This is a genomic window from Nocardia sp. NPDC004860 (genome assembly GCF_040609015.1).
In the GTDB taxonomy this organism is placed as follows: domain Bacteria; phylum Actinomycetota; class Actinomycetes; order Mycobacteriales; family Mycobacteriaceae; genus Nocardia.
In genome coordinates, this window is sequence record NZ_JBEXJI010000020.1 from 1 (window position 1) to 172,302 (window position 172,302).

At 69.1% G+C, this 172,302-nt stretch carries 150 protein-coding genes, 1 rRNA gene, 2 pseudogenes and 2 riboswitches; of the genes and pseudogenes, 88 read left to right on the forward strand and 65 right to left on the reverse strand.

The genetic code is table 11. The annotated features are described in order from the left end of the window. A pseudogene (locus tag ABZV44_RS29705) lies at positions 1–866 on the reverse strand (Fe-S oxidoreductase); the annotation flags it as partial. A gap of 377 nt (positions 867–1,243) precedes the next feature. Between ABZV44_RS29705 and ABZV44_RS29710 the strand changes: the two are divergent. Then, positions 1,244–1,951 (forward strand): hypothetical protein, encoded by a 708-nt coding sequence (locus ABZV44_RS29710; RefSeq protein ID WP_354843250.1) that lies wholly within the window; start codon positions 1,244–1,246, stop codon positions 1,949–1,951. 90 nt (positions 1,952–2,041) lie between these two features. Here ABZV44_RS29710 and ABZV44_RS29715 read toward each other — a convergent pair whose 3' ends face one another. The 6 genes from ABZV44_RS29715 to ABZV44_RS29740 form a co-directional block, all read right to left on the reverse strand. Beyond that, entirely contained in the window at positions 2,042–2,878 is an 837-nt protein-coding gene (locus ABZV44_RS29715; RefSeq protein WP_354843253.1) for an NRDE family protein, read from the reverse strand. A gap of 153 nt (positions 2,879–3,031) precedes the next feature. After that, positions 3,032–4,378, reverse strand: a complete 1,347-nt coding sequence (locus ABZV44_RS29720; RefSeq protein WP_354843256.1) for a S1 family peptidase — start codon at positions 4,376–4,378, stop codon at positions 3,032–3,034. Between the two features lie 150 nt (positions 4,379–4,528). Continuing rightward, positions 4,529–5,881: a S1 family peptidase gene (locus ABZV44_RS29725; protein ID WP_354843259.1), complete on the reverse strand. Its 1,353-nt coding sequence runs from the start codon at positions 5,879–5,881 to the stop codon at positions 4,529–4,531. Between the two features lie 117 nt (positions 5,882–5,998). Beyond that, positions 5,999–7,132: a hypothetical protein gene (locus ABZV44_RS29730; RefSeq protein ID WP_354843262.1), complete on the reverse strand. Its 1,134-nt coding sequence runs from the start codon at positions 7,130–7,132 to the stop codon at positions 5,999–6,001. 46 nt (positions 7,133–7,178) lie between these two features. Beyond that, positions 7,179–10,052 carry a LuxR C-terminal-related transcriptional regulator gene (locus ABZV44_RS29735; RefSeq protein WP_354843265.1) on the reverse strand — a complete coding sequence of 958 codons (2,874 nt, stop codon included), beginning with the start codon at positions 10,050–10,052 and terminating at the stop codon, positions 7,179–7,181. 22 nt (positions 10,053–10,074) lie between these two features. Then, positions 10,075–11,880, reverse strand: a complete 1,806-nt coding sequence (locus ABZV44_RS29740) for an Hsp70 family protein (RefSeq protein WP_354843268.1) — start codon at positions 11,878–11,880, stop codon at positions 10,075–10,077. Positions 11,881–12,193: 313 nt separating this feature from the next. Here ABZV44_RS29740 and ABZV44_RS29745 point away from each other — a divergent pair, with 313 nt between their 5' ends. From ABZV44_RS29745 to ABZV44_RS29755, 3 genes are all read left to right on the forward strand, one after another. Next, a complete protein-coding gene (locus ABZV44_RS29745; protein ID WP_354843271.1) occupies positions 12,194–14,170 on the forward strand; it encodes an IniB N-terminal domain-containing protein in 1,977 nt (658 codons plus the stop codon). Between the two features lie 84 nt (positions 14,171–14,254). Then, positions 14,255–16,126 carry a dynamin family protein gene (locus ABZV44_RS29750; RefSeq protein ID WP_354843640.1) on the forward strand — a complete coding sequence of 624 codons (1,872 nt, stop codon included), beginning with the start codon at positions 14,255–14,257 and terminating at the stop codon, positions 16,124–16,126. Positions 16,127–16,521: 395 nt separating this feature from the next. Then, a complete protein-coding gene (locus ABZV44_RS29755; protein ID WP_354843274.1) occupies positions 16,522–18,123 on the forward strand; it encodes a dynamin family protein in 1,602 nt (533 codons plus the stop codon). A 10-nt stretch (positions 18,124–18,133) separates the two neighbouring features. Here ABZV44_RS29755 and ABZV44_RS29760 read toward each other — a convergent pair whose 3' ends face one another. Continuing rightward, a complete protein-coding gene (locus ABZV44_RS29760; RefSeq protein ID WP_354843277.1) occupies positions 18,134–19,294 on the reverse strand; it encodes a zinc-binding dehydrogenase in 1,161 nt (386 codons plus the stop codon). Positions 19,295–19,418: 124 nt separating this feature from the next. After that, positions 19,419–21,101, reverse strand: a complete 1,683-nt coding sequence (locus ABZV44_RS29765; protein ID WP_354843279.1) for an MFS transporter — start codon at positions 21,099–21,101, stop codon at positions 19,419–19,421. Positions 21,102–21,215: 114 nt separating this feature from the next. Between ABZV44_RS29765 and ABZV44_RS29770 the strand changes: the two genes are divergently transcribed. The 3 genes from ABZV44_RS29770 to ABZV44_RS29780 all read left to right on the forward strand — a co-directional run bounded on the left by ABZV44_RS29770 (position 21,216) and on the right by ABZV44_RS29780 (position 23,627). Next, on the forward strand, positions 21,216–21,731 hold the full coding sequence (locus ABZV44_RS29770; protein ID WP_354843282.1) for a MarR family winged helix-turn-helix transcriptional regulator: 516 nt from the start codon (positions 21,216–21,218) through the stop codon (positions 21,729–21,731). 69 nt (positions 21,732–21,800) lie between these two features. Further along, entirely contained in the window at positions 21,801–22,673 is an 873-nt protein-coding gene (locus ABZV44_RS29775) for a haloalkane dehalogenase (protein WP_354843284.1), read from the forward strand. Between the two features lie 108 nt (positions 22,674–22,781). Beyond that, positions 22,782–23,627 (forward strand): RNA polymerase sigma factor, encoded by an 846-nt coding sequence (locus ABZV44_RS29780; protein ID WP_354843286.1) that lies wholly within the window; start codon positions 22,782–22,784, stop codon positions 23,625–23,627. Here the strand turns inward: ABZV44_RS29780 and ABZV44_RS29785 are convergent. Continuing rightward, on the reverse strand, positions 23,616–24,098 hold the full coding sequence (locus ABZV44_RS29785) for a helix-turn-helix domain-containing protein (RefSeq protein ID WP_354843289.1): 483 nt from the start codon (positions 24,096–24,098) through the stop codon (positions 23,616–23,618). The two genes, ABZV44_RS29780 and ABZV44_RS29785, sit on opposite strands and share 12 nt — an antisense overlap. Before the next feature lie 124 nt (positions 24,099–24,222). Here ABZV44_RS29785 and ABZV44_RS29790 point away from each other — a divergent pair, with 124 nt between their 5' ends. Beyond that, positions 24,223–24,708 carry an SRPBCC domain-containing protein gene (locus ABZV44_RS29790; RefSeq protein WP_354843292.1) on the forward strand — a complete coding sequence of 162 codons (486 nt, stop codon included), beginning with the start codon at positions 24,223–24,225 and terminating at the stop codon, positions 24,706–24,708. Positions 24,709–24,746: 38 nt separating this feature from the next. On the opposite strand, the gene ABZV44_RS29795 is transcribed toward ABZV44_RS29790, so the two are convergent. Beyond that, on the reverse strand, positions 24,747–25,640 hold the full coding sequence (locus ABZV44_RS29795; RefSeq protein ID WP_354843295.1) for an LLM class flavin-dependent oxidoreductase: 894 nt from the start codon (positions 25,638–25,640) through the stop codon (positions 24,747–24,749). Between the two features lie 163 nt (positions 25,641–25,803). Here ABZV44_RS29795 and ABZV44_RS29800 point away from each other — a divergent pair, with 163 nt between their 5' ends. The 7 genes from ABZV44_RS29800 to ABZV44_RS29830 all read left to right on the forward strand — a co-directional run bounded on the left by ABZV44_RS29800 (position 25,804) and on the right by ABZV44_RS29830 (position 33,871). Further along, on the forward strand, positions 25,804–26,874 hold the full coding sequence (locus tag ABZV44_RS29800; RefSeq protein ID WP_354843298.1) for a DUF1707 domain-containing protein: 1,071 nt from the start codon (positions 25,804–25,806) through the stop codon (positions 26,872–26,874). 9 nt (positions 26,875–26,883) lie between these two features. Next, positions 26,884–27,654 carry a DUF1707 domain-containing protein gene (locus ABZV44_RS29805; RefSeq protein WP_354843300.1) on the forward strand — a complete coding sequence of 257 codons (771 nt, stop codon included), beginning with the start codon at positions 26,884–26,886 and terminating at the stop codon, positions 27,652–27,654. A 297-nt stretch (positions 27,655–27,951) separates the two neighbouring features. After that, positions 27,952–29,790 carry a molecular chaperone DnaK gene (gene dnaK / locus ABZV44_RS29810; protein ID WP_354843303.1) on the forward strand — a complete coding sequence of 613 codons (1,839 nt, stop codon included), beginning with the start codon at positions 27,952–27,954 and terminating at the stop codon, positions 29,788–29,790. Beyond that, positions 29,787–30,395: a nucleotide exchange factor GrpE gene (gene grpE / locus ABZV44_RS29815; RefSeq protein ID WP_354843306.1), complete on the forward strand. Its 609-nt coding sequence runs from the start codon at positions 29,787–29,789 to the stop codon at positions 30,393–30,395. The genes dnaK and grpE overlap by 4 nt, the downstream gene beginning before the upstream one ends. Before the next feature lie 54 nt (positions 30,396–30,449). Beyond that, a complete protein-coding gene (gene dnaJ, locus ABZV44_RS29820; RefSeq protein ID WP_354843309.1) occupies positions 30,450–31,628 on the forward strand; it encodes a molecular chaperone DnaJ in 1,179 nt (392 codons plus the stop codon). Continuing rightward, positions 31,628–32,020 carry a helix-turn-helix transcriptional regulator gene (locus ABZV44_RS29825; protein WP_354843312.1) on the forward strand — a complete coding sequence of 131 codons (393 nt, stop codon included), beginning with the start codon at positions 31,628–31,630 and terminating at the stop codon, positions 32,018–32,020. Before dnaJ ends, ABZV44_RS29825 begins: the two co-directional genes overlap by 1 nt. Before the next feature lie 681 nt (positions 32,021–32,701). Continuing rightward, positions 32,702–33,871 carry a globin domain-containing protein gene (locus ABZV44_RS29830; RefSeq protein ID WP_354843314.1) on the forward strand — a complete coding sequence of 390 codons (1,170 nt, stop codon included), beginning with the start codon at positions 32,702–32,704 and terminating at the stop codon, positions 33,869–33,871. A gap of 14 nt (positions 33,872–33,885) precedes the next feature. Here ABZV44_RS29830 and ABZV44_RS29835 read toward each other — a convergent pair whose 3' ends face one another. The 3 genes from ABZV44_RS29835 to ABZV44_RS29845 form a co-directional block, all read right to left on the reverse strand. Continuing rightward, positions 33,886–34,671, reverse strand: a complete 786-nt coding sequence (locus ABZV44_RS29835) for an FAD-binding oxidoreductase (RefSeq protein ID WP_354843317.1) — start codon at positions 34,669–34,671, stop codon at positions 33,886–33,888. Between the two features lie 31 nt (positions 34,672–34,702). Further along, positions 34,703–35,863 carry an FAD-binding oxidoreductase gene (locus ABZV44_RS29840; protein ID WP_354843320.1) on the reverse strand — a complete coding sequence of 387 codons (1,161 nt, stop codon included), beginning with the start codon at positions 35,861–35,863 and terminating at the stop codon, positions 34,703–34,705. 134 nt (positions 35,864–35,997) lie between these two features. Beyond that, positions 35,998–36,975 (reverse strand): NADP-dependent oxidoreductase, encoded by a 978-nt coding sequence (locus tag ABZV44_RS29845; RefSeq protein WP_354843323.1) that lies wholly within the window; start codon positions 36,973–36,975, stop codon positions 35,998–36,000. A 191-nt stretch (positions 36,976–37,166) separates the two neighbouring features. Between ABZV44_RS29845 and clpB the strand changes: the two genes are divergently transcribed. The 7 genes from clpB (at position 37,167) to ABZV44_RS29880 (ending at position 45,485) form a co-directional block, all read left to right on the forward strand. Beyond that, on the forward strand, positions 37,167–39,722 hold the full coding sequence (gene clpB / locus ABZV44_RS29850) for an ATP-dependent chaperone ClpB (RefSeq protein WP_354843326.1): 2,556 nt from the start codon (positions 37,167–37,169) through the stop codon (positions 39,720–39,722). Between the two features lie 162 nt (positions 39,723–39,884). Continuing rightward, positions 39,885–40,766, forward strand: coding sequence for a DUF5666 domain-containing protein (locus tag ABZV44_RS29855; protein ID WP_354843329.1), 882 nt, complete (start codon positions 39,885–39,887; stop codon positions 40,764–40,766). Between the two features lie 197 nt (positions 40,767–40,963). Next, positions 40,964–42,088 carry a hypothetical protein gene (locus tag ABZV44_RS29860; protein WP_354843332.1) on the forward strand — a complete coding sequence of 375 codons (1,125 nt, stop codon included), beginning with the start codon at positions 40,964–40,966 and terminating at the stop codon, positions 42,086–42,088. 148 nt (positions 42,089–42,236) lie between these two features. Then, complete coding sequence (locus ABZV44_RS29865; protein ID WP_354843334.1) at positions 42,237–43,064, forward strand: SDR family oxidoreductase; 828 nt, start codon at positions 42,237–42,239, stop codon at positions 43,062–43,064. An 8-nt stretch (positions 43,065–43,072) separates the two neighbouring features. Next, on the forward strand, positions 43,073–43,618 hold the full coding sequence (pyrE, locus tag ABZV44_RS29870; RefSeq protein WP_354843337.1) for an orotate phosphoribosyltransferase: 546 nt from the start codon (positions 43,073–43,075) through the stop codon (positions 43,616–43,618). A gap of 122 nt (positions 43,619–43,740) precedes the next feature. After that, complete coding sequence (locus tag ABZV44_RS29875; RefSeq protein ID WP_354843340.1) at positions 43,741–44,799, forward strand: beta-ketoacyl-ACP synthase 3; 1,059 nt, start codon at positions 43,741–43,743, stop codon at positions 44,797–44,799. Beyond that, the gene (locus ABZV44_RS29880; RefSeq protein ID WP_354843343.1) at positions 44,799–45,485 is read left to right on the forward strand and encodes a lysoplasmalogenase; all 687 of its coding nucleotides are present in this window, start codon (positions 44,799–44,801) and stop codon (positions 45,483–45,485) included. The genes ABZV44_RS29875 and ABZV44_RS29880 overlap by 1 nt, the downstream gene beginning before the upstream one ends. Before the next feature lie 126 nt (positions 45,486–45,611). Here the strand turns inward: ABZV44_RS29880 and ABZV44_RS29885 are convergent, their stop codons facing one another. The 7 genes from ABZV44_RS29885 to ABZV44_RS29915 form a co-directional block, all read right to left on the reverse strand. After that, positions 45,612–46,133 carry a hypothetical protein gene (locus ABZV44_RS29885; protein WP_354843346.1) on the reverse strand — a complete coding sequence of 174 codons (522 nt, stop codon included), beginning with the start codon at positions 46,131–46,133 and terminating at the stop codon, positions 45,612–45,614. Positions 46,134–46,294: 161 nt separating this feature from the next. Next, on the reverse strand, positions 46,295–47,407 hold the full coding sequence (locus tag ABZV44_RS29890; protein WP_354843349.1) for a phosphotransferase: 1,113 nt from the start codon (positions 47,405–47,407) through the stop codon (positions 46,295–46,297). Further along, on the reverse strand, positions 47,404–48,729 hold the full coding sequence (locus tag ABZV44_RS29895; RefSeq protein WP_354843351.1) for a cytosine permease: 1,326 nt from the start codon (positions 48,727–48,729) through the stop codon (positions 47,404–47,406). Before ABZV44_RS29895 ends, ABZV44_RS29890 begins: the two co-directional genes overlap by 4 nt. A gap of 54 nt (positions 48,730–48,783) precedes the next feature. Next, positions 48,784–49,230: a hypothetical protein gene (locus ABZV44_RS29900; RefSeq protein WP_354843354.1), complete on the reverse strand. Its 447-nt coding sequence runs from the start codon at positions 49,228–49,230 to the stop codon at positions 48,784–48,786. Between the two features lie 92 nt (positions 49,231–49,322). Next, on the reverse strand, positions 49,323–49,934 hold the full coding sequence (locus tag ABZV44_RS29905; RefSeq protein WP_354843356.1) for a Uma2 family endonuclease: 612 nt from the start codon (positions 49,932–49,934) through the stop codon (positions 49,323–49,325). 40 nt (positions 49,935–49,974) lie between these two features. Beyond that, on the reverse strand, positions 49,975–50,616 hold the full coding sequence (locus ABZV44_RS29910; protein ID WP_354843642.1) for a response regulator transcription factor: 642 nt from the start codon (positions 50,614–50,616) through the stop codon (positions 49,975–49,977). Positions 50,617–50,669: 53 nt separating this feature from the next. Beyond that, positions 50,670–52,061: a sensor domain-containing protein gene (locus ABZV44_RS29915; RefSeq protein ID WP_354843359.1), complete on the reverse strand. Its 1,392-nt coding sequence runs from the start codon at positions 52,059–52,061 to the stop codon at positions 50,670–50,672. Positions 52,062–52,152: 91 nt separating this feature from the next. On the opposite strand from ABZV44_RS29915, the gene ABZV44_RS29920 reads away from it, so the two are divergent. The 3 genes from ABZV44_RS29920 to ABZV44_RS29930 all read left to right on the forward strand — a co-directional run bounded on the left by ABZV44_RS29920 (position 52,153) and on the right by ABZV44_RS29930 (position 54,468). Beyond that, on the forward strand, positions 52,153–52,560 hold the full coding sequence (locus ABZV44_RS29920; RefSeq protein ID WP_354843362.1) for a DUF4190 domain-containing protein: 408 nt from the start codon (positions 52,153–52,155) through the stop codon (positions 52,558–52,560). Between the two features lie 18 nt (positions 52,561–52,578). After that, the gene (locus ABZV44_RS29925) at positions 52,579–53,262 is read left to right on the forward strand and encodes a TrmH family RNA methyltransferase (protein WP_354843365.1); all 684 of its coding nucleotides are present in this window, start codon (positions 52,579–52,581) and stop codon (positions 53,260–53,262) included. A gap of 63 nt (positions 53,263–53,325) precedes the next feature. Continuing rightward, the gene (locus ABZV44_RS29930; protein WP_354843368.1) at positions 53,326–54,468 is read left to right on the forward strand and encodes a glycoside hydrolase family 76 protein; all 1,143 of its coding nucleotides are present in this window, start codon (positions 53,326–53,328) and stop codon (positions 54,466–54,468) included. 4 nt (positions 54,469–54,472) lie between these two features. On the opposite strand, the gene ABZV44_RS29935 is transcribed toward ABZV44_RS29930, so the two are convergent. Continuing rightward, the gene (locus ABZV44_RS29935; protein WP_354843371.1) at positions 54,473–55,117 is read right to left on the reverse strand and encodes a DedA family protein; all 645 of its coding nucleotides are present in this window, start codon (positions 55,115–55,117) and stop codon (positions 54,473–54,475) included. A 95-nt stretch (positions 55,118–55,212) separates the two neighbouring features. Next, a complete protein-coding gene (locus ABZV44_RS29940; RefSeq protein WP_354843645.1) occupies positions 55,213–55,866 on the reverse strand; it encodes a VTT domain-containing protein in 654 nt (217 codons plus the stop codon). Between the two features lie 227 nt (positions 55,867–56,093). On the opposite strand from ABZV44_RS29940, the gene fbaA reads away from it, so the two are divergent. From fbaA to ABZV44_RS29955, 3 genes are all read left to right on the forward strand, one after another. Further along, positions 56,094–57,131, forward strand: a complete 1,038-nt coding sequence (fbaA, locus tag ABZV44_RS29945; RefSeq protein WP_354843373.1) for a class II fructose-bisphosphate aldolase — start codon at positions 56,094–56,096, stop codon at positions 57,129–57,131. A gap of 90 nt (positions 57,132–57,221) precedes the next feature. Continuing rightward, positions 57,222–58,340, forward strand: a complete 1,119-nt coding sequence (locus ABZV44_RS29950) for a BTAD domain-containing putative transcriptional regulator (protein ID WP_354843376.1) — start codon at positions 57,222–57,224, stop codon at positions 58,338–58,340. Between the two features lie 174 nt (positions 58,341–58,514). Further along, positions 58,515–59,975, forward strand: a complete 1,461-nt coding sequence (locus tag ABZV44_RS29955) for a DUF4185 domain-containing protein (protein ID WP_354843378.1) — start codon at positions 58,515–58,517, stop codon at positions 59,973–59,975. Between the two features lie 208 nt (positions 59,976–60,183). On the opposite strand, the gene ABZV44_RS29960 is transcribed toward ABZV44_RS29955, so the two are convergent. Beyond that, positions 60,184–61,260, reverse strand: a complete 1,077-nt coding sequence (locus tag ABZV44_RS29960; RefSeq protein ID WP_354843381.1) for a fused (3R)-hydroxyacyl-ACP dehydratase subunits HadA/HadB — start codon at positions 61,258–61,260, stop codon at positions 60,184–60,186. Between the two features lie 230 nt (positions 61,261–61,490). Beyond that, positions 61,491–63,740: a hypothetical protein gene (locus ABZV44_RS29965; protein WP_354843384.1), complete on the reverse strand. Its 2,250-nt coding sequence runs from the start codon at positions 63,738–63,740 to the stop codon at positions 61,491–61,493. Positions 63,741–63,823: 83 nt separating this feature from the next. On the opposite strand from ABZV44_RS29965, the gene ABZV44_RS29970 reads away from it, so the two are divergent. Beyond that, entirely contained in the window at positions 63,824–64,267 is a 444-nt protein-coding gene (locus ABZV44_RS29970; protein WP_354843386.1) for a DUF3151 domain-containing protein, read from the forward strand. A 58-nt stretch (positions 64,268–64,325) separates the two neighbouring features. Beyond that, positions 64,326–65,420, forward strand: a complete 1,095-nt coding sequence (locus ABZV44_RS29975; protein WP_354843389.1) for an FUSC family protein — start codon at positions 64,326–64,328, stop codon at positions 65,418–65,420. 264 nt (positions 65,421–65,684) lie between these two features. Here ABZV44_RS29975 and ABZV44_RS29980 read toward each other — a convergent pair whose 3' ends face one another. Both ABZV44_RS29980 and ABZV44_RS29985 read right to left on the reverse strand, forming a co-directional pair. Continuing rightward, a complete protein-coding gene (locus tag ABZV44_RS29980) occupies positions 65,685–66,467 on the reverse strand; it encodes a site-2 protease family protein (protein WP_354843392.1) in 783 nt (260 codons plus the stop codon). A gap of 56 nt (positions 66,468–66,523) precedes the next feature. Then, entirely contained in the window at positions 66,524–67,183 is a 660-nt protein-coding gene (locus tag ABZV44_RS29985; protein WP_354843395.1) for a hypothetical protein, read from the reverse strand. A 358-nt stretch (positions 67,184–67,541) separates the two neighbouring features. Between ABZV44_RS29985 and ABZV44_RS29990 the strand changes: the two genes are divergently transcribed. Further along, a complete protein-coding gene (locus ABZV44_RS29990; protein WP_354843398.1) occupies positions 67,542–68,831 on the forward strand; it encodes an adenylosuccinate synthase in 1,290 nt (429 codons plus the stop codon). A 270-nt stretch (positions 68,832–69,101) separates the two neighbouring features. On the opposite strand, the gene ABZV44_RS29995 is transcribed toward ABZV44_RS29990, so the two are convergent. Continuing rightward, complete coding sequence (locus tag ABZV44_RS29995) at positions 69,102–70,595, reverse strand: PLP-dependent aminotransferase family protein (protein WP_354843401.1); 1,494 nt, start codon at positions 70,593–70,595, stop codon at positions 69,102–69,104. A gap of 62 nt (positions 70,596–70,657) precedes the next feature. Here ABZV44_RS29995 and ABZV44_RS30000 point away from each other — a divergent pair, with 62 nt between their 5' ends. Continuing rightward, entirely contained in the window at positions 70,658–70,960 is a 303-nt protein-coding gene (locus tag ABZV44_RS30000; RefSeq protein WP_354843404.1) for a hypothetical protein, read from the forward strand. Between the two features lie 52 nt (positions 70,961–71,012). Further along, positions 71,013–71,573: a methylated-DNA--[protein]-cysteine S-methyltransferase gene (locus tag ABZV44_RS30005; protein ID WP_354843407.1), complete on the forward strand. Its 561-nt coding sequence runs from the start codon at positions 71,013–71,015 to the stop codon at positions 71,571–71,573. Between the two features lie 69 nt (positions 71,574–71,642). Here the strand turns inward: ABZV44_RS30005 and ABZV44_RS30010 are convergent, their stop codons facing one another. The 4 genes from ABZV44_RS30010 to ABZV44_RS30025 form a co-directional block, all read right to left on the reverse strand. Further along, positions 71,643–72,671, reverse strand: a complete 1,029-nt coding sequence (locus ABZV44_RS30010; RefSeq protein ID WP_354843410.1) for a hypothetical protein — start codon at positions 72,669–72,671, stop codon at positions 71,643–71,645. Between the two features lie 127 nt (positions 72,672–72,798). Further along, positions 72,799–72,981 (reverse strand): hypothetical protein, encoded by a 183-nt coding sequence (locus tag ABZV44_RS30015; RefSeq protein ID WP_354843412.1) that lies wholly within the window; start codon positions 72,979–72,981, stop codon positions 72,799–72,801. Positions 72,982–72,994: 13 nt separating this feature from the next. Beyond that, entirely contained in the window at positions 72,995–75,616 is a 2,622-nt protein-coding gene (locus tag ABZV44_RS30020; RefSeq protein ID WP_354843414.1) for a LuxR C-terminal-related transcriptional regulator, read from the reverse strand. 65 nt (positions 75,617–75,681) lie between these two features. After that, positions 75,682–76,503, reverse strand: a complete 822-nt coding sequence (locus tag ABZV44_RS30025; RefSeq protein ID WP_354843417.1) for a helix-turn-helix domain-containing protein — start codon at positions 76,501–76,503, stop codon at positions 75,682–75,684. Positions 76,504–76,605: 102 nt separating this feature from the next. Between ABZV44_RS30025 and ABZV44_RS30030 the strand changes: the two genes are divergently transcribed. Beyond that, positions 76,606–77,142, forward strand: a complete 537-nt coding sequence (locus ABZV44_RS30030; RefSeq protein ID WP_354843420.1) for a YceI family protein — start codon at positions 76,606–76,608, stop codon at positions 77,140–77,142. A gap of 81 nt (positions 77,143–77,223) precedes the next feature. On the opposite strand, the gene ABZV44_RS30035 is transcribed toward ABZV44_RS30030, so the two are convergent. From ABZV44_RS30035 to ABZV44_RS30045, 3 genes are all read right to left on the reverse strand, one after another. After that, entirely contained in the window at positions 77,224–78,321 is a 1,098-nt protein-coding gene (locus ABZV44_RS30035) for a CaiB/BaiF CoA-transferase family protein (protein ID WP_354843423.1), read from the reverse strand. Between the two features lie 108 nt (positions 78,322–78,429). After that, complete coding sequence (locus ABZV44_RS30040) at positions 78,430–79,302, reverse strand: amidohydrolase family protein (protein ID WP_354843425.1); 873 nt, start codon at positions 79,300–79,302, stop codon at positions 78,430–78,432. Positions 79,303–79,393: 91 nt separating this feature from the next. Continuing rightward, the gene (locus tag ABZV44_RS30045; RefSeq protein WP_354843427.1) at positions 79,394–80,785 is read right to left on the reverse strand and encodes an FAD-dependent oxidoreductase; all 1,392 of its coding nucleotides are present in this window, start codon (positions 80,783–80,785) and stop codon (positions 79,394–79,396) included. Between the two features lie 287 nt (positions 80,786–81,072). On the opposite strand from ABZV44_RS30045, the gene ABZV44_RS30050 reads away from it, so the two are divergent. The 5 genes from ABZV44_RS30050 to ABZV44_RS30070 all read left to right on the forward strand — a co-directional run bounded on the left by ABZV44_RS30050 (position 81,073) and on the right by ABZV44_RS30070 (position 84,544). After that, positions 81,073–81,519, forward strand: coding sequence for a hypothetical protein (locus ABZV44_RS30050; protein ID WP_354843430.1), 447 nt, complete (start codon positions 81,073–81,075; stop codon positions 81,517–81,519). 62 nt (positions 81,520–81,581) lie between these two features. Beyond that, a riboswitch (SAM riboswitch) is annotated at positions 81,582–81,697 on the forward strand. 14 nt (positions 81,698–81,711) lie between these two features. Next, positions 81,712–82,134 (forward strand): rhodanese-like domain-containing protein, encoded by a 423-nt coding sequence (locus ABZV44_RS30055; protein ID WP_354843433.1) that lies wholly within the window; start codon positions 81,712–81,714, stop codon positions 82,132–82,134. Positions 82,135–82,168: 34 nt separating this feature from the next. Next, positions 82,169–83,383: an O-succinylhomoserine sulfhydrylase gene (locus ABZV44_RS30060; RefSeq protein ID WP_354843436.1), complete on the forward strand. Its 1,215-nt coding sequence runs from the start codon at positions 82,169–82,171 to the stop codon at positions 83,381–83,383. 61 nt (positions 83,384–83,444) lie between these two features. Then, a complete protein-coding gene (locus ABZV44_RS30065) occupies positions 83,445–84,086 on the forward strand; it encodes a type 1 glutamine amidotransferase family protein (RefSeq protein WP_354843439.1) in 642 nt (213 codons plus the stop codon). After that, a complete protein-coding gene (locus ABZV44_RS30070; protein ID WP_354843442.1) occupies positions 84,083–84,544 on the forward strand; it encodes a MarR family transcriptional regulator in 462 nt (153 codons plus the stop codon). Before ABZV44_RS30065 ends, ABZV44_RS30070 begins: the two co-directional genes overlap by 4 nt. On the opposite strand, the gene ABZV44_RS30075 is transcribed toward ABZV44_RS30070, so the two are convergent. Next, positions 84,545–85,303: an HAD-IIA family hydrolase gene (locus tag ABZV44_RS30075; protein WP_354843648.1), complete on the reverse strand. Its 759-nt coding sequence runs from the start codon at positions 85,301–85,303 to the stop codon at positions 84,545–84,547. Between the two features lie 298 nt (positions 85,304–85,601). On the opposite strand from ABZV44_RS30075, the gene fgd reads away from it, so the two are divergent. From fgd to ABZV44_RS30090, 3 genes are read left to right on the forward strand one after another with little or no spacing between them, the layout of a single operon-like run. Continuing rightward, positions 85,602–86,612, forward strand: a complete 1,011-nt coding sequence (fgd, locus tag ABZV44_RS30080) for a glucose-6-phosphate dehydrogenase (coenzyme-F420) (RefSeq protein WP_354843444.1) — start codon at positions 85,602–85,604, stop codon at positions 86,610–86,612. A 40-nt stretch (positions 86,613–86,652) separates the two neighbouring features. Next, positions 86,653–88,731, forward strand: coding sequence for a phosphate acetyltransferase (gene pta, locus ABZV44_RS30085; RefSeq protein ID WP_354843446.1), 2,079 nt, complete (start codon positions 86,653–86,655; stop codon positions 88,729–88,731). Further along, positions 88,731–89,927 (forward strand): acetate kinase, encoded by a 1,197-nt coding sequence (locus tag ABZV44_RS30090; protein WP_354843449.1) that lies wholly within the window; start codon positions 88,731–88,733, stop codon positions 89,925–89,927. The genes pta and ABZV44_RS30090 overlap by 1 nt, the downstream gene beginning before the upstream one ends. Positions 89,928–90,137: 210 nt before the next feature. On the opposite strand, the gene ABZV44_RS30095 is transcribed toward ABZV44_RS30090, so the two are convergent. From ABZV44_RS30095 to ABZV44_RS30105, 3 genes are read right to left on the reverse strand one after another with little or no spacing between them, the layout of a single operon-like run. Continuing rightward, positions 90,138–92,561, reverse strand: a complete 2,424-nt coding sequence (locus ABZV44_RS30095; protein WP_354843452.1) for a tetratricopeptide repeat protein — start codon at positions 92,559–92,561, stop codon at positions 90,138–90,140. Between the two features lie 2 nt (positions 92,562–92,563). Next, on the reverse strand, positions 92,564–93,550 hold the full coding sequence (locus tag ABZV44_RS30100; RefSeq protein ID WP_354843454.1) for a glutamate ABC transporter substrate-binding protein: 987 nt from the start codon (positions 93,548–93,550) through the stop codon (positions 92,564–92,566). Beyond that, entirely contained in the window at positions 93,547–94,878 is a 1,332-nt protein-coding gene (locus ABZV44_RS30105; RefSeq protein WP_354843457.1) for a hypothetical protein, read from the reverse strand. The genes ABZV44_RS30100 and ABZV44_RS30105 overlap by 4 nt, the downstream gene beginning before the upstream one ends. Before the next feature lie 156 nt (positions 94,879–95,034). Between ABZV44_RS30105 and ABZV44_RS30110 the strand changes: the two genes are divergently transcribed. Together ABZV44_RS30110 and ABZV44_RS30115 are read left to right on the forward strand one after the other, a co-directional pair. Further along, positions 95,035–95,709: an NUDIX domain-containing protein gene (locus ABZV44_RS30110; RefSeq protein ID WP_354843459.1), complete on the forward strand. Its 675-nt coding sequence runs from the start codon at positions 95,035–95,037 to the stop codon at positions 95,707–95,709. A gap of 3 nt (positions 95,710–95,712) precedes the next feature. After that, positions 95,713–97,896, forward strand: a complete 2,184-nt coding sequence (locus tag ABZV44_RS30115) for a molybdopterin-dependent oxidoreductase (RefSeq protein ID WP_354843461.1) — start codon at positions 95,713–95,715, stop codon at positions 97,894–97,896. On the opposite strand, the gene thiE is transcribed toward ABZV44_RS30115, so the two are convergent. Continuing rightward, complete coding sequence (gene thiE, locus ABZV44_RS30120; protein WP_354843464.1) at positions 97,897–98,598, reverse strand: thiamine phosphate synthase; 702 nt, start codon at positions 98,596–98,598, stop codon at positions 97,897–97,899. A 153-nt stretch (positions 98,599–98,751) separates the two neighbouring features. On the opposite strand from thiE, the gene thiO reads away from it, so the two are divergent. The 6 genes from thiO (at position 98,752) to ABZV44_RS30150 (ending at position 104,100) form a co-directional block, all read left to right on the forward strand. After that, on the forward strand, positions 98,752–99,837 hold the full coding sequence (gene thiO / locus ABZV44_RS30125) for a glycine oxidase ThiO (RefSeq protein WP_354843467.1): 1,086 nt from the start codon (positions 98,752–98,754) through the stop codon (positions 99,835–99,837). After that, positions 99,834–100,046: a sulfur carrier protein ThiS gene (gene thiS, locus ABZV44_RS30130; RefSeq protein WP_354843470.1), complete on the forward strand. Its 213-nt coding sequence runs from the start codon at positions 99,834–99,836 to the stop codon at positions 100,044–100,046. Before thiO ends, thiS begins: the two co-directional genes overlap by 4 nt. 4 nt (positions 100,047–100,050) lie before the next feature. Further along, the gene (locus tag ABZV44_RS30135; RefSeq protein ID WP_354843650.1) at positions 100,051–100,803 is read left to right on the forward strand and encodes a thiazole synthase; all 753 of its coding nucleotides are present in this window, start codon (positions 100,051–100,053) and stop codon (positions 100,801–100,803) included. 202 nt (positions 100,804–101,005) lie between these two features. Next, positions 101,006–101,974 carry an ABC transporter ATP-binding protein gene (locus tag ABZV44_RS30140; protein WP_354843473.1) on the forward strand — a complete coding sequence of 323 codons (969 nt, stop codon included), beginning with the start codon at positions 101,006–101,008 and terminating at the stop codon, positions 101,972–101,974. Then, on the forward strand, positions 101,974–102,792 hold the full coding sequence (locus ABZV44_RS30145; RefSeq protein WP_354843475.1) for an ABC transporter permease: 819 nt from the start codon (positions 101,974–101,976) through the stop codon (positions 102,790–102,792). Before ABZV44_RS30140 ends, ABZV44_RS30145 begins: the two co-directional genes overlap by 1 nt. 303 nt (positions 102,793–103,095) lie before the next feature. Continuing rightward, positions 103,096–104,100: an adenylate/guanylate cyclase domain-containing protein gene (locus ABZV44_RS30150; RefSeq protein WP_354843478.1), complete on the forward strand. Its 1,005-nt coding sequence runs from the start codon at positions 103,096–103,098 to the stop codon at positions 104,098–104,100. A 19-nt stretch (positions 104,101–104,119) separates the two neighbouring features. On the opposite strand, the gene ABZV44_RS30155 is transcribed toward ABZV44_RS30150, so the two are convergent. After that, a complete protein-coding gene (locus ABZV44_RS30155; RefSeq protein WP_354843480.1) occupies positions 104,120–104,278 on the reverse strand; it encodes a hypothetical protein in 159 nt (52 codons plus the stop codon). Between the two features lie 179 nt (positions 104,279–104,457). Here ABZV44_RS30155 and ABZV44_RS30160 point away from each other — a divergent pair, with 179 nt between their 5' ends. From ABZV44_RS30160 to ABZV44_RS30190, 7 genes are all read left to right on the forward strand, one after another. Beyond that, the gene (locus tag ABZV44_RS30160) at positions 104,458–106,173 is read left to right on the forward strand and encodes an acyclic terpene utilization AtuA family protein (RefSeq protein ID WP_354843483.1); all 1,716 of its coding nucleotides are present in this window, start codon (positions 104,458–104,460) and stop codon (positions 106,171–106,173) included. Positions 106,174–106,261: 88 nt separating this feature from the next. Beyond that, positions 106,262–107,425 (forward strand): acyl-CoA dehydrogenase family protein, encoded by a 1,164-nt coding sequence (locus ABZV44_RS30165; RefSeq protein WP_354843486.1) that lies wholly within the window; start codon positions 106,262–106,264, stop codon positions 107,423–107,425. Next, entirely contained in the window at positions 107,422–109,026 is a 1,605-nt protein-coding gene (locus ABZV44_RS30170) for a carboxyl transferase domain-containing protein (protein ID WP_354843488.1), read from the forward strand. Before ABZV44_RS30165 ends, ABZV44_RS30170 begins: the two co-directional genes overlap by 4 nt. 35 nt (positions 109,027–109,061) lie before the next feature. Then, positions 109,062–111,047, forward strand: coding sequence for a biotin carboxylase N-terminal domain-containing protein (locus tag ABZV44_RS30175; protein WP_354843491.1), 1,986 nt, complete (start codon positions 109,062–109,064; stop codon positions 111,045–111,047). Between the two features lie 3 nt (positions 111,048–111,050). Further along, the gene (locus tag ABZV44_RS30180; protein WP_354843494.1) at positions 111,051–112,214 is read left to right on the forward strand and encodes an acyl-CoA dehydrogenase family protein; all 1,164 of its coding nucleotides are present in this window, start codon (positions 111,051–111,053) and stop codon (positions 112,212–112,214) included. Positions 112,215–112,300: 86 nt separating this feature from the next. Next, complete coding sequence (locus ABZV44_RS30185; RefSeq protein ID WP_354843497.1) at positions 112,301–113,095, forward strand: enoyl-CoA hydratase family protein; 795 nt, start codon at positions 112,301–112,303, stop codon at positions 113,093–113,095. Positions 113,096–113,101: 6 nt separating this feature from the next. After that, complete coding sequence (locus tag ABZV44_RS30190; protein ID WP_354843499.1) at positions 113,102–113,716, forward strand: TetR/AcrR family transcriptional regulator; 615 nt, start codon at positions 113,102–113,104, stop codon at positions 113,714–113,716. 52 nt (positions 113,717–113,768) lie between these two features. On the opposite strand, the gene ABZV44_RS30195 is transcribed toward ABZV44_RS30190, so the two are convergent. Further along, entirely contained in the window at positions 113,769–114,335 is a 567-nt protein-coding gene (locus ABZV44_RS30195) for a TetR/AcrR family transcriptional regulator (RefSeq protein ID WP_354843502.1), read from the reverse strand. Between the two features lie 185 nt (positions 114,336–114,520). Here ABZV44_RS30195 and ABZV44_RS30200 point away from each other — a divergent pair, with 185 nt between their 5' ends. Next, positions 114,521–114,901, forward strand: coding sequence for a hypothetical protein (locus tag ABZV44_RS30200; RefSeq protein ID WP_354843503.1), 381 nt, complete (start codon positions 114,521–114,523; stop codon positions 114,899–114,901). A 14-nt stretch (positions 114,902–114,915) separates the two neighbouring features. On the opposite strand, the gene ABZV44_RS30205 is transcribed toward ABZV44_RS30200, so the two are convergent. Further along, the gene (locus ABZV44_RS30205) at positions 114,916–115,293 is read right to left on the reverse strand and encodes a DoxX family protein (protein WP_354843506.1); all 378 of its coding nucleotides are present in this window, start codon (positions 115,291–115,293) and stop codon (positions 114,916–114,918) included. A 200-nt stretch (positions 115,294–115,493) separates the two neighbouring features. On the opposite strand from ABZV44_RS30205, the gene thiD reads away from it, so the two are divergent. The 4 genes from thiD to ABZV44_RS30225 all read left to right on the forward strand — a co-directional run bounded on the left by thiD (position 115,494) and on the right by ABZV44_RS30225 (position 120,308). Next, complete coding sequence (gene thiD / locus ABZV44_RS30210) at positions 115,494–116,345, forward strand: bifunctional hydroxymethylpyrimidine kinase/phosphomethylpyrimidine kinase (RefSeq protein ID WP_354843653.1); 852 nt, start codon at positions 115,494–115,496, stop codon at positions 116,343–116,345. 137 nt (positions 116,346–116,482) lie between these two features. Continuing rightward, on the forward strand, positions 116,483–117,727 hold the full coding sequence (locus tag ABZV44_RS30215) for a bifunctional glycosyltransferase family 2/GtrA family protein (protein ID WP_354843509.1): 1,245 nt from the start codon (positions 116,483–116,485) through the stop codon (positions 117,725–117,727). Between the two features lie 157 nt (positions 117,728–117,884). Next, positions 117,885–119,990: a glycosyltransferase family 39 protein gene (locus ABZV44_RS30220; RefSeq protein WP_354843512.1), complete on the forward strand. Its 2,106-nt coding sequence runs from the start codon at positions 117,885–117,887 to the stop codon at positions 119,988–119,990. 165 nt (positions 119,991–120,155) lie between these two features. Continuing rightward, entirely contained in the window at positions 120,156–120,308 is a 153-nt protein-coding gene (locus tag ABZV44_RS30225) for a hypothetical protein (RefSeq protein ID WP_354843515.1), read from the forward strand. 152 nt (positions 120,309–120,460) lie between these two features. Here ABZV44_RS30225 and ABZV44_RS30230 read toward each other — a convergent pair whose 3' ends face one another. Beyond that, on the reverse strand, positions 120,461–121,597 hold the full coding sequence (locus tag ABZV44_RS30230; protein WP_354843518.1) for an epoxide hydrolase: 1,137 nt from the start codon (positions 121,595–121,597) through the stop codon (positions 120,461–120,463). 87 nt (positions 121,598–121,684) lie between these two features. On the opposite strand from ABZV44_RS30230, the gene ABZV44_RS30235 reads away from it, so the two are divergent. After that, entirely contained in the window at positions 121,685–122,335 is a 651-nt protein-coding gene (locus tag ABZV44_RS30235) for a TetR/AcrR family transcriptional regulator (protein ID WP_354843521.1), read from the forward strand. 106 nt (positions 122,336–122,441) lie between these two features. Next, a complete protein-coding gene (locus ABZV44_RS30240) occupies positions 122,442–122,846 on the forward strand; it encodes a VOC family protein (RefSeq protein ID WP_354843524.1) in 405 nt (134 codons plus the stop codon). Between the two features lie 91 nt (positions 122,847–122,937). Here ABZV44_RS30240 and thiC read toward each other — a convergent pair whose 3' ends face one another. Both thiC and ABZV44_RS30250 read right to left on the reverse strand, forming a co-directional pair. Next, complete coding sequence (gene thiC, locus ABZV44_RS30245) at positions 122,938–124,599, reverse strand: phosphomethylpyrimidine synthase ThiC (protein ID WP_354843527.1); 1,662 nt, start codon at positions 124,597–124,599, stop codon at positions 122,938–122,940. Next, a riboswitch (TPP riboswitch) is annotated at positions 124,592–124,702 on the reverse strand. (Overlaps the previous gene by 8 nt.) A 120-nt stretch (positions 124,703–124,822) precedes the next feature. Further along, positions 124,823–126,214, reverse strand: coding sequence for a lipase family protein (locus tag ABZV44_RS30250; protein WP_354843530.1), 1,392 nt, complete (start codon positions 126,212–126,214; stop codon positions 124,823–124,825). 99 nt (positions 126,215–126,313) lie between these two features. Between ABZV44_RS30250 and ABZV44_RS30255 the strand changes: the two genes are divergently transcribed. Beyond that, entirely contained in the window at positions 126,314–126,988 is a 675-nt protein-coding gene (locus ABZV44_RS30255; RefSeq protein ID WP_354843533.1) for a TetR/AcrR family transcriptional regulator, read from the forward strand. 10 nt (positions 126,989–126,998) lie between these two features. Here the strand turns inward: ABZV44_RS30255 and ABZV44_RS30260 are convergent, their stop codons facing one another. Further along, a complete protein-coding gene (locus ABZV44_RS30260; protein ID WP_354843536.1) occupies positions 126,999–127,931 on the reverse strand; it encodes a LysR family transcriptional regulator in 933 nt (310 codons plus the stop codon). Between the two features lie 220 nt (positions 127,932–128,151). Between ABZV44_RS30260 and ABZV44_RS30265 the strand changes: the two are divergent. Further along, positions 128,152–129,393, forward strand: a pseudogene (locus ABZV44_RS30265) (MFS transporter); the annotation flags it as partial. Between the two features lie 39 nt (positions 129,394–129,432). Here the strand turns inward: ABZV44_RS30265 and ABZV44_RS30270 are convergent. The 4 genes from ABZV44_RS30270 to ABZV44_RS30285 form a co-directional block, all read right to left on the reverse strand. After that, entirely contained in the window at positions 129,433–131,799 is a 2,367-nt protein-coding gene (locus tag ABZV44_RS30270) for an MMPL family transporter (RefSeq protein WP_354843539.1), read from the reverse strand. Positions 131,800–131,901: 102 nt separating this feature from the next. Then, entirely contained in the window at positions 131,902–133,080 is a 1,179-nt protein-coding gene (gene fahA / locus ABZV44_RS30275) for a fumarylacetoacetase (protein ID WP_354843541.1), read from the reverse strand. A gap of 55 nt (positions 133,081–133,135) precedes the next feature. Continuing rightward, a complete protein-coding gene (locus ABZV44_RS30280) occupies positions 133,136–134,341 on the reverse strand; it encodes a homogentisate 1,2-dioxygenase (RefSeq protein ID WP_354843544.1) in 1,206 nt (401 codons plus the stop codon). A 69-nt stretch (positions 134,342–134,410) separates the two neighbouring features. Beyond that, positions 134,411–135,037, reverse strand: coding sequence for a TetR family transcriptional regulator (locus ABZV44_RS30285; RefSeq protein WP_354843547.1), 627 nt, complete (start codon positions 135,035–135,037; stop codon positions 134,411–134,413). A gap of 155 nt (positions 135,038–135,192) precedes the next feature. On the opposite strand from ABZV44_RS30285, the gene ABZV44_RS30290 reads away from it, so the two are divergent. Both ABZV44_RS30290 and ABZV44_RS30295 read left to right on the forward strand, forming a co-directional pair. After that, positions 135,193–137,112 carry an acyl-CoA dehydrogenase family protein gene (locus tag ABZV44_RS30290; RefSeq protein ID WP_354843549.1) on the forward strand — a complete coding sequence of 640 codons (1,920 nt, stop codon included), beginning with the start codon at positions 135,193–135,195 and terminating at the stop codon, positions 137,110–137,112. A 340-nt stretch (positions 137,113–137,452) separates the two neighbouring features. Beyond that, positions 137,453–139,279: an acyl-CoA dehydrogenase gene (locus tag ABZV44_RS30295; protein WP_354843552.1), complete on the forward strand. Its 1,827-nt coding sequence runs from the start codon at positions 137,453–137,455 to the stop codon at positions 139,277–139,279. A 51-nt stretch (positions 139,280–139,330) separates the two neighbouring features. Here the strand turns inward: ABZV44_RS30295 and ABZV44_RS30300 are convergent, their stop codons facing one another. Further along, on the reverse strand, positions 139,331–139,540 hold the full coding sequence (locus ABZV44_RS30300) for a hypothetical protein (protein WP_354843554.1): 210 nt from the start codon (positions 139,538–139,540) through the stop codon (positions 139,331–139,333). A gap of 498 nt (positions 139,541–140,038) precedes the next feature. Here ABZV44_RS30300 and ABZV44_RS30305 point away from each other — a divergent pair, with 498 nt between their 5' ends. Then, positions 140,039–140,677 carry a hypothetical protein gene (locus ABZV44_RS30305; protein ID WP_354843557.1) on the forward strand — a complete coding sequence of 213 codons (639 nt, stop codon included), beginning with the start codon at positions 140,039–140,041 and terminating at the stop codon, positions 140,675–140,677. Here ABZV44_RS30305 and ABZV44_RS30310 read toward each other — a convergent pair. The 3 genes from ABZV44_RS30310 to ABZV44_RS30320 are packed head-to-tail and all read right to left on the reverse strand — an operon-like array spanning position 140,674 to position 143,121. Next, positions 140,674–141,489, reverse strand: a complete 816-nt coding sequence (locus ABZV44_RS30310) for an exodeoxyribonuclease III (protein ID WP_354843560.1) — start codon at positions 141,487–141,489, stop codon at positions 140,674–140,676. The two genes, ABZV44_RS30305 and ABZV44_RS30310, sit on opposite strands and share 4 nt — an antisense overlap. 51 nt (positions 141,490–141,540) lie before the next feature. After that, the gene (locus ABZV44_RS30315; protein WP_354843563.1) at positions 141,541–142,491 is read right to left on the reverse strand and encodes a GNAT family N-acetyltransferase; all 951 of its coding nucleotides are present in this window, start codon (positions 142,489–142,491) and stop codon (positions 141,541–141,543) included. 6 nt (positions 142,492–142,497) lie between these two features. Then, entirely contained in the window at positions 142,498–143,121 is a 624-nt protein-coding gene (locus tag ABZV44_RS30320; protein ID WP_354843566.1) for a peptide deformylase, read from the reverse strand. A gap of 228 nt (positions 143,122–143,349) precedes the next feature. Between ABZV44_RS30320 and ABZV44_RS30325 the strand changes: the two genes are divergently transcribed. The 5 genes from ABZV44_RS30325 (at position 143,350) to ABZV44_RS30345 (ending at position 147,877) form a co-directional block, all read left to right on the forward strand. Beyond that, positions 143,350–143,667 carry a DUF3263 domain-containing protein gene (locus ABZV44_RS30325; protein WP_354843569.1) on the forward strand — a complete coding sequence of 106 codons (318 nt, stop codon included), beginning with the start codon at positions 143,350–143,352 and terminating at the stop codon, positions 143,665–143,667. Positions 143,668–143,758: 91 nt separating this feature from the next. Continuing rightward, positions 143,759–144,325, forward strand: coding sequence for a LytR C-terminal domain-containing protein (locus ABZV44_RS30330; protein WP_354843572.1), 567 nt, complete (start codon positions 143,759–143,761; stop codon positions 144,323–144,325). Between the two features lie 173 nt (positions 144,326–144,498). Continuing rightward, complete coding sequence (locus ABZV44_RS30335; protein ID WP_354843574.1) at positions 144,499–145,164, forward strand: superoxide dismutase family protein; 666 nt, start codon at positions 144,499–144,501, stop codon at positions 145,162–145,164. 18 nt (positions 145,165–145,182) lie between these two features. Next, positions 145,183–146,331 carry a glutamate--cysteine ligase gene (locus ABZV44_RS30340; protein WP_354843577.1) on the forward strand — a complete coding sequence of 383 codons (1,149 nt, stop codon included), beginning with the start codon at positions 145,183–145,185 and terminating at the stop codon, positions 146,329–146,331. A gap of 244 nt (positions 146,332–146,575) precedes the next feature. Continuing rightward, positions 146,576–147,877 carry a DUF5933 domain-containing protein gene (locus ABZV44_RS30345; protein WP_354843655.1) on the forward strand — a complete coding sequence of 434 codons (1,302 nt, stop codon included), beginning with the start codon at positions 146,576–146,578 and terminating at the stop codon, positions 147,875–147,877. A gap of 22 nt (positions 147,878–147,899) precedes the next feature. Here the strand turns inward: ABZV44_RS30345 and ABZV44_RS30350 are convergent, their stop codons facing one another. The 4 genes from ABZV44_RS30350 to ABZV44_RS30365 form a co-directional block, all read right to left on the reverse strand. Next, positions 147,900–149,237 carry a hypothetical protein gene (locus ABZV44_RS30350; RefSeq protein ID WP_354843580.1) on the reverse strand — a complete coding sequence of 446 codons (1,338 nt, stop codon included), beginning with the start codon at positions 149,235–149,237 and terminating at the stop codon, positions 147,900–147,902. A gap of 150 nt (positions 149,238–149,387) precedes the next feature. After that, positions 149,388–151,646: an AAA family ATPase gene (locus ABZV44_RS30355; protein WP_354843583.1), complete on the reverse strand. Its 2,259-nt coding sequence runs from the start codon at positions 151,644–151,646 to the stop codon at positions 149,388–149,390. Positions 151,647–151,716: 70 nt separating this feature from the next. Further along, on the reverse strand, positions 151,717–152,637 hold the full coding sequence (gene pssA, locus ABZV44_RS30360; RefSeq protein ID WP_354843585.1) for a CDP-diacylglycerol--serine O-phosphatidyltransferase: 921 nt from the start codon (positions 152,635–152,637) through the stop codon (positions 151,717–151,719). Further along, entirely contained in the window at positions 152,634–153,350 is a 717-nt protein-coding gene (locus ABZV44_RS30365) for a phosphatidylserine decarboxylase (protein WP_354843658.1), read from the reverse strand. Before ABZV44_RS30365 ends, pssA begins: the two co-directional genes overlap by 4 nt. A 292-nt stretch (positions 153,351–153,642) precedes the next feature. Between ABZV44_RS30365 and ABZV44_RS30370 the strand changes: the two genes are divergently transcribed. After that, positions 153,643–154,671 (forward strand): beta-ketoacyl-ACP synthase III, encoded by a 1,029-nt coding sequence (locus ABZV44_RS30370; RefSeq protein WP_354843588.1) that lies wholly within the window; start codon positions 153,643–153,645, stop codon positions 154,669–154,671. Between the two features lie 42 nt (positions 154,672–154,713). Here ABZV44_RS30370 and ABZV44_RS30375 read toward each other — a convergent pair whose 3' ends face one another. Both ABZV44_RS30375 and ABZV44_RS30380 read right to left on the reverse strand, forming a co-directional pair. After that, positions 154,714–155,412, reverse strand: a complete 699-nt coding sequence (locus ABZV44_RS30375; protein ID WP_354843590.1) for an SIMPL domain-containing protein — start codon at positions 155,410–155,412, stop codon at positions 154,714–154,716. A 15-nt stretch (positions 155,413–155,427) separates the two neighbouring features. Then, on the reverse strand, positions 155,428–155,886 hold the full coding sequence (locus tag ABZV44_RS30380; protein ID WP_354843593.1) for an SRPBCC family protein: 459 nt from the start codon (positions 155,884–155,886) through the stop codon (positions 155,428–155,430). Positions 155,887–156,147: 261 nt separating this feature from the next. Between ABZV44_RS30380 and ABZV44_RS30385 the strand changes: the two genes are divergently transcribed. The 10 genes from ABZV44_RS30385 (at position 156,148) to groL (ending at position 165,870) form a co-directional block, all read left to right on the forward strand. Beyond that, positions 156,148–156,351, forward strand: coding sequence for a hypothetical protein (locus ABZV44_RS30385; RefSeq protein WP_354843596.1), 204 nt, complete (start codon positions 156,148–156,150; stop codon positions 156,349–156,351). Between the two features lie 108 nt (positions 156,352–156,459). Continuing rightward, on the forward strand, positions 156,460–158,133 hold the full coding sequence (locus tag ABZV44_RS30390) for an FAD-dependent oxidoreductase (RefSeq protein ID WP_354843598.1): 1,674 nt from the start codon (positions 156,460–156,462) through the stop codon (positions 158,131–158,133). 10 nt (positions 158,134–158,143) lie between these two features. Next, entirely contained in the window at positions 158,144–159,613 is a 1,470-nt protein-coding gene (locus ABZV44_RS30395) for an ATP-binding protein (RefSeq protein WP_354843601.1), read from the forward strand. Between the two features lie 18 nt (positions 159,614–159,631). After that, entirely contained in the window at positions 159,632–159,985 is a 354-nt protein-coding gene (locus ABZV44_RS30400; protein WP_354843604.1) for a UBP-type zinc finger domain-containing protein, read from the forward strand. 113 nt (positions 159,986–160,098) lie between these two features. Beyond that, on the forward strand, positions 160,099–160,530 hold the full coding sequence (locus tag ABZV44_RS30405; RefSeq protein WP_354843606.1) for a hypothetical protein: 432 nt from the start codon (positions 160,099–160,101) through the stop codon (positions 160,528–160,530). 149 nt (positions 160,531–160,679) lie between these two features. Beyond that, complete coding sequence (locus ABZV44_RS30410) at positions 160,680–161,582, forward strand: RNA polymerase sigma-70 factor (RefSeq protein WP_354843609.1); 903 nt, start codon at positions 160,680–160,682, stop codon at positions 161,580–161,582. A 125-nt stretch (positions 161,583–161,707) separates the two neighbouring features. Beyond that, positions 161,708–162,790, forward strand: a complete 1,083-nt coding sequence (locus ABZV44_RS30415) for an FAD-dependent oxidoreductase (protein ID WP_354843612.1) — start codon at positions 161,708–161,710, stop codon at positions 162,788–162,790. A 66-nt stretch (positions 162,791–162,856) separates the two neighbouring features. Further along, entirely contained in the window at positions 162,857–163,612 is a 756-nt protein-coding gene (locus ABZV44_RS30420; protein ID WP_354843615.1) for a Clp protease N-terminal domain-containing protein, read from the forward strand. Positions 163,613–163,719: 107 nt separating this feature from the next. Next, positions 163,720–164,022 carry a hypothetical protein gene (locus tag ABZV44_RS30425; protein ID WP_071343351.1) on the forward strand — a complete coding sequence of 101 codons (303 nt, stop codon included), beginning with the start codon at positions 163,720–163,722 and terminating at the stop codon, positions 164,020–164,022. Between the two features lie 225 nt (positions 164,023–164,247). After that, positions 164,248–165,870, forward strand: coding sequence for a chaperonin GroEL (gene groL / locus ABZV44_RS30430; protein ID WP_354843619.1), 1,623 nt, complete (start codon positions 164,248–164,250; stop codon positions 165,868–165,870). A gap of 167 nt (positions 165,871–166,037) precedes the next feature. Here the strand turns inward: groL and ABZV44_RS30435 are convergent, their stop codons facing one another. After that, entirely contained in the window at positions 166,038–166,739 is a 702-nt protein-coding gene (locus tag ABZV44_RS30435) for a TetR/AcrR family transcriptional regulator (RefSeq protein ID WP_354843622.1), read from the reverse strand. A gap of 150 nt (positions 166,740–166,889) precedes the next feature. On the opposite strand from ABZV44_RS30435, the gene ABZV44_RS30440 reads away from it, so the two are divergent. Then, entirely contained in the window at positions 166,890–167,819 is a 930-nt protein-coding gene (locus ABZV44_RS30440; protein WP_354843625.1) for an NAD-dependent epimerase/dehydratase family protein, read from the forward strand. An 11-nt stretch (positions 167,820–167,830) separates the two neighbouring features. Continuing rightward, on the forward strand, positions 167,831–168,511 hold the full coding sequence (locus ABZV44_RS30445) for a DUF4386 family protein (RefSeq protein WP_354843628.1): 681 nt from the start codon (positions 167,831–167,833) through the stop codon (positions 168,509–168,511). A gap of 37 nt (positions 168,512–168,548) precedes the next feature. On the opposite strand, the gene ABZV44_RS30450 is transcribed toward ABZV44_RS30445, so the two are convergent. The 3 genes from ABZV44_RS30450 to ABZV44_RS30460 all read right to left on the reverse strand — a co-directional run bounded on the left by ABZV44_RS30450 (position 168,549) and on the right by ABZV44_RS30460 (position 171,736). Further along, the gene (locus ABZV44_RS30450) at positions 168,549–169,415 is read right to left on the reverse strand and encodes an SDR family NAD(P)-dependent oxidoreductase (RefSeq protein WP_354843631.1); all 867 of its coding nucleotides are present in this window, start codon (positions 169,413–169,415) and stop codon (positions 168,549–168,551) included. Between the two features lie 53 nt (positions 169,416–169,468). Beyond that, a complete protein-coding gene (locus ABZV44_RS30455; protein ID WP_354843634.1) occupies positions 169,469–171,247 on the reverse strand; it encodes a glycosyltransferase family 39 protein in 1,779 nt (592 codons plus the stop codon). Between the two features lie 189 nt (positions 171,248–171,436). Further along, positions 171,437–171,736, reverse strand: a complete 300-nt coding sequence (locus ABZV44_RS30460) for a hypothetical protein (RefSeq protein ID WP_354843637.1) — start codon at positions 171,734–171,736, stop codon at positions 171,437–171,439. A gap of 478 nt (positions 171,737–172,214) precedes the next feature. Here ABZV44_RS30460 and ABZV44_RS30465 point away from each other — a divergent pair. After that, positions 172,215–172,302: ribosomal RNA gene (locus ABZV44_RS30465) — 16S ribosomal RNA — on the forward strand; the annotation flags it as partial.

Here is a 172,302-nt window from a genome sequence, read left to right on the forward strand (position 1 = left end):
CACGAGAAATCCTCGAACCTACCCACACCGAAAGTGTCATTGTCCGGATCCGCGGTCTCCATCTCGATCGGCTTACCACCCGACATCATCGGCTTGGCCGCACCGAGGGCGACATCACCGTCGGCCTCACGCTTGAAGTAGATGTTCGGGAAGGCGGCGAACCGGTGCCACGCCACACCCCAGGTGACATTGCGGCCGACCAGCAGCAGGAAGGTCGCGCCGGAGACCAGCTTGATGAACGCGAAGATCGACACCATGATCACCGAGTCGGGCAGCAGCTTGGCCACCTGCTCGGTGAAGAAGTCGCTCCAGGTGTGGGATTCGTGATAGGTGGCGATCTTGCCCGCCTTCACGAAGGTCATGCCCAGGCCCTCGACGAGGACGATCGCCTCGATGACGTACGCGGGCGCGAACCGGGAACCGCTGAACCGGGACAGCCGCTGCGGCACGCGCGGGTGATTCAGCTGGCGGATGACGATCAGGACCAGAATGCCGATCACGGTGCCGATGCCGAGGATCTCGTCCACCAGGTGGTAGATGCCCCAGGACCCGACGATGGGCCAGTGGAATTCGGGGTCGAAGATCTGGCCGTACGCCTCGAACCACAGGATGAACCCGGCGAGGAAGCCGATCATGACGAGCCAGTGGGCCCAGCCGACCGTGCGGAATTTGTTCATGCGCGTGTGCGCGAGGAATTCCACGATCATGGTCTTGAAGCGGGGGAAGAATGGCCGCCAGCGATCGGGTGCGGACTGCCCGACCATGACGGTGCGCGCGATGTTCCGCACACCTCCGATGAACGATGCCCAACAGAAGACTGTGAACACCGCCCCAATCGTGCCCAGCGTCACTGTCAGGGCATTCATGTAGCGACCTCTCTTACGGTTCTACGAGCGTCTTGCGAGGCAGCCTGGTTCCGCCTCGAGTTGCTCGTATCCTAATGGACGGTAAGTTACCCGTCGGTAACTTAGCTGTCCAGGGTTTCCCACACCGTAAATCCCGGCAAATCGGTGCGGTAACCAAGGGCAGGCTTACTCGCGAAACGCGGTGTCCAGCAGAAAGAAACGGATCTCGCAAATCGTAGGGTGATCGACTAGGCTCACGCTGTCCGACAGCTGTGCGCGTCTTCACATGCTCGGGGAGGACTCGTCCTAGCGCGTGGCATGGCCCGAGGGAAGCCGGGCCTCGCGTGGCGAAGAGGCGCACAGCGGATATACCTCATGACGGATTGGATACCAACCGAATGAAGCTTCGCAGTACCACTGCGGCTGCTGCCCTGGTCATCGGCGCAATGACCATCGGGATGACGACCGCCCACGCCGACGATGCTCCCGCACAGCCTGCTGGAATCAACTACTCCACCAAGCTGGTCGACGGCAAGACGATCGTTTCCACCCTGAAGAACGGCACCTTCGAGCTCGCCCAGCAGGACGGCGCGACGCCCGAGGACCCGAAGGTCACGGTGGTGAACGTCAAGGACCAGCAAGGCGCGACCGCCATCTCCTTCCCGCTGAAGTTCGACGCCGACGGCACCGACATCCCGGTGAAGTCCGAGGTCAAGGACGACGGCAAGGTGCTCGAGGTGGTCCCGGAGAAGCCGGAGGGCTACCAGCCCGGCACCACCGTGCTCGCCGCCAAGCCGATCGCCTCGGCGGACGAGAACCAGAAGGCGATGAGCAACTTCTCCACTCAGTTCGGCCTGGCCATCGGCATCGGCAGCTTCGTGGGCACGGCACTCGGCGCGATGATCGGCTGCGTCGTGACCATCGTGGCCGGCTGCGTTCCCGGTCTGGTGGCCGGCGCCGGTATCGGCGGCATCCTCGGCACCATCGCCGCGGGTGGCCCGACCCTGGTCGCCGCGGGCATCGGCCTGCTGCAGACCCTGCAGGCTCCGGATGGCACCACCCAGTGGGCCACGACCAGCAAGCCCGCTCAGGTCACCCAGAACTGAACCACCGCCGGGGTTTTCGAGCCCTGGCACGCTGAACCCGTTCGGCCCGCCTCGCTCGTCGCAGGCGGGCCGAACGCGTTGGCGGGCCGATCAGGCCGGTAGCTCCAGTCGGCCGTCGAACGACACCGTGTCGCGGCGGTGGGCGAACCGGGCGAAGGTGCGCTCGGTCATCACGTAGCTGCCGTCCTCACGCACCAGAAGAACTGTGCTGCATCGGGTTCCGTGCACGGGATGATCGACGAAGCGCGCGGAGGCCGCGCGTTCGGTGAGCAGGTCCAGTCCGGTCTCCGGCAACTCGGAGGCGCCGGCGGGGGTGCGGTCGGCCAGGGCGGCCAGATAGCTCTCGACATCGCCCGGATCGGCCGCGGCCATGGCGGCCAGCGCACGCACGCCCTCGCGGACCTTGGGCCAGGCCGGATCATCGGTGCCGGTCGATACGCTGCCGTCGGGTTCGAGGGATCCCACGAGCGCATTGTTGGACAGGCCGTGGAAGCCCGGCGCGAGTTCGCGCGGGGTCCGGTCGCTCCGATTGCTGTGCCACCACAGCGTTTCCAGATCCGAGACCACCAGGTTGTTGCCGTTGTAGTCGTCGGGCGCGGCCGCGACGCCGCGCACGAACTTCTCCGGGACCGGATCGCCGCGCAGGAAATCCATCAGCAGCGCGCCCCGGGAGCGGGCATCGGGGCGGAAGTCGCCGGGCCGGCGCACATTGGTGACCGTCGCGAAGCGGTGCCGATCGGACAGCAGACCCAGCCAGGTGCCCGGCACCGGGCCCGCCGCACCCAGATCCCGGCCCGCCAGCAGCCCGGGCACCTCGTCCCAGGACCGGAGCGATTCCGTTGGGCGGGTGAAGAATTCGTCCCGATTGGCGGCCACGATCAACCGGTACTCCGGATGCGCCCGCCAGCCGAGCAACACCAAACACATAACCCCAGCATGCCCGACCGAGGCTCGCCGCGACCATGCCCGCCCGCTGCCGCCCGCCGCCCCTGCGCTGCCACCCGGGGGCACACCCCGGTACCCCGGAATGCGAAAAGGCCGGTAGCAGTTTGGCTACCGGCCTTTTCGAGGGTGCTGTGATCAGAGGGTGCGCACGCGCAGGCCCGGGTTGTCGGAGAGCACGGTGCTCACCGGCTGCGCGAACAGCTGCGGGGTGTTGCCGGTGATGAGACCGATCAGGTTCGGGATCTCGCAGACCGGGTAGTCGGCGACCGAGGAGGCGCTGGAGATGCCCAGGGCCAGGGTGCCGGTCACCAGCGGGCCGCCCGAATCACCGGGCAGGGCGCAGATATTGGCGGAGAACGACTGGGTGAGCATGCGGTCGCCGACCTGGACGGTCTGGTCGACGGCGTTCACCACGCCGCAGCTGAAGCCGGTGCGCGCACCCGACTTGCAGACCGGGGCGCCGACCACCGGCACGGCCACGCCGGTGATGTTGACCGGGGCCGCGCCCGGGACGTTCACCAGCGGGTTGGAGAAGGCGTCCCGGTACTGGTCGCTGATCCCGATGATCGAGTAGTCCTGGTTGCCCAGCACCGACTTCTGGAACACGCCGACCTGCGGGCCCAGGCTCTCGCCGCCGACCATCTGGTAGACGCCCGGCGAGTTGGCGCCGGGGGTGGCCGAGATGTTGGGGTTGCAGTGGCCCGCGGTGATGTTCACGACATTGCCGTTGCCGTCGGTGCCGTTGAAGCCGAGCGAGCAGCGCAGCGACATGCGACCGGCCACCGAGGCGTAGGCCTGGCCGGCGGCCATGGTCTGCGGGCCGGCACCGGCGATGTCGGAAGCCTTCGGGACGTCCTGGCCCTCGCCGCCGACCGGCGGAGCGGTCATGACGATGACCCGGGCCGGGTCCACGAAGCCGGGCAGCGGCAGGTCGGGCTTGTCCACCCGCACCGCGATGCTGTTGTTCAGGGTGTCGATGGCCACGCCCCGGATGGCCTTGGACACGGACTCCGGCTGGTCCTTGAGCCACTGCTGGAAGGCGTTCTTCTCACCGCGCAGCGTGGTCTCGCTCTTGGCGACGTCCTTGGCGGTGAAGCCGGCGTCCGCCACGGCCTTGCGGGCCTGGTCCAGGCTGTCGCCGGGGGCCAGCGCCACGATGGCCTTGCCGGTCTCGTCCAGCCAGGCGCCACCGAAGACGCCCGGGAACTGCCGCTGGGCCGTGGTGGCGAAGGTGGCCACCTTCTGCGCGACGTCGGCGCGCTGCAGGTAGTCCTGCGGGGAGATCTTCAGGTCGCGGGTGATAGCGGTGACCAGCTCGGCCGGCAGATCCGGTGTCGCGGGGGTCGCGGGCTCCGCGTGCGCACTCGCCGCCAGGGGTCCGGCGACGAGCACAGTGGTGGCCGCGATCGCCGCAGTTCGGACAAGAGACCGTGGGCGGCGGCCCACGGCAGGCATGGAGATGCGCATACGTGGCAGGAGCATGGCCCCGACTATATGGTGTCGGGCGGGTTATGCCTACTTATTGGCAGATGACGTTTCGGTATTCGGCGGGCAAACAGCGGGCGTGTCTTGAACACGCGCAATGAGAGAGGTGTCCGATTTTCGCGGCCCGCTGGAACGAGCCGCGAATCATCACGCGTTGGAACGCGTCCGGACCTGAATTCCGCTGCCGACGCCGCCGCCGGAATTGGCGTCGATTTCGGTGAGGATCGCGCGCACCGGGATGCCCAGCGACGCGGTACCACCATACTGCGCCAGCGCGGTATTGGCCTCGTTGCAGTTCGGCGCGTCCGCCGCATTCGAGCCGCTGGTGATGCCCAGCGCCAGCGTGCCGGTCACGATCGCGCCGCCGCTGTCACCGCCCAGGGTGCAGGCGCTGGAGGCGAAGCCGCGCACCGTCTTGGACTGGCCCTCGGCGGTGAACAACTGGGTCTCGACCCGGTCGGCCACCACGAAACCACAAGTGAAGGTGGAGGATTGACCGGACTTGCAGACCGGCGCGCCGGTGATCGGGTCGGCCACCCCGGTGATGGTCAGGGTGGTGCCGTTGGCGCCGCGCACCGACGGCTGATCCATCCCGGCCCGCACCGCGTCGTCGTTCAGCTTGATGACCGAATAGTCGAGTGCGCTGCGGCCGCCCAGATTCGAGGAGACGAAGCTGCCGGCCTTCGGGCTCGACACCAGGTTTTTCACATTCGGAATGTAGACATCGGCGCTGGTGCCCTTGTCCACATTCGGATTGCAGTGTCCGGCACTGATGTTCAGGGCGTTTCCGGCGGAATCCACACTGTTGAAGCCGAACGAGCACACATCGACGCTGCGCAGCGACGAATCACTGAGCGCGGTCGGCGCGGTGATGTAGGTGTCACCGCCCATGGGGCGCCGTTCGACCGGGCCGCCGGAATCCGGGGACAGCATCACCTTGATATTCGCGATCAGCGTGGGCAGATTCAGCAAATGCCCGGCCGGGGTGTTCGCCACGCTGAGCACCAGCTGGCTGTTGAGGAAGTCGATGGCGACCGAATTGATGGCATTGGACAGATCGCGCGGCAGGCTGGTGATCCACATGTTCAGCTGATCGGCCGAACTCTCGAGGTTGTCGGCGCTGATCGGGGCCAGCCGGGTCTGGTAGCCGTCGGCGGCGGCGATCTTGGCGGCATCGAGCGAGGTGACGGCCATGACCGGCTTGCCGTCGGTGCCCAGCCACGCGCCCGCGAAGTCGTCGGGACGCTGGCTGCGGAAAGTCGTTGCGTAGTCCCGCAATTGCTGGGCCTGGTTGGCCCGGTCCAGATATTCGGCGGGCGTCATCTTCAGATCGCGCTGGATGGCGGTGACCAGCTCGGCCGGAAGTTTGTCGGCGGCAAGCTGATCCGCGGACGCCGGGTCGGCGGTGGCGGTGCTGAGCAAGGGACCGATGAGAACGGTCGAGGCGAACGCGACGGTGGCTGCTCGAACCGTGGCGCGACGCGCCATGAACTTGCGCATGGAGTCCCTTCGTAAGTGCACCAGCAGACCGATGTCCCGGGCCCGGATCCGGTTACCTTCCGGAAGGTCGGTCAGCGCACCACTTTAGGGCATCAACCACCGAAGGGCTCTACGAAATCAACGCGGATTCTGTCCCCATGGATCCTGCAGCACCGGCGCTTGCGGCAGCTCGAAGGTCGGCACCGACGGATACTGGTAGATCGGCGGATACGGGCGTGTCGTCGTGGGCGGCGTGCTGTGCGGGGTGGGGCTCGGTGTGGTGGCCGGCGGGTCCGGCGTGGTCGTCGGCGGTGGCGGCGTGGTCGTGGGGTCCGAGGTGACCGGGACGTCCGCGGCATCGGCGGGCGGCGCGGCCGCGGTCGGATTGTCCGAACCGGTCGGCGGTAGCAGCGGCGGCGCCACCCCCGCGGTGGCCACCGGCTCCGAACGCACCTCGCCGCGCGGCGGGCCCGGGGTGGAGTCGTCGGTGCGCAACACGGCCGCCACCCCGACGCCACCGAGCAGCAAACCGATCAGGGCGGCCGCCGCGGCGATGATGTACGGGCCGCGGTTGGCGCGCGGCGCATGGGTGACCGCGACGGCGGCCGTCGCCCGGGTGACGGCCGGCTCGGCGGTGGTGACGGCCGGGACCGCGGCCGAATACGCCTGCGCCAGTTCGGAGGACTTGAGCGCGGGCAGCACGTCGGTGACGTCGGCGGCGTTCTCGGTGGCCGCGGAGGCATCGGGCGGCGTGAGGCCGGCCGGGGTGGACAGCACCGCCGCCAGCGCCGCGCGGGCCGCGTTGTAGGCCAGCGTCTTCCCGGTCTCCGCGTCCGCCTGAGGTAGATCCCGCTCGCTGACCAGCACCACCGACTTCAGGCCCAGATAGTCCAGCGCCTCGCGCAGGGATCGCACGTGGGCATCGGGCCAGCCGGTCGGATGGGCCAGATAGAACTCGGCCGGACCGTTGAGATGCTCGGCGGCCTGACTGATCAGGCAGAAGACCGCCGTCGCCATCAGATCCTCGGCCCGGTACGCCTCACCGTCGTCCACCGCGAGCCCGGCCGGATCCCCGACCGCGCCCACGAAGCCCCGGATGGAATGGCTGTAGCCCTCCGGCGCGTCGCCGCCGAGCACGGCGTCGCCGTCCTCGGACATGTGCAGCACGGACTCGCGCACGGTGTAGTGCACCGGGAGTGTGGCGTCGTCGCCTGTCACCACGGCAACGACGGATTCGTCGTCCGCGATCCGCAGGCCCACCCCAGTGGCCATCCTCTTCTACCTCGCTCGATGCGTCCGGGTGCTCTCCGCGCCGAGGTCAGACGAGGAGTGAACCGTGACCCATGGCGCGAAGCATTGACAATAGCTCCGAACGCGAGCCGGCACCGATTCGACGTCTCATCCGAGCCACGTGATGTTCCACCGTTTTGGCCGAAATATAGAGCCGGGCCCCGATCTCCCGGTACGTCAACCCCAGGAGGACCAGTTCGGCCACCTCACGCTCGCGTTCGCTCAGCACGGTATCGGTGATCGGTTCCGGGCGCGGCTGCGGGGCCGCGGGCTCGGGCGCGCGCACCGGGGACTCCGGCGGCCGAGACTGCGCGCGCACCGTGCGCGCCAGCTTGAGCAGCGCGGTCGCGGTGGCGGAATCACCCGCCGCCAGCGCGGCCTCACTGGCCAGCCGGGCCGCGTCCCAGCGCAGGCCGAGCCCGGCCAGCCGGGCCACCGCGCCCTCCACCTGCGCGCGCACCACCTGACCGCGCAGCACCAGCACCCAGGTGCGGCCCGCGTCCGCCAGCACCGCGGCCTGCGGATCGCCCGCCGCGGCGGAGGTCTTGAGCCGATGGGCGTGCGGCAGCAGGGCTTCGGGGCTCTCCTGGGCGATGGCGGCCTGAATCGCGTACCAGTGGAAGGCATTCGACCAGGCGGGCGGCTCACCGAGCCGGCGCAGCAGTTCGTCGGCGCCGGTCACCAGGGCGGTCATCCGGGCCTCGTCACGCAGGCGGATGCCGGCCAGCCACAGCTCGCCGATGGGCAGCAGCGCCAGCAGATCCGCGCCGACCTCGTCGAACAACGGGAAGGCCTGCTGCCAGGCCATGGCCAGCGCCGCATGATCGCCGCTGCGCCGGGCCAGGCCGACGATCACGCCGTGCGCGAGCAGCCGATCGCGCGGATCCAGTTCCGTCAGCCGGACTTCCGACATCAGGGTGGCCGCCGAATGTTCGTCGCCGCCCAGCATGGCGACCCACGCGCCCAGCACCAGGCTCTGCGGACCGCGGCTGGGGCTGCGGTCCTGGGTGCCCTGCCGCAGGGCGTCCGCGGCCCGGCGCGGATCGCCCATGCTCAGGCACAGCAGCACCGCGATCGACACCGCCGAGCACGGCAGGAAGCGGTCGCCGCCGTCATCGGTGGGGGCCGGACCGGAGTGCGCGGCGTGGATGAGCGCGGACGCCGCCGTGACGGCCGCGCCGCGCCGCGCCTGCGCGGGGCTGGTGAAGCGCTGCACGGCAAGGGTTGTCGGCGCGATGGCCCGCATCTCGGCGGTGAAACCGGTCGGGGCCGAGCCGGCTCCGAAGGTATTCGCCGCGCTCGCAGCGGGTCTCGCCGGCGCGGTGTCGTCGGGGCGCGATCGGTCGCCGATGGGCCGGGCCGCGGGGCTCGCGGCCCGAGCCGGCGCGCCGGTTCCGGCGGCCGGCGCGGCAAAGGTCCGGTGCGGCGGCGGGAATGGGGCGCCGGTGTGGCCGTTCGCGCGATCGGTGCGCGTCGCCGCGCTGAAATCGCCAGGGGCACTGGTCGATCCGATCGTGTCGAACAGGGCATTGGCGATCGAGGCCGCGCGCGCGGTGGCCTCGGTCGGCGGCCACTGGGCGGCATTGACCGACAGCGCCTGTGCGCCGTGGGCGTCACCGGACAGCGACAGCACCGTGGCGGCGACCGCCCAGTCCGGGCCGACCCGGGTCGGCCCGAGCCAGGTGTAGAGCTGGGCGGCCCGGCCTGCCAGGCCGCGCCGGGTCCACACACCGGCGCAGATGCGCACGGCGGCAGCCAGATCCGCGAGCGGGATCGCCGGATTGGCCAGCGTGGGTTCGGCCAGGCGCAGGGCGGTGTCGCCGTCCCCGGCCCGGGCGGCGGCATCGGCCCAGCGCACGGCCAGGGCCTCCGGATCCGCGCCGGCGGCGGCCGCGGCCGCGTAGTGCCGGACCGCCTCGTCGCCGGCGCGTTCGGCTGCGGCACACAGGAATTCGGCCAGCCGCTCGTCGCGGACGCCGGATTCGGCGAGCAGCAGTGCGGTGTGGTCGCGCAGCAGTCCGGCGTCCAGGCGCGCGTGCAGCAGGCGGCGGGCGACGGTCAGGAAGCGGCGGTCGCCGACCAGGGTGCGCAGCGGCGGGACGGCCGGGGCCAGCAGCAGATCGGCATCGGTGACCAGGGCGCTGCCCCGGGCCCGGTCCACCAGATCCTGGGCGGCCGGCGGGGTGACGTCGAGCACCTCGGTGAGCTCGCCGGTATCCAGGCCCGCGCCGATGGCCGCCACCACCAGGGCGTCCAGCAGGTCCGGATCGGCGTCGTCGAGACGCGCTCGCGCCCAGGCCGTCACCGCCTGGTCCACCGCGGTCACGCCCGCGTCCAGGCGGGTGGCGCAGGCGGCGGTCAGCGCGGCCACCACACCGCCGTGGATGCCGCCGGTCTGGCGGTGGATGTGCTGGGCCAGCCCGCGCGGCACCATCATGCCCAGTTCGCGGGCGAACGGGGCGATCTCGGTGGCGCCCAGGGCGCGCAGATCGACCACGCGGCCGCGGCGGGCCACCAGATCGGCCAGACCCCGCAGCCGGGGATCGTGCGGGCGCGGGCGCAGCGCGATCACCACCGGGTACTCCCCGGATTCGGCTGCGGCGCACAGCAGGTCGAATTCGGCGGGGTTCAGCGCGTGGGCGTCGTCGACGATGAGGGCGCCGCGGGCGCGGCTGTTGCCGTCCGCGCGGCCCGGGGCCGACGCGCGCAACGCGTGCGCCGGATTGTCGGTGTGCGGGACGCCCCGGGCGCGCAACCGCGCTCGGAGGGCGCCCAGCAGGGTGGATTTTCCGGTGCCGGAGCGGCCCCGGACGAGGTAGAGCACCGAGGTGGAATCGTCGGAATCGAGATCCCGGAAAATCTCACGGGCGCACGGGATGGAATCCAGTGCGACGGGAGTCATGCCTGTCACTAGGAACCAACTCTCAGCGGCCGGTGTGCGGAACGACCGGTGGAACGGCGTTGCCGAGCTGATCAACTGCATTGTTCAGTGCGCCCGTGGGGAGCGTCACGCTGGGGACCGTCGGCGGCTGGATCTGCGGCATCGTAGGCATCTGGACCGGTGGTTGTTGTTGTTGCTGCTGTTGCGGCGGCTGGGGGCTCGCCGGATTCTGTTGCGGCGCCGGGGTATCGGCCTGCGCGGCGGGGGTGGTCGGGTCGGCGGCGGCCGGTGCGGGGGCCGCGGCGCCGGTGGTGGCCGGGCTGCCGGGCTTGGCCGCGCCCGGCTGCGACGCGGGCTTGGTCGCGGAGACCGGGCTTCCGGCCGCCGGAGCCGGGGCGCCGGGGGTGGTGGCTCCGTCCGTCGGCGCCGGGGAGTCGAGCGCCACGGCGGAGGTCGAGGGTGACTGTGTGCCGGCGGGATTCGCGGGCGTGGACTGTCCGCCGGTGCCCATGGCCAGGGTGCCGGTGGCGATGGCGGCCACCGCGACCGCGGCCGCGCCGATCACCGCGAGGCGCTTCCAGTGCCGGAAGCCGCCGGCGGGTTCCCCGACCGGGAGGTCGGGCAGCAGCGGAATGCGCTGGGCCGCAGGCGATTCCGCCATCAGCACGGTATCGTCCGCCGCCGCTCGGCCGGAATCGCCGCCGGGGCCCAGTGGTTCGGGGTCCGCGGGCCGGGCGGGGGAGCCGGCCCGGGGTCGCTGGGGGAGCCCGGCCGCGGTGCGGCCGGGGGTGGGGGCCGGGCCGCCGTCGGCCTCGGCGAGGCCCACGCCGCCGACCGCGATCGCCGGATGCGCCTCGGTGTCGGTGGTGTCGGCGAGCAGATCGGCGGCCAGCAGGGCGGCGCCGTGCGCGCTGAGGTGGGCCGGGTCGGCGGCGGCCGCGACCGGGATGCCGAATTCGGTGGACAGCAGTTCGGTTACCAGCGGGATGCTCGCGCCGCCGCCGATGACCAGGAACCCGTCCAGATCGGCCGCGGTGAGTCCGGCCCGGCGCAGGGCCTCGCGGACCAGATCGGTCGAACCGAGGAGCGGACCCCGCAGCAGTTCCTCGATATCGTCGCGAACCAGTCGTACGTCCACTTCCGCCATGGCGGGCAAACGCACGGGCACCATGGTGGCGGTATTTGTGGATAGAGTTTCTTTCGCAATTTTGCAGCGAACGCGGAGTGCCGCTAATTCTTGTTCCACCAAAGGGTCGAAAGGATCGAAATCCTTTTCGCCGACCGCATGGGCGAGCACGAAACGCATTGTCAGCAGATCGAATTCCGACCCGGCCACCTCGGTGGTCCGTACCGGTTCGCCCAGCAGGCCCGACATGGCCCCCGTGCGCGCCACCGAAACCGTCAGGCCGGTGGCCCCCAGGTCGTACACCACCATCGCGCCGTCGTGGCTGGACTCGTGCACCTCCTGCAGCCAGCGCATGGCCGCCGTCGGCTCCGGGACCATGGCCACCGCGTCCAGGCCGGCCGCGTCCAGGGCGGTCCGCTGCACCTCCACGGTGTGCTGCGACCACCAGACCGGGTAGCAGGCGACCGTGGCCGCGGCCGGGCCCGTGCCGTCCACCGCGCGGCCGATGGCCGCCGCCACCAGGTCGGCGGCGCGGACCGCGGATCCGTCCCGGGTTCTGATGTCCACGGGATCCCCGACCCGGGCCAGGAAACTGTCCGGAACCTCCGGCTCGGCGCCCAGCACGCTGGGCCGCGTATGTACTGTGTGTTGTCCCCCCGAAGTCGTCACGGCAACCGTATTCGACGACCCGACGGTGATGCCGAGCGCCAGCCCCTGACTCATTCGAGTTCCCCTGTCATTACCCAACGCGCGACCGGTGGATCGCGTGCCGAAAGCTCTTCGGTCCGATTTGTACGAAAAATCTCGGGTCAGGCCGGGTGGCCCACCCCGCCTGTCGGTAGCTGAGGGGATCCCGTTACCGATTCCCCCACAGGTTTGGGGAAATTCCCCTAATGTTCGCCTGCCCCCCTAGGCGACCGCTGTGGAACTTGGGGGAGTTCACCCCGTTACGCGTAACGAGATGCCTTCCTAACGTGAAAGGAAATTCGAGCAGCGCGGGTCAGCGGGGCCCGCCCATCCAGGGAGACGATTCGCCATGAGCCCCAACGCAATTCTCGAGTTCATCCTCAATCTGCTGCGTGACCACGAGGCCGCGGTCAGCTATTGCAACAATCCGGGCGGGGCGCTGGCCGCCGCCGGGCTGGAGAATGTGACCCCCGAGGACATCGCCGCCGTGGCCCCCATGGTGGCCGAGTCCGCACTGGTTGCGGGAGGTTCGCAGCTGTCCGACATCATTGCCGCGGGCGGGACGGCCGGCCTGGGCGCCGACACCGGGCTGGGCGGCTCCGCCGGGCTGGGCGCCGGCACCGGTCTCGGGGTCGGGGCCGGCGGCGGCGTGGGCGGCTCGGCCGCGATCGGCGACTCCGCGGGTGTGAATTTGGGCACCACCGCTGCCACCGCCACCCAGGTGTGCCTGACCGGCGACGCCGGCACCGGCCTCGAGCTGGGCCTGTCCGATGGCATCGGCGCGGTCGTCGGTGCGGCCGCAGACCTCGGCGCGGGCCTGTCCGCCGGACTCGGCGGCGCGCTCGGCGTGGCAGGTGACGTCGCCACCGGCGTCGAGGCCGACCTCGGTGGCGTGCTCGGCGCGCAGGCCGCCGCCGACCTGACCTCCGCCCTCACCGGCGGACTCACCGCCGGCGCCGGTCTCCAGACCGGTCTCCAGGGCGCCCTCGACACCGTCACTCAGGCCGGCGCGGACCTCACCACCGGCCTGACCGGTGCCCTCTCCACCGCCGGCGGCCTCGAAACCGGTCTCGGCGCCAACCTCTCCGCCGCCGTCAACGCCGCCACCGAGGCGGGCGCGGGCCTTCAGACCGGCCTGACCGGCGCCCTCGACTCCGCTGCCGGCGTCGGCGCGGGCCTCACCGGCGCGCTGAACACCGCCGCCGGAGTGGGCGCGGGCGTGCAGACGGGTCTCGATGGCGCGGTGAACGCGGCGGGTGGCCTCGGAGCGGGCCTCGGCGCCGGGCTTTCCACCGGAATCGACAGCGCACTCGACGCGGGCCTGGGTGTACAGACCGGCCTGAATGGTGCGGCGAATGTGGGCGCGGGTCTCGACGCCGGAATCAACACTCTGCTGGGCGCGGGTACCCAGGCGGGCGCGGGACTGCAGACCGGCATCGGCGGCGCCGCGAACGTCGGCGCGGGCCTGGGCACACAGGTCGGAGCCGGCCTGGAGACCGGGCTCTCCGGTACGGCCGACACTCTGGCGGGTGCCGGGACGCAGTTGGGTGCGGGGCTGGAGGGCGGCCTGCACACGGGTGCGGATCTGGGCGCGCAGCTCGGAAGTGGTTTGGAAACGGGCATTTCCGGCGTAGGTACTGCGGCGACCGGGATCGGCGCCGGCGTGCAGGGTGGTCTCGGGACCGGGATCGACACTGCGGTCGGCGTGGGCAACCAGCTGGGTACGGGGCTCGATGCGGGGCTCAACACCGCAGTGGGCGCCGGGACCCAGGTCGGGACCGGTTTGGAGACCGGGCTGGGTGGGGCCGCGAATGTCGGTGCGGGGCTCGGGACCCAGGTCGGGAGTGGCCTTGATGCCGGGGTGCACTCGGTCCTCGGCGCGGGGACCCAGGTGGGCGCGGGTCTGGAGACGGGGCTCGGCGGGGCCGCGAATGTGGGGACCGGGCTGGATGCGGGTGTGCACTCGGCGCTGGATGCGGGGACGCACCTGGGCGGGGGCGTGGATACCGGTCTGACCGGGGTGGGGAATTCGGTGGCCGGGGTCGGTGGCGGATTGGATGCCGGGGTGGGGACGCAGGCCGGTGGGGGCGTGCAGGTGGGGAGTGGGCTCGATGCCGGGGTGCACGGGGGGACCGCGGTGGATGCCGGGTTGCACGGTGCCGGTACGAATCCCTGGGCGGGTGTGGATGTTTCGCAGGCGTTCGGCGGCGGGGTGCATGCTCCGGGTGCGGACGCGTCGCTGTTCGGGGATGGTGGGGCGCACACCGGGATGGATCTCGGAACGCACCCGGGCGGAGACGTCGTCGGCGACATTCTGCACTCGTAGGTTGCAGGTCGCTCGCCGCGGTGAGCGACGACCTGTCGGAACACAAACGGCTGGAATAGGTTCGGTGAGCAGGCTGTGACGAGCATGGTGGCGGCGAATCCGCTGTTGACGATGGTGTCGGAGACCATCGCGGTGGCGAAGGCCGCGGAACGCGGGGATCTGGTCGCGCGGCTGCAGACGGTCGCGGGCAAGGTGCGCGATCCGCGGCGGCGGATCCTGGTGGCCGGTCTGGGGAATCAGGGCAAGAGCCGGTTCGTCAACGCGCTGATCAACATGGATGTCTGCCCGGTCGCCGACGATGCGACCACAGCGGTCACCACGGTGCTGTCCTACGGTGAGCAACCGCGGGCGACCGTGGTCGCGGCCGGCGCAGACGGCGGCGAGAACACCAGGGAGCCGGTGCCGTTCGAGGCGGTCCCCGCCCTCACCGCGCGCAGTCCGCAGGGCCGCGCCGTGCTTCGGCTCGAGTTGGAGGCCCCGAGCCGGCTGCTGGCCGACGGCATCGTGGTGGTGGATACGCCGGGACTGGGCGTACACGGAACCACCGGCGCGGCAGGCGTTCTCGCGCAGGCCCCGGCCGCGGACGCGGTGCTGGTGCTCACCGACGCCTCCACCGAGCTCACCGAGACCGAGGTGGATTTCCTGCGGCAGGTGCGGGAGCTGTGCCCGGCGGTGGCGGTGCTGGTCACCAAGATCGACCTGTATCCGCATTGGCGGCAGGTGTTCGAGGCGAACCGGAAGCACCTGCACGCCAATGGGATCGAGATGCCCATGCTGCCGGTGTCGGCGGTGCTGCGCGCGCACGCCATGCGCCTGCAGGACGAGGGCCTGGGCCGCGAGTCCGGGTTCGGGCTGGTGTTCCAGTTCCTGCGCGAGCAGGTGGTGGCCCGGGATCAGGCGGCGATGCAGCGTGCGGTCGCCCTCGACATCTCCTCGGCCGCCGAGCATCTGGCGCTGGCGCTGGGCAGTGAGCTGGTCGCGCTGCGTGATCCCGAGCGGGGCGCGGCGGCCATCCGGGAGCTGCACGCCGCCAAGGCCGAGGCGGAGAAGCTGCACCGCCACACCGCCGCCTGGCAGCAGACGCTGGGTGACGGCATCACCGATCTGGCGGGGGATATCGACCACGATCTGCGCAACCGCCTGCGCGATATCGCCCGTACCGCCGAGGACTGGATCGACCAGCACGATCCCGGCCGGCACTGGGACAGCATGGACGAATGGCTCACGGCCACCGTGGGTTCCGCGGTCGGCGACAACCTGGTGTGGACCGGCACCCGCGCGGTGAAGCTGGCCGAGCGGGTCGCCACCCACTTCGACGATCTCGGCGCGGTGGATCTGCCCGAGGTGCACGACACCCTCGACGACGACTCCCGCGCCGAGTCCTGCACCCTCGCCGATCTGGAACCCGATCTGGGCCTGGGCCACAAGCTGCTGGTGGGGGTGCGCGGCTCCTACGGCGGCGTGGTGATGGCGGGCATGGTCGGCACCATGGCCGGGCTCGCCCTGATCAACCCGCTCTCGCTGGGTGCGGGAGTCCTGCTGGGCGGCAAGGCCTTCAGCGACGACAAGAAGGCCCGCCTGGCCAAGCGTCGTGCCGACGCCAAGCTGGCGGTGCGCCGCTACCTGGACGACATCGCCTTCCACACCGGCAAGGAGACCAAGGACCGCCTGCACCGCATCCACCGCCTGCTGCGCGATCACTTCACCGCCATCGCCGACCGCACCCTGCGCTCCATCGACGAATCCCTGCGCGCCGCCCAGGAGGCCGCCAACCTGGCGGCCGCCCGCCGCACCGAACGCGCCGCCGAACTCGAACGCCGCCTGCGCGTCGTGGCCGAACTCCGCCGTCACGCCAATACCCTCCTCGGCCCGGAACCCCAGGCCGCGCCGGCTCCCGCCGCGCAGCCGCACCTTCCGCCCGCCGCGCAGCCACAACTCCCGCCCACCGCGCACTAGTGCATACGGCTCGGCCCGCGTGTGCTGCCGAGGCGGTGCTGGCGACCGGGCCTGTCATTCCACACTCGAGGTAGGTCAGCGGGCGACTGTTGAACGATCCCACCGCGCGTGGCAGGCGTCCTGGCGTGGTCGTGGCAGCGGCACTGGCCAGGTAGGCAATGTGCCGGACCGGCGCGGGGCCGGGAAGAGGCGCGGCGCACCGGGGGGAGGGCGGGGCGTTCACGTCCGGGCCGGGCAAGATCAAGGGTTGGGTGGCCCGGTTCGCGCTGTGGTGAGCTGCCTCTCGGAACTGGGAATCGGCTGTGAGAGCTGGGCGGTTCTGATAACGATTCGGCGTGGCCGGGCGAATGCCTTGCGATGCGTGGAGGTGCGGTGTGCTTCGGAATCGGGAGCCTATGAGGGACGACGCGAGCGGTGTCGGGTATGGGCTGGTGCCGGAGACGCGCGGGCTGGTGGCGGCGGCGCGGCGGGCGCTGGGCGAGCGGCCGCGGGTGCGCGGCCAGCTGGACGAGTGCGCGCGGCGGCTGGAGGAGCCGCTGCGGGTGGCGTTGGCGGGCCAGCTCAAGGCGGGTAAGTCGACGCTGTTGAACGCGCTGGTCGGGCAGGACATCGCGCCGACCGACGCGACCGAGTGCACGCGGCTGGTCACCTGGTACCGCAATGGGACCGCGCCGCGGGTGACCGCGTTCAGCCTGGACGGGGCGCGCGCCGATGTGGTGGTGCGGCGCGGCCGCGGGGCCGAGGGACTGCCGGGCGCGCACGGGCTCACCTTCGATCTGTCGGCGCTGCGCTGGAACGCCCCCGCGCCGCGCGAGGTGGACCACCTGGCGGTGGAGTGGCCGTCGGCCGAGCTGGCGCAGACCACCATCATCGATACGCCCGGCATCTCCTCGCTGTCGCGGGAGGTGTCGGCGCGCACGTCGCGGCTGCTCACGCCGGGCGGCCCCGGCCCGGCGCTGCCGCCCGCCGATGCCGTGCTCTATCTACTGCGTCGTCTCGACGCCGCCGATGTGGACTTCCTGGAGCGCATCGGCGCCGGAACGAGCGCGAGTTCCGGTGCGCCGCAGTCCTTCTCGGGACCGCTGGGCGTGGTGGGCGTGGTGTCGCGGGCCGACGAGATCGGCGCCGGGCGCATCGACGCCCTGCATTCCGCCCGCGATGTGGCCGCCCGCTTCGCGACCGAGCTGGAGCGAACGGGCCTGTGCCAGTCCGTGATTCCGGTGGCGGGCCTGCTCGCGTTCGCCGCCGCCACGCTGCGCCAGCGGGAATACGATGCCTTCGAGGCGCTGGCCGCCATCCCGGTGGACGAGCTGACCGCGGCCCTGCTGTCGGCGGACCGCTTCGCCCATCCCGATCTGCCGCTGCCGGTTCCGGCCGAGTTGCGCGCCCACCTGACGGCCCGCTTCGGTTTGTTCGGAATCCGCTTGGCCGTCACCCTGATCCGTCTCGGTGTCCGCGGCTCGCAGGCCCTGGCGGCCGAATTGTCCGACCGCAGTGGCCTCGACGAACTCCGCACCGTCCTGGACGTCCAATTCGCCCAGCGCGCCGATGAATTGAAGGCCCATTCGGCCCTCACCGCCCTGGCCCGCCTTCTCACCGCCAACCCGGGTTCGGCGGCCGATGCCCTGCTGCCGCGGGTGCGCACCCTGCTCGCCGATGTGCACGGCTTCGCCGAACTCCGCCTGCTGGCGCACCTGCGCTCGGACGAATTGCCCCTGCCCCCAGAGGATCTGGCCGAACTGAACCGCCTCATCGGCGGCACCGGCGTGGCTCCTACGCTGCGACTGGGCCTGTCCGCCCACACCGATCTCGCCACCCAGCGCGAGGCGGCCCTGGCCGCGGTCCAGAAGTGGCGGGCCCGGGCCCGCCACCCGCTGGCCGATCAATTCACCGCGAATGCCTGCCTGACCGCGGCCCGCAGCGCGGAGGGCCTGCTGGACATCCTGCACGAGCCTCCGACCACGCCTTTCCCGGCGCTGCGGCGGCCCGGCCACTAGGCGCCCTGCGTCAGGGTGCGGTGCGGTCGCTGCGCGGGTCGATCAGGATCTTGGCGTGGTGCTCGGGGGAGGCGAGGGTGGTGAAGGCCGCGTCGATGCCGCCGAGGCCGACGGTCCCGGTGATCAGCGGGCTGGGATCCACCTTCCCGTCGGCGATCATATGGAGGGTGTCGCGGAATTCGCCCGGGTCGTAGCCGAGGACGAATCGCAGCTCGATCTCCTTGTTGATGGCGGTGGCGGGATGGAAGGCGTCCTGCTGCATGCACACCCCCACGACCACCACGCGGGTCAATGGCGGTGCGGCGGTGAGGATCTGGTCGATGATGCCGGGCACGCCGACGCATTCGAAGACGACGGGCCCCGCCGGACCGCGGTCGAGGGTGTGCGCGACGCGGAACAGGTACCACCAGGGGAAGTTCGGGATGCGCCGCAGCCGTTCCATGGCGTCGAAGCCCAGATTGAGGATGTCGGAGGCGCCGGTGATCCGCGGCTTCTTCGGCGTTGCCTCCCACGGTGATTCGACGGTGGGGTCGACCACCACATCGGCCCCGCACCGGCCCGCGAGTTCGCGGCGGCGCGGCGAGAAGTCGCTGGCGATCACGGTGCGCACGCCGGCCGCTTTCAGCATGGAGATGACGGCCAGCCCGATGGGACCGCAGCCGACGACGAAGGCGGTCTGTCCCTTGCTGATCCGGCTGCGGCGGACCGCGTGCCAGCCCACCGCCATCGGTTCGGTGAGGGCGGCGTGGTCGGGGGACAGGCCGTTGGGGACCGGGAAGGTCATGGGTTCCTGCACCAGCACCTGCTCGGCGTAGCCGCCGGGCGCGTTGGCGGACAGTCCGGTGAGTTCGGGCTGCCGGCCGGTGCGCAGGATGGGCAGCGCCACCACCGGGGTGCCGGGCTTCCAGCGGCGGCGGGTGCCGGGACCGTATTCGGCGATCTCGCCGGTGAATTCGTGTCCCATGACGATCCGCTGGTCGGAGCGCATGAAGTTGTCGTAGCCGGTGGCGGCGGCCAGGTCGGCGAGTTCGTCGCAGTGCAGGCGGGCGTGCAGGTCGGACCCGCAGATGCCGCAGCGGGTGACGGACAGCAGTACCTGACCGGGCCCGGGTACGGGGGTGGGCAGGTCCTCGACCTGGAATTCGCCCTTGCTGACCACGGTCGCGCGCATGCCTGACTCCTGTCGAATGCCGGTGACACTGTGGATTCTTCACCGGAACGGACCGCGGGTCCGGTGAATCACCGAACCCGCGGCCGTTTTGCCGGACTCCGTGTCCGGATCGCGCCGGGTGGGGTCAGACTCCCACGAGTTCCTCCTCGGTCTCCACCTCGTGCTGCTCGAGCCGGGCGTCGCGCGGCAGCGCCAGGAATCCGAGGCACACCAGCGCCATCAGCCCGATGCCCCACACCAGCGTGTAGTCGAAGGTGTGGGCGAAGTTGACCGCATTGGCCTGTTCACCCGCATGCGCGAGGGCCTGGCCGACAGCCGGATTCGCGGGCGGAGACTGGCAGCTCGCCGGGATGACGGAGGGATCCACCTCCGCGGAGCGGTCCCGCACACAGGCCCGGAAGTTCGCGAGGATCTGCTCCTGCGCGGGCTCGGGCACCCCGGCCGCCGCCAGCTCCGTGCGGGTCTGCGCGGCAACGGAATCCACGCCGCGCGCCGAGTCGTGATCCAGCTGGGCGAAGAACAGAATGCCGACCAGTGCCACGCCCAGTGCCATCCCCAGCTGCTGACCGGTGTTCAGCAGCCCGGATGCCGCCCCGGCCTCGCGGTCGGGAATCTGCCCGAGCAGCATGTCGATGGTCGGCGCGACCACGATGCCGAATCCGATGCCGGTCACGATGAGCGGCAACACCATCTGCCAGGAGGCAAAATCGGATTCGTAGCGGGCGGCCATCGCGCCGTACAGCGCGAACCCGCCCGCCGTCACCAGGCCGCCCGCGAGCAGCACCCACTTGCCGAACCGCGGCGCCAGCACGCTGACCGACACGCCCGCTCCGATGCCCGCGCCGACCGCGAAGAACACCGAGGTCAGGCCGGCCCGCATGGGCGACCAGCCCAGCCCGGCCTGCATGAACAGCGTCCAGATCAGGAAGAACCCGCCGAAGCCGATCCAGAACAGCAGCCAGCTCGCCAGGCCGACGGTGAACGGCCGCGACCGGAACAGGTCCAGGTCGATCAGGGGTGATCCGCCGTTGCGGCTGCGCCACCGTTCGTAGACCACGAAGGCGGCGAAGGCCATGGCCGCCGCCCCCATCATGACGAAAGTCCAGGCGGGCCAGTCCAATCGACGGCCCTCGGTGAGCGGATACACCAGCAGCAGCACCGCGGAAATGGCGAGCACCATGCCGACGATGTCCAGGCGCGGCGCGTGCGCGGACCGCGAATCCCGCATCACCAGGGCCGCGGCGGCCAGCGCGATCAACCCGACCGGCACGTTCACCAGGAAGATGGGGCGCCAGCTCAGATCGAAGAGATTCCACTGCACCAGCAGCCCGCCCAGGGACAGGCCGACCGCGGACGCGGATCCGCCGACGCCGCTGTAGACGGCAATGGCCTTGGCGCGCTCGTCCTTCGGGAAGGTGACGCGAATGATGGCGAGGATCTGCGGCACCATGAGCCCGGCCATCGCGCCCTGGACGAACCGCGAGCCGACGAGCAGTGTGGGTGAGGACGCCAGGCCGCAGGCCAGCGAGGCCGCGGTGAATCCGGCCATGCCGAGCAGGAACAGGCGTTTGCGGCCGTAGATGTCGCCGAGCCGCCCGCCGGTGATGAGTACGGCCGCGAAGGACAGCACGTACGCGGCGATGATCCATTCGATCTGCGAGTAGGCCGCGCCCAGGTCCTTCTGGATGCTCGGCACGGCCACATTGACGATGGTGACGTCGAGCAGGTCCATGAATCCGGCGGCCAGCACGACGGCGAAGGCGATCCAGCGGCGTGGATCGAGGATGGGGGGATTGTCGGTATCCATGGGGCGAGCTCTCCTCGCTATCGGGGGGGTGGATCGACTTCCCAAACTATGCACCTGAAGTGATTATCAATCAAGAGGGCAATCATGACTAGGGCATTGCTGTACGCTGTGTAGGTGACCGACGCCGATCCCCAGTACTCACCGCTGTTCGAGAGCGCCGCCTTCCTGCTGGGGCAGTTGGGATCGCATTCCGCGTACCGCTTCGACGCGTTGCTCGCGCCGCTGGGGATCAGACCGCCGCAATACGGCACGCTGCGCCTGCTCGAGGCCAATGACGGCCGGACCCAGCAGCAGCTGTGCGATGCCCTGGGGATCCACCGGAATGTCATGGTCAGCCTGATCGACGACCTGGAGAAGCGCGGCCTGGTCGAGCGGCGCAAGCATCCGGTCGATCGCCGCGCCCACGCCGTGCACCTGTTGCCCGCCGGGCGCGAGACCATCGCCCGCGCGGCCGCGATCGCCGACGGGCTCAACGCGGAACTGCTCGCCGCGCTCGACCCCGAGGACCGGCCGCGGCTGCTCGCGCTGCTGCAGCGGACGGCGATCGGCAACGGCTTGACGCCGGGTGTCCATCCCGGCCTGACCGTCGCACCGGGCACCGTGCCCATGTATGGCCCAGATCACACCTAGGCGCTGTCACAGGCCGGGCCGGCGCGTGTCCAACCAGGTGTAGGCAACTCACCCGGAAGGACACCGACGATGGCCACCATCGACGTTCTGGACTCGTTCATCAACTACACCGACACCGGCAGCGGTGCGGTGCCCGTCGTGTTCCTGCACGGCAACCCCACCTCCTCCTACCTCTGGCGCAATGTGATCCCGCACGTGAACGGCGAGACCCGCGCCCTGGCACCCGATCTCATCGGCATGGGCGCCTCCGGCAAGCCGGCCAGCGACTACCGCTTCGTCGATCACGCCCGCTACCTGGATGCCTGGTTCGACGCCCTGGGTCTGGACCAGGTCGTGATCGTGGGCCACGACTGGGGTGGCGCACTCGGAATGGACTGGGCCGCACGGCATCCCGAGCGGGTGCGCGGGATCGCCGTGGTGGAGACCTTCCTGCGGCCGATGCGCTGGTCGGAGATGCCGCCGCAGGGCGCGGAACTGTTCCGCCGCTTCCGTTCTCCCGAAGGCGAGGAGATGGTGCTGGAACGCAATATGTTCATCGAATTCAACCTGCCCGCCGCCACCCGGAATCTGAGCCCCGAGGCCCTGGACGCCTACCGCGCGCCCTATCCGACCCCGGAGTCCCGCCGGCCGATGCTGGCGTGGCCGCGCGAATTCCCGCTGGAGGGCGAGCCGGCCGACGTGGTCGCCATCATCGAGAACTACGACCGGTGGATGGCCGCGAGCCCCGAGGTGCCGAAGCTGGTCATGCACGTCGAGGGCGGTGTCGGCCTCGGCTCGCCGGAGGTGGTGGAGTGGGCGGAGCGGACCTTCGCCGCCGCCGAGCTCGCGAATATCGGACCGGCGGGACATCACTGCCCCGAGGACCAGCCCGATGCCATCGGGCAGGCGGTCGCGCAGTGGATCCACCGCCACGCCCTCACCGCCACCGCGGCCGTGGCCTGATCCACGGGTCGCACGGCCGGACGGTTCGACCGGTTAGCCTGTTTTCGCCGTGGCAGGGCTGATCGCGGGGCGCACCATGGTGCGCCCCGCGATCCCTATGCTGGCGATATGGACACCGGATCGGACATCGACGAGCGCGCGCTCGTCGCACGGGCCGTCGAGGGCGATCGCGCCGCCGTCTCGGATGTCGTTCGGCTGCTGCAGGATCCGATCTACCGGCTGGCGTTGCGCATGGTGTGGCGGCCCGCCGACGCCGAGGACGCCACCCAGGAGATCCTGCTGCGGGTGGTCGGCAATCTCGCGACCTGGCGCGGCGAGGCCCGGCTCACCACCTGGGCCTACCGCATCGGCGTCAACTACCTGCTGAATCTGAAGCGGCAGACGCCGCAGGAAGCGCAGCAGCTCAGCCTCGACCAGTTCGGCGAGGGACTGAAAGACGGCCTGGCCGAGGAGGACTACCGCGGCCCGGAGTCCACGCTGCTCACCCACGAGGTGCGGCTCAACTGCAGCCAGGCCATGCTGCAGTGCCTGGGCCGCGACGAACGCGTCGCGTACGTGCTCTCCGACGTCTTCGAGGTGAGCTCGGAGGAGGCCGCCTGGATCGTCGGCGCGACGCCGGCCGCGTATCGGAAACGGGTGGAGCGGGCCAAGAAACGGCTCGGGAACTTCCTGCAATCCACCTGCGGGCTGGCGAATCCCCAGGCGTTCTGCCGGTGCTCGCGGCGGGTGGAGAAGGCCGTCGAGCTGGGCCGGGTGGATCCGCGCCGCCCCGCCTTCGCCGCGCACCCGATCACGCCGGGCGGGCGCAGTGTGGAGGAGGCGGAGCGGCAGATGGTGCGCCTGCACGATGCCGCCGCCGTGCTCGGCGCGCATCCGGATTACGCCGCGCCGCAGGCGAAGCTGGAGGCCATCGCCGGGCTGCTGCGTTCGGGGCGGTTCCCGCTACTGGAGTGACGCGGGCGTCCCGTACTTCCTCTCGTACGCCCACGGCGCGAGCTCGGCCGTCACCGCTGCCAGGTCGGGGCCGACGGCGCAGTCCGAACACTCCAGGCGCACATCGACTTTCCCGCCGCACCCGGTGTGCCGGTAGGTGACCGGCGGTCCGTCCGGCGCCGCCCAGCGGTCGCCCCAGTCGGTGAGCGCGAGGATGACCGGTTTCAGATCGAGTCCCTTGGCGGTGAGCAGATATTCGGGGTGGCCGCTGCCGGTGCCGCTGCGCTGCTCGAAGATTCCGGCCTCGACGAATTCGGCGAGCCGCTTGGTGAGGATGTTCGGCGCGATGCCGAGCGAGCGCTGGAACTCGGTGAACCGGGTCATCCCGGCGAACATGGCATTGCGCACGATGAGCAGGCTCCAGCGCTCGCCCACGATCTCCAGCGTGCGCGCGGCCGAGCACACCTCCCCGTCGTACATGCGTCCCAACATGTATCCAGATTGGCTCATCCGCTTGTGTGATGCAAGTAACCCCACTATCGTGATGCAAGTAAGTTCTCGCGAGACAGTCCACTCCGACCCGTCCTGTGTGTTCAGGAAAGAAATGGGACCCGCCATGACCGATCAGAACTTCACCACCAGCGTCACCGTCGATCGCACCCCCGCCGAGGTCTTCGCCGCCGTCCTGAACGCCCGCGGGTGGTGGGGGAAGGGCATCAAGGGCGGCACCGAGCGCCAGGGCGACACTTTCGTCTTCGAGGTCCCCGGCGTCCACCGCAGTGATATCGAGCTGACCGAGGTGGTGCCGAACCGTCGCGTGGTCTGGCTGGTCAGGGACAACTGGCTGTCCTTCGTCCAGGACAAGACCGAGTGGGTGAATACCGAAATGCATTTCGACATCACCGAAACCGACGGCGGCGCCGAGCTGCGTTTCACCCACGTCGGGCTCGTTCCCGAGTACGAGTGCTACGACTCCTGTTCCCCGGCGTGGACGTTCTACATCACCGAGAGCCTGCGCGACCTGGTCACCACCGGCGTCGGTCAGCCCGGTGAACTGCCCGCCGAGATCGAGGCGGTCGAGGCCGCGAAGGCGGCGCGGTAACCTCGGGGAGGTCCGCGAACGGTGCTCCGATCGCGGGTTCAGCCGTCGCCCAGGAGCTTTCGCGCGATGGGCACCACCTGTCGCGCGAAACGCTGCACCTGGTCGACGTCGAAACCCGGCGGCCAGTAGATGAAGGTGTCGAACCCGGCGTCGCGGGCCAGGCGGACGATGATGTCCGCCCACTCCTCCGGGGAGCCGTGAATCGGGTCGGAGCCATGGGGATCCGGGTGTAGCGGCCGGTCGCTCACCACGCCGGGCAGCGCCGCCAGCCGGGTGATGGTGCGCGGATCCCGCCCGAGCGAGCGCGCCACCGCGTCGATGCGGGCATTGGCTCCGGCCCACTGCTCCCAGGGCATCCAATTCGGCAGCGGCGCAACCCATCCGTCGGCCGCCGAGCCGATCAGGTCCAGCGCGTGCGGGCCCATGGCTCCCAGCCAGATCCCGATATTGTGCGCGGGCGCGGGCCCGCCCTCGATGCCCTGCACGGTGTATTCGGTGCCCACCACGGACACCAGCTGCCCGGGCCGCCATTCCGCCCGGATGATGGCAATGCTCTCGGCCAGGGCCATGAGCGCCGACCGGCCCTTGCGGGCGGGCCCGCCCATGGCCACCACGCCGCTCTCGAAAGCGCCCGCCCCCAAACCCAATTCGAAGCGCCCGCCGCTGAGCAGGTCGAAGGTGGCGGCCTGCTTGGCGATCATGGCGGGCGTGCGCAGCGGCAGATTCGCCACGCCCGGATACAGGCTGACCCGGCCGGTGGCCGCCAGGCAGGCGCCGATCACCGCGAAGGTGTCGCCGAACTGCGCGTTGTAGGGATGGTCCTGGATGGCCACCAGATCCAGCCCCTCGGCGTCGGCGGCCACGGTCATATCGATGACGTCCGGCAGCGCGGCCGCGACGGGCGGGATCGAAATACCGAACCTTGCCTGCATCGCGCCTCCTCACCAGCGGAAATCGACGCTCACGATCTTCGTGGGCGGTTGCGTGCAACACCGGCATTTCGGACGTCGGCGCGCATCCCGGGCGTGTCCCGCCCCTGCTCACCGCCCTGCCGGAAACCGCGCGGTACGGCCAAGTTCCGTTTACGATCCCCGCGTGAGCTCGAAATCGTCCGGATCGCCCGGGGATTCGCCCGCGGCCGGGCGCATGCGGGCGCGGGACCTCGACCGCGTCAACGCACGGGCGCTGCTCGACGCCGCCTTCGAGGAGGGCGAGCTCGCGGTCGAGGAGTACCACCAGCGGTCCGAGCAGGCGCAGACCGCACAGACCCTCGGCGAACTGCAACGGCTGATCGGCGACCTGCAGCCGAGCACCAAGACCGCCGACCTCACGCCCGCCGGCCGGCGGGCGCGACGGCCGTCCGCGGGCGGCTATCCGCCGCGTACCCGGGCCCGCGACAGCGACCGCCAGGCCACCTGCACCCTGCTCGACGCTGCCCGCGCGGACGGCCAGCTGAGCGCCGCCGACCATCGCACCCTCACCGAACTCGCCGGCGAGGCGCGGACATTGGGCGAACTGGCCCAGCTCACCGACGATCTGCAGCGGCCCGCCGACGCCCGGCCGGATCCGATTCCGCCGAAGTCGCGGCGCGAGAACCTCTTCGCGGCCGGTGTCGCCGCGCTCAGCATCGCGGTGGCCGTGGGGACTTTCGTGGCGGTGGACCGGCCGGCCTCCCCACCCGCGGGGCCGCCCGCGGTGGACATCGGCATGATCAAGCCCATGGTGCTGCCCCGGCCGAAACTCACGGCGGCCGAGGGCATCGACTACTTCCGGGCCGCCTACCGCGCCAAGTTCGGCGACACCATCGTCGACGAGGTCGACCTGTTCCCCGACTACGCGGTGGTCACCCGCGGGACCCAGGCCAACCGCAAGGTCCGCTACACCTATCGCGGCGGCTTCGACCAGGGTAACCAGCCGCAGACCCGGTCGCCGCAGACGCCGACCGCGGATCTGGCGGCGCTGAACGTGCCGGCCATCGCCGCGCTCGCGGCCCAGGCCCCGGCCCTCACCAAGGTGGATCAGGGCACGGTCAGCTACCTCGACATCGAAGGGTCCGGCAGCGGGCCGATCGTTCGTATCTATGTGGGCAACAAGGCCAATGAGAACGGCTACCTCGAGGCGACCCTCGACGGCCGGATCGTGCGGACCCTGGCGTTCGGGGGATAGATCGAGACCATGGCTGATGCACGCTCCCAGGGATTGCGGGCCCGCGACACCGATCGCGTGGACGCCTGCACCCTGCTCGACACCGCCCGGGACGCCGGCGAGCTCACCGCAAGCGAGTACACCGCACGAACCGCGAAGGCGATGGCGGCCAAGACCTTCGGCGAACTGGACGCGGTGCTGGAGGATCTGCAGATTCCCGCCAATCTGGTGAATTCGCCTGTGGTGCGGGCGAATCGGCGCGGTCCGTCCACTCGCATGCGGGTCGCCGCCGCGATCCTGGTGGCCGCGGCGCTGCTGGGCGCGTTCGCGGGTTGCGTCTCGCGCACGGCCGCACCGAAACCCGCTCTGCCGGACCCGACCACGGGCGCGGGCCTGGCCAGTTTCGTCGCGGCCTACCAGGACCATTTCGGCGACACCAAGGCCGACCAGGTTCTCCTCTATCCCACCTACGTGATCATCGAGCGGCGTAAGGATCCGTCGGCGCCACGTGACGCGCACATCCGTTACGACGGCAGCTTCCACTCCTATGACGACATAGCCCGGTCTCCGGGCGCGGACATCTTCGACTTGTCGGTCCTGGATCTGAAGAAGATCGCGGGCCTGCTCGCCGGGGCTCCGCAGTCGGCGGGCGTGCCCAACGGCCGGATCGGCCACGTCGAGATCGCCCGGGGCGCCGATGGCAGTCCGGTGGTGACCGTCTATGTCGACGACGGCTCCCAGCACGGCTATTTCAAGGTCACCGCCACCGGCGAGCCGATCGCGATCTACCCGCCCAGCTGATCGGTCACGGTCCCGGCCTGCCGGTAGTTGCAAACCGACCGGTGTGGACACAATGGGGCGGCGAGTCGCGCCTGCCCGCGAAGAATTTTTTTGTGCTGCGTGGAATAGATGACGTGCGGTCCCCGTTGGGACAGGTCAGCAAGGTTGAGCGAGTCAGACTCAAGTTCAAGTTGCGCGCCGCCGCCGGCGGGTGCAGGATTGAGCCGACCACGCTCAGTGTTACTGGGATTGCAGTGCGCCGGAGTCGCTCGGAAGGGATTCCGGCGCGCTCAGGTACGTCAACTAGGAGGAACCACCATGGCTCGTGCGGTCGGTATCGACCTCGGGACCACGAACTCTGTCATCGCCGTTCTCGAAGGCGGCGAACCGGTCGTCGTGGCCAACTCGGAAGGATCGCGCACCACGCCGTCGATCGTCGCTTTCGCCAAGAACGGTGAGGTGCTCGTCGGTCAGCCCGCCAAGAACCAGGCCGTCACCAACGTCGACCGCACCATCCGGTCCGTCAAGCGCCACATGGGCGAGGACTGGTCTGTCGACATCGACGGCAAGAAGTACACCCCGCAGGAGATCTCCGCGCGCGTGCTGATGAAGCTGAAGCGCGACGCCGAGGCCTACCTGGGTGAAGAGATCACCGACGCCGTGATCACCGTCCCCGCCTACTTCGAGGACGCGCAGCGCCAGGCCACCAAGGAGGCCGGCCAGATCGCGGGCATGAACGTGCTCCGCATCGTCAACGAGCCCACCGCGGCCGCGCTGGCCTACGGCCTCGACAAGGGCGACAAGGAACAGACCATCCTGGTCTTCGACCTCGGTGGCGGCACCTTCGACGTCTCGCTGCTGGAGATCGGCGAGGGCGTCGTCGAGGTCCGCGCCACCTCCGGTGACAACCACCTCGGTGGCGACGACTGGGACGAGCGCATCGTCGGCTGGCTGGTCGACAAGTTCAAGGGCACCTCGGGCATCGACCTGACCAAGGACAAGATGGCCATGCAGCGCCTGCGCGAGGCTGCCGAGAAGGCCAAGATCGAGCTGTCGTCCTCGCAGTCGACCTCGATCAACCTGCCCTACATCACGGTCGACGCGGACAAGAACCCGCTGTTCCTCGACGAGCAGCTGACCCGCGCCGAGTTCCAGAAGATCACCTCGGATCTGCTGGACCGCACCCGCAAGCCGTTCCAGTCGGTCATCAAGGACGCCGGCATCTCGGTCGGCGACATCGATCACGTTGTGCTCGTTGGCGGCTCGACCCGTATGCCCGCCGTGTCCGACCTGGTCAAGGAACTGACCGGCGGCAAGGAGCCCAACAAGGGCGTGAACCCGGACGAGGTCGTCGCCGTCGGCGCCGCCCTGCAGGCCGGTGTGCTCAAGGGTGAGGTCAAGGACGTCCTGCTGCTCGATGTCACCCCGCTGTCGCTGGGCATCGAGACCAAGGGCGGCGTGATGACCAAGCTGATCGAGCGCAACACCACCATTCCGACCAAGCGGTCGGAGACCTTCACCACGGCCGACGACAACCAGCCGTCCGTGCAGATCCAGGTCTTCCAGGGTGAGCGCGAGATCGCCTCGCACAACAAGCTGCTCGGATCGTTCGAGCTGACCGGCATCCCGCCGGCCCCGCGCGGCGTGCCGCAGATCGAGGTCACCTTCGACATCGACGCCAACGGCATCGTCCACGTCACCGCCAAGGACAAGGGCACCGGCAAGGAGAACACGATCAAGATCCAGGACGGCTCCGGCCTGTCCAAGGAGGAGATCGACCGGATGGTGAAGGACGCCGAGGCGCACGCGGCCGAGGACAAGGCGCGTCGCGAGGAGGCGGAGACCCGCAACCAGGCCGAGTCGCTGGTGCACCAGACCGAGAAGTTCATCAAGGACAACGAGGACAAGGTCCCGGCGGACGTCAAGACCAAGGTCGAGGCGGCCATCGCGGAGGCGAAAGAGGCGCTCGAGGGCACCGACATCTCGGTCATCAAGACCGCGGTGGAGAAGCTCGCCACCGAGTCGCAGGCGCTGGGCCAGGCCATCTACGAGGCCTCGGCCGCGGACCAGGCCGCCCAGGGCAACGGCGCGGGCGCGCCGCAGTCCGATGACACCGTCGTGGATGCCGAGGTCGTCGAGGAGCCTGAGAAGAAGTGACGAACCAGAACCCGGAAAACATGGTCGACTCGGCCACGGGTGAGGTCTTCGAGGCCGCGGCGGACACCGCCGCGGCCCTCGGGGCCGAGGGAACTCCCGAGGTCAGTGAGGATGCCCTCGCCGACGCGATCACGGCCGAATTGGCCGAGCGCACCGCCGATCTGCAGCGTCTTACCGCGGAGTACGCCAACTACCGCCGCCGCGTCGAGCGCGACCGCAAGGCCGCCATCGACACCGCCAAGGCCGCGGTCGTGGGCGAACTGCTCCCGGTGCTCGACGATCTGGATCGCGCCCGCGCGCACGGTGACCTCGACAACGGACCGCTCAAGTCGGTCGCGGACAAGCTGGTCACCGCCCTGCAGAAGCAGGGCCTCGAGGAATTCGGTTCGGAGGGTGAGCCTTTCGACCCGACCCTGCACGAGGCCGTGCAGCACGAGGGCAGTGGCGCGGACCCGATCCTCGGCATGGTGATGCGCAAGGGCTACCGCTTCGGCGATCGCGTGCTGCGGCACGCGCTGGTCGGCGTCACCGACGGTGTGGCGGATCTGGCTGCGGCGCAGCCGGATACGACGAACGCTGGCACCGATGCCGCTGGCACTGATTAACAACGCACAGACGCCCCCGGCGTCACCGACAACACAGAAAGGAGGAGATGCCCGGTGAATCGAGAGTGGCTCGAGAAGGACTTCTACAAGGATCTGGGTGTTTCCTCCGGCGCCACCCAGGACGAGATCAAGAAGGCCTACCGCAAGCTGGCCCGTGACCTGCACCCGGACAAGAACCCCGGGGACAGCACGGCCGAGGAGCGGTTCAAGGCCGTCAGCGAGGCGAATGCCGTGCTGTCGGATCCGGAGAAGCGCAAGGAGTACGACGAGGCCCGGAAGCTGTTCGCCGGCGGCGGTTTCGGCCGCGGCGGGTTCTCGCCCGGGGGTGGCTACGGTCAGCCCGGCGGCGGGTTCTCCGGCGAGTTCAACCTCGGCGACATCTTCGGCGCGGGCGCCGGAGCCGGTGGCGCCGACGGCGGCCTGGGCGATCTGCTGGGCGGACTGTTCAATCGCGGTGGCACCCGGACCTCGTCGCGTCCGCGGCGCGGTTCGGATGTCGAGACCGAGACCACCCTCGGCTTCCGCGAGGCCGCCCAGGGCGTGACCGTCCCGCTGCGCATGACCAGCCCGGCCGCCTGCACCACCTGCCATGGCAGTGGTGCCAAGCCGGGCACCAGCCCGCGAGTCTGCCCGCACTGCAATGGCACCGGTGTGGTCAGCCGGAACCAGGGCGCGTTCGGCTTCAGCGAGCCGTGCGAGGACTGCCGGGGCACCGGATCGATCATCGACGACCCCTGTGTCGACTGCCGCGGCAGTGGCATCCAGAACCGGACCCGCACCATCACCGTGCGCATTCCCCCGGGCGTGCGCGACGGGCAGCGGATCCGGCTGGCCGGTCAGGGCGAGGCGGGCCTGCGCGGCGCGCCTCCGGGTGACCTGTACGTCACCGTGCACGTCAGCCAGGACAAGGTCTTCGGCCGCAATGGCGACGACCTGACCCTGGTGCTGCCGGTCTCGTACGCCGAACTGGTGCTGGGTACCACGGTTTCCGTGCCCACCCTGGACGGCCGTGTCGGCGTCAAGGTGCCGCCGGGCACCGCCGACGGCCGGACCCTGCGGGTGCGCGGGCGCGGTGTGCCCAAGCGTGACGGCGGCGCCGGTGACCTGCTGGTCACGGTGAAGGTCGCGGTACCGCAGAAGCTGGACGACAATGCCGCCGAGGCGCTGCGGCGCTACTCGGAGGCGGAGAAGACCAGCGGGTTCGATCCACGTGCGGGATGGGCAGGTGCGTAATGAGTTCCGATCCGAAGAAGACCGAGGCCCAGTACTTCCTGATCTCGGTGGCCGCGCAGCTGGCGGGCATGCACGCCCAGACGCTGCGCACCTATGACCGGCTGGGTCTGGTTTCGCCGCAACGTACCTCGGGCGGCGGGCGGCGCTACTCGGACCGGGATGTGGAGCTGCTCCGCGAGGTGCAGCGCCTGTCCCAGGACGAGGGCGTGAACCTGGCCGGCGTCAAACGGATCATCGAACTCACCAACCAGGTGGAGGAGCTGCAGCAGCGGGTGAGCGAGTTGACCGCCGAGGTGGAAAGGCTCCGGTCGGGATACCGCCCCGACCTGACCCCGCCGCAGCGCAGCACCGCTCTCGTGGTGTGGCAGCCTCGAAACCGGCGAAAGCAGTAGCTCCCCCGCCTCTCCGGATATTCAGCGGGCGGCTGAGAGCCGTTGGGGTTGGGCAGCCGTGCCCGCGGTTGGGAGCCGAAGCTATTTCGGGGGTACCCGGGGAGTTACCCGGATCTCGCGAAATCAGTTGTCCCGTTAGGGAAAACGGGCAGTAGAGGTAAGGGGTCGGGAGGTTGCTCCCGACCCCTTCTCTGCTGTATCAGGCGTTGCCGATGGGGCCGGGTGTTCGCCCGCTTGCGATTATTGCGGGCAATGTGCTGAGTTGTCCTGAGGGGCTGTGGGATTGGCGAAATTCTTGATGCCTGCGAATTGCAAACAGACCGGTACGGTATAAATTGATGCCAATCGTGAGTTTTGTCCGTATGCTGCAAGAGAATTCGAGGACCGGCGCAGTTGCGGCAGGATCGCTGTTTTCCTGAGCCTTGCAAAACGGATCAGGCAGGTTCGCCGTCCGAAAGCCTGTGTCTCACGGCGCGTTCCGGTTGAACAGTCTGTTTTCGGCTCGGATACCCCGCAACATTCACGTTTTCGAGGAATAGAGGCCGCGTTATTGAAACGTCCCGTTCCGTTGCTGGCTAACCTCGCCTACACTGGCTTGGCAACGGCTGCTGTCGAGTGTCCCGCAGCACTTCACTCGCCGGTCACGCCTGCGTTCGATTGCGAAATGGGGTTGTGACACACATGGATTCGCGCACCGTCGCATTGATAAGAACAACGTTCAAGGCGGTTGCTGCGGAAGAAGGTGGCCCCGAGAAACTCGCGCGATCGTTCTACTCCATCCTCTTCACGGAGTACCCCCACGTTCGCGACCACTTCCCCGCCGCCCTGGACGCCCAGCGCGACCGGCTGGTCAAGGCCATCGCCTACGTGGTGGACCGGCTGGAGGAGCCGGACCGGTTGCTGCCCTTCCTGGCCCAGCTCGGGCGTGATCACCGCAAGTACGGGGTGGTGGCCGAACACTATGAGGCCGTGGGGAAATCGCTCAAGAGCGCGCTGGAGGCCTACGCCGGCACCGAGATCTGGACCGACGAGATCGGGCGCGCCTGGGACGAGGGCATCGGCGTCATCGCCGGCACCATGATCAACGCGGCCGAGCAGGAGACCACCCCGCCGGTATGGACCGGCACCGTCATCGAGCACCGGGAAGTACTGCGCAACCTGGCCATCGTGCGCCTGCGGCTGGACCAGCCCATGCAGTACGCGGCCGGTCAGTACATGAGCGTGCAGATCCCGTCCCGCCCGCGCATGTGGCGCTACCTGTCCCCGGCCATCCCCGCGAATGCCGGCGGCGAACTGGAATTCCACATCCGCGGCGTCACCGGCGGCTGGGTCAGCCCGGCCATGGTCGGCCACAGCCGGGTCGGCGAGCAGTGGCTGATCGGCTCGCCACTGGGCGGCCTCGGCGTGCCCCGCAACACCCGCCGCAAGCTGCTCATGATCGGCTGCGGCACCGGCATCGCCCCGCTGCGCGCCCAGCTCATGGCCATGACCGCCCGGCGCTCCAACCCCAAGGTGGATCTGTTCGTCGGCGGCCACTACCCGTGCGATCTCTACGATCTCGAGGTGCTGAGCCAATTGGCCTGCGCCAACAAGTGGCTCAGCGTGCACCCGGTCACCGAATCCACCGAGAACCCGTGGTGGCACTTCGACGGCTCCGACGGGATCCGCGAGTATCCGGGCCTGCAGCCGCGGGTGGTCGGTCAGATCGGCAAGATCGTGGCGAGCCACGGCTCCTGGGTCGACCGGGACGTGCAGATCGTCGGCGCGCCGTCCATGGTGCAGACCACCAAGTTCCGCCTCATGGCCGCGGGCACCCCCACCGAGAACATCCGCCACGACCCCTTGTTCTGAGCGCGGCGGAACCCTCAGAAGCCTTCGTAGCGAATGGCTTCCGCGGGCGCGCCGATGGCGACCAGCTGATCGATGGTGTTGCGGACCATGGCCGCGCCGCCGCAGACCAGGATCTTGTGGTGGTCCAGCGGGCCGAACCGTTCCGGGATGTCGGCGATGGTGCCCGGCATCATCTCCTCCGGGCGGAAGCCGATGTCCACCCGGCACTGCTCGTACCAGGCGTCGACGAGATCCGGGTCGTACTCGCTCTGCACCACGGGAACGACCGTGAGCCACGGCAGTTCACCGGTCAGCAGGTAGAGCATGTCGGAGGCGTAGAGGTCGCGCGGGTAGCGCCCGCCCACGAACAGGTGGGTGCGCGGCGGCTGCTCCCGGCGCGACAGATCCAGCAGCAGCGCGCGCATCGGCGCGAGCCCGACCCCGTCGGCGATCATGACCACCTCGGTGGCCTCCGGTTCCACGGTCAGCCAGCCCGCGGGCGCGCTGATCCGCCATTCGTCGCCCGGATGCGAGTCGGCGACGATGGAACCGCTGCACCAGCCGCCCGGCACCGTGCGCACGTGGAATTCCAGCTTGCCGTCCAGCGAGGGCGGCAGCGCGGGATACAGGCGGCGCACCATGTTCGGATGCTGCGGCGTGCGCACCTCCACCGACTGGCCCGCCGCGAACGGCACGAACTCGCCGATCAGCCGCACCACCGTGGTGTCCTCGCGCAGCCGGTGCGCACCCACCACCGTGGCATTCCATTCCGTCTGCGCGCCGAGCGCGAGCTCTCCGGTCTCGTCCGGGCCGAGCGTCACCGATAACTCCTGATTGTCGAAAGGCCGTGCACTACACCGGATCCGAGCTTATCGCCGACGTCGGCGTGCCCACCGCGAGCAGGGCGCGCTTGGTATCGGCGATCATGCGGGCCGAGCCGGCGATCTGGATCTGGCGATCGGCCCAGGCGCCGAAGCTGGCCACCACCGCGCCCAGATTGCCGATCAGCCGCCGATGCATGCCGAACGGCGTCTCGGCCGGCGGATAGGGGTGCCACCACGGGTTGGTCTCGTTCTCGCAGACCGGGACGACCGTGAGCCACGGATTGGACTGCGAGAGCTGCCACATGTTCTCCACGTCGTAGAGATCACACGGGTAGCGCCCGCCCATGAACAGGTGCACGCGCGGATTGATGCCGCGCCGGCCCATCTCGATGAGCTGTGCCCGCAGCGGGGCGATGCCGGTACCGGACCCGATCATGAGCACGTCCTTGCGGCGGCTCAGATCCACGTGCAGACCACCCAGCGGCGCGGCGATCATCCACCGGTCGCCGACCTGGGTCTCGTTCACGATGCCCGGGCTCACCCAGCCGGTGCGCACCTTCCGCACATGGAACTCGATCTCGCCGTACGGATTGGTGGGGATGGCCGGCGACAGGTAGCGCCACATCTTGGGCCGCTGCGGAATGGCCACCGGTACGTACTGCCCGGCCTGATAGGGGATCGGGGTGTCGGTCTGCAGACGGACGATGGCCAGATCGTCCACCACCCGCCGGTGCCCGACCACCGTCGCCTCCCAATATGGTTGCGACTTATCCGAATTGGCGCCGATGGCCATGGACGCCGAGATCAGGATGGTGATGTCGCGCCAGCCGGCCTCCAGCTGCCGGCTCCAGTTCGCGGTGCCGTTGTAGCTGCGGAAGGCATGGAGCAGGGCGCGCCCGGCGATGTCGTAGTGCGCCGCCTCCACCCCGTACTTGCGATGGTCGCGCGCGAGTTGCTCCAGGAAGCGTTGCGCGCGATCCCAGTCCTCCAGGTTGTCGAGCACGAACGAGATGGCCGTGACCAACCGTTTCGGCTGCATGTCCATGGCGGAGGGAAACAGTTCCCGCAGGGCGGGAATCTCTGCGAAAAGATGACCGTAGAACGCGCTGATCAGCCGTTCCGGCCCGTTGGGGGCCTCGACGACTGTCCGAAAGTTTGCGCGGACCAGCGCTGCCGAACGCGCATCCACGACGTCGAGCTTTCCTTCCTGTGCTGCTACCCCGGAACGCCTGCTGCCAGGCGGCCCTCCGCGTCAAGTATCCCTTAAAACGCGGTGGTCGCACGGATATAGCCGGAGGCCGATCGATTTGCGTAACCCGGAGTTCAGATCACCAGGACGATCTTGCCGCGTGCGCCGGATGCGCCGATCACGCCGGGGGCCTCGGCCAGCGGCGGCATGGCGCTGATCGGGACCATCAGGTCGCCGTCGCCGACCATCCGCAGCAGCTCGCGCAATTCGGCTGCGCCGCCATGGGATTGGAGGTTGCCGCCGTGCACGCCCCGGGCCTGCAGATCCGCCTCGTCGGCGGACCAGATGGTCGAATAGGCCGAACCGTCGGACTTGACCAGGCTCGCGTTGTCGGCGAAAACCGGCGGCGGGCTGACCAGATCGAACAGCACGTCGATGCCGCCGGGATCGGTGATCCGCACCGAATCCGCGACCGACAACTCCGAGCCCTCGGCGTGGGTGGGGGAGTCGGTGACGGTGATCCGTCCGTAGTTCACCACCTCGGTCGCGCCCAGCCGGATCATCCGATCGGTGTCGTCGGGGCGGGCGGTGGCGATGACGTGCGCGCCGGCGAGCGCGGCGAGCTGCACCAGATAGGAGCCGACGCCACCCGAGGCGCCCACGACCAGCACCTTCTGGTTGCGGGTGACCCCGGCGGCGTGCATGAGGTCCAGGGCCGTGATACCCGCGGTCGGCAGGGCGGCGCCGCGAATGGCGGAGACCTCGTCCGGCAGCTTGGCGAGGGCGCCATCGTGCGGCGCCACGATGTATTCGGCGAAGGTGCCGTGCCCGACCGGCGGGTTCAGGAACTTCCCGACCACCCGCTCCCCGACCTCGAAGTCGTTCACCCCCGCGCCCACCGCGCTGATCGTGCCCGCTCCGTCGGTGCCCGGGATCAGCGGAAAGTCGTGCGGCAGTTGGCCGTCCAGGAAGCCGTCGATGATCCGCTGGTCGAACGGGTTGACCCCGGCGGCCTCGAGCTGGATCTGGACCTGGCCCGGTCCGGCCTCGGGGGTGGGCATGTCGGCGGGCTCGGGGCGGCCACCGAATTCACGGACGACGATCGCGCGCATTTGCTGCTCCATTCATTCGGAAACCGGGATGGATGAGCTGGTGTGATGCGTCAACGAATGGAGTCATCGTACGCGTAGCGTAGGAACCGGCCTCGGACACTGGACCTGGCGTCGAAAACTGGTCAGACTTGAGCGGAACAGACTCAACTTCTACCGCGTTGTAGAGGGCAACGACAAGTAGGAAGGTGACAGTGGACTCGTTCAATCCCACCACCAAGACCCAGGCGGCCCTGACCGCCGCGCAACAGGCGGCCGCCGTCGCCGGAAACCCGGAAATCCGTCCGGCGCACTTGCTGGTGGCGTTGCTGGATCAGATCGACGGCATCGCCGCACCGCTGCTCAAGGCCGTCGCGGTCGACCCGGCGACGGTGCGGCGCGAGGCCCAGGAGATCGTGGACCGGCTGCCCCGGGCCACCGGCGCCACCACCACTCCCAATCTCGGGCGCGAAGCCATCGCGGCGCTCAGCTCCGCGCAGCGGCTGGCCACCGAGCTGGGCGACGAATACGTCTCCACCGAGCACCTGGTCTACGGCCTGGCCGCCGGTGACTCCGACGTTCAGCAACTGCTGCTGAAGTACGGCGCGACCGCCGATGCCCTGCGCGAGGCCTTCACCGCCGTGCGTGGCAACGCCCGTGTCACCTCGCCGGATCCGGAGGGCTCGTACCAGGCGCTGGAGAAGTACTCCACCGACCTGACCGCCGCCGCCCGCGAGGGCAAGCTGGACCCGGTCATCGGCCGCGACACCGAAATCCGCCGTGTCGTACAGGTTTTGAGCCGTCGCACCAAGAACAACCCGGTGCTGATCGGCGAGCCCGGCGTCGGCAAGACCGCCATCGTGGAGGGCCTGGCCCAGCGCATCGTGGCGGGTGACGTCCCGGAATCGTTGCGCGGCAAGAAGCTCGTCTCGCTCGACCTGGGCGCGATGGTGGCCGGCGCCAAGTACCGCGGTGAGTTCGAGGAGCGGCTGAAGGCCGTGCTGGAGGAGATCAAATCCTCTGCCGGACAGATCATCACGTTCATCGACGAGCTGCACACCATCGTGGGCGCCGGCGCCACCGGCGAATCCGCCATGGACGCGGGCAACATGATCAAGCCCATGCTGGCCCGCGGCGAGCTGCGGCTGGTCGGCGCCACCACCCTCGACGAATACCGGCAGCACATCGAGAAGGACCCGGCCCTGGAACGCCGGTTCCAGCAGGTGCTGGTGGGCGAGCCGTCGGTGGAGGACACCGTCGGCATCCTGCGCGGGCTCAAGGAGCGCTACGAGAACCACCACCACGTGCGGATCACCGACTCCGCGCTGGTGGCCGCGGCGACCCTGTCCGACCGCTACATCACCTCGAGGTTCCTGCCGGACAAGGCCATCGATCTGGTCGACGAGTCGGCCTCGCGGCTGCGCATGGAAATCGATTCCCGCCCAGTGGAAATCGACGAGATCGAACGCGTGGTGCGGCGGCTCGAGATCGAAGAGGTGGCGCTGGCCAAGGAGACCGACGAGGCGTCCAAGCAGCGGCTGGAGAAGCTGCGCCAGGAGCTCGCCGACGACCGCGAGAAGCTCAACCAGCTGATGACCCGCTGGCAGAACGAGAAGCAGGCCATCGACGCGGTGAGCGTGCTCAAGGAGGAGCTGGAGTCGCTCAAGGGCGAATCCGAGCGGGCCGAGCGCGACGGCGACTACAACAAGGCCGCCGAACTCCGGTACGGGCGAATCCCCAAGCTGGAGAAGGAACTCGCCGAGGCCGAGTCCAAGGCGAAGACCGCCGCCGACGGCGACGTCATGCTCAAGGAGGAGGTCGGGCCGGACGATATCGCCGAGGTGGTGTCGTCGTGGACCGGTGTCCCCGTGGGCAAGATGATGGAGGGCGAGACCCAGAAGCTGCTGCGCATGGAGGACGAGCTGGGCAACCGGGTCGTCGGGCAACCGGAAGCCGTGCAAGCGGTTTCGGATGCCGTGCGCCGCGCCCGGGCCGGGGTCGCCGACCCCAACCGGCCCACCGGCTCGTTCATGTTCGTCGGCCCGACCGGCGTCGGTAAGACCGAACTCGCGAAGGCGTTGGCGGACTTCCTGTTCGACGACGAGCGCGCCATGGTCCGCATCGACATGAGCGAGTACAGCGAGAAGCACTCGGTGGCCCGCCTGGTCGGGGCGCCCCCCGGCTACGTCGGCTACGACCAGGGCGGCCAGCTCACCGAGGCGGTGCGGCGACGCCCGTACACGGTGGTGCTGTTCGACGAGATCGAGAAGGCCCACCCGGACGTCTTCGACATCCTGCTGCAGGTGCTCGACGAGGGCCGGCTGACCGACAGCCAGGGCCGCACGGTCGACTTCCGCAACACCATCCTCATCCTGACCTCCAATCTGGGTGCGGGCGGTGACAAGGATGCGGTCATGAACGCGGTGCGCCGCGCCTTCAAGCCGGAGTTCCTGAACCGGCTCGACGACGTGGTCATGTTCCACGCGCTCGACGAGGAACAGCTGGAGCGGATCGTCGACATCCAGCTGAACCAGCTGCAGAAGCGCCTGTCCCAGCGTCGCCTGAAGCTGGACGTGTCCGACTCGGCCCGCTTCTGGCTGGCCGTGCGCGGCTACGACCCGGCCTACGGCGCGCGCCCGCTGCGCCGCCTCATCCAGCAGGCCATCGGCGACTCGCTCGCCAAGGAACTGCTGGCCGGCGAGGTGCAGGACGGTGACACGGTGAAGGTCAACGTCACCCCCGACGGCGACACCCTCATCGTCGGCCGCTGACGCGGCGGACCCGGGCCCCCGCGCGAGCTTCGGCTCGGCGGGGGCCTTGCGCGTTCCGGGCGACCGAGCCTTGCCGGTTTCGAGGTGTGAACGGTCCGCGGATTGGGAACCGTCCGGTCGAGTTCGCGGCTCGGGACGGGTCGGCCGCCTACCCTGGAGGTCATGACCAATCCGAGCGATCCGTGGTCGCGGCGGCCGGAACCGGGCCCCGGGGAGGGGCCCGCCGAGCAGGCCGCACCTGGCGGCTACCCCTCGGATAGCGCCGCGGGCTACGGGCCCACCGAGGCCATACCCGCCGGTCCGATCGACTATTTCGGGCAGCCGGCCGGGCCCGACTCCACCCGCGTGCTGCCGCCGGCGGACGCGCAGTGGGGTGGATACGAGACCGGCGGCGGCTACGAGCCGGCCGCCGTCTACCCGGGCCAGCCCGGGTACGCCCCCACGAGTAGCTATGGCGCGCCCGGATTTCCGACCGCCGCGGGCGGGCCCGGTTACCCGGGTGGTCCGGGCATGCCGACCGGTGGATATCAGCCCGCGGGCTTCCCGCAGCATCCGGTCCCGCCCCCGCCGCCCCGCCGGACCACCCTGTGGATCGCGCTGACCATCGCCGCGGTCATCGTGGTCGCCATTGTCGGCGTCGCGGCGGGAACCCTGCTGTCGAACAACGATTCGTCGAACAGCGCCGCACCCGGCAGCGTCAGGACCTCCGGGTACCCGGCGTCGAGCCTGCCCGGCAACTCCTCGGCCCTACCCCTGCCCAGCGGCATTCCCACCATCCCGGGCCTGGGCGATCTGGACGAGCTGGGTGCGAACATGGGCACGATCTCGAACAACGACGGTTCCACCCTCACCATCACCACGTTGTCCGGTGGCACGGCCACCGTGAAGACCGACACCAAGACACAGGTGATTTCCCTGGGCAGCACCAAGGTTTCGGACTTGCCGGTCGGTGAGGTGATCATGGTCCAGGGCGACAAGAACGCCGACGGATCCATCCAGGCGAAGCTGATCATCAGCACCTCGATGCCGAGTGCTACCCGATGACACATGGTGCAAGCGGAAAAACTGACCAACCCAAAGGTTCGCGGCGCAAGCGCGGGGAGGCGGAGCGCTCGATTCTGGACTGACGGAGCGGGGAGCGAAGCGGAGGAGCGGAGGAGGGAAGAATCGAGACCTCCAGCGCCGCGAACCCGCCCCGGAGCGAAGCGGAGGGGCAATCAAACACAGTAGGGTAGGCGGCGATGACGGCGATATGGTTCGGGCTGGCGGCGATCGCGCTCGTGGGTGCGATCGTGCTGCTCTATTTCGATCGGCTGCAGCGGCAGCGCACCGGGCACGTGCGACAGGTCTGGGCGAAATCCCAGGGCTACACCTATGTTTCGGTGGAGCCCGCGCTCGCCTCCACCTGGCGGCGCGGCGCCCTGGCCAAGCTCGGCTACCTGTCCGCGGTGGACGTGGTGTCGGGTAACCGCAAGGGTGAGAAGTTCGTGCTCTTCGATCTGGAGGACGCCGCCACCCTGGTCGCGGTGCGCCGGCAGATCGGCTCGGACATCGACATCGACCTGCGGCTGAAAACCGCGGCGCCGCCCAAGGATCACGATCTGGAGCTGCTCGGCGCCATCGGCGACCGGGTGGTCTTCGCCACCAACCCGGACGTCGCCCGGCACGCGGTGGATCAGCGCATGGTGGCGTTCATCGAGTCGCTGCCCGACACCGTGCAGCAGCTGTGGTCCGAGGGCAACTGGACCCTGGGCATGCTGCCGGTCGGTGCCGTGGCCAAGGACTGGGAGATGGCCATCGACGCGGTGCTGCGGCTGTCGGGCCTGCTGCACGTGCTGCCGCCGGTCATCAATGCCGAGCGCGGCCGCGACGAACTCCCCGAACCCGGTCGCTCGCACCCGGTTCCCGAGGACGACGACTACGACGGCCACGACGAATTCGGCGACTTCGGCGACGATCGCGATCGCCCGCGCGCCCAGGACCGCCCGGCCCGCCCGCGCGCCGAGGAAGCCGACGATTACGAGTCCCCGCTGGTCAGCGATATCGCCGGCGCGAGCGAACCGGACGACGAGCCCGAAAACTGGCGTCCCGCACTGAAAGTCGTGCCGGACCCGCGCAACCGTCCGCGCCGCAACTGGCCGCCCGCCCCCGAGGGGGAGGAGCCGGACCCGTACGACGAGGACGACCGCCGCCGCCCCGGGGACGAAGACCGTTGGGCGGAACCGGAATCCGAGGATTGGCGCGACGAATCCGACGCCGACCGCGAGCCCGAGGAGGGCTGGCGCAGGGACCAGGGCCGCAGCGCGCCGCCCGGCGGCCCGTTCCATCCGGGGTTCCGCCCCTATCAGGGACCCGCGCCGAGGTGACCCACCCCGGCCGTGTCCGCGCGCGGCACGCCGCAGCCACGTGGTGTCTGCGCGAATTCGCCGCGTGTGGGTCGGTCAGGGATCAGAATGGGGGCGCAGTTCCGGTCATTGCCGACCGCTCCCCAGTCGTGCGAGTGATGGGCCGCCGATGACCGAGAGTTCCCCTGATCGTCCGGCGGGCGCCCCGCGCCTGCCGGGTGCCCACCGCCCGGTGGCCCTGATCACGGGACCGACCTCCGGCATCGGCAAGGCGTACGCCACCCGGCTCGCCGCGCTCGGCTACGACCTGGTGCTGGTGGCGCGGGATGAGGATCGGCTGGCCGCGCTGGCACACGATGTGCGGGTGCGTTTCGGCGCGCGAGCCGAGACGCTGCCCGCGGACCTGGGCCGCTCCGCCGACCTCGGCCGGGTGGCCGAGCGCCTGGCACAGGGCGTCGAATTCCTGGTCAACAATGCGGGATTCGGCATGTCGGGCGAGTTCTGGACGCTGGAGCCGGACGCCCTGCAGCAGCAACTGGATGTGAACGTCAACGCCGTCGTACAGCTGACCCGGGCGGCCCTGCCGCCCATGCTGCACGCGGCCAAGGGCACCGTGGTCAATGTGGCCAGCATCGCGGGCCTGATACCCGGACGGGGTTCGACCTATTCGGCCTCCAAGGCGTACGTCGTATCCTTTTCCCAGGGGCTGGCCGGCGGGCTGGCCGGAACCGGAGTCCGGGTGCAGGCCTTGTGCCCGGGATTCGTCCGCACCGAATTCCATGAGCGGGCCGGAATCGACATGGCCTCGCTACCGCGACCGTTGTGGTTGAGCGTGGACGAGGTGGTGGCGGGTTCGCTGCATGATCTGGAGAGAGACCGGGTGATCAGCGTGCCCGGAATGCAGTACAAAGCGATCGTCGCGATCGCCGGGTTCATCCCACGATCCCTGGTGACCCGCCTGAACCGGGGCCTGTTCAACGCACGCGGAAGGACATAGAGGAAGCAATGCAGGTAACGACCACCGACCGGGACAGACTCGCGGCTCTGGTGCGCGACCTCGCCGTGGTGCACGGCCGGGTGACCCTGTCCTCGGGCAAGGAAGCCGACTACTACGTGGACCTGCGCCGCGCCACCCTGCACCACGAGGCGGCCCCGCTCATCGGCAAGCTACTGCGCGAACTCGTGGCGGACTGGGACTTCGACGCGGTGGGCGGGCTCACCATGGGCGCGGACCCGGTGGCGGCCGCGGTCATGCACGCGCCCGGCCGGGCCATCGACGCCTTCGTGGTCCGCAAGGCCGCCAAGACGCACGGCATGCAGCGCCAGATCGAGGGCCCGGACATCGTGGGCAAGCGGGTGCTGGTGGTCGAGGACACCACCACGACCGGAAACTCCCCGCTCACCGCGGTGCGCGCGCTGCGTGAGGCGGGCGCCATCGTGGTCGGTGTGGCCACCGTGGTGGACCGCGAGACCGGCGCCGACGACATCATCGCGGCCGAGGGGCTGGAGTACCGGTCGATCCTGGGTCTGAAGGACCTCGCCCTGGGGTGAGGACTTAGGTCCTTACCGAACGGTTAACAAGACTTTGCTCTGGGCTGAACCCTTGCTCTGGGTTAGCCTGGTGCTGGTCTTACGTCCGACAAAGGTGTTGTGAAGGGTCGTGTGAGTCACCTGTGGTGAGCATTGCAATCAACAAGGGTCATCAAAATGTTGCGATGCTCGGCATCGGCGCCTACCGGCCCCAGCGCGTGGTCAGCAACGCCGAAGTGTGCGAGGTCCTGGACTCCACCCCGGAGTGGATCTTCGAGCGCACCGGCATCCACAACCGGCGCTGGATCTCCGGTGACGAGACGCTGCGCACCATGGCGGTGGCGGCGGGCAACCGGGCGCTGAACAACACCGGCATCGACCGATCCAAGATCGGCGCGCTGCTCTTCTGCACCTCCAGCTGGCTCAAACTGACCCCGCACGGTGCCCCGAGCGTCGCCGCGGACCTCGGCATGAACGGCATCCCGGCCTTCGACCTGACCTCCGGCTGCGGCGGGTTCGGTTACGGCCTGGGTGTCGCCACCGACATGATCCGCTCCGGCTCGGCCGAATACATCCTGGTGATCGGCGCGGAGACGATGACCGTGGGCCTGGACCCGAAGGATCGCGGCACCGCCATGATCTTCGGCGACGGCGCGGGTGCGGTCGTGGTCGGGCCCAGCGAGGAGAACGGCATCTCGCCGACCGTGTGGGGTTCCGACGGCGAGAACGCCGAGGCCATCGCGCAGGACGTCGACTTCCTGGAGTTCATGAACAAGGCGCAGCGCCTGCAGGGCACTGACCCGGCCGTCGAGCCGGTGGGCCGCATGTCGCTGCACATGGAGGGCCCCAAGGTCTTCCGCTGGGCCGCGGTCACCCTGCCGCGCGCGCTGTCGAGTGCCATCGAGCAGTCCGGCGTGCACAAGGAGGACATCGAGGTGTTCATCCCGCACCAGGCCAATGCCCGCATCAACGAGCTCATGAAGAAGAACCTCGGGCTCGCCGACGACATCCCGATGGCCAATGACATCGAGAACACCGGCAATACCTCCGCGGCCTCGATTCCGCTGGCCATGGAGGAGATGCTGGTGACCGGCAAGGCCAAGGGCGGTCAGCTGGCGCTGCTGCTCGGCTTCGGCGCGGGCCTGTCCTACGCCGGTCAGGTCGCGGTGCTGCCGCCCGCGCCGGCCGAACCCAGCTTCTGATGGCCCGCCCGTTTCGCGCCGCTTTCGTCGGCGCGGCGGTGGTGACGGTGTTCGGCGCCGTCACCGGCCGCGAGAAACTGCAGTGGGCCGCAAAGCCTTTGCTGATGCCGCTGCTGGCGGCCGATGTGGCGATGAATGGCGCGGCCCTGGATCGCACCGATCGCACGGTGCTGCTCGGGTCGCTGGCCGCGGCCACGGTCGGCGACGTGTTGCTGATCGACCCCGATGACGATCGCCGACTGATAGCCGGCGCTTCGTCTTTCGCGGTCATGCAGACCGGGTACTCGTGGTTGTGGTTCCGGCGCGGCGGCCGGCCGCGCGCGCAGATCGCGGTTCCGCGCCTGGCGGCCTGGCTGGGCGCGGCGACGCTGATGCGGTTCAAGGCCCCGGCGATCGCGGTGCCGCTCACCGCCTACGGCGCGACCCTCGGCACGGCGGCCACGCTGGCGTCCGATCCGGAACTGGCCCGGGACGCGAAGAATATTGCGGGCGTGAACATTCCGAATGCGGACCCGCGCAGCCGATTGGGCGTGGGTGCGCTGTTGTTCACGCTGTCCGACGGATTGATCGTGCTGCGGCGCATTTTCGCGCGCGGTGAGAAGTCGCGCAGGATCAGTGAGGGCGTCATTCTCGGCACGTATGCCGCCGCGCAATACCTGCTCACGGATCCCCGCGCGCATCGGTAGCCATATCGGTAACCGAATAGGTCACCGTATCTGTCATCGGCAACCGCTGCCGGTCATCGAATTCGATCGGAAAAGAACCCCATCCCGAGTTTCGGGACGGGGTTCCGGTGTTTTATCCCCGAGGGATCAGGGCAGGACCTGCGGAATGGCATCCGGGTCGACCGCGCCGACGAGCAGGCCGATCAGCGCGCCCTGGAGCGCCGGGCCGAGGGCGCACAGCGGGATGAGCGGAATGCCGACCACGGTGACGGCGCAGATGACGGCGCCGATCACGGCCCCGACACCCGCGCCTACGACGGCGGCATTGGCCATCGGGTCGTGGTTCTTGGCATTGGGATCGGTGGCGATGTCCTGCGGCTGCGAGATCTCGGCCGCAGGCTGCGCGACCCCGGGCGCAACGGGCTGCTCGACATCGGGGGTGACCGGCTGCGCGGCCTCCGGAGCGACGGAGACCGCCGCCGGCGCGATGGTCTGCGCGATGGCGGCCGCGACCGGAGCCGTGACCATCTGCACGACCGGGGCCGACTGCACGGCGTCGGCCGGGGCGGTGGCGGAAGCCGTTCCCGCGCTTGCGAAAGTCGTGGCGACGGCCAGCGGCAGTGCCGCGACGATTGCCTTACGACCGAAATTACGAATGGTGCGACGCATGATTTTTCCTGTCCTCCCGACCCCCGCAGCACGCTGAACTCAGATGGCGTGCAGAACGATTCGCGTTGCCGATGGCAACGGAACAAGTTTTATCCGATCGCGGTCGCGGAATCAAGTCCCGCTGCCGCTATTCGAGATCCGCGGAATTGTGCTCGCCACCACTATTCGGTGACGCGTGCCATTCCGGGGATTGCGGATAGCAGTTCACGGCCCGCGCCGGATTCCGTCCACCATGCGGTATGGCCGAGAAAGTACTCGTCGTAGGCGATTTCGGCGTTCTTCGCATTGCCGCCGGGGACGACGCCGAGGAAGTAGTCGATCTCGGACAGCTCGTACTCGCAATGCACGAGGGGGAGCAGTGCCGGAAGGCCGCGCCGCTCGGCGGCGGTCAGCGGCCGGACCGATTCGTAGCCCTGCAGCAGTGCGCGTACCTGGTCGAATCGCACCTTCGCCGGTCCGCCATCGCGGATCGAAATCCAGTCCACGGCACTGCGTTCGATGGCGGTGGCGAGATCGTGGACGGCGGTGGTGCGGTCGCACAGCCCGAAGTCGATGACGGCGGTGATGTCGCGGTCGCGCCAGAGCAGGTTCGTGCCGTGCCAATCATTGTGTGTCCACAGCGGTTCCAGGTCCGTGAGCAGGGGCCGGAGCCGTTCGTAGGCCGGGAGGTGGACGCGTTCCAGGTCCGCCCGCCAGTCGCGTTCGGCCAGGAATGCGCCGACGGCCGGGCGTTCCGCGGCCCGATGCGCCACGGCCGCAAGGGGATCGGCGGAGGCGAAGAGGGTGAAGCCTGCCAGTAGCGGCCGGGGCGGGCGGCGTGGCGCCTCGTAACCCGCGGCGGCCAGGTGCAGGCGGGCCAGCAGGCGGCCGGCCGCGGCCGCCCCGTCGAGGGAGCGGTACGGCGTCCAGGAGAAGACGCCCTCGTACTCGTCTCGCCCGTCACCCGATTCCTGGACCTCGTAGGCGAAATCGCCCAGGTCGACCGTGTGCAGTACCCGCGGCACCGGAATTCCTTGCGAGCGTAGGTGATCCATGAAGCGGTGCTCCTCGCCGAGCGCGGCGGCGTCGCGCAGCGCCCGGGGGAGGCGTTTGACGATGAGGTCGCGCCCGTCCGGCGGGCGTACCCGGGCGGTCGCCGACAGTGGTCTCGGGCTGCGCCACACGATCGTCGCGTCCGTGCCCAGCACCGCGTCCACCTCGGCGGAAGTCAGTGCAGGCCAATCGGGTTCGACCAGCGGGTCGAAGCCCATGCCGTAGACGCGGCCGTCGGTCATCCCCGCCGGACCCGCACCAGGAGCGCGGTTACCGCCGCGGCGGCCAGGAACGAGTAGAGCGAGGCCGAGGACCACCAGCCCGGATGCACGCCGAGCGCGTCCTGTGCCCGGGTCCAGAATGTCGCCCACCAGCTGATGGAGCCGGGATTGAACAGCTGGTACACCACGAAGCCGACCGCCCACGGCAGCAGCATGAGCGGCCGGGCCGGCGCGTTCTGCGCCAGATTCCAGTCGCGGCGGCCCTGGCCGAGGAAGTAGTCGACGATGAGCACCGCGCACAGCGGCACGAAGACCGAGCCGATCAGATAGAGGAAATTCGCGTAGCTGCTGAAGTCGCGCACCGGTAGCGCCAGCAGTGTCACCGCCACACCGACCAGCCCGGCCAGCAGTCGCCGATCCACCCGCGGCAGCAGGTTCTGGATGGACATGGCCGTCGAATACACATTGGCGAAGGACTGGTCCGATTCGCGCAGCACCAGTACCGCGAAGAAGAGCCAGCCCGCGGTGACGCCCAGGAACGAGTCGAAAACGTGGTCGGCATTGCCGCCCGCCTGCAGGATGGCGATGATGCCCAGCAGGTAGCACCACACCTGGGCGATCGAGTAGCCGGCCACGGTGGCCCCGGCGGCGGTCTTCGCCGAGCGGGAGTGCCGGGTGTAGTCGGCGGCCAGCGGCACGAACGAGATGGATACGGCCAGGGTGGTGTCGACGGCGGGCCAGAACCCGCTCCAGCTGGTGTCGTGCTGCACCGGAATCGGTTGCCGCAGTAACTCGATCGTGAAGTAGAGCATGGCGACCGCCACCGCCACCGAGACGTATTTGCGGAGCGCCCGCACCGCGGACAGCGGCCAGATGGCCATGGTGGTGGACAGCGTGCCCGCCGCGACGATCACCACCCAGTGCGGAACCCGGTCGTGGGTGAGCGCCGAGACGCCGAGCGCGATCACGGTCAGCTCGTACACACCCCAGCCGATGCACTGCACGATATTGGCGACCGTCGGCAGATACGACAGCCGCGTCCCGAACAGGCCGCGCAGCACCGCCATGGCCGGTGCGCCGGTGCGGGCCCCGACGGCGCCCGGTCCGGCCACCATGGCCGCGCCGACCACGGTGCCCAGGACGGTCGCCAGCAGCGCCCCGGCCAGCGGGAGCGGCGGGTTCCCGGTCGGGAAGAGCACGTACGCGGCGCCGCTGAAGCCGATGAGACTGACGCCGAGATTGAGCCAGAACGCCGCCTGATCCGTGAACCCCAGCGTGCGCGGCGGCTGGGTGTCGAGCACCAGCGGCGCTTCCCTGCGGTCGGGTTTCTCGGCGATCGTCATGCCCAGGAGCCTACGGCCCGAATCGTGCGAATCCGGCACTGAGCTGGATATATATCAGAGGCAGAGGATGATCCGGTCCCGGTTCTGCGGGTCGACGCGGATCGAAATCGTGCCGCCCACAGCGATTCTCGGTTTCACCACCGGTTCGACATCGAAGACGATGCTGCCGTAGTAGGTCTCCGAGCCCGGCACCACGAGTTCGAGATCGAGTTCGGTGATCTCGGTGCAGTGGTCGGTGCGCTGCAAGGGGTGGACCGCTTCGATGTTCGCCCAGCCCTCGAGCCCGTGCCGGCGTAGTCTGCGGTCGGAGCGGCTGGGGCGCTGGGCGAACAGCATGCCGAGGCCCAGGAACGTTCCGAAGAGACCGACCAGTGTGACGATCTGGACCGGCACGGTACCCGGCGGGGTGAGTGGGACCAACCACCCCAGCCACAACCCGAGTGCGACGAGATATGCCGCCGTCACTCCGAGCACCGTACGGGCTATACGCGCGTGGTCCATGACACCCTCCAACCACGGCCTATCAGAATTCCAGGATAGTCCCGATACTTGTTCCGTGTGGGCCGATCAGGCGAGGTCAGAGGGCTGGTGGGTCACACGGACACGCCGGATGTCCGGAGCGCGGTGAGAGTGTCCAGATCGAGCGGCAGGTCGAGGCCGTCGAGGCCCAGGGTGACCTGTCCGGAGTACTCACCGGTCGGTAGGTATCGACCGTCCCGCAGCCGATGGGTCAGCAGCCGCATCGACTCCTCGGTCTCCAGCAGCCAGTAGTGCCCGATCCCCGCCGCCGCGTACTCGGCGAACTTCATGACCCGATCCACCCGCCGCGAACCCGGCGACACGATCTCGATGGCCGCCAGCACATCGCCCGGCCGCACCCGGGTGGCGTGCTCGGCCCCGGCCGTACCGCCCACGATCAGCACATCCGGCACCCGCACGGTCGGCGGCGTGCCGTCGTCGATGATCAATTCGATCCGCGCCATGGCGGCCACCCGCCGGGGCAGCGCCCGCTCCAGCTGAGCGGCCAGACGCCATACCGCGAGCTGATGCCGCGGCGGCTGCGGCGCCACCACCAGCACGCCGTCCACCAGTTCGCGGCAGTGCCGATTGTTCTCCGGCAGCAGCGACCACTCCTCGATGGTCAGGAGGTGATTCGGCCAGTATTCAACCGATTTCAGCAATTCCGCGGAACTCGATCGAGTCATGAGGCCAGTCTTCCACGCCCGGCAACCGTGCAGCGATGTTTCAACCCCGCAACCGCAGAACGGCGAGTACCCGCCGATGATGCAGATCCGAGGGCGGCAATTCCAGCTTGGAGAAGATGTTGCCGATGTGCTTCTCCACCCCGCGTTCGGTCACCGAGAGGGCCCGGGCGATGGCCGCGTTCGACAGCCCCTGGGCCATGGATTCCAGCACTTCACGCTCGCGCGGGGTGAGGCGGGCCAGCGAATCCTGTTGCCGGGCAGCGCCCATGAGCTGGCCGACCACCTCCGGGTCCAGCGCCGTGCCGCCGGTGGCGACGCGGCGCAGGGCGTCGGTGAAATCGCCGACGTCGGCCACCCGGTCCTTGAGCAGGTAGCCGACGCCGCCCGCGCCGGCGGCCAGTAACTCGGTGGCATAACGGGTTTCGATCCACTGCGAGAACACCAGCACTCCGGTGCCGGGATGGCTGCGGCGCAGCGCGAGCGCGGCCAGCAGACCCTCGTCGGTGAAGCTGGGCGGCATGCGGACGTCCACCACGGCGACATCCGGCAGCTGGTCGGCGACCGCGGCGTGCAGACCGGTCGCATCGCTCACCGCGGCCACCACCTCGAACCCGCGCTCCGCCAGCAACGCGGTGAGGCCGTCGCGCAGGATGGCATTGTCCTCCGCGATGACCACCCGCAGCGGCTGGTTCGCGGTGTTCGCGTCCTGGTTGTCCCGGGTGTTCACAGCCTCGATCATTGCGGCCCGGCCAGCGGCAGCACCAGCGTGACCACGGTCGGGCCGCAGATAGGGCTGACCACCGTGAGCGTGCCGTCCACCGCGCGCGCCCGCTGCGCCAGCCCCGAAAGCCCGCCCACCACAACGCCTTCGCCGGGTCCGCCCACCGGTTGCAGCGCGCCGCCCTGGCCGTTGTCGCGCACGCTCACCGCCAGCGCATCCGTCCCGGCCGGCAGCACCGCCACCCAGATCCGGTTCGCGGCAGCGTGTTTCACCACATTGGTGAGCAGTTCCGCGACCGAGAAGTAGGCGATGGCCTCGATGGCCGGGCTGGGCCGCAGCGGCAGCAGCACCCGCAGCTCCACCGGCAGCGCGCAGCGGGCGGCCAGGGTCTCCAGCGCCGGTTCCAGCCCGAGTTCGAGGGCGGGTGGATGGATGCCGCGCACCAGTTCCCGCAGTTCGGTCAGTGCCTCCTTGGATCCGGCGCGGGCCTGGGCGATCAGCTCGGCGGCGTCGCCGCCCGCCGCGATCCGCTCCTCGGCGCGGCCCAGCATCATGGCGATGCTGACCAGTCGCGCCTGGGTGCCGTCGTGCAGGTCGCGTTCCAGCCGGCGCAGGGTGGCGGTGGAGTCGTCGACCGCGGCGCGGCGGCTCTCGCGCAGGCCGGCCAGCTCGAGATCGCGGGCCGTCGGGGTGAGCAGCCACAGCGCGAGCGCGCGGTGCAGGACACAGACGCCGCGGATCAGCCACGGCAGCAGGAAGCAGCCAAGCACGCCGAGCGCCGCGAAAGCCAGGACGCGCGGCCAGGTGTCGAGGTAGTAGTCGCCGAACTGGATCATCGAACGGTGTGACACGCCGCGTTCGTCCACATTGACCGGATCCATGAGTGCCCACGGAATCGGCGACAGCGCAACGAAACCCGTCACCGCCACCGCCGTCAGCACACCGTAGCCGATCACCACACCCAGCAAGCCGTCGAGGACCAGGAACAGCAGGGCGCGGTACGAGGTCCGATCGGTGAAGGCACTGCGCAGCCAGCCGATCGGCCCGGGCCGAAAGGTGAACGGGGGCGGCTCGGGCAGGGCCGCGTCGAGCAGCACGGCGCCCAGCACCCGATGAATGCGGCCCCACACCCGCCCGCCGAGGATCATGGCCGCCAGCACCGGGATGCCCACCACGAACACCGAGAGGTACAGGCTGCCGCCGATACCCAGGAACAGATAGACCGCGGCGGCACAGCCCAGCCCGAAAACGATGATCAGGTAGGCGAATTCCTTCCAGGTGCGCGCCCGGAACGGCGTGACCAGGAAGGTCCGCAGCACGGACTCGGGGGTGGGGCGCGAGCCCGGATCCGATTGCGGCGCGGGCGGATCGAGCAGGATGCTGGGTAGGGCGGCCGTATCGCTCATGGATTCATGGTCGCGGGCGGCGCGGTGCGGTGGCGAGGGAGCAGCCCAGAAAGTATTCGGTGTAGCCAGCACGACCACCTAGCATTCAGCCATGACCTACGACGCGCCCCCGCCGGGCTGGGATCCGCAGTCCCAGGGCTACCAGCAGCAGCCGGGCTACAACCAGCAGCCCGGCTACCCCCAGGGCTACCCGCCGCAGGCGCCCGGTTACTACCCGCCCGGCTACTACGGCGCGCCCGCGCCGGATCATCCGCAGGCGGTGGTGGTGTTGATCCTCGGCATCATGAGCCTGATGTTCTGCCAGCTGCTCGGTCCGGTGGCCTGGATCATGGGCGGCAAGGCCCGCCGGGAGATCAGCGAGTCGAACGGCATGATCGGCGGCAGCGGCATGGTGACGGCCGGCTGGATCTGCGGCATCGTCGCCACGGCGCTGATGGTCCTGGTCATCCTGTTCATCGTGCTGGCCATCATCGTGGGCGCGGTCGGCTCCTCGCACTAGGCAACTACCATCGCCGGGGTGAGTTCCGCCCCGACCGCCCACGAACCGCCGACCCCCGGACCGACCGAATGGGGTGAGCATCCGCACGGCGTCGGACCGTGGCGCGAGGAGTTCGGCACCGAGCCGCCGGACGATCCGCGCCTGGACCCGGACCTGCTGGAGCACGGCGACCGGCGCAATGTGGTGGATGCCTACCGGTATTGGCGGCGCGAGGCCATCGTCGCCGATATCGACAGCCGCCGGCACCCGTTCCACGTGGCCATCGAGAACTTCGGGCACGACGCCAATATCGGCACGGTGGTGCGCACGGCCAATGCCTTCGCGGCGGCGGCCGTGCACATTGTCGGGCGCAAGCGGTGGAATCGGCGCGGGGCCATGGTCACCGACCGCTACCAGCACATTCACCATCACGCCGACATCGATGAGCTGCTGCGTTTCGCGGCCGGCGAGGGGCTGACGGTGGTGGCGGTGGACAACGTCCCCGGCGCGGTGCCGCTGGAGACCGCGGCGCTGCCGCGCGAGTGCCTGCTGCTCTTCGGCCAGGAGGGCCCGGGCGTGACCGAGGCCGCGAAAGCGGGCGCGCTGCTGACCGTTTCGATCGCGCAGTTCGGCTCGACCCGCAGTATCAATGCCGGTGTCGCCGCGGGTATCGCCATGCACGCCTGGATCCGCCAGCACGCCGACCTCACCACCGCCTGGTGAGCTGGACGACTCTCGGTAACAAATCAGCCACGAGCGCAGTGCCCGACTGGCACGATAAGTCCTATGACTTCGCGGACCGGACGCAATATCGAGCCGACCGCTGCCCTCTGGTCGGAGCGAGCCGACCTGGCGGAATCCGCGATCCTCTCGCGTCACCTACGCAAGTTGTGGGGCTGTCCCGGCACCCAGCTCGGCGTGGTGGGCTGGCCCGCCACCAAGGGTGAGCGGGTTTTCGCCTTCTGGCACTACTGGTGGCAGGCCCACCTGATCGATTGCGCGGTCGACGCCGCCAATCGTGCGCCGACCCCCGCCCGGCAGCGCCGCCTCTGGTCCATCGCCCACGCCTCGCGCCTGCGCAATATCACCGGCTGGACCAACAACTACTACGACGACATGGCCTGGCTGACAATCGCTTTGGAGCGGGCCGAACGCACCCAGGGCGTGGCCGAGGTGCGGGGCGCGCTGCTCACGCTGGAGAAGACGCTGGCCAACGGGTTCGATCCGGAGTTCGGCGCGGTGCCCTGGCGTAAGGGCTCCGACTTCTACAACGCCCCGGCCAACGGCCCGGCAGGCATCGCCATGGCGCGGCTGGGCCGCTACCACCTGGCACAGGAACTGGCCGACTTCCTCGACGCCAACCTGCGCGACAAGGAGACCGGCCTCATCTTCGACGGCATCCACCTACCCTCCGGCGAGGTCGAGAAGCCGGTCTACAGCTACTGCCAGGGCGTGACGCTCGGCCTGGAGACCGAACTCGCAGTGCACACCGGCGAACCCCGGCACGCCGAGCGCGCGGTCCGCCTGGTGGACGCGGTCGAGGAGCATCTGACCGCGGACGGCGTGGTGGTCGGCGACGGCGGCGGGGACGGTGGCCTGTTCAACGGCATTCTCATCCGCTACCTGGCGCTGGCCGCCCTCATGCTGCCCGGCGACGATCCCGCGCAGGTGACCGCGCGCCGCAAGGCCGCCGCGATGGTGCGCGCGTCCGCGAACGCGGCCTGGGAGCACCGCCTGGATGTGGAGGGGGAGCCGCTGTTCGGCGCGGATTGGCTGCAGCCGGCGCGACTTCCGGGCATCGCGGGCGCGGGCGGCTTCGAGGGCGGTTCGGTGACCGCCTCGCGCAGCCCGGAACGCGATCTGTCGGTGCAGCTTTCGGGCTGGAAGCTGATGGAGGCCGCGCACACGGTGACGGCCGCCGGGCTGTAATCGTTCAGGCGCGCGGCAGCCGGGGCAGCGGCACCGTCGCGGCCTCTGCCACGTCGAGGTCGAAATCCTCGGCGGGACGTGCCATTTCGACCCGGTACTGCCGCACGCCCAGGACCGTGCCGAGCACCAACCCGACCACCAGGGTTCCGATGACCGCCGGCATGAGCCAGGACATGTTCTCCAGGAAGCTGCCCGCGTAGTAGCTGGCCAGCAGGATCACCGGCGCCCAGATGACCGCGCCGACGGACGAGGCGATGGTGTATTTGCGGTGGTCCATCCCGGCCGCGCCCGCGACCAGCGGGCACAACGTGCGCACCCACGGAATCCAGCGGGCCACCAGCACCGCCAGGAACCCGTGCTTGTGCAGCATGTCCGAAACCCGCGCGAGATTGCGGGTATTGATGTACTTCCCGTTCTTGCGCGCCACCAGATGGTGTCCGGCGCGCTGGCCGAAGACGTACCCCACCTGGTTGCCGGCGATGGCCGCGATCATGGTGCCGATCGACAGCGCCCAGACCTGCCCCTCGCCGACCTGCGAGGCCAGCACCACACCGGCGGTGATGAGCATGGAGTCACCGGGCAGGAACAGCCCGATGATGAGTGCGCACTCCAGGAAGACGAAGGTGAGAACCACGGTCCAGACGAGCACTGGTCCGGCTGTCTCGAGCGGGCCGAATCCGGAGGCGGAAAGAAAGGCAGGGCCGCTCGATGCGAGGGTTAGCGGGGTGGTCGACACCGAAGGGCTCAGTGGGTCGGCTCGTTCGTCGAGGTGGCGTACTCGGCCTGTTCCGGGGCCTGGCCGCGGTGCAGCAAGTTCTTCGCGACCGCGATGATGCCCGGCAGGATGGACACGAACACGATCAGCAGGAAGATCGCCTCGACGTTCTTACGAATGAATTCGACATTGCCCAGGAAGTAACCGAGCACGGTGACGCCGCCGCCCCAGAGCACCGCGCCGATGATGTCGACGGTGGCGAACTTGCGGTAGTCCATCTTCGAGACACCGGCCAGCACCGGCATGAAGGTGCGCACGATGGGCACGAAGCGGGCCAGCACGATGGTCTTCGGGCCGTGCTTCTCGAAAAAGGCGTGCGTCTCGGTGATGTAGTGCTGCTTGAAGAAGCGCGTGTCTTCCTTCTTGAACAGCGCCGGACCGATGGATCGGCCGATCCAGTAGCCGCTCTGGTCGCCGAGCCAGGCCACGAAGGCCGTCGCGGGCACCAGCCACCAGATGTTCATGCCGGCCGGCGGGTGTGCCTGGGCCGCCAGCAGACCGCCGGTGAACAGCAGCGAGTCGCCGGGCAGGATCGGGAACAGCAGACCGGTCTCGATGAAGACGATGGCCAGGATCGCCGGGAGCACCGCGTGCTGCAGCCAAGTCTCCGTCAGGAGGTGCATTGGATCCAAGATCGCGGGTAGCGCGGCATTGGTCGTCACGGCATCGGATACGGCCAGCAAGGTCACGGCCACCACAGTACCGGTAGGCCGGACATCACACCGAACGTCGAAGCAACCTCACAAACTTGTGGGGTATGTGAGGCCATTGCCCCGGAGAAATGGGGCTGTCCTATCGTGTCAGCTGACAGAATTTTGTAGTACGCACCACACACAACACGGAGGTCATTGTGCCCATCGCGACTCCGGAGATCTACGCCGAGATGATTGCTCGGGCCAAGCAGAACTCCTTCGCGTTCCCCGCCATCAACTGCACCTCGTCGGAGACCATCAACGCGGCCATCAAGGGCTTCGCGGACGCCGGCAGTGACGGCATCATCCAGTTCTCCACCGGCGGTGCGGAATTCGGTTCCGGCCTGGGCGTGAAGGACATGGTGACCGGTGCGGTCGCGCTGGCCGAGTTCGCCAACGTGGTCGCCGCGAAGTACGACGTGACCATCGCGCTGCACACCGACCACTGCCCGAAGGACAAGCTGGACACCTTCGTGCGCCCGCTGCTGGCCATCTCGGCCGAGCGCGTGAAGAACGGCCTGAACCCGCTGTTCCAGTCGCACATGTGGGACGGTTCCGCGATCCCGATCGACGAGAACCTGGAGATCGCCAAGGAGCTGCTGAAGCAGGCGCACGCGGCGAACATCATCCTCGAGGTCGAGATCGGCGTCGTCGGCGGTGAGGAGGACGGCGTCGAGGCCGAGATCAACGAGAAGCTCTACACCTCGCCCGAGGACTTCGAGAAGACCATCGACGCGCTGGGCTCCGGGGAGAACGGCCAGTACCTGCTGGCCGCCACCTTCGGCAATGTGCACGGCGTGTACAAGCCGGGCAATGTGGTGCTCAAGCCCGAGGTGCTGGCCGAGGGCCAGCGGGTGGCCGCCGCCAAGCTGGGCCTGGGCGCCGACGCGCAGCCGTTCGACTTCGTCTTCCACGGCGGTTCGGGCTCGCTGAAGTCGGAGATCGAGGACTCGCTGCGCTTCGGCGTGGTGAAGATGAACGTCGACACCGACACCCAGTACGCCTTCACCCGTCCGGTCGCCGGTCACATGTTCGGCAACTACGACGGCGTCCTGAAGATCGACGGCGAGGTCGGCAACAAGAAGGTCTACGACCCGCGCAGCTACCTCAAGAAGGCCGAGACCTCGATGGCCGCGCGCGTCGTCGAGGCCTGCAACGACCTGAACTCCGCGGGACGTTCGATCAGCGCCAAGTAAGCTCAACGGTCGGGATTCCGCTGCAATAAGCGGAATCCCGGGCAATTTTCGAGCGGCGGGCGCGCCGCGGTCTCTATCGAGGCAGGTGGCATGACTGTCGATGTGCGGGTCCTGGGCCCCGTGCAGCTGTTGGTCGCCGGTCGGTCCGTGCCGGTCGGCGGCCCCAAGCCGCGTGCGCTGCTGGCGGCTCTGACCGTGAACCGGCGGCGCGCGGTGTCCTCGCAGGCGCTGGCCGACATTGTCTGGAACGACGATCCACCGGACTCCTATCAGGCGAGTCTGCAGGTGTTCGTCTCGAATATTCGCAAGACCCTGCGTACCGCCGGGGTCGACCCGGTGGCGCTGCTGCGCACCGAATCCTCCGGCTACCGGCTGGAGATCGAGGATGACGAGTGCGATCTCGGGCGCTTCGAGACGCTGCGCCGCGAGGGTTCGGAGGCCGCCTCGATCGGCGACCCCACCGCCGCGTCCCGGCTCTTCGGCGAGGCGCTGGCGGAATGGAGCGGCCGCGCCCTGGACGATCTGTCCGGCCTCGGCTTCGCGGAGAGCTTCGCCACCGCCATGGACGAGGAGCGGCTGCTGGTCGCCTCTGCCCGCATCGACTCCGAAATCGCTTTGGGCCGAGCCTCTTCCGTGGTCGGCGAGCTGGTGTCGATGACCAGTGCGCATCCGCTGCGGGAGCCGCTGTGGGCGCAGCTCATCACCGCGCTCTATCTGTCCGGCCGTCAGGCCGACGCGCTCGACGCCTGCCGCCGGGTGCGCACCGTGCTGGCCGACGAGCTCGGCATCGATCCCGGTCCCGCGCTCATCGCGCTGGAGCAGAAGGTGCTGCGTCAGGAACCGTTGAGCACCGGGCAGATTCACGAGGTCGAGCGCATGGCCAAGGCCATGACCGAGACCGTCACCGAGATGCCGCGCGCGGTGCGTGCCGGGCAGCTGCGGCTGTCCGACGGCCGGGTGGTGCCGATCGGCCCGAACGGCATGAAGATCGGCCGCATGACGGACAACGATCTGGTGCTCGACGATCCGAAGGCCAGCCGGTACCACGCGCAGATCACCCCGAGCCGGGCCGGGCTGCTCATCAAGGACCTGCACTCCGCCAACGGCATCTACATCAATGAGGAGTCCATCGAATCGGCCGCCGTGCTGGCCGACGGGGACGCCATCCGGATCGGCACCACCGTGCTCACCTTCCAGGCCTTGCGCTGAACCCTCACTGCATTACGCTGCTGCACTGTCGGTTTCGGTCCGCAGTGCGGCGGCGGTAGGTCCACGGGTCTCGATTCTGTCGAGATCGGTCGAGTGCCGGCGGTTCGCCCGGTTCCGGAAGTAGAGTCTCTGCCCGGATATATCCGAGAGCCCGTTTGTCGGAAGGTTGAGTGCATGGCCAAGCGGCTGGTGGCAGCTGCGGGGGCGGTGATCGTCGGGGCGGGCGTACTCGCCGGAATGGGCGGGCCGGTCGCGGCGGCGGATCCGGGTGCGGCACCGGCCGTTCCGGGTATCGGGCCCTGCAGCACCGACGCCAAGCCCGGACACGAGTCGCTGATCCCGAAGACCGTCGAGGTGCCCGTGCCCTATCCAGTGGTCACGGTCGACACCGGGCCGCTGCCGGAGAACACCAAGCGCGTGGCGATGGAGCTGCCGCCGGATCCGTGCGTGAACCCGTGCCCGGACCTCACCGACACTCCCGCTCCGCCACCGGGACTCGCCGAACAGCTCGGCCTCCCCAAGCTGATCGTGCGGCCGCAACCGTTCAATTTCGCGTTGCCCAACCCGAATCCGCCGGCGCTGCCGCCCGGTCCCGATCCGGCGCACCCGCCGGTCGAGGCCGCCGCCCAGGTGCCCGCGCGGCCGACACCGCAGGTCTCCGACGTGCGCGAGGTGTCCAAGCTGACCGGCGCCGACTCGGTGAACCGCACCGACAAACGCTGGCAGGTCCAGGGCACCGACCTGGGGATCATGTGGCAGAGCGCGCCGGACGAGATCGCCATCGCCTTCGGCGACACCGTCGGCCGCGACTTCCACCCGCCGGGCGGCATGGGTGAGGACTGGCGCTCGAACCTGCTGGCCTTCAGCAAGAACCGCGATCTCGAGAACGGTGTGGTCTTCGACCGCATGGTCACCGACGACCGCTGCCACGCCGCCGAACTGCTGAGCAGCCGCAAGCTGGACAATATCGAGATCACCACCATCCCGACCTCGGGCTTCGCCATCGGGGACCGGCAGTACCTGAGCTACATGTCGATCCGAACCTGGAACAGCGTGCCCGGCACCTGGTACACCAACTACGGCGGCATCGCCTACTCCGACGACCACGGCGAGCACTGGACCAAGGACCCGTACGCCAAGTGGGAGAACATCTTCGGCCTCTCCAACTTCCAGGTGACGGCCATGGTGCCGCAGGGGGACTGGGTCTACATGTTCGGTATCCCCAACTCGCGGCTCGGCGGGGTGGGGCTGGCCCGGGTGCCGAAGGACCAGGTGCTCAACCCGACGGCCTACCAGTACTGGAACAGCGGCTCCTGGATACCCGGGACGAACGGATCGGTCACGGTCACACCGATTGTCGACGCGCCCGCCGGTGAGCTGTCGGTGCGCTACGACGAGAGCCGCAATGTGTGGCAGATGAGCTACCTGGACACCGCCAAGGCGGCACTCGTTGTGCGGGAATCGGATACGCCGCAGGGCACGTGGTCCGACAGCGCGGTCACGGTGAGCGCACTGCAATTCCCGGAGCTGTACGGCGGTTTCATCCATCCGTGGTCCACCGGCAACGACATGTACTTCACCATGTCGACCTGGAGCGACTACAACGTCTACCTGATGCACGCCACAGTGAACTAGCAGCACTCGAAGCGGGTGGGCCGCATGACATGTGCGGCGCATCCGTTTCTTGTTGTTCGGTTGCCAACCGCAGCAACTGATTTCGTAACGGTCGGGGTAACTCCTGGGGTACGCCCGAAATAGATTCGGCGCACGCCCGCCGGCACGCGTGCGCGGCGGGCGACGGCTCTTTGCCGGGCGCTGAAGTTCCGGGGAGGCGGGGGAGCTCTCAGCTGTGCGCTGAAGTCTCGGGGAGGCGGGACAGCCGGATCTCGGCGACGGCGCGGCCGAACAGCTTCTTGCCCTCCGATGTCGCGCCGAGGACGACGGTGGCCGCGCCCCGGGCGGCGTCCACCGATTTCACCTTGCCGGTGAACTCGACGATGGTCGGGGCGGTCGGCTCGACCGGCACGAAGCCGGAGAAGCGGACGCTGAACTTGCCCAGCGCCGACGGATCGCCCAGCCAGTTCACCAGGTAGCCGGCGGTCAGGCCCATGGTGAGCATGCCGTGCGCCACCACGGTGGGCAGGCCGACCAGGGTCGCGGCGGTGTCGCTGAAGTGGATGGGGTTCGGGTCGCCGGAGACGCCCGCGTAGTTGACCAGGTCGCCGCGGGTGACCGGCACCTTGGCGGCGGGCAGCTCGGTGCCTGCGGTCAGGGTGGCGGCGGTGGGGATGGTGTGGACCGGCTGCGGCGGGGCGGGGGCGGCCAGCTCGGCGACCTCGTCGGGGGCCAGCAGAATCAGACCGGTCGGGTCGCCGTCGAATTCGCCGGGCTCGACCACATGGCCGTGCATGACCACGCCCGAGACCGTCTCGACCGTGGCCGGATCGATCTCGACGCCCTTGCGGGCCACGATGGTGGTGGTGGCGACCAGCACCGGCAGCGCCTCGGCATCGGTGAGGGTGACCTTGACGGTGATGAAGTCGTTGTCGCCGAAGCTGCGGATGTTCTCGACGACGACGTCCACCCCGAGGCGGTCCTCGGCCAGGATCGGGCGGTAGTACTCGAAGATCTGATCGGTCTGCAGGATCTGCGAGACGTCGTACTCGGTGAGCACCGATCCGATCAGCGAGCGGGTGGTGGCCGCGCCGATCACCGACGCGAAGGTCGGGGAGGCGAGCAGGCCGCCGTAGCCGAGCGCCGCGGCGGCGGCCTCGGTGTGGTGACCGGGGTGATCGTTGCGCACCGAACGCGCGAACTCGCGGATCTTCTCGCGGCCTACGTCGTAGTGATCACGGACACGGAAGTGCCGTCCGACCAGCTCGGCCGCGGTGGCTTCAGTAGCCTCTGCCGTTTCCGGCATGGTGTTCAGCTCCCTGCAAATCGAAACCCGGTGGGCCCGCACCACTTCTGCCGGGCACTGCCCGCACGAATCAGGCAATGTCCTGGACGGTGTACAACCGTTGAAGTGCCGGAATGGCTGGCCCAGACAATCCGGCACACTCTACCGACGTGCCGGACTGTTGACCAGGTCTTTGTGATGTTCATCGCGACCGGGGCCGCAAATGCGTCAGGAAATTTTCCGGGAGCCGATCAGTGCCCGTTCTGCGGGTCGCACACCTTCCACGAACCACCCTCGTTGCGCAGATCGAAGGTGCGTGCGGACGTCTTCGACGGGTCCGCCGCGGTGTACACGGTCGCCTGCGCCAGCGCGGCGTCGCCGGTGATCTGAATGGCGTCGACGCTCTTCACCTGGGGAATGCTCTTCTGGTCCTGCGAGGTCTTGTACACGCTCGCGAACTGGTCGGCCGAGATCTTCTGGTAGAAGTCGTGCTGCGCACCGCAGGTCACGGCCCGCAACGTGTCCAGATTCCCGGACTTCAGCGCGTCGGTGTACGTGGTGATCGTCTTCTGCACCAAGGCTTCCGGCGAGTTGTTGTTCTGGTGCTTCACCACACCGAACACCACACCGGCAATGGCGATCACCGCGATCACGGCCGCCGCCACGATGATCCACAGCTTCTTCGACACACCGCGCGCCGCCGCGGCCCCATCGGCCGCCTCGGCGGCGGCCGGTACCCGCTGCGGCTGCGCCAGAATGCGCGGTCCATCCGCCTGAACATCCTGCGGACCGGCCTGTCCCGGGCCACTCGGCACCGGACCCTGCGGCACACCCTGCGGCACGTTCGGTCCCTGCGGCGCCTTCGGTCCCTGCGGCACGCCGGGTCCCTGCGGTGCATGGGGGCCCGGTGCGCCCGGTCCCTGCGGGCCGCGCGGTCCCTGCGGCGGCGCACCCGCTCCGACCCGCTGCGGCGGGGCGATGCGCGGCCCGCCGATGGGCTGACCCGGCGTGGTCGGCTGCATATCCGCCGGTGACGGCGCGGTCGCGGGCCGGCGCGGCCCCATCGGCGGCCGCGGCGGCGACGGCCGGGTCTCCTCGACCGGCGCGTCCGGCGCCGGCGCGTTCCCCTTCGGACCCACATTCCGCGGCCCCGCGTTCACCCGCGGCGTCTGCGGCGGCTTGCTGACCGCCCGCCCTTGCGGCCCCGACACCCGGATCTTCTCGGTCGCCTGGTCCCCGGACACGATCGGCAATGCCGTCGTGGCGTCATCCGCTGGACTCGGAACCTTCTTGATCACAACGGTTTTCGCGTCCCCGCCGGTGGCGTCGCCGGAATCGCCGTCCGGCTTCGCCGCGGAATCGCCCGTGCCGCCGGCCTTCTCGGCCGCCGCGTCACCGTCCTTCGCCTTACGGGCATCCTTCGACTTATCGCCGTCCGCGGTGGCCTTGCCATCCTCCGGCTGCGAATCCGCCTGCGGCATCCCCTCGGTGGGAACATCCTGCGGCGCGGGCTTCCCCTGCGCCGTATCGCTCGCCGCTCCACCCGGCTTCCCGGCAGCCGCCGGCGCGGAACCGGCCTTCGCGGCCTCGCCGCTCGCCGCCTGCCCGGGTTGCTGAATCCGAATCAACTGGGTGGTCGCATCCGCCGCGGCGGCCTCGCCCGCGGCAGACTTCTCCCCGCTCGGCCGCTGAATCGGAATGAACTGCGTAGGAGCATCGTCTGTCGCCGCCTGCCGGCCCGGCCCGGACTGCTCCGCGCCGGTCGGCTGTCCGCCGGCGTTCTGTTGCGAGGGTGCGCTGGAACCCTTGGGGCCGGCCGGGGAGGTCTGCCCCGCCTTCGCTCCGGGAGTCGAGGAGGTGTCCGGGCGCTGCGCATCGCCTGCGGCCTGTGCCTTCGTGCCGGGTCCGGATTGTCCAGCGCCAGTGGACTTCTCAGCGGCTGCGTTCGATGGCGTCGACGCGTTCGCGTCCGGGTGGTTTGTCTGTCCCGCTGCGGGTTGGGCGGCCTTCGGGGCGCCCGGTCGCGGTGCGGCGCCCGCGGCGGGAGCCTGTTGGGCGGGGGCGGATTGCCGGGCGGCAGCGGCGGCGGGCGGGTTCTGCTTGCCGGCCGGGCCGGGGGCCGCGGGCCGGGCGCTCGAGGTGCTCTGGGGTACGAATTCGCCCGAGCCCTGGCGCGCGGCGGCCGGGGGTCGGCCGCCCGGGGTGTTCTGCGGGACGGGTGGCTGGATGCGTCCGGCGGACGTGGGGGTTTCGTAGTGGATGGTGGCGAAACCGGCCGAGGACTTGGCGGTGGGAATCACTTCCGTGGCCGCGGTCGGGGGAGCGTCGTTTTCGCGGGCATCGCTCGGTGCGCCGGGGCCCTTCGCGGGGTTGCCCGCGGCGGGGCCGCTGGGCCGGGACGCGGACTGGTCGGTCGGAGTCTTGGGGGCGGCGGTGTCCTCGGCGCCGGATGCCGAGTTGGCAGGACCCTGCGGCTGCTGGTCGTCTTTCGGGTCGGACACGCGCTACACCCCTTGCTTCGGCGGAACTGTGATTCGACGGTCAGCCTACTGAGCATTCCGGACGGCGGTGCAGAATGATCGGCATGACCTCCTTCGGCGATCTACTCGGACCGCAGCCGGTCCTCCTCCCGGAAAACATCGACGCGGAGGACGCGCTGCTCCAGAAACAGGACCCGGTGCAGGTTGCCGCGGCGCATCCGACCGCCTCCATCGCCTGGGCCTACCTGGCCGAGGCCGCGCTGGAGCGGGGCGCAGCCGCCGACGGCGAGATCAACCACGACATCATCTCCGCCTACGCCTTCGCGCGCACCGGCTACCACCGCGGCCTGGACCTGTTGCGTCGCAACGGCTGGAAGGGCTTCGGCCCGGTGCCGTGGAGCCACGAGCCCAATCGGGGCTTCCTGCGCAGCGTCGGCGCGCTGGCGAAGGCCGCCCGCGCCATCGGCGAGACCGACGAGTACGCGCGCTGCCTGGACCTGCTCGAGGACTGCGACCCGCGCGCGGCCGCCGAGCTCGGCCTCGACTGAATTGAGCAGCGGCCTGGGCGAAACCTTCGACGCTGCCCGGGAGAGCAGCGTCACTCGTATGCGCAGGGCCGCGGGGCGCGTCCGGTCCTCGCTGCTGCCGATCGTGCAGTGCGCGATCGGCGCGGGCGTGGCCTGGTTCATCGCCCACAATGTGATCGGGCACGAGCGCCCGTTCTTCGCGCCCATGGCCGCCATGATCTCCATCGGCCTGTCGTTCGGTGCGCGGCTGCGCCGGTCGGTCGAGCTGATCGTCGGCGTGGCCGTCGGCATCGGCATCGGCGACCTGTTCGTCTCCCGGGTGGGCACCGGCGGCTGGCAGATCGTGCTGCTGGTGGTGATCGCCATGTGCACCGCCGTCTTCCTCGACGGCGGCCCGGTCATCACCATGCAGGCGGCCAGTTCCGCGGTACTGGTGGCCACGCTCTATCCGCCCGGTCAGGGTGGTGCGTCACTGCGCATGATCGACGCGCTGGTGGGCGGTCTGGTCGGCATCGTGGTGGTGGCGGCGATCCCGCTGCATCCGGTGCGCCGTGCCCGGGAGCAGGCCGCCGGGATTCTCGAGGTGATGGGCAAGGCCCTCACCGAGTGCGCGGACGGCCTGCTCGAGCAGGATGCCGGCAAGATCAAGACGGCGCTCGAGACCGTGCGCGGCACCCAGGGTGCGATCGATGCGATGCGGAACACCCTCGAGGGCAGCCGGGAGATCATTCGAATCTCTCCGCTGTACTGGAACTCTCGCTCCCGCCTGCAGCGCCTGCGGCAGGCCGCCGACCCGCTCGACAACGCGGTCCGCAATACCCGCGTGCTGCTGCGCCGCGCGCTCACCTCGGTGCGCGACGACGAGGTGCTGAATCCGGGCCTGGTCGCGGAGGTCGAGAAGCTCGGTCAGGCCGTGGATGTGGTGCGCCGCATGATGCTGGCCGACCCGGACGAGAAGCCCGATCCCGCCGAGGCGACCCGCGTGCTGCGCTCGGTCGGCAAGGGAGCGACCAAGGATCTGGTGACCGGGGCGGGCCTGTCCGCCCACGTGGTCTTCGCCCAATTGCGTTCCATCGTCGTGGATCTCATGCAGGTGTGCGGGATACGAAGGCTCTCCGCCATGGCGCTGCTGCCGCCGACCGTCCCGCATCCCTATGTCACGCCGATCGACTGATCCATCGTCCGCCCGGATCACGGGTAGGTCCGAGACCGGGATTGCGGGTATGTCCGATTCGCCTGCGGGGGCCTGCTCTTGATCTTCGGGTAGTCCGCTACTCGCGTCGAACCGGTTGCGTCCCTCTACCGTTCGTATCAGGCCGGATTTACGAGGGGTAGTCCGGTTCCGGACTCGCAGCGACGGGTGGCAACGGTTTCTCCGGACCGATGTCGTTGCGATGGGCCGCCCGCGGCACCGGGTCGTCCGGGCGGCCCACCCGGGTCAGAGCCAGAAGCGCGTCAGCGCGCTGCCCGCCGACCACCAGCCGCCCGGCAGCCCGGACAGTTCGAACAGCGCGTTGATCGCGTCGAAGAAGAGCCGGTTGAGTTCGGGCGTGAACAGCAGCGCGAACAGGATCAGGATGCCGAACGGCTTGATCTGATCCAGCGACCGCCGCGTCTGATAGCTCAGCGACGGCTCCAGAATCCCGTACCCGTCGGTGCCGGGAATCGGGATGAGGTTCAGCACGGTCGCCGTAATCTGCAGGAACGCAAGGTAACTGAGCCCGAACCAGAATGCCGCGTGCGAATGGGTGCTGCCGTAGAACCGCACGATCACCAGCAGCACGATCGCGCACAGCGCGTTCACCGCGGGCCCGGCGCCGCTCAGGATCCGCTGTATCCGCGGGCTGAAGTTGTGCGAGTGCACGTACACCGCACCACCGGGCAGCGCGAACCCGCCGAGCGCGATGAACACCACCGGCAGCGCGATCGACAGCAGCGGATGGCTGTACTTGAGCGGATTGAGGGTCAGATACCCGCGCATCTCCACTTCGCGGTCCCCGGCCCGCCACGCCACAAACGCGTGCGCGAATTCGTGCAGGCAGATGGACACGATCCAGCCCGCTACCACCAGGATGAAAACGCCGAATTGGGCCTGGCGCGAACCGTAGTCGGCGTCCCAGGCGAGCGCCCCGCCCGCCACCGTGATCACCACGACCAGTAGGAACACCGGACTGGGCCGGACCGCTCCGGATGCCCGGCCCACCGCGCGCGGGTAATTCACCTGATACTCCCAACTGGTCGGCTCTGCTGTACGCCGCTACCCATTCTGGGGGTGAATCAGCGAACCAGCAGCCAAGGTTCGTGGTGCCGATAGAACGTGGAGCGCTTCACCAGCCGATCGGTGGTGATCCCGTCGCGGGTGACGATGGCGCCACTGGTGCCCAGCTGCATGGCGCGCCCCTCGACCCAGCGCTTCTTGCGCAGGCCGCGCTGCACGGTGGCGTGCAGGCCGGGCATCTCCAGCATGGGCGAAACATGCAGTGCCGCGACCTTTCCCGTGAACAGCCGGGTGTCGTCGACGTAGGCCTCGCCCTCCAGCTTCGCGCCCGCCTCGCCGACCAGGGTGGCGCGGCCGATCAGCACCTTGCCGGTGTCGTCGCGAATCAGCGGGGTCGCGATGGCCTTGCCCTCCAGCGCGCGCTTGGCGGCGGCGGAGCCGGTACCGGTCTCGTAGGCGCGGGAGCCGTAGGTGCGATCGATGGGCACATAACCGATTTCGACGCCGAGGCGTTCGGTGCGCATCAGATGGGTGAGGACCGCGGCCAATCCGGCATCCTCACCGAGCACGATGAGCCGGGGCAGGCTGTCGGCGGCCATGACCGGCAGCAACTCGTCCAGAGCGCCGGTATCGGGAATGGCGGAGGTCTGGGTGAGGGGCAGGGATGCCAGCGCGATGGGAACAGGCGCGCCGTCGCAGCGGAGAACATGGGTACTCAACTGCCGAACACCCTCCTCTGGCTTGCCAACACCTATCCGCCTCGCTGCATATCCGATGGACCCCCGCCGGTCCCTCTCCCCGTGCCACCATAGCCCTGTCTCATTTGCCACGCTGTCCTCGCTGCGCATCCGTTACGTGCCCGATTTGCCCTACGCTTCGCCGCTTCGCTCCCGTATCCGCTCCGAGCGCCGGGAGGCGGCGCGCAGTCCAGACCGAGGCGGGCCGCGAACTGCGGGTATGCCGCCTCGCGGGACTCATGGGGGACTCCCGTAAAGTGTGCCTACGGCCACCGCCTTCTGACGGCGGGTAGCTGCAGCACCAGAGGGGCTGCGCGTCGAACCCGTAGGAGACACTCACATGCCGGCAATCGTGCTGATCGGCGCCCAGTGGGGCGACGAGGGCAAGGGCAAGGCAACCGATCTGCTCGGCGATCGGGTCCAGTGGGTAGTTCGATACCAGGGCGGCAACAACGCGGGTCACACCGTGGTGCTGCCCAATGGTGAGAGCTTCGCGCTGCATCTGATCCCGTCCGGCATCCTCACCCCGGATGTGACCAACGTCATCGGCAATGGCGTGGTGGTGGATCCGGGTGTGCTGCTGGCCGAACTCGCCGGTCTGGAAGAGCGCGGTGTGGATACCTCCCGCCTGCTGCTCTCGGCCGACGCGCACCTGATCATGCCGTACCACGTGGCCATCGATAAGGTCACCGAACGCTTCCTGGGCAACAAGAAGATCGGCACCACCGGCCGCGGCATCGGTCCCTGCTACCAGGACAAGGTCGCCCGCGTCGGCGTCCGCGTGGCCGACGTGCTGGACGAGAAGATCCTCACCCAGAAGGTCGAGGCCGCACTGGAATTCAAGAACCAGGTGCTGGTGAAGATCTACAACCGCCGCGCGCTGGACCCGCAGCAGGTGGTGGACGAGGTGCTGGAGAAGGCCGAGGGCTTCAAGCACCGCATCGCCGACAGCCGGCTGCTGCTCAACCAGGCGCTGGAGCGCGATGAGATTGTGCTGCTGGAGGGTTCGCAGGGCACCCTGCTGGACGTCGACCACGGCACCTACCCGTACGTCACCTCCTCCAACCCGACCGCGGGTGGCGCGGCGGTGGGCGCGGGCGTCGGCCCGAACAAGATCACCACGGTGCTCGGCATCCTGAAGGCGTACACCACCCGCGTGGGCTCCGGCCCGTTCCCGACCGAACTCTTCGACGAGTCCGGCACCTACCTGGCCAAGACCGGCGGCGAGGTCGGCGTCACCACCGGCCGCGCCCGCCGCACCGGCTGGTTCGACGCCGTGATCGCCCGCTACGCCACCCGCGTCAACGGCATCACCGACTACTTCCTCACCAAGCTGGATGTGCTCTCCAGCCTGGACACCGTCCCGATCTGCGTCGCCTACGAGATCGACGGTGAGCGGGTCGAGCAGATGCCCACCACCCAGACCGAATTCCACCACGCCAAGCCGATTTACGAGGAAATGCCCGGCTGGTGGGAGGACATCTCCGGCGCCCGCACCTTCGAGGAGCTCCCCGCCAACGCCCGGGCCTACGTCGAGCGCCTGGAAGAACTGTCGGGCGCACGGGTTTCGTGCATCGGCGTCGGCCCCGGCCGCGACCAGACCATCGTCCGCCACGATCTCCTGGGGTGAGCTCCCCCGCCTCCCTGTGACTTCAGCGGGACACCCAGCAAGGCAGTGCTGCATGCCCCCCCGGTACCCGCATGATGCCCTGAGACGGCCCGCGCCCGCCGCGATAGCGGCGGGCGCGTGTTTTCCGCTCAGCGACAACTGATTTCGCAAGATGCGGGTAACTCACCGGGTACGACCAGAATTGGTTCCGCACCCAACGCAGGCACGGGCGCCGAACCCACGACGGCACTCAGCTGCCCGCTGAAGTCCCGGGGAGGCGGGGGAGCGGCGTCAGTAGGTGATCAGCGGGGCGAGCGGGTCGGCGGCGTGCGGGTTGAGCGCGGCGGCGGCCGCCGCGATGGACTTCACGGCGACTCGCAGGTCGGATTCCTCGTGGGTGAAGGGGAGGCGGATGAAGCGTTCGAAGGCGCCCTGGACGCCGAAACGTGGTCCGGCGGCGAGCAATACGCCGTGGTTGGGGGCGGTGGCGGCCAAGGCGGTGGAGACCGGGGCGGGGAGTTGGGCCCACACGGACATGCCGCCGACGCCCTCGGTGACGCGCCAGTCGGGGAGTTCCTCGGCGAGGGTTTCGAGCAGCACCGCGCGGCGGGAACGGAGCTGGTCGCGGCGGGTGGTGAGGATTTCGTCGGCATTGCGGAGCAGGTGGACGGTGGCCAGCTGGTCCATGACGGGGGTGCCGAGGTCGACGGTGGAGCGGGTGCCCAGGAGTTTGGTGATCAGGGCCTGATTGGCGCGGACCCAGCCGACGCGCAGGCCGCCCCAGAAGGACTTGGAGGCCGAACCGATGGTGACGATCTCCGAATTGCGGGCGAAAGCGGCGGCGGGGGGCGGTGATTCGAGGTCGGTGAGGTTCAGATCCACCATGGATTCGTCGACGATCACCGTCATGCGGGTCTCGCGGGCGATGGCCGCCAGCTCCGCCCGGCCCTCGGCGTCGAGCAGGTGACCGGTCGGATTGTTGAAGTCCGGAATCAGATAGGCGACGCTGGCCGCGGTCTGCCGTGCGGCACTGCGGATTCCGTCCAGATCCCAGCCGTCCGGGCGCATGGGCACCGGCACCGGGCGCGCACCCACATCGCGAATCGCCTCGATGGCGTTCGGATAGGTGGGATGCTCGATGAGCACGCGCTCGGCCGGGGTGGTGAGCACATTGAGCAGCAGCCGCAGACCGTGCTGCGCGCCCAGGGTGATGAGGATCTGGTCCGGCTCGGTCGGCAGCCCGCGCTCGGTGTAGCGGCGGGCCAGCGCCTCGCGCAGCATGAGCACACCCACCGGGTCCATGCCGTGGGTGCCGAGATAGGTCGGAAGTCCTTGCAGGGCAAAGGAGTACGCCTCGGTCATCTGCGGCGGGGCGGCCATGGCGGCGTAGGTCATGTCGATGGTCGGCAGTTCCGGCTGCGCCATCATGGCCAGGATGCTGCGCGCGGGCTTCGCGCCGTCGTGCACCACGGTCGGCGGCAGCGCCACGGTGCTGCGCGAGCCCTGGCGGCTGATCAGGTAACCGTGCTCGCGCAGCAGGGAATACGCGGAGGTGACGGTGGTGCGGCTGACCGCGAGGGCGGTGGCCAGATCGCGCTCGCTGGGCAGCGCGACGCCGAGCGGCGCGCGGCCGTCGTGAATGAGCAGGCGGATGCTCTCCGCCAGTGCCACGTAGGCGGGCCGCGTCGAACGCTTGCCGTTGTCGGCGGGGGCGCCCGGTTCGTCGTTCCGCCACCGGCCCAGGTCGCGCGTCAGACTGGCCGCGCCGATCACTCGTGTCGCCATACAGGCCAGTATCGGGGTACTGGATATTTTCTTCAAGTCCGGACCGGAGCCACTATGGGCTCATGGTCGCTCTGCTGGTCTCCATTCTGATCGTCGCCGCTTTCGCCGGTCTCGTGTACCGGTATGCGCCCAAGCCCGGTGAGCGCTGGGGTGAGCTGCTGGAGCGGTATCGCCCGCATGCTCCCATGTCGGACTGGTCGGTCGCCGAATATGAAGCGTCCCGGCAGTATTCGGACCTCGCGGCCGTCGCGTCGCTCCGCCCGGATGCCTACCCGCCGGCTCCCGCGCGGCGATTCCGTCGCAGCGCTCCGGCCGTGGCCGCCCTGTCCACCATCCCGTGCCGAGGGGAATCAGTCCAGTTCTAGCCAACTGGACTTGAATCGGATTCTTGTCGGTGCCACCGTGCACACTGGCCTCATGTCCGCCCCGGCCCGACCCCTGGCGTCGGCGGCGCTCTTCGATACCGCGATCGGCGTGTGCGCCATCGCGTGGAGCGCCACCGGCGTCCTGCGCTTCGCCCTTCCCGACCGCGACCCCGCGGCCACCCGCACCCACATCCTGCGCCGCCACCGCCTGGCCGACATCCACGAGGCCGAGCCCACCGCCGAGCTGGCCACGGCCATCGACCGCATCCGCGCCCACCTCACCGGCGACCTGGACGACCTCCGCTGGATCCCCCTGGACACCAGCGCTTTCAACGACTTCGACCGCGCCGTCTACGAGGTGACCCGCGCCATCGACCCGGGTCACACCCTCAACTACGGCGCGGTCGCGAACCGCATCGGCGCCCCCGGCGGCGCCCAGGCCGTCGGGCAATCTCTGGGCCGTAACCCGATCCCCCTGATCATCCCCTGCCACCGGGTACTGGCCGCCGACCACGCCCTGCACGGCTTCTCCGCCCCCGGCGGCCTCACCACCAAACAGCGCCTCCTGGAAATCGAGCGCACGCCAGGCTTCGGCGAGCCCACCCTCTTCTGACCACTGCCATATGGAATGCATCCCACCGAAAGCCCGGTGCGGATGCCCTGTATCGCCGGAAGGTGTGCGTCAGAGCGCGCCGCCCAGGAACCCACCCAGCGCCGCGCCTCCCGCGCCGACCACAGCTCCCCCGGCGAGTGCGGCCGGGATGCCCGCGGCCGCGGCTCCAGCGGCAGCGCCGACGCCTGCGCCGATCAGCGCCCCACCGGCCGTGCCGCCCGGGACGTCGATCGGCGCGGCCCACGGCGCCAGGACGGCACCGGCCGAACCGAGCCCGAATCCGACCGCAGCGCCGACGCCCGCGCCGATCGCACCGCCGACTGCCGCACCGAGCAGCGCCGCCGGAACGCCCGCACCGAGGGCGCCGATGCCCCCGCCGATCGCCGCACCGCCGAGGGTGCCCGCGGCGATCTTGTCGGAGCGGCTCGGGTTGACGCCGATGGAGTTGAGGCCGGTGGCCAGGCCGGCCTCGGTGTCGGCGGCTGCGCCGTTGACGGTGTCGACGATGGTGTCGGGCAGCTGATCCGGGGCGGGGGTGCTGAAGTCGCCGATGCGGACGGTGCGCGGGGGCGGGGCGATCGGGAGGACCGGGTCCACCACCGCCGGGGCGTGCAGGGTTCGGAAGTCGACCGCCGGTGCCGCTTCGTGATTCGGGATCGGGCGGAAGTTCGAGGGGATCGGGTAGTCGGCCTGCGACGGCGACTGTGGTTGCGGCAGTGGACGATTCGGCACGGTGACGCCGGGCTGCGCGAGGCTCGGACGCGGGCGGGGGCGATCTCGGTCATGGGCCGGGAGGGCCACGCCCGGCTGGGCGGCGCCGGGGCCCGGGGCGGACTGGACGGAACTCGACGTACCGGCGCTGCCCGCGGCGTCCCGGGCAGCCGCATCGGGCTGCGGATTCGCTTCCGGGGCACCGGTATCGGCCGGGGCGCGGGTGCCACCCGGCTGCACGGCGGCCAGGGTCGGGCTGCCCTGCGCCGACTCGGCCAAGTGGTCACTCGTATTCGCGCAGGCCACTGTCAACGCCAGCGGAACGACGCCCGCGACGATCACCCGCCGAGCCACGGTGCCCTTCACTTCACGATCCCGACGGAGCATGCCGAAACACCTGCCTTCCGAACATATTTCGTTGCGCCGGTCCCGAGACCGGCCATGACTACCGGTTATTCGCGGGAACCCCTGGCTCGGCTTGCCCGTGCACCGGCCCTATCCGCATCGACGCAGATCAGCGCCTCGAATTGGGGGTGCGAAGTTGCATTCCGCCGGACGAAATCGAGTGGGGGAGCGGCTGGAAGGCCCCGCTGGCCGCACCGGTGCCGGCGGGGGCCGCGCAGGCGATGGCCAGGGCCGGCAGCAGGAGGACGCCGGCGGCCGGGCGTCCGGCGTGGCGGAACACGCCGGTATTCATTTATCGATCCGGATCAGGTCAGCTTTGCTGATTTGCCCGACGGCGTCCCCCCGCGCATCAATTCCGCCAGCGCCTCCCGATCGGTGACGTCGAGCTTGATGCACGCCCGGTACAGGTGCCCCTCCACCGTCCGCACCGAGACGGTCAGCCGGTCCGCGATCTGCCGGTTGGACAGGCCGGCCGCCACCAGATTCGCGATCTCCCGTTCGCGCGCGGTCAGCGGCAGCGGCTGCGCGGACTGCCGCAGCGCCGGGGTCGACGCGCCACCGCAGGCGGCCGCCAGCCGATTGGCGGTTGCCGCGGATTCCAGCAGTCGCCGGCGGTCACCCGCCCGCTCGTGCGCGGAGGCGGCCTGCGCAGCCGCGTCCGCCGCGGAGAGCAGCGCCCCGATTGCCTCGAATTCCGCTGCGGCGGTGTCCAATCCGGTTCCGTCGTGGGCCGCGACCGCCACCGCGTGCCGCGCCTGCACCTGCACCAGCCGCCCGTCGATGCGGGCCGCGAGATCCGACAACCGCCCGGCGACCGACTGATCGCCGAAGCGGGCGGCGGCGTGCAGCGCCATGGCCTCGATGGCGTGCTGGTGGGTGCGTGCGGCCAGATCCGCCGCCCCCAGCGCGAGCCGTACGGCCGGCGTCGCGGTGCCCTCGGCCGCCGTCTGCATGGCCCGCACGAGTTCGAGCAGCGGTTCGTAAACGGCACTGTGACGCCCGCCTCGCAGGGTCGCCGCCGTAATGGCTTCCGCCGCTTCGGTGGGCCGTCCGAGCGCCGAGTACGCCTCCGCCAGCCGCAGTTGGGCCGGGAACATCCAGGACGCCGCGCCCTCGGTGGTGAGCGCCGCGAGCGCCTGCTCGAGATTGTCGATGCCCTGCGGGAACTGACCCTGCGCCACGTCCACGGTGCCCTGCAGGATCTTGGCCATGCCCCAGGCCAGATATTGGCCGGGGGAGGAGAACGGGTAGGGCGTATTCGCGCATCGGCGCGCGGCTTCCAACTCGCCGATGAAGGTCAGGGCCAGTACTTCCGCGTGTGCGGAGATGAATCGGTTCAATCCGTCGATATGCGACTCCACGGCGTGCGAGCGGGCCGCATACTGCCGGGCGGCTTCACCGCGTCCCATGAGCGCGAGGGCGAGTCCGCCACCGAAGGCAGCCCAGTACACCGCCCACGGTGGCGCGTCCGGGGCGGACATGACCGGCTCGGCGAGAGCGAACGCGTCGTCGATCCGGTTCTCGTTGACCGCGCACGCGGAGGCCAGAGCATCCAGTGTCGCAATAATTTTCGGATGTGTGACCCGGTGCCGCACCGATTCCAGCACGGTATCGGCGCGATCCGCGTCGCCCATGGACCACAGCAGGTTCGACACCCGGGTGCTGCCCCAGCGCGCCAGCTGCACCTCGTTCATCTCGTCCGGATCGAATCCGGCCAGTGTGCGCTCGGCCTCTATGCGATGCCCCTGCCACAGCAGCGCGCGGGCCAGCAGGTCAGCGGCCTCCACCCCGCCCTGGCGTTCCACCGCCGCGCGCGCGAACCGTTCGCCCAGAGGCAGATTCGCCAGCGCGATGGCATCCGCGGCCGCCGCCTGGAAGAGCTCGAGATCCGCGGATTTGTCACTGTCCAAGGCCAATTCGGCCAATCGGATGCGCTCGGACGCGGAGTTGATGGGCCGGTCCCGGAGCGAGGAGTAGAGCCGCCCGCGCAGCCGCCGCGCCGACGCGATACCCAGCCGCCGCCGGATCACCTCACCGAACAGCGGATGGTTGTAACGCACCAGCAGCTGATGGCTGTTCTCGACAATCCTGATGAGACCGCGTGATTCGGCGGATTCCACCGCCTCCTCGCCCGCGAGTTCGGAGAGCACGTCCAGGTCGATGGGCTCGCAGAAGGTGAGCAGTTCCAGCACCCGCAGCACCGGCTCGGGCAGCTGCTCGACCCGATCCTCCAGCAGCGCAGCCAATTCCGAGGTGACGGCCGCGCGCCCGCGCAGTTGCCACACCCCGCTGACCTGCCGCAGCGTCCCGGCCTCCAGCGCGCCCTCGACCAGGTGCCGCAGGAAAAGCGCATTGCCGCCGGAGGATTCCCACATCAGGTTGGCGGTGAAGCCCTCCAGCTGCCCGCCCAGCATGGATTCCACCAGTTCCACGCTCTGGCGCTGGGTGAACGGCTTCAGGTCGATGCGCAGCAGGTGCCCGTCCTTCCACAGCGAGGTCACCGCGTCGGGCACCTGCACCCCGCTGCGTACGGTGCACACGATGTGCGCGGCCTTGTCGATGGCCAGCTGCAGCAGCAGGGTGGCCGAGAGCTGGTCGAGCAGATGGGCGTCGTCGACGCCGATGATGGTGTGCCCGTCGGCGAGCAGCGCCTCGCGCGCGGCCGCCATGAAGGTCACCGGATCGTGGGCGGTGTACACCCCCACCATGTGCGCGAAGACCCCGAGCGGAATGCTGCGGGCGGATTCGGTGCCCGCGACCCAGCGGATATTGCCGCCGACGGCGGCGGTGGCCTGCCGCGCCAGCGTGGTCTTGCCGACCCCCGCGTCACCGGTGAGCACCGCCCCGACGAACTCGTCGCCGGTGAGTGCCGACCTGATCGATTCGAGTTCTTTCACCCGCTCGACCATCGGCCAATTCCGAGCCATGGCTCAACTGTAGATGGCCCGACCCGCCGCGGCAGCGGGAACGAAACCCCCGGAGCCTGCGGCTTTTATTCGTTGACCAGCCGTAATCCGGGCGTGCGGGCCTGGCGGCGGTCGACCAGCCAGACCATGACGGTCTGGTCGGCGGCCGGATCCAGGGTCTCGACCTCCACCTCGACCGCCCCCCGGGCCGGGTGCTGAATCTTCAGCACGAGGGATCGGAAATCGGTGAGCCGGTGCTCGCGCCAGCGTCGCTCGAACTCCGGGTGGCGGTTCAGGGCGGTGACGACGGCCTCGACCGACGGGTCGTCGGGGAACCGGGTGGTGGCGGCGCGCAGCGACGAGGCAGCCATATCGGCGACGTCGGACCAGTTCAGGAAGGTCTGCTGGGCGGCCGGATGGGCGAAGACGTAGATGGCGAAGTTGCCGTGCGCCTCCGCGTCGAACATGCCGAGAGGTTCGGCGAAGGCGCGGAAGGAGGGGTTCCCGGCGAGCAGGTTCAGCCAGCGCCCGAGCACCAGCGCGGGTGTCGGCTGCAGGGCGTCGATGACCGCCTGAATGGTCTCGGAGACCTGTTCCCGGGCCTGCCCGGAGGCGGGGCAGGAAGCCTTCTGTTCCAGCCCGAGGGCCAGCTTGCCGAAGTGGTGTTTCTCGATCTCGTTGAGCCGCAGGGCTTCCGCGAGGGCGGCCAGCACGGCGGTGGAGGGGTTGGTGTCGCGTCCCTGTTCCAGGCGGGCCAGGTAGTCTGCGCTGACACCGGCGAGCGCGGCCACCTCCTCGCGGCGCAGACCGGGTGTGCGCCGTCGCCGCCCGGCGGGCAGTCCGACGTCCTCGGGCTGCAGTTGCGCGCGGCGGGCGATCAGGAACTCGGCGAATTCGGAACGGGACACCCTTCCATACTGCCTGGTCCTGGTTCCGTTATCCGCGCCCTGGCAGTCCCCGGATAACCACGGTGTGGATAAGCGGACCGGAGTCCACTTAGAGTGGTTGACATGACGACTTCCGAGCAGACCACTCTCGCCCCCGGCTCCTGGACCCTGGACGCCGCCCACTCCTCGGTCAACTTCACCGTGAAGCACCTGGGCATCTCCAAGGTCCGCGGCCGCTTCAACCGCTTCGAGACCGGCTTCGTGGTCAACGAGGCCGGCGAGGCCGCCATCGAGGCCACCATCTACTTCGACTCCTTCGACACCGGCAACGAGATGCGCGACGGCCACGTCCGCAGCGCCGACATCCTCGATGTCGCCAACCGCCCGCACCTGACCTTCCGCGTCCCCGAGCCCGTCGCCCTGAGCGAGGAGTTCGAGGTCACCGGTGAGGCCACCATCGGCGGCATCACCAAGCCCGTCACCCTCGAGGTCGAGTGGGGCGGCGTGCAGGTCTTCCCGCAGGACAACAAGGAGCACGCCGGCTTCACCGCCTCCGGCACCATCAAGCGCAGCGAGTTCGGCGTCGCCCCGGGCATGCCCAACGCCATGCTGAGCGACAAGATCGCCATCGAGCTCGACATCCAGCTCGTCGCCCCGTAAGTCCGGGAGCTACCCGCCGCATCGGAAAAGTCAACGCCCCCTGTGGAATTCCATAGGGGGCGTTCGGCCGTGCGCGGAAGGTCAGTCCGCCCAGACCGTTTCGATCGGGGTGCCCTCGTTCGGCGGCGGCGTCGGGATGCCCGCCGGCGTGCGCGAGAAGCGCGGGGCCGGGGCGTGCTGCACGACGCCGTCGATGTCGATCAGCCCGGTGCGGGCCTGGATGTGCGGATTCTGTTCGGCCTCGGTGAAAGTCAGGACCGGGGTGGTGCAGGCGTCGGTGTGCTCGAAGACCGCCCACCACTCGTCGCGGGTTTTGGTCTTGAACTTCTCGGTGAACAGCTTGCGCAGCTGGTCCTGGCCGTTGGGGTCGAGCTGGTTGGGCAGGCCCTCGGGCGAGATCTCCAGGCCCTGCAGCAGTTCCGCGTAGAACTGGGGCTCGATGCAGCCCACGGCCATGTACTTGCCGTCGGAGGTCTCGTAGGTGTCGTAGAAGGCCATGCCGGTGTCGAGCAGGTTGGTGCCGCGCTCGTCGGACCACAGGCCGACGCCCTTCATGCCCCAGATCATGTGCGAGAGCGCGAGTGCGCCATCGATCATGGCGGCGTCGATGACCTGGCCCTTGCCGGAGTTCTGGCGTTCCACCAGCGCGGCCAGGATGCCGAAGACCAGGAACATGGAACCGCCGCCGAAGTCGCCGACCATGTTCAGCGGCGGCACGGGGCGTTCGCCCTTACGGCCGATGGCGTTCAGCACACCGGTGAGCGAGATGTAGTTGATGTCGTGTCCGGCGCGGTCGGCCATCGGGCCGTACTGGCCCCAGCCGGTCATGCGTCCGTAGATCAGGCGCGGATTGCGTTCCAGCGCCGTGTCGGGGCCCAGCCCCATGCGCTCGGTGACGCCGGGCCGGAAGCCCTCGAGCAGCACGTCGGCCTTCTCGATGAGCCCGAGCACCTGCTCGATGTCGGCGGGATCCTTCAGGTTCGCCTCGACGATGGTGCGGCCGCGCCACTGCGGACGCTCCATGAAGCCGGGCAGCATGCCGGGCCGCTGCACCCGCACCACGTCGGCGCCGAGGTCGGCGAGCAGCAGCGCCGCGTGCGGACCGGGGCCGATGCCGGCCAGTTCAACAACCCGGATGCCCGCGAGCGGGCCCTGCTTGGCGGTGGATGGAGTGCTCACGCCCTACCTCGGTTCGTCGTCGAATCCTGCGCACCGGCTCACACACCGGTGTTGACGGTATGACAATAACGCGAAGTCTCCGCGGCCCTCAGCGGGTGGCCCGGTGCGCTAGCGATCGATGATCGGCAGCGGCAGGGTGGGCGGGGGCGGGGGTCCGGGGAGCTCCGAGCGCGGCAGCCGCAGGGTGGGCGCTTCGCCCGCGGCCCGGCGCATGGTCGGGTTCGGGTCCTCGAACAGGCGTTCCTTGGCGGGCAGCCCGTAGAACGCGCGGGCATTGTCCTCGAGCACCCGGTGCAGATCGGAGCCCACGGCGTCGGCGAGCAGCGAGATATCGGAGTCGCGGAACGGCCGTCCGGCCCGGGTACCCGGCAGGTCGGTGCCGAACATCAGGGCCTCGGGGTTGACGGTGTGGATCTTGCGCAGGGCCGAGCCCACATTCATCGCCACCCGCCCGAAGCCGGAGGCCTTCACCTTGGCCCCGCGGTCGACCAGGTTGAGCAGGTAGGGCAGGCAGTCGTCGGACATGCCCAGATGGTCGATCGACAGCTTGGGCAGCTTGGTGATGACCGGTTCCAGCGAGCCCAGCATGGACCCGTCGATGTAGAGCTCCACATGCCAGCCGGCCAGTTCGTAGGCCCGCAGCGCCAGCATGGTGAGCCCGACGATGTCGCCGCCCGCGCGCTTGAGATTGAACCGGATGGCCCGCACCCCGGCCCGGTTCAGCTCGAGGATCTCCGCGTCGGTGGCGTCCACGTGCAGATTGGTGACACCGACCCAGCCCTCGCCGAGTTCGGCGAGGGCGGCCAGCAGATAGCTCTGATCGGTGCCCTGGAACGACCCGCTGACCACGGCGCCACCGTCGATATCGAAGCGGGACATGCGCTTGCGATAGGCGGCGATGGTGTACGGGTCGGGCAGGTAGCCCTCGTTCTCGACCAGCGGGAACCGCGGATCGAAGATGTGGAGATGGGCATCGAACACGTGATCAGCATGCCTCAGAACGGTGACATGTGTGGACAACCTTGTCCGGCAGCCGGATTGGCGCTGGTCAGGACACCTTGCCCGGCGCTGGTCAGGAAACCTTGCCGGGTTCGGAGGCGGCGAGCATCTCGTCGCGCTCGACGACCTTGACCCGCTCTCGGCCCTGCGGCTCGCCCAGGGCGCGCTCGTGCGCGTCGAGGCGGTACCAGCCGGCCCAGGTGGTGAACGGGATGCCCTTGTGCTCGAGGAATTCGGTGACCGCCTCCAGCTCCGGCCGCGCGGCCGGGGTGAAGTTCGGGGCGTCGTCGAGCAGGCAGGCGATGGTCTCGTTGGCGTCGCCCTTGGTGTGGCCGATGAGGCCGACCGGGCCGCGCTTGATCCAGCCGGTCACGTAGGTAGCGGGCATGTAGCGGGCCGCGCCGTCGGCGTCCTCGTCGACGAGCACGCGCCCGGCCTCGTTGGGCACGGTGCCGGCCTGGTCGTCGAAGGGCAGCAGCGGGATGTTCTGCGACAGGTAGCCGACCGCGCGGTACACGGCCTGGATGTCCCAGTCCTTGAATTCGCCGGTGCCCTTGCAGTTTCCGGTGCCGTCGAGCTGGGTGCGCTCGGTGCGCAGGCCCACGACCTTGCCGTCGGCGCCGATGATCTCCGACGGGTTCTCGAAGAAGTGCAGGAACAGCTTGTGCGGGCGGTCGCCGACATCGCGGATGGCCCACTGCTCCAACGTATTGCAGATCATGTCGACCTGCTTGGAGTGGCGGCGCGCGGCCTCGGAGCCCTCGTCGTAGTCGATGTCCTCGGGGTCGACGATGACCTCGATGGTCGGGGAGTGGTCGAGTTCGCGCAGCTCGAGCGGGGTGAACTTGGCCTGGGCGGGTCCGCGGCGGCCGAAGACGTGGACCTCGAGGGCCTTGTTGCCCTGCAGGCCCTCGTAGACGTTCGGCGGGATCTCGGTGGGCAGCAGTTCGTCGCCGGTCTTGGCGAGCACGCGGGCCACGTCGAGGGCCACGTTGCCGACACCGAGGACGGCGACCTTCTCCGCGTCCAGCGGCCAGGTGCGCGGCACGTCCGGGTGGCCGTCGTACCAGGACACGAAGTCGGCGGCGCCGTAGGAGCCGTCGAGGTCGATGCCCGGCACCTCGAGGGCGCGGTCGGCGTTGGCGCCGGTGGAGAAGATGACCGCGTCGTAGAACTGACGCAGGTCCTCGAGGGTGATGTCGACGCCGTAGTCGATATTGCCGAGCAGGCGGACCTGCGGCTTGTCGAGGACCTTGTGCAGGGCGGTGATGATGCCCTTGATGCGCGGGTGGTCGGGCGCGACGCCGTAGCGGATCAGGCCGAAGGGCGCGGGCATGCGCTCGTAGAGGTCGATGCTCACCTCGGCATCGGACTTCATCAAGGCATCGGCGGCGTAAATACCGGCCGGGCCTGCGCCCACGATCGCAATGCGTAGCGGGCGGGTCGCTGCACTCTGTTCGGTCATTCTTCCGCGCACCCTTTGGGTCGAAACTAACTTGTCGTCAAAACTCAGCCGTCGTTCTTAGCTTAGGCTAAGTTGACGCCCTGGCTTCGGTGACCGCCGTTGGCCCCCGACGCTGCAGCGTTGCTGCGTAGTCTTGCTATTCCCGCGCCTGGGGCGGAAATTCTGCTGATTCTATCGATGGCGGACGAGGCCCTTCACGCGCAGGGCCGTGAACTGTGGGAATGCCGAGGCCCGAACCGTGGGAAGGCCGTGCCGGGCGGACGGCGGCGACCAGGCATGATCTACCCATGAGCGACGCCGAGGAGACAGCCGGGGAGACATCGGTTCCGATCGATCAGAACGAGGCCCGCAGCATGTGGCCGTTCCTGGTCGCGGCGGGCGTCATCGCGGTCGTGATCCTGGGCATCGTGATCGCGGCGCTGGTCTCGCCGGTTGAGAAGAATGTCACAGATTCCGATCGGCTCGCGGTGGCCGCGGGCAACTTCATCAAGTTCCGTAGCGACAACGGCAAGTACGATCCGGCCCTGTCCTGCAAGGGATTCGACGAGAACGCCTCTCCGCTGAAGAGTGCGGCCGCGACCGCGGGGACCATCACGTTCGACAAGCTGGCCGACCCGGCCGTCGACGGCGAGAAGGCCACGGCGCAGGTCACTTTCACCGTTGCCGGCGCCCAAACCACCTCGACCTGGCACTTCGCCCGGGAGAATTCCCGCTGGTTGGTCTGCAATTCCTGACAACGGCCGAAGTCGCGGCCGGGGTTTGACAGTGGGGCCGTTTTTTCGGCAGTCTCAACCCAGGTCATGAGTACCAGCGTCAAGCCCCGGCTGGCTGGTCGGCAACCCTCCTCCGCGGTGGGGTGCTCCGGGTGACGACCTGGCCTCGCATCGGACAGCGGTGCGGCAAGTGCGGATTCACAGGAGGTACAAGTGAGCTACGCGGGTGACATCACGCCGAAGCAGGCGTGGGAACTGTTGCGCGACAACCCCGATGCGGTGCTGGTGGATGTGCGTACCGAAGCCGAGTGGCGGTTCGTCGGGGTGCCCGACACCAGCGGCATCGGCCGGCCGACCGCGCTGATCGAGTGGGTGGACGTCTCCGGCACGCCCAATGCCCGTTTCACCGATCAGCTGAAGCAGGCGCTCGGCGATCGCGGCCAGGACTCGGCCGCGCCGGTCATCTTCATCTGCCGCTCCGGTCAGCGCTCCATCGGCGCGGCCACCGCCGCCACCACCCTCGGCATCGCCCCGTCCTTCAATGTGGTCGACGGCTTCGAGGGTGCGCTCGACGGTCAGGGGCATCGCGGCGGCACCGGCTGGCGGGCCGACGGCCTGCCCTGGCGTCAGTCATGAGTTTCGTGTCCGGCCGGATCGCAGGGAGGCAGTCATGATCACCGGTGGTTCCTTCGACAAACCGCTCCCCGAGGGCGTCGGCCCCGCTACGCAGGCCGTGCGCGGCGGCACCCGGCGCTCCGGGTTCGACGAGACCTCCGAGGCGCTGTTCCTCAATTCGGGTTTCGTCTACGAGAGCGCCGAGGCGGCCGAGGCGTCCTTCACCGGCGATATCCAGCACTTCGTCTACTCCCGCTACGGCAACCCGACGGTCGCCATGTTCGAGGAGCGGCTGCGCCTGATCGACGGCGCGGAGGCCTGTTTCGCGACGGCTTCCGGCATGTCGGCGGTGTTCACCGCGCTGGGCGCGCTGCTCGCCGCGGGTGACCGCCTGGTGGCGGCGCGCAGCCTGTTCGGCTCCTGCTTCGTGGTGGCCAACGAGATCCTGCCGCGCTGGGGCGTGGAGACCGTCTTCGTCGACGGCGAGGATCTGGACCAGTGGGAACAGGCGCTGTCGGTGCCGACCCAGGCCGTCTTCTTCGAGACCCCCTCCAACCCCATGCAGACCCTCACCGATGTGCGCGCGGTCTCCGATCTCGCGCACGCGGCGGGTGCGAAGGTGGTGCTGGACAATGTCTTCGCCACTCCGCTGCTGCAGCGCGGCTTCGACCTGGGCGCCGACATCACCGTGTACTCGGGCACCAAGCACATCGACGGGCAGGGCCGGGTGCTCGGCGGCGCGATCCTCGGACCGCAGGACTACATCGACGGCCCGGTGAAGAACCTGATGCGCCACACCGGTCCGGCGATGAGCCCCTTCAATGCGTGGACCCTGCTCAAGGGTCTGGAGACCATGCCGCTGCGCCTGCGCCAGTCGGTGGACTCCGCGCTGAAGATCGCCGGGTTCCTGGAGACGCATCCCGCCGTGGCATGGGTGAAGTACCCGTTCCTGTCCTCGCACCCGCAGTACGAGCTGGCCAAGCGTCAGATGTCCGGCGGCGGCACGGTGATCACCTTCGAGCTGAAGGCGCCGGAGAACGAGGCCAAGAAGCGCGCTTTCGAGGTGCTCAACCGCCTGCGCATCGTCGACATCTCCAACAACCTCGGCGATGCGAAGACGCTGATCACGCATCCGGCCACCACCACCCACCGGGCGATGGGCCCGGAAGGCCGTGCGGCCGTGGGGCTCACCGATGGCGTGCTCCGCATCTCCATCGGGCTCGAGGACGTGGAGGACCTGCTCAATGACCTGGACCAGGCGCTGAGCTGATCCGGCGCGAGTCGTCGAGCATTGATTGACAGCATGCTGTCAAACATGACAGCATGCTGTCATGCTGAAAACAGTCCACATGGCCGTGTACGACACCTTCTCGGACTGGGAGGTCGGGCATGCGACCGCACACATCAATCGCGCACTCTGGCACCGCGAGCCGGGAACCTGGCAGGTGAAGACGGTCGCCCTCGGCGCCGGGCCGATCACCTCGATGGGCGGCATGCGGGTCCTGCCCGATCTGGTTCTGGATGAGCTGAAGCCCGCCGACAGCGCCATGCTGATCCTGCCGGGATTCGAAACCGAGCGGCATTCCGAGACGCCGGCGGCCTTCGCGCGCAAGGCCCGGGAGTTTCTGGCGGCCGGGGTGCCGGTGGCGGCGATCTGCGGCGCGACCTTCGGGCTGGCGCAGGAGGGCCTGCTGGACGATCGGCGGCACACCAGCAATGACGCGGGATATCTTGCGTACAGCGGATATTCGGGTGGCGAGCACTATGTTCAGGCGACCGCGGTCACCGACGGTGACCTGATCACCGCGACCGGCACCCGGCCGGTCGATTTCGCCCGCGAGATCTTCGCGCGCCTGGGTATCTACGAGCCGCACGTACTGGAGTCCTGGTACCGGCTGTACGGAAACAATGATCCCGCGGGCTTCTACGCGTTGTTCGAGTACGAGCAGCAGCGCGCGGCGGCCGCGCAATGACCCGCACCGCGCAGCAGCTGTTCGGGGCCGCGGCCGTCACCTCGTTCAAGCTGAACGGCCAATTCCTCTCGATCGCAGAGGAATTGGCCAAGCCGTCCGGGATCACGGTCGCGTGGTGGCAGGTGCTCGGCGCGATTCTGCACGAACCGCTCCCGGTGGCCGGTATCGCCCGCGAAATGGGTATCACCCGCCAGAGCGTGCAGCGCATCGCGGATGTGCTGGCGGACAAGGGATTCGTGGAATACCGCCCCAATCCGGCGCATCGGCGCGCGAAGCTGGTGGCCATCACCGAGGCGGGTCACGACGCGGTGCGGCGGATCGACCCGCAGCACGCGGCCATGGCGAAACGGCTGGTGGCGCAGCTGGGTATCGAGCAGCTGGCCCACATCGTGGACGCGCTGACGACCCTGTCGGCCGCCCTCGACGCGCTCGAGGGCGACGCGGCGGGCATGGCCTGACTACAGCGCGAACGGGTCCTTGGTCTTGCCGACCAGGGCGGCCACCGACGGCAGGATGGTGGTCGGGCGGTACGGGAACTGCTCGACCAGGGCCGGGGTGGAGATGCCGGTGGTGACCAGGATGGTCCGCATGCCCGCCTCCAGGCCCGAGATGACGTCGGTGTCCATCCGGTCGCCGATCATGACGGTGGACTGGGAGTGGGCACCGATGCGGCGCAACGCCGATCGCATCATCAGCGGGTTGGGCTTACCGACGTAGTAGGGCCTGCGGCCGGTGGCCTCGGTGATGAGGGCGGCGACGGAGCCGGTGGCCGGAAGGATGCCTTCGCGGGACGGGCCGGTGGCGTCCGGGTTGGTGGCGATGAAGCGCGCGCCCGCGGAGATCAGCCGGATGGCGGTGGTGATGGCTTCGAAAGAGTAGGTGCGGGTTTCACCGAGCACCACGTAGTCCGGGTCGGAATCGGTGAGAACGTAACCGATTTCGTGCAGCGCGGTCGTCAGGCCGGATTCACCGACCACGTAGGCGGTGCCGCCTGGGCGCTGGTCGTTGAGGAAGGTCGCGGTGGCGAGGGCGGAGGTCCAGATGGACTCGACCGGAATGTCGAGGCCGGTGTGCCTGAGCCGGGCCTGCAGATCGCGCGCGGTGTAGATCGAATTGTTGGTGAGCACCAGGAACGGAATGTCGTTGTCGCGCAGTTCGGCAAGGAACTGATCGGCCCCGGGCACCATGTGATTCTCGTGCACGAGGACGCCGTCCATGTCGGTCAGATAGGAGAGGATCGGTTCAGCGCTCGCGTTGGTCACGCGCACATTCTCCGCTATCCCGGGACCGAACGCTCATATATTCCTGCTCTTGCCGACCGTCCGACCGGTTTCATCCCCGGAATACCGTCCGCCCACCCGGGGTTCGATCCCTTGGGTGTGACCCCTGCCGCACCGCGTTTCACCGCTGACCTATCGTGCGAAGTAGGACCGTTCTCGATGCCCGGTGTCGCGGCGGTCGTGCGGGAGGTTGGCCCGCACAGCTCGAGCGCAGCAAGGCGACAGGAGTCCCCAGGTGAAAGACCTCAAGCTCGGTTACAAGGCGTCCGCGGAACAGTTCGGCCCGCGCGAACTGGTGGAGCTCGCGGTGGAGGCGGAGGCGCACGGCCTCGACAGCGCCACCGTCTCCGACCATTTCCAGCCGTGGCGGCACAATGGCGGGCATGCCCCGTTCTCGCTGGCCTTCCTGGCCGCGGTGGGCGAGCGCACCAAGCGCATTCAGCTCGGCACTTCGGTGCTGACCCCGACCTTCCGCTACAACCCCGCGGTCATCGCACAGGCCTTCGCCACCATGGGCTGCCTGTACCCGGATCGCATCATGCTCGGCGTCGGCTCGGGTGAGGCGCTGAACGAGATCGCCACCGGGTTCCAGGGCGAATGGCCGGAGTTCAAGGAGCGTTTCGCGCGGCTGCGCGAGTCGGTGGACCTGATGCGCGCACTGTGGACGGGCGAGCGGGTGGACTTCGACGGCCAGTACTACAAGACCGTCGGCGCCTCGATCTACGACGTGCCCAAGGGCGGCATCCCGGTCTACATCGCCGCGGGCGGCCCGCTGGTGGCCCGTTATGCCGGCCGCGCCGGTGACGGTTTCATCTGCACCTCCGGCAAGGGCATGGACCTCTACACCGAGAAGCTGATGCCCGCCGTCGCGGAGGGTGCCGCCAAGGCCGGCCGCTCCGTCGACGACATCGACCGGATGATCGAGATCAAGATCTCCTACGACACCGATCCCGTTCTGGCACTGGAGAACACCCGATTCTGGGCCCCGCTCTCGCTGACCGCGGAGCAGAAGCACTCCATCACCGATCCCATCGAAATGGAGGCGGCCGCCGACGCGCTGCCGATCGAGCAGATCGCCAAGCGCTGGATCGTGGCCAGCGATCCGGACCAGGCGGTCGAGCAGATCAAGCCGTACCTGGACGCGGGCCTGAACCACCTGGTCTTCCACGCGCCCGGTCATGATCAGCGCCGGTTCCTGGATCTGTTCCAGCGCGATCTGGCGCCCCGCCTGCGCGCAATCGGGTAGGCGCGGAAATCAGCCCATAACGGTCGGTAGGCTTTCGCCCATGGCTGCCACACCGGTTTCCAGTGTGTACATCGCGTCCCCCGAGGGCGACACCGGCAAGTCGACGGTGGCGCTCGGCGTCCTGCAGGCCCTCGCGGCGACCACGCCGCGAGTGGGCGTGTTCCGGCCGATCACCAGGTCCGCGATCGGGCGCGACTACATTCTCGAGCTGTTGCTCGAGCACTCCACCGCCGATGTCGACTACGACCAGGCCATCGGCGTCACCTACGAACAGGTGCACGAGGATCCGGACGCGGCGATCAGCGAGATCGTCATGCGGTACCATGCGGTCGCCAAGCAGTGCGACGCCGTGCTCATCGTCGGCTCGGACTACACCGATGTCGCCAGCCCCAGCGAACTGCGCTACAACGCCCGCATCGCGGTGAACCTCGGCGCGCCCGTACTGCTGGTGGTGCGCGGAATGGGCCGCACCCCTGAGGAATTGGGCCAGCTGGTGGAGCTGTGCCGCGCCGAGCTGGCGGCCGAGCACGCCAAGCTGGTGGCGGTGATCGCCAACCGGTGCGAGCCCGGGCAGCTGGAAGCCGACGCCGCCGCCCTGAAGCGGGCCTGCACCGTGCCGTCCTGGACGCTGCCGGAGGTGCCGCTGCTGCAGGCGCCCACCATGGAGGAGTTGCGCGAGGCGATCGGCGGCGAACTCTACAGCGGCGACCCGGAACTCATGCAGCGCGAGGCGCTCGAGGTGATCGTCGGCGGTATGACCGCCGAGCACATTCTGGAACGCCTCGCCGACGGCGTCGCCGTCATCACCCCCGGTGACCGCTCCGACGTGCTGCTCGCGCTGGTGAACGCCCATGAGGCGGAGGGCTTTCCGTCGCTGGCCGGCATCATCATGAACGGCGGCATGCTGCCCGAGCCGTCCATCGCGCGGCTGATGGCGGGCCTCAAACCCAAGCTGCCCATCCTCGCCACCGACCTCGGCACCTTCGAGACCGCCAAGGCCACCGCGCTCACCCGCGGCCGCGTCTCGCTGTCCAGCATCCGCAAGGTGGACACCGCGCTGGCCCTCATGGAGCAGCGGGTCGATCCGCGGGAACTGCTGCGGCAGATCGAGATTCCCATCCCGAACATCGTCACCCCGCAGATGTTCGAGTACCAGCTCATCGACCGCGCCCGCAACGACCGCAAGCGCATCGTGCTGCCCGAGGGCGACGACGACCGCATTCTGCGCGCGGCCGGGCGGGTGCTGCAGCGCAAGATCGCCGACCTCACCATCCTCGGCGAGGAGGCGGCGGTGCGCGGCCGCGCCGCCGAACTCGGGGTGGACATCGAGGCCGCCGAGGTGCTCGACCCCAAGACCTGCCCGCTGCGCGACGAATTCGCCGAGGAGTACGCCCGCCTGCGTGCCCACAAGGGCATGACGGTGGACCGCGCCCGCGAATTCATGAGCGACATCTCGTATTTCGGCACCATGATGGTGCACATGGGGGTCGCCGACGGCATGGTGTCGGGCGCGGCGCACACCACCGCGCACACCATCCGCCCGTCCTTCGAGATCATCAAGACCGAGCCGGGCGTGTCGACGGTGTCCAGCGTCTTCCTCATGTGCCTGGCCGACCGGGTGCTGGTGTACGGCGACTGCGCCGTGGTGCCGGACCCGACCTCCGACCAGCTGGCCGATATCGCCATCTCCTCCGCCCGCACCGCCGTCCAGTTCGGCATCGATCCGCGCGTGGCCATGCTCTCCTATTCCACGGGTGAGTCGGGTTCCGGCGCGGACGTCGACAAGGTGCGCGCCGGCACCAAGCTGGTGCACGAGCGGGCGCCGGAACTGCTGGTGGAGGGGCCGATTCAATACGACGCCGCCATCGAGCCCACGGTGGCCAAGACCAAGCTGCCGAATTCCCAAGTGGCGGGCCAGGCGACGGTCTTCATCTTCCCGGACCTCAATACCGGCAACAACACCTACAAGGCGGTGCAGCGCAGCGCCGGGGCCGTCGCCATCGGCCCGGTGCTGCAGGGTCTGCGCAAGCCGGTCAACGATCTGTCGCGGGGCGCGCTGGTCGCGGACATCGTGAACACCGTCGCGATCACCGCGATTCAGGCTCAGCAGGAGGCGTGATGAAGGTTCTGGTGATCAATTCCGGATCCTCGTCCATCAAATATCAGCTGCTCGATCCGGCGACCGCCGATGTGTGCGCGCAGGGCGTGGTGCAGCGCATCGGCGAGGCGGTCGAGCGGGATGCGGTGACCGTCGAACACACCTCGGGCGAGAAGACTTTCGAGTATCAGGGGCCCATCGCCGATCACGCGCAGGGCCTGCGGGTGGTGTTCGATCTGTTCATCGCGAGCGGCCAGGATCTGGCGCACGCGGATCTGGCCGCGGTCGGGCACCGGGTGGTGCACGGCGGTGAGGTCTTCTACCAGCCGACGCTCATCACCGACGCGGTGGTGCAGGCCATCGTCGACCTGTCCTCCCTTGCGCCGCTGCACAATCCGCCCAATGTCATCGGCATCGAGTCGGCGCGCGCGCTGCTGCCGGACGTGCCGCAGGTCGCGGTGTTCGACACCGCCTTCTTCCACAATCTGCCCGCCGCGGCGAAGACCTACGCCATCGACGCGGAAATCGCGGCGGCGCACGGTGTTCGCAAGTACGGTTTCCACGGCACCTCGCACGATTACGTGTCCGGCCAGGTCGCGGCCTTCCTCGGGAAGGACAGAACCGAGCTGAACCAGATCGTGCTGCACCTCGGCAACGGCGCGTCGGCCTCGGCCATCCGGGCCGGGCAGGCGGTGGACACCTCCATGGGCCTGACCCCGTTGGAGGGCCTGGTCATGGGAACCCGGTCCGGGGATCTGGATCCGGGGATCATCTTCCATCTCATCCGTACCGCGGACATGGATGTGAACGATGTGGACGCCCTGCTCAACCGGAACTCCGGGATCAAGGGCATCTCCGGTGTCAATGACTTCCGGGAGCTCGGCCGCCTCATCGAAACCGGCCATCCGACCGCGAAATTGGCGTTCGACGTCTACATCCACCGGCTGCGCCGCTACATCGGCGCCTACCTGATCGAGCTGGGGACGGTGGACGCCATCACCTTCACCGCCGGTGTCGGTGAGAACGACGCCAAGGTGCGCGCCGAGTCGCTGGCGGGGCTGGAGCGGTACGGGATTCGCATCGACGCCGACCGGAACACCGCGAAAGACCGTACGGCCCGGCGCATCTCGACCGGCGACTCGGATGTGTCGGTGCTGGTGGTCCCGACCAACGAGGAACTCGCCATCGCCCGCGCCGCCGCCGATCTGGTCGGCTGAGCGCCGCCGCACCCCGCATGGCGATTCGGACTTCACGAAAACATCATGATGGACCTGGCATGGTGGTCACCGGATCCGGTTAGCCCGGTCCACCGGAACCCGTGTCGCACCACGCACAACCGTGGTAGGGGCCGAAATTCCCTCGCCGGCCCCGTGGTTCGCAGACTGCCTCTGTGACCGCCGCGGGCGACACGGGACTCTTCCGGTGCCTCAGAACCAGGATTTGGCGCGCACCGCGTTGGCCAGATCCACCAGCGCGTACCGGTGGGTGCGTTCGGGCGCGGAGCGGGCCAGGCCGCGCAGGCCGGTCTCGATGCCGCGCCGGAGATCCCGCTCGGTGAACGGTGACCCGAACAGCTTGGAACCGGCCGATCTCGGCTGCTTCCCGGCCTGTACCCAGCCCAGCGCGATCCCCAGGGTGAGAATCCGCAGCTGGGCCGCGCGACCCTCGCCGGGCGGCAGATCCTGCACCCGCGCCGCCGCCACCCGCAGTGTCGACTCGTCCAGTTCCGCGGCGGGCGCGCAGGTCAGCAGCATGAGAATGGCCGTCATCCGGGCCTCCGCGTAATGCCGTGAGGCGGGCGGCACCTGATCCAGCGCGTGCACGGCGGCGGTGGTGTTCCCGGCCGCGGCCAGCTGGCGGGCCAGGCCGAAGGCGGCGCTCACCACGCCCCGATCGGTGCGCCACACGGTGGCGTAGTAGTTCTCGGCGTAGGACCGCCATTCCTCGGGATCGGGCGAATCCCAGTGCTGGAGAACGAGTTCCGCGGTGGCGGCCAGCGCCAGCTTGGGCGCGATCTCGCCGGGCAGCGCCTCCAGCACGGTGTCGAAGCGGGCGAAGGCGCGCTCGTACTCCAGTTCCAGCAGCTCGGTCAGGCCCAGGTACCAGTCGATGCGCCAGTCCGGGGCCGGCGGCAGCGGCTCGTCGGTGAGCCGGGCCAGCAGCATGCGGGCGGCCGCGGGCTCGTCGAGGTCCAGGTGGGCGCGGGCCTCGGCCAGCGTCACCTCCAGTTCGAAAGTCTCGGGCGCCCCGCCGGGTTCAGCCGACGCGCGCTGGCGGGCGTGCCGCAGTTCGTCGAGGGAGTGCCGGGGTTCGGGATGCGCGGCCCCGGCCAGCAGCGGCGCGGACGGGTCGCCCGGATCGATGATGGGCACCGGCAGCGCCGCCACCACATCGCGGGGCTGCAGCAGGGTGTCGCGGGGGACGCCGTCGATGATGCCGTCGGTCTGCGCGATGAGCTCGCCGGTGCCGAAACTGGTGCGCGGCGGGCTGAACAGCGTGGACAGCTGCGGATGCTCATTGCCGGTCTCGACGGCCAGGATCTCCCGCAGCACGCCGGTGAGCTGGGTGGCGAGCAGGCGTGCGGAGGGGAAGCGGCGCTCCGGGTCCGGGTGGGTGGCGCGCAGCAGCAGCCGGTAGAGGAACGGGTGCCGGGCCAGCACCGGCTGCTCCTTCGGATCCGGGATGCCGTCGACGTAGGCGCCGCGTTCCATCGGCAGGTGCAGGGTGAGCACGGCCAGCGTGCGGCCCACGGTGTAGATGTCGGAGGCCACCGTCGGCCCGGTCTGCCCGATCTCGGGCGCCTGGAATCCCCTGGTGCCGTACAGGTTTCCGTACGCCTCGAACTGGGTGACCGCGCCCAGGTCGATGAGCTCCACGCGGTCGGTGGTGATCATGATGTTGTCGGGCTTGAGGTCGTTGTAGGCCAGCCCCACCGAATGCAGATAGTCCAGGGCCGGAAGGATTTCCAGCAGGTAGGCGATGGCCTCGGCGACCGGCATGCGGTCGGGCGCATGGTGATCGAGCAGATCGCGCAGCGAAGGCCCGCCCACGTACTCCATGACGATGTAGCCGATCGGCGTCCCGTCCGGCCCCGGGTGTTCCACGAAGTTGTGGATCTTCACGATGCTCGGATGCACGACCTCGGCCAGGAACTGCCGTTCCGCCAGCGCGACCGCCTGTGCCTCGGCGTCACCGGCGTGCAACAGGCCCTTGAGCACCACCCAGCGGTCGCTCACATTGCGGTCGATGGCCAGGTAGATCCAGCCCAGTCCGCCGTGCGCGATACAGCCCTGGATCTCGTACTGTCCCGCCACCCGGTCGCCGGGATACAGCGAGGGCCGGAAATCGTAAGGCGCACCGCAGGTCTGGCAGGTGCCCGCGGTGGTGGACACCTGGGTCGGGGAGGCCCGCCCGACCGGCTTGCCGCACCGCCAGCAGAACCGCCGCCCCTCGGCCACCACCGGATCGTCGAGCACGGCGGCTTCCGGATCCACCGGTTCCACCGCCGGGATCGGCACCAGTCCGGCCCCGAGCCGCCGCACCGCGGGGCGCGGGCGGGTCATGCGGGCGGTGCGCTGGGAGGGCCGGGTCGGAGTGCGCGACTCGTCCTCGGCGCTCGAAACACCCGGCGCCACCGGGATTTCCGGTTCCACGGCGGTCGGCTCCGTGCCGGGGGATTCCGCGCGCGGCGTCGGCTCGGTGCGCTGGGCGGGCCGGGTGCCCGCGCCATCGTCGTCGCCGGCCGGTGCGTGCCGCGTGGTCACCTCGGTCCGGGCGGGCCAGTACGGCCCCACGGTCATCTCGGTGCGCGCGACCGCCTGCGTCCCCTCGGGCTGTTCCGGTGTGGTCATCGTCAGTCCTGATACCTCGGGGGCGGCGGAATGGCGGCGTCGCCGAGCTCGGTCACCAGCCAGCGGCGGTAGAGCCGGTTCCAGGTCCCGTCCGCGCGAAGGCGTTCCAGGGTGCCGTTGACGAAGCGGACCAGATCGTCCGCGCCCTTGGAGATGCCGATCCCGTACTGCTCGGTGCTCAGGTCGGGGCCGACCACCTCGGTGGCCGGATCCTGCTCGGCCAGCCCGGCCAGCACGGTGTCGTCGGTGCTGACCGCGTCCACCTGCCGCTGCTGCAGCACCACCAGGCAGTCGGCCCAGGTGGGCACGGTGAGGATGGACGCGGCGGGCTGCGCGCGCCGGACCAGGTCCAGCGAGGTGGTGCCGTTGACCAAGCACAGCCGTTTGCCCGCCAGATCGGTGAGTCCGTTGATGCCGGAGTTGCGCACGGCCAGCACGCGCTGATGCGCCTGCAGATACGAGGTGGAGAAGGTAACCGTCTGCCGCCGTTGACAATTGATGGTCATGGTCTTCACCACCACGTCCACGGTGTGCTCCTGCAGCGCCCGCTCGCGGTCGGCGGAGCCGAGGATCCGGAACTCCAGCGCCGCCGGATCGCCCAGCAGGTCCCGGGCCAGCTCGCGGGCGATCTCCACATCGAATCCGGCGAGCGTGCCGCTGGCCGGATCCCGGAAGCTGAACAGATTGCTGCCCGGGTCCAGGCCGACCAGCAGCCGCCCTCGCGCCCGGATGGCGTCGATGTCCGGCCCGTTCCTGGTGCCGTTGGGCCGCAGGCTCGCGGTCGGGTCACCGCAGTCGGTCACCTCCGGCGGCGGCGCGGTCTGGGTCTGTGCCGCAACGGCTCCCGACGGCAGCGGCGGCTCGACATAGCTGGGCACCCGGGTCGAGGGCGCGGGCGGCGGCGGACCGGTGTCGCCGCAGGCGGCCGTGCAGGCCACGGCCGCGGCCAGGGCCGCGAGAGTCAGGGAGCGGACGGGTCTTCGGGTCATCGGTACTCCCGCAGTCGGGGCCAGAGCCCGGCCGCGATCAGCACGGCGGTGGCGGTGCTCAGCACCAGCGCCCCGGGGCCGAGCAGGTCCAGCGCGCGGGCGGCATGCGAGGTGTCGGTACGCAGCATGTTCCGGGTGTCGGCGATGCCGTCGCCGAGCGCGCGGTCCAGCGCGTCGGTCTGGGCGGCGGCCTCGTTGGCGCCCGGCCCGGTGGCGACCGCGGCCGCACCGAGGAAGTCGCCCTTGGACAGCGCGTCGTTCATGCGCTGGTGCGCGGCCCGCCAGCGGTCCAGGGCGCCCGCCGCGGTCTGCACGTCGCGCGCGCCGGGCGCGTCGGTTCGATAGCCGGACAGGATGTTTCGCAGTTTGTCGATGGCCTGGTCGTAGGCCTTGTCGTAGTCCGCGCTGGTGTCGCGGCGCACCAGCTTGAGGGTCTCCGCGGTGCGGGCCTGCTGGGCCAGGATGCGGCTCTGGGTGAGCGCCGTGGTGGGGGTGCTGCCCTGGTCGCGGGCGTGGGTGGTGTCCACCGCGGAGATGATGCCCGCGATCACCGTCCAGGCCAGCAGCACCACCATGGTCCCGGTGGCCAGCAGCAGCCCGAGATTGAGCACCCGGTGCCAGCGCCGGTACAGGAACAGCTGTGCCGCGATCAGCGCCGCCACCACCAGCAGCGGCAGCAGGATGGCGGGCCAGGGCGGGCGCACGTGAGTGTGCTGGGTGGCGGTGATGGCGGTGGACCTGTGCTCCTGCAGTTCCTGCGCCATCGGCAGCAGCGTCCCCTGCATGAGGTTGGACGCCTCGCTCAGATAGGCCGCGCCCACCGGCTCCCCGGCGCGGTTGTTGACCCGCGCGGTCTCGATGACGCCGGTGTACACCGGCAGTCCGGTGGCGATGCCGCTGCGCAGCCGCGTATCGGTCTCCCCGTCACTGCGATTGGACTGGGTCACCAGTTCGGCCGCGGCCTCGCCGACCGCCTGGTTGTACCGGTCACGCACCGGCTTCGGTTCCAGCCCACCGGAAATGAAGGCGGCACCGGCCGAGGCGTCGGCCACCGACAGGGAGGTGTAGAGCCGCTGCGCCGAATAGGCATCGGGCTCCGACTGATCCAGCAGAACGTCCAGGGCGTGTTGCCGGTTGGTCACCGCGGTGGCGGTCACGAGGCCGGCCGCCACGCACAGGCTCAGCAGGACCAGCCCGATGGCGATCAGTTTGGCCGGGGAGGACTGGGCGAAACTGCGCAACTCGGTGGTCGCGAAGCGTTCGCGCCAGGCCGCCGCGGCGGTGCGCGGGGACAGCTCCGCGAGCCGCAATTCCTCGGTGCGAGCCATCCTCACCTCCTACTGACCGATATCGAACGACCGACTTGTTGCTGCCGGATGAGCTTATTGTGGACGTACCGCCGCTGTGACGCGGGAATCCCCGCGGTCTGCTCCGCCGAGCGGGGACGGTGCACGGCAGTGCGGTCGGACGATGGGATTGCGAAGATGCGTGGTGATGGGGACGGGTGGGCGGAGAGTCCGGATGGCACCCGCCAGTGGGGTCGTTTCGGCGCTGCCGGACTGTTGCTGCGCGCCCCGCTGGCCGGCGGCGGATCTGCAGTCCTGCTGCATCATCGGGCCGCCTGGACCCATCAGGGCGGGACCTGGGCGCTGCCCGGCGGAGCCCGCGACTCCCACGAGACCAGCGTGCACGCGGCCGTCCGCGAGGCCGAGGAGGAGGCCGGTATCGCGCCCGGCTCGATCCGGGTGCGCGGATCCCGCGTGACCGCGACCGCGCCCAGTGGCTGGACCTACACCACCGTCATCGCCGATGCCGCCGATCAACTGCGCACTCGCGGCAACCAGGAGAGTCAGGACCTGATCTGGGTGCCCGAGGACGAGGTCGAGGACCGGCCGCTGCACCCCGGCTTCGCCGCCGCCTGGCCCGCCCTGCGCGCCACGCCCACCCTGATCAGTCTCGAGGGAATCGCCGATACCGGCGCGGTGGCGGCCGCGTTGCCGCGCACCCTGGATCTGGCCGGGCAGGGATTCCTCTGGCTGCATTCGAATGGCGACGGGGCCGGCCGCACCGCCCGCATCGGCGCGCCCGCATCGGTCACGGAACAGACCAATTTGGCCGGAAATGTGTTGTTCCTCACTTTGGACCAGGTGTTGTCTTGAGGCGTGACAACGCGCGAGGTTCCCACCTACTGCCGGATCTGTGAGCCCCTCTGCGGGCTGATCGCCACCGTCGAGGACGGGAAGCTGGTGCGCCTGCGCGCCGACAAGGACCATCCGCTCTCCCGCGGCAACGCCTGCCCCAAGGGCATCGCCTTCACCGAGATCCAGAACGATCCCGACCGGGTGCTGTATCCCCTGCGGCGCACGGCCTCCGGCGCGTTCGAACGGGTCTCCTGGGACACGGCGCTGGACGAGATCGGCGCACGCCTGCGCGAGCTCATCCGCGAGCACGGAATCGAGAGTCTCGGCTGGTATTTCGGCAATCCGTCCTCCTTCTCCTATTCACACACCCTGTGGATGGTGGGTTTCCAGCTGGCCGCCGGGCTGAAGCACGTGTATTCGGCCGGTTCCCAGGACATCAACAACCGCTTCGTGGCCAGCGAGCTGCTCTACGGCTCCCTCACCACCGTGCCGGTGCCCGATCTGGACCGCACCGATTTCCTGCTCATGCTGGGCGCGAATCCCCTTGTCTCGCACGGCAGTGTGCTGAGCGCGCCGCGTATCCGCGAGAAGCTCACCGCCATCACGAAGCGGGGCGGGCGGGTGGTGGTGGTCGACCCGCGAAACACCGAGACCGCCAAGTTGTTCGAGCACGTCGGCGTGCGACCAGACGGTGACGCCTGGCTGCTGGCCTCTCTGTTGCAGGTGATCTTCGACGAGGGTCTGGAAGACACCGCGGCGCTGCGCCGCCAGGCCGGCGGCGCACGTGAATTACGGGATGCCGTAGCGCGTTTCACGCCCGAATTCACCGCCGAGGTCACCGGCCTCGAACCGGATCGGGTGCGCGCCCTGGCCCGCGATCTGGCCCGCGCCGAATCCGCCGCGGTTTACGGTCGCACCGGCACCTGCCTGGGCAGGCATGCGACCCTGGTGGCCTTCCTCATCGACGTCCTGTCCCTGGTGACCGGAAACCTCGACAGGCCGGGCGGTTCGGTCTTCGGCAAGGAACTGGTGGCGGTCTCCGAGCTGAGCGCCCGCCTCGGTTTCGCCGGCTACGGCAAGAACCATTCCCGCATCGGCGGATTCCCGGACGTGCTGGGTACCTTCCCGGCCGCCATCATGGCCAAGGAGATCACCACGCCCGGCCCGGGGCAGCTGCGTGCCCTGTTCACCTCGGCGGGCAATCCGGTTTCCTCGGTGCCCAATGGGCGCGAACTGGCCGCCGCGCTCACCGAACTGGACCTGTTCGTTTCCATGGACATATATGTCAACGACACCAACAGGATCGCCGACTACATCCTCCCGGCGACCACTTTCCTGGAGCGCGACGACATTCCGCTGCCCTTCACCGCGTTCTCCCCGACGCCGTACACCCAGTACACCGAGCGGGTCGTCGAACCATATGGGGAGGCTCGCGAGGAATGGCGGATCATCGACGCCATCGCGACCCGGATCGGTGTGCAGCCCTTCGCTATCGGCCCGGCCCGCCCGGCCGGTCGCCTGCTGAGCGCGCTGCGCCGCCGCGTCCCGGGCCTCGGCTCCGCCCGGCCCACCCCGACCCTGCTGGCCGATCTGGCCCTGCGCACCGGCCCCTACGGCGACCGATTCGGCCTGCGCCGCAATGGCCTCAGCCTGCGCATGCTGCGCCGTCACCCGCACGGGGTGGTGCTCGCCGACAGCATCGCCACCGGGGTGCTGCGGAACGTGGTGCGGCACAAGGGTGGCCGCGTCCGGCTGGATCCGGACGAGATCATCGGCGAACTGCGCGCCCTCAGCGCGCGGCCGGCCGATCCGGCCTATCCGCTGCGCGTCATCGGCCTGCGCGAACTGAAATCGCACAACTCGTGGATGCACAATGCCGAGCCGCTCATGCGCGGCGACCGCGAGCACGCCGCCCGCATCAACCCCAAAGACGCGGCGGTGGCGGGCATTTCCGACGGTGATCGTTGCCGGGTCACCTCCGCGCACGGCGCCATCGAGGTGACCGCCCGGCTCACCGAGGACATGACCGAGGGCACCGTGGCCATTCCGCACGGCTGGGGTCACGACGGCGGCTGGCAGCGCGCCAATGCCGCCGGGGGCGCGAACGTGAACGACCTGATGTCCACCGATCTCGCCGATGTGGAACGCCTCGCGGGCATGTCCAACCTGAACGGCGTCCCGATCCGCCTCGACCCGGTCGGTTAGCTAGCGGTCGTTCTCCAGGATCCGCTGCTTGATGGCGCGGGCGGCGGCCTGCGGATCGTCGGCCTCGGTAATGGCCCGCACCACCACGATTCGCGTCGCGCCCGCGTCCAGCACCTCGGGCAGGCTGCGGGCGTCGATGCCGCCGATGGCGAACCACGGGCGCTGTGTGTGCGAATCCGCCGTGGACCGGACCAGGTCGATGCCCGCGGGGGTGCGGCCCGGCTTGGTCGGGGTGGCGTACACCGGTCCGGTGCAGAAATAGTCGATGTGCTCGTCCACCGCGGCCAGTCCGGCCTGCGCGCGATTGTGCGTCGAGCGGCCCAGCACCACCTCGCCGCCCAGGATCTGCCGTGCGTACCAGGGCGGCAGGTCGCCCTGGCCCAGGTGCAGCACGTCCACCCCGGCCGCGAGCGCGATATCGGCGCGGTCGTTGCACGCGACCAGGGCGCCGTGGCGGCGGGCGGCGGCCTTCAGCTCGGCCAGCGCACCCAGTTCGGCCTTGGCCTCGAGCGGCCCGAACTGCTTCTCCCCGGGCGAGCCCTTGTCCCGCAGCTGGATGATGTCGACGCCGCCGGCCAGGGCCGCCTCGGCGAACTCCGCCAGGTCACCCCGGTCCCGGCGGGCGTCGGTGCACAGGTACAGCCGCGCGGTGGCGAGGCGTTCCCGTGGGGTGGCGGGCCGGTTCGGGTGGGAGGGTTGCACAGCTTCGACGGTAGTCGCGCTACGGTGTTCGAGTCGAAACGACCCGAGGGAGCGCACCCGGCGTGCAGCTGCGCGACGCTGCCGCCGAGTCCACTGTTTCGCGCGATATATATGCAGGTCCCGCGGATGCCGGGATGAGTTAGGTGGATTCACATGCGGACTCTGGCCGTCGTCGGCGGCGGTGTGATCGGACTTTCGGTAGCCTGGCGTGCCGCCGGAGCGGGCTGGACCGTCACCGTCTTCGACCCGGCCGTGGGCTCCGGATCCTCCTGGGTGGCGGGCGGCATGCTCGCCCCGCTCTCGGAGGGCTGGCCCGGTGAGGACGCCGCTCTCGCCTTCGGCGCCGCCTCCCTGATCCGCTGGCCCGGTTTCGCCGCCGAGCTGCGGGCCGTCACCGGCACCGATGTCTTCGTCGCCGATCAGACCCTGACCGTCGCCCTGGACGGCGCCGACGCCGCCGACCTGCGCACCATCGCCGACTGGGTGAATGCCCGCGGCCACGAGCTGCGCCTGCTGGACCGCGCCGGGGTACGCGCCGCCGAACCCGGCCTGGGCCGCGGCGTGCGCGCCGGACTGCTCGCCGTCGCCGAACCCGCCGTGGACAATCGCGTGCTGGTGACCGCGCTCCGAACCGCCTGCGCCGCGGCCGGAGTCGAGTTCCGCGCGGAGCGGGTGGAGTCGCCGGCCGGCCTGCCGCACGATCGCATCGTGCTCGCCACCGGCGCCGCGGCCGCCGACCTGTGGCCCGGTCTGCCGGTGCGCCCGGTGAAGGGCGAGATCCTGCGCCTGCGCCGCCGCCCCAGCGCCCCGCCCGTGCCCGCCCGTGTGGTCCGGGCCCGGGTGCACGGCCGGCCCATATATCTTGTGCCGAGACGTGACGGAATCGTGCTGGGTGCAACACAATACGAAGTCGGGTTCGACAACGCCGTCACCGTCGCCGGAGTCCGCGACCTGGTCACCGATGCCGAGGCCGTGCTGCCGGGTATCGGCGAGTACGAATTCGCCGAGGCCATCGCGGGTTCGCGCCCGGGCTCACCCGACAATCTGCCGCTGATCGGTTACCTGGACGAGCGGGTGATCGTGGCCGCGGGACACGGCCGCAACGGCATTCTCGACACCCCGGTCACCGCCGACGCCGTCCTGGCGCTGCTCGCCGACACCGAGCTGCCCGAGGCGCGCGCCGCGGATCCGCGCCGGTTCACCACCGCCGCACCGTTTCACCCAGGAGGAGTCCGATGACCGCAATCCCGGTCGGCGTCACCGTCAATGGCGAGGATCATGTTTTCCCCGACGAGCTCACCATCCGGCAGCTGCTGGAACGGCTGAACCTGCCGTGCCAGGGCGTGGCGCTGGCCATCGACGGCGCGGTGTTCCCCAAGTCCCGCTGGGACGAGCCGGTCGGCCGCGGCTGGGAGATCGAGGTGCTGACGGCGGTGCAGGGTGGCTAGCTCGATCGAACCGTTGGTCATCGCGGGACGTGAGTTCGGCTCGCGGCTCATCATGGGCACCGGTGGGGCGGAGAACCTGGCCGTGCTGGAGGAGGCCCTGGTCGCCTCGGGCACCGAGCTGACCACGGTCGCGATGCGCCGGGTGGACGCCGCGGGCGGCACCGGCGTGCTGGATCTGCTCAAGCGGCTGGAGATCGCGCCGCTGCCCAATACGGCCGGCTGCCGCACGGCCGCCGAGGCGGTGCTCACCGCCCAGCTGGCCCGCGAGGCTCTCGAAACCGATTGGGTGAAGCTGGAAGTCATCGCCGACGAGCGCACCCTGCTGCCCGACGCCATCGAATTGGTCGCCGCCGCAGAGCAATTGGTGGACGACGGCTTCACCGTGCTGCCCTACACCACCGACGACCCGGTGCTGGCCAAGCGCCTCGAGGACACCGGCTGCGCCGCGGTCATGCCCCTGGGCTCGCCGATCGGCACCGGTCTGGGTATCGGCAATCCGCACAATATCGAGATGATCGTGGCCGCCGCGGGCGTGCCGGTCATCCTCGACGCGGGCATCGGCACCGCCAGTGATGCCGCGCTGGCAATGGAACTCGGCTGCTCGGCGGTCCTGCTGGCCACCGCGGTCACCCGCGCCCGGCAGCCCGCGCTGATGGCCGCCGCCATGGCTCGCGCGGTGGAGGGCGGCCGGCTGGCGCGGCAGGCGGGCCGAATCCCCAAGCGCTTCTGGGCCCAAGCGTCCTCGCCCGGATTCTGAAGCGCCGCACTCTGGTTCGCGGCGCGTCTCGTTCTGGACCGACGGAGCGGAGGAGCGGAGGAGGGAAGAACGAGACCTTCAGCGCCGCGAACCCGCCCGGAGCGAAGCGGAGGGCAAATTGGACACAGTCATCCTCAGGGATGAGCGACGCGCGACCAATTAGCGATAGTGCGCGCTCCGTACATGGGGAAGACTGGTCGCCATGATCGAACTGAGAGGCCTGACCAAGCACTACGGCCAGACCGTCGCGGTGTCGGACCTGTCGTTCACGGTCCGTCCGGGGCAGGTGACCGGCTTCCTCGGCCCGAACGGGGCGGGCAAGTCGACCACCATGCGGATGATCCTGGGGTTGGACACGCCGACCTCCGGCACCGCCCTCATCGACGGTAAGCCGTATCACGACCTGAAGCGTCCGCTCGACACCGTCGGCGCGCTGCTGGACGCGAAGTGGGTGCATCCCAATCGTTCCGCGCGCTCGCACCTGCGGTGGATGGCCGCCTCCAATGACATTCCGCAGTCGCGGGTGGAGGAGGTGCTGCGCCTGGTCGGCCTGTCCGAGGTCGCCAACAAGAGCGCCGGTGGTTTCTCCCTCGGGATGTCCCAGCGGCTCGGCCTGGCCGGCGCCCTGCTCGGCGACCCGCAGGTGCTGCTGTTCGACGAACCGGTGAACGGCCTGGATCCCGAGGGCATTCTGTGGATCCGCCGTTTCATGCAGCGGCTGGCGGGCGAGGGCCGCACCGTGCTGGTGTCGAGCCATCTGCTCTCCGAAATGGCGCAGACCGCCGAGCATCTCGTCGTGATCGGCCGGGGCCGGCTCATTGCCGACACCACCACAAAGGATTTCATCGAGAAGGCCTCGGAACAGTCTGTGCGCGTGCGCAGTCCGCAGCTCGATCAGCTGCGCAGCCTGCTCACCTCGAACGGCATGACGGTGCGCGAGGATGGTGCCCGGCCGGCCGGTAAAGAACCTGTAGAGACGGACGGCGCGGCCCTGGTGGTCGCGGGCGTCACCAGCGACGCGGTCGGAAAACTGGCCGGCGCCAATGACATCACGCTCTACGAGCTCTCGCCGCAGCGTGCCTCGCTGGAGGAGGCGTTCATGCGCATGACCGGTGGCGCGGTGCAGTACCACGGCGAAGGCTTCGATCAGGTTATGGGAGGTGCGCTCTGATGGGAGTGCTCGCGGCGGAACGAATCAAGCTCACCTCGACCAAGTCCCCGGTCTGGTGCACGGCGCTGCTGGTGGTGTTCGCGCTGGGTATCGCAGCGCTGTTCAGCCTGGCCCTGAACGCGTCCTGGCGCGTCTTCGAGGATCAGCTGGCCCAGGGCAAGATGACCCCGGCCGATGCGCCGTACGCGGAGAACTCGGTGGCGGGCCTGGGTATCACCGGCCTGGCCCAGGGCATTCCGGGTTTCGGCTACCTGATGGTCATGATCCTGGCGGCGCTGGCGGTCACCAGTGAGTACCGCTTCGGCACCATCAAGACCACCTTCCTCGCGGTTCCCGGTCGAACCACGGTGCTGCTCACCAAGGCCGGTGTCATCGGGGTTGCTATGGCGTTGCTGAGTGCGGCGCTGACCTTCCTCGGCTTCGTCATCTTCAAGGTCATGGTGAACCACGACGCGGGCAGCCACCTGAGCCTGAGCAGTGGCGATCTGCGGGTCTTCTACGCCGTGCCGCTGTTCATCCTGCTGGTGGTCTTCCTGGCGGTCGGCGTGGGCACGCTGATCCGGCAGTCGGCGGGCGCGCTGTCGCTGCTGATCGTCTGGCCGGTCATCCTCGAGCCCATGGTCGGCGCGTTCGGCAAGATCGGCCGGGAGATCCAGGTGCTGCTGCCGTTCCAGAACGCGGGCCTGTTCCTGGGCACCGTGGACGCCAAGTCGTCGTACTGGCACTGGGGTCCGTGGGGTGGCCTGGTCTACTTTGCGGTCTTTGTCGGATTGATCTTCGCGGCCGCGTTGTTCGTGGTAAATAAGCGCGACGCGTAGAGCGCGCACAGACCCTGCCCTAGGGGCCGCCGGCCACTGCCCGGCACGGCGGCGAGCATCGGCCCGATACGGATTCTCCGTATCGGGCCGGTGTCATAACGGGCCAAAAGTGTGTTCCAGCTAACTTTTCCTGTCGGCATGGATCGGTTGGCCGTCGTACTGGACGGTCGGTAGCATCGAAACAGCAACCAAAACACTCAAACCTTCGGCGGGTCCAATGATGTGGCCGCTACACCGATCGGGAGGTGTCAGGTGGCAATCATTGATCCATTCCACGACGGAACGCTGAGATACGCTCTGGGCGTGAGCGAACGACCCTCCGACGGCGGTGAACGCGCCTCCGACGCGAACCGTACGGACGGACTGGGAACCGATCGCAACCGGTCCCGCGACGCGCCCGGCAGCCGGGCACGGCAACCCCGCATCGACCCGGATGTGGTCATCCCCCTGATTCCCGCGGAACTGTCCGAGGACCCCGACGAGACCGACGAGTCGCGGACCGGGCGGCGGCGCGGCCGTTTTCCCGGGCAGCTCTCGGCCATGGTCAATGCCGCCAATCAGCGCGGCGACATCATCGACGCCATCCGCAAAGCGCGCGAGAACCTGCCCGGCGATCCGGCCTTCGGTGATCCGCTCTCGGTCTCCGGACCCGGTGGCGCGCGTGCCGTGGCTCGCGCGGCGGACAAGCTGGTGGGTGATTCCCCCAGTGCCGCACGCGAATTGGGGCTGGGTGCGCTGCAGGTCTGGCAGGCCGTGCTGGAGCGGATCGGCAAGGGCCGCGGCCCGCAGGAGATCACCATCATGTTCACCGATCTGGTGGCCTTCTCCAGCTGGTCCCTGGCCGCGGGGGACGAGGTGACCCTGGACCTGCTGCGGCGGGTGGCCAAGGCCATCGAGCCGCCCATCGTGGATCGCGGCGGCCAGGTGGTCAAGCGCATGGGCGACGGCGTGATGGCCGTGTTCCCGTCCGCGGACCGGGCCGTGCGGGCGGCGGTGGCGGCCAAGGAGAACCTGTCGGCGGTATCAGTGGACGGCTATCGCCCGCAGATGCGCCTGGGGCTGCACACCGGCAGTCCGCGTGAGATCGGCGGCGACTGGCTCGGCATCGATGTGAACATCGCGGCCCGCGTCATGGAGGCGGGCGGCAATGGCAACACCATGCTCTCGGGCGTGACGCTGGACTCGCTGCGCCCGGAGACGCTCGAGGAGCTCGGCCTGGGCGTAAAGCCCTATCGCCGTAGCTTTTTCGCGGCTCCCCTGAGCGGCGTCCCGGAAGATCTCCGTATCTTCCGCCTCGAAGCCGAGTGACGGTCCGCCGGCCCGAGAGTCAGTTCGTCATCCAGAGCACCGCGCCCACGGCCGCGAGCACGCCGCAGACGGCGAGCCCGATGGCCAGTGGGCGCGAGGTCTTGAACAGCGAGTACGCCCCGCCGAGCAGGAATCCGGCGAGGGCGAGCAGGACGATCACGGTGACGTCTGAGGACACCTGTTCAGTGTGCCTGAAGGTTGCCGATGTACCGGAGACCGGTCCCGACCTGGGATTTTGAAAAATAACAAGCACGCGGGCTTGATTTTTTCCGGACCTGATGTGACCCTGTAACCGACCGCAGCACCGAGGCTGCGCCGACCGCGCTGTGACAGCGCAGGTGTACAGGGAGGCCCGCCATGAGTCAGCTCGCCGACACTCCGGATCTGATTCGGATCGGCAACTGTTCCGGGTTCTACGGGGATCGCCTCAGCGCCATGCGGGAGATGCTCGAGGGCGGGCAGCTCGACGTGCTCACCGGCGACTATCTGGCCGAGCTCACCATGCTGATCCTGGGACGCGATCGCATGAAGGACGCGAACCTCGGCTACGCCAAAACCTTTGTGAAGCAGCTGGAGGGCAGCCTCGGCCTGGCCCTCGAGTCCGGGGTGAAGATCGTCGCCAATGCGGGCGGGCTGAATCCGGCCGGGCTGGCCCAGCGGGTGCGGGAGGTGGCCGAAAAGCTCGGTCTCGCACCGAAGGTCGCGTACGTGACCGGTGACGATCTGCTGGCGCGCGCCGGAGAGCTGGGGCTGGGCGCGCCGCTCACCGCGAACGCCTACCTGGGCGCGTGGGGCATCGCCGAATGCCTGACGGCCGGCGCGGACATCGTGGTCACCGGGCGGGTCACCGACGCCTCGGTGGTGGTCGGTCCCGCGGCCGCGCATTTCGGCTGGGGCCGATCCGATTACGATGCGCTGGCCGGTGCGGTGGTGGCGGGGCACGTCATCGAGTGCAGCACCCAGGCCACCGGCGGCAATTTCGCCTTCTTCACCGAGATCGCCGATCTGGGGCGGCCGGGCTTCCCGATCGCCGAGGTGCGGCGCGATGGCAGCAGTGTCATCACCAAGCACGAGGGCACCGGCGGCGCGGTCACCGTGGACACGGTGAAAGCCCAGCTCATGTACGAGATCCAGAGCGCGCGCTACGCCGGTCCGGATGTCACCACGCGACTCGACACCATCCAGGTGAGCCAGGAGGGCCCCGACCGGGTGCTGATCAGTGGCGTGACCGGTGAGGCCCCGCCGCCGCAGACCAAGGTGTCGACCAACACCATCGGCGGATTCCGCAACGAGATGGAGTTCATCCTCACCGGCCTGGATATCGAGGCCAAAGCCGAACTGGCGCAACGGCAGCTGGAGTCCTGGCTGCCGGCGCGGCCCGCCGAGCTGGAGTGGACGCTGGCGCGGCTGGACCGGCCCGACGCCGATACCGAGGAGCAGGCCAGCGCCCTGCTGCGCTGTGTCGTCCGGGACCCGGATCCGAACAAGGTGGGGCGCGCGTTCTCCGGTGTCGCCGTGGAATTGGCCCTGGCCAGCTTCCCCGGCTTCTCGCTGACGGCCCCGCCCGGCAATGGCGGTCCGTACGGGGTGTTCACGCCGGGATACGTGGATTCCAAGGAGATTCCGCATACGGCGGTCCTGGCGGACGGCACCGAGGTGGCGATCGCGCCGGCCGGGGAAACCCTGGAGCTGGCTGCGGTCGCGGAACCGGAACTGCCGCAGCCGCTTCCGGCCGGAGCCACCACCCGGGCCCCGCTGGGCGCGATCGCGCTGGCCCGCAGTGGCGACAAGGGCGGCAATGCCAATATCGGCATCTGGGTGCGCACCGAGGAGCAGTGGCGCTGGCTGGTGCACACGCTGACCGTCGACGAGCTGCGCCGCCTGCTGCCCGAGACCGCCGCGCTGCCGGTCACCCGGCACGTGCTGCCGAATCTGCGGGCGCTGAACTTCATTGTCGAGGGCCTGCTCGGGGAGGGCGTGGCCTATCAGGCCCGCTTCGACCCGCAGGCCAAGGGGCTCGGCGAATGGCTGCGCGCCCGGTACCTCGACATCCCCGCGGAGTTGCTGCCGTGAGGCGGCGCGGCGGACCTGCGCTGCGGCCGTGGACCGGCCGAGCCGGTGACAGGCGAGGTTTCGGCCTCGCGGAAGGGAGCGAGGCGGTATGAGCGCCGGATACGCAGATCCCTGGCAGACACCCGAACGCCGCGAATTGCGCGCCACCGTGCGCGGTTTCGCGGAGCGGGAGGTACTGCCATATCTGGACGAGTGGGAGCGCAACGGCGAGATCCCGCGTGAGCTGCACAAGAAGGCGGGTGCGCTGGGGCTGCTGGGCGTCCAGTTCCCGGAATCCACCGGTGGTTCCGGCGGCGACGGCATCGACGCCGCCATCGTGGCCGAGGAGCTGCACTACGCGGGCTGTTCGGGCGGCTTGTTCGCCTCCCTGTTCACCTGCGGCATCGCGGTGCCGCACCTGATCGCCTCGGGCAATGCCGAGCACATCGAGCGCTGGGTGCGGCCGACGCTGGCGGGCGAGAAGATCGGGTCGCTGGCCATCACCGAGCCGGGCGGCGGTTCGGATGTCGGGCATCTGCGGACCACGGCGGTCCGGGACGGCGACGACTTCATCGTGAACGGGTCCAAGACCTTCATCACCTCCGGTGTGCGCGCCGATTTCGTGGTGACCGCGGTGCGTACGGGCGGTCCGGGCGCGGCGGGTGTGTCGCTGCTGGTGGTGGAGAAGGGCACGCCCGGGTTCACCGTCAGCCGCAAGCTGGAGAAGATGGGCTGGCTGTGCTCGGACACCGCCGAACTGTCGTATGTCGATGTGCGAGTGCCGGTCTCGAACCTGGTGGGCCCGGAGAACAGCGGATTCGCCCAGATCGCACAGGCTTTCGTGAGCGAGCGGGTGGGGCTGGCCGTGCAGGGGTACGGGCACGCCCAGCGCTGCCTGGACCTGACGCTGCAGTGGTGCCGGGACCGGGAGACCTTCGGCCGCCCGCTGATCAGCCGCCAGGCCGTGCAGAACACGCTGTCGGAGATGGCGCGCCGCATCGATGTCGCGCGCGTGTACACGCACGCGGTGGCCGAGCGCGCCGCCCGCGGTGAGACCGATCTGATCGCCGAGGTGTGCTTCGCCAAGAACACCGCCGTGGAGACCGCGGAATGGGTTGCCCACCAGGCGGTGCAGCTCTTCGGCGGCCTCGGCTACATGCGTGAGTCCGAAGTCGAGCGCCACTACCGTGATGTCCGCATCCTCGGCATCGGCGGCGGCACCAACGAGATCCTGACCAGCCTCGCGGCCAAGCGATTGGGGTTCCAGTCTTGAGTATTCTGCGCACGTCCGTAGACCCGAATTCGGCGGACTATCAGGCCGCCGCCGAGGCCATGACGGCCAAGCTGGCCGAGGTGGAGGCCGAGTACGCCAAGAACATCGCGGGCGGTGGACCGGACAAGATGGCCCGGCACCGCAAGCGCGGCAAGCTGACCGCGCGTGAACGCATCGAACTGCTCATCGACGAGGATTCGCCGTTCCTGGAGCTGGCTCCGCTCGCGGCCTGGGGCAGCGACTTCCATGTCGGCGCCAGCGTGATCGCGGGCATCGGCATCGTCGAGGGCGTCGAGTGCATGATCGTGGCGCCGGATCCGACCGTGCGCGGCGGTACGTCGAATCCGTGGACGCTGCGCAAGAACCTGCGCATGAACGACATCGCGCTGGAGAACCGGCTGCCGGTGATCGGCCTGGTCGAGTCCGGCGGCGCGGATCTGCCGACGCAGAAAGAGGTCTTCGTCCCCGGTGGGCGGATGTTCCGGGACCTCACCCGGCTGTCGGCGGCCGGAATCCCCACCATCGCACTGGTTTTCGGCAACTCCACCGCCGGCGGTGCGTACGTCCCGGGCATGTCCGATTACACGGTCATGATCAAGGAGCGCTCCAAGGTGTTCCTGGGCGGTCCGCCGCTGGTGAAGATGGCCACCGGTGAGGAGTCCGACGACGAATCCCTCGGCGGCGCCGAAATGCACGCCCGCGTTTCGGGTCTGGCCGACTACCTGGCCGTGGACGAGCAGGACGCGATCCGGCTGGGCCGTTCCATCGTCAAGCGACTGAACTGGCAGAAGCAGGGTCCGGCCGCGCGCCCGGTCACCGAGGTGATCGAGCCGCTGTACGACTCGGAGGAACTGCTCGGCATCGTGCCGAGTGACCTCAAGATCCCGTTCGATCCGCGCGAGGTCATCGCCCGCGTGGTCGACGGCTCCGACTTCGACGAGTTCAAGCCGCTCTACGGCTCCAGCCTGGTGACCGGCTGGGCGGAACTGCACGGCTACCCGGTCGGCATTCTCGCCAATGCCCGCGGCGTGCTGTTCTCCGAGGAAGCGCAGAAGGCCACCCAGTTCATCCAGCTGGCCAACCAGTCGAACACGCCACTGCTGTTCCTGCACAACACCACCGGCTACATGGTCGGCAAGGAATACGAGCAGAAGGGCATCATCAAGCACGGCGCGATGATGATCAACGCGGTCTCGAATTCGAAGGTGCCGCACATCTCGCTGCTCATGGGCGCGTCCTACGGCGCGGGACACTACGGCATGTGCGGGCGCGCCTACGATCCGCGCTTCGTGTTCGCCTGGCCCAGTGCCAAATCCGCCGTCATGGGCGGCGCGCAGCTGGCGGGCGTCATCTCCATCGTGGGCCGGGCCGCGGCCGAGGCCAAGGGCATGCCCTTCAACGAGGAGGCCGACGCCGGGATGCGCGCCATGATCGAGGCGCAGATCGAGGCCGAATCGCTGCCCATGTTCATGTCGGGCCGCCTCTACGACGACGGCGTCATCGACCCGCGTGACACCCGCACGGTGTTGGGAATGGCGTTGTCCGCCATCCACAATTCCCCGATCAAGGGCGCCGAGGGCTTCGGCGTCTTCCGGATGTGAGGCCAGAGATGAGCATTGCGACCCCAATGGGCACGGTGATTTCCAATGTTCTGGTCGCCAACCGTGGCGAGATCGCGCGACGCGTATTCGCGACCTGCCGTCGGATGGGTATCGCGACCACCGCCGTCTATTCGGACGCCGATGCGAACGCCCCGCACGTGGCCGAGGCCGATGCCGCAATTCGCCTGCCTGGCAACACCCCCGGCGAGACCTACCTGCGTGCCGAGCTGATCATCGAGGCCGCGCTGGCCGCCGGTGCCGACGCCATCCACCCCGGCTACGGATTCCTCTCCGAGAACGCCGAATTCGCCAAGAGCGTGCAGGCCGCCGGCCTCGTCTGGATCGGCCCGCCGGTCGCGGCCATCGAGCAGATGGGCTCCAAGGTCGAGTCCAAGAAGATGATGGACGCCGCCGGTGTCCCGGTGCTGAAGCAGCTGGATCCGGCCGAGGTCACCGCCGACATGCTGCCGGTGCTGATCAAGGCGTCCGCCGGCGGTGGCGGTCGCGGCATGCGCGTGGTGCGCGAACTGTCCGAGCTGACCGGTCAGATCGAGGCGGCGCAGCGGGAAGCCCAGTCCGCCTTCGGCGATCCGACCGTCTTCTGCGAGCGCTACCTGGAGACCGGCCGCCACATCGAGGTGCAGGTCATGGCCGACACCCACGGCACCGTGTGGGCGGTCGGCGAGCGCGAGTGCTCGATCCAGCGCCGCCACCAGAAGGTCGTCGAGGAGGCTCCGTCGCCGCTGGTCGAGAAGATCGACGGCATGCGGGCGCGGCTGTTCGAGGCGGCGCGGCTGGCGTCGGAGGCCATCGGCTACGAGGGTGCGGGCACCGTCGAATTCCTGGCCGACGAGAAGGGCGACTTCTTCTTCCTGGAGATGAATACCCGTCTGCAGGTGGAACATCCGGTCACCGAGCAGGTCACCGGTCTGGACCTGGTGCGCCTGCAGCTGCAGGTGGCCACCGGTCGCGCGCTGCCCGCGCGGCAGCCGGAGATGCGCGGCCACTCCATCGAGGTGCGCCTGTACGCCGAGGACCCGGCCCACGACTGGCAGCCGCAGTCCGGCCCCGTCCACAAGCTCGACATCCCCGGCACCCTGGGCGAATTCACCGTGCTGACCGAGCCGGGCGTGCGCCTGGACACCGGCGTGGTGGACGGTTCCGTGGTGGGCGTGCACTACGACCCCATGCTGTCGAAGGTCATCTCCTTCGCCGAGACCCGCGACGAGGCGGCCCATCTGCTGGCTGCTGCCCTGCAGCGGGCCAAGATTCACGGCCTGGTCACCAACCGCGACCTGCTGGTGCGGGTGCTGCGGCATCCGGCGTTCCTGGCGGGCGATACCGATACCGCGTTCTTCGCGACCCACGATCTCGAGAAGCTCTCGGCGCCACTGGTTTCCGAGGCCGGCGAGCAGCTGTCCATCGTGGCCGCCGCGCTCGCCGACGCCGCCGCCAACCGGCGCGCGGCCCGGGTCGGCAGCGGCCTGCCCAGCGGCTGGCGCAATCTGCCGTCGCAGCCGCAGTGCAAGTCCTACGAGTCGCGCCTGACCGGCAAGCACGAGGTGCGCTACCGCCTGACCCGCACGGGTGTCGAGGTCGAGGGCCACGATGGCCTCGAATTGCTGGAGGCCACACCGGATCTCGTGGTGCTCCAGGTCCCGGGGGAGCGCGGCCCGGTGCGCCGGCGCTTCGAGATCGCCCGCTACGGCGACCTGGTCGCGGTGGATTCCCCGCTCGGCCCGGTGGCCGTGCGCCGCCTACCGCGCTTCGAGGACCCGGCCGACCAGGTGGCCGAGGGCTCGCTGCTGGCCCCGATGCCGGGCGCGGTCATCCGCCTGGGCGCGGCGGTCGGCGACCGGCTCGAGAAGGGCCAGCCCATCCTGTGGCTGGAGGCGATGAAGATGGAGCACACCATTGCCGCACCCGCCGCCGGCGTGCTCACCGAATTGAACGTTTCCGCCGGCCAGCAGGTCGAGGTCGGCGCGGTTCTCGCCGTGGTCCACAGCGAAGATCAGGAGTAGGCAATGAGTTTCATCGAGACCGACGAGCAGAAGGCGCTGCGGGCCGCGGTGGCCAAGCTGGCCGCCAAGTACAACTTCCGCGACTACGCCGGCCCCAAGGCTCGCCGCAACGAGCCCTTCGACGAGTTGTGGGACGAGGCCGGCAAGCTCGGCTTCCTGGGCGTCAACCTGCCCGAAGAGTACGGCGGCGGCGGCGCGGGCATCTACGAACTCGCGCTCGTGCAAGAGGAATTGGCGGCGCAGGGCTGCGGCCTGCTGCTCATGGTGGTCTCGCCCGCCATCTGCGGCACCATCATCACCAAGTACGGCACCGAGGCGCAGAAGCAGCACTGGCTGACCAAGCTGGCCGACGGCTCGTCGAAGATGGTCTTCGGCATCACCGAGCCGGACGCGGGCTCCAACTCGCACAAGATCACCACTACCGCCCGCCGCGACGGCGAGGACTGGATCCTCAACGGCCGCAAGATCTTCATCTCCGGCGTGGACCAGGCCGAGGCGGTGCTCATCGTGGCCCGCTCCGAGAACGCCAAGACCGGCAACCTGCAGCCCGCCCTGTTCATCGTCCCCACCGACGCCCCCGGCTTCGTGAAGACGAAGCAGGAGATGGACATTCTCGAGCCGGACAACCAGTTCACGCTGTTCCTCGACGATGTCCGGCTGCCCGCCACCGCCCTGGTCGGCCAGGAGGACGCCGCCATCGCGCAGCTGTTCGCGGGCCTGAACCCGGAGCGCATCATGGGCGCGGCCATGGCGGTCGGCATGGGCCGCTACGCCATCGACCGGGCCGTGGCCTACGCCAAGGAGCGCGCGGTGTGGAAGGGCGCGCCGATCGGCGCGCACCAGGGCATCTCGCACCCGCTGGCGCAGGTGAAGATCGAGCTGGAACTGGCCAAGGTCATGATGCAGAAGGCCGCGTTCCTCTACGACTCCGGTGACGACTTCGGCGCGGCCGAGGCCGCCAATATGGCGAAATACGCTGCGGCCGAGGCCAGTATCAAGGCTCTCGACCAGGCCATCCAGACCCACGGCGGTTCCGGCCTGACCTCGGATGTGGGCCTGGCGGGCATGCTGGCCGCCGCCCGCATCGCCCGGGTGGCGCCGGTCAGCCGCGAGATGATCCTCAATTTCGTGGCCCAGCACTCGCTGGGTCTGCCCCGGTCCTACTGACCGGGGCGACGAGTGGCGGCGGTGTGCGCGGCCACCGCCACTCGTCCCTCCCGCACCCGAAAGCCACACAGCAGCAGGAGTATTCGATGACCGACACAGCCGGTGCCGCCGCGGACGCGCCGTTCGTGCGCTATGAGGTGCGCGACGGATTCGCGGTACTGACCCTGGACTCCCCGCACAATCGCAACGCCCTGTCCTCCCGGCTGGTCACCGAACTGCTGGCGGGCCTGGAGCGGGCGACCGGGGACGACGCGGTGCGCGGGGTGGTGCTCACCCACACCGGCAACACCTTCTGCGCGGGCGCGGATCTCAAGGAGGCGGTGGACGCCGACCCGGCGGCCGCCGCCGACATCCGCACCCGCTGGATGATCTCGGTGCTGCGCGACATCCTCGCCATGCCCAAGCCCGTAGTGGCGCAGGTGGACGGCAATGTGCGGGCGGGCGGCATGGGCATCATCGCCGCCTGCGACCTCGTGGTCGCCGGGCGGAACAGCAGCTTCGCGCTGACCGAGGTGCGGATCGGGCTGGCACCGTTCATGATCTCGTTGACCCTGCTGCCGCGCATGACCGGCCGGTCGGCGGCCCGCTACTTCCAGACCGGCGAGACCTTCGACGCGGCCGAGGCCGAACGCATCGGCCTCATCACCGTCGCCGCCGACGACCCCGCGGCCGAGACCGCGCGGCTGCTCGGTGAACTCCGCAAGGGCTCCCCGCAGGGCCTGGCCGAAGCCAAGCAGCTCGTCAACGCGGACCTGCTCACGGCTTTCGACCGCGGGGCCGAGGACCTGGCCAAACGCTCCGCGAGCTACTTCGGCACCCCCGAGGTGATCGAGGGCATCACGGCCTTCATGCAGCGCCGCCCACCCAGCTGGGCAGAATAGGCAACCATGGCGACACCCCACGAACCCAAGCAGGACCGCAGCCGGGCCACCCGGCAGCGGCTGCTGGAGGCGACCATCGACTGCCTGGCCCAGACGGGCTGGGCGGCCGCCACGGTCGCGGTGGTGGCCGAGCGGGCCGGGGTGTCGCGCGGTGCGGCCCAGCATCACTTCCCCACCCGTGAGGATCTGATCACCGCCGCCCTGGAGTACATGTTCGACACCCGGATGGACCAGGCCAAGGCCGACGCCCTCGCGGTCGCCGACGTCGCCGAGGGCGTCGCACGCACCGAGGCGGTGGTGGCCGGCCTGGTCGAGTCCTACACCAGCCCGCTGTTCAAGGCGGCGCTGCAGGTGTGGACCCACGCGGCCGCCGACCCGGCCCTGCGGGAACGAATCGTCCCCATGGAAGCCCGCTTCGGCCGCATCTCGCATCGGATGGCCGTCGAGGCGCTGAGCGTCGACGACTCCGACCCCGTCGCCCACCACCTGGTGCAGGCCACCCTCGACCTGGCCCGCGGCCTCGGCCTCGCCGATGTCCTCACCGACGACTCCCTGCGCCGCAAGGAAATCGTCCAACAGTGGGCCGCCACCCTCCACACGGCCCTGGCCGCCCGCCACTGACCATCCGAGGCAGCGTCATCGACCTCGACGATGAGCATGCCCTCCGCGATGGCTAGCGGTCCGGGTCTGCGGGGCGGTCGAGGAGGATCGCGGCGGCGCGGGCGAGGACCTGGGCGCGGGTGCGGCCAGGGTGGTCGGCGGCGAGGAACTGGTTTCCGATGGCCAGGCAGAAGGCGAGCAGGCTGCGGGCCTCGATCTCGTCGGGGTCGGAGCAGAAGATGCCGATGGTCTCGCGTAGCAAGGCCATTCGGCGGTCGTCGACGCGGCGTAGCCGGGCGGCGACCGATTCATCGCGGCGGGCCCAGTCCCGGATCGCGAGGTCGATTGCCAGCAATCGGCTGGGGGACAACGTCAATTGGCCGGCGAGCGTGATCCTGTCCCGCGGGTCGTCCTCGAGCGCAATGGTTTCGAGCACTTCGTCGGTGCTCTCGCGCTCCCAGACGTCCAGCATCGCCTCCAAAAGGGTTGCGCGGTCGGGGAAGTAACCGTAGAACCCGCCCTTGGTCACACCCAGCTGCTTGGCCAGGACTTCGATGCGGACCGCTTCCACGCCGCTGTCGACGAGCGTCTGCAAGCCCTGCTCGATCCACGCCTCGCGTGGGGTGCGGGCCACGCCCATAAGGTGACTCCTCTCACGCCTCGCCTTCTATACGGCACCGTATATCAGGGCTACCCTCGCTGTTATACGCCACCGTATAACAAGGCTGGCGGGGGACGAGGCACGCACCCCCGCAAGAGAAATGGGGAGTTCGGATGATCAAGTGGGCTGGTCGGCTCATCGTATTTTTCGGAGCCGCACACACTGTGGGCGCATTGACGATCGAGCGCGCCGCACGCCACGCCGGAGCGTGGTTCAGCGGGGAGCTGTGGGGCGATGACTTCGCCGCCATGAGCCCGGCGGACAGCGCCTACTGGCTCTCTCTGGACAGCTTCGGCATTCCGCTGATCGTGGTCGGCCTGACCGTGCTCTGGCTGGACAACCGGCATATCACGCCACCGCCCTTCATCCCCTGGATTCTGGGGATCTGGACCGTGATCGGCGCCATCGTCCTCGCGCCCACCCCCTGGCCGATCATGGCGCTCGCGACGATCCTCCTGTACATCGGAACCCGCCGCGCCGCACACCACGACAGCCCGATCAATGCTGGATCGCGCAAGGGGTCGGGTAGCGCGTATCTCGGTTAGGCACTCGGTGCTGGTCAGAAGGGGTGGAGCCAGAAGCGGCCCACGGTGATGAAGAGGGCCAGGGCCAGGTAGAGGACGTTGGCGATCAGGGCTGCTCGGTCGCCGTGGCGGAGGTGGGTGATCATGGCGCCGATCATGAGGAGGATCCAGCAGATGGCGGTTACCGGGACCATGAACGGGGCGAAGTCGAGGGCTGCGGGGAGGGTGAGGCCGAGGGCGGCCAGGACTTCCAGGGCGCCGAGGGTTCTGACGAATGTGGCGGTGGCGTCGCCGGTCCAGCCGCCGCCGGGGGCCGCGGCCAGCTTCTCCTTGGGGACAACGATTTTCGTGAGACCGCCGAAGAGGGCTACGGCTGCCAGCAGGCCGGCGCAGATCCACAGGACGATGTTCATGATGGCGACTCCTTCTCGGCGATTCGCACACAAGACTCGAGATCGTCCCGTCTTGTGACATCACCTTCGTATGACCTGCGCCACGGGCGGTGGAGTCGATCGGGCAGTCGACGCCGGTTCATTAATGATAATGATTGTCAATATCTGCGATCGATCTCCCCGAACCCGCTCGGAGCGAAGCGGAGGGCACAATGAGCGCCGTGCAACTCCTACCGCTTGCCCCGAACGGCACCACCCCGGTCCGCGCCCTCACCATCGCGGGCACCGACTCCGGCGGCGGCGCGGGCATCCAGGCCGACTCGCGCACCATGGCCCTGTGCGGTGTGCACGCGTGCGTGGCGGTCGCCGCGGTGACCGTGCAGAACACCGTCGGCGTCAGCGGTTTCCACGAGATTCCGCCGCAGATCGTGGCCGACCAGGTGCGAACCGTGGTCGGCGACATCGGAATCGGCGCGGCCAAGACCGGCATGCTGGCCTCCACCGCCATCATCGAGGCCGTGGCGGCGGTCTGCCGCGAGGTCGGCATCGGACGCCAGGGCAGTATCCCCTTGGTGGTCGATCCGGTCGCCGCCTCCATGCACGGCGACGCCCTGCTGCACGCCGAGGCCCTGGATGCGGTGCGCCACACCCTGATTCCGCTGGCCACCGTGGTCACCCCCAACCTCGACGAGGTCCGTCTGATCACCGGCATCGACGTGATCGACGACGCTTCCGCCCGCAAGGCCGCCGAGGCGCTCATCGCGCTGGGCCCGCAGTGGGCCATCGTCAAGGGCGGCCACCTGCGCACCTCGGAGCAGTCCACCGACCTGCTCTTCGACGGCGACACCTTCCACGAACTCCCCGCCCGGCGCCTGGTCACCGGCAACGATCACGGCGGCGGCGACACTCTGGCCGCGTCCATCTGCTGCGCGCTGGCCCACGGCTACTCGGTCCCCGATGCCGTCGCCTTCGCCAAGGAATGGACCTTCCGCTGCCTGGAAGCGTCGTACGACCTGGGTAAAGGACACGGACCGGTCTCCCCGCTGTGGCGGCTGCATCTCGGACCGAGCTAGCGCGATCACGGCGGGGCCCGCGCGATCTCGATCCGGGGTCGCGCATCGCACGAAATCGACGCCGAGGCAAGCGGCTCCCAGGAACCTCCCAGGCAGGCCGCAGACTGATGTGAGTCTGGTGATCGAGATTGGTCACCATGAACGACACCGTAACCGCCGTGCGGGCGGCGGAACCCGCAGAAGCAGTGACCGCGCCCGTTGTGGACGTGGTCGTTCCGGTCTACAACGAAGAGGTCGACCTCGGCCCCTGCGTGCGCAGACTGCACGCGTTCCTCACGCTGAACTTCCCCTTCACGGCGCGCATCACCATCGCCGACAACGCCTCCACCGACAACACCCTCGAGGTGGCCCGGCAGCTGGCCGACCAGATGGACGGCGTGCGGGTGGTGCACCTGGACCGCAAGGGCCGCGGCCGCGCGTTGCGCGAGGTCTGGCAGGCCTCCGACGCCCAGGTCGTCGCCTACATGGACGTGGACCTGTCCACCGACCTCAACGCGCTGCTACCGCTGGTCGCGCCGCTGGTGTCCGGGCACTCGGACGTCGCCATCGGCACCCGGCTGTCCTCCTCCTCCCGGGTGGTGCGCGGGCCCAAGCGCGAGATCATCTCCCGCTGCTACAACCTGATCCTGCGGGCCTCCCTGCAGGCCAAGTTCTCCGACGCGCAGTGCGGCTTCAAGGCCATGCGCGGCGATGTGGCCAAGCTGGTGCTGCCGCTCGTCGAGGACGGCGAATGGTTCTTCGACACCGAACTGCTGGTGCTGGCCGAGCGCATCGGGCTGCGCATCCACGAGGTTCCGGTGGACTGGATCGACGATCCGGACTCCCGGGTGGACATCATCGACACGGCCCGCAAGGACCTGCTCGGCGTCTGGCGGGTCGGCCGCGCGCTGACCACCGGCCGGCTCCCCATCAACGAGCTGCGTGCCGCCATCGGCCGCGAGCCGCTGGTGGAGGGCGTGCCGCTGGGCATGGTCGGGCAGCTGGTCCGCTTCGGCATCGTCGGCGTCACCTCGACCCTGGCCTACCTGCTGCTCTACGTCCTGCTGCAGGGCGTCATGGGCGCGCAGGCCGCCAACTTCCTGGCCCTGCTGGTCACCGCGATCGGTAATACCGCCGCCAACCGCGCCTTCACCTTCGGGGTGCGCGGGTCCAATCAGGCGGTGTCGCACCACTTCCAGGGTCTGCTCATCTTCGGCGTCGGCCTGGCGCTGACCAGTGGTTCGCTCTACACCCTGCACCACTGGGCCCCGGATGCGGCGGTGCACCTGGAGCTGCTGGTACTGGTGATCGCCAACCTGGTCGCCACCCTGCTGCGCTTCGTCGGCCTGCGCTGGGTCTTCCGCAATGCCGGACGGCATCCCGTGCCCGAGGCGGTCCGGTGACCACCATCTTCCCTGCGCCACAGGCGGTTCCGAACGACGGCTTCCGGCTGGTGCGAGTGGGCTTCCCCGGCCGGTGCCACCCCGAACACGGCGCCCTGCCGTACTGGACCACCCCGTCCGACACCCCCACTGATCGAGCTGACCGAGGAGGCGACCGATGACCGCGACTCTGACCGAGCCCCGGCTCGCTCCACCCCCGGCCGAGCCGCCCGCGGCCCGCACCGGCCGCCGGGAGTACCTGGCGCTGGCGGCCCTGCTGATCGGCACCGCCATCGCCTACCTCTGGAACCTGTCCGCCAACGGCTGGGCCAACTCCTTCTACGCGGCCGCCGTGCAGGCGGGTTCGGTGTCGTGGAAGGCCATGTTCTTCGGCTCCTCCGACGCGGCCAACTCCATCACCGTGGACAAGACGCCACTGTCGTTGTGGCCCATGGAGATCTCGGTGCGGATCTTCGGCCTGCACAGCTGGAGCATGTTGCTGCCGCAGGCCCTGCTCGGCGTGGCCTCGGTGGCGCTGCTGTGGGCCATCGTGCGCCGCGGCTTCGGCGCGAGCGCCGGACTGCTGGCCGGCCTGGTGCTGGCGCTGACTCCCATTGCCGCCGTGATGTTCCGGTTCAACAACCCGGACGCCATGCTGGTGTTCCTCATGCTGGCCGCGGCCTGGGCCATGACCCGCGCGGTCGCCGACGGCCGCTGGCGCTGGGTGCTGCTCACCGGCGCGTTCATCGGACTCGGCTTCCTGGCCAAGCAGCTGCAGGTGCTGCTGGTAGTGCCCGCGCTGGCACTGACCTACCTGATCGCGGGCCCGCCCAAGCTGGGCAAGCGCATCGCGCAGCTGTTCGGCGCGGCCGCGGCCATGGTGGCGGGCGCGGGCTGGTGGGTGCTGCTGGCCGAGCTGTGGCCGGCCTCGGATCGCCCGTACTTCGGCGGCTCGCAGCACAATTCGATCATCGAACTCACCCTCGGCTACAACGGCCTGGGCCGTCTCGACGGCAATGAGCGTGGCAGCGTCGGCGGCTTCGGCGGCGGCGACCAGCTGCCGACCGGCGGTGGCGGCATGTGGGGGACGCCCGGCATCGGGCGGCTGTTCGAACCGGCGCAGGCCGGTCAGATCGCCTGGCTCATCCCGGCCGCCCTGGTGCTGCTGGTGGCGGGAATCGCCCTGCGTGGCACGCTGACCCGCACCGACCCCCAGCGCGCCACGCTGATCCTGTTCGGCGGCTGGCTGGTGGGCACCGGGCTGGTGTTCAGCCTCATGAAGGGCATCTTCCACCCGTACTACACGGTGGCGCTGGCCCCGGCCGTGGCCGCGCTGATCGGCGCGGGCTCGGTGCTCGCCTGGCGGCACCGCGATCGGCTGTGGGTGCGTCTGGCCGCCGTTCTGGCGATGGGCCTGACCACGGCCACGGCGTGGATCATCCTGTCCCGCAGCACGTCCTTCGTGCCGTGGCTGCGCTGGGTGGTCCTGGTGGGCGGCATTGTCGCCACCGTCCTCCTGCTGATTCGCCTGCCCCGCAAGGCCGGTCTGGCCGTCGCGGCGGCCGCGGTGCTGGTCGGTCTGGCCGGTCCCACCGCCTACGCCGTGGACGGCATCGCCGCCGCACACCAGGGGCCGATGCCCTCGGCCGGACCCGCGGTGCGCGGCGGCTGGGGTCCGGGCGGTCCGCGCGGCGGCGACCACGGTATGCCGAACGGCCGCACCGGCAACGGTGGACCGGGTGGCAACGGTGGACCGGGTGGCAATGCGGGACCCGGCAATGGCATGCCCGGCGGCCAGCCGGGTGGCGGTCAGCACGGCATGGGCATGAACCACGGTGACACCGTGGCCGGCGGACCCGGTGGAACCGGCGGTGGTCCGGGCGGATTCGGCGGCGGCGCGGGCAACATGATGATGGCGAGCAACCCGAGTGACAAGGTCACGGCGCTGCTGAAGGCCGACGGCTCCGAGTACACCTGGGTGGCGGCGACGGTCAGCTCCAACTCGGCGGCCGGATTCCAGCTGGCGACCCAGCTGCCGGTCATGCCGATCGGTGGCTTCAACGGCAGCGACCCCTCGCCGACACTGTCCCAGTTCCAGGAGTACGTGCAGGTAGGCCGGATCCACTACTTCATCAGCGGCAATCAGATGGGCGGCGACCGCGGCGGCAACGGTGGCAACCAGAGCCAGAGCTCGCAGATCACGGCGTGGGTGAAGGAGCACTTCGACTCGCAGGAGGTGGACGGCATCACCCTCTATGACCTGACCTCGCCGAAGACCACCTGACCGGCGGGCTTGCCACCGCCACAACAGGACTGAGCGCTCGTACCCGATGGGGGACGAGCGCTCGGTTCTTTCCGTCGCACGTAAGTGGGTGTGCGACTCGGCCGCGAGTGATCCAGCTCGTCGTTAGAATCGATGTGACGGTCGTCACGATCCAGGGAATTCGCCATGAGCACGCCGCATCCCCTCAGCGATGAGCATCGAGAAGCCTTCTGGCGCAGGGCCGGATGGGATCCGTACCTCCCGGATGCAGAGCGCACGGCCATAGAACGCCGCTGGGACGACGACTCCATCTCCATGGCAGAGGTTTTCGGCTTCTGATCGGCGATGCACCGTACTTCCAGACGAAGTTCAGATTGCCGCGGCTGTCGCCGACACCCAGCGAGGACTGGCAGATCAGCCGCTTCACCCCGGGAGGATCCAGGCCGGCCCGTGGGATGAACCAGGCCGGCCTTCGAGCGGAATCGGGCGAATCAGCGCAGCCCGGCGAAGAATTCGCGAACATCCGTCACCAGCACGTCGGTCGCCTCGTGCGCGGCGTAGTGTCCTGCCGCATCATTGGCGCTGGTCGAGCCCGAGTTCACGTCGTAGGCGTGCCAGCTCACGATGTTCTTGTGATCGCGTTCGGCGAAGGGGCGGATGGACTGAAAATCACCGGCGAACATGGCCAGCGCGGTGGGGACGGTGGTCGGTCCGGTGGGCTGCTCGGTGGCGTGGGCGTCCTCGTAGTAGAAGCGGATGGACGATCCGGCGGTGCCGGTGAGCCAGTAGATGGCCACATTGCCGATCACGAATTCCGCGTCGAGGCTCTCGGGGAAGAGCTGCGAGTTCCAGCCCAGCAGACCCAGCGGCGAGTCCGACAACGCGAAGGCCAGGGTGTGCGGCTGCTGGCTCGACAGCGTATTGAACGCGAACTTGTTGTCGTAGAACCACTGCAGGTGTGCCAGCGCGGCCATGTCCTCCTCGGACAGGCCGGCCATCTCCGCCGGGTCGCCCGACGGGAACGAGAACAGCTGCGTCACATGGACTCCCAGCACGCGATCCGGCGCGATCCGGCCCATTTCCGGCGCGATCATCGAGCCGGCGTCATTGCCGATCGCGCCGAACCGCGTGTAGCCGAGCCGGTCCATGAGCTCCACCCAGGCGCGGGCGGTGCGGTAGCGATTCCAGCCCGTGGAGCGGGTCGGGCCGGAGAATCCGTAGCCCGGCAGCGATGGGATGACCACGTGGAAGGCCGGGGCGTCCGCATCCTCGGGTGCGGTGAGCGGCGCGATGAGATCCACGTACTCGAGGATCGATCCCGGCCAGCCGTGGGTGAGGATCACCGGGGTGGCATCCTCTCGCGCCGACGGCACGTGCAGGAAATGGATGTCCTCGCCCTCGATCTCGGTGGTGAACTGCGGGTAGGCGTTCAGCTTGGATTCCAGTGCCCGCCAGTCGAACTCCTCCAGCCAGTACTGCGCGAGCTCGCGGATGCGCGCGTTCGGGACGCCGTACGCGTCGCCCACGCCCGGCAGCTCGTTCGGCCACAGCGCCTTGCGCAGCCGCTCGGCCAGATCGTCCAGCTGGGCCTGGGGGACATCGATGCGGAAGGGGCGGATGGCGTTCATCATTCTCTCCTAAGTGGAACGGAATGTTTCGTTCTGTTCAAACCATAACGGAACGGATCATTCCGTTCAAGTGGTAGGCTCGGATTCATGTCGAAGACAGCCGAACCCGCAGCTCAGCGCGCCCTACCCGGCCGCAAGGCGCAGGCCGCGCGCAATGACGAACTCATCCTGGCCGCCGCTCGGGACGTGTTCCTGGCCGAACCCAAGGCGCCGATCTCGGCCGTCGCCGAGCGCGCGGGGGTGGGCATCAGCGCGCTGTACCGCCGCTATCCGAGCAAGGAGGAGCTGCTGCGCACCCTCTGCTACCAGGGACTGCGCCGCTACAACGCGGAAGCCGAAGCGGCCCTGGGGAATTCCGACGGCTGGGCGGCGCTGGTCGACTTCCTGCACCGCGTGGTCGACGCCGATGTGCACTCACTGACCGTGCATCTGGCCGGCACCTTCACCCCGGACGAATCGATCCTCCCGGACGTCCAGCGCTCGGCCGAACTCAATGACGAACTCCTGCGCCGGGCCCGGGAATCGGGGCGGCTGCGGCCCGGGGTCACCGTCGCCGACTTCGGCCTGATCCTCGAGGCCTGCGCGACGATTGCGCTGCCCGATCCCGAACGCACCGCCCAGCTGCGCCGCCGGGTCCTGGCCCTGCTGATCGACGGCCTCACCGCCACCGGCGACCTGCCCGGCCCGCCACCGGTTCCGGGCGAATTCGCCCAACGCTGGCAGCGCCGTGACCAGTGAACGGTAGCGTTCGCCGCGGGCGCGCCGGCATTCGTTCCCGAACCATGATGAATTCCGCGGCTCGGCTCCGACTTCCGCAAGAGCACTCGAATCGGAAGGAACTGTCATGAACTGGACACTCGAAGTGGTCATCGTCCCCGTGTCGGACGTGGACCGCGCCAAGGACTTCTACAGCACCAAGCTCGGGTTTCATGTGGACCACGACGTCCGGCCCGCGGAGGGCACGCGGATCTGTCAGCTCACGCCGCCGGGCTCGGGCTGTTCGATCGTCATCGGCGAGGGCGTGGTGCCGAAGATGGAGCCGGGATATCTCAAAGGGCTGCAGCTGGTGGTACCGGATCTGAAGCGCGCCCACGCCGAACTGGTCGAGCGCGGAGTCGAGGTCAGCGACATCCAGGTGCTGCCGGGGCCGCCGTCGGCGGGCGACCCGCTGGACAACAGCGGATTCATCTTCTTCGACGATCCGGACGGCAACAGCTGGGCCGTCCAGCAGATTTCGAGCAGGGCCTGAGGCGACGAGGCCGGGCCGGAACACGATTCGGGGCGAGCGGCTCGAAAGCCGCCCGCCCCGAATCGGATTCGCCGGGCTACCGGATGCGGTCCTAGGACACGACCGGCAGGTACACCTGGTTGCCGGTGGAGGCGAACTCGGCGGACTTCTCCGCCATGCCCGCTTCGATGGCGGCGATATCGGTGAGGCCCTGCTTCTCGGCGTAGTCGCGCACGTCCTGCGAGATGCGCATGGAGCAGAACTTCGGACCGCACATGGAGCAGAAGTGCGCGGTCTTGGCGGGCTCGGCCGGGAGGGTCTCGTCGTGGTACTCGCGGGCGGTGTCGGGGTCCAGCGAGAGGTTGAACTGGTCGGTCCAGCGGAACTCGAAGCGCGCCTTGGACAGTGCGTTGTCGCGGTCCTGGGCGCGCGGGTGCTGCTTGGCCAGGTCAGCGGAGTGGGCGGCGATCTTGTAGGTGATCACGCCGACCTTCACGTCGTCCCGGTTGGGCAGGCCCAGGTGCTCCTTGGGCGTCACGTAGCAGAGCATGGCGGTGCCCGCCTGCGCGATGATGGCCGCGCCGATGGCGGAGGTGATGTGGTCGTAGGCCGGCGCGATATCGGTGGCCAGCGGGCCTAGCGTGTAGAAGGGAGCCTCCTCGCAGAGCTCCTCCTCCAGCTTCACGTTCTCGACGATCTTGTGCATGGGCACGTGGCCCGGGCCCTCGATCATCACCTGCACGCCATGGGATTTCGCGATCTTGGTCAGCTCGCCCAGGGTGCGCAGCTCGGCGAACTGGGCCTCGTCATTGGCGTCCGCGATGGAACCCGGGCGCAGACCGTCACCCAGCGAGAAGGTGATGTCGTACTCGGCCAGGATCTCGCACAGCTCGGCGAAGTTGGTGTACAGGAACGATTCCTGGTGATGCGCCAGGCACCACGCCGCCATGATGGAACCGCCGCGCGACACGATGCCGGTGACCCGCTTGGCGGTCAGCGGCACGTAGCGCAGCAGCACGCCGGCGTGCACCGTCATGTAGTCGACGCCCTGCTCGGCCTGCTCGATCACGGTGTCGCGGTAGATCTCCCAGGTGAGCTTGGTGGGATCGCCGTTCACCTTCTCCAGCGCCTGGTAGATCGGCACGGTGCCGACCGGGACGGGGGAGTTGCGCAGAATCCACTCACGGGTCTCGTGAATGTTCTTGCCGGTGGACAGATCCATGATGGTGTCGGCGCCCCAGCGGGTGGCCCACACCATCTTCTCCACCTCCTCGGCGATGGAGGAGCTCACGGCCGAATTGCCGATGTTCGCATTGATCTTGACCGCGAACTTCTTGCCGATGATCATCGGCTCGGACTCGGGGTGGCGATGGTTGGCCGGGATCACGGCGCGACCGGCGGCCACCTCGTCGCGCACCAGCTCGGGAGCGACGCCCTCGCGCGCCGCGATGTAGCGCATCTCGTTGGTGATGATGCCCTGGCGGGCCCAGGCCAGCTGGGTGGGCGGGCCGTCGACCTGCGGCTTGTCCCAGGTGTCGCGGAGCTTGGGCAGCCCCGCCTCGAGATCGATGGTGGCGGTGTCGTCGGTGTACGGACCGGAGGTGTCGTACACGTCGAAGTGCTCGCCATTGGTGAGATTGATGCGCCGCACCGGAACCCGCAGCGTCGTGCCGTCGGCCTCGACCTGTTCGTAGTGCTTGACGCTGCCCTCGATGGGACCGGTTGTCACGGTGTCGACGGGCGCGGAGTTGCTCGGGACATGACTCGATGACATGGTGAATCCTCCCTACGCCGGCATTACCCGGTCAGGTTCATACGGTCGACGGCCCACTAGCCGTCCTCTCAGCCCGCTGGTGCGAGCCCCCGTTGGCATACGTGCTTTTCCGCAGCGACCATACCGCGCTCCATGGCACACACGCTCCGAGACCGCGGAATATACGATTCGGTCTGCTCGGGGGATGGATTCGGCCGGGTGAGGTTCAGCGGGTAGGCGAGTCTCAGCGCTCCTGCGGGCCGATGGGCCAGCCCAGCGCGCCGAACGCGGCGTTCAGCTCGATCTCGGTCTGGGTGGCGAGGGCGTCGAGGCTGCCGAGCATGGTGGTCACATCCTCGGTGCGGCAGCCGGACGGGTCGGCCGCGCCGGGCGCGAGGCGGGACTTGATCCAGTTGAAGGCGTCGGCCATGCCGAGGGTGGTCAGGGTCAGGTGCTCGCTGAGGTGATCGCGCTCGTAATAGACCGAAGCACCCCCGTCGCACCACCGCTGGACCATGCGGTCGTTGGTGTACCACGGTACGGCCTCGTCATAGACGCCCTGATAGACCATGGTGGGCGCGGTCGGCGGATTACTGCCCAGCACAGTCGAATCGAAGACCTCCCTGATCTCCGGTAATGCCAGGTAGTCGGCGATCGGGATGGTCAGCATGCGCTGGTAGTCGGTGAACATCAGGTTCAGCACATTGCGCACCAGGCACTGGTTCGCGGTGCGGTCCATGACCGCGCGGCCCTCCGGCGTCAGGTACTTCTCGGTGGTCTCGGCGAACCTGGGGTACGCATTGCGCAGCGAGGCGATACCCACGCCGATGAGGCCGGCGAACATCGAACCGTTGACGTGCAACAGGGATTCGACATCCGAAACCGGCGCGCCCAGGGCGATGCCCTTGATGTTCAGCTCCGGCGCATAGCCCGCCTGCATCTCCGCCGCCCAGCCGCTGCCCATGCCGCCGCCGGAGTAACCCCACAGGGCCACCGGCGTATTCGCGCCGTCCAGGCCCAGCGGCTGGAAGCTCTCGGCGGCACGCACGCTGTCGAGAACCAGATATCCGGGTTCCTCAGCGACCGCGAGATGCCCGTTCAGGCCTTCGTAGTCGGGCACATTGATGGCGTACCCCTGGCTGATGGAGGCCGCGAGCTCCAGGTACTCGACGGTGGAGTGCACGCCCTCCAGTGCGGGTAGCCCGCCGCCCTGCTGCAGCACGTAGGACGGCGCGCACGCGGGCGATGTGCTGTCGTAGAAGAACTGATGCGAGACCAGCGGCCGACTGTGAGAAGTGTTGGCCCCCTCCGGAATCGCCACCGTGGTGGCCGCGACCGTCGGCTGCCCGGACAGGTCGGTGGTGCGGTACAGCAGTTGCCACGATCGCGCGTGCACCGGCAGCGCGGTGAGCACCGCCAGTTGCACCTCGCGGCTGCGCAGGATCGTGCCCGGATCGGTGGATTCGAACCCGTCGGGCGCTTGGTAGAACGGGTCGATGGTCACCGGGAGTGGTTGCGCGGCAACCGTTCCCGCGGTGGCGCCCCCCAGTAGTACGGCGGAGGCTGTCGTCAGTGCCGTCGTGAGCGCGGCCGCGAGCAGCCGCCTCCCACGCCCGCGATCCCCAGTTGTTGCCACGTCTCTGTTCCCTTCCGCATCGACGTGACAGCGATTACAGCACGGCATCCGATTACCAACAAGATGTCTTTCTGAAACGAGCTTGGCTATCGTCTAGGCATGTCCCGCAGCAAATCTGCCGCGCCGACCGACCGGACCCCCGTGCGGCGTCGCATCCGCGGCCTCGACGCCGACGAGCGCAGCGCCCAGCGCCGCCGTCAGCTGCTCGCCGCCGCCACCGAACTCTTTGCCCGGCAGAGCTATTCGGGCACCTCCATCGAACAGATCTGTCAGCACGCCTACGTCGGCACCAAGGGCTTCTACGACCACTTCGACAGCAAGGAAGCCTGCTACACCGCCCTGCTGGAACAGATCACCAAGGGCATCCAGCAACGGGTGGCCGAGGTGGCCGTGGAAACCGCCGACGCGGACTGGGCCACCCGCCGTGCCACCGTCCTGGCCGCCTTCGTCCACGCCATCGCCGACGACCCCCGCCTGGCCAAGGTCACCTTCGGCGAAGCCGGCGGCATCTCGCCCACCGTCGAAGCCATGCGCCGCTCCAACCGCCGCTGGTCCGCCGAATTCCTGAAACACCAATGGCTGCAGGCCGATCCGCGCGACGACCCGCACCTGTTGGCCCTCGCCCTCGCCACCATCGGCGGCATGTTCGAACTCGTCGCCGACTGGCTGCACCACCACGACGGCGGCGGCGCGCCGGATTCCGTGGACACCCTCGTCGCCGATCTGAACCACTTCGTGGCGGTGGTCGACACGGGCCGGGCCGCGGCTCGCTGAGTGGGGGCGCTCAGCCGCGCGGGCGGCCGGCCAGCATGACCTCGCGCAGGGTATCGCGGAGCCAGACATGGGCGGGATCGGCGTCGTTGCGGGGATGCCAGGCCAAAGCGTATGGCAGCGGCGGGGTTTCGATGGGGAGGTCGAACACGGTGAGACCGAGTTGCTCGGCCATGGGGGCGGCGCAGGCGGGGAGATTACCGAGCAGATCGCTGTTGCGGAGGAAGAACAGCGAGCCGGTGATGCCGGCGACCGAGGCGGTCACCTCCCGGCGCAGGCCCTGGCGGGCGAGGGCGTCGTCGATCGGACCGGAGCGCCGGCCGCGCCGGGAAGCGGCCAGATGGCGGGCGCGCACGTAGTCCTCGAGCCGGATCGTGGTGCCGTGCACCAGCGGATGCCCGCGCCGGGCCACGCCGACCATGCGGTCCTCGAACACCGGCGCGACCTGGATTTCGGGAGCCCGGTCGCCGACGATGCCCATCTCGAGATCGGCCACGCCGTCGCGCAGCATGGGCGCGTCGGTGTGGCCCTCATTGAGGAAGCGCAGCGTGATGCCGGGGGCCTCGGCGGCGGCGCGTTCGACCAGGGCCGGGCCGAATACGGCGGCCATGGCGTAGTGGGCCAGCACGGTGAGATCGCGGTTGACGGTGCGAAGGTCGGTGCTGTGAGCGGCCGAGAAGAGGCGCTGCACCCGCTCGACCAGCTCGCGCACCTCGGGCTCGATGGCCAGCGCGTGCGGGGTCGGAACCATGGCCCGGCCCGCGCGCACCAGGATCGGATCCCCGATGGTCCGCCGGATGCGCCCCAGTGCGCGGCTGACCGCGGGCTCGGAGAGCCGGAGGCGTTCGGCCGCCCCGGTCACGCTGTGCTCGGTGAGCAGGGCGTCCAAGGCGACGAGCAGATTCAGGTCCAGGCCGCGAAGGCCGGTTTGTTGCGTCTGGCGCATGTATTCCATGATAAAGATGCATTTGAGTAATCTGTTCGCCCGCCCTACCGTTGAATTCGTTGCGGTGAACGCGGGCGAAAACTCTGAATGTCTTCGCCGATGACCTTGCAACGCAACATATTTCCGGCCAGGGCCCGGCTCGGAAGGCGTACCGGCACCGCTTCGCAACGTCGTCGAGGTGGCGCCGCTTCCACTTATCCCGATTTCCAGGAGTTCTCGCATGTCCACCGTCGTGTCCGCCGTTCCGGTCGCCGACTCCCGAACCGCCGGACCGCCGCGCGCGGTCCTGCTCGCCCTGTGCGCCTGCGTCATGGTGGCGCAGAGCATGGTGGCCGCCATCAATCTCTCGATTCCCCTGCTCGCCGCGTCGCCGCTGCATCCGAGTTCGTCGCAGCTGCTGTGGGCGGTCGACGCCTATGTGATCGTCTTTGCCGCCCTGCTCATCCCGGCCGGCGCGCTCGGCGACCGGTACGGGCGCAAGGGCGCGCTGCTGGCCGGGCTCGGACTGTTCGCGGCGGGTGCGCTCACCAGCGCGCTGGCTCCGCACGCGGCCGTGCTGATCGCGGGCCGGGCGGTGTCGGGTGCGGGTGCGGCGCTCATCATGCCCGCCACCCTGTCCGTTGTGGTGCAGCTGTGCCCGGACGCCCGCACCCGCGCGAGTGCGCTGGCCGCGTGGACCCTGTCGCTGGGTCTGGGTGGCGCACTGGGCAATATCGGCGGTGGCTTGCTGCAGCAGTATCTGCCGTGGCAGGCCCTGTTCTGGGTGATGGTCCCCGCCGGTCTGGTCTTGCTGGCGGTGGCGGCGGTGGTGACGCCGGAAACCCCACGGTGCGAGGCGGATCAGGATCCACTCGGGGCGGCGCTGCTCATGGCCGGATCGACCGCGGTGCTGTACGGCATCATCGAGGGCCCGTCACACGGCTGGGCCGCGGCGGAAGTGCTGGCCGGATTCGGGCTCGGCGCGGCGCTGCTCGCGGTGCTGGTCCGGCATTCGCTGCGTTCGCCGCATCCGCTCATCGATCCGCGGGTGTTCCGGTCCCGGCGGTTGAGTGTGGCCGTCCTGGGCACGGGCACAACGTTTTTCGGATTGTTCGCGTTGTTCTTCGTGAACTCGCAGTACCTGCAGTACGTGAAGGGCTTCTCGGCGGGTGCGGCGGGGCTGGCCATCGTGCCGCTCACCCTCGGCATGATCCTGGTGCCCCGCTTCGCGGTTCGGCTGGAAGCCCGGCTGGGCCCGCTGATTCCGGCCGCGGGCGGGCTGGCCGTCATCGGCGCCGGCCTGCTGGCGGTCGCGACCGCGGACGCGGGCACCCCGTATCCGCTGTACGCGGTCTATCTGGTGGTGCTGTCCGTCGGCATGGGGTTCGCCGCGCCCGTACTGACGCACGGCGTCATGGCGAACCTGCCGGTCGATCGCGCCGGAATGGGCGCCGGATTGAACTCCGCCGCACGGGAATTCGGTGCCGCCATCGGTGTCGCGATGATCGGCACCGTGATGGCCTCACACGCCGGAGACGGCGCCCACCCGATCGCCTTCGCCGACAGCATGGGCGTCGGTCTCGGCGTCATCGGCATCCTGGTGCTGTTCGCCGCCAGTGTGGTCGCCCTCGGCTACCGCCGCGGCTGACTCCTCCTCCAGCCCGATTCGCTTGTGCAGCGCCGCAAGCGGTTTCGGCGCCCACCAGTTGCCGGTCGACATCAGGCGCATGAGGGCCGGGGCCAGCAGGCCGCGAATGATGGTGGCGTCGGAGACCACGGCCAGCGCCAGGCCGATGCCGAACAACTTCATGGGTGCGACCTCGGAGGTGGCCACGGCCAGCAGCACCACCGCCATCAAACCCGCGGCGGCGGTGAAGATCCGGCCGGTGCGGGCCACCCCGAGGGCCACCGAGCGGGTATTGGCCGCCCGGCCGCGATCCGAGGCCAGCCACTCCTCGCGAATCCGGGACAGCAGGAAGACCTCGTAGTCCATCGACATGCCGAAGGCCAGGCAGAACATGAGGATCGGCATGAACAGGTCGATACTGCCGGTCGGGGTGAACCCCAGCAGACCGGACAGGTGGCCCTGCGCGAACACCCAGATCATGGCGCCGAAGGTGGCGGTCAGCGACAGCATGTTCAACAGCAGTGCCTTCACCGGGAGCACCACGCTGCCGGTGAACAGGAACAGCAGGATCAGGGTGATGACGGCGATGAGCGTGGCCGCCAAGGGGATCCGGCTGATGACCGAGTGCATGGTGTCCTCGTTCAGGGCCGCCGCGCCGCCGTACCGCACCTCGCCGGGAGCCGGGACCGCCCGCAGTGCCGCGAGCTGCTGTTTGCCCGCGGCGGAGTAGGGCGCGACCTTCGTGCCGACAGAAAGGTAGGCCCCGTTCGGGCCGGCCATCTGCGGAATACCGGCGGCCACCCGCTTGCCGGTCGGCGGAACGCCGTCGGCGGACGGCGACGCCAGGTAGACGCCCTCGCTGGACAGCACCGCCGCGACGCCGGGCACCTCCGACAGGCTCTTGGCAAACGCGCCGATTTCCGCTGCGCCGCCGTGGAATCCGGGCAGCACGATCACCGTGCTGGATGCCATGTCGGCATTGAAGTCCTGCCGCAGCGCGTCACCCACCTGACGGCTGGACGCGAAGGTGCCGATCACGCGATCGTCCGGGGTGCCGAAATGTGCCTTCAGGAACGGGGATCCGAGCGCCAGCAGCACCGCCGCCGCGATCACCGCGACCGGCAGCGCCCGCCGCATGACCGCGGTCACCAGCCGGTACCAGAAGGTGGTCTCGACCGGCTTGGGCGCGGGCTCGCCGCGACCCAGCAGGCGGCGCGCCGGTTTCCGCAGATCCCAGGCGTTCACCCGATCGCCGAGCAGCACCAGCGCGGCGGGCAGCAACAGCACCGACGCGCCCACGGCTGCGGCGACGACCGCGACACCGGCGTAGGCGAAGGACTTGAAGAACGGCTGCGGGAACACCGCCAGTGCCGCCAGGGCCAGGGCGACGGTCAAGCCGGAGAACACCACGGTGCGGCCCGCGGTCTGCACCGAACGCAGAATGGCCGCCCGGGTATCGCGGCCATTGGCCAGCTCCTCGCGATATCGGCTGACAATGAACAGGCTGTAGTCGATGGCCAGGGCCAGCCCCAGCGCGCTGGTCATGTTCAGCGCGAAGATGGAGACATCCATGACCGTGGTCAGCCCGCGCAGAATGCCCAGCGTCGCGGCGATCGCGAACAGTCCCACGCCGACCGGCAGCAGCGCCGCGACCACGCTGCCGAACACCAGCACCAGCAGCAGCGCCGATACCGGCACCGCGATGGCCTCCGCCAGCAGCAGGTCCTTCTCGACCTGGTGATTGATATCGGCGAAGGAACCGGCCATGCCGCCGACCCGGACCTGCACGCCGTCGCTGTCCCCATTGAGCTGGTTCGACAGCTCGGCGGCCCGGTTCTGCACCTCGGTGTCGGTTCCGGTGACCGTGGCCATGATGAGCCCGCGCTGCCCGTCCTTGCTCTTCAGCGCGGCGGCCAGGTCGGGCCGGGCGGCGAGGCTGGTCCAATACGACTGCACGCCGGTCACCGTCGGGTCCTGGCTCAGCTCGTCGGTGACGCGCTGCGCCTCGCCGCGCACCTGCGGGCTGTTGACGCCCCCGTAACCGCTGACCATGACGATGAGGTTGGGATTGCCACCGGGGAAGTTCTTGGTGATGAAGTCATTGGCGCGCACGGACTCCAGCGAATCGGTCAGATAGCCGCCGCCGACCATGTGGGATTTCACGGTGGCTCCGAAGCCGCCGCACACGAGCATCAACAGGAGCGCGGCCACCAGGACCGCGCGCGGGCGTGCCATGGCGAACCGGGCAGTACTGGTCAACATTGACGCCACCCTCCGAAGTCTTCAGACGTCCGGAACGGTAACGTTCCTGACCTACCGGTCGGTAGGGTCAGTGATGATGTTCATGGTGATGCGTTTCGGCTATCACTCGGCCTTCGCGATGCGCCCGCGCACCTCACCCAACTCCAGGTGACCACCCCCGATGGCGGGTGCGGTGGCCGTGATGACCACCTCGTCGCCGTCCTGCAGGAAGGTCCGCTGAACCCCGTTCAACTCGATCGGTTCGGTACCGCCCCAGCTCATTTCCATCAGCGACCCGCGCTCGCCACGATCGGCCCCCGAGATGGTGCCGGAGGCGAACAGGTCGCCGGTGCGGGTCGACGCGCCGTTGACCGTCAGATGCGCGAGCATCTGCGGCCCCGACCAATACATACGCCGGAACGGGGGAGTGGAGATCACCTGGCCGTTCCACTCGACGGTCAGCGTGATGTCCAGTCCCCAGGACGTGTCGTCCCGCAGATATGGCAACGGCGCCGGATGCTGCGGCGGCAGCGGAATCCGCGCGGCGGCCAGCGCGTCGAGTGGAGTCACGAACGCCGACAGGCTGGTCGCGAAGGACTTGCCGAGGAACGGGCCCAGCGGTTGCCCCTCCCAGGCCTGGATATCCCGGGCCGACCAGTCGTTCACCAGCGCCACCCCGAAGACGTGCTCGGCGAACTCGCCGGTCCCGATGGGCGTACCGAGCCGCGAGCCCGCGCCCACCACGAACCCCAGTTCGGCCTCGATATCGAGGCGGCGGCTCGGCCCGAAATCCGGTGTGCCGGAATCGGTCCGGCGCTGTCCGTGCGGCCGGACGACATGCGTGCCCGACACCACCACGGTGCCCGCGCGCCCGTGATATCCCACCGGCAGGTGCCGCCAATTCGGCAGCAGTGGTTCACCGGCCGGCCGCAGCATCCGGCCCATGGCGGTGGCGTGATCGAGGCTGGCGTAGAAGTCGACGTAGTCGCCGATCTCCACCGGCAGGTCCAGCCGCACCGCCCGCACCGAATGCACCGCCGCCGCGGGCAGATCCGCGTCGGCCGCCGCGCGCACCCGCTCGCGCACCTCCCGCCAGCACTGCGGGCCCTGGGTCATGAAGGCGTTCAGGCTGGGCTGCGCGAACATCGGATCATCCAGCGCCACCGCCAGATCGATGATCGAATCGCCCAGCCGCGCCCCGACCCGCGGGTCCCCGCCCAGCGGGCGGAACACGCAGTACGGCAGGTGTTCCGGACCGAATCCGGAGCCCGCGGGCACCTCGATCCGCACCCGGCTGCTCATTTCCCCACCACCCGATCCCATGTCACCAACCCCTGCACCGTCGCACCACTCGGACTCAGATCCACTCGGACGGCCCTCGCCCCGACCAGGTCCAGGCATACCGCGCGTCCTCGCACGCCAGTGCGCCCTCACCCAGCTGCAGCGGGTGGAAGGTGTCCACCATGACCGCCAGCTCGTCGAAGAAATCGATGCCGATGCTGCGCTCGTAGGCCCCCGGCTGCGGCCCGTGCGCATACCCGCCCGGATGCACCGACACCGAGCCCTGCCCGATCCCGGATCCCTTGCGCGCCTCGTAGTTTCCGCCGCAGTAGAAGAGGATCTCGTCGGAGTCCACATTCGAGTGGTAGTAGGGGACCGGTATCGACAGCGGGTGGTAATCCACCTTGCGCGGCACGAAATTGCAGATCACGAAGTTCTGCCCCTCGAAGGCCTGATGCACCGGCGGCGGCTGATGCACGCGGCCGGTGATCGGTTCGAAGTCGGCGATATCGAAGGTGAACGGGTACAGGCAGCCGTCCCAGCCCACCACATCGAAGGGGTGGGTGGCGTACACCATGCTGGTGCCGACGATCTCACCGGCGGGACGGTGCTTGACCAGCACCTCCACGTCCTCGCCGTCGACCTGCATCAACTCTGTGGGCCCGTGCAGATCCCGCTCGCAGTAGGGCGAGTTCTCCAGGAACTGGCCGTATTTCGAGAGGTACCGCTTGGGCGGAGTGATGTGGCCGGTGCCCTCGATGACATAGGCGCGCAAGGGTTCGGGGCCGTCGGGAATCCAGCGGTGCGTGGTGGCGCGCGGCAGCAGTACCTGATGCCCCTGCCGCACCGGCAGGGCCCCGAAGACGGTTTCCACCCGCCCCGAACCGGATTCGATGTAGACGAGTTCGTCGCCGACGGCATTGCGGTACAGCGCCGATTCCCGCAGCGCCGCCACGTAGGAGATGCGCACATCGGCATTGCCCAGCAGCAGCCGCCGCCCGGTCACCACATCGCTGTCGGCCGGCTTGTCGCCCAGGAACAGTTCGTGCAGCTTCAGATGCCGGTGCCGCAGTGGATGATTCGGGTACAGCCGCTGCTCGGGCAGTATCCACACCGACGAATCCACAATGGCCGGAGGCAATCCCCGGTGATAGAGCAGCGAGGAATCACCGGAGAAGCCCTCTTCGCCCATCAGCTCTTCGTAATAGAGCGTGCCCCGCTCGTCCCGATGCTGCGTGTGCCGCTTGGGCGGCACCGAACCAACCTGCCGATAGAACGTCATGGCGGCCTCCCGCTGACCGATGGTCCCTTTCCCATCGTAGCCACCGGATAACGGCAGGACCCCGGATTCTCAAGCGTGGCGCAGGGCCCGATACACCGCCGCGCCGACGAACTCGCCCAGTGTGTCGGGGGTCCACTCGCCCGGATCGGTGAGCAGGGTGCGCACCGCGCCCTCACCGGCCGAGACCCACAGCTCCACCAGGGCCGGCAGCTTGCGTTCGGCCTGCGCGGTGCCCCAGGCCTTCAGGGTCGGGCGCAACCGGCGGGTGCAGCGCTCCACGGCCAGCAGCCGGCCCTTGCCGAACGAATCCGCCACGGCCGGATCGGGATTGCCGTACAGCAGGCGCCAGGTGTCGGGCCGCTGGGACACCGTGTGCAGCAGGGCGCGGAAGCCCTCCACGAAGACCGCCTCGTCGGCTTCGACCCGGCGGCGCGGCAGCGTGTCCATGACGCCCTGCACCAGATAGTCCTCCTCGCGTCGGATGAGCGCCTCGAGGAGCTCCACGCGATCGGCGAAGCAGGCGTAGACGACGGGTCGGGTGACCTTCATGCGGTCGGCCACGGCGGCGATGGTCACCGCCGCGATGCCGTCGGCGACGGCGATCTCGAGGGCGGTGTCGAGGACCTGCGGGCGACGCCGTTCGGGACCCAGATGCCGCGCGCGCTGGCGTGGTCGTATCGCCGAATCGATGCCCATGCGCACCGACGATAGCAGCGCGCGCGGGGTGGGGACCCGCTGGTCCGAGCCGGTAACAAGATCGTTTCCTACAGCAGTGCACAAAAATGCTACATTCACGAAGGAAACCACCCGGAGGAGCCGAGGACGCCCCCGGCCGGAGGAGACGAATCCCGATGAGCCAGACCCTGTTCAATCCGAAGACCTGCGAATTCGCCGAATTCGACGACGAGACCGGGCGGCTGCTGCGCGCTACCGTCGACTACTTCGAAACCTTCGGCAAGACCAGGCTGCTGGCCGAGAGCCGGGACCGGGTCTGGTACGCGGATTTCCTGGACTTCATCAAGCGCGAACGGATCTTCGCGACCTTCCTGACCCCGGCGGCACAGGCCGGCGGCGACCCGAACAAGCGCTGGGACACCGCCCGCATCGCCATGATGAGCAAGATCCTCGGCTTCTACGGCATGCAGTACTGGTACGTGTGGCAGGTCACCATCCTCGGCCTCGGCCCGATCTGGCAGAGCGCCAATGCCGAGGCCAAGGCCCGTGCCGCCGCGCTGCTGGAATCCGGCGAGATCTTCGCCTTCGGCCTCTCCGAGAAGGAGCACGGCGCCGACATCTACTCCACCGACATGGTGCTGGAACCGAAACCGGGCGGCGGCTACACCGCCACCGGAAGCAAGCACTACATCGGCAACGGCAATCTCGCTGGCATGGTGTCGGTCTTCGGCCGCCGCGCCGACAAGCCCTTCATCGACTCGTCGGACTTCCTGCGGAAGATGGCCGACGAGGAGTACTCGGGCTATCTGTTCTTCGCCGCCGACGCCCGGCACAAGAACTACAAGCTGCGCAAGAACGTGGTCGACTCCCAGATGTACGTCGCCGCTTTCGATCTCGACCGGTACCCGGTCGCCGAATCCGACATTCTGCACACCGGGCGCGCGGCCTTCGACGCCGCCATGAACACCGTCAATGTCGGCAAGTTCAATCTCGGCTTCGGTGCGGTCGGCGCGTGTGAGCACGCCATGTTCGAGGCGGTCGGCCACGCGTACAACCGAATCCTGTTCGGGCACCGGGTGACCGAGTTCCCGCAGGTGAAGTCGCTGTTGGCGGACAGCTACGCCCGCCTGATCGGCATGAAGCTCTACAGCGAGCGGGCCATCGACTACCTGCGCTCGGCCAATGAGAACGACCGGCGCTACCTGCTTTTCAACGCCATCGAGAAGATGTCGGTCACCCGGCACGGGCAGCGGCTGTACGAGGACCTCGCCGACGTCGTCGCGGCGCGCGGCTTCGAGAACGACATGTACTTCCCGATGGCCATGGTCGGCATGTTCGGGCTGCCGAGGCTCGAGGGCACCGTCCACGTGAACATGGCCCTGTCGCTGAAGTTCATGCCCAACTTCATGTTCCACCCCGCCGACGCCGGACTCGCCGCGCTGCGCTACTTGCCGGGCGCGGGCGTCGCGCCCCAGGGCGCGGTGCGCGCGGTGTCCGCCGTGCTGAGCTGGACCAGCCGTCGTGCCGGCGGCCCGGCCGCCAAGGCGGTGCCCGCGCTGAAGAGCGAATTCGCCCGGGCCGCACACCCTCCCGTGCCCACCCGCCGCGACGCCGCCGACGACGAATTCCTGTTCCGCCAGGGCCCGAGCAGCGGCCTCGGGAAGATCCGCTTCACCGACTGGCGACCGGTCTTCGAGAAGTTCGCCCACATCCCGAATGTCGCGGTCTTCCTGGAACAGGCCCTCGCCTTCCAAACCCTGCTCGCCGCCGCCACCCCGACCGCCGCGCAGCAGCAGGACGTCGACTTCCTCTTCGCCCTCGGCGAGCTGTTCACCACGCTCCCGTACGCCCAGCTCATCCTCGAACAGGCCGAGATCGCCGGCGCCGACGAGTCGGTGCTCGACCAGCTCTTCGACCTGTTCGTCCGCGAGTTCTCCAGGCACGCCCTGACCCTGCACACCAAGCCGACCGCTACCAAGGCCCAGCAGATCCGCGCCCTGGATCTGGTCCGCCGCCCGATCGCCGACCAGTCCCGCTTCGACCGCGTATCGGCTCAGGTCGAAGCCCTGGCCGGGGTCTACGAAATGAATCCCTGACGTTGTTCCCCGCGGCCCGGCCGGCCCGGGCCGCACCTGCCACATTCGCCGGCCATCCGCTCGGGGAGCACATGCGAGCCCGGGTTCCCGTGAATCGCGCGACCGTCACTCCGCAGCAGGCCAAGGAGCTGTACGGCCGCGGGGCCCCGGTCCTGTGCATAACGGCAGGGTTAACTTTTTGGGATTTTTCCCGGTCGAACGGGGCTTTCCGGGTAAAGAGGCGTACCTACGCTTGCGTAACAGGACAGGCGTACGGCAACCTCGCCTTGATCTTCGAGACGCTCGACCAGATCTTTCGATATCGCTCGACCAGTTCAGACTCAGCCGAGGAGGCCCTTCCGTGTCCCACTACAAGGCGAACCTACGAGACATCGAGTTCAACTTGTTCGAAGTACTGGGTATCGGGGAACTGCTGGACCAGGGCGCCTACGGCGATCTGGACGCCGACACCGCGCGGGAGATGCTCGCCGAGGCGAAGCGCCTGGCGGAGGGGCCGATCGCGGAATCGTTCGTCGAGGCCGATCGCAACCCGGTCGAGTTCATTCCGGACCAGCACACCATCACCGTGCCGGAATTGCTGAAGAAGACCGTGGCCGCGGTCAACGAGGCCGGATACTCCGGTCTGGGCATGGCCGAGGAGATGGGTGGCGTGCCCGCCCCCAACGCCCTCATCTGGGGCATCCAGGAAATGCTGGTCGCCGCGAACAACTCGGCCTCGTTCTTCAACATGGGTCCGCTCATGCACAAGGTGCTCTTCGACGAGGGCACCGAGCAGCAGCAGAAGTGGGCCACCCACGCGTGGGAGAACCGCTGGGGCGGCACCATGGTGCTCACCGAGCCGGACGCCGGCTCCGATGTCGGCATGGGCCGCACCAAGGCGATCCAGCAGGCCGACGGCACCTGGCACATCGAGGGCGTGAAGCGCTTCATCTCCGGTGGCGACGTGGGCGACACCGCCGACAACATCTTCCACCTGGTGCTGGCCCGCCCCGAGGGCGCCGGCACGGGCACCAAGGGCCTGTCGCTGTTCGTGGTGCCGCGCTTCCTGTTCGACACCGAGACCATGGAACTCGGCGCCAAGAACGGCGCGCTGGTCACCGGCGTCGAGCACAAGATGGGCATCAAGTCCTCGCCCACCTGCGAGATCACCTTCGGCGGCGACATTCCGGCAGTCGGCTACCTGGTCGGTGACAAGCACAACGGCATCGCGCAGATGTTCAAGGTCATCGAGAACGCGCGAATGATGGTGGGTACCAAGGCCACCGGCGCGCTGTCCACCGGGTACCTGAACGCCCTGGAGTACGCCAAGCAGCGCGTGCAGGGCGCGGATCTGACCCAGATGGCCGACAAGAGCGCGCCGCGCGTCACCATCACCCACCACCCGGACGTGCGTCGTTCGCTGGCCACCCAGAAGGCGTACGCCGAGGGTCTGCGCGGGCTGTACATGTACTGCGCCTCGTACCAGAACGCCGATGTGGCGCAGGCCAATTACGGGGTGGACGCCGAGCTGGCGGAGAAGGTCAACGACCTGCTGCTGCCGATCGTCAAGGGCTGCGGCTCGGACCGGGCGTACGAGAGCCTGACCGAATCGCTGCAGACCCTGGGTGGTTCCGGCTACCTGCAGGACTACCCGATCGAGCAGTACATCCGCGACTGCAAGATCGACTCGCTGTACGAGGGCACCACCGCCATCCAGGCGCAGGACTTCTTCTTCCGCAAGATCATTCGCGACAAGGGCGTGGCGCTCGCGCACGTCGCGGGCCTGATTCAGCGGTTCGTCGACGGCGGCCCGGACCAGTTCAAGATCGAGCGCGGGCTGCTCGGCGCGGCGCTGGCCGACGTGCAGGCCATGGCGGCCACCCTCACCGGCTACCTGATGGCCGCGCAGCAGCAGATCGACGAGATCTACAAGGTCGGTCTGGGTTCGGTCCGATTCCTGTACGCCGTGGGCGATCTCGTCATCTCCTGGCGACTGCTGGAGCAGGCCGCCATCGCCCAGGCGGCGCTGGACGCCGGTGCGGCCGACAAGGACAAGAACTTCTACACCGGCAAGGTCGGCGTGGCGTCCTGGTTCGCGAAGAACAAGCTGCCGCTCATCAGCGGCGTGCGCTCGGTGATCGAGAACCTCGACAACGACATCATGAAGCTGGACGAGGCCGCTTTCTGACCCACCCGCATCCCCCGGCCCCGCACCTGTTCGGTGCGGGGCCGGTTTGCTTCACGCCACCCGGCTCGCGGGTCCCCGTTCGGCGGGATCGCGACGTCGGTGCCGTCCGCCCGCGGCGGTAGCAGCCACGGGAATGGGGAGCACGATGGTCGGTGCGTCCAGCACGGCGTGCAGGTGGGCGCTGAAGGCGTCGAGGCTGCCGTAGCGCGTGAGGATCTCGTCGAGTACCTGATGCGCACTCGAGCCTGTCGGATTGTTCATCTCGCCCCTCCGAGGTCCGCCACCGGCCGGGGCCGGGTTTTGACCGGCATTCTGCACGAGATATTCGAACGCGTAGCTACTTTGAGGATAACTGTGACCTTCCGTGCCTAGAGCACTCTCGATTCGTGCCATCGGCGTGTATCTGGGCCGCTCCAGCGCCAGATTGCCCTACTGTCCGGTACGGGTGACCGGAGTGGGGAACGGTGGCGGGGCTCGGGAGTGGTTATCTCGCCGCACCCCCGGTTCGGATCACTCTGCCGGGGCCGTCGCCGGACGGTCCCGGAACGCGGTGCCCACGTTTCCTCAAACCCGGGTGGTGCACCGTGCGTGGAAAGTCGCTCGACGGCCGGGTGGATCAGCCCGCAGACTCCCCGATCCACCCGGCCCCGAACGAGTTCCTGTGTGTCTTGTCGGCGAGGCGCGACTCGCCGATGTGACACGCACATTCGATGTGTGACGGCGCCGTGAAGTGTCGTCCCCAGCGGGTACAACTACGGCATGGTCTTCCCGGTTACGTTCGGCTGGATCCAGATACTGCTGCTGGTACTCGGCATCGCGGCGATCGGATTGCTCGTCACGGCTGTTCTGAAGGCGCGCAAGGTCGGATGGCGGGCGCTGGCCGGCCGGGGCGCGGGTGCGGCCGGGCTGGTGCTCGTCGCGGTCGTGATCCTGTGGATCACCACGCTGCTGCAGACCTTCCTCGGGCTCACCGGGGAGGTGAAGGCGGCGCACATCGAGGCCAAACCCGTTGCGGGGCAAGAGCACATGATGAACGTGGAGCTGACCCTCTACGGCGACAAGGGCCACGGCGACCAGCACCAGACCTATCAGGTCGAGGGCGACCTGTGGGTACTGCAGGCCAATATCGTGGAACTCGAACCGTGGGTGAACGCGCTCGGCTTCAACTCCGGGTACAAGGTGACCCGGCTCTACGGCCAGCGGCTGGACGGCATCGCCACCAGGCAGAATCAGATCTTCCTCAATGGCAGCGACGCCGACTTCTTCCAGGACATGAAGAATCAGTCCTGGTACACAAGGCCTTTCGTGCGCTCGGCCTACGGCAACGCGGTCATCGCGGCCGCGGGCAGCTACGACGTCTTCATCTCCCGCGACGCCATCAAGAGCCGGTCCGTCTAGTCGGCGAGTTCGGCCACCACGGGCGCATGATCGCTGGCGCCCTTGCCCTTTCGCTCCTCGCGGTCCACGTTCGCCTCGGTGACCCGGGCCGACAGGGCGGGGGAGCCGAGGATGAAATCGATGCGCATGCCCTCCTTCCGGGGGAAGCGCAGCTGCGTGTAGTCCCAGTAGGTGTAGACGCCCGGGCCCGGGTGGAAGGGCCGCATCACGTCACTGAAGCCCACCTCGCCGAAGGCGTCGAAGGCGTCGCGTTCCCGGTCGGACACATGCGTCTTGCCCTCGAAGAATTCCGGCGACCACACATCCAGATCGGTCGGCGCGATATTCCAGTCACCCACCAGCGCGATCTGCGCGTCCGGATCCTCCGACAGCCACTTGCTGCCCGCACTGCGCAGGGCGGCAAGCCATTCCAGTTTGTAGGTGTAGTGCGGATCGTCCAGGGCGCGGCCATTGGGCACGTACAGGCTCCACACCCGCACCCCGCCGCAGGTCGCGCCGATCGCGCGGGACTCCACCACCGGCGCGCTGAGCAGCGATTGCCCGGCGTCCTTGTCGAATCCGGGCTGATTCGGGAAGCCGATCTCGACATCCTCGATCCCGACCCGGGAAGCGATGGCCACGCCGTTCCACTGGCTGTAGCCGACGTGCGCGACCTCGTACCCGGCCGCCTCGAAGGCCTCGAACGGGAACTGCTCGTCCTTGCACTTGGTTTCCTGCATGGCCAGCACGTCGATATCGGCGCGGTCCAGCCACGCCAGCACCCGATCCTGCCGGGTACGAATCGAATTCACGTTCCAGGTAGCGATGCGCACGAGTGGTGAACCTTTCAGAACTAGTGTCTTGCGAAAGCGAGTGGCACGCAATCAGGGCGCGGCGTACCGGTAGCGGTGGTGTTCGACGAACCCCATCTCCTGGTACAGCGCCAGGGCCGCGTCATTCTCGTCCGACACCTGCACATACGCGTGCGTGGCCCCGTGTGACTGCCCCCAGCGGATCATCTCCGCGCACACCAGCGCGCCCAGCCCGTGCCGCCGATGCCCGTTCGCCACCGCGACACAGGTCAGCCCCGCCCAGCAGCGGCCGTCCGGGGCCGTGGTGACCGCGACCCGGCCGATGGCCAGCGGCGACTGCAACCCCAGCGTGGCGAAGGCGACCTGACCGTCGCGCACCGCAGTCAGCACCTCCACCACCGGTGTCGACCCGAGTTCGGCGTCCCCGCCGCGATGCCGGTGCATGGACAGCCAGGCCCCGTCCGGATCCGCGGTGAAGCGCACCATCGGCGGTCCGGACGGCAGCGCCATGGTCTCGATATCGACCGCCAGCACCTGGGTTTCGTTCCAGCTGCGCCAGTCCGCGGGCAGGGTGGCCAGCCGGTCGGGCAGCTGGAACTGTGCGGGCAGGCCGTGCGCGGTGTACCACTCGGCGATCCGATGCAGGGTCTCGGTGTCCATCAGGGCGGGTCCGTCCGTACCGCCCAGCGGCACCGCGGAATTCGCGCGATTGGTGTACCCGTCGCCGGCGCGCAGCAGCCAGCCGCCGATCCAGGACCGCCGCAGGCCCGGCCAGCCGTCGGCCGCGGCCGCCTCCAGGGCGCGGATCTCGCTGGTCCGAATGGGCCTGGGCCCGAGCGGTTTCCAGGCCACCACGCGATCCCAGGCGATCGACACCACCTGGCCGTCGGCGGTGCGCACGGTCAGCGGATCGGTCTCGGTGAGTTCACCGATCACATCCGTCAGCGGTTGCGGATAGCCCGCGGGCAGGCGGTAGCGAACCACCACCCGCTTACCGATCGGCGGGAGTTCGGAATCGGTCATACCCGATCAGTCGTCGAGATCGTCGTCGTCGTGTCCGAAGGGATCCGGCACGGTGCCCGGCACCCAGCTCAAACCCGGCTTGCCCCAGCCGTTTCGCTTGATGGACTTCTTGGCGGCCCGGGCATTGCGCCCGATCAGCACGTCGACATAGAGGAAGCCGTCCAGGTGCCCGGTCTCGTGCTGCAGCATGCGGGCGAAGAACCCGCGGCCCTCGATCTCGACCTGTTCGCCGTGCTCGTCGGTGCCGGTGACCTTCGCCCAGTCGGCGCGGCCGGTGGGGAACTGCTCGCCGGGTACCGACAGGCAGCCCTCCTCGTCATCATCGGGATCCGGCATGGACTCCGGGATCTCCGAGGTCTGCAGCACGGGATTCACGACGCAGCCGCGGCGGCGGACCATCTTCGCGCCGTCGGTGTCGTCCGGGCAGTCGTAGACGAAGATGCGCGGCGAGACCTCGTCCTCGTCCTTGATGATGACCTGATTGGCGGCCAGGCCCACGCCATTGGCGGCGTCCATCGTCTCGTACATGTCCGCGATCAGCTCGGCCAGCTCCTCCGGGGTCTGCGTGACCGGAGTGGTCGCACGGTGCAGAACCGGGTCGCCGACAATGCGAATCGGGAGAATAGCCATGCTGAGCAGCCTACTGGGTGGTTGCCGGGCTGCTCGAGGTGCCTGTTGCCGCCGTCCTGGGGCAGACTGACCTCGCACACTGGACGGACCCGGTCCACGGCGACACGCCGAGGGGGCGACACAGAACACGCCGATCGGTACGCATCGGGACGACTCCGCCGCGTGGTTGAATGATCGGCGACGCACAAGCACCATATTCGTCTGGTGACCACTCGGCGAGGGAGCACTATGGACAGCGCAGCGGCACGCGACATCCCCGCAAGCGAGGACGGCTCTTCCGGCGAGGATGGCGCACATGGGCTTTCCCGCCGCGAGCTCGACATTCTCGACTTCGAACGCAAGTGGTGGAAGTACGCCGGCGCGAAGGAAGAAGCCATCCGTGAGCTCTTCGACCTCTCACCCACCCGCTACTACCAGGTCCTGAACGCGGTCGTCGACAAGCCGGAGGCGCTGGCCGCCGACCCCATGCTGGTCAAACGTCTGCGCCGGCTGCGCGCCAGCCGTCAGAAGACCAGGGCCGCACGTCGTCTCGGTTTCCAGGTGTGAACCACACCCGGAATGTGAAGCAGCTTCCACAACCGCGTGCGTACGCGCTTGATCCCGCGCGGGCGCCCCATCACCCATTAGGCTCGACGCCGTGAGCAATCCGAATTCGCCGGCCGGCGGCCCGCCGCTGCGGGCCCTGGCGATGGTCCTGATCGCGCTGGCCATCGTGTTCGCCGGGCTGGGCGCGATGTCGCTGTCGAGTTCGGACTCCTCGAGCAGTAGCGCCGACTCGACCTCGCAGTCGAGCACCGTCGCGGCCACCACCACTGCGGCACAGCAGAATTCGGCCCAGGCCACCACCACCCCACCGGTCGCGCCCACCACCACCGCGGCGCTGCCCACGACCACTACCGCGACCACCACCGCGGCCGCGGGCGTCGACAAGACCCTTCCCGTACGGGTTTACAACAACGGCACCGTGCCCGGCCTGGCCAAGAAGACCGGCGACCAGCTCACCTCCGACGGGTACAACGTCACCGAGGTGGGCAACTACGCGAACGGCGTCGTACCGAAAACCACCGTGTACTACGGCAATTCGCCCAAGGAGCAGGCGCTGGCCCAGGCCATCGCCGCGCAACTGGGCTGCTCGGCCGAACCCCGATTCCCCGGAATCTCGGACTCGCCCACCGGCGTCATCGTCATCGTCACCGGTAACTGAATCGCTGTCGACAAGGCACTGAATCGCAGTTGGTAAGGCACTGTCGGGTCGCTCGAAAGAAACCGTGCGGCCCCTCCACGGCACACACGCACGTCTCTGGCATCATCTTGTCCGGTACGAAGTATGTCCACCCTGCTTTCCCGATAAACTCGGACTCGTAAAGGAGTTCCCCGATGGCCTCGTCCACAACTCGTCGCCCGTCCTGGTGGACTGTTGCTCCGGTGCTCGCGGTCGCAGCCCTCGGACTCACCGCCTGCTCCAACAGTCAGGAGTCGAGCGACGTCAAGGGAACGACCCCGCCGGTGTTCACCAGCTCGCAGGCCCCCGCCGGCACGCAGGGGACCGAGGGCGGCAATGCTCCGGAGGACTCGTCCAGCGTCACGTTGAAGGACCCCAGCGGCGGCACCGTCGGGACCGCCACCATCGCGAAGGTGGGCAACCACCTCCAGATCACCGTCGAGGCGCACGGGCTGAAGCCCGGCTTCCACGGCCTGCACGTCCACCAGGTCGGCAAGTGCGAGCCGAACTCCACCGCACCGGCGGGCGGCGCCCCCGGCGATTTCCTCTCCGCCGGTGGCCACCTGCAGGTCGGCGAACAGAACACCCACCCGGCCAGCGGTGATCTGACCTCGCTCGAGGTGCTCAAGGACGGCACCGCCAAGCTGGTCACCACCACCGACGCCTTCACCCTGGACGAGGTCAAGGGCAAGGCGCTGATCATCCACGCCGGCGCCGACAACTTCGGCAACATTCCCACCCGGTACGCGCCCGCACCGGATGCGGACACCCTCGCGACCGGCGACGCGGGTGCACGGGTCGCCTGCGGCGTCGTCGCCTGAACCCTCTCGAGGTGAGCCATGGCCGGGGCAGGCAGAACGAAGGTCCCCTTCAACTCATCGCCCCGGCACACGCTCGGCGTGGAATGGGAGGTCGCGCTCGTCGACAAGCGCACGCGCGACCTGTCCAACACCGCCGCAGCGGTTTTCGAAGCCTGCGGTGATCTGCGCGCCTGGGACGGCACCCCGCAGATCACCAAGGAACTGCTGAAGAACACCGTCGAACTCGTCTCCGGCAAGCACGACACCGTGAGCGAGGTGGTCGACGAACTGCGCGCCACCCAGGACATCGTGCGCCGCGCCGCCGACCAGGTCGGCGTCGACCTGTTCTGCGCCGGCACCCATCCCTTCGCGCAGTGGTCCACCCAACAGCTCACGCGCAGTGCGCATTACGACGAACTCATCGAGCGCACCCAGTGGTGGGGCCGCCAGATGCTCATCTGGGGCGTGCACGTGCACGTCGGAATCTCCCACCCGGACAAGGTCTTCCCCATTCTCAACGGGCTGCTGCCGTCCTATCCGCATCTGCTGGCGCTGTCGGCCTCCTCGCCCATGTGGGCGGGCGTCGACACCGGATACGCCAGCAACCGGGCGCTCATGTTCCAGCAGCTGCCCACCGCCGGACTGCCCTTCCAGTTCGAGAACTGGGGCCAGTTCGAGGGTTTCGTGCACGACCAGATGAAAACCGGTGTGATCGAACAACTCGGCGGCATGCACTGGGACATCCGGCCCGCGCCCAAGTGGGGCACCATCGAGGTCCGCGTCTGCGACGGCACCCCCACCAAGGCCGAACTGGCGGCCATCGTGGCGCTGATCCACTGCCTGGTGGTGGATCTCGACCGCCGGGTGGAATCCGGCGAGACCATGCCGGCCATCCTGCCGCCCTGGCATGTGCAGGAAAACAAGTGGCGCGCAGCGCGATACGGGCTCGACGCCATCGTCATCACCGACGCCGACAGCAATGAGCGACTGGTCACCGACGACCTGATGGAACTGCTCAACCGGCTGGAGCCGACCGCCAAAAGCCTCGGCTGCGAGAACGAGCTCGCCATGGTCGCCGACATCCCGAAGAAGGGCGCGTCCTATCAGCGGCAGCGCCGGGTGGCCGCGACCGCGCACGGCGATCTGGTCGCCGTCGTCGATTCGCTGGTCCACGAACTCGAGTACTGAGGTCCACGAACTCGCGCATCGCGGAACCGTCTTGCACGGTTGTGATTTCGATTACGACCGGATACGTACGGTGTACGCGTGGCCAGGAGTGATACCGCGCTGACCGGGGCCTGTTCATCTGGTGAGATGGGCGGCGTTCAACTACTCACCGAGTTGGCGTTCATGCGGCGTTTACTATGGCTGGATGCTGCTCGACGATCCGTACTCCCGAATCGGCGGCGAGACACGCCGAACCGGGTTACGGATGTTGTCGCCGCGCGCCGGTCTGACGGCGGCGCTGTCGGTGGGGGCGGCGCTGCTCATCGTCCTGCAGATCGTGGCCTCGCACCACCACTTCACCGGCCCGCTGGAAAGCATCTGGGCCGACTTCGCGGGCAATGCCAAATCCTTCACCGTGCCGTGGGCCGGGCTCGGGCTCGCGCTCATCGGGCTGAGCTGGCGGCGGCGCTTCCTGGCGGTCGGCGCGGCGCTCGGCATCGACCTTGGGTACCAAGCGATTCGGACGCTGTCCGGTGGACCACTGGCCATGGGCAACGGCCCGGTCCTCGTGCTGCTCGCCCTCATCGGGCTCGCATGCTGGAAGTGGCAGGGCAAGGATCGCACCAATGCGCTGCACGCCGCCGCGCTCGGCATCCTGCTGGTGCTGTCCAGCAAGGTCGCCGATGTCTGGCTGGGCATCACCGTGCTGGCCGGGCCCCGGGTGCTCGACGAACACATCGTGCTGGTGGACCACGCCCTGGGCGACCCCTCCTGGCTGATGGGGCAGCTGCTGGACTGGCTGGGGCCCATCGCCTCCGCCGTGCTGCACTGGGTCTACATCGAACTGCCCGTCGGCGCGATGATCGTGACCATCTGGCAGCTGCGCACCGTGGCCACGACGGGGGACTGGCCCAAGCACTACCTGGTGCGCACCTTCCTGGTACTCGGCCTCATCGGCCCGGTCTTCTATGTCGTGTTCCCCGTCGTCGGGCCGATGTTCGCGTTCGGCGCGGACGGGCACGTCTTCTCCCTGGGTAGCTACTGGCCCAATGTCGTGCCGCCGGTGGACCTCTCGCCGGGTTCGATCGCCTTCGACCACTACACCCCGCGCAACTGCATGCCGTCATTGCACACCGCGTGGGCGCTGTCGATCTTCATCCACTCGCGCCGCGATCCCTTCACGGGTGCGTCCGCGCCGGTCTGGCTGCGCTGGGGCGGGACCTTCTGGCTCGTCGCCACCCTGTCGGCCACCCTGGGCTTCGGCTACCACTACGGCGCGGATCTGGTGGCCGGCGCGGTGCTGTGCCTGACCATCGAATCCACCCTGCGCGCACCCGAACGCGGCTGGGATCGCACCCGCGTGCAGCTGGTGTCGGCCGGCGCCGCGCTCTTCGCCGGGCTGCTGCTGTCCTACCGGTACCTGTCGACCGGGTTCGCCGAACATCCGGTGCCCGCGGGCATCGTCGTGCTCGGCCTCTCGGCGGGTTATGTGACGGCCTTCTACCGCACCTGGTTCGGCGACGCCGTGACCACGGCCCCCGAGCTCGAATCCGCGGTGCGCGCCTGACCGTTCGCCGGTCACCTCACAGTCAGCCGGAGGTGGGCGCGCCGTTCGGAGATTCGGGCTTGGTGTCGGTCGTCGCCGGGATTCGCGGGCGACTGCGCCGCAGCAGGTAGATCCCGGCCAGACAGCCCCCGGCCACCAGCGCCGACGTCCAGCCCGGGGCCGCGGTGCTGCTGGAGCTCACCGCGCACATCGACGCGCTGCCGGCGGATTGCGTGGCGTAGTGGCCGCGCGAGACATAATCGCGCATGCCCAGCACCGCCGACGGGACGAACAGCACCAGGGTCCCCAGCACCCGGCTCGGCACATAGCGCGGCCGGGTGGACAGCAGGGCGAAACCGATGAGCCAGGACACGACCGCCGCACTGCCCACGATCAGCCAGGCCCGGGTCGAATCGGCCGTGAACGCCGTGAGCACCCCGAGCGCCATGCCCGCGGCCAGGGAGACCGCAGGACCCCCGCCCCGGCTGCCCACCCACATGCCGACCGCCGAGACCGCCGCCAGCAGCGGGATCGACCAGGCCGGCAGCTCGGCAGCCACGGTCGCCGCACCCACCGCGCCCAGGCCCACCGCCAGCAGCACGATCTCGCCGTCCCGGCCCGGCAACAGCATGGCCGCGACAATGGCGGTCCCCACCGCGGTCGCCACCGCGAGGACGATGCCCGCTTGGGTGTCGCCGTGCCGGGCCAGCCATTCCGCACTGGCCAGCGTCACCAGCACCAGCACCACGCCCCCCAGGATCGGGGCCAGCGGCAGCTCCGCCGAGAGCCGTTCCTCTGCCTCGCGCTTCCGATGGGTCAGGAACCCGAAGCCGACCAGGACCAGCGCCAGCAGGAGCATCCAGATGGGCAGCACATCGCCGGCGTGCCAGTGATCGCTCGCCGTCGCCTCGATGCCGCCACCGGTCCGCGACACCGGATTCACCGAACCGAGCAGCAGGCTGATCAGAACGCCCATGGTCCAGCCGAAGGCGGGTAGCCGACGGTGCAGCACCGCCGCCCCCAGTGCGCCCAGGATCAGGCCGCCGGCCAGGGAATCGATGAAGTTCATGGTGGGCAGCGACGAATTCGGTTCGCCGGCATGGCCGAACACGTGGTTGGCCAGCAGCACCAGCAGCCCGCCCAGCGTGGTCGCCCACGCCGCCACCGGGCTGCCCAGCGTGGTGATGAGCACCGCCGCGATCATGGCGATGAGCGCGCCCGCAGACACGGCCCGGGGCAGGGTGTAGGCCAGCAGGTCCCGCTGCAGGGCCGACGTCTCCGAGGTCCAGCCGAAGTCGAGGGGCAGGGCCAGCGCCAGGCCGGCAACCGTTGCTGCGACCAGCGCCGTGATCGTCTCCGCGGCTACCTGATGCGACCTCACCTGGGCAAAATTACCGGTGATAGGCGGACCGATTGGTACGACTCGCCTACTTTGTACAGATTCGGCGCGCTACCGGCGCGCATGGCGAACGCGCCGCGAAACCATTGACGCAGCAGACTAATCGGTCTCATATGCCCTGGCGGGGAGCGTTCAGACGTAGCCGGACACGTCGCCGGGCGGAGTCGACGATTCGCGCTGGGCGGCATACAGCCGCAGGGCCTCCACCTGGACCGGATCCAGCGAGGGCCGCACCGCCTTGCGTGCGGCCCCCACATCCGCGGCCGTCACCTCCGCGGCCTCGACATCGCGGCGCATGGCGGCGAGCGCGGCCTCGCGCAGCAGCGCCGAGCAATCCGCCGCCGAGTAGCCCTCCAGCTCACGCGCCAGCCGCCGCAGATTGACGTCCTTGGCCAGCGGCACGGATTTGGCGGCGGTGCCCAGGATTTCGGCGCGGGCATCGGCATCCGGCGGCGGCACGAACACCAGGCGCTCCAAGCGCCCGGGACGGGTCAGGGCCGGATCGATGAGTTCGGGCCGGTTGGTCGCGCCGATCACGACCACATCCCGCAGCGGCTCGACACCGTCCAGTTCGGTCAGGAGCGCGGCGACAATGCGATCCGAGACGCCCGAATCGCTGGACTGCCCGCGCCGCGGCGCCAGCGCGTCCACCTCGTCCAGGAAGATCAGCGACGGCGCGGAATCCCGTGCGCGCTGGAACAATTCGCGCACCGCCCGCTCCGAGGAGCCGACCCACTTGTCCATCAGCTCCGCGCCCTTCACAGCGTGCACACTCAACTGCCCCGATCCCGCCAGCGCCCGCACCAGGAAGGTCTTGCCGCACCCCGGCGGCCCGTAGAGCAGCACTCCGCGCGGTGGCTCGATACCCAGCCGCTGGAACGAATCCGGATGCTTCAGCGGCCACAGCACGGCCTCGGTGAGGGCCTGCTTGGTCTCCGCCATGTCACCGACGTCGGCGAGGCTCAGACTGCCGATGGCCAGTTCCTCGGACCCGGAACGCGACAGCGGACGGATCACCTCCAGCGCTCCGGCCAGATCCTCCTGCAGCAGCATCGGATCCGACTGCTCGCGACTGGCCCGCGCGGCCGCCCGCAGGGCCGCCTCCCGGACCAGCGCCGTCAGGTCCGCCGCGACGAAACCCGGTGTCCGCGAGGAAATCTCATCGAGCTTCAGCCCATCGGTGGGGACATTGCGCAGCAGTTGCTCCAGCAGCGCCGCGCGCACCCCCGACGTGGGCAGCGGCAGCGACACCTCCCGATCGCACAGCTCCGGAGCACGCAGCCGCGGGTCGATACCCGCCGCATTCGACGTGGTGGCCAGCACCGCGACCGTCTCCTGCGCCACGGCGGCGCGCAACTGGTCGAGAATCAGCGTGGCCACCGGCTCGGCCGGCGCCGGCAGCAGCGCGTCGATATCGGTGATCAGCAGCACTCCGCCTGCGCCGGAACAGATTTCGGCCACCTTGTCGGACACGTCGCGCAGCCTGGGCCCGATGTCGGTCGCACCGACCGCCGGACCGTCCAGCTCCACCAGCCGCCGCGATCCCGCCACGGCCCGCGCGAGCGTCGCCTTCCCGACCCCTGCCGGACCGGTGATCAGGACCCCCAGATGCGAGGACGCTCCGAGTTTCTTCAGCAGATCCGGCTCGTCCAGCGCCAGGCTCAGCCACTCCTGCAGTTTCGCGGCCTGGGCCTGGACCCCGGCCAGATCGGCCACCGCCACCACCGACGGCGGTGGTGACCCCGGAGCGCTGACCCGGAGGTCGGTGCGGGTATCGGTATCGTCCAGGGGAGCCGCGGGCAGGTCCGTCTCGGCGACGCCGAAACCCCAGCCCACCGCGGTGTTGGTGCTGACGACCACCGGGCCGGGCTGCGGATCGACGGCCGTCACCCGCAGCAGCTCCGAGGTCCAGGCGATATTGAGGGCTCTCGAAAGCTGCTGGGCCACACCGGATCGGCTGGTCCCGGGTTTGAGATCCATCGGGCGCAGCGAGACGGCGTCCTGGATCGACACCACCTTGCCCTGCAGGGCTTGCCGCAGGGTCGTCTCGTCGATGGCGCGCATGACGTCCGGCGAGCCCGTGACCGAAATCCGGGTGGCCCGGCGCGGAATCACCTTCGCGATGGTCAGTTTCGAGCCCGCCGAGATGTGCGCGTTCGACATCGTCACCTCGTCGAGCAGCGCCTCGCCGCGCCCGACGGGTTTGCCTTTCACCGGTGTCGCCACCAACGCCGAGGTCTGTCTGCCGCCGGCGATCGAGATCACGTCCCACGGATTCACACCCAGCAGCGCCAGCGAGTCCGGATGCATCCGGACCACCCCCCGCCGATCGTCGGCGGGGGAGGTGTTCAGGCGAGCGGTGAACTGGAAACCCGGCTGTGAGTCGGTCACGCCGTCAATTCTGCCCGGGCCGGCCGGCCGCCGAGCGCAGCGTCGGCGAATTGCGGCCCGGCCGTTGGTTTCAGCGCCCGGGGCGGTTCGACACCCGGTCGCGCTGACCCGGGCGGCGCAGGCGCAGCCGTGCCGTGGACACCGACACCCGTGGCACCCGCCCGGCGAGCGGTCGCTGGCGGCGCTGCGCCTTGCGCTGGGCGCGGCGCTCGGCGGGCTTGTGGTTCCAGGTCTCGGGGCGGGCCGCCACCCAGCGCGCGGAGTGCACCGCGAACGGGATGTGGCCGAGGTACAGCACGACCAGCGCCATCATCAGGATGAGCGGGTAGGTGAGCAGCAGCGCGGCGGCCAGCGCGACCAGCACCAACAGGATGGGCGCGGTGCGCGGGGCCACCGACACCGACTTGACGGCCAGGGTGGGCAGCGTGCTCACGCACAGCAGGCCGGTCAGCACCGTCCACACCGCCACCGCCGGGAAGCTCACCCACCAGCCGTCGCCGAACTGCTCGGACAGCGCGATGGGCGTCAGCACGATGAGCGCGCCCGCCGGGGCGGGCACGCCGGTGAAGTACTCACGCTGCCAATCCGGGCGGTTGTCGTCGTCCATCAGCGTGTTGAAGCGGGCCAGCCGCAACACCATGCAGACCGCGAACATCAGCGCCAGGATCCAGCCGATGCTGTCGGCGTGCAGGAAGGTCACGTAGAGCACCAGGGCGGGCGTGACGCCGAACGCGATGGCGTCCGACAGCGAATCCAGCTCCGCGCCCATCTTGGTGGTGGCGTCCAGCATGCGGGCTATGCGCCCGTCCAGCATGTCGAAGACCGCGGCCGCGCCGACCAGCGCCAGCGCGATCCCCAGCTTGCCCTCCATGCCGAACTTCACCGCGGACAGGCCCGAGCACAGTCCCAGGATGGTCACCATGCTCGGCAGCAGTCGGATGGTGCGGTTACGGCGACGCCCGTTCGGTTCGGGCGCGAGTTGTTCCATCATGAATCCAGTTCGGCCAGCACCGTTTCCGCACCGACGGTGCGCTGCCCCGGGGTGACCAGCAGCCTGGTCCCGGCCGGGAAATAGGTATCCACGCGCGAACCGAACCGGATCAGGCCGTAGGTGTCACCGATGTTCAGCTTGTCGCCGGCCTCGGCCTCGCAGATGATGCGGCGCGCCAGCAGCCCGGCGATCTGCACCACCACCACGCGCTGCCCGGAGGCGGTCTCGATGACCATGCTGTTGCGTTCGTTGCGGTCGCTGGCCTCGGGCAGATCGGCGGAGACGAACGTGCCCTTCTGGTAGGCGACCTGTTCCACCAGGCCACTCACCGGCACCCGCTGCACGTGCACGTCCAGCACCGACAGGAAGATGCTCACCCGCGGCAGCGGCGCGTCGCCCAGGCCGAGTTCGGCCGGCGGCACCGCGGTGTCGACCAGGGCGACCTCGCCGTCGGCGGGGGCCACCACGACGCCGGGACGGTTCGGCGGCACCCGGTGCGGGTGCCGGAAGAATCCGGCGCAGGCCGCGGCTGCCAGCAAACCGGTGCGGCGCAGCCACTTCCGCCGATAGCCGAGGGTGGCCACCGCCAGCGGTGCGGCCACGAACGGCAGACCTGCCGGATGCAGCGGCGGAACGGCTTTACGGACCAGGTCGGCGACGTGGCCGAGGCCGGTCTGTTCCGGAGTGCCGGGCGGGGTGGGTCGGCGGGCCACAGGCTCCTCTTTCATGCGCGGATAGATACGGTCAGGGACCGCGATCACACGATACGTGAAGTGGGTTCGACGCTCGCGTTCTCGGTGACCGAACACCCGCGGCCGGCCTCCCGGACCGGAGATGCGGCACCCGGCAATGACCCCTCGATTGTGATCAGTAGCACTGGCATGAGAGGCTATCGCGATTAAGATGAGGGAGCCTCATGTCTGCGGCATTGTGGGTCCGCGGGGGGTGAGGAACCCGATGAAGGTCACGTTCGACGCGCGGTACGCAGTACATAGGAGAGAACCAATGTCTGCTCGAATTGCTTCGATCAACGGGGCAGAGCACACGGCCATGCTCGGGCTCGGTGTGTACCGGCCGGAGCGAATCGTCACCAATGACGAGGTGGCGGGGCCCATAGATTCCAGTGACGAGTGGATCCGGACACGTTCCGGCATCCGCAACAGACGCTTCGCCTCTCCCGAGGAGACGATCGTCAGCATGAGCGTCGCAGCTGCCCGCGACGCCATAGAAGCAGCGGAGATCGACGCGGATCAGATCGATTGCGTCATCGTCGCAACGTCCACCTGGCTACTGCTCACGCCCGCCGCGGGCCCGCAGATCGCCACTGCGCTCGGTTTGAACAATGTGGCCGCCTTCGATGTCTCGGCCGGTTGCGCCGGCTTCTGCCACGGGGTCGCCATGGCGTCGGATCTGGTGAAGGGCGGCACCGCCCGGCACGTGCTGGTCATCGGCGTGGAAAAGCTGACGGACACGGTCAACCCGAGGGATCGTGGCACCGCCTTCCTCTTCGCCGACGGCGCCGGCGCGGTGGTGATCGGCCCCTCCAGCGAACCGGCCATCGGCCCGACCGTCTGGGGATCGGACGGCACCCAGCACCACGCCATCCGACAGGACAAGGACTGGCTGCAGTTCTTCAACGAGATCGACGAGAAGGGCCTCGATGCTGTCCGGCCCTACCTCGCCATGGAGGGAACAGCTGTCTTCCGCTGGGCCGCACACTCTTTGGAGCAGGTGTGCCGCGAGGCCATCGAGCGGGCGGGCCTGACCACGGACGATCTGGACGCGATGGTCCCGCATCAGGCCAACGGTCGCATCATCGAGATCATGGCGCGGGTGCTGAAGCTCCCCGAGCGGTGCGCCCTGGCCAATGACATCGAGGAGGCCGGCAATACCTCGGCGGCCTCGATCCCGCTGGCCATGGAGGCCATGATGCGCGCGGGCGACGCCAAACCCGGCGGCATCGCACTGCTGATCGCCTTCGGTGCGGGGTTGTCGTGGGCGGCGCAGGTGGTCCAGCTGCCGAACTGGAAGTGAGCGCCGCTGCGCGCCGCCACCCGGCGGCGCGCAGCGGACGAGCTATCCCATATCCCAGGCGACGGTCACGGTGAATGTGACCGTCTGCTGGCCTGGTTCGAGGTTGATGTTGGGTGCGGCGCCCGGGGCGGTGTCCCGGTACATCGGCGTCGGCGTTGCGCCGCTGCCGTTTTCGCTGATGGTCTTGACCGTCTTCAGTTTCAGCCCGGACAGGCCCGCGTACTGCTCGGCGCGGCTCTTGGCGTCGTCGAAGGCTCGCGCGCGGGCGTCGGACAACAGCTTGGTGTTGTCCTCCAGCCCGAAGGCCACCGAGTTGATGCGGGTGTCGTTGCCGCCCGCCTGCACCGCCGCCGACAGGATGCCCGAGGCCTTCGGCAGGTCCCGCACGGCCACGTGCATGGTGCTGGTGGCGCGATAGCCGGTGATGTTGTGGCCGTCGGTGCCGTAGGTGGGCTGCACGGACAGGTCGCTGGTCTTGATGTCCTCGCGCTTGGCCCCGGCCGTGACCATGGCGTCGGTGATCGCCTTGGCCTTGTCGCCGGCCTGGTTCACGGCCGCGGACACGTCGGCCGCGCTCACCTCGGTGCCCAGATCGGCATTGAGCACATCCGGTGTGCCCTGGACCTTTCCGGTACCGGTGACGGTGACCGTGCGGTCGCCCGAGGAGTCGGAGCTGCCGCAGCCGGTGAGCACGAGCGCCACACCGGCCGTGGCGGCGCAGAGCGCTGTCAGTCGTCGCATAGGCCGAACCTACGCTCAGCGCTCCACGGTTTGCTTGATCTTCCCGAGGGTCACCTGCATGCCGTCCTCGAGCGCGCCTTCGAAGGGCTGCTCACCGCCGAAGACGTTGTCGATGGTGAACTGCAGCCATCGCGGCAGCTTGCCGCTGGGGACGTCGCGCCGCTGGACCAGCTTGGTGCCGCCGTCCGCGGTGGGCTCGAGGGTGTAGCTCCAGATGGTCCGGTTCTCGTTCATGCGGAAGGCGATCGCGCGATTCGGCTCGAATCGCACCACCCGGGAGGTGGTCGGGTAGATGTAGCCCTTGGCCTTGTTGAGGTTCACCGTCCACGTGCCGGTGTGCACGGCGCGGCCCAGCGGCAGCATGCGCAGGGTCTGCGGGCTGAACTCGGGAATGCGCTTGAGGTCGGCGACAACGCTCCAGACCTGCTCGGGTGCTGCCGCGATATCGATGCTGGCTTCGAGAGTTTTCGGCAACGCTGCCTCCGGGGACGTAACGATCGGTACCACGCATCCTAGTTCGGGTGGCGTGGATCACCTTGGCTCCGTGGTGTGGATCACCACACCCACCTGCACGTATGGCCATGTGCCGCCGGTTCATTCCGCGGTTGAAAATCAACTAGATCACATTCTGGGGGTGTTGATGTCCGAAATGTAATGCTCGGCGCACAATGTCGATAGACGAAGCAACAGACACTGCCACCAGCTTTCCGATTGGGAAACGTGAGGTGATCGGCCGTGAACCTGCGTTCGCTCCTGCATCTCGAGACCAAGACGGTCCCGCTCCTCCCCGCCGAAGAGTCCGGTGCCGATGCGGAGTCCCCGACGCTCGACAAATCGACGAAACGCTTCCGCCGCAAGGCCAACGGCGACCTCGAAGAGCGACTCGAGCGATTGCTCACCCCTACCGAGATGGATTTCATTGAGCATCACCGGATTTGAATCGGTGTGCCCGGCATGTACGAGCAAGGACGCAGGTTTGTTCCGCCTGACGCGAACATGGCACGGTCTGGCCTTCGCGGTCTTGCGTCGTCAGCCCATACTCGTTAGGTGACTTCACCAGCTACCGCGAAGCCGGCCATCCTCAGCGTCGACGACGATCCCGGCGTCTCGCGCGCGGTCGTGCGGGACCTGCGCCGCCGGTACGGGGCGGACTACCGGATTCTGCGGGCGGAGTCCGGCGCCGATGCGCTCGAGGCCCTTCGCGAGATGAAACTGCGCGGCCAGCCGGTCGCGGTAATGATCGCCGACTACCGGATGCCCGGGATGAACGGCGTCGAATTCCTGGAGCAGGCCATGGACCTGCACCCGTACGCGCGCCGCGTGCTGCTGACCGCCTACGCGGACACCAATGCCGCCATCGAGGCCATCAATGTGGTCGACCTGGACCACTACCTGCTCAAGCCGTGGGATCCGCCGGAGGAGAAGCTCTACCCGGTCGTCGACGCCCTGCTGGAGGCCTGGCGCGGGGACGAGCACAAGCCGGTGACCGAGACCAAGGTGGTGGGCCACCGCTGGTCGGCCCGCTGCTCGGAGGTGCGGGAGTTCCTGGCGCGCAACCAGTTGCCGTATCGCTGGTACCAGGTGGACGAGCCGGAGGGGGCGCGGCTGCTGACCGCGGCCAATGCCACCGAGGACCAGTGTCCGGTCATCATCAATCCCAGCGGCGATGTGCTGATCATGCCCACCGACGCGCAATTGGCCGAGGGTGTGGGCCTGAACACCGACGCCTCCAGCGACTTCTACGACCTGATCGTGGTCGGCGGCGGCCCGGCCGGTCTCGGCGCGGCGGTTTACGGCGCGTCGGAGGGTCTGCGCACCGTGCTGGTGGAACGCACCGCCACCGGCGGTCAGGCCGGGCAGAGTTCCCGCATCGAGAACTACCTGGGCTTTCCCGACGGTCTCTCCGGTGCGCAGCTGGCCGACCGGGCCCGCCGGCAGGCCGTGAAATTCGGGGCCGAGCTGATCACCGCGCGGGAGGTGGTGGCCCTCGAGGCCTGCGGTTCCGCGCGCGTGGTGCGGTTCGCCGACGGCGGCAGCGTCGCCGCGCACTCGGTGCTCATCGCCACCGGCGTCAACTACCGCCACCACCCGGCCCCCGGCGTGGACGAATTCACCGGCCGCGGCGTCTACTACGGCTCGGCCATGACCGAGGCCAGCGACTGCGCCGACAAGGACGTCTACATCGTCGGTGGCGCGAACTCGGCGGGCCAGGCGGCGGTGTTCCTGTCCCGGCGGGCCCGGACCGTGCACATTGTGGTGCGCGGGGCGTCGCTGGAAGCGTCCATGTCGCACTACCTGATTCAGCAGATCGCGCAGATCCCGAACATCAAGGTGCACACCCGCACCGAGGTGGTGTCCGCCGATGGCGACGACCACCTGGAATGGATCGTGCTGCGCAACAACGAGGCCGGCACGGAAGAAAAGGTGGACGCGGAGCGTTTGTTCCTGTTCATCGGTGCGGCGCCGGAAACCGACTGGCTCGAAGGCACCGTCAAGCGCGACGACCGGGGCTATGTGCTGGCCGGACCGGACCTCATGGTCGAGGGCGAACGGCCCGCGGGCTGGGAACTCCCTCGTCCCCCACAGCATCTGGAGACCAGCGTGCCCGGCGTGTTCGTGGCCGGCGACGTGCGGTCGGAATCGGCGAAGCGGGTGGCCTCCGCGGTCGGCGAGGGCGCGATGGCCGTCATGCTGGTGCACCGCTGGCTCGCGAAACAGTAGGAGTAGGTGAATGGGCAACACCCGATTGATCTGCGACCCGAACGAACTGCGGCAGCTGTTCCTGTTCGAGAAGCTCGACGACGAGCAGCTGGCCTGGCTGTGCAAGGACGGCCGGGTCGAAATGTTCGAGCCCGGAATGGTTTTCCGCGAGGGCGACCCGGCCACCTGCTTCTACGTCCTGATGGACGGCGAGGTGCGGCTGACCAAGATGTCGGGCGGCGAGGAGATCGAACTCGTCCGCACCGAGCACGTCGGCTCCTACTCGGGCGCGTGGACGGCCTACATGGGCGACAAGGTCGAACAGACCTACACCGCGTCGTTCTACGTGACCCGGCCGTCGAAGTTCTTCGTGCTGGACGCCGGCACCTTCGCGAAGATGATGCAGGAATGGTTCCCGATGGCGCTGCATCTGCTGGAGGGCGTCTTCTTCGGCAACCGCAATGCCAATGAGCGCATCGGCCAGCGGGAACGGCTGCTGGCGCTGGGTTCCCTCTCGGCGGGCCTCACCCACGAGCTGAACAATCCGGCCGCCGCCGCGGTGCGCGCCACCTCCTCGCTGCGCGAGCGGGTCGCGGGCATGCGGCACAAGCTGAAGATGATGGCGCACGGCAAGTTCAACTCCGAGACCTTGGAGGCGCTGGCCCAGCTGCAGGAGGAGGCGGCCGCCCAGGTCGCCAAGGCCCCGACGCTGACGCCGCTGGAGGCCGCCGATCGCGAGGACGAGCTGGGCGACTGGCTCGAGGACCACGGCGTCGCCAATGGCTGGGACATCGCGCCGAACTTCGTGCAGGCGGGATTCGACATCGACTGGATGGAGAAGGTGCACGGCACCCTGTCCGGTTGTGGCGGCGATGTTTTCGAGGCGGCCATGCGCTGGCTCAACTACACGGTCGAGACCGAGCTGCTGATGAACGAGATCACCGACTCGACCAACCGTATTTCCTCGCTGGTGAACGCGGCCAAGCAGTACTCGCAGATGGACCGGGCCCCGTTCCAGGTGGTGGACCTGCACGAACTGCTGGACAGCACGCTGGTCATGCTGGCCCGCAAGATCGGCGACGACATCGCGGTGGTCAAGGAATACGATCCGGCGCTGCCGCCGGTGCCGTGCTACGCCGCCGAGCTCAACCAGGTGTGGACCAATCTGATCGACAACGCGGTCTCCGCCATGTCGGGGCGCGGCACCCTCACCGTCCGCACCTATCGTGAGAACGACTGCGCCGCAGTGGAAATCGGCGACACCGGACCCGGCATCCCGGAGGAGATCCGCACCCGCATCTTCGAACCGTTCTTCACCACCAAACCGGTCGGCGAGGGCACCGGGCTCGGGCTGGACATCTCGTTCCGGATCGTGGTGAACAAGCACCGCGGCGACATCCGGGTCGAATCCGAGCCCGGGAATACGCGTTTCATCGTCCGACTGCCGCTCGAGGCAGCCGCTCCCGACGCAGCGCAGTCCGCTCTCGAAGCAGCGCAGTAAAACGACGGAAGGCAACTGATGACCGAAAAGATCGAAGGCATCGACCCCAGCATCGCGCCCAGCGGATCCGGTTGCGTCGAATGCGATGCCGCCGGCGGCTGGTGGGTGCACCTGCGCCGGTGCGCGCAGTGCGGGCACATCGGCTGCTGCGACATGTCGCCGAACCAGCACGGCACCAAGCACTTCGAGAGCACCGGGCACCCCTTCATCCAGAGCTTCGAGCCAGGTGAGGACTGGTACTACAACTTCGAGAGCAAGGAGATGTACGAGGGCGGCCCGGAACTCGCGCCGCCGCACGCACATCCGCTGGACCAGCCGGTGCCCGGCCCGCGCGGCCGGGTGCCCGCGGACTGGCAGCAGCATCTGCACTGACGAAAGCCGCGGGCCGGAACTTTTTCTACCGGGAGTCGCCGGGGCCGGGTACGCTGCTGCGAGCGCCGGGCCGGTCCGGTGCTGGCACTCACGGGAAGTTCGGAAAGCAGGGTATGAAGCGTCTTTCGATCGTCGCCCTCGCCGCCGGTGCGATGGCGTTGACTCTCGCCGGTTGTGGTTCGGACAAATCCAGTGATACGAACGGCCTGAAGCAGGCCGGGACCACCACTGCGGCCAGAACCACCAGCGCGGGCGCTTCCACCACCGCCGCGGCCCCGGTGCAACCGCCCACCGAGGCGCCCACCAGCGCCACCGCGGCCAAGAAGACGGCCGCGCCCGCCGGCGCCCAGACCACCTGCGGTGACTTCCGCGACCTCACCGAGGACGTCGAGAAGCAGGTGATCGATCAGGTCCTGGCCGCCAATCCGGGGTCGTTCCTGGACGGCAGTCCGAACGTGGCGCTGGGTACCGCCAAACTGGCCTGCCTGGCCTCGACGTATGCGAATACGCCGGTCGCGGTGGCGATCCGGGTGGCGCCCAAGTAGTTTCGCGCCGATTCGCGGTCGGGCGGCATTGGTTCCCCGGCGGGCGCGGACCCCACCCGGGTGGCGGGTGGCGGGTGGTCACCGTGGTGGCTCGCGGCGGCAGGCGTATCGTCCTCAAACGATTGCGTAGGACGAGAACTGGGGCACCGATGGACGCGAACGGGCTGGCCGAATTCGAACGGCATCGGCCGCGCCTGTTCGCGCTCGCCTACCGGATGCTCGGCTCCGCCGCCGAGGCCGAGGACGCCGTGCAGGAGACCTACCTGCGCTGGGACGGCACCGATCGCGCCGGAATCCGCTCCGCGGAGGCCTGGTTGACCACCATCCTGGTGAACCTCTGCCGCACCTGGCTGGATTCGGCCCGCGCCCGCCGCGAGACCTACGTCGGCCCCTGGCTGCCCGAACCGGTCCCGACCGGGCACGGCGAACTCGGTCCGCTGGAATCGGCGGAACAGCGCGAACTGGTGTCGATCGCCTTCCTGACACTGGCGGAGCGGCTCAGCCCCACCGAGCGCGCCGTCTTCGTCCTGCGCGAGGCCTTCGGCTACGCCCACCGCGAGATCGCCGACATGCTCGAACTCACCGAGGCCAATGCACAGCAGGTGTACCGCCGCGCCACCCACCGCGTGCACGAGGAGCGCCCGCGCTTCGAACCCGCCCCCGCGCATGCGCGCGAACTGGTCGAAAAGTTCCTCAGCGCAGCGCAATCCGGTGATCTGGCCGCGCTCGAGGCCATGTTCACCGCCGATATCGTCGCCGTCGCCGATGGCGGCGCGAAAGTCCATGCGGCCAAGCGGCCCATCGTCGGCGCCGCGAACGTGGCCCGCTACCTGGTGGGGCTGTTCAAAAAGATGCCGGGTCTCACCTTCACGGTCGAGGAGGTCAATGCCGCGCCGACGTTCGTGGCCCGGCTGGCGGGGAGCGTGATGGGTACCGTGTCCGCCGACTTCGACGGCCCTTCGATGGCCTCGCTCCAGCTCGTGGTGAACCCGGACAAGCTGGCCTATCTCGTGCGTGCCGAGCAGCGACTCGCTGACGAAACCGCTGGATAGCGGCGATTTCCACGCCGCGAATTCGCGGGTGACGCGGGACACACCCGGAATCTGTCAGGGATCGCGGGGCTGTCCGGTCTAGAGGGTGTCGGCCACCGAGCGGGGGCCGGGTAAGGAGCACTCTCATGACCGGGCAGCATCGAATCGTCGTACTGGGCGCGGGTTATGCGGGGCTGGCCGCGGCGCGGCAGGCGGTGAAGGCGAAGAGCGCGCGGGTCACCGTGATCGACCTGCACACCGAATTCGTCGACCGGGTGCGGCTGCATCAGGTCGCCGCCGGTCAGGACGTGCCGCGCTGGGAACTGCGGAAGACCCTGGAGGCCAAGGGCATCGAGTTCGTCGCCGGCCGCGCGGAACGGGTCGACACCGCGACCCGCCGCGTCGAACTGGCCTCCGGCGGAGTCGTCGAATACGACTCGCTGATCTACGCCCTCGGCAGCCGGGCCGACCTCGGCATGGTGCCCGGCGCCGCCGAATTCGCCCACACCGTGGCGACTTCCGAGGATGTGCGCCGGATCCCCGCGCTCACCGGCCGGATCGCCGTGGTGGGTGGCGGCCCCACGGGCATCGAGACCGCCACCGAACTCGCCGAATCCCGGCCCGACCTCGAGGTCCTGCTGGTGAGCGCCGACGAACCGGGAGGCTGGCTGATTCCCAAGGCGGCCGCGCACATTCGCGCCGTCCTGGACCGCCTCGGCGTCCGCGTGCACGTCGCCAAGGTGGCGGCGGTGACCGCGGCCGGACTCGAGCTGGTCGACGGCGAGCGCATCGCCGCCGAAACCGTGCTCTGGACAACGGGTTTCACCGTGCCGGAGGTGGCGGCCCGCTCCGGCCTGCCGGTGGACGCGCGCGACCGCGTCCTGGTCGACGAGCAGCTGCGGGTGCAGGGCATCCCGGATGTGTACGCGGTCGGTGACGCGGCGATCATGCTCGGGCACAACGGCCGCGAGGCGCGGATGTCCTGCCAGGCCGCGCAGCCCGCGGGCAAGTACATCGGTGCGGCGGTGGCCGCTCGGGTGCGCGGGAAGACGCCGGCGCCCTATCGGGTCCGTTTCGTGCTGACCTGCGTCAGCCTGGGTCGTCGCGACGGTGTCGTCCAGTTCATGCACGCCGACGACTCGAATGGCCGCACGGTGCTGACCGGTCGCACGGCGGCATGGATCAAGGAGCAGATCGTGCGGGCCGTGGGCCGGGCGGCGAAGCTCTGAGCCCACACCCGGACTATCGTCAACTTAAGGTTGACCATTGCAGTGTGGTCAACCTACAGTTGACGTATGACGAACTCCATCCGCCTCGACGATCTGATCGACGGCATCAAGAAGGCCCGTCCCGACGACGTCCTCGAACAGCTCTCCGACGCCGTGGTCCTCGGCAACCACATCGGCGAGGTGGCCGACCATCTGATCGGCCACTTCGTCGACCAGGCCCGCCGCTCCGGCGCGTCCTGGACCGATATCGGCCAGAGCATGGGCGTGACCAAGCAGGCCGCTCAGAAGCGCTTCGTCCCCAAGGCTCCCGTCGACCCGGGCCAGGCCGCCGCCCTCGACCCCAGCGCCGGGTTCGCCCGCTTCACGCCGCGCGCCCGCCACGTGGTGATGGCCGCCCAGGAGGAGGCCCGGGCCGTCGGCAATCTCGAAACCCGTGCCGAGCACCTGATCCTGGGCCTGCTGGCCGAGCCCGAATCCCTCGCGGTGAAGGTCATCGAGGCCAGGGGCGTCTCGGCCGACGCCGTCCGCCGGGTGGCCACGGCCGCCCTCCCCGCCGCCACCGGCGACCCGGTGCCCGCGCTCATCCCGTTCGACGCGCAGGCCCGCAAGGCCCTGGAGCTGACCTTCCGCGAGGCCTTGCGACTGGGTCACAACTACATCGGCACCGAGCACCTGCTGCTCGCCCTGCTGGACCAGGAGAACGGCGCGGGCATCCTGTCCGGTCTGGGGCTGGACAAGGACTCGGTGCAGGCCGATATCGCGGACCTGCTGAGCTCGCTGCCGGTGCCCGGCGTCACGGCACCCGCCCCCGGCGCGCAGTAGTCGGCGTGTCGCTCCACCATGCTGCCGACCTGGTGATGTAGGGCTCGCGAGCATCCCCGCGTCACCGGGTCCGCTGGTGTGCATGATGCGGCAGATACGATTGTGGAATGGCGGGCGACGAGGGTTCCGACCTAGTTGCGGGGGAAAAGCGCGCCGATCTGCTGCGCGCGCTCAGTTATGTCTCCACCGAGGACACGCCGGACGGCGGCTACATCGTGAACGGGGACCTCCCACCCGAGGTCGCACCACCGTTCATCCGGGCCATCATGCGAATCGAAGCCGAACTCCTCCTCCAGGATGCCGAACTCGTCACCGTCGAGCACGGCGAGCCGCGGACTCCGGAGGAACGTCGTACCGACGCCCTGATCGCCCTGCTGCTGCGGGTAGACGACCGCTCCCACTTCTCGTAGTCCTCGTGGGATCCGGGCCGCCGAGAGGACTCGTGCGGCCATCTCTCCAACCTTGCACTCGTCTGGGGCGAGTGCTAAAAAGGGATTTGGCACTCCGCACCTGCGAGTGCTAGGTCGGAAACGGTGAGACCGGGCTGTATTTGACCAAATGAGCCGGGTCGTCCGTCGCGGGCACCGAACCTGACCAGATCATGCCAATCCCCTGATCTGGAGGATCTCAACGCAATGGCCAAGACAATTGCGTACGACGAAGAGGCTCGCCGCGGACTCGAGCGTGGCCTGAACAGCCTCGCCGACGCTGTCAAGGTGACCCTGGGCCCCAAGGGCCGCAACGTGGTGCTGGAGAAGAAGTGGGGCGCCCCCACCATCACCAACGACGGTGTCTCCATCGCCAAGGAAATCGAGCTCGAGGACCCGTACGAGAAGATCGGCGCGGAGCTCGTCAAGGAAGTTGCGAAGAAGACCGACGACGTCGCGGGTGACGGCACCACCACCGCCACCGTGCTGGCCCAGGCGCTGGTCCGTGAGGGCCTGCGCAACGTGGCCGCCGGCGCCAACCCGCTCGGCCTGAAGCGCGGCATCGAGAAGGCCGTCGAGGCCGTCACCGCCAAGCTGCTCGACACCGCCAAGGAGGTCGAGACCAAGGAGCAGATCGCTGCCACCGCCGGTATCTCGGCGGGCGACTCGTCCATCGGTGAGCTGATCGCCGAGGCCATGGACAAGGTCGGCAAGGAAGGCGTCATCACCGTCGAGGAGAGCAACACCTTCGGCCTCCAGCTGGAGCTGACCGAGGGCATGCGCTTCGACAAGGGCTACATCTCCGGTTACTTCGTGACCGACCCGGAGCGTCAGGAAGCGGTCCTCGAGGACCCGTACATCCTGCTCGTCGGCTCGAAGATCTCGACCGTCAAGGACCTGCTGCCGCTGCTGGAGAAGGTCATCCAGGCCGGCAAGCCGCTGCTGATCATCGCCGAGGACGTCGAGGGCGAGGCCCTGTCGACCCTGGTCGTCAACAAGATCCGTGGCACCTTCAAGTCCATCGCCGTCAAGGCCCCGGGCTTCGGTGACCGCCGCAAGGCCATGCTGGCCGACATCGCCATCCTGACCGGTGGCGAGGTCATCAGCGAAGAGGTCGGCCTCTCCCTGGAGACCGCCGGTCTGGAGCTGCTGGGCACCGCCCGCAAGGTCGTCATCACCAAGGACGAGACCACCATCGTCGAGGGCGCGGGCGACCCGGAGGCCATCAAGGGCCGCGTGGCGCAGATCCGCACCGAGATCGAGAACTCGGACTCGGACTACGACCGTGAGAAGCTGCAGGAGCGCCTGGCCAAGCTGGCCGGCGGTGTTGCCGTGATCAAGGCCGGCGCCGCGACCGAGGTCGAGCTCAAGGAGCGCAAGCACCGCATCGAGGACGCCGTCCGCAACGCGAAGGCTGCCGTCGAAGAGGGCATCGTCGCCGGTGGTGGCGTGGCGCTGCTGCAGGCCGCCCCGGCCCTGGACGCCCTGTCCCTGTCGGGTGACGAGGCCACCGGCGCGAACATCGTCCGCGTCGCGCTGTCCGCCCCGCTGAAGCAGATCGCCTTCAACGCCGGCCTGGAGCCGGGCGTTGTCGCCGAGAAGGTCTCGAACCTCCCGGCGGGCCACGGCCTGAACGCCGAGTCCGGCGAGTACGTCGACCTGCTGGCCGCCGGCGTTGCCGACCCGGTCAAGGTCACCCGCTCGGCCCTGCAGAACGCGGCCTCCATCGCGGCCCTGTTCCTGACCACCGAGGCCGTCGTCGCCGACAAGCCGGAGAAGGCCGCCCCCGCGGGCGACCCGACCGGCGGCATGGGCGGCATGGACTTCTGAGTCCTGCCTTCCGGCAACACATCTGAAGAACGAGGGCCCGGCCACCGGACGGTGGCCGGGCCCTCGGCCATGTGCGGGTAAGGGGCCGGAAGGGGAACAGCGATCGGCACGCGGTGGCCGGGCGCAGGCGTGTGAGGGTGGCGCACAGGCCGATTCGCTTGGTCGGATCAGCTTTCGGCGGGGAGGCCGACGAGGTCGGCCATGAGGTTCATGTGGTGGGTGAAGTAGTCGGCGACGGCTTCGATGGTGCCGTCGAGGCGGCCGAAGATCTCGAAGGTGATCAGGCCGAAAAGCTGTGTCCAGGCCAGGAATACGCGGTCGAGGACGTCTTCGGGGAGGTCGGACGACTGCTGTTCGATGAGGGTGCGCAGGTCCGCGCGCACCGGGGCGGGGAGGGGAGTGGGCAGGGGTACGGGGTGGAGGCGGCCGGCGGTCGCGGCGTGGGCGGCGATGCCGGCGAGCAGCATGACGACGGTGGCGGCGGGGCCGACGGTGTCCTCGGGGGCGTCGTAGCCGGGGATGGGGCTGCCGTAGAGGAGTCCGTATTCGGTGGGGTTGGCGACGGCCCAGTCCCGGACCGATGCGCACACCGAAAGCCATTGTGCGCGTTCGCTGTTCGTGGGAGCTGTGGTCTGTGCCGCGGTGGCGGCCGCGCCGAGGGATCGGTAGCTGTCCAGGATCAGGGCGGTCAGCAGGTCGTCGCGGCTGGGGAAGTAGCGGTAGAGCGCGGAGGCGACGATCCCCATGTCGCGGGCGACGCCGCGCAGGGACAGGTTCGCGCCGTCGGTGGCCAGCCGCTTGCGCGCGGTGGCCTTGATCTCCTCGATCATTTCGGTGCGGACGCGGGCGCGCAGGGATCCGGCGGACATATCCGCAGTGTAGAGAACAGGCAACCGTTCGGAGAACGGCAGGCGACTGAGAGAACAGTGTTCTTGACGGGAAACGGTGTGCACTTCTACCGTCGACAGGGCGAGAACACTGTTCTCGACTTATCCACATCCGACAGGATCGAGGACCCCATGTCCCTGCACGTCGTCATCGGAGCGGGCCCGGTGGGCACGGCCACCGCGCGACTGCTCGCCGCGCGAGGTGACCATGTCCGCATCGTCACCCGGAGCGGCTCCGGCCCCGACCACCCGAATATCGAGCGCATCGCCGCCGACGCCGCCGACCCGGCAGCCCTGCTCACCCACTGCGCGGACGCCACCGCCCTGTACCAGTGCGCCCAGCCCTCGTATCACCGCTGGCCGCAGGATTTCCCACCCCTGCATCGCGCCGTGCTGACCGCCGCCGAGCTTTCCGGCGCGGCTCTGATCACGGTCGGAAACCTGTACGGCTACGGCGAATTCGACGGTCCGGTCACCGAATCGCATCCGCTGCGCCCGAATTCCGTGAAGGGCCGGGTGCGCGCGGACATGTGGTCCGAGCAGCTCGCCGCACACCGGGCCGGTCGCATCCGCACCGCCGAGGTGCGCGGCTCGGACTACCTCGGCCCGCACGCGACCTCGGCCTTCAGCGTGCTGGTGCTGCCCGCGGTGCTCGCGGGCAAGCGTGCCCTGGTCCCGGCGGACCCGGACGCCCCGCACAGCTGGACCGCCACCGAGGACGTGGCCCGCCTGCTGATCGCCGTCGCGGATGACGAAACCGCCTGGGGCCGAGCCTGGCACGTCCCGACCCCGCCGCCGCTGTCGGTCCGCGCCCTGGCCGACCTGACCGCGTCGCTGGCCGGCGCGCCGTCGGCCCGGGTCGGCCGCCTGCCCGCCGCCCTGCTGTGGGCGGTCGGCCTGTTCGTACCCGATGCCCGCGAAATGCGGGAACTGCGTTACCAATTCGACCGCCCCTTCGTCCTGGACTCCAGCGCCGCGACCACTCACTTCGGCCTCGACCCGACGCCGCTCGCGGATGCCGTCCGCGCCACCCTGGACGCCCAGCCCGCCGTGCGCCGGTGAAGGAGTCCGCCATGTCCACTCTCACGAAATCCTCCATCGGCAGGGCGGCGCTGCTGCCGCGAGTTCTGATCGTGGTGGCAGTCGTGTGCATGAATGCCGGGTTCGCGGGTTTGGGCGCGGTGTTCGACTATCCGCGTGTCCTGTCTCGTCCGAGCGCGGAGGTGCTGGCGTTGTTCCGGGCGCACGAGTCCGCGGTGGTCGCGTGGTTCTCCGTGCTCGCGTTCGGCGCGGTGCTGCTCGTTCCGATCGCGCTGCCGGCCGGCCGCCGCGATGATTCGGCGCGCATGCGCTGGGCGATGCGTGCCGGGGTCGTGGCGGGCGTGGTGCAGGCCGCCGGCCTGCTGCGCTGGCCAGTGCTGGCGCCGGGTCTCGCGGACCGCGCCGCGTCCGGGAGTGGCTCCGCCGCAGCGGAATTCGAGTTCGGGAATCGCTTGCTGGGTACGGCGCTCGGTGAGATGTGCGGTTATTCGCTGACCGCCGCCTGGACGGTGCTGGCGGCATCGGCTCTGCGGCACCGGGGTTTTCCGCGCTGGTTCGCGGTGCTCGGAACAGCGGCGGCGGCCCTGATCCTGGCCGGTGTGGTGGCTCCGTGGCAGGTGCCGGGCGCGCAACAGGCGAATTTCGCCGGGTACGTGCTGTGGAGCGGATGGCTGCTGGCCTTGGCCGCACTGTGGGGCCACCGGTCCGCGTGACGGTTTCCCGGGGTGTCGGCGCGCCCCGGGGCGCTGGTCACATGCCTTGCCGGAAGCGCGCGCTGCGGATGCTGTCGGCACGTTCGGGCAGGACGCTGTCGATGAGCGCGGTGACTCGGCCCATGACCGGGGCGAGTCGCCGCGGCCGGTCGATGATGGCGTCGCAGATGATTTGCCCGCCCTCTTCGGGGGTGAGGGCGTCGGCGTTCTGGTAGACGGCGTTGGGGGCGATCATCGGGGTGCGGACGAGGGGGAGATAGACGGAGGTGAAACGCACGTTCTCGGTGTGGGTTTCGGCTTGGAGGCTGGTGCTCAGGGAGTCGAGGGCCGCTTTGGACGCGACGTAGGCCGCGTAGCCCGGGCCGCCGTAGAGGTTGGCCAGGGACAGGATGTTGATGATGTGGCCGTCGCGCCGGTCCCGCATGCCGGGCGCGAAGGCGAGGATGAGGCGGACGGCCGCGAAGTAGTTGAGCCGCATGGTGCGTTCGTAGTCGTGGAAGCGGTCGTAGGACTGGTCGAGCGGGCGGCGGATGGAGCGGCCGGCATTGTTGACCAGGATGTCGACCTGGCCGTGGTCGGCGAGCACGGTGGCGGTCATGGCGTCGAGGGCGTCGAAGTCGTTGAGGTCGCAGGGGTAGGCGACGGCCTTGCCGCCCGCGGCCTCGATATCGGCGACGGCCTGTGCGAGTTCGTCGGCGCGGCGCGCGACCAGCAGCACGGTGGCTCCGGCCGCGCCGAGCTGGGCGGCGGCTACGCGTCCGATGCCGGAGGAGGCGCCGGTGATCAGGACGGTGCGTCCGGTGGCGGCGTCCGCGAGGGTGCGATTTCGCCGCAGCCGCGCGAGGTTCACCTGGGTGTCGAGGCCGTGCTTGATCTTGTGAATCAGCCCGCTGATGTCCTGCATGGTCAGTGATGCTAAGTGCCGCACAGTGATTCGGGACCGTTTCGGTTTCGCTGTCAGTGGCGGGCACAGGTGTAGGCGAGGACCGCGGCGCCGTCCCCGCCGCCGGGCAGTGCGCGGCAGTGTTGCCGGATCCACGTCACACGGTCGTCGTCGGCGGGCGTCACCAGGACCAGTCCGACCTCGCCGGCCTCGATCATGCGGGCGACCTCGGCGGTGGTGGGCACCGGGGCCGCGCCCGTGAATCCGCCGATGGCCGGCACCTGCCGGCCGCTGCTCACAATGAACGGCGAGGCCAGCGCGGAGGTGAAGGTGACCAGTGGATATCGCGGGTGGCCGGGCGTTTTGGCGAGCTGTGCGTCGAGTTCCCGGGCCGAGGTGAGGGCCGAGGCCATGAAGCCCTGGGTGACCTGCCGGGCCTGCGCCGATTCATAGGGGGTGTCCAGCGGACCGTATCCGTCCGCGACCACCGAGACCGCGGCCGTCGTCGGCGCGGCGAGCGCCGCGACGAGTAGCAGTGCGGTTGCCAACGATTCGCGGACACGCAGCGCGGCCAGGATGAGCACCACGGTGACGACCACGAGCCCGGCTCGCACCCAGCCGGGCGCGGACGCGGACAGCCACCAGCCGTACGCGGCGGTCGCGGCCACAGCGGCCCACCCCAGCCCGCGTACCCGGCGGTCATCCGTCTGGCCGAAAGCCTGGGCCCCCATGCCGATCAGGGCCGCGATCGCGGGTGCGAGCACCGCCAGGTAGTAGGGGTTCACCGTCCCGATCATCAGGAAGATCGCCAGGTGGACCACGAGCCAGCCGCCCCACAGCATCAGCGCCGCGGTCTCGCGATCGGTGCGCGGCCGGCGCCGGGCCGCCCAGGCCAGGACGATCAGGCAGACCAGCGCGAGCGGAATCAACCACCCGGTCTCGCGACCGCCGCCGCCCCCGAAGAGATGGTCGAATCGGCTGTCCGGCCCGAGCACCAGCTCCGCGCGGTATCCCGAGCCCTGGCCACCGGTGGTGAAGTTGGCCGACCCCACACTGAATCCGTCATTGGTGCGGCTGGCCGCGTTGTAGACGAAGACCTGCTCGAACAGCGAGTTGTGGTGGCTGCCGTCCACGTACGGCCGGTGCCCGGCGGGTAGCAGGCTGACCACCGTCATCCAGCTCAGCGACACCGCCAGCGCGGTCACACCGAACCAGGCCAGACCCGTGATGCGCTGTCGCAGTTCGCCTCTCGGCGCGGCGAGCAGCAGCGCCGCCGCCAGCACCGGGACGATCAGCCAGGCCTGCACCATCTTCGCCTGGAAGGCGAGGCCGATGCACAGCCCACACCACACCAGATTCCGCACCCGCCCCGACACGATCACGGCCGCCGTCTGATCCGCGGCCAGCACCAGCAGCAGGATCAGCAGGGTGTCGGAGATATTGCCGCGATCGAGCGCGACCACCGCCGGCGCCAGGGCCGCGACCGCCGCCGTGACGAGGGCCGCGTACGGACCGGACAGTCGCCGCACCGCGCGGTAGAGCACGAGCACAGTGAGCACGCCCTCGATGACCTGCGGCAGGAGATACGCCCAGGTGTGCGGCCCGAATACCCGCACCGACAGCGCCTGGGTCCAGATCGCGCCCGGCAGTTTGTCGATGCTGATGGTCGCGTCCGGGTCGAAGGCCGCGTAGAAGAAGTTGTGCCGGCTCATGCTCATCGAGCGGGCGGCGGCCGAGTAGTACAGATGTGGAGTCTGTGAGCTGATGCCCCAGGCGTAGAGGACCCCGGCCGTGACGACGATGCCCAGCAAAGCGGGCCGGGCCCAGCGTGGCTGGTCCGTCGGCCCCCGCAACCATCGTGACCAGTCGGTTCCAGATCGTTCGGGACGTGCGATTACCCCTGTCACAGCCCCAATTTCGGTCCGTTCCCGGTGGGTGTCAAAGGAATTCCACCCCTGGGCGGAGGGCTTGCGGCGGGAATCGTCCGCCCGGCGTATCCGCGCCCACCGTGGGGTGGATGGTGCGGCCGGACGGCGGTCGGGTCAGCGGCTGGGGTGTCGTGCCGAGAGGGTGACGGCCACATCGATGAGCCGGACCCCGAGCTGTTCGGCGGTCGCGGCGATGGTGGTGTGGATGTCGGCGTCCGCGGTACGGGCCGGGGCGAAGAGGAGTTCGGCCAATTCGATGGCGGCCAGCGCCTGGGCGCGGGTGAACAATCGGCCTGGCAGCCAACTAACACGCCAGTCGGTTTCTTTATGGCCGGGAACTCGTTCCGCGAACTCGTCGACAACAGAACTGGTAATCGACCAATCGCAGACGTACACACCACCAAGGTCGTCCACCCGACCAAGGGTCGCAAGAGCGAGAGCGTGCGAATTGCGTGAATTGCCCCTCTGACCAGCCGATTTGACTTCTGTTCGTAGCAACACGTAACTTATTCCAGGTCAGAGCGACACGGACACCGACCCGGAGCCCCAAGGGCCTGGGAAACGAGGTTGGACGAGGAGCGCCTGATGATCACACGAGCTTCACCTGACCAGCGGATTTGGCTCCGCCGAGAAGGCTGAGCTAAGCTGTAAAAGTTGCCTCACGAACGAGCGGGACTAAGAGCCCGGGAGATCGTGTGTGCGTGTGTTCTTTGAGAACTCAATAGTGTGTCGATGAATGTCAGTGCCAAATTTTGAAATTTGGTTCCGATTCTCACCCCCCGTGTGAGGGTCGGACATTTGAGTCGGCTAATTTCCAGCCGGCTATTTTTGCTAGGTTTTCGGACTCTGGTTCGAGATACTTCTGATTCACCTTCGGGTGTTTCTAGAGTCTTCAACGGAGAGTTTGATCCTGGCTCAGGACGAACGCTAGCGGCGTGCTTAACACATGCAAGTCGAGCGGTAAGGCCCTTCGGGGTACA

Excerpts from the sequence above, each read along its gene's own strand:
- ABZV44_RS29710 (WP_354843250.1), top strand. The coding sequence starts at position 1,244 with ATGAAGCTTCGCAGTACCACTGCGGCTGCTGCCCTGGTCATCGGCGCA.
- ABZV44_RS29715 (WP_354843253.1), bottom strand. The coding sequence starts at position 2,878 with ATGTGTTTGGTGTTGCTCGGCTGGCGGGCGCATCCGGAGTACCGGTTG.
- ABZV44_RS29720 (WP_354843256.1), bottom strand. The coding sequence starts at position 4,378 with ATGCTCCTGCCACGTATGCGCATCTCCATGCCTGCCGTGGGCCGCCGC.
- ABZV44_RS29725 (WP_354843259.1), bottom strand. The coding sequence starts at position 5,881 with ATGCGCAAGTTCATGGCGCGTCGCGCCACGGTTCGAGCAGCCACCGTC.
- ABZV44_RS29730 (WP_354843262.1), bottom strand. The coding sequence starts at position 7,132 with ATGGCCACTGGGGTGGGCCTGCGGATCGCGGACGACGAATCCGTCGTT.
- ABZV44_RS29735 (WP_354843265.1), bottom strand. The coding sequence starts at position 10,052 with ATGACTCCCGTCGCACTGGATTCCATCCCGTGCGCCCGTGAGATTTTC.
- ABZV44_RS29740 (WP_354843268.1), bottom strand. The coding sequence starts at position 11,880 with ATGAGTCAGGGGCTGGCGCTCGGCATCACCGTCGGGTCGTCGAATACG.
- ABZV44_RS29745 (WP_354843271.1), top strand. The coding sequence starts at position 12,194 with ATGAGCCCCAACGCAATTCTCGAGTTCATCCTCAATCTGCTGCGTGAC.
- ABZV44_RS29750 (WP_354843640.1), top strand. The coding sequence starts at position 14,255 with ATGGTGGCGGCGAATCCGCTGTTGACGATGGTGTCGGAGACCATCGCG.
- ABZV44_RS29755 (WP_354843274.1), top strand. The coding sequence starts at position 16,522 with ATGAGGGACGACGCGAGCGGTGTCGGGTATGGGCTGGTGCCGGAGACG.
- ABZV44_RS29760 (WP_354843277.1), bottom strand. The coding sequence starts at position 19,294 with ATGCGCGCGACCGTGGTCAGCAAGGGCGAATTCCAGGTCGAGGACCTG.
- ABZV44_RS29765 (WP_354843279.1), bottom strand. The coding sequence starts at position 21,101 with ATGGATACCGACAATCCCCCCATCCTCGATCCACGCCGCTGGATCGCC.
- ABZV44_RS29775 (WP_354843284.1), top strand. The coding sequence starts at position 21,801 with ATGGCCACCATCGACGTTCTGGACTCGTTCATCAACTACACCGACACC.
- ABZV44_RS29780 (WP_354843286.1), top strand. The coding sequence starts at position 22,782 with ATGGACACCGGATCGGACATCGACGAGCGCGCGCTCGTCGCACGGGCC.
- ABZV44_RS29785 (WP_354843289.1), bottom strand. The coding sequence starts at position 24,098 with ATGTTGGGACGCATGTACGACGGGGAGGTGTGCTCGGCCGCGCGCACG.
- ABZV44_RS29790 (WP_354843292.1), top strand. The coding sequence starts at position 24,223 with ATGACCGATCAGAACTTCACCACCAGCGTCACCGTCGATCGCACCCCC.
- ABZV44_RS29795 (WP_354843295.1), bottom strand. The coding sequence starts at position 25,640 with ATGCAGGCAAGGTTCGGTATTTCGATCCCGCCCGTCGCGGCCGCGCTG.
- ABZV44_RS29805 (WP_354843300.1), top strand. The coding sequence starts at position 26,884 with ATGGCTGATGCACGCTCCCAGGGATTGCGGGCCCGCGACACCGATCGC.
- dnaK (WP_354843303.1), top strand. The coding sequence starts at position 27,952 with ATGGCTCGTGCGGTCGGTATCGACCTCGGGACCACGAACTCTGTCATC.
- ABZV44_RS29825 (WP_354843312.1), top strand. The coding sequence starts at position 31,628 with ATGAGTTCCGATCCGAAGAAGACCGAGGCCCAGTACTTCCTGATCTCG.
- ABZV44_RS29830 (WP_354843314.1), top strand. The coding sequence starts at position 32,702 with ATGGATTCGCGCACCGTCGCATTGATAAGAACAACGTTCAAGGCGGTT.
- ABZV44_RS29845 (WP_354843323.1), bottom strand. The coding sequence starts at position 36,975 with ATGCGCGCGATCGTCGTCCGTGAATTCGGTGGCCGCCCCGAGCCCGCC.
- ABZV44_RS29855 (WP_354843329.1), top strand. The coding sequence starts at position 39,885 with ATGACCAATCCGAGCGATCCGTGGTCGCGGCGGCCGGAACCGGGCCCC.
- ABZV44_RS29860 (WP_354843332.1), top strand. The coding sequence starts at position 40,964 with ATGACGGCGATATGGTTCGGGCTGGCGGCGATCGCGCTCGTGGGTGCG.
- ABZV44_RS29865 (WP_354843334.1), top strand. The coding sequence starts at position 42,237 with ATGACCGAGAGTTCCCCTGATCGTCCGGCGGGCGCCCCGCGCCTGCCG.
- pyrE (WP_354843337.1), top strand. The coding sequence starts at position 43,073 with ATGCAGGTAACGACCACCGACCGGGACAGACTCGCGGCTCTGGTGCGC.
- ABZV44_RS29880 (WP_354843343.1), top strand. The coding sequence starts at position 44,799 with ATGGCCCGCCCGTTTCGCGCCGCTTTCGTCGGCGCGGCGGTGGTGACG.
- ABZV44_RS29885 (WP_354843346.1), bottom strand. The coding sequence starts at position 46,133 with ATGCGTCGCACCATTCGTAATTTCGGTCGTAAGGCAATCGTCGCGGCA.
- ABZV44_RS29890 (WP_354843349.1), bottom strand. The coding sequence starts at position 47,407 with ATGACCGACGGCCGCGTCTACGGCATGGGCTTCGACCCGCTGGTCGAA.
- ABZV44_RS29895 (WP_354843351.1), bottom strand. The coding sequence starts at position 48,729 with ATGACGATCGCCGAGAAACCCGACCGCAGGGAAGCGCCGCTGGTGCTC.
- ABZV44_RS29900 (WP_354843354.1), bottom strand. The coding sequence starts at position 49,230 with ATGGACCACGCGCGTATAGCCCGTACGGTGCTCGGAGTGACGGCGGCA.
- ABZV44_RS29905 (WP_354843356.1), bottom strand. The coding sequence starts at position 49,934 with ATGACTCGATCGAGTTCCGCGGAATTGCTGAAATCGGTTGAATACTGG.
- ABZV44_RS29915 (WP_354843359.1), bottom strand. The coding sequence starts at position 52,061 with ATGAGCGATACGGCCGCCCTACCCAGCATCCTGCTCGATCCGCCCGCG.
- ABZV44_RS29920 (WP_354843362.1), top strand. The coding sequence starts at position 52,153 with ATGACCTACGACGCGCCCCCGCCGGGCTGGGATCCGCAGTCCCAGGGC.
- ABZV44_RS29930 (WP_354843368.1), top strand. The coding sequence starts at position 53,326 with ATGACTTCGCGGACCGGACGCAATATCGAGCCGACCGCTGCCCTCTGG.
- ABZV44_RS29940 (WP_354843645.1), bottom strand. The coding sequence starts at position 55,866 with ATGCACCTCCTGACGGAGACTTGGCTGCAGCACGCGGTGCTCCCGGCG.
- ABZV44_RS29950 (WP_354843376.1), top strand. The coding sequence starts at position 57,222 with ATGACTGTCGATGTGCGGGTCCTGGGCCCCGTGCAGCTGTTGGTCGCC.
- ABZV44_RS29955 (WP_354843378.1), top strand. The coding sequence starts at position 58,515 with ATGGCCAAGCGGCTGGTGGCAGCTGCGGGGGCGGTGATCGTCGGGGCG.
- ABZV44_RS29960 (WP_354843381.1), bottom strand. The coding sequence starts at position 61,260 with ATGCCGGAAACGGCAGAGGCTACTGAAGCCACCGCGGCCGAGCTGGTC.
- ABZV44_RS29970 (WP_354843386.1), top strand. The coding sequence starts at position 63,824 with ATGACCTCCTTCGGCGATCTACTCGGACCGCAGCCGGTCCTCCTCCCG.
- ABZV44_RS29975 (WP_354843389.1), top strand. The coding sequence starts at position 64,326 with ATGCGCAGGGCCGCGGGGCGCGTCCGGTCCTCGCTGCTGCCGATCGTG.
- ABZV44_RS29990 (WP_354843398.1), top strand. The coding sequence starts at position 67,542 with ATGCCGGCAATCGTGCTGATCGGCGCCCAGTGGGGCGACGAGGGCAAG.
- ABZV44_RS29995 (WP_354843401.1), bottom strand. The coding sequence starts at position 70,595 with ATGGCGACACGAGTGATCGGCGCGGCCAGTCTGACGCGCGACCTGGGC.
- ABZV44_RS30000 (WP_354843404.1), top strand. The coding sequence starts at position 70,658 with ATGGTCGCTCTGCTGGTCTCCATTCTGATCGTCGCCGCTTTCGCCGGT.
- ABZV44_RS30005 (WP_354843407.1), top strand. The coding sequence starts at position 71,013 with ATGTCCGCCCCGGCCCGACCCCTGGCGTCGGCGGCGCTCTTCGATACC.
- ABZV44_RS30010 (WP_354843410.1), bottom strand. The coding sequence starts at position 72,671 with ATGCTCCGTCGGGATCGTGAAGTGAAGGGCACCGTGGCTCGGCGGGTG.
- ABZV44_RS30015 (WP_354843412.1), bottom strand. The coding sequence starts at position 72,981 with ATGAATACCGGCGTGTTCCGCCACGCCGGACGCCCGGCCGCCGGCGTC.
- ABZV44_RS30020 (WP_354843414.1), bottom strand. The coding sequence starts at position 75,616 with ATGGCTCGGAATTGGCCGATGGTCGAGCGGGTGAAAGAACTCGAATCG.
- ABZV44_RS30030 (WP_354843420.1), top strand. The coding sequence starts at position 76,606 with ATGACGACTTCCGAGCAGACCACTCTCGCCCCCGGCTCCTGGACCCTG.
- ABZV44_RS30045 (WP_354843427.1), bottom strand. The coding sequence starts at position 80,785 with ATGACCGAACAGAGTGCAGCGACCCGCCCGCTACGCATTGCGATCGTG.
- ABZV44_RS30050 (WP_354843430.1), top strand. The coding sequence starts at position 81,073 with ATGAGCGACGCCGAGGAGACAGCCGGGGAGACATCGGTTCCGATCGAT.
- ABZV44_RS30060 (WP_354843436.1), top strand. The coding sequence starts at position 82,169 with ATGATCACCGGTGGTTCCTTCGACAAACCGCTCCCCGAGGGCGTCGGC.
- ABZV44_RS30065 (WP_354843439.1), top strand. The coding sequence starts at position 83,445 with ATGCTGAAAACAGTCCACATGGCCGTGTACGACACCTTCTCGGACTGG.
- ABZV44_RS30070 (WP_354843442.1), top strand. The coding sequence starts at position 84,083 with ATGACCCGCACCGCGCAGCAGCTGTTCGGGGCCGCGGCCGTCACCTCG.
- ABZV44_RS30075 (WP_354843648.1), bottom strand. The coding sequence starts at position 85,303 with ATGGACGGCGTCCTCGTGCACGAGAATCACATGGTGCCCGGGGCCGAT.
- pta (WP_354843446.1), top strand. The coding sequence starts at position 86,653 with ATGGCTGCCACACCGGTTTCCAGTGTGTACATCGCGTCCCCCGAGGGC.
- ABZV44_RS30090 (WP_354843449.1), top strand. The coding sequence starts at position 88,731 with ATGAAGGTTCTGGTGATCAATTCCGGATCCTCGTCCATCAAATATCAG.
- ABZV44_RS30095 (WP_354843452.1), bottom strand. The coding sequence starts at position 92,561 with ATGACCACACCGGAACAGCCCGAGGGGACGCAGGCGGTCGCGCGCACC.
- ABZV44_RS30100 (WP_354843454.1), bottom strand. The coding sequence starts at position 93,550 with ATGACCCGAAGACCCGTCCGCTCCCTGACTCTCGCGGCCCTGGCCGCG.
- ABZV44_RS30105 (WP_354843457.1), bottom strand. The coding sequence starts at position 94,878 with ATGGCTCGCACCGAGGAATTGCGGCTCGCGGAGCTGTCCCCGCGCACC.
- ABZV44_RS30110 (WP_354843459.1), top strand. The coding sequence starts at position 95,035 with ATGCGTGGTGATGGGGACGGGTGGGCGGAGAGTCCGGATGGCACCCGC.
- thiO (WP_354843467.1), top strand. The coding sequence starts at position 98,752 with ATGCGGACTCTGGCCGTCGTCGGCGGCGGTGTGATCGGACTTTCGGTA.
- thiS (WP_354843470.1), top strand. The coding sequence starts at position 99,834 with ATGACCGCAATCCCGGTCGGCGTCACCGTCAATGGCGAGGATCATGTT.
- ABZV44_RS30140 (WP_354843473.1), top strand. The coding sequence starts at position 101,006 with ATGATCGAACTGAGAGGCCTGACCAAGCACTACGGCCAGACCGTCGCG.
- ABZV44_RS30145 (WP_354843475.1), top strand. The coding sequence starts at position 101,974 with ATGGGAGTGCTCGCGGCGGAACGAATCAAGCTCACCTCGACCAAGTCC.
- ABZV44_RS30160 (WP_354843483.1), top strand. The coding sequence starts at position 104,458 with ATGAGTCAGCTCGCCGACACTCCGGATCTGATTCGGATCGGCAACTGT.
- ABZV44_RS30165 (WP_354843486.1), top strand. The coding sequence starts at position 106,262 with ATGAGCGCCGGATACGCAGATCCCTGGCAGACACCCGAACGCCGCGAA.
- ABZV44_RS30180 (WP_354843494.1), top strand. The coding sequence starts at position 111,051 with ATGAGTTTCATCGAGACCGACGAGCAGAAGGCGCTGCGGGCCGCGGTG.
- ABZV44_RS30185 (WP_354843497.1), top strand. The coding sequence starts at position 112,301 with ATGACCGACACAGCCGGTGCCGCCGCGGACGCGCCGTTCGTGCGCTAT.
- ABZV44_RS30190 (WP_354843499.1), top strand. The coding sequence starts at position 113,102 with ATGGCGACACCCCACGAACCCAAGCAGGACCGCAGCCGGGCCACCCGG.
- ABZV44_RS30195 (WP_354843502.1), bottom strand. The coding sequence starts at position 114,335 with ATGGGCGTGGCCCGCACCCCACGCGAGGCGTGGATCGAGCAGGGCTTG.
- ABZV44_RS30205 (WP_354843506.1), bottom strand. The coding sequence starts at position 115,293 with ATGAACATCGTCCTGTGGATCTGCGCCGGCCTGCTGGCAGCCGTAGCC.
- ABZV44_RS30215 (WP_354843509.1), top strand. The coding sequence starts at position 116,483 with ATGAACGACACCGTAACCGCCGTGCGGGCGGCGGAACCCGCAGAAGCA.
- ABZV44_RS30220 (WP_354843512.1), top strand. The coding sequence starts at position 117,885 with ATGACCGCGACTCTGACCGAGCCCCGGCTCGCTCCACCCCCGGCCGAG.
- ABZV44_RS30225 (WP_354843515.1), top strand. The coding sequence starts at position 120,156 with ATGAGCACGCCGCATCCCCTCAGCGATGAGCATCGAGAAGCCTTCTGG.
- ABZV44_RS30230 (WP_354843518.1), bottom strand. The coding sequence starts at position 121,597 with ATGAACGCCATCCGCCCCTTCCGCATCGATGTCCCCCAGGCCCAGCTG.
- ABZV44_RS30235 (WP_354843521.1), top strand. The coding sequence starts at position 121,685 with ATGTCGAAGACAGCCGAACCCGCAGCTCAGCGCGCCCTACCCGGCCGC.
- ABZV44_RS30240 (WP_354843524.1), top strand. The coding sequence starts at position 122,442 with ATGAACTGGACACTCGAAGTGGTCATCGTCCCCGTGTCGGACGTGGAC.
- thiC (WP_354843527.1), bottom strand. The coding sequence starts at position 124,599 with ATGTCATCGAGTCATGTCCCGAGCAACTCCGCGCCCGTCGACACCGTG.
- ABZV44_RS30255 (WP_354843533.1), top strand. The coding sequence starts at position 126,314 with ATGTCCCGCAGCAAATCTGCCGCGCCGACCGACCGGACCCCCGTGCGG.
- ABZV44_RS30260 (WP_354843536.1), bottom strand. The coding sequence starts at position 127,931 with ATGCGCCAGACGCAACAAACCGGCCTTCGCGGCCTGGACCTGAATCTG.
- ABZV44_RS30270 (WP_354843539.1), bottom strand. The coding sequence starts at position 131,799 with ATGTTGACCAGTACTGCCCGGTTCGCCATGGCACGCCCGCGCGCGGTC.
- fahA (WP_354843541.1), bottom strand. The coding sequence starts at position 133,080 with ATGAGCAGCCGGGTGCGGATCGAGGTGCCCGCGGGCTCCGGATTCGGT.
- ABZV44_RS30280 (WP_354843544.1), bottom strand. The coding sequence starts at position 134,341 with ATGACGTTCTATCGGCAGGTTGGTTCGGTGCCGCCCAAGCGGCACACG.
- ABZV44_RS30285 (WP_354843547.1), bottom strand. The coding sequence starts at position 135,037 with ATGGGCATCGATTCGGCGATACGACCACGCCAGCGCGCGCGGCATCTG.
- ABZV44_RS30290 (WP_354843549.1), top strand. The coding sequence starts at position 135,193 with ATGAGCCAGACCCTGTTCAATCCGAAGACCTGCGAATTCGCCGAATTC.
- ABZV44_RS30300 (WP_354843554.1), bottom strand. The coding sequence starts at position 139,540 with ATGAACAATCCGACAGGCTCGAGTGCGCATCAGGTACTCGACGAGATC.
- ABZV44_RS30305 (WP_354843557.1), top strand. The coding sequence starts at position 140,039 with ATGGTCTTCCCGGTTACGTTCGGCTGGATCCAGATACTGCTGCTGGTA.
- ABZV44_RS30315 (WP_354843563.1), bottom strand. The coding sequence starts at position 142,491 with ATGACCGATTCCGAACTCCCGCCGATCGGTAAGCGGGTGGTGGTTCGC.
- ABZV44_RS30320 (WP_354843566.1), bottom strand. The coding sequence starts at position 143,121 with ATGGCTATTCTCCCGATTCGCATTGTCGGCGACCCGGTTCTGCACCGT.
- ABZV44_RS30325 (WP_354843569.1), top strand. The coding sequence starts at position 143,350 with ATGGACAGCGCAGCGGCACGCGACATCCCCGCAAGCGAGGACGGCTCT.
- ABZV44_RS30335 (WP_354843574.1), top strand. The coding sequence starts at position 144,499 with ATGGCCTCGTCCACAACTCGTCGCCCGTCCTGGTGGACTGTTGCTCCG.
- ABZV44_RS30340 (WP_354843577.1), top strand. The coding sequence starts at position 145,183 with ATGGCCGGGGCAGGCAGAACGAAGGTCCCCTTCAACTCATCGCCCCGG.
- ABZV44_RS30345 (WP_354843655.1), top strand. The coding sequence starts at position 146,576 with ATGTTGTCGCCGCGCGCCGGTCTGACGGCGGCGCTGTCGGTGGGGGCG.
- pssA (WP_354843585.1), bottom strand. The coding sequence starts at position 152,637 with ATGATGGAACAACTCGCGCCCGAACCGAACGGGCGTCGCCGTAACCGC.
- ABZV44_RS30370 (WP_354843588.1), top strand. The coding sequence starts at position 153,643 with ATGTCTGCTCGAATTGCTTCGATCAACGGGGCAGAGCACACGGCCATG.
- ABZV44_RS30375 (WP_354843590.1), bottom strand. The coding sequence starts at position 155,412 with ATGCGACGACTGACAGCGCTCTGCGCCGCCACGGCCGGTGTGGCGCTC.
- ABZV44_RS30395 (WP_354843601.1), top strand. The coding sequence starts at position 158,144 with ATGGGCAACACCCGATTGATCTGCGACCCGAACGAACTGCGGCAGCTG.
- ABZV44_RS30400 (WP_354843604.1), top strand. The coding sequence starts at position 159,632 with ATGACCGAAAAGATCGAAGGCATCGACCCCAGCATCGCGCCCAGCGGA.
- ABZV44_RS30405 (WP_354843606.1), top strand. The coding sequence starts at position 160,099 with ATGAAGCGTCTTTCGATCGTCGCCCTCGCCGCCGGTGCGATGGCGTTG.
- ABZV44_RS30410 (WP_354843609.1), top strand. The coding sequence starts at position 160,680 with ATGGACGCGAACGGGCTGGCCGAATTCGAACGGCATCGGCCGCGCCTG.
- ABZV44_RS30415 (WP_354843612.1), top strand. The coding sequence starts at position 161,708 with ATGACCGGGCAGCATCGAATCGTCGTACTGGGCGCGGGTTATGCGGGG.
- ABZV44_RS30420 (WP_354843615.1), top strand. The coding sequence starts at position 162,857 with ATGACGAACTCCATCCGCCTCGACGATCTGATCGACGGCATCAAGAAG.
- ABZV44_RS30425 (WP_071343351.1), top strand. The coding sequence starts at position 163,720 with ATGGCGGGCGACGAGGGTTCCGACCTAGTTGCGGGGGAAAAGCGCGCC.
- groL (WP_354843619.1), top strand. The coding sequence starts at position 164,248 with ATGGCCAAGACAATTGCGTACGACGAAGAGGCTCGCCGCGGACTCGAG.
- ABZV44_RS30435 (WP_354843622.1), bottom strand. The coding sequence starts at position 166,739 with ATGTCCGCCGGATCCCTGCGCGCCCGCGTCCGCACCGAAATGATCGAG.
- ABZV44_RS30440 (WP_354843625.1), top strand. The coding sequence starts at position 166,890 with ATGTCCCTGCACGTCGTCATCGGAGCGGGCCCGGTGGGCACGGCCACC.
- ABZV44_RS30445 (WP_354843628.1), top strand. The coding sequence starts at position 167,831 with ATGTCCACTCTCACGAAATCCTCCATCGGCAGGGCGGCGCTGCTGCCG.
- ABZV44_RS30450 (WP_354843631.1), bottom strand. The coding sequence starts at position 169,415 with ATGCAGGACATCAGCGGGCTGATTCACAAGATCAAGCACGGCCTCGAC.